Here is a 230,686-nt window from a genome sequence, read left to right on the forward strand (position 1 = left end):
ATCATCGCCTCGCAGGTCGTTGCAAGGCTGGAAGGTCTTCTTTCAAACCGGATGGCGAAACAGGACCAGTGCAAACAACTACGAGTTGAGGAAATTGCTCAACTCGGCCTGCAATGAATCTCCTTTTTCGCTGAGTTCGGAAGCAAGGTTCGACACGATTCTGGCGGTATCACCGGCATCTTTCACCGCATTGCGCATCGCGCCGACCGAGCTGGAGACGGCCTGGGTCGAGTTTACCTGCTGATCGTTCGCCATCGACATCCGCTCATGAGCATGGAGCAGATTGTGTATCTCTGCCGCAATCTGTCGAATTGCACTTGCCGCCTCGGTCGTGGCCGATAGCATCTCGACGATCTGATGATTGATTTTGGCGTTGGTAATCGCCGTCTGCGTCGATAACGCCTTGACCTCCTGGGCGACCACGGCGAAACCGCGGCCTGCATCACCGGCGCGGGCAGCCTCGATCGTGGCGTTCAGCGCCAGCAAATTCGTCTGGGTAGCGATGGCGGCAATCGCCGCCGACATCTTGCCGATCTCCGAAGCCCGCTCCTCCAGGGAGGCCACTGCCTCCTGGGTCACGCGCGCCTTGTTGCTGATCTCGCGGGTCAGCGCGGATGCATTTGCGACCTGATCGGATATCGAACCGGTCGTTTCCTCCATGCGACGGGCGACATCGGCAAGGCTTGTCGCCACATCCTCCTTGTGCGCCGCACGATCGTTCAGAGACGTCGCCTGTGCCTCGAGCTGCCGGTTCGACTGCGTCAGGGCCTGTGCCAGATCGCTGATGCGGTCGGAAAGACGAACCTCCTCGGTGATGAGCTTCCAGGTGACCATGGGGGCGAGATAGCTGCCATCCTTGCCCCGGATCGCCGTCGCCTCCAGCGAGAGCACCTGATCCGCGAGGCGAATCCGCGTCTTGAACGGAAGCCGTGACGGATCACTCAGTATCGCCCGTTGATGTTGGGCATTGGAATGGAAGATGTCGATCGATTCGCCAAGCAGGCGATCGGCCGGCACTGGCAGATGCGCCTGTATGCGTCGCATTATTTCCACCGACGTACGATTGACGTAATTGATACGGAAATCACGCCGCGGATCTGCTGTCATCACCGCGACCGGCATGCCGTCGATCATCTGTAACAGTTCTGAGGAATCCGTGTTCTCGAACCCGAAATCAGGATTATTGATCTGTAAAGAATTGTCATCATCAAGCATAGTTGCACTAATGACAGATGCAAGGTTAACAGGCCAGATAGCAATAGCGCGTCGCACGCTCGACGACAGCACTCACAGGAAATATAACTGTAATATAATGACCTTGCGCTGAAGATCATCGGCCTTTGCAACATTGGTCGTCACGGCGACGACGGCATTCTTCGGCACCGTTGCAGATCAGCGTGGCCAGGTGCGGCATCGGGTGGAGCCGACAATCGACGTGCCGGTCTGCCGCCGCGGGATCACGCCACGTTCGGCGAGGGGGCGATGGCTACCCCACCACCGCCGCGATCCCCTTCGTCGCCACCTCCCCCGTCCAGTCCAGATCGCCGACCGTCCGCCACACTTCCTTGCCCGCGGCGTCGTACAGGATGCTGGTCGGCAGGTTGTTCGCCACCGCCGGCACCCATGCCATCTTCGGGTCGGTATAGGGCTTCAGCGTCCGGAACTTCCGCTCCGCGAAGAAGGGCGCGACCTTGGCCGGGTCCATGTCCTGGCTCAGCGTCACCACCGTCAGCTTGCCCGCCGTCTGCGTCGCCAGCGTGTCCAGCGTCGGCAGTTCCTTCACGCACGGCCCGCACCACGTCGCCCACAGGTTCAGCAGCACCGGCTTGCCACGGAACGCCGCCAGCGTCACCGGCTTGCCCGCGGGATCGACGAACGACAGCGTCGGCGCCGCCTCGCCGGCATGGCTCTTGTCCAGCCCGCCGCTTTTCGGCTGCGGTGCGGCGGGTGCGGCCTCGTCGGGGCTGGTCGCCGGTGCGGCGGTTTCATTACCTTGCCCGCCATCGTTCGAGGCCCTATCGCCGCATCCGGCCAGCAGGACGGCCAGCGACACAGCCAGCGGGACGGTTCCAGAACGCATGAGTAACTCCAATGCCATGTGGGGCGGCCGCTTCGCGGAGGGGCCGTCGGCGGTGATGCGGGAGATTAACGCCTCGCTCCCGTTCGACAAGCGAATGTGGCGTCAGGACATCGCCGGCAGCCGCGCGCACGTCGCTATGCTGGCGCGCCAGGGCATCGTCGCCCCCGCCGATGCCGACGCGATCGCCGCCGGGCTGGAGCAGGTCGCTGCCGGGTACGAGGCGGACGGCGTGCCCGACGATCTGAGCCTGGAGGATATCCACATGCTGACCGAGGCGCGGCTGGCGGATGCCATCGGCCCGGTCGCGGGTCGCCTCCACACCGCCCGCTCGCGCAACGATCAGGTCGCGACCGATTTCCGCCTCTGGGTGCGCGACGCGATCGATCAGGTGCTGGCCGCCCTCGGCGAGTTGCGGCTGGCGCTGATGGCGCGGGCGGAGGAGCATGCCGATGCGGTGATGCCGGGCTTCACCCACCTTCAATCGGCACAGCCCGTCACGCTGGGCCATCACCTGATGGCCTATGTCGAGATGGCCGGCCGCGACGTGTCGCGCTTCGCCGATGCGCGGGCGCGGATGAACCTGTGCCCGCTCGGCAGCGCGGCGCTCGCCGGCACCGGCTTTCCGGTCGATCGCCACGCCACCGCGGCGGCGCTCGGCTTCGACGGGCCGACCCGCAACTCGCTCGACGCGGTCAGCGACCGGGACTTCGCGATCGACTATCTCGCCGCCGCTGCGCAATGCTCGCTCCACCTGTCGCGGCTGGCGGAGGAGTTCGTGCTGTGGGCGTCGCAGCCGTTCGGCTTCGTCTCGCTCAGCGATCAATGGTCGACCGGCAGCTCGATCATGCCGCAGAAGCGCAATCCCGATGCGGCCGAGCTGGTGCGCGGCCATGCCGGCCGGATCACCGGCTGCCTGGTGTCGCTGATGGTGACGATGAAGGGCCTGCCTCTCGCCTATTCGAAGGACATGCAGGACGACAAGCCGCCGGTCTTCGAATGCCACGACCTGCTCGGGCTCAGCATCGCCGCGATGACCGGGATGGTCGCCAGCGCGACCTTCCGGACCGACCGGATGCGCGCGCTGGCCGAAAGCGGCTTCGCCACCGCCACCGATCTCGCCGACTGGCTGGTGCGCGAGGCGGGGCTGCCCTTCCGCGAGGCGCATCACGTCACCGGCCGCGCGGTGGCGCGGGCGGAGGCGCTGGGCGTCGGGCTGGACGCGCTGCCGCTCGCCGAGCTTCAGGTGATCCATCCCGGCATCACCCCCGGGATCTACGACGTGCTGTCGGTCGATGCCTCGGTCGCCAGCCGCACCAGCTTCGGCGGCACCGCGCCCGCCAATGTCCGCGCCGCGATCCGGGCGGCAAGGGGGGCGTCATGACGAAGTTGACGGTCAAGGTACAGTTGACGCTGCTGTCGGCGCTGGCGCTGGCCGGTTGCGGCGCCGCATCCGGGCTTCAGCCGGTCGAGGGCAAGACGCTGCCCGTCGCCCCGGCCGGCGCCCGCGCCACGCCCACGCCGGCCGACCTGCTGACCCCGACCGTGCAGCAGCGGCCGCAGCGCAGCGACGAGCTGCTGCGCAACTCCGACGAGCGCCGCACCGACGAATTCGACCTGCCGCCGCAAGGGTAACGATGGACTATTTCTCCTTTCGCGACGGCATCTTGCATGTCGAGGACGTGCCGCTGCCGGCGATCGCCGCAGCGGTCGGCACGCCCGTCTACATCTACTCGGCGGCCACCCTGCGCCGCCACGCCCGCGTGTTTCGCGAGGGGCTGGCCGGCGTGGAGCGCAAGCATCTCGCCTATGCGATCAAGGCCAATCCCAACGTCGCGGTGCTGCGCGTGCTGGCGAACGAGGGCTACGGCGCCGACGTCGTCTCGGCCGGCGAGATGCGGCGCGCGCTGGCGGCGGGAATCCCGGCCGAAAACATCGTCTTCTCCGGCGTCGGCAAGACCCGGGCAGAGCTTGCCGCCGCGCTCGACGAGGGGATCGGCCAGTTCAATCTGGAGCTGGAGGAGGAGGGCGTCGTCCTCGCCGCGCTGGCGGCAGAGCGCGGCATCACCGCTCCCGCCACCCTGCGCGTCAACCCCGACGTCGATGCCGGCACCCACGCCAAGATCTCGACCGGGCGCAAGGAGAACAAGTTCGGCGTGCCGATCGATCAGGCCGCGGCCATGGTCGACCGGTTGGCGGGCCTGCCCGGCCTGAACCTGCGCGGCGTCGCTTGCCATATCGGCAGCCAACTCTTTGATCTCGCTCCGCTGGAGGCGGCGTACCGGCGCGTCGGCGAGCTGGTCGCCGCGTTGCGCGGGGCCGGCCACACCATCACCCATGTCGACCTGGGCGGTGGCCTGGGCGTGCCGTACAGGGCCGGCGACAATCCGCCCAGCCCGGCCGAGTACGGCGCCATGGTCGCGCGAGTGACGCAAGGGTGGGATGTCGAGCTGATGTTCGAACCCGGCCGCGTCATCGCCGGCAACGCAGGCGTCCTCCTGACCGAGGTGGTGTGGGTGAAGCCCGGCGTCGTCCACCCCTATGTCATCGTCGATGCCGCGATGAACGACCTCGCCCGGCCCGCCCTCTACGACGCGTGGCACGACTTCGTCGCCGTGGCGCCCACCGGCGAGCGGATGACCGCCAACATCGCCGGTCCGGTCTGCGAGAGCGGCGACACCTTTGCGATGGCGCGCGATATCGATGCGGTGAAGGGCGGCGATCTCGCCGTCTTCCGCACCGCCGGGGCCTATGGCGCGACGATGGCGTCGACCTACAACAGCCGTCCGCTGGTGCCCGAGGTGCTGGTCGACGGCGACCGCTTCGCCGTCGTCGCCGACCGCATCGCCGCCGAGACGATCCTGGCGGCCGAGCGCGTGCCGGAGTGGCTGTCGGCATGACCCTCCACAGCCTGCCGCTGTTCGTGCGGCTGGGCGGGCGGCCGGTCATCCTGCTGGGCGACGGAGAGGCGGCGGACGCCAAGCGCCGCCTGCTGGAACGCGCGGGGGCCGTGGTGGTGGGAGAGGACCTCGCTCCCCTCCCCTTCAGGGGAGGGGTCGGGGGTGGGGCGTCACCACGCACGCCGTCATCTGCCGCACCGCCCCACCCCAACCCTCCCCTGAAGGGGAGGGAGTACGAAGCGCGGTTGGCCATCGTCGCGATCGACGACGAGGCGCAGGCGCTTGCCGCCATCGCCCGCCTGAAATCGCGCGGCATCCTGGTCAACGCGGTCGACCGGCCGGATCACTGCGACTTCACCCTGCCCGCGATCGTCGAGCGCGGCCCGGTGATCGTCGCGGTCGGCACCGGCGGCGTCTCCGCCGGGCTGGCGGCTGCGCTGCGCCAGCGGCTGGAGCTGCTGCTGCCCGCCACGCTCGGCACGCTGGCGACGGGCCTGCAGGCCGCGCGCGACGCCCTGCGCGCACGCTGGCCGGACGGCGGCGACCGGCGCCGTGCGATCGGCGCCGCGCTCGCCGCGGGCGGTCCGCTCGATCCGCTGGAGGATCACGATGCGCTTGCCCCCGACGCTCTCGTCGAGGCGATGGCCGGCGACGGCACGACGCAGGTCGTCCGCATCCGCCTGCGCTCCGACGATCCAGACGACCTGACCCTGCGCGAGGCGCGGTGGCTCGCGGCGGCGGACCGCGTGGTGCATGACGGCACCGTGCCGTCGGCCATCCTCGACCGCGCGCGCGCCGATGCCGCGCGGCTCACCCGATCGCCTGTTTCCGCCACCGGCCTGTCGGTCTATCTGGAGCGACCATGAAGGCGTTCTGCTTCCACATCGTCAACGGCCATGCGAGCGAGGTGCCGCTCGACACCGCGCTGAAGGGCCAGCCGGATCTCGTCTGGATCCATCTGGCCGGGATCGACGACGATACCCGCATCTGGCTGCACGAGACTGCCGCGCTCGACGATTACGTCGTCGACGCGCTGACCGCGACCGAGACGCGCCCCCGGTGCGAGGCGTTCGACGACGGCGCCTTCGTCAACCTGCGCGGCCGGTCGAAGGTGGAGATCGACGGGTCCGACCTCCTCGCCTCGGTGCGGCTGTGGGCGATCAGGGGTCGCGTCTTCTCGGTCACGCGCAATCCGCTGGTCGCGGTCGGCATGGTGAAGCAGGAGGTGGCGGCCGGCCATGTCCACGACCCCGGCGACCTGATCACCGCCTTCGCCGCGGCGATCACCGCCGATCTCGATCCCGACGTCGCCGATCTGGGCGACCAGCTCGACGATTGCGAGGAACAGCTCGATTCGTCGAAGGTGTTCGAGCTGCGCCGCCATGTTAGCCGGGTGCGCATCGCCGCCATCGCCTATCGCCGCTTCCTCAATCCCCAGCGGGCCGCGCTGGAAAAGCTGGCGGCGCTGCCCGGCGACTGGCTGGCGGACGACGACCGGCTCCACATCGCCAGCGCCGCCGACCGCGCCGCGCGCATGGCCGAGGAGCTGGAATCGATCCGCGAGCGATCGGCGCTGATGCACGAGACGCTGTCCGACCTGCGCGCCGAGCAGATCGACGGCCGCGCGCTGGTCATCTCGATCGTCGCGATGGTGTTCCTGCCCCTTACCTTCATCACCGGGCTGTACGGGATGAACGTGGCGCATCTGCCCTACGCGCAGGAGCCATGGGCCTTCGATGCGATCACGGGCGTCTGCGCGGCGATCGCGGCGGGGGTCGTGATCTACTTCGTCCGCCGCCACTGGTTCTCCAAATAGACGCCAGCGTCGGTTAAGGTGACGGCTGGTACGCCCGGTACGCCGGCACCGACCTTCCCACCCCCTCGCCCAACCGCTATACCAGAGCCATTGCGCTAGGTGTGATACACAGGTAAAACAGCGCTCCCGTGTCCTGGAATTCGCCGATGCGCCCCGACCCCTTCGATCCCGATCAGCCGCGGCTCTGGCCGTCGCGTGGGCGGGGCGTCGATGCCTATCCCGCCTATACCGCGCCCGACCTGTGGACCGATCCGCCGGAGCGCGAGCCGGAGCCGCAGCGCCGGTCGTGGCGCTGGGTCGCTCGCTGGGCGGTGCGCGCCGCCGCCGCGGCGATCGTGCTGCTGGTGATCGCCATCGCCTGGCTCGCGATCACCGCCCCGCTGTCGCGCTCGCTGAAGCCGCCGACGCCGCCGTCGATCACCCTGCTGGCGGAGGATGGCACCCCGATCGCCCGGCGCGGCGCGATCATCGGCGCCCCGGTCGACGCGGCCGCCCTGCCCGCCCATGTGCGCGAGGCGTTCATGGCGATCGAGGACCGCCGCTTCTACTCGCACTGGGGCATCGATCCGCGTGGCATCGCCCGTGCCGCCTGGGCGAATGTCGGCTCCGGCGGGGTGCGCCAGGGCGGCAGCACGATCACGCAGCAGCTGGCGAAGAACGCCTTCCTCGATTCCGATCGTACCGCGGCGCGCAAGCTGCGCGAGGTGATGATCGCCTTCTGGCTGGAGGCGTGGCTGACCAAGGACCAGATCCTGTCGCGCTACCTCTCGAACGTCTATTTCGGCGACAACGTCTACGGCATCACCGCCGCGGCGAAGCATTATTTCGGCCGCACGCCGGACCGGCTGAACATCGGCCAGGCCGCGATGCTCGCCGGGCTGGTCAAGGCGCCGTCGCGCCTGGCGCCGACCGTCAACCTGAAGGGCGCCCGCGCGCGCCAGATGCTGGTCGTCGCCGCGATGGAGGATGCCGGCTTCCTGACCGCGCGGGAGGCGGCGGCGGTGCAGCCGCAGCGGGTGCTGGACCGGCCGGCGCAGACGCTGCCGACCGGCACCTATTTCGCCGACTGGGTGCTGCCCCAGGCCCGCGACCGCGCCGGCGAGGTTCAGGCGGAGGCGACGGTACGCACCACGCTCGACCCGCGGCTGCAGAAGATCGCCGAGCGCACCGTCCGTGCCGCCGGCCTCGGCAAGTCGCAGGCGGCGATCGTCGCCATGCGTCCCGACGGGCGCATCGTCGCGATGGTCGGCGGGCGCGATTACACCAAGAGCCCGTTCAACCGCGCGACGCAGGCGCGCCGACAGCCGGGTTCGACCTTCAAGCTGTTCGTCTATCTCGCCGCGATGCGCGCCGGCATGTCGCCCGACACGGTGATGGATGATTCGCCGGTCGAGATCGCCGGCTGGAAACCGCGCAACGACGACAATCGCTATCTGGGCCCGATCACGCTGCGTCGCGCCTTCGCCCGCTCGTCCAACGTCGTCGCCGCGCGGCTGACGCAGGAGGTGGGCGTGCGCAACGTCATCGCCGCCGCACGCGATCTGGGCATCTCGACTCCCATCGCCAACGAGGCGACGATCGGCCTCGGCACGTCTGAGGTGTCGCTGATCGAGCTGACCGCCGCCTATGCCGCGATCGCCGCCGGCGCCTATCCGGTCGAGCCGCGCGGCGTGGCCGAGGTCGACGACAAGCCCTGGTATCAGGCGATCGCCGGCGGGCAGAAGCGGTTGCCGGAACGGGTGCGCGGCGACATGCTGACGCTGCTCGGCTCGTCGCTGCGCGGCACGGGTCGGGAAGCGACGCTCAGCATCGACGCATGGGGAAAGACCGGCACCTCGCAGAACAGCCGCGACGGCTGGTTCATCGGTGCGGCCGGCGATCTGGTCGTGGGCGTGTGGATCGGCAACGACGACAGCTCGCCCATCCCCGGCCTGCACGGCGGCGGCATCCCCGCCCAGCTGTGGCGCGGCTTCATGCAGGATGCGCTGGGCGTCGCCCCCGTCGTGCGCGAGGAGGTGGTGCCGGCCGACGCCAACCTGCTGGAAGCGGCCGGCAACGAGATCGACGGCCTGATCCCCGATTCACTCGACGCCGCCGCCGACCAGCTCGACCAGCTGGGGCTGGAGATCCGTCAGAACGACGACGGGTCGATCGCGGTCGGGCCCCGCCGCGATCGCGATCGCGGACCGCCGCCCGAGGACCGGCGCGATCCGGACGGGCCGCCCGACGAGGAGTTCTGATCGGCCAGCGCCGGCTCGGCCGACGCCTGCTCGTGCTGCGGATACAGCCAGCGGCGCGGCGGCGAGGCGTCGGGGCGACTGCGCCGGCCGACGATCGGGATGATCCGCGGGGCCAGCCGCTCGGCGACCAGGACGCCGACCATGGGCAGCGCGATGCCGAACGCGATGCGCAGCATGACCGCCGTATACGGCTCGATCGCGAGCGGGTTGAGCAACACGCCGCTCAGCACCGCCGCCACCGGCAGGTGCCACAGGAACACCGGCAGCGAGAAACAGCCGAGCCGCGCGAACGACGGTGCCGCAGGCATGTGACGATACAGGCCCAGAATGGCCGCCCAGCCTATCGCGATGCCGATGAGCGAGGCAGAGGACCAGGGCGTGCCCGACGCGATGCCCACGGCCGCCGCCAGCAACCCGGCACTGCCCGCGACATAGATCGCCCGCCGCACCGGCGGCGCCAGGCTGGCACTGCCCGCCTGCCCGATCACCACGCCGAACAGGAAATGCGGCAGCAGGTCGACACCGCGATCGAACGACAGCAGGTGCACCGGCGCCAGCAGGCCGCTCGCGCTGATGCCGCCGGCGACGATCGCCGCTCCCCACAGCCCGCGCGATCCCGGATGCCATGCCCGCTCGATCGCGTAGACGATCAGCAGCACGACCGCGAGCGCCTGCAGATACCAGAGGTGCCAGGTGCCGAACAGGATGGCGGATGCCAGCGGAAAGCCGTGACCTCCCGCCAGATCGATGCCGCAGCAGACCAGCGTCAGGAGCAGGAACGGCGGCAACAGCCGCGCGGTGCGCTTCACCCAGCCGTTCCAGCCGAGCGACTGGGTCTGCCGCTTGCGGCCATAGATGATGCCGGTGATTGCGATGAACAGCGGCATCCTGACATAGCTCAGCAGCTGGATCCCCGCCGCGATCGAGGATGCACGCAGCGACGGCTCGGACGAAACCGCGTGGAACGTCACCACACCCAGACAGGCCAGCCCGCGCATTTCGTCCAGACGCTTCATGCCGTCCCCTTGCTGCACTGCGGCATTTCTCGGGACAGGTCCGCAGATAAGTCAAGAACTTAGTAGTTTTTGTCGACAGCCCGCCTCTTAATCGGGAGGACCGGCAGGAGTGGACGATGCGATCGCCGCCCGGGCACCGCCGCGATGGTGACCGGCAATCGAAGGTGGATCGCCGTCCCGGTCGCTCGTAAAGGCGCGGGCATGCGCTTTTTCTCCGATAATGCCGCCCCGGTTCATCCGCAGGTCTTCGCCGCCATGGCCGCCGCCGACACGCTCGATACGGCCTATGACGGGGATCGCTGGTCGGCGTCGCTCGACGATCGGCTCGGCGCGTTGTTCGAGCACGAGGTGCGAACGCTCTGGGTGCCGACCGGAACGGCGGCCAACTGCCTGGCGCTCGCGGCGATGTGTCCGCCCCATGGCGGCGTGATCTGCCACCGCGACGCGCACATCCAGAACGACGAGGGCGGCGCGCCCGAATTCTATACCCATGGCGCGAAGCTGATGCTGGCCGAGGGTGCCGGCGCCAAATTGACGCCCGCCGGCATCGCACGGGTCGCCGACGCCATCGCAAACGACGTCCACCGGGTTCAGCCGCACGCCGTCTCGATCACCAACGCCACCGAATACGGCCTGGTCTACCGCGCGCCGGAGGTGGCAGCGATCGGAGAGTTGTGCCGGGCACGGGGCTGGCGCTTCCACATGGACGGGGCCCGGTTCGCCAACGCGATGGCGACCGCCGGCTGCTCTCCCGCCGACATGACATGGCGGGCCGGGGTCGACGCGCTGTCGTTCGGCTTCGTCAAGAACGGCGGCATGAGCGCGGAGGCGCTGGTCTTCTTCGATCCCGCGCTCGCCCGCGACTCGTATCGCCGGCGCAAGCGCGCCGGGCTGCTGCTGTCGAAGGGGCGCTACCTCGCCGCGCAGATCCTGGCAATGCTCGACGACGACCTGTGGCTCGCCAACGGTCGCGCCGCGAACGAGGGGGCGGCACTCCTCGCCGCGGCGGCGGGCGACCGGCTGATCCACCCGGTCGAGGCGAACGAGGTCTTCCTGCGCGCCACCCCGCAAGAGGCCGCCCGCCTGCGCGCCGCCGGCTTCGATTTCTACGACTGGGCGGAGGGCGAGGTGCGCTTCGTCACCGCCTGGAACAGCGACCGGGGCGACCTGGCCCGTTTCGCCGACGCGATCGCCGCGCTTTGAGCACGGGCTTCCCCTCCCGGCCCAACTCGACGCGGGCGCGGATCCTGATCCCCTTCGCGATCGTCACGCTGATCTGGGGGTCGACCTGGCTCGTCATCCGCGACCAGATCGCGGTGGTGCCGCCCAGCTGGTCGGTCACCTACCGCTTCCTAGTGGCGGGGCTCGTCATGGCCGGCTGGGCGCTGTCCCGGCGGGAGCCGCTCCGCCTCGACGGTCGCGGCTGGGCGTTCGCGGCATTGCTGGGGCTGATGCAGTTCTGCCTGAACTTCAACTTCGTCTACCGGGCGGAGGCGTTCATCACCTCGGGATTGGTAGCGGTGATCTTCGCCCTGCTCCTCGTGCCCAATGCGCTGCTCGCGCGCGTCTTTTTGGGCCAGCGGCTCGGCCGGCAGCTGGTGCTGGGCTCGGCCGTCGCGATGGCCGGCATCGTGCTCCTCTTCGTGCACGAGGCGCGGGCCGATCCCGCCGGTCCGTCGCGGGTGATGACCGGCATCGGCCTCACACTGCTGGCGATCCTGTCGGCGTCCTGCGCCAACGTGATGCAGGCGACCCGCACCGCCGCCCGCTATCCGATGGCGCCGATGCTGGCTGTCGCGATGCTGATCGGCGCGGCGATGAACGCGGCCGTCGCCTGGTCGCTGACCGGACCGCCCGTGATCGAGACGCGGCTCGGCTATCTCGCCGGCATCGTCTATCTGGGCGTCTTCGCATCGGCGCTCGCTTTTGCGCTCTACTACAATGTCCTGCGCACGATCGGGCCGGCCAAGGCGGCCTATTCGAGCGTCATCGTGCCCGTCATCGCGATGCTGCTGTCCACCCTGTTCGAGGGCTATCGCTGGTCGACGCTGGCCGCCGCCGGGTCGGTCCTGACCGGCATCGGCCTGGTCGTGGCGCTCAGGGCGCGCAGGCCGGCGCGGTAGTCGGGCCAGCGCGGCGCCCAGCCCAGCACGGCCTTCGCCTTTCGCGCCGCCACCCGCCGGTTCTCGGCATAGAAGGCGCGCGCCATCGGCGACAGGCTGTCCAGCGCCACGAACGGCGGCGGCGGCAGGCCGATCAGCGCGGCGGCGAAGACGACGACCTCGTTCTGCGAGCACGGCCGGTCGTCGGCCAGGTTGTACGCCCCCGCCGGTCCGCCGAACCCGGCGATCACGCCGCTGGCGATGTCGTCGACATGCACCCGGCTGAACACCTGTCCTGGCACGTCGACGCGGTGCGCCTTGCCCTCGCGCACCCGGTCCAGCGGCGAGCGGCCGGGGCCGTAGATGCCGGGCAGGCGGAACACGCGCGCGCCGATCGCCAGCCAGTCCGCATCCGCCCGGTTCCGGGGCCCGCGGCGGCCGGTCACCGGCGCGGTCTCGTCCACCCACGCGCCGCCCGCATCGCCGTAGACGCCGGTGGACGACAGATAGCCGATCCACGCCCGCGATCGTGCCACCGCCCCGCCATGGCGGGCCAGCACCGGATCGATCCCGTCGGCGGGCGGCACCGACGACAGGATATGCGTCGCCGCCGCCATCTCCGCCGCGATCGCGTCCTCATCGTCGAACCGGATCGTCCCGTCCCGCCCGTCGCGCGTCGTGCCGACGACGTGCCAGCCGTCCAGCCGCGCCGCCACCGCCTGCGCAGCATATCCCCGTCCGAAGATCAGCAGCCGGCTCACTTGCGCGCCATCGGTCCCTTGTAGAGCGTTCCGAAATAATCGCCCCTGTTCCACACCGGCCGCTCGGGCGCATCGGCGATCTCGCGCGCGATGCGATAGTTGATGTCGACGAAGCGCACGCCCTGATCCCACAGGATCGGCTGGGTCAGGTCGTCGCAGGGCCGGTGATAGCAGGTCGACAGGAACTTCTCCGACGCCGCCTTCCCCTCGCCCGCACGCCCCGGCCACAGGAACACCGACGGGATGCCCTGCTGGACGAAGCGGAAATGGTCAGACCGGACGAAGAACCCCTGCTCGGGCGCGGGATCGGGCGACATCGTCGCGCCCCCCGCCTGCACCGCGCGCGCGACGATCGGGCCCAGCGTCGACCGGTCGGCGCCGTACACGTTCATGTCGCTGAACCGGTACAGCAGCATCGGCATGTCCAGATTGACGTCGGCGACCAGCCGGTCGCGCGCCACCGTTGGGTGCTGCGCGAAGTAATCGGCGCCCACCAGCCCCTTCTCCTCCGCGGTCACCGCCAGGAACATCAGCGTGCGCCTGGGCGGCGTGCCGGTGAAGCGCTTCGCCTCCTCGATCAGGCTGGCGATGCCGATCGCATTGTCCAGCGCGCCGTTGTTGATCCGGTCGCCCTCGCCCGTGCCCGACACACCGATATGGTCGAGGTGCGCCGACAGCACGACGATCTGGCGCGCCAGCACCGGATCGCTGCCGGGCAGCAGGCCGACGACGTTGCTGCTCGCCGCCGGCTCGAACGCGGTGCGCAGCGCCACGGTCAGCGTTCCGGCCGCGCGCACCGGGCGGTATCGCGGTGCACTCGCCCGTGCCGCCGCCGCGATCCCGGCCCAGTCGGCGGCGAAGATCGCCTGACCCGCCGCCGGCGACAGCGTGCCGAGCAGCGGCGTGGCCGGCGCCGTGGTGTTGGCCCGCCCGTTCGCCTCCGCCCAGGTCATCCGCCCGGCATCGTAGCGGGCGGCAGGGCCGGCCATCGCGCCGGGGGCGGCGTTGGGATCGGCGATCAGCACCGCGCCCACGGCGCCGCGCGCCGCCGCCATGCGCAGCTTCTGCGCGTCCTGCCCGAAGAACGCCCGCTCCTCACCGTCCAGCGACGCGGGCGCGCCGCGCACATAGGCGACGATCTTTCCGCGCACGTCGGCCCCGGCATAGCTGTCAACGCCCTGCCTGGCCGCATCGATGCCCCAGCCGACGAACACCACCGGTGCCGACACGCTGGTCTCCGTCCGTGCGGGATCGCCCGCCGGCACGAAATCGGTCCCGAACACCAGCGGCCGCGGTGCCTTTCCGGTCGCGCTCCAGACGAAGCTGCCCTGCCCGGCCGGCTTGTAGGTAACCAGCGGCACGCGCTGCAGATACCCGCCCGCATCGCCGCCCGGGCGCAGCCCCGCGGCATAGAATTGCGCCGCCACATACTGCGCCGCGATGTCGTATTCCGGGCTGCCCGCCTCGCGTCCCCTCATCGCGTCCGACGCCAGGAACATGACATGCGCCTTCATCGCCGCCTCGGCCGGCGGCAGCGGCGCGGTGATCTGCGCATTGATCGCGACGGGATCGGGCGCGGCGGCGCCGGCCGCTGCGGCAGAGAGCGCCAGCGCGGCCAGCGCGGCGGAGAAACGATGCATCGGGTCGGGTCCTTCGAACAGGCCGGCGGGGTAGCACGGCGACAGACGCACGCAAGCGGTGGAACAAGCAACCGTCTCGGCTATATTCAGCACATGGACATCCAGCAGAGCCTCGCCCAGACGCCCGCCGTTACCCTGCGCGGGGATTATCGCCCGCCGGCGTGGCTGGTGCCCGAAACGCGGCTGGACGTCGATCTCGACCCTGCCGCCACCCGCGTCCGCGCCACCCTGTCGGTCACGCGCAACGGCGCCCATGCCGAGCCGCTGCGCCTCGACGGCGCCGGTCAGGAACCGCTGTCGGTGACGGTCGACGGCGCGCAGGTGAACGACTGGCGGATCGAGGGCGAACAGCTGGTCATCCCCCTGTCCGGCGACGCGCACACCGTCGGGACGGAGGTGACGATCGCGCCCGATCGCAACACCCAGCTGATGGGGCTCTATGCCTCGGGCGGGAACCTGTGCACCCAGTGCGAGGCGGAGGGTTTCCGCCGCATCACCTTCTTCCCGGATCGCCCCGACGTGCTCAGCCGCTACCGCGTGCGGATGACCGCGGACAAGGCGCGCTTCCCCGTCCTCCTCGCCAACGGCGATCCGGTCGATCGCGGCGACCTGGACGATGGCCGCCATTGGGCGGAGTGGAACGATCCCTTTCCCAAGCCCTCCTATCTCTTCGCGCTGGTCGCGGGCGATCTGGCGGTCAATCGCGGTACCTTCACCACCCGGTCGGGCCGGCAGGTTCAGCTGGGCATCTGGGTCCGCGCCGCCGACCTGTCGCGCACCGACCACGCGCTCCACGCGCTGAAGCTGTCGATGGCGTGGGACGAGCGCGTCTATGGCCGCGAATACGACCTCGACGTGTTCAACATCGTCGCGGTCGACGATTTCAATTTCGGCGCGATGGAGAACAAGGGGCTGAACATCTTCAACAGCCGCTACATCCTCGCCGATCCTGATACTGCCACCGACTATGATTACGACGGCATCGCCGCAGTCGTCGCGCACGAATATTTCCACAACTGGTCGGGCAACCGCATCACCTGCCGCGACTGGTTCCAGCTGTCGCTGAAGGAGGGGTTCACCGTCTATCGCGATCAGGGCTTCTCCGCCGATCAGGGATCGCCCGCGGTCAAGCGGATCGAGGATGTCCGCTCGCTGCGGGCGGCGCAGTTCCCGGAGGATGCCGGCCCCCTCGCCCATCCGGTCCGCCCCGATGCGTATCAGGAGATCAGCAACTTCTACACCGCCACCATCTACAACAAGGGGGCGGAGCTGATCCGGATGATGGCGACCATCGTGGGCCCGACCGCCTTTCGCGCCGCGACCGACCTCTATTTCACCCGGTTCGACGGGACGGCCGCCACCTGCGAGGATTTCGTCGCCTGCATGGAAGAGGCGTCGGGCCAGGATCTGGCGCAGTTCCGCCTCTGGTACGGGCAGGCCGGCACCCCGCGCGTTTCGGCCAGCATCGATCATGCGGCCGGTGGCGGCCGCGCCACGCTGCGCCTGGCCCAGCGCGTCCCGGCGACCCCGGGTCAGCCCGACAAGCAGCCGATGGTCCTCCCGCTGAAGATCCGCCTGTTCGGCGCGGAGACCGGCCGCGCGCTGACCGACGAACGATTGGTCCTGCTCGACCAGCCGGCCGAGACGGTGACGTTCGAGGCGATTACGGAACGCCCGGTGCTGTCGATCAATCGCGGCTTCTCCGCCCCGGTCGTGATCGAGAGCGATCGCAGCGCCGCCGATCTCGCCTTCCTGTCCGCGCATGACGACGATCCCTTCGCCCGGTACGAGGCGATGCAGCAACTGATGCTCGACACGCTGGTCGCCGGCGCGATCGAGGGGGCGGCGGATCACGCCGCGGTGGTCGCCGCCATCCTCCACACGCTGGAGGATCCGGGCCTCGACCATGCCTTCCTCGCAGAGGCGGTGCTGCTGCCGTCGGAGGGGTTCATCGGCGACCAGCTGGCGGTCGTCGATCCGGAGGCGGTGCACCGCGCGCGTGAGGCGCTGCGCCGGGACATCGGGCGCGAGCTGGCCGACAGCTGGCGCCAGCTGTATCTGGTGCTGCATCAGGGCGCCTACGCCTATACGCCGGAGGCGAAGGGCAAGCGTCGCCTGCGCGGCGTCGCACTCGGCTATACCGCCGCGGCTGGCGATCCCGAAACCGGCGCGCTCGCCTTCCGCCAGTTCGAGGCGGCCGACAACATGACCGACCGGATGGCCGCCATGACGACGCTGGCCAATGGCGACTATCCCGAGCGCGAGGCGGCGCTCGACATCTTCTACAACCGTTACGCCGACAATCCGCTGGTGCTGGACAAGTGGTTCCAGACCCAGGCGCTGTCCAGCCGCGCGGACACCGCCGCGATCGTCGAGGAACTGGCGCGGCACCCGGATTTCTCGCTCGCCAACCCCAATCGCGCCCGCAGCCTGGTCGGGGCGTTCGGCGTCAACCAGCGCGCCTTCCACCAGCCCGACGGACGCGGTTACCGCTTCCTCGCCGACCAGCTGATCGCGCTCGACAGGCTCAATCCGCAGACCGCGGCCAAACTGCTTCCACCGCTCGGCCGCTGGCGCCGTTTCGACGAGAAGCGGTCGGCACAGATGCAGGCCGAACTGGAACGCATCGTCGCCACGCCCGCCCTGTCGAAGGACATGTTCGAACAGGCATCGAAGAGCCTGGAGGGATAGGCGCGCATCCACACTCCGGCCTTCGGCCGGGATCTTCCCACCTCCTGCGCAGCGGACGGACAGGGAGATGCACAGTCGCGCATGTAATGGCGGCGATGCGGCGCCGGTTCCTGTAAAATCGCCCCAGATCAGTGTCTTGACCGCCACCTCCGGCCGTACTTGACATCCATTCTGCCGTCGATAACCTCCCCGTCATGTCCGCACCTGCGACATATCGGCGCTTTCGCCACCACGCCGGCCAACTCGCCGCGCGCGGTTAGCCCGGGCTGGTCCGGCGCTCTGCCGGCCACGCCCGGGATCTTATTCGAACCATCCTGTCCGTTGCGCCTTGCGCATCGGCGACATCGAGTAAGCGAAGGCAGTCGACATGGAAGACATGACCGGATCGGCCGATCGGGCCGCCAACTATCCCGCGTTCAATACCCCGCAACCTGACGCATCGGCATCGCGGCGGCCGGGGGCCATCCACCCGGACGCTCCGTCGAACCCGCTGCCGGCGAACCCGGCCGCGGCCGCCCGGCGGGCGCTGGGCCGCGCCGTTCATCTCCGCCTGCTGCTCCTGATCGTGCTGCTGGGCGGGCCGTTGCTCGCCTTCTGCATCCTCGCCGGCCGCTGATCCGACGACGCCGACGCCGGCGGACGGGCCGGGGGTGCCGCTGTCCTACGCACCGCCCTCTGGCGTACAGAGGGGCGATGCGCTCGACCCCGCCTCCCTGCCCGTCCGCCGCGATCCCGCCGACGTTACGACAGCATGACTGTCGCAACATTCGGGCGTCGGCCGGCCGCAAGACGATATCGCCGCACCGCTGCCAACCTGTTGACGAGGCTGCGCTAACGCCTGCCGCCGCCTCGACGGCAACCGCGCACGACCGTAAACTTCCTCAACATTCGCGGCTCAGAACAGCCGTCCGCCGTCCGGCACCGGCACGCTCGGGCCGATCAGCACCACCTCGCCGTCCGCATCGGGAAATCCCAAGGTCAACACCTCCGACATCATCGGCCCGATCTGCCGGGGCGGGAAGTTGACGACGGCGGCGACCTGCCGGCCGACCAGCGTCTCGGGCGTGTAATGCGCGGTGATCTGCGCCGAGGATCGCTTGCGGCCAATATCGCCGCCGAAGTCGATCGTCAGCTTGATCGCCGGCTTGCGCGCTTCCGGGAACGGCTCGGCCGCTACGATCGTGCCGACGCGGATGTCGACCTTCAGGAAGTCGTCGAACGCGATCGTCACGTCAGAAATCCGGGTTGTCGTAATGGCTTGGCGGCCCGACCAGCTCCATCCGCTCGGCCAGCAGCGGGCGGAACGACGGCCGGCTCTTCAGCCCGCGATACCAGCGGGCGGTCTGCTCGTGCCCCTTCCAGTCGATTCCGCCCAGATAGTCGGCGACCGAGATGTGCGCCGCCGCGGTCAGGTCCGCCAGGCTCATCGTCGCGCCACCCAGCCACTGCCGGTGGTCGAGCAGGTAATCGGTATAGTCCAGATGCCCGACCGCGCCCTTCATCGCCTCCCGCAACGCCCGCGCGTCGGGCGTCGCGCGCTGCGCGATCCGCTTCACCAGCCGCTCGTGCAGCAACGGCCCCGTCACGTCGCGAAAGAACTGCGAATCGAACCACGTCACCAGCCGCCGGATCTCGGCACGGTTGGTCGCGGTGCCGTTGATCATCGCCGCCTTGTCGACGGTCTCCTCGAAATATTCCGCGATCGCCTGCGAATCGATCAGCAGGATGCCGCGATCCGGGTCGACCATCACCGGCGTCTGCGCCGCCGGGTTCATGTCGACGAACTCGTCGCGCCGCGTCCACGGCGATTCGCGCACCAGTTCGTACCCGACGCCCTTCTCGCCCAAAAGGAGGCGGACCTTCCGGCTGAACGGACAAATCGGAAACTGGTACAACTGCCACATGCCTGCCTCTGTAGGCGGACCCGCGGCATTGTTCCAAGTGGCGATCTACTCCGCCGCCTCGGCCCGGTCGTCCAGCGGATGGGCCAGGCGGGTCAGCATCTCCTTGGGCACCACCTGCCAGAAATGGCCCGCGACCCGGTCCCAGTCGTCCAGCAGCCCCTTCGACCATTTGCTGTCGGTCGCGGCCGCATGCTGGCTGATCAGCATGTACAGCTGGTTCTCCCAATGCTGGCTCGCCAGTCGCTGCCACACGATATTGTCGGGATTGGCCCGCCGCTCGAAACTGCCGTCACGGTCGTACACGAACGCCATGCCGCCGGTCATGCCCGCCCCGAAATTGGCGCCCACGCTGCCCAGCACCACCGCGGTGCCCCCGGTCATGTACTCGCAGCCGTTCGCGCCGCAGCCCTCGACCACCACGACCGCGCCCGAGTTGCGGACCGCGAAGCGCTCGCCCGCCTGCCCCGCCGCGAACAGCGTGCCGCTGGTCGCGCCGTACAGCACGGTGTTGCCGATGATCGTGTTGTCCTGGCTGGCGAGCGGCGACGACACCGCCGGGCGGACGACGATCTTGCCGCCCGACAGCCCCTTGCCGACATAATCGTTGGAGTCGCCGAACACCTCCAGCGTCACGCCCTTGCACAGGAACGCGCCCAGCGACTGGCCAGCCGACCCGCGCAGCCGGATCGTGACATGACCGTCCGCCAGCTTCGACATGCCGAACTTGCGCGTGATCTCGCTCGACAGCCGGGTGCCGACCGCGCGGTGGGTGTTGCGCACCGAATAGGTCAGCTGCATCTTCTCGCCCCGCGAGAAGACCGCCGCGGCGTCCTTGATGATCTGCGCGTCCAGGCTGTCCGGCACCTCGTTGCGGAACGTCGACAGGCTGAACCGACGCTCGGCGTCGGTCGCATCGACCTTGGCCAGGATCGGGTTCAGGTCGAGATCGTCGAGATGCTCGGCGCCGCGGCTCACCTGCCGCAGGAATTCGGTCCGCCCGATCACCTCGTCCAGCGACTTGCAGCCCAGCCGTGCCAGGATGTCGCGCACCTCCTCGGCGATGAAGGTCATCAGGTTGATGACCTTCTCGGGCGTGCCGGTGAACTTGGCACGCAGCCGCTCGTCCTGCACGCACACGCCGACCGGGCAGGTGTTCGAATGGCACTGGCGCACCATGATGCATCCCATTGCCACGAGGCTCAGCGTACCGATGCCGAACTCCTCCGCGCCCAGGATCGCCGCGATCACGATGTCGCGCCCGGTCTTCAGCCCGCCGTCCGCGCGCAGGCGGATACGCCCGCGCAGGCCGTTCAGCGTCAGCGTCTGGTTGACCTCCGACAGCCCCATCTCCCACGGCGTGCCGGCATATTTGATGCTGGTCTGCGGGGAGGCGCCGGTGCCGCCGACATGGCCGGACACCAGAATGACGTCGGCATGCGCCTTCGCCACGCCCGCCGCCACCGTGCCGATCCCGGCCGACGAAACGAGCTTCACGCACACCCGCGCGCGCGGATTGATCTGCTTACAGTCGTAGATGAGCTGGGCCAGATCCTCGATCGAATAGATGTCGTGGTGCGGCGGCGGGCTGATCAGCATCACCCCCGGCGTCGCGTGGCGCAGGCGCGCGATGAACTCGGTCACCTTGAACCCGGGCAACTGCCCGCCCTCGCCGGGCTTGGCACCCTGCGCGACCTTGATCTCGATCTCCTCGCAGGCGTTCAGATATTCGGCGGTCACGCCGAACCGGCCGCTCGCGATCTGCTTGACGCCCGAATTGGCGTTGTCGCCATTGTCGTACGGGGTGTAGCGCGCCTTGTCCTCGCCACCCTCACCCGACACCGCCTTGGCGCCGATGCGGTTCATCGCGATCGCCAGCGTCTCGTGCGCCTCCGGCGACAGCGCGCCCAGCGACATGCCCGGCGTCACGAAGCGCTTGCGGATCTCGGTGATCGCCTCGACCTGGTCGATCGGCACGCCTTCGCCGGGAAAGTTGAACTGCAGCAGGTCGCGCAGATAGACCGGCGGCAGGTCGGCGACGCCGCGGCTGAACTGCAGGTAGCTGGAATAGCTGTCGGTCGCGACCGCGGTCTGGAGCAGATGCATCAGCTGCGCCGAATAGGCGTGCGTCTCGCCGCCGTTCCGCTGGCGATAGAAGCCGCCGATCGGCAACGTCGCAACGCCGCTGTCGAACGCCGCCTCGTGCCGGACGATCGCGGAGTAATGCAGCGAGTTGTATCCCTCGCCCGAAATCTTGGCGGGCATGCCGGGGAACAGGTCGTTGACCAGCGCGCGGCTGAGCCCGACCGCCTCGAAATTATATCCGCCGCGATAGGACGAGATGACGGCGATGCCCATCTTCGAGATGATCTTGAGCAAGCCCTCCTCGACGGCGGTGCGATGGCGCAGCAGGCACTGATCGATCGTCAGGTCGCCGAACAGCCCGCGGGCGTGGCGGTCGGCGATCGCCGCCTCCGCCAGATAGGCGTTCACCGTCGTCGCACCGACGCCGATCAGCACGGCATAGTAGTGCGTGTCGAGGCACTCGGCGGTGCGCACGTTGATCGATGCGTAGGAGCGCAATCCCCGGCGCACGAGATGCGTGTGCACCGCCGCCGCCGCCAGCACGCCGGCGATCGCCACCCGATCTTCCGACACATGCTCGTCGGTCAGGAACAGCTCGGACCGGCCCTCGCGCACCGCCTGCTCGGCCTGATTGCGGATCCGCTGGATGGCCGCCCGCAGCTTTTCCGGACCGCCATCGACCTCGAACGTGCAGTCGATCTCTGCCGCCGAACGGCCGAAATGCGCCTTCAGCCGTGCCCAGGCCTCGCCGGTCAGCACCGGCGAATCGAGCACCAGCACCTTCTCGCGCTGATCGCGCACGTCCAGGATGTTGGCGAGATTGCCGAACCGCGTCTTCAGCGACATGACGTGCCGCTCGCGCAGGCTGTCGATCGGCGGGTTCGTCACCTGCGAGAAGTTCTGGCGGAAGAACTGGCTGATCAGGCGTGGCTTGTCGGATATCACCGCCAGCGGCGTGTCGTCGCCCATCGATCCGATCGCTTCCTTGGCGCCGTCGACCATCGGCGCCAGGATCAGCTCCATGTCTTCCAGCGTCTGCCCAGCCGCGACCTGCCGCCGCGCCAGCTCGGCGCGGGGATAGCGGACGACAGCCTCGTCGGACGGATGCGGCAGGTCCTTCAGCGTCAGGAACTCGCCGGTCATCGCGGCATAGTCCTGCTCGCCCGCGATCCGGTCCTTGATCGCCCGGTCCTCGAGCACGATGCCCTGTTCCAGGTCGACGGCGATCATCTGCCCCGGCCCCAGCCGGCCCTTCGCAACGACCGTGCTCTCGGGCACCACGACCATCCCGCTCTCCGATCCGACGATCAGCAGGCCATCGTTGGTGCGGGTGTACCGCAGCGGGCGCAGTGCGTTGCGATCCATGCCGGCCACCGCCCAGCGGCCGTCGGTCATCGCCAGCGCCGCCGGTCCGTCCCACGGCTCCATGACGCTTGCGAGATAGCGATACATCGCCTGGTGACTCTCCGGCGAGTCGCCGCGCTCGTCCAGCGCCTCGGGCACCAGCATCAGCTTGGCCGTCGGCGCGTCCCGGCCGGAGCGGCAGATCGCCTCGAACACCGCGTCGAGTGCCGCCGTGTCGGACGCACCGGCGGGGATCACCGGCTTGATGTCCTCGGAATTGTCGCCGAACGCGATCGAGGCCATCCGGATCTCGTGGCTGAGCATCCAGTTCTTGTTGCCGCGGATCGTGTTGACCTCGCCGTTGTGGGCCAGACAGCGGAACGGCTGCGCCAGCCACCATTGCGGAAAGGTGTTGGTGGAATAACGCTGGTGGAAGATCGCGACACGGCTTTCGAAACGCTGGTCGGTCAGGTCCGGGTAGAAGACCGACAGGCTCTCCGCCAGGAACAGCCCCTTGTAGACGATCGAGCGAGCCGACAGCGAACAGATGTAGAAGCCGCTGATCTGCGCGGCGATCACCCGCTTCTCGATCCGGCGACGCACCAGATACAGGTTCTTCTCGAACTCCGCCTCGTCCATCTCTTCCGGCAGCGGGCCGGCGATCATGATCTGCTCGATCTCCGGCCGGGTCGCCTGCGCCTTCATCCCGATGACCGACACGTCGACGGGCACCTGCCGCCAGCCATAGATGGTATAGCCCGCCTCGATGATCACGGACTCGACGATCGTCCGGCAATCCTCCTGTGCGCCCAGGTCGGTTCGCGGCAGGAATACCATGCCGACCGCCAGCCGGTTGGTGCGGACCTTGTGCCCCGACGCCGCGATCGCATCGTCGAAGAAGCGGTGCGGCAGGTCGAGATGGATGCCGGCGCCGTCGCCGGTCTTGCCGTCGGCGTCGACGGCACCGCGATGCCACACTGCCTTCAGCGCATCGACGGCGGACTGGACGACGCGGCGCGACGGCTTGCCATCGGTCGCCGCGACCAGGCCCACGCCGCAGGCGTCGCCCTCGAAATCGGGCCGGTACATGCCATGCTCGGCGAGATAGGCGCGCTGGTCGGTCATCACTTCTTCTCACCTTGCTGTATGGCGGCGATCTCCTTGCCGAAGGACGCGGCGTCCTCCTGAACATGGCTCATCGCATTGGCCATCATCGTGCGCTGCCAGCCCGCGACGTCGGGATCGGCCATGATCGTCATCGACGCCTGCATGTAAGCACTGCCCGTCGGCGTCCGGAAGAATCGCTCGATGTCGCCCAGCTGCACGACGTCGAACCGGCGGGCATAGGCGCGGCTCATCGCCTCGATCATCCCCGGCAGCGACGTCTGCATCAGGGCGACGGTGCGAGCGTGCTGCTGTGCCATGAAGCGCTCGAAGGCGGCGGCGACGGCCGGGTTGTCGCCCATGGCACGGGTGAAGCTGGCATCTTGCGTCATCCCCTGCCGGATGTTGGCGAGCAGCGGCTCCATCATGCCCCGGATCATCTGATCGCGGGTAGCGGGCGGCATCAGGGTATCGAGCACCCGCCGGGCGGCAGCCAGTCGCGCAGGATCCGGCGCAGACACCGCCACGGCGGCAACCTGCGCCATAGCGGGCGCGGGCATGCAGGTGAGCGCAGCGGGAAGCAGCAGGCGGATCATGCCGCCATCTTCTCGGCCTTCGCCTTCACCTTCAGCCATCGGTGCATCGATGCGGCGACATCGCGGCCGTCGCGGATGGCCCACACCACCAGCGATGCACCGCGGACGATGTCGCCCGCCGCGAACACGCCGTCGAGCGAGGTCATCAGCGTCTTTCCGTCTACCAGCACCGTGCCCCAGCGGCTGACGCCCAGCTCGGGTGCGCCCCACAGCGTCGGCAGGTCCTCGGCATCGAATCCCAGCGCCTTGATGACCAGATCCGCCTGCAGCACCAGTTCGCCGCCGGGATCGATCTCTGGCGCCCGACGTCCGCTGGCGTCGGGCGCACCCAGCCGCATGCGACTGGCCCGCACCGACGATACCGCCCCGTCGCCATCGAACAACAGGGGCGCCGAGAGCCAGACGAACTCCGCGCCCTCTTCCTCGGCATTGGCGACTTCGCGCTGCGATCCCGGCATGTTGGCGCGGTCGCGGCGATACAGGCACTTGACCGACCGGGCACCCTGACGGATCGCGGTGCGGACACAGTCCATCGCCGTGTCGCCGCCGCCGATGACCACCACATCCTTGCCGGCCGCATCGAGCGAACCGTCGTCGAAGGCCGGCACGGCGTCACCGAACCCCTTGCGGTTAGAGGCGGTCAGGAAGTCGAGTGCGGGCACCACTCCACGCGTTTCGTTGCCGCCGACGTCGACCTGGCGCGCCTTGTAGACGCCCGTCGCGATCAAAATGCCGTCGTGACGCTGGCGCAGTTCGTCCAGCGTCGCTTGCTCACCCACCGCGAAGCCATAGTGGAAGTGGATGCCGGCATTCGCCAGCCGCTCGATCCGGCGCATCACCACCGGCTTCTCCAGCTTGAAGCCGGGGATGCCATAGGTCAGCAAGCCACCGGCGCGGTCGTGCCGATCATAGACATGGACGTCATAGCCGTGACCGCGCAGATACTCCGCCGCGGTCAGCCCGGCGGGTCCTGCCCCGATCACCCCAACCGACTGGCCTCGGGAAGGCCCGACCGCCACCGGCTCCACCCAGCCCTCGGCCCATGCAGTGTCGGTGATGAACTTCTCCACCGACCCGATGGTCACCGCGCCATGGCCGGAAAACTCGATGACGCAGTTGCCTTCGCACAGCCGATCCTGCGGGCAGATGCGGCCACAGATCTCCGGCATGGTAGAGGTGGCATTCGACAGCTCGTACGCCTCGCGCAGCCGTCCCTCGGCCGTCAGCCGCAGCCAGTCGGGAATATGGTTGTGCAGGGGACAATGGACCGAGCAATAGGGAACGCCGCACTGCGAACAGCGTGACGCCTGATCCTCGGCGGCAGGTACGGCATACCGGTCTGCAATCTCGCGGAAGTCCTGCGCGCGCAGATCCGCCTCGCGCTTCGCCGGGTAAACCTGCTGCTGCACCACGAACTTGAGCATCGGATCATCCGCCACGCCAGGCCTCCCGCTGTGAACGGATCATGCCTTACGGGGACAGCAGATTACTTCAAGTCAGCTTTACTAACCTAAATCAGCGAAGAATGGTGTACGCGACTGGGTTCTGGATCAAACCAACCGATAATGGGTAGCATTCGGACCTAACCGGCTCGCAGGAGCAAGAGGGCGGCAGTGCCCGCCGCAATACGGTACCATGCAAATGGGGCGAAGCCGTGCCGGGTGACCAGGGCCATGAAGCCTTTCACCACCGCCAACGCCACCACGAACGACACGACGAATCCCACACCCATCAACCGCAGTCCCGCGCCGGTGATCTGATCGTGATGCTTCGCCAGCTGGAGCACCGTCGCCCCCGTCAGGGTCGGCAACGCCAGAAAGAAACTGAACTCAGCGGCGGTTCGGCGATCGATCCCCAGCGACATCGCACCCATGATCGTCGCACCCGAACGGCTGACCCCGGGAATCATCGCGATACACTGGACCAGCCCGATCCTGATCGATTGGCCGGCAGACACGCCGGCGATGCCGCCCACATTCTGGGTCCTGGCGAGCCGCTCGACGATCAGGATCGCAACCCCGCCGACGATCAGCGCCCATGCGACCACCTGGGCGTTCTCCAGCAGCAGCTCGATACGGTCGTTGAACGCGAAGCCCAGCACCGCGGCGGGCAGGAAGGCGATCAGCAGGTTGCGGACGAACGCGATCGAGTTGGGCTCCCGCTTCATCAACCCGGTCAGCACCGCCATGAACGTACGCCAGTAGAGGACCACGATCGCCAGGATCGCGCCGGGTTGAATGGCGATGTTGAAGACAGCCCAGTCCGCCGCATTGAAGCCCAGCAACTCGGTAGCCAGCACCAGATGGCCCGTGGACGACACGGGCAGGAACTCCGTCACACCCTCGACGATCCCGAGGATGATGGCGGTCAGCAGATCGTTCATGTCGGTTTCCCGAACGGAGGGAGGGTCAGAGCGCCTGTTCGATCGAACGCCGGCCGAACCGGCCCTGCTTGCGGAACCGGACGAGATACTCGGGCGCGATGGCGGCCAGCGGCGTGGGCGCGATTCCCAGTGCCGCGACGCCTTCCGCGTCCGCCGACACCACGTTGTCGCGCTGAAGCATCAGCCACTGATCGCGACTGATCGGCGACAACGGCACGCTGGCCAGCAGCGAGCCGACCGCATCCGGCAGTTCGATGATCGACGGAGAGCGATCGATAGTGTCGGCGATGAAGCGGATCAGTTCACCCATCGAGATCACGTCCGGCCCGCCGAGTTCGAACGTCCGTCCGCCGAACTTGCCGGGGTCACCGGCCGCGGCAGCGATGGCGTCGCCGACATCGCCCGCGAAGATCGGCTGGAACTTCACCGGGGCGCGCAGCACCGGCACCACCGGGCTGGCCGCAACCATGCCGGCGAAGCGATTGACGAACGCATCCTCGCGTCCGAACACGATCGACGGACGCAGGATCGTCGCCTGCGGAAAGGCCGAACGTACGGCACGCTCCCCCTCGCCCTTGCTGCGGCCATAGGCGGAGGCGGCATCCGGATCGGCGCCGATCGCCGAGACATGCACCAGCGCCTCGACACCCGCCGCACTCGCCGCCTCGGCGACGATGCGCGCCCCGTCGACATGGACCCGCTGGAACGCTCCGGCGAGCACGCCGACCAGGTTGACGACGATGTCCGCGCCGGCGACGGCGCGCGCGATCGTGTCCGGCCGGGTCACATCGGCCGCCACGAACTGGGTCTGGCCTAGACCGCCCTGCGTCCGCAGGAACCAGGCGTGGCGTGGATCGCGCTGCGCCACGCGCAACCGCGCCCCGTCGCGCAGCAGCGCGCGGGCCGCATAGCGCCCGACGAACCCACCGCCTCCGATCAGCGTCACCAGCTTGTTCTTCATCACCCTCACATCCGGTAAAGCATCACGATATCGCCTTTGCCCCTCGAAACTTCCGTTGACAAGGCTCCTCCACGCCCCCTAAAGGCCGCCGCCTACCCCGTGCCCAGATGGCGGAATTGGTAGACGCACCAGCTTCAGGTGCTGGCGATCGCAAGGTCGTGGAGGTTCGAGTCCTCTTCTGGGCACCATTTTCCTGTTCCACGACATCCGAGAACCATCGACAAAATGGCGGAAAACCGCCATTCTTGCCTTGGTTCTGGTCGAGGACGTCCCGGTAGATTTCAGTCGATCCCGGCCCAAAGCGGGCCATGACATGGGCCATGATGGCCCGGGAAAATCTGATGGCCCGCGGGCCATCACGACGGGGGTGACGGGAGGCTTTCGACCACGACCGGACCGATATGTCTGGAGCAAGGGTCATGCCGCTGAGAGATCTGGAAATCTGCGCCCACTAGCGTTGCATTTAGGCTGACAGTGCCGCTGCCCGGCTTACCAGTTAGCCCTTTCAAGCTGACACCATCCCAAGCCGCCAGGTAGGCGCCGAAAGTATGGATCGGCGACAAGACGGTCGGCTAGACAGTTGCTTGTCGTTCATCGGAGTTGCCATGATCCTGCTCGCCACCTTGGCCGCCGCGGCCATAAACGTCGCCCAACTCGGCGCGCGACCGAGCGATCAGAAAATCGCCATCATCGCGGACTCAACGCCAACTCCGATCGACTGGTCGGTCACGGACGCGCGTGGGCAGATCGTCCTGCGTGGCCGGACCGCTGTTGTGGGCGACGACGCCGCATCAGGCGACCATGTCCATGTGGCGGACTTCAGCGCGCTGCGCCAATCGGGACAGTATCGGATCAAGGCAGGCGGTCTCGCAAGCGGACAGTTTCGCGTCGCCGAGCGAGTATTTGCCCCGCTAGGCCGGGCGGCACTCAATTTCTTCTATCAGCAGCGGGCGGGAACGCCGATCGATGCGCGCTGGTCCGGCGCCCAATGGGCGCGAGCAGCCGGTCATCCCGACGAACGGGCGACATGCTTCGCCGGCGTCGACGAGAAGGGCAATCGGTGGCCAGGCTGCGACTATACGCTGGACGTGACCGGTGGCTGGTACGACGCCGGCGACCACGGGAAATATGTCGTCAATGCCGGCATCGCGGTGTGGACGCTGCAGAATCTGTACGAGACGGCGATCGCACGCCGGCTGTTCGCCGATGGACAGGCCAGCCTGCCCGAGGCGGGCAACGGCATTGACGACCTGCTCGACGAAGCGCGCTGGGAAGTCGAGTGGATGTTGCGGATGCAGTTGCCCGCCGGAACGCGCCTGGCGCTGCCGGTCGGGGCGCAGGACATGGAAGGCCGGCTGACGCTGACCACCGTCGATGCCGGCGGGATGGTACATCACAAGGTCGCCGACCGGAACTGGACCAAGCTGCCGACGGTACCAGCCGAGGACCGCGAGACCCGGCTGCTGTATCCGCCGTCGACCGCCGCCACGCTGAACCTTGCCGCCGTCGCTGCACAGGCGGCGCGGCTGTGGCGGACGATCGATCCCGCGTTCGCCGCCCGCTGTCGTGACGCGGCACGGCGGGCGTGGGACGCCGCGCAGCGCAACCCCGCCATTCTCGCGCCGCAGACGTTCACGGGCAGCGGCGGATACGGCGATGCGGCACTGGCCGACGAGCGCGGCTGGGCAGCGGCCGAGTTGTTCGCGACAACGGGTGACGCGCGCTATCGTGCGATGCTTCCCACCGGCGACGTTGACGCGCCGAACTGGGGCGATGTCGGGACGCTAGGTACGATCACGCTGGCGACGGCGGCCACTGTGCCCGGCGACATCCGGCGGAGCGCACGGGCAAGTATCGTGGCTGCCGCCGACCGCTTCCTGGGGGAGCGAGCGCGCTCCGGCTATCGGCTGCCCTATGCGTCGACCCGCTATGAGTGGGGATCAAGCTCGGTTGTGCTGAACCGTGGCATGATCCTGGGTCTGGCCGAGCGCTTCACCGGCGATCGGCGGTACCGTTACGGCGCGGTGGACGCGATGGACTATATTCTGGGCCGCAACCCGCTTGGACAGTCATACGTGTCAGGCATGGGCTGGAAGTCGTTGCGCAATCCCCATCACCGATTCTGGGCGCATCAACTGGACGCCTCCCTGCCGGGGCCACCGCCCGGCGCGCTATCCGGTGGCCCCAACAACACCGCCATGGCGGACCCGATCGCCCGGCGCTTGCGCGGCACATGCGCGCCGCAGCGGTGTTGGGTGAACGACGCCAATGCCTATGCACTGAACGAAGTCGCGATAAATTGGAACGCGCCACTCGTCTGGGTCGCCGCCTATCTCGACGCTGACTGACGCTGGGGTCAGAGGCGCGGCAACTCGTCTTTGGTCAGATAGCGTTCGGACCGGTAATAGGCGCGCAGCTGGTCGCGCGTGTTCTGGGCCGGGTCGGTGAGCCAGCGGGTGTGCCAGGTCATGAACCACAGCCAGTCGGCGTCCGGTCCCAGCGTCGCCGGATCAGGAATGGAGCCATTCTCGTGCAGGCAGATCGGCAGCGTGTCGCCGACGATCGCCTTCACCTGTCCGAACATCGGCGCCAGATTGCCGTGATCCTGAACGTAGATGTCTGCCCCGGCGATATCCACCTGCCCGGCGCCGGGATAATAGGCGGCATCGACATTCTGTCCCGCCCAGCCCAGCACCCATAGCAGGTTGTTCAGTCCCCGTTCGCGCACATAGTAATCGTACATCAGCCGCCACAGCCGCTTGAAGCCGTCGGGGCCGTGCTTACCCCACCAGAACCAGGTGCCGCTGAACTCGTGGAACGGCCGCCACAATACCGGCACCCGCCGGTCGCGCAGCACGGTCAACAGGTCGCCGACATGCGCCATCTGCCGCATCATCGCGACGTTCTGCGTCGTACCGGGCGTCAAGGCGCGCGCGACGTCGAAATCCTTCTTCGAGTTTTCGTAGCCGGTTCCGATGTCCGGTGCGCCCCAGTGCCAGCACAGGCTGACAACGCCGCCCTCACGATGCCAGGCAGTCGCGCGATCGTTGACCCCCACCTCGTCGTCGGGATCGATATAGTCTAGCCCCAGGATTGCCGGCGCCATTCCCGTCGCCTCGCGGATGTAGTCGACTTCGCGCGGTTTGCCGTTCGGCGCACGCGGTATTTCCTGCTGCCCGGTTAGCGTTCGCCGGCCGTAGATCGACCATAGATAGGCGAGCAGCGCCCTTGCCTCACGCGAGGCGCGGGCGTTGCACGGCGGGCGCGATTGCGAACGCGCGGCGATGCCGGCGCGCGGCGCCATTCCCAACAGCGCAGCGGCAGCCAAGGTTTCGCGCCGATTCAGCATCATGCATCCACTCCCAACCGTCTTCCGCCTTGTTCACCTATGCCGAGAGTGACAACCGCACCGGCACCCAGTCAACAATTCATCTTTCAATTTTGTTTTATCTCAGCGCTGTGCTTCAAGGCGACGAAACAAGGGCATGGGGGCAAAGCGGATGCGGTGGTCGACGATGATGGTGGCGCTGGCGACCAACGTAGCGACGCCGGCGGCGGCCCAGCGCGTCAGCTCACCGGATGGCCGCCTTACCGTGACACTGGGTTCCAATGCGGCCGACCAGCCGACCTATACCCTATCGGCTGATGGAACGGTGATCATTGCTCCATCGGTATTCGGGCTAGAATTCGAGCGCTATGCCAAGCTGGCGAACGGCCTGCGCGCGACGAAGGTCGATGCGACGCGGGGCGAGGATCGTTACCGGCTGCCTGCCGGCAAGGTCGCGCAGGTGGCCGAGCGATACAACCAGATCGTCGTCCATTTCGCGGAGAAGGACGGCGCACACCGTCGCCTGGACATCATCCTGCGCGCCTATAACACCGGCATCGCCTTTCGGTACGCCGTGCCGCAACAGCCCGAGCTGCCCCGCCTGCGGCTCGCCAACGAACTGACCCAGTTCGCGATGCCGGCCGATTATGCCTGCACCGGGCTGAACCTCGGCAGCTTCGGCACCAGCCACGAGGGCGAGTATGATCCCGTCCGACTGTCGGCGATCCGTCCACACAATCTCTACGAGGTGCCGCTGGTCTGCGAGACTGGGGCGACCGGTCCGACGATCGCGATCGCGGAGGCGGCGGTGGAAGACTGGCCGGCCATGTACCTGACCGGCATGGAAACGGGCGCGCTCGGAACCGCGGTGCGGCTGACCCGTCGTCCCGACGATCCTGCGGTTGCCGTCGTGCTCGACGTCGGCCGCGGCGTCGTATCGCCGTGGCGCGTGATCATGGTCGCCGACCAGCCCGGACGCCTGATCGAGAACACACTGCTAACCAGCCTGAACCCAGCCCCCAAGGGCGACTTCGCCTGGGTGAAGCCGGGGAAGACCGCATGGGATTGGTGGTCGGGGCCGCTGCTGCAGGGCGTCCCCGTCGCCGGATCGAACGACCCAACGCAAAAGGCCTTTATTGACTTCGCCGCCTCGCTGAAGCTGCCCTATGCGATGGTCGACGAGGGTTGGTACGTGAACAGCGGCGGCGGAGGGACCCTATACCCCGGTGCCGATGCGACGCGGACGGTGCCCAGCATCGATCTGCCCGGTCTGGTCGCCTATGGCAGGCAGCGCGGCGTCGGGCTGATCGTCTGGGTCCACTGGGCGCTGCTCGACCGCGACATGGATCGCATTCTGCCGTTCCTCGCGCAGAACGGCGTCAAGGGAATCAAGGTCGATTTCATGAACCGCGACGATCAGGCAATGATCGGCTTCTACCATCGATTGGCTGCGGCGACGGCGCGCCACCACCTGCTGCTCGACCTGCACGGCGCCACCCACCCCTGGGGCATGACGCGAACCTGGCCGCACTTCCTGACCCAGGAGGGCGTGCTGGGTGCCGAGTACAACAAATGGACGGCGCGGATCACCGCACGCCACAACGTCACGCTCGCCTATACCCGCATGCTGGCCGGCCCGATGGATTATACGCCGGGCGCGTACCGCAACCGCACGCCCGAGACCTTCGCGATCACCGCCACCGGGCCGCAGGTGCAGACCACGCGCGCAGCGGAACTGGCGAAGTACGTGGTCTACGAGAGCCCGCTGCAATCGGTCGCCGATACGCCCGATGCGTATCGCGGCCAGCCGGGACTCGATTTCCTGGCCGCCGTGCCTGCGTCCTGGCACGAGACCCGCTTCCTTCGGGGCCGATTGGGAGAGGACGTCGTGATCGCCCGCCGTCGCGGCACGACCTGGTTCGTCGGGGCGATGACTGTCGCTGCCCGGACGGTCGTACTGCCGCTCACCTTTCTGGGAGGGGGGCGCTTCACCGTGCGGATGTGGCAGGACGGCACCGCGCCGACCGACCTGGCCATCAGCGCCCGCGAGGTGACGCGCGCCGACAGCGTGACGCTATCCCTTGCCGCATCGGGTGGCGCAGCGGTCATGATAGAGCCTGCTCGATAAATCGACGGATTGCCCGATAACGAGCAGCATCATCGTATACGACGTTGCGGACAAAGTCGTCGGACGGTAGCCGCAAATTCGACGCCGTCAGCGGCCAGCGATGTGGGAAACGCTTTGCAAGATCCGGCAATCGACGAAATCGGGAGTGGGGCCGACACCTCAACGCCCACGGATACGCGGGAACGGCGGCTGTCGCGCAGCCTGTCCGGCACCAATTTGGCGCGGGCCGGCGATTACAATCTCCGCACGGTGCTACAGGCGATCCGCATCTCCTCGACAACGACCCGCGTCGATATCGCGCAACAGACCGGGCTGACCGCCCCGACCATTGCGAACATTACGAGCCGATTGACCGAGATGGGCCTGGTCAAGGTGACGGGGCGCAAGCAGGGCGGCCGCGGCCAGCCCGCACTGCAACTGGAGGTCGAGCCGGATGGTGCGTTTGCGATCGGGCTGAACGTCGATCGCGATCACCTGACTCTCGTCATCCTCGATCTCGCTGGCGTGGTCCGTGCTCGTGCATCGCGTGATATGGCCTTTGCGCTGCCCGAGGATGTCGCAGCCTTCGTACGCGAGCATCTCGACGCTGCCCTGGCGGAGGGTGCCATCGATCGCACGCGCATCCTGGGTGTGGGCGTGGCGATGCCGGACGATCTCGGCCGCATCGCCCTGCCCGGCCGGCCGGGCGGCTATGGCATTTGGGCGACGACCGACCTGACCCGGTTGCTCGGCGACATCCTGCCCTGGCCCATCCATTGCGACAACGATGCCGCCGCCGCCGCGCTGGGCGAGGCGGAATATGGCAGCGGGTTCGACAATCCCAGCTTCTTCTACCTTCTCGTCAGTGCGGGTCTGGGCGGCGGGGTGGTGATGGATCGCACCTATCATCGCGGCGCCAATGCCCGCTCCGGCGAGATCGGCCTGATGCCCGACCCCACCGCCGGTCGCATGGGCGCCACGATCCAGGATACGGTATCGGTATCTGCGCTGCTGGAACGGCTGCATGCTGCCGGCCACCGCGTCGACGTCCACGCCATTCCGGATGCCGCTGCGCCGGTGGTGGATGCTTGGCTGCACGATGCGGTCCGCTCGCTCACCGGCCCTCTGATCGCAATCAACTGCCTGTTCGACCCCGACGCCGTGCTGATCGGCGGCCGCCTGCCGATGTCGCTGATCGAGCGGATGGCGGACGCGCTGTCCAGGGCGCTGGCGGCCCATGACCTGCCGTCGCATACCCGCATCGTTCCGGCCGCAATGGCGCAGGACGGCCCGGCGATTGGCGCGGCCATCCTGCCCTTCCTCGATCATCTGCTACCGTCGGATGCGATCCTGATCCAGGCGGGCCGTTGATCGGTCAGTCTCGCTCCAGCGTCCGCTGCAGATAGGCGCGGATGCGCGCGGTCCGCTCCGGCGAGGGGGCGCCCAGTACCCCACGGCTAGGGGGCGGCAGATGGTCCGCCGCTTCTCTTGCTCCCGGTCCGAACACATACATGTCGAACCAGCTTCGCACGGCATCCCGCTCGCCGGATGGCAGGTCGCGAATGGTCAGAATGGCGTGGATCAGTGCCGGGAACGGCGACATCTCCCCTGCGCGACCCCACCAGTAATTGACCAGGACGTTCAACGGCCCAGTCGCCTTCACGTCGTGCCACCACATCGAAGGGACGTAGATAGCATCGCCGGGCTCCAACTCGGCCACCGTCATTGCCGCCAGTGCCCGCGCGAACCGGGGATAGCGCGCCAGATCCGGCGCCTCCAGGTCGACCATGCTGGCCGGCTGCCCCGCCATGGTATGGTCGAGCGGTCCGACATACAGGTTCGGTCCCTGCTCGGGCGGAAAGATCGCGAAGCGCCGCTGCCCCGCGACCACCGCAGCGACGTTGCTCGATATGTCGTAATGGGTCGATACGCGACTGCCGTTGCCCAGCCACAGGCGCGGAAAGGCATCCGGCGGCAGCAGTGGCAACGGGTTGGCAGCCGGCCAGCCCGGAAAATTCTCGTCGATCAGCGTCGCGCCGGCATAGAGCGCGGGCACGACGGGATCGCTTTGCTGCTGTACCAACTGGTGCAGCAGCACCGGCAGCGTGACTTTCGCCCGCTCGAAATTGAACCCATCGAAATCGTCGCGGTAGAAGAAGCGGCCGCCGATCTGCGGCGCTCCGACCATCACGTTCGCCGGCGCGTCCGATGCCGCGTCCAGCAGATAATCGGCCATCGCCTCGACCGATTGACGCGCAGCGGCGACGGCGGGCCAGTGTGCCACCAGCCCGCGCATCACGACCGGCCGGTCGCCCTTCGCGATCTCGTTGGCGAATATCTCCGGCGTGACGTTGCTGCGTTCCGCAACGCGGGGTGCGCGCGCGACGACGGTGTCGTGTCGGTCCGTCACCGTCATATCGCCGCGCACCCGTTATCTGCCTGTCGTCGCCCCTAATAGGTGAGGCGCACCGTCAGCGTATAGGTGCGATCGTTCTTGAACACCCGGTTGAACGCCTCCAGTCCCTGGCCGTTCAACGCGAAGTTGGTGCGGGTGTTCGCATCCAGCAGGTTCGATCCCGTAATGCCGATCTTGAAGTTCTTATTGACCGTCACGAACGCCGAGGCGTCGAGCTGCCCGGTAGCCAGCGAGTAGACCGGCAGGAACGGGAAGCAACAGTCCCGGTTCGTCAACAGGAACTTCGAGCGCCAGCTATACGCCACGCGGGCATAGAAAGCGCCGAGATCGTAGAATCCTGCCACGTTGAAGTTGTGCTTCGACAATCCCTGCAACGGCAGATTGTCGTACAGACCGGCCACATCCTGCGGCGGACGGCTGCCATCGGCCGCGCCGTTCGCCGGCACCGGGTTCGGGATTTTGCCCGCGTCGACATAGGTATAGGTCGCCTGCATGCCGAGCCCACGCAAAGCGCCGGGCAGGAAGTCCCATGTCTGCTGATACGCGATCTCGGCGCCCTTGATCGACGACGAGCCGGATACGTTCGCGGGACCATTGACCTGGATGTCGAACGTCTGCCCGTTGCTGGTCAGCGTACGGGTGTACCCGTAATTGTCGACGATGATGTTCGACAGATCCTTGTAGAACAGTGCGCCGGTCAACGAACCGACCTTGGCGAAGTACCATTCCGCAGTCAGATCGAACTGCTTCGCCTCCACCGGCCGCAGGAACGGATTGCGCGATTGTGCGGCGAAACCGAAATTACCCGCCGTATTCGAGCCGGAGGGGCTGACGCCGACATAGTTGCGAAGGTCGCCGAAGTTCGGCCGCGAGATCGCCTTCGATGCGGCACCGCGGATGAGGAAGGAGGGCGTCAGCTGCAACTTGACGTTCAGGCTTGGCAGCCAGAAATCAAATTTCTGCTTCGCGATATCCGGAGTGGAGGAGCCGTTCGCGAAAGCGACGATCGCCGCCTGCTGTGCGGCAGGCACCGTACAGATCGCCGCGATGGTGCCCTGACCATTCGGTTTTTCTACCTGAGACCGGCAGAACCCGGCCAGTGTTCTCGGATAGGGCTGTCCGTTCAGGTCATTACCCAGATTGCTCGCATCGAAAACCTGGCTTTGCTGCGGGAAGGTGATGGCACCAGTGGATTCATCGCGCGTGTTGACATAGCGCAAGCCGACATTGCCCGACAGGCTCATGCCGTTACCGAAATCGTCGATGCCGAAGTCGGCGCGAGCATAGAAGGCCAGCGTCCGCTCACGATTGCGGTACAGCTCGCTGGGCAGGTAGACGCCGTCGACCAAGGGCGAGCCGTCGGCGGTGGTCCGGTCCTCGGCCGGACGATAGCTGCCCCCTCCGAGGGCAGTCACGCGACGCAACAGGTCGGTGAACGCGTCGTGGTCGCCCAGAATCGCGTCAGGCACGAATGTCGCGCTTGGCGGCGTCGTCGCCTTGCCCCGGAAGAAGTCGGTGAAGTTGTACAGCTGCCCCTCGCCGGGTTGCAGATTGGCGTACGAGATCGGGCCGTTGCCTGACCATGTTTCCGACAGGTAACCCCAGTTGTTATAGTCGACGGCCTTCACCAACTGCTTGCGATCGGAATAGCGACCACCGACGCGAACGTTGCGCAGGAACGAGTCCTCGCTGACGTCATACTGCGCGTCGGCTCGAAATGCGTATTCGTGCCCGTCGTTCGACTGGCGACCGTTGAACGCATCGCGGAAGTAGATCGAATTCGGGTTGGCGAAATAGCTTGCCGTGTCGAAGCCCGGCGTGATCGACTGGATGACCGGCGTGTCGCCGCGCAAATCGATGAAGGTCTGCGAGAAGGTGGCGGTATCCAGGATGTCGTCCATCACCTTGACCTTGGACGTGACATACTGCCCGTCCAGGTTGAGGTGCAGGCGCTCCGTCGGCTCGAGCTTGATATTGAGAGACTGATCCTGCGTGATCGACTTGCTGTAGAAGTGGCGGTTGCTTTCGGTCGTGAACACGCCGTTCGGTGCGAACTGGGTCAGTGGGCCATAGCCTACGCCCGGCCGATTGCCCTGCACCTGACCAGTGCGCTTGCCGATCGTGCCGCTGGTGAAGATGCCGTCGTCGTCATAGGTGAAGCCGCTGGATCCGACCGGGAAGGTGGTGGTGACGTCACCATAATAGACGTTGGGCTCGACCGTGTGCTCCAGCCACTCCTCCTTCGACTCGGCGCGCAGGAACTGGCCGGTGACGAGCACCGATCCTGACGCGTTCTCGTACTGGACGGCGCCCGAATAGCCGATGCGGTTGCGGTCGAAATCCTGGGTGCGCGATCCGCCGCCCAGCGGCGCGTAGACGAAGTCGCGGCCGGCGGGGACCGGGAAGGTATCGAACAAAGTCGACTGATACGGCGTACCCGCATTGATCACGCGGCCCTCGCCCGTGTCCTGCACGCCGTTGCCGTTCCGGTCGTCATTGTACCGCGGCAGCATCGACGACACGAAGACCGAGTCGGCGCGACTGCGGATACGCTGATAGGTGACGCTCGCCAGCACGCCGAACCGGCCCGCCGCGCCCGCGTCGAACTGGCGCGAGATCAGCGCGACTCCCTGCGGCGACGCACGCTTCTCGAGGTCGCCATAGTTGAGTCCGCCGGACAGAAAGAGCAGGTTCTCCTTCGAATCGAACGGTTTGCGGGTGTTGATGTTGACCGTGCCGGCAATGCCGCCCTCGACCAGGTCGGCACTCAGATTCTTGAACACCTCGATCGATCCGACGATCTCGGAGGGAATGTCGTTGAAGCCGATCTCGCGACCGCCACCGGCAGCGAACGCATCGCGGCCGTTGAATTCGCCGCGCACATAGCTGAGGCCGCGTATGACGACACCGGACCCCTGTGCCGAGTAATGCTGCGAGTCGTTGGGAGCGGCGAAGCGGCTGATCGCGACGCCTGGAACGCGCTGCAACGCTTCGTTCACCGATCGATCGGGCAGCGCGCCGATATCCTCTGCCGTGATCGCGTCGACCACCGTATCCGAGTTGCGCTTGATGTTCTGCGCATTAGCCAGACTTTGGCGGACGCCGGTGACGACGATCTCATCGCGCTCGGTGTCGGGCGGCGTGTCCGCCACATCCTGCGAGGCGCCCGAAGTGCCCGAGGTGCTTGATGCCGATCCCTGTCCGCTCGTCGCTGTGCCCGACCGCGCACTCGCCGTGCCCGAGAAGGTGCCCGACGATCCCGACCCGGCGGGCTTCGATGGCGCCGCCTGATCGTCCTGGACCGGATCGGCAGTCTGCGCGGCAGCCTGACCCGCGGCCAGAAGCGCGATGGCGGAGGCGCCCAGGAAAAGGCGACACAAGCTGTTCTTCGCCGCGCGGTTAACGGACATGATCATGGCTTCCCCTCAAGCTCCTCACCCATTTCCTGCTCGCGCGATTGGCCTCCGCGATACAGATCGACCGTCTAAGTTATTGAATTAACCTTTGACATCATACAGGCTAAAACGGCGCTTGATCCGGCACAAGGGATAAAGCAACTTGATGTAAGTATTCGTCGGCCTAGTGTGGCGGAATGGTTACAGGGTGGCACGAACACCCGTCGGGGATGGATGAAGCGGTGCGTGGCAGGCGTTTGAAGGTCGTCATCGTCGGTGGGGGAACCGCCGGCTGGATGAGCGCCGCGGCTCTGGTCGGCATCGTGCCCGATGCGGTCGACGTCGAGCTGGTCGAGTCCGAGGTGATCGGCATCGTTGGCGTCGGTGAGGCGACGCTGCCCCATCTCCGCGGATTCATCGAGCGGCTAGGCATCGACGAGCGGGCGTTCATGGCCGCGACCGAAGCGACCTTCAAACTCGGGATCGACTTTCGCGATTTCGGCGCGATCGGCGACCGGTATATCCATCCGTTCGGCACCTTCGGTCGCGAGCTGAATGGCGTTCCCTTTCATCATTACTGGGCGCGCCTGCACCACGCGGACCGGGCCGCACCGCTGGGCGAACACTCCATCGGTGTCGCGGCAGCGCGTGCCAACCGGTTCGCCCGGCCGACAGGTGATCCGGCCGATCCGCTGTCCGCCTATGGCTATGCCTATCAGTTCGACGCCACCCGATTCGCCCCGTTCCTGCGCGCCCATGCCGAGGCACGCGGCGTGCGCCGTACAGAGGGGCGCATCGTCAGCGTCGAGCGGACCGACCAAGGCGATGTCGCGGCGGTCAGGCTGGCAGACGGGACAATGGTGGCGGGCGATCTGTTCATCGACTGCTCCGGCTTTGCCAGCCTTCTCCTCGGCGACGCTCTGGGGGAGGAATGGGAGGACTGGTCTCACTGGCTGCCGTGCGATCGCGCGGTCGCTCTGCCATGCACCTCGCCGCCCGGATCGATAGAACCTTACACCCGCGCCACCGCTATGCCGGCGGGGTGGCGGTGGCGCATTCCGCTGCGTCATCGCGTGGGCAACGGCCATGTGTATGCCTCGGCATGGCAGGACGATGCCCGGGCGGCGGACGCGCTGATCGCGTCGCTGGACGGCGCACCGCTGGCGGAGCCGCGCTTCTTGCGCTTTCGGGCGGGACGGCGGCGGCGCAGCTGGGTCGGAAACGTCGTCGCCATCGGCCTCGCGTCCGGCTTTCTCGAACCCCTGGAATCGACCAGTATCTACCTGGTGCAGATGGCCATCACCGAACTGATCGAACATCTGCCCGACGACCGGATCGACGATGCCGACCGTGACGGTTTCAACGCAGAGGTCGACCGCGAATATGATCGCATCCGCGACTTCCTGATTCTTCATTATCACGCCACTACGCGCGATGATTCGCCATTCTGGCGGCACGTTCGCACCATGGACGTACCCCCCAGCCTTGAGGAGAAGATCGCGCTGTTCCGCCGATCCGGCCGGGTCGCGCATTATTCGCGCGGGCTGTTCCTCGAACCCAGTTGGGTCGCCGTCTATGTCGGTCAGGGGATCGTGCCCGACGGATGGGACCAGCGCGCCGCCGCCGCCGACCTCGGCGGTCTGGAGCGTGCCATGACATCGCTGCGCCAGGGAATTGCGACCGCCGTCGAGGCGATGCCAACGCACCACGTGGCACTGGGCCAGGAATCGTGACGGCTCGCCAGCCGATCCGATCGGTCGTTGTTCTGGGTGCCGGCCTCACCGGCCTCTCGGCGGCGATCGCCTTCGCCCGGACGCTGCCCGGGATCGGAGTGCTGCTGATCGAAACGCCGGCGGATCCGGCCGCGCTCGCGGATCGGCTGCCGGCTATCCTGCCGAGCGGACTGGCCTTTCTGGACCGGTTGGGCTTTGATCCCGATGGGCTGGTCGCCACCGGTGTGGCCGTCCCACGGACGGCAACCCGCTATGCCGGCTGGCGGCCCGACGCGAGCGACGCGCTGCATGTCTTCGGCGATGCCGACGGGATGACGGGCGACTTCTATCGCAGCTGGCTGGCGCTGATCCGCGACGGGTATCCGTTGCCGTTCCACCGCCATCTTGCCAGCGGTGCCGCGGCGGAGGGAGAACGCCTCAGCGCGGCTACCGACCCGGGAAGCGGTTCCTTCGCGCTGCGGCTTGACCCCGATCGTGCTCGCGCATCGTTCATCCACGCCGCGCAACAGCTCGGCGTCCGCATGGCGCGCGGGCAGATCGTCGGCGCGGCACGCCGTGAGGATGGCGGCGTCGCGGCGGTACTGCTTGACGACGATCGCCGCGCCTCTGCGGACCTGTTCGTCGATGCCACCGGTCCCGCCGCGCTTCTCGCCAACCTCATCGAACGCGACAGCGACGCAACGAGCTTTGTCGACTGGTCGGCCATCCTGCCCGAGGATCGGCTGACGTTGGACAAGCGCATCGGGACGGATCCGTCCCCGGTCGACAGGGTCGAGCGGACGGCGACCGGCTGGCGCGCCGAGTGGTCGCTGGGCGATCACCAGCTGGTCGGGATCGCGAGCGCCGCCGCTGCCCCGCCACTGCCGGCGCACAGCGGCGACACGATCGTCCTGCATCCCGGCCGGCGGCAGGATCCGTGGCGGCACAATGTGCTGGCGCTGGGCGATGCCGCGGCCTGTGCGGGGGCACTGGAATGGACAGGCCTGCCGCTGGCCCACGCGGCGCTGGAGCTGGCACTGGAATTGCTGCCGGGGCGCGACATGCATCCGCTGGAGCTGGCCGAATACAACCGCCGCTGGCGGCTGAGAGCGGACCGGATCCGCGACTTTCTGGCGCTTCTCCATCCCGCCGGCCCGACGCATATCCGTCATGCCAGTGGGGTGCAGTTCGCACGGCGCGGGCTGCTACCCCATCACGAAGAAGAGACGTTCGAGCGCGACAGCTGGGTGACCATGCTGCTCGGCCTGGGCGTGATGCCCGAACGCGCCGATCCGCGACCGCCGATCCACGACGCCGCGGGTCTGGCGGCGCTGGCCGCGCGGCTGGACGCCGCAGCCGCGAAGATGCGATCCTTCCCCGAAGCGTTGCGCCGCTGGCAGGAGACCTCCCGGTGAATCAGCCGATCGAACGCGTCGTCATCGTCGGCGGCGGCACGGCCGGCTGGATGATGGCGGCGGCGGCCGCACGCTTCCTCGACGATGGTCATCGCACCATCACGCTGGTCGAATCCGACGCGATCGGCACCGTCGGAGTCGGCGAGGCGACAATCCCGCCGATTCTGCAGTTCAACGCCATGCTCGGCATCGACGAGGGTGAGTTCCTGCGTGCTACGCGCGGCAGCTTCAAGCTGGGCATCGAGTTCGTCGGGTGGGACACCGGCCATGATCGCTATTTCCACCCCTTCGGCACCCTGGGTCGCGATTTCGAGGGACTGAACTTCCATCAGCTTTGGCTGAAGCTGCGCGGCCAACCCGGCATCGGTACGCTCGGCGATTACGCGATGGCGGCGGTGGCGGCACGGGCCGATCGGTTCGTGAACCCGGTCGCCGACCCGCGCTCGCCGCTGTCCGGCCTCGCCTATGCCTATCACTTCGACGCCGGGCTCTATGCATCGTTTCTCCGCACGCGAGCCGAGCAGGGCGGCGTACGCCGCATCGAGGGGCGGATCGGCGGCGTCGAGCGGAACGGCGTCAGCGGCCACGTCGCCTGCGTGACCCTGGAGGACGGACGCCGGATCGAGGGCGACCTGTTCATCGACTGTTCGGGCTTTCGCAGCCTCCTGCTAGGCGATGCCATGGGCGTGCCATTCGAGGACTGGTCGCATTGGCTGCCCTGCGACCGCGCGATCGCCGTGCCGAGCGCCGCGATGGCCGCTCCGCCGCCCTTTACCCGGGCGACTGCACAGGCTGCCGGATGGCAGTGGCGCATTCCACTCCAGCACCGGACCGGCAACGGCCACGTCTATTCCAGCGCGCACATGGACGATGTCGCGGCCGAACGGATCCTGATCGATGGACTGGAAACGCCGCCGGTCGGCGAGCCCCGGCTGCTGTCTTTCCGCACCGGGCGGCGGGCGCGGCAGTGGGAGGGCAATGTCGTCGCGCTCGGCCTGGCCGGCGGCTTCCTCGAGCCACTCGAATCTACCAGCATCCACATGATCCAGACCGGCATCGCCCGACTGTTCGCGCTGTTTCCGGACCGCCGGTTTTCCCCGGTCGAGCGCGACGCGTACAACCGACTGATGGGTGACGCCTATGCCGCGATCCGCGACTTCATCATTCTCCACTATCACGCCACCCGGCGCGACGACTCGCCGTTCTGGCGCTATGTCAGGACGATGCCGATACCGGACAGCCTGGCCGAGAAGCTCGCGCTGTTCCGGGAGAAGGGGCGCATCTTCCGCTATCAGGACGATCTGTTCTCTGTGCCGAGCTGGGTCGCCGTGCTGCTCGGCCAGAATGTCGTGCCGAATGGCTACGATCCCATCGTCGACGCTCTCGATGCCGATCGGGTCGCCGAAACGATGCGCCGCATCGCCGCCGCGAACGTCGCGGCCGCCCGCACCATGCCCCTCCACCGCGACATGCTCGCCCGGCTCGCCGGCTGAACGATGCGCGGCTCCGCTGCCACTCCTTGCCCATCGGAACGCCTTCATGCCCAGGACAGACCAGCCCCTGCTCGACCGGCGCGTGCTCTGCACCGCCGGAGCGGCATTGGCCCTTGCCGCCCCTGCAGGTGCAGTATGAGCATCGCACGTCGCGTCCGCATCGCGCTGCTCGTCTCGACGCTTGCGCTGCCGTCTGCCGCTGCGGCGCAGACCGCCGTCACGGCGCCGACCTTTGCCGGCATTTTCGGCAATCACGCCGTGCTGCAGCGCGATCGACCGATGCGCATCTGGGGACGCGCGGGCGCCGGTCGACCGATAACCGTCCAGCTGGGGGAGCGACGGGTGCGGGTCCGCGCGGACGCCGCGGGACGATGGCGCGCGACGTTGCCGGCGATGCCGGCCGGCGGCCCTTATGCGCTGACCGCCGCCGATGGCGCCGCAATCGCCACGCTGACCGACATCAAGGTCGGCGACGTCTATCTCTGCGGCGGCCAGTCGAACATGGAGTTTCCCGCCCGGCTGTCGACCAACGCCTGGAGCGGACTTGGCGGATCGGCGGATGACGATCTGCGCTTCGTCAACATCGCTCATGACAGCCAGCCGAGCCCATTAAAGGATTTCACCACGAGACCGAGCTGGCGAGTGGTCGGCCCGGAGACGGTGGGCGATGCGTCCGCGGTGTGCTTCTACATGGCCCGATCGCTGCGGCGGACGCAGAAGGTACCGATCGGCCTTGTCCATGCCAGCTGGGGCGGCACCACGATCCAAGGGTGGATGACGGCATCGTCGCTCGCCACGCTGCCATCCTACGCGCCGGGGCTGGCCGCCATCGATCTGCTCGCCAAGAACCCTGCCGCCGCACGGGCCAGCGAGGACCAGCGGGTCGAGGCATGGTGGGACGGGCACGATCCCAATGCCGCCACGCAGCGTGTCTGGCGGCAACCGGACTATGACGATGCAGGCTGGCCGACGCTGCGCGAGACTGGCGAGGTATCGTGGAAAAAGGCCGGCGTCCCTGCGCTTGCCGACTTCGAGGGCGTGGTCTGGTTGCGCAGCGAGATCGTCCTCACCGATGCTCAGGCGCAGGCCGTCGAGCGACTTCAACTCGGGCCGATCGACACCTACGACACCGCCTGGATCAACGGCATCCGCGTTGCCGGCGGGTCCGTTTCTTGGGTGTGGCGTGATTATGCCGTGCCGCGCGGGACGTTGCACGCGGGGCGCAACGTCATCGCTCTGCGCGTGTTGGGCGGCGGCGGTCTTGGCGGGCCGGTCGCCCAACGCGGATTTCGCACCACGGACGGGCAGCTCATCCCGATCGCTGGCTGGCGCTATCGCTCCGGTATGCGGGCCACGGGGCTCGCCGTTCCAGCAGCTCCGTGGGACGTACCCAACAGCCTCGTGACGCTGAACAACGGCATGATCGCGCCGCTGGGGCCGTTCGGGTTCAAGCTGGCGGCCTGGTACCAGGGCGAGTCGAACGCCGGTGCCGCTGCCGAATACCGCCGTCTGCTGCCGCTGATGATGGCCGATTGGCGGCGGCAGTTCGGCATCGCCGACCTGCCGTTCCTGGTCGTCCAGCTGACTTCGTTCGGCACGCCCTCCTCCGCGCCCGGCCAATCGGATTGGGCGCAGTTGCGCGATGCCCAGGCACGTGCCGTCGCGGCCGATCCGCATGCGGCGCTGGTGACGACGATCGACGTGGGCGACCGGTACGACATCCACCCGACACAGAAGACGGTGGTCGGCGAGCGGCTGGCTCGCGCCGCTCGCGCCGTTGCGTATGGTGCGGGGACCGCACCGGGCGGCCCGACAGCGGTGCGCGTGACCCGTAAGGCCGGAGACTTGGTGGTCGATTTTCGTGACAGCGGCGGTGGCCTGCGCACCTATAGCAGCGATGTCGCGACCGGGTTCGAGGCGTGCAGCGCCTCGCTGTGCCGCTACGTATCCGGCCGTGTCGCGGGTGACGCGATCGTACTGCCCGGTGCCGATCGGCCGGAGATCGTCCGGGTCCGCTATGCCTGGGCCGATGCACCCTATGTCAATCTCTTCGGCGCCGAGGATCTGCCCGTTGCTCCCTTCGATCTGCCGGTGAACTGACCGTGTCGATCCGCGGCAACCTCTGGATGCCGGTTCTCCTGGCGTCGGTCGCCGCAGTCTCGCCGGCGACCGCGAAGCGCCCGCTGCGCAACCTGGTTCGCGAATGGCGGCCGGCGATCACCGAGCGCGACGTCGATACGAAGCTGGCCGGCTATTGGCAGGCCCTGTTCGAAGGTGACGAGGCGCATCGCGTCGTCCACCCGGCCGCGCCGACACCGGACGGACCGGCCGCCTATGTCCTCGACACGGTCAATGGCGACGTGCGCAGCGAGGGAATGTCATACGGCATGATGATCGCGGTGCAGACCGGCCACAAGGCGTCGTTCGATGCGCTTTGGAACTGGGCCGCCACTTACATGCGCTACCGCGCCGGGCCGCGCGCCGGCTATTTCCGCTGGAGTTGCCGCCCTACCGGCTGCGTCGACGATGCGGCGCCCGCGTCCGATGGTGAGGAGTATATTGCTACTGCGCTGCTGATGGCTGCGGCGCGGTGGAAGAGCGGACTCGGCATTTACGACTACGAGCGTCAAGCGCAGTCGCTGCTCGACGCCATGCTGCACAAGCAGGACATGAATGGCGGGGTGATCGATGGCGTCACCGACCTCTTCGACCAGCTGACGGATCAGGTGGTGTTCGTTCCCGTTGGTGAAAGCGCCACCTTCACCGATCCGTCCTATCACCTGCCCGCCTTCTACCAACTTTGGGCAACACGCGCAGCGGGCTGGCGCGGGGCGCGGATGGCGGATCGGCGACGCTGGCGACGCATCGCCGCCGCCAGCCGCCGCTTCCTGGCGAAGAGCGCCCATCCCATCACCGCCTTGACCCCGGACTATGCCGAGTTCGATGGCCGACCGCGCCCGATCGATGGCCATGGCGACTTCCGCTACGACGCGCTGCGCACCGCGATGAACTGGTCGGTAGACCATGCATGGTGGGGCAGGAACCCTGCGGCGGTACGGCTCAGCGAACGCTTGCAACGCTTCTTCATCCAACAGGGGCCAGCGTACCCGGCCCGATATCGCCTGAATGGCGAGCCGCTGGGGCGCGAACGGTCGAACGCGCTGATCGCGGCCAACGCGGTCGCGTCGCTGGCGCTCATGGGCCCGCCTCGTGCCGCGTTCATCGCCCCTTTGTGGGCCATGGCACCGCCTACCGGCCCCGGCCGCTACTATGACGGCATGATCCAGTTCATGGCACTGCTGCACGTCACCGGCCGTTTCCGGCCCTAGTGATTGGTGACGCACCAAAGCGCCGTTGACTCTTAACTCTACATATGTTGTCATCGCGCCATGGTCCGCAAACGCCAACCGTCGAAGCAGATGCTGACGCTGCTGGAGGTACTCTCCACACAGGCGCAGCAGTGGCGTCACGGGTATGACCTGATGAAGGCTACGGGTCTCCAGTCCGGCACGCTCTACCCGCTGCTGATGCGGATGACCGATCAGGGCCTGGTCGAAGCGGAGTGGCGCGAGCCGGCTCATCCGGGACGCCCGCCCCGTCACGCTTATCGGCTGACCACGAGCGGCCTGGCCCTCGCGGTCGGCGTGAGACGCATCGGCGATCGGCCCGCCATCGAACCATGTCCGGCATGAACGCTACCCTTGCCCGCTGGCTGATGGCGCTCGCGACGGGCAGCATGGGCGACCATCGCCGCGACTGGGTGTGCGCCATGCAGGCCGAGTTCGAAGTGGCTATCGACGATGGACATCCCCTCTCGTTCGCCGCCGGCTGCCTCGTCGCCGCCTGGCGCGAACTGCTGCACCATTCGGCGAGCCGTTTCGCCTTGGCGAGCCACGCCCTCGCCCTGCTGCTGATCCTGCCAATGGCGGCGCTACTGCTGTCGGGCGCGATACTTGGCTTCCCCTATCTCGCATCCGCCCATCCCGGGCCGTTCGGCTTGGCGGTGGACGGAGCATCGTCGCTGCTGCTGAACGACGGCAACGTGGCCGTGGCGCCATCACTGACGCTCTTGGTGCTGATGCTCGCGGCGGTCGATTGCCGCGCGGCCTGGTTGCTGCTCGATCGGAATTGGGCCGGCGCCGCTGCCCTGACGAGACTCCACGCCGCGGCGACGGTCACGCTGGCGATCGTCGCGGCCATGCTCTCCCTCGACGTGACACGCCTGCTGCTGCCCGTCATCTGCCTCGTCACCCAATTACTCACCATCCCGGCGCTCTCCCGCTGGCATGCGCAGCTTCGCGGCGGCCAGACGAGCGAAGCGCCCGCCTGAACGATCCGTCGCGCCGATCCGCCCGGGCGTACCGTGTCATTCCAACCTGCTGCATCCCCCCACGGGCGCCCCGCTGCCGTCCGGTGGCAGCCGCTCGCCTGTATCCGGCCGAGCCGACCGTCGTCAGCGCAGACCTGAAGGAGAGATCCATGACCTTCTATCGACATGCATCCGCCCTCGCGCTGCTGCTGTCCGTCGCTGCAGTCGCGCATCCGGCGCTGGCCCAGGCGGACGATCCGATTGAGGTGGGCAAGTGGCAGGTATTCGGCACCACGCCCGCGTTCGGGCAAGACCCGGGCGTACCCGGCAGGGGGTATGTGCAAGTCGCCCCCCGCCTGACTCCGGGAAAGCCTTGGTCGAGCGGCGCGGGCATGGTGCTGCCCCGCCCGATCGCAGCAGGCGAGCGCGTCACCGTCCTGTTCTGGGCACGATCCGCCCGATCTGCCGACGTGCCGGTCACCATTCAGGGCGGCCCACCAAACTATACCGCCTTCGCCGCCAGCCGCATTGCAGTCTCGCCACGTTGGCAGCGCCACATGATCGTCGGCGTCGCTCCGTCCCATTTCGCCGCCGGATCGCAATCGCTGACGGTGCAACTAGGTCAGGTCCGCCATACGGTGTCGCTCGGCCCGGTCTTCTTCTTGCGCGGCGCTCACGATCTCGCCGCCGTCGACCGCGCCGCGGAGCGCTTCCGCCCGGTACAATTGGCCGAAGATGTACGCATCGCGTCCGATCCGGGGGTCGAACTGGCGGGCACCCTTCGGCTGCCAGCGCGGACCGGCGGGGCGCCATACCCGGTCGTGATCCTGCTTGCCGGCCATGGACCGTGGCCGCGAGGGGGCTTCCCGCTCCTCGTCGACCGGCTCACCGCCGCCGGCATCGCCACGCTAGACTATGACAAGCGCGGGATCGGCCAGTCCACGGGGGTCCACCTCGACACGATGGAATCGACCCGGCGGGACGCGGCGGCAGCGGTCGCCTACCTCCGCACGCGCCAGGATATCGACACGCGCCGAATCGCCCTGCTCGGCCTAAGCCAGGGCGGCGTGATCGCACCGGCGGTGGCGGCCGCCGATCCGCAGATCGCTGCCGTGGTCATGCTGGCCGGCCCGGCGGGGGAGCGGGGCACGATGTTCCTCGACGCGATGCGGGCCACGCTGGTCTCGGGCGAAACGCGCCGGGACGCGATCAAGCCGATCATCACGGCGGCGGCGGCGTTCATGGACGCCCACGCTACCGACGCTCCGGCACATGAAATCCGGCCCCGCGAGGAGGCGTTGCGCGCGGCCTTTCTCGCTGGCGGGCATTCGCAAGCAAAGGTAGCAGGCTTCATCGCCACACTCGGTAATCCGGTCGTCGTCTCTCAATATCGGGTTGCCGCCAACGATGCGCTTCGAGCGATCAAGGCACCGGTGCTGGCACTTTACGCAATCGACGACGATGTCGTACTGACCGCGCAGAGCCTGCCCCAGGCAAAAGTCGCCCTATCTGCCAACGCCGATGCGACCGTGACCGCCCTGCCGCGGGTCAACCACACCTTCCAGCGCCTGGAGGCCCGCGCCGACGGCAAGCCCGTGTTTTTCGGGTCGAGCGTATCGGATCCCACGACGCTGAATCTGGTCACCTCCTGGTTGCAAGAGCGGCTGCGGCCGCCGAGGTGACGTCACATTCAATTTAAGCTTTGCTGGACAAAGTACTTTTCTCTAGGTAGCAACTGCGGCCAGTAGAGGTGAACCGATGATCAGCAAGCCCGACGCCGCAACCGCCCTCGTCGATATCGAGCGGATTGATCGCCGTACCAGCCGCGGAAGTGCCTATGTCCGGGCAAGCTCGCATCTTCTGATTGGTGGGGCAACGTGGACACTCGGCTATGTGGCATGCGGCCTGCTGCCCCCCGCGCAATGGGGAGCCGTCTGGATACCGCTGATTCTGTTGGGCACGATCGGCAGCTTCGTTATCGGCTATGTCACGCCGCGCACGCACCGGCGCGATCCGGCGGAAAGGCCCATTGAGGCGGCGCGCATCCTCTGGATGACGGCGACGACGATGGCGTTCGTCGTCGTATCTTTCCTGCTGTTCCGCCCCACCGATCCGGTCGTCTTCCTCACCTATCCGGCATTGGTGATGGCGTTCGTCTATGCGCTGCTCGGCAGTCTAGGCCTTCCGCGTTTCCGATGGCTGGGGACTGGCATGTTCGCGGTGCTGATCCTGGGGCTTCTCGTCGGACGCGACGCGATCGCCTTCTGGGTCGCGGCCGCAGGCGGCGGCGGCTTGCTGCTCGGCGCCGCGTGGCTGCGGAAAGCGTGAGCGTGGCCGGCGCCAACGAGCTCATCCACCAGTCGCTGCGCCTGAAAATCATGGCCGCCCTCAACGCGGCACGGCGCGACGGTCCGCTCGATTTCACCCGACTGCGCGCGCTGGTCGAGGCATCAGACGGGAATCTCTCCACCCATCTGTCGACGCTCGAGGCTGCGGGGTACGTCATGCTTGAAAGGGCGTTCGTCGGAAAGAAGCCGCGCACGCGCATTACGATGACCGGCGAGGGTGCGACTGCCTTTCGCGCCCATGTAGCCTACCTGCGCGATCTTCTGAGCGAATAGCGCTCAGTCCGGATCTTATATCAGTCGCACTCGACAATGCTCTTGCTCTGGCGGAAATCTGCTAAAGCATGCGTCGATCCAATTAGCACGAGCGGGGAAATGGCGTTTCTCGCTATGATCATGACCGTTAACGTGTTTCTCTGCGCCATATGCGGGAGAGCGGTGCAATGGGTCGCGTGGGCTGGATAAGTGGGCTTTTTCTGATCGCCGGAGGCGCAAGCAGCGCGGTGGCGACCGCGCAGACCGCCCCGCCGCCGCCGCCGAACAGCGACATCGTCGTCCAGGGTCAACGCGCGCGGCCGAGCGACTGGCGCGAGGCGGAGACGCAGCACGTCATCTTGCTAAGCGATGGCCGCGAAAAGGAGGTTGCGCAAATCGCGCACAATCTCGAGCGGCTGTATTTCCTATTGTCGGTGCTGCTCAACCGCGTGTCGCGCACCGACGATACGATCAAGCTGCGCGTGACGCTGATCGGGGATGCCACCGAATTCCAGGCTATGGATCTGCGCAACCTTCGCTGGCAGCAGGGTCCGTTCAACAGCGCGTTCGATATTCGCCGTTACTATGACCCGCGGCCGGATGGCGCGGTGTTGGCGACGACGCGGATTGACCAACGGGTCGTCCTGCAACGCGGAGTGGCAGTGGCCGACGCTTTGCAGGGTGTCCAGATCGGTGGGCGGAGCGATCCTGGATCCCCGCCTGGCGCCGCGGGCTCCGCGATACTGGGCGGGCAGGCGGGGCTGTTCGGCCTCCAGAGCAGCGCCGACCTGATCCGCCCGATCAACGAGGAATCGATCCCGCTCACCGCAGAGGGCATGATCTATGCGGGCTTCGCGCAGCATTATTTGACGACCTTCTTCCCCGCTGCCTACCCTCGTTGGTATCTCGACGGCTTCGGCCAACTGTTCTCGACGCTGGTGGTGCGTGGTGAGACGGCAATGGAATATGGCCGCGCACCAGCGGGTACGAACGCCGTACTGCACAAGTTTGGCAACTTCCGCCTCGCCGACGTGCTGAACGGCAACTATCTTACGCAATCACCCGACAAGACTCGCTGGACGCCCATCCATGCGTGGATGTTGACCCACTTCCTGTTCTTCTCGCCAACGCGTAGTGGTCAGTTCCGTAGCTATCTTCAAGCGATAGCGAGCGGCACACCCGCGTCCGATGCAGCGGCGGTGTTTGGTGATCCCGATATCCTTGCGAAGGAACTACGCGCCTACTTCTTCGCCAAGAAGCCGTTCGAGCGGATGACCTACCCGGCGGAACGCGCAGAGGTGCCGATTGTCCGGCGGTTGTCGCTGGGCGAGGCCGCATTCGTAAAGGGGCGGCTGGAACTGGGGTCGCGCGTCGAGGTCGGAGGATCGCAGGCCGCGGTGTGGCTGCGACGATTGCGCGATCAGGCGGCAAAGTATCCAAGCGACGAAGGCGCGCAGGTTTTGCTCGCGGAGGCGGAGTGCCGCAGCGGTCATGCACCGGAATGCCAGGCGGCGGCGGATCGCGCGCTCGCATTGTCTCAAACCAGCAGCCCCGCGCTGACGTGGCGCGGGGTCGCGATGACGAAGGCTGCAACGGCGCTCAAGGGAGATGCCCGCACTGCGCTGCTGCGTCAGGCGCGTGCGACGATAACCAGGGCGAACCGTGCCGACACCGAAGCACCCGCACCGTTGATTGCATATTATCACAGTTTCACAGACGTTGGCGATCCGGTCCCGGCGATCGCCGTCGACGGGCTCACTAAGGCGCTGACCGCAGTCCCGAATGCAACCACAACCCGGCTAGCACTCGGCACCGAACTAGCCTCGCGCAATGTGGTGCCAGTGGCGCGCGGCACGCTGATGCCGGTGGCGCGAGGCGGCTATGATTCCCCCGAACGCGCGAAGGCGCAGGCGGTATTGGAAGGCTTGTCAAACCGATAGTTGCTGCTGTCGTTCGCCGCGGCCGCTCTCGCGACATCGGCAAACTCAGCGTGCCGGCCGAAAGGTTGGCCGAATTGCGGAGATTTCCGTGGAGCAGGACGGCACGTCGGGCGAGCGGACGCCGCCGCATCGCGGCACGCTGCGCTACTCGCTGCTCGAACGCGTCATTGGCGTGCCGGACAGCCTTTCCGTTCTGCTAGCCGCCCGGTAGCGACCGTCGAGCCCGGATCTGAAACGAAGTGAATGGCTGTTTGACACTACCTTCCTAATCGAGCGGCCGATGTTCGCAGATCTCAAACAGGCAGTGAATGGCCGGAGGTGGGTTCGACCCGCCCTATCGCGGGCGCTGCCACTGCCATCCTTGCTTGCGCAGCCGCCTGCGATGAAAGGCGGACGTGCACCACGGCGGGACTAACCGTTTGATCGATCTGCAGACGACCGCCACGGCACGCGCCGCGACGATCGTCGATCCACATTCAGGCCTGGATCAGTCCTTCGTGCGTCATCGCCCTTTGCACAGCCGGGCGCTCCATCATTCGATCGCGGAGAGCGACAAGCTCGGCTGGTGCCTCGACTTCGTTCTTCTTCGCCCACAGCAGCATGACGAACAGGTAGCAGTCGGCAGCGCTCGCGGTGTCGCCAAACAGGTAATTACCCTTCATCGTCTCGGCTAGCCACGTCATCCGCTTGACGATGGTCTCACGGGCCTTTGCCTTCTCATCGTCGCTGGCACCTGCGAAGAACGGCTTGAACGCCTTGTGAATCTCGGTCGAGATGTAGGCGAGTGCCTCGAGCAGGTGGGTGTGCCCCATTGCGCCGGCGGGTTTAAGCGCACCGTCCTGATGAGCGATCCAGTCGAGGATAGCGACGTTTTCGGTGATCGTTTCGCCGCTGTCCAGCGTCAGCGCCGGCACATAGCCTTTTGGGTTGATGGTCAGGAAATCCTCACCTTGTTCGGTCTTCTTGGCCTTCAGATCGACCTTTTCATGCTCGAACGAGAGACCGGCCTCATGAAGCGCGATATGGTCGGACAGGCTGCAAGCGCCGGGTGCAAAATAGAGCTTCATCATTCTCTCCTCGTGATTGAGCGGCAACGCATCAAAGTGGGCCGAGGCTCATCGTTTGAGAAACCCACCCGGAACGACGTTGCAACACAGTGGGGATCCTCACGAGCTACACGACGCTTCCAGCCTGTGACGGCACCGTCTTCAAGTCGAAATGCCTCGATACCTCGCCTACGGCGATGATGAACAAACGGCGAGATTGGGCAGCGGATCGGGTGCGCTGAGTGGTATCTTCTCGGTCAATCGGCCACGTCGACGGCGTGAGTCACCATGATGATCGGTCTCGCCACGACCAGATCACGTGCAGCTACGCCGAACGCCTTGAAATGGTCGGATACCATATGCGCCTGCACGGCGGCATCGTCGACGTACAGTTCATTGAAGACGAAGCGCCGTTCGCCGTCGTTCTCCCGCCAGAGGTCGTAGTAGAGTACACCCGGCTCGGCACGAGAAGCCGCGATGCACGGACGTGCCGCGGCCACGAAGCCATCCTCATGCCCCGGCTTGACGCTGACAAACGCGATGACCTTGACCGACATGACCGTCTCCTGGTTGCAACCTTGATCGATTAACCCGTCTGCTACGATTGCCATCGTCCGGGGCTCTAAGGGCCTTGTCTCGCTACCGTGCCGCCCAGCGAACAGCATTGGCGAGGATGCGACGATAGTTCGGGTCTTCGTAGGCTGCCGGCGTATGTCCGAGTGCCGAATAGACGACGTGACCTTTCGTCGTTGGGTTAATCCAGATGACGGGGTGGGCCCCCATCGCCAACTTCTGGCCGGGCCGGTAACTCGCCTCGTCGATGCGGGCCAGCACGGTCATTCCGCGGGCCGAAGGGTTGCTTGCAAAGGAGTACCATTCATCCGTCGGCGACCATGGCAGCCTGACGCCGGCCATAATGGGGTGATCGGGCCGATCCACGACGAAACGAGCCGCCTGGAACTGGTCTTCACCGCCGGGATGACCGATGAAGCGTGTCCCGATGATCGTATTGACGTACCAAGGCGCCTTGTGACTGTCGTCACCAGCCGCGTGCAGCGCCACCAAGCCACCGCCCCGCGCAACGAAGTGCTTGAGTGCCTTACGCTGATCAAGCGTCAGGAAGTCGCCGCTTGCACTGTTGAGCACGACGACGGAGAAACGTCGGAGCTGAGCGTCGTTGAAGACGGCGGCATTCTCCGTGACGTAGCTCTGCCGTCCCTGCTCACGCGCGATCTGGGCGAGCACCGCGTTGGACCGAGGGATGTGCTCGATGTGTCGCCAGCCGTTGGTCTTTGAAACGATCAAGACAGCGCGCTTTAGGCCCGGGGGTAGCGAGGGCGCGACCCGGTCGTCTGATGGCGTCGGCAGGTGCGGGTCTCCCGCCGCGAGCAGGCCGATCAGCGCAAGCAGTTTGTACACAGGACACCCCCATTTGCTGCCAGTCTGCTGGCTCGACACGTCTGGTGCAAGGGTATGGGCCTAGACTGGGTAGCCGTGCAGATAATCCGGAGACACGCCTGATGCGATCATCCAGCTTGAGCAATCGTCCGGAAGTGCCATGACCTGGCTTGCCGCTAAAGACCGCAGCCGGATCTATGACATCAAAGCTGGCGCCGTGATCGCCTTCCGCCTCGCCCACGGGTACAGGCACCCGATGCGTCGCCCTGATAGATGACGTGGTTCGCGTCCGTCATCCATTTGGCCCCGCCAGATCGGTCAGATCTGCGAGAATGATGTCGGACTCAGGATTTGACTTTCTATCCCGGTGGTGATCTCCGGATCAGTAAGCCCCGGCGTTGCGATCAGCTGACGCCAAGCTGGATCAGACCCGAACGCTCTCCAGCTTTGTTCGCGTGCCGCAAGATCGGCAAAGGTCAGCATGTACGTCAGGCTAGGCAGACGAAGCCCCGTCAAGTCTTGGGCGAAGAAGACCGGTGTCAGGCCATTGCGGCGAAATATCGCGATTTCGCCTCCGGTGTCGAACATGCCGATCTTGGTCGCTCCCGCCTTGTCGTTGTGGCTGAAGTATGTCCTCAGTTCGAATATGCGTGGCTTGCTGTCAACGGAGGCGTTTGGAACCTCGACACGTGGAAAGTGAGGGAACGCGCGCATCAGCTTCACCTCAAGCGATGCGTAGGGCGGACCCTCCGGGGTGGCGCTGGCAAATGGCTCCGCCGCTGTCACGTAATTCGGGTCGGCTGCCAGCCTGCCCGGCAAGGCAGCGAAATCTGCGATCGAGGGGTGAGGGACGAGAACGTGCACGCTTGGGGTTGCAAGGCCGATGGTCACCGCGAACGCTCCTACCGGTCCGCAACCCGCACGGCGTGCGGCCGGGATGAACGCGTCGCGAAGATAGGCGTCCAGACGCTTCCTCATCGGGCCGTGAACCAGATGGTAGGTCCGAAGCTCGTAGACCTCGGGTGTTGTGACAGCCATCCGGCGCTGAGCCTGTGCATCGCCGCCCACGACGGTGATGCCACCTAAGACGGCGCCTGCCAGCAGCGAACGTCGATCGATTTGGTTCGCCATCATATCCTCGCAAGCATCCTCATTCTCTCACGAAGGTCATGGTAGGAGGACTTCGTCAATCCACAGCGTTGGCACTTTCGCACTGCTGCGGCTTTGTAAATCAGTTACGATTATAGGTGGCCGAAGCGAAGTGAAGAATAGGCAACTGATCGCCCGGCAGGCAGCGATCGAAGAAGCGGTAAGAATGCCCGAGGTTCAGGTTTCGCTGTTCAAACGGCTGCTGGGGTCGGGCCTAGCCGCCTGATATCGCGATCAATGCACAGCGGTGATTGGTCGGCGAGCCAGAGCTCCGAATGACCGGCCATGGGTCATAGTGGAACCAGTACGATGCCGCCTCGCTTTCGACGTACGAACTTGCCGTGCTGCCTGTTTCGATGATTGCAGCGGACGCTGATCAAACGTTTCTGCTGCACACTCGACGAGCCCAAACCCGGACCCCTCCAGGGAAGCCGGTCGTTGCACACTCATGATCCGCTTCATCAACACCGCCGCGATCGTCCCGCTCGCTTTGTCGGCCGCCGTCGGCATGGCGCAGACGGTGCCGCTCGGCGCCAACCTCGAACGCTTCGATTATCCGGCCCCGGTCCGCTGGTATGAAGCATCGTCCCAAGGGCACCCGATCCGCCTAGCGTATCTTGACCTCGCGCCGACCGTTCGTGCCAACGGCACCACCGTCGTCCTGCTGCACGGCAAGAACTTCTGCGCGGCGACGTGGAACGACACCGCGCGTGGGCTCACCGCAACAGGTTACCGGGTGATCGCACCCGATCAGGTCGGGTTCTGCAAGTCTTCCAAACCAGCCGGTTACCAGTACAGCTTCCATGCAATAGCCGAACTCACCCGCGGGCTGCTGGGTCGAGCCGGGGCGGGCAAAGTCGTCCTAGTGGGTCATTCCACCGGCGGCATTCTCGCGATCAGGTTCGCGCTGTTGCATCCGGATCGTGTGTCGCGGCTCGTGCTGGTCAACCCGCTCGGCTTGAACGATACGCTAACCGAAGGCGTGCCCTACACCGACATCGGCCAGCTGCGCGAGGAGGAAGCAAAAACTGACGCTGCCTCGATCAAGGCCTATCAGCTGCGCAACTATTACCATGGTGAGTGGCATCCGGCGTACGATCGGTGGGTCGGGATGTTGGCCGGCCAATATGCCGGCCCCGACGGCGACGCGGTCCGCGATGCGCAGGCGCGCCTGTCCGACATGATCCAGACGCAGCCAGTCGCGGCCGAACTGCCGCGCCTGACCTTGCCCGTGACGCTTATCATCGGCCAGCGCGATCTCACTGCCTTCCGCGCCAGCAGCCTCCCGCCGGAACGTCGCGCCGAAGTGCGAACAGTGCCACAGGCGGCCGAGATGGCAGTAAAACGCATCTCGAATGCGCAATTGATGCGGCTAGGCGGTCTCGGGCATTCTCCACAGGTGGAGGCGCCGGCGCGTTTCCTCAAGGCGCTCGCGGCGGCGATCGCGTCGTGAGGTAGTCGGGCATGTTTGCCTGTGGCGCTGCTTGCATGCAGCTGCGACGCGGCGCGCAGCATACTCCCGCTCTGCCTGGGTCGATAACGATTATCGTAGGAAATCAACATTGTCCTACTTGTCCCCTGTGAGAGGACCTTGTTGCGCGGCAACCCGCTGCGATCACGGCTTGTGCAGGCACAAATCAGCCTATGAGACGCGCTGACGGGTCGTTTCGCAGTGCCATGGAAACAGATCGGTTGCTGGCCGAACGAGTCACATGAACGAGCGTGCTATCGAGCGACGGCTCGGCCGAGCTGAATGTCTGGATCTAGTTCTCAGGCACTGCGAGCGCCAACGCCGTGGCAGGGCCGACGTACAGAGCTTTCCTTGTCCAGACGTCGCGCTTACCCTTCCGTCGAATTGATGAAGGGGAGCGACGCATGAGGCCAATCGGCTACCCGATGCTATTGGCGTCAGCGTGCGGGCTGTGGGGATGCGACCGCGCGCCGGAGGATCAAGGCAACATCGCTGCGTCAGCCACTCCTGCCGTGAGAGCCGCTCCCGGGTCGTCCGAAGTCCGTGCCTATCTCAGCAGCTTCGCCGCCGGCGATCCCGACGCATGCTTCGGAGATGCCTCATTGGCTGGAGCGAGCTTCCGTGAGGCATCGGAGGCATCATCCACAGCCGCGCCGTCGCGCGTCATCGTCGCGGTAGATGCATCCGGGTCGATGGCGGGACGGGTGTCAGGGCGGAGCAAGCTGGACCTTGCCCAAGCCGCCGCCGGTACGTTCATCAAGGGCCTTCCCATGGAAGCGGAAACCGGCCTGCTGGTCTTTGGCCAAGCAGGCGACAACACGCCGCGTGGCAAGGGATCGTCGTGCGCCGCGATCAGCCTCGCGGTGCCGATTGCGCGTGATCGCGCAGCGCTGGTGCGGGGTGTCTCCGCAATCCGGACGGTCGGCTGGACCCCGCTGGCCGCTGCGCTGCGGAAGGCCGAAACGTTGCTGGTAAAGGGCGCCAAGGCGGGCGAGCAGGTGATCTATGTCGTGTCGGATGGGCAGGAAACCTGTGGCGGCGATCCTATCGCGGCTGCGCGTGCGATCAATAAGGGAGCGACGAGAGCGGTAGTCAACATCATCGGCTTCGCGGTGCCGAGCAATGAAGCCGCTGCGCTGGCGGCCGTCGCGTCGGCGGGCGGCGGGCGATTCGTCAACGTCGATGCCGGCAACGAGGTAGATGCGGTCGCCGCTCGCATTCGCGAAAGCGGCCGTCAGGCTGCGAACACGCTTGCGGAAAGCGGGACAACCGCCCGCAACTCGCTTTCTACTTCGGGTGTGGCGGCCAAAGCGCGAATGTGCGCCAGCGGCATAATCGCGCGTGAGCGGATCGCGGTCGGCGCTGACATCGGCAAGAAGCGGATCGCGGGCAAGGACGTGACGCTGGAGGAGCGGGCGGAGAAAGTCCTGGCCGAGAGACACTCGGCGCTCGAGCGCCGCACTCAGGCTTTCGAGCAGAACCTCAACGCGCGCCTGGACGCTGCCAATCGAAGCGTGGCTGAGGAGGCGGCTCGCGCCAAATGAACAGCAGCGTGTCGCGCCCATCGTCGAGCGTCGGCCCGCTGGCGGCCGAGCGTAAGGTCGGTCACACCCTCGCGGCCTGCCTGTTGATCATGCACGCGCAGCGCGCAGGCGCACCCGGGGATTAGTTCAGTTCGAATGATACGAGAACGAACGACCGGTTCAAGGCGTCCGCTCCAGTGTCACGACTGGCCGATACCGGGTGGTTCCGGCCGGATGGGCGCTTTGTCTGTGAGGCGCCCCCCGGGCTGTGAAATGTGGCCGGTTATCCCACGCCCAGCGTCGGACGTTCACAGGTATCACTGCCGGTCATAAATCAGCGTGATCGTCTCGGTCGGCTTCGCGACGAGCCAGCTCACCTCGCTGAAAGTCTTGAGATCGGCTGCCAGGCTGTTTCTGCCGCTGACAAAAGGCTTGCCTGCTTTCAGGAACGTCCAGCGGTAGCTGGTCGGCGAGATGGCCTTGACCACAAGCGCGTTACCCTTCGCCGCGCCTTCGCCGATGTCCGCTGCAGGCTTTCCATCGAAGTTGGTGACGAGCACGCTCTTGGCCTCGACCGACTCCATTCGCATCGCGCCGACACCTGCCTCGCTGTATATTAAGGTCTCCGGCTTCTCATCGGGATTGCTAGATCGAAGCTTCCAAGTGCCGAACCATGGGCTTGCCCAGGATTGCGCGGCAGCAACGAGTGGCAGAACGGCGAGGCAGGCTGCTGCGGCGCGGAGCCTCATGACGGCAGGCCTTTCGTCGGTTGAGGTGTCAAGTCGGCTAGCTTGATACGAAAACCGGGAGTCTGCAAATTCCAGGATCGTACGTTAAGGGCCTCCGAAGGCGCCCTGAGTGCCTCGCTGGTCAATGTGAACGAGCGGCCGCTTCAGGAATCTCCAACCCGGGCGATGATTGTCGAAGACTCGGCCGAGCCCGACAAAAAGGTGGGCGCTTTTACGGGCAGAGGCGAAGCTCCGTATTCCTCCTGGCGCTTCAGCAACAAAGGAGGTGGCGTGGATCCCGCGTCAATCGCCGGATCAGCCTTCCAAAAACCATCACGCGCCCGGTGCGATGTACGGTTCTGCGACTATAATAATCTTCCTCGATTGCCAAATCACCGATCCTTTGGCGTTCCTCACGCACAATCTTCAAGTTGATGATTTCCCGATCGCCGGAGATGTGCTACCCTGCGGATGCTGACGTCGTGTGCGACGGATATCGGGCCGCTTTGGCTCCACCCTTTGTCCCATCCAATCTCACCGAAGCCGACCTGTGCCGCGATTGGCACGGGATCGTCAAACTTGGGAAAAGGTCACCCACATGATTACCGGAACCGTGAAATTCTTCGATGCCGCAAAGGGCTATGGCTTCATCGCTCCGGAGAACGGCGGCGGCGACGCGTTCGTACATATCTCCGCTGTGGAGCGCGCCGGAATGCAATCGCTCGATAAGGATCAGCGCGTCTCGTACGAACTGGAGCAGGACCGCCGTGGCAAGTCGTCGGCGGTGAATCTCCAGCCGGCGTGACGCGATGTGAAAGGGGGGCAGACGCTCCCCCTTCCTTGCTGGTCAACGACCAGCGCGATGCCCGTAAAAGGAATGCCCATGTCCAGAGCACTCAACATCAATGCAAGTCGTGACGATGTCATCGCCGCCTGCGCCAAACGCAATGTGCCGATCAGTGCGATCGAAGCGCTTCAGTCAGGCGGAACGCGGGTCGTGATGAACAACGCAGACGATACCGCCATGATATCGAAAGCATACCGGTCGAAAATCATCGTCGGCGCCGTGGTGCGCCAGTCGATCCGCATCGGCCGACTGTAGATCACACTGCCCGGCAAGGCTGGGTCAGACGGGGGTGCCGATCGGATCGACGGCGTGCCTGCACCTGGATCAGCCTGGCCAGCATCCGGACATCAGTAAAGGATCGCTCATGGCGAAGAGCCAGAAGAAGTCGAACAAAGAAGTCCGCAAGCCCAAGGCCGAGAAGGAGCCGAAGCCAAACGCCTCCAATCCGTCCGCCAAGGGCAAGCCGGTGGAGATGACCACCCTGAAGAGCTAGCGTCAGCGTTCGACGCCGCCTGCTTGCTCGATGCGCATCGGCATCGGGCCGCGGGCATCGTACGTTAACGGCCGGGGCGTTCGCGACGGATCATGTGCATCGGGTCGACGTTCAATGCGTGTGTCACCCGTCACCAGTTCCAGACCTCTTCACGACCGGCCCTGGCTGCCGCGGCGGGTGATCGTGACCCGGTCGGCGCGGGGCTTCGCCCATGGTCGCATGATCGTGGAACGGGCGGAGCGGCTGGGCATCGACGTTGTGGCGTTGCCGGGAGATCGGCTGTCGCTCAACGTGCCGGAGGATCCGCGACGGGCGTATGCCGAGGCGAAGGCAACGCTCGCCATTGTCGTCGCGCCGCCATCGAAGCGACGGCTCCAGCCGATCGCGCCCAGTGCCGACTGGCGGGTCGATCTGGCGGAGGGATGCCCCGCCCATTGCAGCTACTGCTATCTCGCGGGATCGCTGAAGGGGCCGCCGATCACCCGCGTCTACGCCAATCTGGACGAGATCCTCTCCTCCCTGCCCGCCTATCTCGGCCAGGGTACGATCACCTCCCGCAAGGCCGATCGCGCAGGCGAGGGCACAACGTTCGAGGCGTCCTGCTACACCGATCCGCTCGTACTGGAACCGCTGACGGGTTCGCTGTCCACAGCGATCGGCTGGTTCGGCCAGTGGGAAGCGGAGGCGCAGTTGCGCTTCACCAGCAAGTTCGCCGACGTCACTCCGCTATTGGACATCGCGCATCGCGGCCGTACGCGGATGCGCGCATCGCTCAATCCGCGTGCCTATGCCCGTTTCGAAGGCGGAACCGCGCCGGTATCCGCGCGATTGCATGCCATCCGACGAATGGCGGATGCCGGCTATCCGATCGGGCTGACGATCGCACCGATCATCGCAGCCGATGGCTGGCAAGACGCCTATGGTGCCCTGATCGACGATGTCGCGGCGGAACTGGCCGGTACGGAAGCGCTGGATCTGACGGTCGAACTCATCACCCATCGCTATACGACCAGGTCGAAGGCGGTACTCGACAGCTGGTATCCCGGGTCGGCGCTGGACATGAGCAGCCGAAACCGGGTCACGAAACGGACGAAGTTCGGGACGGAAAAGCAGGTCTACGATCCGGCAACGATGCGTGATCTGCGGACCTTTTTCGAACGACGGATCGCCGACGCCCTGCCCGGCGCGCGCATCCTGTACTGGACATGACCGTCTTCTTCACCGCCGACACGCATTTCGGCGATCACCGGACGATCAACATTCATGGCCGGCCGTTCGGCAGTGTCGCCGAGATGGACGCCATGCTGGTCGATCGCTGGAACTCGACAGTCGGGGTAGATGACGAGGTGTGGCACCTAGGCGACGTGGCCCGCCGGCCGCAGGACGTCGCCGGCCTGCTAGAGCAGTTGAACGGCACCAAGCACCTGATCCGCGGCAACAACGATCCGGACACGACGCTGACGGCGCCCGGCTGGTGCAGTGTCGGCGATTATGCGGAGATCGTGGCGGACGGCCATCGCCTCGTGCTCTGCCACTATCCATTCCGCAGCTGGAACGGACAGCATCGCAAGTCGCTGAACCTGCACGGGCACAGCCACGGCCGGCTGAAGCCCATGCTGCGCCAGTACGATGTCGGGGTCGACGTTCACGACTATGCCCCCGTCACGCTGGCCCGATTGCTTTCGGCCGTATCGAAGAAGGAAGATCGTGATGCCGGATGAGCGTTCTGGACGCGCAGTGCCGAGCGGCCGGCTGGCTCGCTTCGGCAGCTTCGGCAGACTGGCGGGCGGCGTCGCGGGAGGCATGGTCGCGGAAGGTGCCCGGCGCCTTGCCGCCGGCGAGCGACCGCGGATGGACGACCTGCTGCTCACGCCCGCGAACGCGAGCCGCGTGGCCGACCAGCTCGCCCATTTGCGCGGCGCGGCGATGAAATTGGGCCAGATGATCTCGATGGATGCGGGTGATATGCTGCCACCGGAATTGGCGCAGATCCTGGCCCGGCTGCGCGACAATGCGCATCACATGCCGCCGCAACAGCTCGACCGGGTACTCGCGAGCGAGTGGGGGCGCGATTGGCGCCGGCGCTTCCGCCACTTTCAGGCGCATCCTGTCGCGGCCGCCTCGATCGGCCAGGTACACCGTGCCGAGCTGCCGGATGGTCGTATACTGGCGATCAAGGTGCAATATCCGGGCGTCGCGGCCAGCATCGATGCCGATGTCGACAATGTCGCGACGTTGCTGCGCGTATCCGGCCTGCTGCCCCGCGAGCTGGAGATCGCGCCGCTGCTGGAGGAGGCCAAGCAGCAGTTGCATGAAGAAGCCGACTACGGGCGCGAACTGGCGATGCTGGAGCGATATCGCGCGCTGGTCGGCGACGATCCCGCCTATGTCGTTCCGACCGCCGAGCCATCGCTCAGCACGTCGCGCGTGCTGGCGATGGAGTTCATCGACGGAGAACGGATCGAGGCTCTGGAAACCCGGCCGCAGGCGGAGCGGGACCGGGCGGCCGGGTCGCTCGTGGCGCTGGTGCTGCGCGAGCTTTTCGCATGGGGTACGATGCAGACGGATCCCAACTTCGCCAACTATCGATGGCAGGCCGACGGGCAACGGCTTGTCCTGCTCGATTTCGGTGCGGCGAGGGTCATCCGGCCGACGACAAGGGCTGGCTATCACCGATTGCTGATGGCTGCGCTGGACGGCGATCATGCAGCCGTCCGCGATGCGGCGATCGGTGCCGGGTTCCTGGGTGCCGCCGCGGCGGAGCGCCATCGGGACGGCGTCGATCGGATGATCGAGGTGATCCTGGGCGAATTGAACCGGCCGGGCGCGTTCGACTTCGGCGACCGCGGGTTCGTGAGCGTGTTGCGAGAGGATGCACAGGCAATGGCGCAGGATCGCGATACCTGGCACCTGCCGCCGATCGACACGCTGTTCGCGCAGCGGAAGATCAGTGGTACCGCGCTGCTGTGCGCGCGGTTGAGGGCGCGGGTCGACGTGCGGACGATGATCGCTGCGTATCGCACGTTGCCGACGATTGCGGGTGCGAGTGACGACGCGGCTTGACCATCCGCGCCGCATCAGGTCTTTCCCCGCGGGTGCGCGGACGTGGCGGAACAGGTAGACGCTGCCGACTTAAAATCGGCTTCCATCGGAGTACGGGTTCGAGTCCCGTCGTCCGCACCATTGCCCTGCTGCTCGCCGGGGCAACGGCTGCGTGCGAGCGTCGGCCGGATTCCGGCCCGGTCATCGTCAGTGCGATCGTCGCGGCCGATGAGGTGGACGCCGATGGCGGCGTATCGCTGGACGAGCTGGCGGATCGCACGCCGCCCGCCGACCTGCCGGCGCGGCTGCTGGTCGATGCGATCGGGCAGGGGTTGGTCCGTTTCGACGCCGCTGGCCAGATCGAACCGGGACTGGCGGAGCGATGGACGGTGCTGGACGGTGGCGGCAGCTACATCTTCCGTCTGCGCGAGGCATATTGGCAGGACGGCGCGCGGGTGACCGCAGAACAGGTCGTACGCTTGCTGCGGCGGCGACTATCGCCGGGCGCGGACAATCCGCTGTCACCGTTCCTGACCGCGATCGACGAGATCGTGATCATGACGCCGCAGGTCATCGAGATCCGGCTGTCGCGGCCACGACCCGACCTGCTGAAGCTGTTCGCACAGCCCGAAATGACGCTGATCCGCCCTGCCCCGGCCTGGGGCAGCGGGCCGCAGAGGATCGCGTGGGCAGGGGCGAGCCCGCTGCTGCGCCCGGCCTTCGATCCCGGCCGCGCCGATCCGGACGACCAGCGCGAACTGAAGCCCGAGCAGGAGGTCCGCTTGATCGCCGAGCCGGCATCGCGTGCGATCGTGCGGTTCGCGACGCGGCGTTCGGACCATGTCGCAGGCGGGCAGTTCGCCGACTGGCCGATGCTCGCTGCGGCCGATCTGCCGCGGACGGCGGTTCGGGTCGATCCGGCGGTGGGGCTGTTCGGACTGGCGGTCGTGCGGCGGGAGGGCTTTCTGGCGGATGCCGCCAACCGTGCCGCAGTGTCGGAGGCGATCGACCGCGAAGGACTGACCGCCGCCGTGCTGCCGACCTGGGACAGTGCGGACCGGATCCTGCCCGACGTGCTGGATTCCGGCGCCCCGCCGCAGATACCCGACTGGTCGCTGCTGACGCTGGAGCAGCGGCGCGCGGCGGCACGGCGGCGGGTGGCGGCATGGCCCGAGCCGGTGCGGCTACGCATCGCCCTGCCGCGCGGACCCGGCGCGACGCTGTTGCACGGATCACTGGCCGCATCGCTGGCCGCGATCGGCATCGTACTGGAACGGGTGGGATCGGTAGACGAGGAGGCCGACCTTCGGCTGGTCGATGCGGTGGCGCCGTACGATAGCGCGCGCTGGTATCTGGCGACTGCCTGTGCCCCATGCGGCGAGGCGGCGGCGCAGGCGCTGGAAGCGGCACGGATCGCACCCGATCCGACCAGCCGGGGCGCAGCGATCGCCGCCGCCGACGCGGCGATGAACGCGGATGCGGGGTTCATTCCGCTCGCGCGGCCGCTGCGCTGGTCGCTGGTCGCGACGCGGCTGGCGGCGTGGCAGACCAATGCGCGGGCATGGCACCCGTTGAATCGGCTGCGCACCGACGCCAATTGAGCATCATGGCTCAACCGATGGCATCCCTCGACCGTCTGCCCGTCGACCGCGACCCCGCTGCGATCCGTCGACGGATCGAGATGATGGAGCGGTTGCTGGAACGCAGCTTCACCGTACCGGGGATCAATCGCCCTGTCGGCCTGGACTTCATCATCGGTCTGGTGCCGGTGGTCGGCGACCTGCTGGCGGCGGCGATGGGGAGCTGGATCGTGTGGGAGGCGCGCAATCTGGGCATGTCCAAATTCCAGCTGGCGCGGATGGCGGGCAATGTCGGGTTCGACGCGATGCTGGGGCTGGTGCCGTTCGTCGGCGATGCCGCCGACTTCTTCTTCCGGTCCAACACCCGCAACCTGCGGATCATCCGCAAGCATCTGGACAGGCATCATCCCGGCACGGTGACGCTGGAGGGCTGACCGCCCCTCAGCGCGGCCCGCGCCAGATGCGTAGCGGCGCGGTCGGCGCCAGTCCGCCCTGATGCGCGGGACAGCGACGGTAGCGGAAATCCTTGCCGAGGCAGATCCACACCTCGTCCAGCCATCCCTGACGATCGGCGGTGACACGCATCATCTGCGGTCCGAGCCCCGGATTGACGGCGGCGAGCGCGGACGCGAACGCACCCGCGGTGAGCGACCGACGCGACAATGCGTCCATGTCCGGGAAGCGCAGCCGGCGGTAGAGCGCGGTGGAGCGCGTGAAATAGCGCGCCGGCGTGTAGCCGGCCATGCAGGTGCCGTGCTTGGCCCATTCATGCTGCTGCAACTGCGCCGAGGGCGTCGCACACAGATGCGCGGCGATCACGCGGGCGGGAACGATCGCCGCGGGGCGGCAATATTGCGGCCATTCCTTGCCGACGCCATCGGGCCAGAGACCATGCAGGGTGAAGCCGAAGCGGTTGCCCTGCCCGCACTGGAAACGCGCGGTCGGCCGGTCCCCCGCCGTGCTGCGGCAGAATTGCGGCGACCAGCTGATCGCGAGCGTGTAGCTGCCGATCGGCACGACCCGGCGAGGCTGGTCTCGCGACGGCAGGTCGGGGCGGACCCGCGGCACATCGTTCCCGACCGCGCATTGCAACGCCTGGGCCTCGACCGCCGCGGGCGCGGCGAGCAGCGTGGCGATGGCCAACCGGAGGATCACGCGTCCTCCTCCCAATCGTCATGCTCGCGGGCGAACCAGGTGGCGGCGTTCGGGCGGAAGAGCAGGACCGCGCCCACCACGGTCAGAACGACCTGCACCGTGTTGACGACGCCCAGCAGGCCCAGCGCGACCTGCCCGGTCGAGATCTGCCAGAGCAGCGAACCCAGACCGAAGACGGTCAGCAGCACCAGCAGCACGCGGGCGACGCGACTGCCACGCCGGGTGGTGAAGAGGATCAGCAGCAGGAACGCGCCGACGATCAGGGCGGTGACCCCGGCGGCGAGGCCGGTGCCGTACACCTGCTGCAACGGCTGCCACGCCATCGCCGTGCCGACCACCACCAGCAGCGTGGAGAGCAGGTAGAGCCGTTCGGCATGGATCACGGATTTCGGGCGCACCCGCAGTTCCCCTCTTCTCGTTCGCGACAGGCATAGCGTCCGGATGCGCCAGTGCAATCCGGGCCAGTGCAATCCGGGCCGATGCGGTCAGGCGGCGGCGAAATCCAGACCGATGTCGACCGCCGGTGCCGACTGGGTCAGGCGACCGACGCTGACATAGGTGACGCCGGTCGCCGCGATGGCGGCGATCGTGTCGAGCCGGACGCCGCCGGACGCCTCGGTCGGCACGCGTCCGGCGACGATCGAGACCGCCTCCGCCAGCATCGGTGCGGCCATATTGTCGAGCAGCAGGTGGGTGGCGCCGGCGCCGATCGCGGGTTCGATCTGGTCGAGCCGGTCGACCTCGACGATGATCCGTCCGATCCCGGCTGCGACCGCCCGCTCGACCGCGGCGGCGACACCGCCGGCGACTGCGACGTGATTGTCCTTGATCATCGCCGCATCCCACAGCCCCATGCGGTGGTTCTGCGCACCACCCATCCGGGTCGCGTATTTCTCGAGCAGGCGAAGACCAGGGATGGTCTTGCGCGTGTCGAGCAGGATCGCGCCGCCGCCGGCCATCGCATCGACATAGGCGGCGGTCAGGGTCGCGACGCCGGAGAGATGCTGGACGGTGTTGAGCGCCGACCGTTCCGCGGTGAGCAGCGAGCGGGCGTTGCCGGCGAGGCGCAACAGCTCCGTACCCGCCGGCACGCGATCGCCGTCCGCCGCGCAGACCTCGATCGCGACATCGGGGTCGAGCGCGCGGAAGAACGCCTCCGCCAGCGGCAGGCCGGCGACGGCGATCGGCTCGCGCGCGGCCATCACGCCGGTGAACCGGGCGTCGGGCGGGATCACGGCGGCGGACGTGACGTCGCCGGTCGGGCCGAGATCCTCCGCCAGGGTGGCGTTGATGAACCCGTCCAGGTCGAAATCGGGCGGCAGGTTCATGGGCGGCACACTCGCGAATGTTGAGGAAGTTTCGGGTTGTGGAGGGTCAATGTTGAGACGGGCGCAAGGCGGGCGACGAGCGGGCCGACAGCAGGGTTGCGGAGGGGGAGCATGGGCGCTTCCTGCCCGAAAACCCCCGGGTAGGACAGGGCCGGCGGTGGGGGATGCGTCCCGATGTGGTCGCATGGATCGCGTTGCCGGGAGCAGGAATCGTGAGCGAGACGCCTCTGCCTCCCGCCGCCCTCGACTGCCTCCCGGCCTTCGCCGGGGGGCACTCCGGCCCGGATGTGGAAGGTTCCGAGCGCCGGTCAGGGCTCCAGCGTGATGGTCATCGCGATGTGCTTCGTTGCGCCGGGGGCGACCTGGAACACGCCGGGCTTGTCGCGGAACTCGCCGGTGAAGCCGGCGGGATCGGCGATGCCGTGCCACGGCTCGACGCAGACGAAGGATGCGCCGGGTTTGGTCCAGATGCCGAGCGCTGGCGTGTCGGGGAACCCGATGTGCAGCTGCGGACCGGTGGCGGCGCCATAGGTGGCGGCGTCGGACGCGATCGTGTCCCACACCAGCGCATCGTCGGCGAACAGTGCGTCCTTCAGGTGGAGCGTGCGGCCGTCCAGCGGGCTGGCCGCGGTCGACGGCGCGATCAGGCCGTCGGTGTCGATCTCGCGCAGGCGTGCCGGTTCGTCGCGGTCGAACACGATGCGGTGGTCGGCACGCGCCTGACCGAAGGGCAGCGGCCAGGCGAAGGCGGGGTGGAAGCCGAACTGCGCCAGCAGCGGCGTCGCGGCAGGATTGACGACGCGTGCCTCGATCGCGAGCGTCGCATCGTCGAGCGTGAACGCGATCTCGAGCCGGAACGCGAACGGATAGGCGGCGCGAGTGGCGGGCGTGTCGGTCAGCGCGAAGACCGCGCGATCCTCGCCCTGCTCGACCAGTTCGAAGCGCAGATCGCGGGCGAACCCGTGTTTGGGCATCGGATAGTCGGTGCCGTCGACGCGGATGACGCCGCCGTGGGTGATGCCGATCGCGGGGAACAGGATCGGCGCGTACCGGGGCCAGAAGGCAGGATCGGCGGCCGTCATCAGTTCCGCACCGGCCGCGTCGCGCAGGTGCGTGAGCTCGGCACCGAGCGGATTGATCGCCGCGGAGAGACGGTCGTTCTTCAGCCAGATCAGGTCGGTCATCGTGATCCTGTCGTCGTTGCTCCCCCCGGGGGAGTGGGAAAAGTCGGCGGCGATCATCCGCGCAGGGTGGCGCCCTGCTTCGCCGCGGCGGCCACCACCTTGTCCGCGGTCGCCTTCAACTCCGCCTCGGTGAAGCTCTTGTCGCCGGGCTGGAGGATCACCTCCACCGCGACCGACTTCTCGCCCTCCCGCTCGAACACGTCGAACACGCGCGCGGCGACGATGGCGGCCTTGTCCGCCCCGCGGATCGCGCGGATCAGCGCATCGGCCTGCAACGCCGGGGGCACGAGGAAGGCGAAATCGCGCCGCACCGCCTGGAGCGCAGGCGGCGTGTAGGGCGCGCGCATGAAGCCGGACGCTCCCCGCTTCGCCGGGAGGGCATCGAGGTACAGCTCCGCCGCCGCGACCGGACCGTCGAGATCGAACGCCTTCAGCAGCGAAGGGTGGAGCATGCCGAACCGGGCCAGCACCGTCTTCGGCCCCAGCCGCAGCGTGCCCGACTGGCCGGGGTGCCATGCCTCCCCCGCGTCCCCCATCACCTGAAGGTTGTCGACCGGCGCACCCGCGGCAGCGAGCAGGGCCAGCGCCTCCGCCTTGGCATCGAAGGCGTCGAACCCGGCGGCCTTGCCGTCGCGCCAGCCCCGGATGCGGCGATCGCCGGCGAGGACCAGTCCCAGCGTGGCGCGCTCGCCATCGTCGAGGTAGCGGCGCCCAACCTCGAACAGCCGGACGGTGCCGGCGCCGCGGCGCAGGTTGCGCCCGGTGGCTGACAGCAGCCCGGCGAGCAGCGAGGGACGCATGACCTTCAGATCCTCGCTGATCGGATTGGCAAGGGTGAAGGCGCCACCGCCGAAGGGGGCGGCCTCCGCCTCGGACACGAAGCTCCACGTCACCGCCTCGTCCAGTCCCCGGCCGGCGGCGGCGCGGCGGACGCGGCGCTCCAGCCGCTGCTCGGCGGTCGCGGTCGGGCGGGCGACACCGGGCACGCGCGGCAGCGGCACGGGCGCGACCTTGTCGATCCCCTCGATCCGGATCACCTCCTCGACGAGGTCGGCGGAGCCATCGATGTCGCGGCGCCAGCTGGGCACGCGGACCTTCCACGCCCCCTCGATCGTGGCGAACAGCGCGTCGCTGAACGCGTCGGCATGATCGACCGCGCCCATCGTGAAGCCGAGCGACAGCAGGATCCGCGCCTGGCGTTCCGGCGCCACCGACAGGCCGCCCAGCGTGCGGCACAGATCGGGATCGTAGGTGACGATCCGTTCCTCGACGGGCGGCCGACCGGCACGGGTGACGCCGCTGGCGGTGCCGCCGCACAGGGCGAGGATCAGGCGGGTGGCGATGGCGAGGCCGCTGTCGAGGAAGGCGGGATCGACCCCCCGCTCGAACCGCTGGCGTGCGTCGCTGGTCAGCGCCAGTGCCTGGCCGGTGCGGGCGATCCCCTCCGGATCGAAATACGCGCATTCGACGATGACGTCGGTGGTGGCGTCCGACACGCCCGAATGCTCGCCACCCATGATGCCGCCGATATCGTGGACCGCGACATCGTCGGCGATGACCGTCATGCCCTCCGCCAGGGTATAGGTCCTGCCGTTGAGCGCCAGCACCTGCTCGCCCGCCCGCGCCGGCCGTGCGACGAGGCCGCCGGACAGCCTGGCGCGATCATAGACGTGCAGCGGGCGGCCGAGGTCGATCATGACATAGTTGGTGATGTCGACGAGCGCGCCGAGCGGCTTCTGCCCGATCGCGGCGAGACGGCGGAGCATCCAGTCGGGCGCCTCGCCGTTGGTGACGCCGGTGACGGATTGCGCGTAGAAGGCGGGGCAGCCGGGAGTCTCGGTGCGGACGTCGGGGCCGGGGCCGGTTCCCGCCGCCTCCTCCACATCGTCATTACCGCGCAGGCGGGAACCCGGAGCCGTTGCCGTCGCGGTTCCATCGCTGCCCTCGCGCGTCTGGATCCCCGCCTGCGTGGGGATGATGTCGGCGGGATAGGCCATGGCGATCTGCTTCAGCGTGCCGAGCCCCGCCGCGGCGAGATCGCGGGCGATGCCGCGGACGCCCATGCAGTCCTGCCGGTTGGGGGTGATCGACACGTCGATGACCGGATCGGTCAGCCCGGCATAACCGGCATAGCTCTGGCCCACGGGCGCGTCGGCGGGCAGCTCGATGATGCCGTCATGTCCCTCGCCGATCTGAAGCTCGCGCGCGGAGCACATCATGCCGTTCGACTCGACGCCGCGAATGGCGGCGACCTTCAGCGTGATGTCGGCGCCGGGAACATAGGTGCCGGGTGCGCCGAACACCCCGACCAGCCCGGCGCGGGCATTGGGCGCGCCGCAGACGACCTGCATCGGGCCGTCACCGGCATCGACCGACAGGACCTGCAGCTTGTCCGCCTGCGGGTGGCGCTCGGCGGTCAGGATGCGGGCGACGCGGAACGGGGCGAGCGCCTGACCCGGATCGGTGACGCCCTCCACCTCCAGCCCGATGCGGGTCAGCCCCTCGACGATCGCCGACAGCGGCGCATCGGTGGCGAGATGCTGGTGGAGCCAGGACAGGGTGAACTTCATCGGATCATTCCACTATGCTCGTCATCCCGGCAAACGCCGGGACCCATGGACACGGGGGGAAGGCGTGTGACGGCCGGCCCGTGTCCCAATCATGCGCGCCCCTGTCCATGGCTCCCGGCGTTCGCCGGGATGACGGACGGGTGTGCGCGGGCATCAGGCGCTCAGGCGGCCACGCCGACGCCGCCCGACAGGGTCGGCACGTCGAGGCTGGCAAAGCCGTAATGCTTCAGCCAGCGGATATCGCCGTCGAAGAAGGCGCGCAGGTCGTCGATGCCGTATTTCAGCATCGCCAGCCGGTCGATCCCGCAGCCGAAGGCGAAGCCCTGCCACTCGGCGGGGTCGAGCCCGCAGGCGGCGATCACCTTCGGGTGGACCATGCCGCTGCCCAGCACCTCCATCCAGCCGCCGTCACGATCGTCGCCGGAGCCGCCGATCACGCGCTTGCCCTTAACCACGGTGTAGCCGACGTCGACCTCGGCCGAGGGTTCGGTGAAGGGGAAATAGCTGGGGCGCAGGCGCAGGACGATGTCGTCCCGCTCGAAGAACGCCTTCAGGAAGGTCTCCAGCGTCCATTTCAGGTGGCCCATGGTGATGCCGCGGTCGATCACCAGCCCCTCGACCTGATGGAACATCGGGGTGTGGGTGGCATCGCTGTCGGAGCGATAGGTGCGGCCGGGCGCGATGATGCGGATCGGCGGCGGCTGGTCCATCATCGTGCGGATCTGGACGGGCGAGGTGTGGGTGCGCAGCACGCGCTTCACGGTGCGCTCGTCCCCGCCCGGCTCGATCCCGGCGAGGTAGAAGGTGTCGTGCATCGCGCGTGCGGGGTGCGTCTCGGGGATGTTGAGCGCGCTGAAATTGTGCCAGTCGGTCTCGATCTCCGGCCCGGTGGCGACCGCGAAGCCCAGATCGGCGAAGATCTCGGCCAGCTCGTCCATCACCTGGCTGACGGGGTGGACGGTGCCGGCAGGTGCGGCATCGACCGGCAGCGTCATGTCCACCGTCTCGGAGGCGAGCCGGGCGTCGAGTGCCACCTGCTCCAGCGCCGCCTTGCGCGTGGCGATCGCAGCGGTCACCGCCTCGCGCAGGCCATTGATGCGGGGGCTCTTGGTCTGGCGTTCCTCAGGTGTCATCTTGCCGAGCGTCTTCAGCAGCTGGGTGATGCGGCCCTGCTTGCCGAGCGCGTCGACGCGAACGGCGTCGAGCGCGTCGAGGCCGGGTGCAGCCTCGACGGCGGCGAGCATGTGGTCGCGCATGTGGTTCAGGTCTTCGGTCACTTCGTCGCTCCCACGGCATCGGGCGTGATCCGGGGAAACCCCAAGCCGATCGCCAGATCGTCCCATCGTTCGTTGCGCGCTTCGATCAATTCGACCTTCCACGCCCGCCGCCACTCCTTCAGCCGCTTCTCCCGCAGGATGGCGGCTTCGATCGTGTCGTGCATCTCGTACCAGACAAGGTGGCGGACGCCGTACCGCCGCGTGAAGCCGGGGATCAAGCCCTCGCGGTGCTGCACCATGCGGGAGAGCAGGTTCGAGGTGACCCCGGTGTACAGTGTCCCATGCCGGCGGCTGGCGAGAAGGTAGACGCAGGGAAGGAAGTCGTCACGCATCGCCCTGCCCTTCTTCGTCATCCCGGCGCACGCCGGGACCCATGGTTGCGGTGAGGCGGCTGGTAGCACGCAGCAATGGCCTTCGCCGAGTCCATGGGTCCCGGCATGCGCCGGGATGACGATGGTGGTCGGGACCCCGGCCACCGCCAAAAACGAAACGGGGCGCCGGTGTTGCCACCGGCGCCCCGCATCCCTTACCCGGCAGGTCGCTTACGCGGCCTGGGGCAGTGCCGCCTTCGCCTGCGCGATGATGGCGCTGAACGCCGCTTCCTCGTGCATGGCGATGTCGGCCAGGACCTTCCGGTCCAGCTCGATCCCCGCCAGCTTGCAGCCGTGCATGAACTGCGAATAGGTCAGACCCTCGGCCCGGACGCCGGCGTTGATGCGCTGGATCCAGAGACCGCGGAACGTCCGCTTCTTAACCTTGCGGTCGCGATACGCATATTGCCCGGCCTTCTCGACGGCCTGACGGGCGATGCGGATGGTGTTTTTGCGGCGACCGTAATAACCCTTGGCGGCTTCAAGAATCTTCTTGTGCTTCGCCTTGGTGGTCACACCGCGCTTGACGCGTGCCATTTCCCGATCTCCTTACTTGAGGCCGTACGGCGCCCAGGCCTTCACCGCAGCGGTGTCGGCCTTCGCCAGCACCTTGGTGCCGCGATTCTGGCGGATGTACTTGCCGTTATGGCTGATCAGGCGGTGGCGCTTGCCGGCGACGCCGTGCTTCAACAGGCCGGTGGCGGTGAGCTTGAAGCGCTTCTTCACGCCGCTCTTCGTCTTGAGCTTGGGCATTTTGGTCCTTTCAAATGGGCGATACATCGGACAGCCGCGGCAGCCCTGATGGCCGGGCCGTCTTCACGCGCATCGCTCGGTGAAGCGGGGCCCTTAGCCGCCGAACTGCGGGAATGCAACCGATGCGGAACCGGAACGGGTCGCGATGCGTCGGGCGGCGATGGAGACGACCGTCGCCCCGCCCCCGTCCGTCGCCCCGCCCCCAGCCGACGCGCGGCGCCGCCGGCGGCGGCTCCGCAACGTCCTGATCGGCATCGTCGTCGCGATCTTCGCGATATGGCTGGTGCTGTTCGTCACCAAGGGCCGCTTCCTGAAGCACCCGTTCGAACGCATCGTCGGCAGCCTGACCAGCCGCACGGTAACGGTCGGCGGCGATTTCCAGCTTTATTTCGCGCCATTGAAGATCAAGTTCTATGCCGAGCGGATCGCCATCTCGAACCCTGGGTGGGCGACCCGCCCGCACCTGTTCACCGCCGACCGGATCGACAGCCGGATCGCGCCCCTGTCGCTGCTGTTCGGCAAGCGCCGCTTCTATTCGCTGGACCTGGCGAACGGCGCGGTCGACCTGGAGTGGGACCGGGCGCACACGACCAACAGCTGGACGTTCGGAGACAAGAAGGGCGGCAAGCCGCTGGCGTTTCCCCGCATCGACGTGGCGACGGTCAGCGGCACGACCGTCCGCTATCTCGATCCGCGGATGCGGCTGCTGGCCGATCTGAAGCTGGACGATATCCGCTCCACCGACGCGCGGATCGGCAAGGCCGTGGGGCTGACCGGCACCGGCCGCATCCGCGACACGCGCTTCACGCTGGTCGCACGGCTGCTGTCGCCCGACGCCACTGCGAACCGCGGCGAGAACAGGCTGGTGGCCCGGCTTCGCGCGGCGAACAACGTCATCGACGTGGCCGGCACCCTGCCCTCGATCGCCGATATCGAGGACGTGCCGCTGGCGGTGGCGGCACGCGGCCGCAACATGTCCGAACTGCTGGGCATCATCGGCGTGGCGATCCCGAATACCCGCACCTATCGCCTGCGCGCGCAGCTGGTGAAACAGGGCGAGGAATATCGCTTCACCCGCATCCGCGGCGTCGCGGGGCGGACCGACCTGGCCGGGCGGCTGACGATCCTGAACGGTGAGCGCATCCATCTCGACTCGGTGCTGGCGACCAGGAGCCTGGATATCATCGATGCCGCGCCATTCATCGGCTACAACCCCGATATCGTCGAGGCGAAGGGTGCGGTCGCCGCGGCTGCCGCGACCGGGGCGGCACCGCAGCGCCTGCTGCCCGATGCCACCTTCCCGGTGGAGACGATGCAGGCGTTCGACGCCGACCTGAAATGGACGGTCGGGGTCGTCCGGTCGAAGAACCTGCCGATATCGAACATCGACCTGACGCTGGACCTGGAGCGCGGCCGGCTGGCGCTGTCGCCGCTGACCTTCGCGATGGCGCGCGGCAATGTCGCCTCCGACGTGGTGTTCGACACGCGCGAGCGGCCGAGCGCCGTCAGTTACGACATCCGGCTGGCGCCGACGCCGATGGGGCGCCTGCTGGCCGGGTACGGCATCGCCGAGGCGGGGACCACGGGGACGATCAAGGGACGCATCCAGCTGGCCGGCCGCGGCGACACGATCCACGATTCGCTCGCCGCGTCGGGCGGGCGGATGGCGTTCGTGATGCCGAAGGGGACGCTGTGGACACGTAACGTCCAGCTCGCCGAACTCGATCTGGGCACGTTCGTGCAGAAGATGTTCGAGGGCAAGCTGGAGAAGCCGGTCGGCGTCAATTGCGGGCTGGTGGCCTTTACGGTGCGTGGCGGCATCGCGGCGGCGGACCCGATCCTGATCGACACGACCAAGAACGTGATCGTCGGTCGTGGCGGGTTCAGCTTCAAGAACGAGGCGATCGACCTGGCCTTCCGCGCCGACGGCAAGAAGTTCTCGCTGTTTTCCGGCCAGTCGCCGGTCGGGCTTGGCGGCTATTTCGCGAAGCCGTCGCTCGACGTCGTCTCGCCAGACCTGCTGAGCCGGGCAGGCGCGGGGCTGGGCCTGTCGCTGGTGGCGACGCCGCTGGCCGGGGTGCTGGCGTTCGTCGATGTCGGCGACGCCAAGTCGGCGGCGTGCGGCCCGGTGCTGTCAGGCGCCACCGCCAAGGCGCAACGAACCAGCAAGGGCGAGCCCCGTGACGATGTCGGCCGTGGCACCACCGCGACGAGCGAGGACGGCAAGGGCGGGACGAAGGGCCAGAAGAAGAAGTTCCTGGGGATCTTCTGATCGACCGTCAGCCGTTCCGGCCCGTATCGCCGGCGTTGCGCCCTCGTTCGAGGCCCAGCGTGTCTGGATCCCCGCCTGCGCGGGGATGACGGGGGGAGCCACGGGGAAGACGAGGGTTTGGGGGGACGAAGAAGAGTCTGCAGGATGACGAAGCGCTCAATGCGCGTGCGGCATTGCCCGGATCGCTTCCAGTACGTCGTCGGTCCGCGCCGGATCGCCGATCGCCAGCACGTGCCCCGCGCTCGACGCGGTCAGCGGATCGCCGTTCCAATCGCACATCCGGCCCCCCGCACCCTCGACCACCGGTACCAGCGCGGCGAAATCGTAGAGCTGCAAACCCGACTCGGCGACGATGTCGAGATGCCCCGACGCGAGCAGCCCGTAATTGTAGCAGTCGCCGCCATAGACCGGCCCCTGCCGCGCGTTGCCGCCCGACACCGCAGCGACCAGCCCCATGAAGTGCGGCACGTCGCCATCGTCGAACAGGTGCGGGCTGGTGGTGGCGATCGTCGCGCCGGCCAGTTCGGGGCACAGGCGGGTGTGAGTCGGAACGCCGTTGAAGGTGGTCGGCCGGCCGGTGACGCCGACCCATCGTTCGCGCTGGACCGGCTGGTCGATGATGCCGAGCACCGGCCAGCCATCCTCCACCAGCGCGATCAGCGTGCCGAAGATCGCCCGGCCGGCGGTGAAGCTGCGCGTACCGTCGATCGGGTCGAGCACCCACTGCCGGCCGGTCACGCCCTGCTTGATGCCATATTCCTCGCCGTGAATGCCGTCGCCGGATCGCTCCGCCTCGATCAGCCGCCGCATCGCCGCCTCCGCCTCGCGATCGGCGAGCGTGACGGGAGACCGGTCTGCCTTCATCTCCAGCCCATGCTCCTTGCGGAAATAGGGGCGGATCACCGCGCCGGCGGCGTCGGCGAGGACATGGGCGAGATCGATATCGGATTGAGAGACAGGCATTCTGCACGCCTATCGCGGCTGGCGCGGGCGCGCTACACCCAAGCCATTCCAGACCGGAACGAGGAACCGACCATGCGCCGTACCGCCCTGACCCTGATCGCCGCCCTCTCCTTATCGGCCCCGGCGATGGCCGCGCTTGCCCCCGGTGCCAAGGCGCCGACGTTTTCGACCCGCGGCGCCGTCGCCGGCAAGGTGGTGGCGGTCGACCTGGCCCGCCAGCTGAAGAAGGGGCCGGTGGTGCTGTACTTCTTCCCCGCAGCCTTCACCGGCGGCTGCAACGCCGAGGCGCACGCCTTTGCCGAGGCGATCCCGCAGTTCCAGGCGGCCGGCGCGACGGTGATCGGCATGTCGGCGGACGACGTGCCGACCCTGACCCGCTTCTCGGCGGAGAAGTGCGCGGGCAAGTTCGCGGTCGCCAGTGCGGGCCCGGCGGTCGTCAAGGGATATGACGTGGCACTCGGCAAGCATATCGCCGGCCGCGAAGTGACCAAGCGCACCAGCTACGTCATCGGGCAGGACGGTCGTGTCGCCTATGTCCATGACGACATGAATCCGGCGGAGCACGTGTCGGGCACGCTGGCGGCGGTGCAGAAGCTGCGGCGGGGCTGAGCAGACCAAGGCGCGACCTGCACACGGGTCGCGCCTCTGCGCACGAGCACCACGGGCGCAAGCAAACAAAATCTCACGGAAAAAGGCACCTTTCTCGCCTTCGAACCGGTATCGTATAAAATATTTGAGCATCATAATCGTATACTGTATGTCCTCTTTCTCGACAAAGGGGATGGAATTATGACGAAGCTGGCAAGCTTGCTGATGACCGCCGCCGGAGCGGCGCTCGCGATGGGCATGGCTCAACCGGTGGTCGCGCAGACCTCGCCCGATCCGGAACCGATCACGGAGGACGCCGCCATCGTGGTGACCGGATCGCGCATCCAGCAGCCGGGCGTCACCAGCAACAGCCCGATCACCGCCGTCGACGCCGCCGAGATCCGCCTGCAGGGCGCCACCAATGTCGAGAGCGTGCTGAACCGCCTGCCCCAGGTGACGCCGGACGCGAACGACAATGTCTCGAACGGCTCCGACGGCACGGCGCGGATCAACCTGCGCAATCTGGGATCCAACCGCAATCTGGTCCTGGTCAACGGGTTGCGGCTGCTGCCGGTGCAGGCGAACGACGTGAACTTCATCCCCTCCGCGCTGATCCGGCGCATCGACGTGGTGTCGGGCGGCGCATCGGCGGTCTATGGATCCGACGCGATCTCGGGCGTGGTCAACTTCATCCTGCGCGACGATCTGGACGGGGTCAGTGCCGACGTGCAGTACGGCTTTGCCAACCACCGCAACGACAATGATGCGCGGCGTGCGCTGATCCGGCGTACCGGTTTCCAGACCGCGCTGCCGTCGCCCGTGGACGGCCAGCGTTTCGACGCGAACTTCGCGGTCGGCAAGAACATCGGCGACGGCAAGGGCAACATCACCGCCTATTTCGGGTATCGCCGCGTCCAGCCGATCAATCAGGCGAACCGCGACGTATCCGCCTGCGCGCTCGACCCGAATGCGACGCGCACGGATTTCGTGTGCGGCGGATCGCCCAACAACGAGTTCGGCAATTTCCAGCCGCTCACCGGCCCCAACGCCAACACGTCCTACAACAACACCCGCGACGGCCAGAAGACCTGGGTGCCGTACGACAGCAGCTTCCTCTACAATTATGCGCCCCTGAACTTCTTCCAGCGCGACGACGAGCGGTACACCTTCGGCTCGTTCGCCAAGTACGAGATCGCACCGTTGGCGGAAGTCTATGGCAGCGCGATGTTCATGCGCGACCACACGTTCTCGCAGGTGGCGCCGTCGGCCTTGTTCCTAGGGCAGACGTACACGGTCAACTGCGACAATCCGCTGCTCGGGGCGCAGCAGGGTGCGTTGCTGTGCGGCAATGCGCTGGGGACCGCGGCGAACCAGGACCTGTTCATCGGATATCGCCCCGTGGCCGGCGGTGCGCTGCCGCGGCGCAACGACATCACGCTGAAGGATACGCGCGTCACCGGCGGCATCCGCGGCCAGATCGCCGAGGGCATCCGCTACGACGCCAGCGTCCTCTACGCGCAGGTGCTGCGCAACGAGACGTACCAGAACGACATCGATCCGGTGCGGGCGAACCGTGCGCTGCAGGTCGTCAACGTCAACGGCACGCCGACCTGTCGATCGGTCGTCAACGGCACCGATCCGGCCTGCGTCCCGATCGACGTGTTCCGTTACAACGGCATCAGCGACGCCGGCTTCGACTATATCTACGTCCCGACCAGAGTGTCGGGCAAGGACAAGATGACGACGCTGACCGGCACGATCAGCGGCGACCTGACCTCCTATGGCATCAAGCTGCCATGGGCGGAGCAGGGCATCGGGCTGGTCTTCGGCGTCGAGCATCGCCGCGAGAGCCTGGAGTTCAGGGCGGACGCCGTCGCGCAGGCGAAGGGCACCCGCGAGAGCGAGGGGCGCTTCAACGTCACCGAAGGCTTCACGGAAATCCGCGTGCCGATCGTGCAGGAGCGGCCGTTCTTCCACGAACTGACGCTGACCGGCGGCTACCGGTTCTCGAAATACTCGACGCAGGACGACGGAGTGTCGACCTACAAGGGCGAGATCTCGTGGGCCCCGGTTCGCGACCTGCGGCTGCGCGGCAGTTACAACCGGGCGATCCGGGCACCCAACGTCGCCGAACTGTTCGGACCGACGATCGTCGGCAACGTCGCCTCGCAGGATCCCTGTTCGGGCGCCCGGCCCAGCGCGACGCTGGAACAATGTGCCCGCACCGGCGTGACGGCGGCGCAATATGGCCGCATCATCGCCTGCCCGACCGACGTGTGCAGCGGCCAGTTCGGCGGCAACGTGGCGCTGAAGCCGGAAACCGCCGACACCTATACGGCGGGCGCCGTCATCGAGCCGCATTTCATCCCGCGGCTGACGCTGTCGGTGGATTACTTCAACATCAAGGTGAAGGACTATATCGCCGCGATCGACCCGTTCCAGACGATCAACCAGTGCTTCTCGGCCGGCGATCCGTTCTTCTGCGGGCTGTTCAAGCGCGATGGGCGGACCGGCACGATCTTCGGCACCGACGGCTATATCGTCGCGACGACGCAGAACACCGGATCGCTGCGGACGTCGGGCATCGATCTAGGCCTGAACTATTCGGTGAGGACCGGGATCGGCCGCTTCTCGACATCGGCGACGGGCACGTGGCTGGACGAGCTGGTGAACCAGCCGCTGCCCGGACTGGGGTCGTATGACTGCAAGGGGCTCTACGGCCCCGTCTGCGGCCAGCCGCAGCCGGGATGGCGGCACCAGGCCCGGTTGACCTGGACCGACCCGAGCGACTTCGCCTCGCTGTCGCTCAACTGGCGCTATATCGGATCGACCAGCCTGACCCGTAACACCGACGATCCCTCGCTGGAGCGGCCGGACGGCGAGGTCGCCTATGTCAACAATGCGCGGATCAAGGCGTACAACTATTTCGATCTGGCCGGTACGGCGCAGCTGTCGAAGGACGTGGTGCTGCGCGCCGGCGTCAACAACCTGTTCGATCGCGATCCCCCGGCGATCGCGCAGGGATTGCTGGCGGTGTTCGGCAACGGCAACACCTATCCCGGCGTGTACGATGTCGTCGGCCGGTACCTGTTCATCGGCGTGAACGCGCAGTTCTGATCCTGGAGACGAGCATGTCGATCGGCCGCCGCACCTTTCTGATGACCGGCGCCACGCTGCCGCTCGCCGCGCTCCCGGCCGCCGCACGGGCGGCGACGGCGGCGTTGCCGGCCAGGGCGAGGCCGCTGCCCCTGTCGGCCGTGCGACTGCGACCGTCGGACTTCGCCCATGCGGTCGAGGTGAATCGCGCCTATCTGTTGCGGCTGGAGCCGGATCGGCTGCTCCACAACTTCCGCCAGTTCGCCGGCCTCGGCCCCAAGGCGAAGGTATATGGCGGGTGGGAAAGCGACACGATCGCGGGCCACACGCTGGGCCACTACCTGTCCGGGCTGGCGCTGACCCATGCGCAGGTCGGCTGCGACGACTGCGCGCGCCGCGCAGCCTATATCATCGACGAGCTGGCGGCGTGCCAGGCGCGGAGCGGCGACGGCTACGTCGCCGGCTTCACCCGCAAGCGCAAGGACGGCACGGTCGTCGACGGCAAGGAGATCTTTCCGGAGATCATGCGCGGCAACATCCGCTCGGCCGGGTTCGACCTGAACGGGTGCTGGGTGCCGCTCTACAACTGGCACAAGCTGTATACCGGGCTGTTCGACGTCATCGACCATATCGGGCCGAACCCGAAGGCGATGGCGATCATGACCGGGCTGGGCGGGTATATCGACACCGTGTTCGCCGCGCTGAACGACGATCAGGTCCAGACCGTGCTGAACTGCGAGCATGGCGGCATCAACGAGAGCTTCGCCGAACTCCACGCCCGCACCGGCGATGCGCGCTGGCTGAAGCTGGCCGAGCGCATCTATCACCGGAAGGTGCTGGTGCCGCTGAGCGAGAAGCGCGACGAGCTGGCGAACATCCACGCCAACACGCAGGTGCCCAAGCTGATCGGGCTGGCCCGGCTGTACGAGATTACCGGCAACCCGGCGCACGGCACCGCCGCGCGCTTCTTCTGGGAGCAGGTGACGCGGCATCACAGCTACGTCATCGGCGGCAATGCCGACCGCGAGTATTTCACCGCGCCGGATACGATCGCGCAGCACATCACCGAGCAGACGTGCGAGCATTGCAACACGTACAACATGCTGAAGCTGACCCGGCAGCTGTATTCGTGGCAGCCGGACGGGGCGCTGTTCGACTTCTACGAGCGGGCGCACCTGAACCATGTCATGGCGCAGCAGGAGCCGGTGAACGGCGGCTTCACCTACATGACGCCGCTGATGACGGGGGCGAAGCGCGGCTATTCGGAGATGGACGGCGAGGAGTTCTGGTGCTGCGTCGGCACCGGGATGGAGAGCCACGCCAAGCATGGCGAGAGCATCTTCTGGGAAGGCGGCGACACGCTGATCGTCAACCTGTACATCCCGGCGGACGCGACCTGGGCGGCACGGGGCGCGAAGGTGGGACTGGCGACGGCGTGGCCGTTCGAGGGCGAGACGACGCTGACGTTCGATGAGCTGGCGAAACCGGGCACCTTCCCGGTGGCGCTGCGCGTGCCGGCCTATGCCAAGACCGCCGAGCTGTTCGTCAACGGCAAGCCGGTGACGGCGCCGCGTGCGGGCGGGTATGCGATCGTCGAGCGTCGCTGGAAGAAGGGCGATGCGCTGACCATCCGCCTGCCCCTCGACCTGCGGCTGGAGGCGACGCCGGGCGATGCGAAGACCGTCGCGGTGCTGCGCGGCCCGCTGGTGCTGGCCGGCGATCTGGGCCGGGCGGACGGCGAGTGGGACCGGCCCGACCCGGCGATGGTCGGCACCGACCTGATCGCGCAGTTCCGGCCCGTCGCGCCCGAGAAGGCGCAGTACGAGACCAACGGGCTGATCCGGCCCGGCGACCTGAGCTTCGTCCCCTTCTATCGCCAGCACGACCGGCGGAGCGCTGTGTATTTCAAGCGCTTCACCGATGCCGAGTGGCAGGTCGAGGAGGCGGCGTTCCTGAAGGAACAGGCCCGGCAAAAGGATCTGGCGGCCCGATCGGTCGACGTGATGCACCTGGGCGAGATGCAGCCGGAGCGCGATCACCAACTGACATCCGACATCTCCTACCCGGTATCGTACCGCGGAAGATCGGGACGCGATGCGCGGACCGGCGGGTTCTTCGAATTCACGATGGCGGTGAAGCCGGGGCCGCTGGTGCTGCAGGCGACCTATTGGGGCGACGAGCGCAAGCGCAGTTTCGACATCCTGATCGACAACCAGCGGGTCGCCACCCAGACGCTGGAAGCCGACCGGCCGGGGCAGTTCTTCGACGTCGAATATCCCGTGCCCGAGCCGCTGACCCGCGGCAAAAGCCGGGTGAAGGTGCGGGTGGTGCCGCATGACGGGAACAGCGCGGGGCCGGTGTTCGGCATGCGGCTGTTCACCGCCAAGCCGGCGACGACATCGGCGCCGACAGCGTGAGCGACGATGCCGTCCGCATGACGCTGGACGAGGTACGCGACTATGCGCGCACCACGCTGGGCCGGGTCGGGCTGTCGCCCGCCCATGTCACGGCGGTGGCCGAGACGATGGTCGCGGGCGAGCGCGACGGGTGCGGGTCGCACGGGCTGTATCGGCTGCTGGTCGCCGCCCACTCGGTCGCGAGCGGGGTGGTGGTGCCGGATGCGGTGCCGGTGCCGTCGCAGCCCAGGGCCGGGCTGGTGAGGGTCGACGGCGGCGGCGGCTTCGCGCAGCTGGCGTTCGAGACGGGCCGCCCGGCGCTGGTCGCGGCGGCGCGGGCGAACGGCATCGCCGCCATGGCGCTGAACAACGTCGTCCATTTCGCGGCGCTGTGGCCGGAGGTGGAGGCGCTGGTGGCCGACGGGCTGGTCGCGTTGGCCTTCACGCCCAGCCACGCGTGGGTGGCGCCGGCGGGCGGGACCGCGCCGTTGTTCGGGACCAACCCGATCGCGTTCGGCTGGCCGCGGCCGGGGGGCACGCCGTTCGTCTTCGATTTCGCCACATCGATGGTGGCGCGTGGCGAGATCGAGCTGCACCGCCGCGCCGGCAAGCCGGTGCCGACCGACTGGGGCCATGCGCCGGACGGCAGCGACACCGACGATGCGGCCACCGTGCTGGCGGGGGCGATGCGGACGTTCGGCGGGCACAAGGGATCGGCGCTGGCGACGATGGTCGAGCTGATCGCCGGGCCGCTGATCGGCGACCTGACCAGCGCGGAGTCGCTGGCGGCGGACAGGGGCCGCAAGGGGTCGCCGATCGGCGGCGAGCTGATCCTGGCGATCGATCCGGCGGGCTTTCTGGGCGCGGCCGCCGCGACGCATCTGGCGCGGGCCGAGGCGGTGTTCGCCGGGATCGAGGGACAGGGTGCGCGCCTGCCCGGATCGCGCCGCCACGCCGCGCGGGCCGTGAGCGAACGCGACGGCGTGATGATCCCGCGCCGGCTGATCGCCGACATCGATGCCGTGACGAAGGACCCTGCATGAAGCTTCTGCCCGCGCTGCTGCTGACCGCGCTCGCTCCCCTGCCCGCCACGGCGCACGCGCCCGCCACGGCCGATGCCCGCTTCGATGCTCTGGCCGAGGCCGAGTACAAGTGGCGCGGGACGCTGTCCGCCGGGGACGAGGACACGCCCAAGGACGAACAGCGCGGGCTGCCCGACGTCGGCCCGGCGATGCAGGCGGCGAAGACGAAGCGCTGGACGGAGACGCTGGCGGCGCTGGACGCGATCAGGCCGGACAGCCTGTCGCCGACGGCGCGGGACAACTACACGGTCTATCGCGGGCAGGTCGAGGCAATGCTCGCCGAGCAGCGGTACCGCGATTACGAGAAGCCGCTGAACGCCGATTCCAGCTTCTGGATCGACCTTGGCTATGCGTCGCGGGCGACGTACCGGACCGAGGCCGAGTATCGCGGCTATCTTAAGACGCTGGGCGATATCCCCCGCTATTTCGACCAGAATATCGCCAATATGCGCGCCGGGCTGAAGCGGGGGTTCACGCCGCCGCAGATCACGCTGCAGGGCCGCGATATCGGGGTGGCCGAGGTGGTGAAGGCGGGCGGCACCGAAGCCTCGCCCTTCTACGCGCCGTTCAGGGAGATGCCGGCGACGATCCCGGCGGCGCGGCAGGCCGCGCTGCAGGCGGAGGCGCTGAAGGCGATCGCGGGATCGGTGGTGCCGGCGCATGCCACGCTGCTCGCCTTCCTGCGCGACGAGTATATCCCCGGCGCGCGGCGGACGCTGGCGGCATACGGCCTGCCCGACGGCCGCGCCTATTACGCGTCGAAGATCAGCGAGTATGTGACGCGCGACCTGACCGCCGAGCAGATCCACGCGATCGGGCTGGCCGAGGTGGCCAAGATCCGGGCGCGGATGGGCGAGGTGATGCGGCAGGTGAAGTGGCAGCGGGACCTGCCGGCCTTCCTGAACTTCCTGCGGACCGATCCGCAATTCTACGTCAAGACCCCGCAGGCGCTGCTCGACCGGGCGGCGTGGACGGCCAAGGAGTTCGACGGGAAGGCCGCGCGCTGGTTCGGGCGGCTGCCGCGGGCGCGGTTCGCGATCGAGCCGGTGCCGGCGGACCTGGCGCCCTTCTACACCGGCGGGCGGGGCGGGCCGGGCATCTATCTGGTCAATACCTGGAACCTGCCGGCGCGGCCGCTCTATTCGCTGCCGGCGCTGACCCTGCACGAGAGCGCGCCGGGGCATGCGTGGCAGATGCCGTTCGCGATGGAGCTGGAGGGGCTGCCCGACTATCGGCGCAACACGTACATCTCCGCCTATGGAGAAGGATGGGCGCTGTACTGCGAGGCGCTGGGCGAGGACATGGGCCTGTATCACACGCCCTACGAGGTGTTCGGCATGCTGAGCTACCAGATGTGGCGCGCGGCGCGGCTGGTGGTGGATACCGGCATCCATGCCAAGGGCTGGACGCGGGAGCAGGCGCAAGGCTTCCTGCGCGACAATACCGCGCTGTCGAACCACGAGATCACCACCGAGGTCGACCGCTACATCGCCTGGCCGGGTCAGGCGCTGAGCTATTACATGGGCGAGCTGACCTTTCTGGCGGGACGCGCCAGGGCGGAGAAGGCGCTGGGCGACAGGTTCGACATCCGCGCCTTTCACGATGCGATGCTGTCGCTGGGTTCGGTGCCGCTGCCGATGATCGACGCGCGGGTCGACCAATTCGTCGCCGAGGGCGGCAAAGGGCCTTACCCGTTGAAATAGAACGGTTCGTTGGAGACGACGGATCGGAAGGTAAGGCTAAGGTAAGGCGTAGATCGTGTTTTCGCGGGCGGTGCACCGGCGGCGGACGGCGACGCGGGCGGACGGCCCCGCCGCGGTGATACGGGTTCGGGGCGGTGTAGGACAGGGTGCGCGTGCGGGGTCATTCCCGCGACGGCGGGATCCCAGTCGCGCAGGTTCGGGCAAGCGGCGCTGACGTCAGCGGTTCTGGATTCCCGCCTTCGCGGGAATGACGGGGCGGGGGTAGGCGGACCGGCGCTATCCGAAGGGGCGGTCGATCGACGGTTGCGGCTCGGTGAACCAGGCGGCGCCGGTGTCGGTGACGTGGAAATGATCCTCCAGCCGGATACCGAAGCGGTCGGGGACGACGATCATCGGTTCGTTGGAGAAGCACATGCCGGGCGCCATCGGCGTGGTGTCGCCGCGCACCAGATTGGCGGGTTCGTGGATCGACAGGCCGATGCCGTGGCCGGTTCGGTGCGGCAGGCCGGGGAGGCGATAGTCGGGGCCGAGGCCGGCCTGCTCCAGCACGACGCGGGCGGCGGCGTCCACCGCCTGACACGGCACCCCGGGCGCGGCGGCGGCGAAGGCGGCGGCCTGCGCCGCGTGCTCGACGTCCCAGATGTCGCGAACCTCCTGCGCGACGGTGCCGAAGGCATAGGTGCGGGTGATGTCGGAATGATAGCCGTGGACGCGGCAGCCGGTATCGATCAGCACCAGCTCGTCGTCGGCCAGCTGCTGGTCGCCGGGCAGGTCGTGCGGAAAGGCGGTCGCGCGACCGAACTGGACCGCGCAGAAGAACGAGCCGCCGCCGCCGATCGCATGGTGGGCGGCATCGATGAAGCGGATCACCTCGCTGGCGGCGATGCCGGGGCGCAGGATGGCGGCGGCGCGGCGCTGGACCTCCAGCGTCATCGTCTTGGCCTCCTGAAGGCAGGCCAGTTCCGCGGCCGACTTGACCATGCGGCAGCCGTCGATCACGGGCGCGCCATCGACCGGCACGGCACCGGTGCGGCGCAGCTTCTCCGTCCAGGCGAAGGGCATCAGCGGGTCGACGGCGATCGGCCCCCTGCCCGCCGCGGCATCGGCGACGAGGGCGACGGGATCCTCGTCCTCCTCCCACAGGCGCAGGTCGGCGGGGATCATCAGGTCCGCCTCCAGCGAGCCACGCTCGAACCGGGGACAGATCATGACCGGCGTGCCGGCGACCGGCAGCAGCAGCGCGACCATCCGCTCGGTCGCGCCCCAGGGCACCCCGGTGAAATAGCGCAGCGAGGCGCCGGTGTGGACGAGGAGCGCGGCGGCGCCCGCCGCGTCGGTCAGCGCGCGGGCGCGATCGAGCCGGGCGGCGTACTCGGCCGCGGCGATCGCCGGGACGCGTACGGCGGGGGGTGCGATGGCGGCGAGCTGGGCAGCGGCGTCGGACGTGCCGATGGTCATGCGGATATCCTTCCAAAACGATCGACGGCGAACGGCGTCAGGTCGACGGCCGGCGCGGTGCCGGCGATCAGGTCGGCGACGAGTTCGCCCGTCACCGGTGCCAGCGTCAATCCCAGATGCTGGTGGCCGAAGGCGTAGAACAGGTTGCCGGCGCGGGTCGAGCGGCCGATCGCCGGCAGGTAATCGGGCAGGGTCGGCCGCGCGCCCATCCAGCGGCGGAACGGGCCGGCGACCGGCAGGCCGAGTTCGGCGACGTGCCGCTCCAGCCGGTCCCACTTGCGCGGATCGGGGGCGGCATCGGGGCGGCCGAGTTCGACGAAGCCTGCCACCTGGACGCTGTCGGCATAGCGGGTGACGATGATCGAGCGATCCTCGAACACCACCGGCGGCAGATCAGCCGGCCAGCGATCGGCGGTGCCGCGGATGTGATAGCCGCGCTCCGCGATCAGCGGCACGCGATGGCCGGCGGCGGCCATCAGCGGCTTCGCACCGATGCCCGCGGCGATCACGACCCGGTCGGCGGCGAGCCCACGCACCGCGATGCGGGCGCCGTCGCGCGCGAGCACCGCCCGCTCGCGGACGAAGCCGACGCCGGCGTCAACCAGCGCCGCCTCCATCGCGACCGCGAGCCGGTCGAGATCGGCGACCTGGCCGCTGCCGGCGAAGCGGATCGCGGCGGCGACATGCGGCGACAGCGCGCGCAGCGCGGCGAGGTCGGCGGCGCTGGCATCGTTGAAGCGGGCGGTGCCGGTGTCGGCCGCCCGCCACGCGGCCCGGCCGGCGCGGGCGCGCGCCTCGTCCGGCCAGGCGACGAGGTGGCCGTCCTCACGCAACAGGCCGGGGGCATCGAGCGTCGCCGCCAGCCGCCGCCACGCCGGCATCGCGCGTTCGAGCAGGGCGCCGAGCGCCGCCGAGCCGGCGGCGAACCGCGCCGGCGTCGATGCGGCGAGCAAGCGGGCGGCGAAGGGCAGCCACGCCGATGCCTGGCCGAGCGGCAGATCGAGCGGACCGCCCCGCGCGAACAGGCGACGCGGCACGCTGCGCACCATGGCCGGCGACGCGAGCGGCGCGACCTGCTCGGTTGCCAAGTGACCGGCATTGCCCCACGATGCCGCCGACCGATCGAGCATCGGATCGACGATCACGACCCGTTCCCCGCGGCGGGCGAGAGACAGGGCGACGGCGCGCCCGACCATGCCGGCGCCGACCACCGCGACCGTCAATGCCCGGATCCCTGCACGTCAAATTCCTCCTTGATCACTGCGCCGCAATATCGTATACCGTATTCATAAACAAGCATCAGGAACCGGTAATGACGATCGATTGGCAGGGTGTCTTCCCCGCAGTGACCACGCAGATCCGCGAAGATCTGACGATCGATCTGGCCGACACCCAGCGCGTGGTCGACGACCTGATCCGCGACGGGGTGACGGGGCTGATCGCGCTGGGCACGGTGGGCGAGAACAACTCGCTGACCTTCGACGAGAAGGTAGCGGTGCTGACCGCGATCGTCGAGGTGACGGACGGCCGCGTTCCCGTCGTCACCGGCGTGTCGGAATATGATACGCGGCGCGCCGTCACCTATGCGCAGGCGGCGGAGAAGGCGGGGGCGGACGGCCTGATGCTTCTGCCGCCGATGGTGTATGTGCCGAAAGCGAAGGAACTGGCGGCGCATTTCCGCGGCGTGGCCGAGCGGACCGGCCTGCCGATCATGCTGTACAACAATCCGCCGGCGTACCGTACGCTGATCGACAACGAGGTGCTGGCGCTGGTCGCCGACGTAGCCAACATCGTCGCGATCAAGGAATCCGCCCCCGACACCCGCCGTTTCACCGACGTGAAGACCGCGTTCGGCGATCGGTACGTACTGTTCGCCGGGCTGGACGACGTGGCGCTGGAGGGGCTGTACCTGGGCGCGCAGGGCTGGGTTTCCGGGCTGACCAACGCGTTCCCCAAGGAGTCGGTCGAGCTGGTGAACGCGTTCCAGCGGGGCGACCATGCCAAGGCGATGGAGATCTATCGCTGGTTCATGCCGCTCCTCCACCTGGATGCCGAGCACGACCTGGTCCAGTCGATCAAGCTGGCCGAGCAGGTGATGGGCCGCGGGTCGGAGCGGGTACTGCCGCCGCGCTATCCGCTGGAGGGCGCGCGCCGGGCCGAGGTGATCGCGATGGTCGAGAAGGCGGCGGCGACGCGGCCCACCCTGACCATCGCCAAAGCCGCCTGATCCGGCCGGACGATGCGCCACACCTTCTTCTGCATCGACGGGCATACGGCGGGCAATCCGGTCCGGCTGGTCGCGGGCGGCGCGCCCCTGCTGAAGGGGGCGTCGATGTCGGAGCGGCGGCAGGATTTCCTGCAGCGGTTCGACTGGATCCGCACCGGGCTGTGCTTCGAGCCGCGCGGCCATGCGATGATGTCGGGCGGGTTCCTGTACCCGCCGACGCTGCCCGATACCGATATCGGCATCCTGTTCATCGAGACCAGCGGCTGCCTGCCGATGTGCGGGCACGGCACGATCGGGATGATCACCTTCGGGCTGGAACACGGGCTGATCCAGCCGGCGACGCCGGGGCGGCTGAAGGTGGAGGTGCCCGCCGGCGTCATCGACATCGCCTATGAGACCGAGGGCGAGCGGGTGAGCGCGGTCAGGATCACCAACGTCCCCGCCTATGTCGCGGCCAAGGGCGTGGCGATCGAGGTCGAGGGGCTGGGGCCGCTGATCGTCGACGTCGCCTATGGCGGCAACTACTACGCGATCGTCGAGCCGCAGGGCGGCTATACCGGGCTGGACGCCATGGGCGCAGAACGGCTGGTCGAGATGGGCCGCCGGGTGCGCACGGCGATGCAGGCGGCGATCGAGCCGGTCCACCCGCTCGACCCGACGATCCGCGGGGTCAGCCACGTCCTGTGGGCCGACCGGCCGCGGGGAGAAGGTGCCGACGGGCGTAACGCCGTCTTCTATGGCGAGGGCGCGATCGACCGGAGCCCGTGCGGCACCGGCACCTCTGCCCGGCTGGCCCATCTGGCCGATCGCGGCACGCTGGAACCCGGCGACCGGTTCGTCCACGAGAGCTATATCGGCAGCCGCTTCATCGGCCGGGTCGAGGCGGCGATCGAGCTGGGCGGGGTGCCGGCGATCGTGCCGTCGATCGAGGGGTCGGCGATCGCGACCGGGTTCAACACGATATGGATTGATCGCGCCGACCCGTTCTGGAAAGGTTTCGCCGTCCAATGACGGCGCGGCCCCGCTCCGTCGCCGCGGAGAACCCCCTGCCCGTGCCAGCGCCCCGCAAACCCGTCGCCGTCCGTCCCGTGCCCCAGAACATCGTCGTGCGCACCCTGTCCGACCAGGTGTTCGAGATCGTCCGCGAGCGGATCGTGACGGGCAGCCTGCCCGACGACGCGCCGATCCGCCAGGACGCGCTCGCCAACGAACTGGGCGTCAGCAAGATTCCGCTGCGCGAGGCGCTGGGCCGGCTGGAGCAGGAGGGGCTGCTGGTCAGCCAGGCGAACCGCGGCTATTCGGTGCGCCCGATGTCGGCGGACCAGGCCGACGAGATCTATGCGCTGCGCCTGTCGATCGAGCCGGTCGCCGCCGCCCGCGCCGCGATGCACGCCACCGAACAGGACCGGGCAGAGGCGATCGCCGCGTTCCACGCGCTGGACGAGGCGGCGCACAGCAACCTGGCCGAGGTCGCCGTGCGCAACCGCGATTTCCACGTCGCGCTGGTCCGCCCCGGCGGGCGGCGGCTGACCACGCAGCTGGTCGAGCGGCTGTCGATCCTGGCCGAACGCTATGTCATCACGCATCTGGAGCCGGCCGGGCGCGACGCGCGCGCGCATCTGGAGCATCGCCACCTGATCGACGCCTGGATGGCGCGGGACGTGGCGGTGCTGCAGACGCTGCTTCACCAGCATATCGAAGCCACGCTGTGGGACCTGCGCGCGCAGTTCGCGGCGGGAGACAGCTGATCCGACCGCACGGACGATGCGGCGGATCGAGCAACACAAGAGGGGGATTGCCATGTCGTTCATCGGACCGCGCAAGGCGCTGGGCGCGCAGGCGCCGGCGGGACAGGCCCTCGCCAAGACGCTGGGCTGGCCGCACCTGATCGCGCTGGGCGTCGGCGCGATCGTCGGCACGGGCATCTACACGCTGACCGGCGTGGGTGCCGAGCGCGCCGGGCCGGCGGTGATCCTGGCCTTCGCGATCGCCGGTGCGGTGTGTGCGTGCGCCGCGCTCGCCTATGCCGAGCTGGCGACGATGATCCCGGCGGCGGGCAGCGCCTATACCTTCAGCTACACCGCGCTGGGCGAGACGATCGCGTGGGTGGTGGGATGGAGCCTGATCCTGGAATATTCGCTGGCCTGCTCGACCGTCGCGGTCGGCTGGTCGGGCTATCTGGTCGGCTGGATCCAGGCGATCGGCGTCACCCTGCCCCCCGCACTGCTGGTTGGGCCGCATGCCGGCGGCATCATCAACCTGCCGGCGGTGCTGGTCGCGCTGGCGGTGATGGGGATGCTGGTGGCGGGCACGCGCGAGAGCGCGACGCTGAACATCGTGCTGGTCGTCATCAAGCTGGTCGCGTTGACCGTGTTCGTCGCCTTCGCGTTGCCGGCGTTCGACGCGCAGAACCTGCACCCGTTCATGCCGTACGGCTTCGGCAGCACCGAGGTGGAGGGAACCAAGCGCGGGGTGATGGCGGCGGCCGCGATCGTCTTCTTCGCCTTTTACGGCTTCGATGCGGTGGCGACCTCCGCGGAAGAGGCGAAGAACCCGGGCCGCGACCTGACGATCGGCATCGTCGGATCGATGCTGGTATGCACCGCCATCTACATGGCGGTCGCGGTGGCGGCGATCGGCGCGATCCCGTTCCTGCAGCTGGCGGATTCGCCCGAGCCGCTGGCGCTGGTGCTGCGCACGCTGAACCAGCCGGCCGCCGCGCACCTGATCGCGCTGGCGGCGGTGGTCGCCCTCCCCTCCGTCATCCTGGTGATGATGTACGGGCAGAGCCGCATCTTCTTCGTCATGGCGCGCGACGGACTGCTGCCGCAGCAGCTGGCCACGGTCAGCAAGCGGAGCGGCGCACCGACGCGGATCACGGTGCTGACCGGGCTGTCGATCGCCGCGGTGGCCGGCTTTTTCCGGCTGGACGAGATCGCCGAGCTGGCCAATGCCGGCACGCTGGTCGCCTTCATCGCGGTGGGCGCGTGCCTGATGGTACTGCGCCGCCGCGCGCCGGACGCGCCGCGCCTGTTCCGCTGCCCGGCGCCGTACCTGGTCGGCACGCTGGCGATCCTGGGGTGCCTGTACCTGCTCTACAGCCTGCCGCTGGCGACGCTGGTCCGCTTCCTGATCTGGAACGCGATCGGGCTGGTCGCCTATATGGCCTATGGCCGCCGCGCCAGCTTCGCGCGCCGGGGACTGGCGGAAGAGCCGCAATAGGTACTGGCGCACCGCCCGCCGCTTTGCTAACCGATCGCCGTCCGCACCCGTAGCTCAGCTGGATAGAGCGCTGCCCTCCGAAGGCAGAGGCCACAGGTTCGAATCCTGTCGGGTGCGCCAGCTTCCTCGGTGATTTGCATTGAGCGACGGTCTGCCTTGTCCGTCGTTCCCCGGCGCGTGCTACGCTGCGGTCATCGCCGTCGATGGATCAGCGAGCCGGAGCGCCCTTGTTGCCGGCGTAGATGGCGTTGCGCGACGCGGTGCGGTTACTGTTGTCGCCGGGCCCGGGATTGAGCGAGCGGAAGTCGCCGCCGGTGCGAAAGCCGGCGTTCCGGTCGCGGTCGTGGATCGTCCATTCGGCGACCGACTTGCAGACGCTGCGGCCGATACGGGCACCGTTGGGCGAGCCGGCGCGACGGCATTCCTGCTTCGCCGATGGCGACGGGCGGGCCGGTTCGGCATGAGGAGCGGCGGCGGCGGTGGCGACCAGTATGGCAAAGAGCATCGACATGGTTCGTTCTCCCACATCGTCAACGCCGCGCCGAATTCCGCGTTCCCGCTTGCCCCCGGAAGCACCGGCCATCCAGCCGATTTCGCCGGTGCGACGCGATCCGGGGAACCGAGGCGGGATAGCCGATCCGAGGATGCGGATGCCGGCACGACTCGCCCGGGACCTCCGTCGGCCGACGGCCTGCCAAGGCACTTGCCTGACGCCTGCCGGGGCACCTATGCGACCGGGCAACGGTGTTCGTCGGGCGCACCTTCATCGCGCGACAGGACCGGTTCACATCCGGGCGCGCAGGGCATGACCGTCATGGCCGACCATTCCCCGATCACGCGACGCGGTTTCCTGCACGGGGCCGGGATGGGCGCCGCTGCTGCCGTGGTGCCGTGGCTGCCGGGCTGGGCGCAGTCGGTATCCGCCGGCATCCTTCCCATCCTGCCGACGGTCGACGGCGACCGGATCGCGCTGACCGTGGCGCACCGGATGATGACGATCGACGGCCGCGCGAGCCATGCGATCGGCATCAACGGCACCACGCCCGCCCCGCTGGTCCGCCTGCGCGAGGGACGGACGGTGCAGCTGGCGATCACCAACGCGCTGGACGAGGAAACCTCGATCCACTGGCACGGTCTGCTGGTGCCGTTCCAGATGGACGGCGTGCCGGGGATCAGCTTTCCGGGGATTCCGGCACGATCGACCTTCACCTATGAATTCCCGGTGATCCAGTCGGGCACCTACTGGTACCACAGCCATTCCGGCCTGCAGGAGCAGCTGGGGCATTACGGGCCGATCGTGATCGATCCGGCGGGCGAAGACCCGATCGCATCGGACCGCGAGCACGTGATCGTGCTGTCCGATCACAGCCCGCTGCACCCGCACGCGATCTTTCGCCGGCTGAAGCTGCAGGGCGGATACTTCAACTACCAGCGCCAGACGCTGGCCGGGCTGCTGGCGGGCAAGGACCAGCCGCTGGCCGAACGGGTCGAGTGGGGCGGGATGCGGATGGATCCGGCCGACGTGTCGGACGTGACCGGCAGCACCTATACCTATCTGGTCAACGGCCATGGCCCGGCGGACAACTGGACCGGGCTGTTCCGGCCGGGCGAGCGGGTGCGGCTGCGCATCGTCAACGCATCGGCGATGACGATCTTCAACGTGCGGATACCCGGCCTGAAACTGACGATGGTGCAGGCGGACGGGCAGAACCTGCGCCCGGTGACGGTGGACGAGTTCCAGATCGCGACCGCCGAGACCTATGACGTGATCGTCGAGCCGGCGGAGGACATCGCCTATACGCTGGTCGCCGAGGCGTGGGACCGGTCGGGCATGGCGTGCGCGACGCTGGCGCCGCGCGCGGGCATGACGGCGGCGGTGCCCGTGTTGCGGCCGCGACCGATCGCAACGATGAAGGACATGGGCATGGGCGACATGGCCGGGATGGGCCATGGCGGGATGGAGCATGCCGCGCCCGCCGCCGCCTGCGCGCCGGAGCATGCGGCGATGGGCCACTGCACGCCGGCTACGGCGCCTGCCGCAACGCAGGCATCGGGGGCTGAAGCGCCGGCAACGGGCAGGATGGACCACGCCATGCGCGATTTCGCGAACGCGCCGGGCCTGCCGCGGACACCGACGGTGCAGACGGTGGCGCCGATGCCGATGGATCGCACGGGAGAGCCGCCGCAGGGGCTGTCCGATACCGGCCACCGCGTGCTGGTGTACCGCGACCTGGTCGCACTGGACCGCAACCCGGACGTGCGCGCGCCGTCACGGCAGATGCGCATCCACCTGACCGGCAACATGGAACGCTATATGTGGGCGTTCGACGGGGTGAAGCTGAACGAGGTGAAGGCGCCGATCCCGTTCCGCCAGGGCGAGCGGGTGCGGATTACGCTGGTCAACGATACGATGATGGCGCACCCGATCCACCTGCACGGGCACTTCTTCGAACTGGTGACCGGGCATGGCGACCACAGCCCGCGCAAGCACACGATCAACGTCGCGCCCGGCGGCACGGTGACGTTCGACCTGACCGCGGACGCACCGGGCGACTGGGCGTTCCACTGCCACCTGCTGTATCACATGCATGCCGGGATGATGCAGGTGGTGACGGTACGCCCCGATGCCGCTCGGCAGGGCGGGGAGCGACCGGCATGAGCGCGGTGTGGCTCGCCCTGTTGCTGGCAGGCGGTCAGGCGCACGACATGGGGTCGATGCCGGGCATGGCGATGCCGGCGAGCAAGCCGGTACGGTCGCGACCGGCGAAGCGGCGTAGCGCAGCGAAGAAGCCACCGGCCGACCGACCGGCCGCAATGCCCGGCATGACGATGGAGCCTGCCCCGGCGGAGGGCTGCACGCCCGAACATGCCGCGATGGGGCATTGCCCGCTTCCCGAAGCCGGGCCCGACGTGGTGGCGACCGCCGCGCCGGCGGGCACCGACCAGCCGGCCGGCGATGCCCCCGCCCCTGCCCCGCCGGCGGAGCGCGCGGCCGATGCGCTGTACGGTGCGGCGGTGATGGCGCCCGCCGACCGGCAGATGCGCCGCGAGCATGGCGGCATGCGGTTCAACCAGGTGTTCTTCAATCTGGCCGAGGCGCAGGTGCGCGGCGGGCGCGACGGCTATCGCTGGGACGGCGAGGGCTGGTTCGGCGGGGACATCCACCGTGCCGTCGTCAGGACGGAGGGGGAGGGCAGTGGCCGGGTGGAGACGGCGGAGGTGCAGGCGCTATACTCCCGCGCGCTCGATCCGTACTGGAACATCCAGGCCGGCGTGCGCCAGGATCTGGGCAGCGCGGCGAAGCGGCGGTACGCGGTGGTCGGGATCGAGGGGCTCGCACCCTATTGGTTCGACGTCGAGGGATCGATATTCCTGTCCGACCATGGCGACGTGCTGGCGCGGGCAGAGGCGTGGTACGATCAGCGCATCACCCAGCGGCTGATCCTGCAACCGCGTGTCGAACTGAACCTGGCGGCGCAGGACGTGCCGGCCAGCCGGATCGGATCGGGTCTGTCCACTGCCGAGCTGGGCCTTCGCCTCCGCTACGAGATCGCGCGCGAGTTCGCGCCCTATGCCGGATTGTCGTGGGAGCGCCGCTATGGCGACACGGCCCGGCTGGCGCGCGCGCGCGGCGACGACACGGGCGGGTTCGCGCTGGTCGCCGGGGTGCGCGCCTGGTTCTGAGCGACCGACCGACCGGTCAGGCGGCGGGCGCTCGCCTCAGGGTGATGCGCGTCATCTCCGGCGGGCGTCCCAGCCGCAACGCGAAGCCGGGCCACAGGCCGGTGCCATTGCTGACATAGAGCGTCATCGCGCCGACCGCATACCGCCCGGAGACGAAGCCGCCATTGGCGGGGCGGAACAGCCGGTCCAGCCCGGCGATCATCCCGCCATGGGTATGGCCCGACAGCTGGAGCGCGACACCGCGCGCCGCCGCGGCCCGCGCGTTGCGAGGTTGATGGTCGAGGAGCAGCACCGGCGCGGCCGGCGGTGCGCCGGCGAGGGCGGCGGCAAGGTCGGGCCCCGGCTGCCCCGCAGCGGGCGCGGACAGGTCGGTGACGCCGGCGACCACCAGCGCCGTGCCGCTGCGCCGCAACGCCACGTGCGCGTTGGGCAGCAGGCGGATGCCCAGGCCGCGCAGGTGATCCATCCAGGCGGCATAGTCGAAGAAATACTCGTGGTTGCCCGGTACCGCGAGCACGCCGTCCGGCGCCCGCAGGCCGGCGAGCGGGGCGACGTCCACCCGACGCATTGCGACCGACCCGTCGATGAAGTCGCCGGTGACGACGATCAGGTCGACGCCCGAAGCATTGGCGCGATCAACGACCGCCCGCGTCCAGGGAGCGGGAAACAGCCGGCTGATGTGCAGGTCGGTGAGTTGCAGCACACGGTACCCGTCGAACTCGGCGGACAAGCCCGGTATCGCCACTTCGACGTCGCGGATCGGCGGCACGCGGATGGCACCGGCAACGCCGATCGCCGCCAGCACCGCCGCCGCGACTCCCGCCGCGTAGCGGACGACGTCGGGCAATCCGGTGGCGTCGCGACGCACGACGACCGTGACCAGCGTCGCCACGTCGACGAGGATCTGGAGCAGGGCGAGGAGCAGCAGGGCGCCGAACGCCCAGTTGAACAGGATGATGACCGCACGGTGGAATTCGGGCGCGAACACCGATCCGGACGAAAGCCTGCTCCACAGATGATATTGCGACACCGTGAGGAGGGCCAGCGCCACGGCCAGCTTCGCCGCCAGCGGCAGCGACAGCGGCATCAGCCATCGTACGACGACATAGAGGCACGGTGTCGCGAAGATCAGGTGGAAGATCGTTGTTCTCCTTGCCGCCGACCGGCGGAATAGCGGACCGGGAACGCGCGCCGCGCCGTTCGGCTGCGTACCGGCGCAGGGATCGTTCGCGGAATGCCGCCCGTTGGGGATAGCAGCGGATGCACCCGCCCTCCCCCTGTTAAGGCGACCACCATGCCGATCAAAGCGGTCCTTTTCGATATCGACGGTACCCTGGTCGACAGCAACGGGTTCCACGTCGCCGCGTGGCAGGAAGTGTTTCGCGGCGCCGGTGCGACCTTCGACGATCAGGTCATCCACGACCAGATCGGCAAGGGCACCGATATGCTGGTGCCGACGCTGCTGCCCGGCACGCCCGACGACGAGCAGGAACGGATGGGAGCCGAACATGGCGAGGTGTTCACCCGGCGCTTCATCGACCGGGTCGAACCGTTCGCGGGCGCGCGCGATCTGCTGGTGCGGGTGCGCGACGGCGGACAGCAGGTGGTGCTCGCCTCCTCCGCCTCCGGCGGGGAGCTGGACCATTATCTCGACCTGCTCGACGCCCGCGAGATCGTCGGCGTCACGACGACGTCCGACGATGTGGAGCGGACGAAGCCGGCACCCGACATCTTCGCGACCGCGCTGAAGAAGCTGGCGCCGCTCGACGCCGGCGAGGTCATCGTCGTAGGCGACACGCCGTACGATATCGAGGCCGCGGCCAAATGCGGGATCGCCGCGGTCGGCGTGCGATCGGGCGGCTTCGGCGACGACGTACTGACCGCGGCGGGCGCGGTCGCTCTGTACGACGACGTCGCCGCGCTGCTGGCCGACTTCGACTCGTCGCCCCTCGCCAGTGCAGACAGCCGTCCGGCGGCAGCGGGCTATCCACGGACGACCGATGCCGGCGGGCGGGCGATCGAGGTCGTGGAGAAATCCGGCATCGCCGCAGCCGAAGCGGCGGGTACGGCGTAAGCGCGGCGCGGGCGGCGATCATGCCCGGCCGGGACGATCATCCGGAAACGCCCGACGGGCGATATTTCGTGGTGCGCGGCCGATTGTGGCGCCGGTCCGACCCCGCGCTGACGGCGGAACGCCGTGCGGCACTGGTCGCCGATCTGATGCGGGCACGCCGCGCAGTCGGGGTGGCCCTTCGTGCCGGTGACGCCGCCGGCCTGGTCGACGCGCGGGCGGCGGTCGACCGCGCCAAGGTGGCACTCGGCGAACGCGGGCCCGTCTGGTGGACCGACGGAGCGCCTGACCTGAACCGGCATATGGTCGCGAACACGCCTTATGCCGATTGGTTCGCGCAATTGGCTGGTGGCTGAAGACCATCCCCGACGGGTGGCCGCAGCCAGTCCTACAAGGAACGGATGATCCGGCAGGGATTGCCGGCGGCCAGGACGTTCGCGGGCAGGCTCTTGGTCACCACGCTGCCCGCGCCGACGACGGTGTTCGTGCCGATCGTGACGCCGGGGCAGACGATGGTGCCGCCGCCCAGCCAGACGCCGTCCTCGACACGGACCGGGATCGCCGCCTCTAGCCCGGACCGTCTGGTCGCCGCGTCGAGCGGGTGGGTGGCGGTGTAGATGTGGACGCCGGGGGCGATCTGCACGTCCTCGCCGATCTCTATCCGGTTGCAGTCGAGCAGGATGCAGTCGTAATTGATGAAGGTCCGCGCGCCGATGTGGATGTTGACGCCGTAGTCGCAGCGCAGCGTCGGCCGGACGACCGCACCCTCCCCGAGGAAGCCGACCAGCTGTGCGAGGACGGGCCGCGCGGCCGCCGGCTCGTCGCCCCGGATCGCGTTGAACGCCGCCAGCAGCGCCTGCGCGCGGCCATAGGCCTCCACCAGTTCCGGATCGGCGGCGAGGTAGAGCTCGCCCGCCAGCATCTTCTGCTTTTCCGACGTCATCCCCGGTCCGTCACGGCAGCGCCTGATAGATGAGCGACCGCAGCTTGCCGTGATCGTCGAGGTCGCCGGCGGGGAGAAGCTGGGCCAGGTAGACGACGGTCAGCCGCTCGCGCGGATCGACCCAGTAGGTGCTGTGGTACGCACCGCCCCAGCCGAACTCGCCCACCGAGCCGAGTTCCCCCGCCTTGCCCAGATCGGTGCGCAGGCTGAAGCCGAGGCCGAAGCCCCGGCCCGGCGACAGCGTCGCATCGACCAGGTTGTTGCTGACCATCAGGTCGACCGACTTGCGGCTGAGATAGCGGCGCCCGCCGAGTTCGCCGCCGCGGCGGATCATTTCCAGAAACCGGCTGTAATCCGCGGCGGTCGACAACAGGCCGGCGCCCCCGGAGAACGCCTTGCGAGGCCCGTCGACATAATGCCCCTGCCCGACGAAGCCGCCGTCCCGCCAGGTGCCAGGCGTGCCGGCGCGGGTGATCCCGGTGCCGTCGGCCGAGTAGACGACGGCGATCCGGTCAGCCTTCTCGCGGGGTGCGTAGAAGGCGGTGTCCTTCATGCCGAGTGGCTGGATGAGCCGCTCGGCGAGGAAGGCATCCAGTGTCTTGCCGCTCAGCTTCTCGACGAGCACGCCCAGCACGTCGGTATTGTAGCCATAGACGAACTGTTCGCCCGGCTGCGCCGACATCGGCAGCGCCGCCATGCGGGCGACGGCGGCCGAAACGGGCTCGTCGCGATCGGCCCAGTACCAGCCCATGAAACCGGCATCGCGCCACGCCTTCTCGGCCGGTCCGCCGCCATAGGAGAGGCCCGCGGTGTGGGTGAGGAGGTCGCGGATGGTGATCGGGCGTTTGGCGGGCACCACGTCGTACCCGCCGGTCGGCCGGGCGACCGCGACGGTGGTCGACGACCATTCCGGCAGATACTTGCCCACCGGGTCCGCGAGCAGCAGCTTGCCCTCCTCCAGCAGCATCATGACCGCGACGCTGGTCAGCGCCTTGGTCTGCGAGGCGATGCGGAAGATGCTGTCCTGGCGCATCGGGTCCCGCCGTTCCCGGTCCCGCCATCCCACCGCGGTGGAGAACACCACATCGCCGTCCTGCTGGATCTGCACGACAGCGCCGGCGATCCGGCCCTGATCGACATAGGACTGGATCAGCTGGCGGACGCCGGCGAGCCGCTCAACCGAGATCCTGCCGGTGTCGGGAAGATGGACGGTGTCGGCCACAACCTGCGCGCCGGCACCGCTTGCCGGCATGGCGCCGGCCAGCAGCCCCGTGGCGATCAGCCGGAATGTCTGCCTCATATCTGCTCCCCTGCCCCCGAACCTCTTCGTCCGACACTATGATGCGGGGTGCGGGCAGATGCCAGCGCAATGGCGAAAGGATACGCCGGTCGCCGGCGGCGGTCAGTCGACCTTGTGCGGATCCTGACCCAGCCGGCCGTCGGGGCTGTCCAGTGCATCGATCCGGGCTATATCCTCCTCCGAGAGGATGAGGTCCTGCGCGGCCAGATTGTCCGCCAGATGATCGGCGCCCGAGGCCTTGGGAATGACCGAAAAACCCTTGGCCAGGTGCCAGGCGATCACCACCTGCGCGGCGCTGCGATGATGGGCATCGGCGATCGCGGCGATGGCCGGATCCTCAAGCAGGCCCTTGCCCTGGCCAAGCGGGCTCCAGCTCTGCGTGATGATCCCGTGCGCCTCGTGATAGGCATGCTGTTCGCGCTGCTGGAAGCGGGGGTGAAGCTCGATCTGGTTGACCGCCGGGGTGACGCCCGTCGCCGCGACGATGGCGTCGATATGTTCGGGCAGGAAGTTCGATACGCCGATCGAGCGTGCCTTGCCGCTGTCACGCGCCTCGACGAGCGCCGTCCATGCCTCGACATAGAGACCGGTCGCCGGGGCCGGCCAATGGATGAGGTAGAGATCGACCGCATCGACGCCGAGCAGCGCCAGGCTCTCGTCCAGAGCTGCGGCCGGGTCATCCTGCCGGTCGTTCCACAACTTGGTCGTCAGCCACGCATCGGAGGCCTTCATCCCGTCGCCCACGCCGCGCTCGTTCTGGTAGATCGCGGCGGTGTCGACGAGCCGGTAGCCGAGGTCGAGCCCGCGGCGCACGATCGCTGCCGCCTGGCTGTCGGGCACCTGCCACGTTCCCATTCCCAGCTGGGGCATGGAGCGGCCATCGTTCAAGGTCAGATCGGTCATGGCGGGGCCAACCGTTGGCGGGGGCGGGCGGTTCCGGTTGATTCCCGGCCCGTCATCGACCAAGCGCCGCTTCCATGTTCGAGAAGATCATCGCCACCCTGGCCGGCTTTACCATCTGGGTCATCTCGTCGGGCGGCTATGCCGGCATCGCCCTGCTGATGGCGATCGAGAGCGCGTGCGTGCCGCTGCCGTCGGAAATCATCATGCCGTTCGCCGGCTATCTGGTCTCGACCGGGCGGTTCGACCTGTTCCTGGCGGCGACCGCGGGGGCGCTGGGATGCAATCTGGGATCGATCGTGGCGTACGAGGTCGGCAAGCGTGGCGGCCGGCCGATGGCGGAGCGGTGGGGCCGGTACCTGCTGATCGGTGCCGACGAGCTGGACATGGCCGACCGCTTCTTCGCACGCTGGGGCAATATGGCGGTGCTGATCGGACGGCTGCTGCCGGTGGTGCGGACCTTCATCGCGTTTCCGGCCGGCGTGGCGCGGATGAAGCTGATCCCGTTCCACCTGTACACCTTCATCGGATCGTGGCCGTTCTGCCTGGCGCTCGCCTGGGTCGGCATGACGCTGGGCGACAAGTGGAACAGCGATCCGCGGCTGAAGGCGTTCTTCCACCAGGCCGATCTGGCGATCGGGCTGGTCCTGGTCGCGGCGGTCGGCTTCTATATCTGGCACCGCGTGCGCGGGATCAGGAAGAACCGGGCCTGACGGGCGCAGGCCGGCGCGCCAGCATGATCAGCGCCGCCAGCATCGGCAGCGCGACCGCCAGATAGAGCTGGAAACCGTGCCACGTCGTCCAGCCCAGCCACTCGCTGGGCCAGGTGCGCAGGTCGCCGCGGCTGAAGCGCAGATCGTAGACCGCAGAATGGAGCGGCCAGCGATATTCGGGCGGCGCGAAGATCTCGGCGGCGGCGATCATCAGGTTGACCGGGATCGACACGGCCAGAAGCCCGCCGATAGCGATCCGCGGCCATCCGGCCGCCGCCCATAACGGCGCCAGCCCCAATGCCGCGAGTCCGGCCAGCGGGATGGCGTGGCGGGGACCGGTCGAGTTGCCGCCATCCCAGTAGAAATAGGCGGCATTGACCAGCAGCACGACGACGATCGCCGCCCCGGCCACCCACGCCAGATCCCGGTCGCGGGCGGCCGGCCGCTCCGCCAGCAGCGCGAGGCCGAGCGGCGCAAGGAGCAGCACGGGCGCACACCACAACAGCCCGCGGCGGTCGCCCGCCAGTATCTCGACCAGCACCCCGGGGCGCGGCCAGCCGAGGCCGAACAGCCCTTGATGCATGCCCTCGAACCCCTGCACGCCGGCATACGCGATGCGGAACGGCGTTCCGAAGGCGAGCAGGTTATAGGCCAGAAGCGGCAGCAGCGCGGCCAGTCCGCCGATCGCCGCCATCGCGACGCGCCGCCGGCCACCCGGCTGCGGCCACAGCCGCCACACCGCCCAGCCGGCGATGACGAGCCCGGCGAGTACCGCCTGATATTCGACCACGACGGCCCAGCCGAGGGCGGCACCGCCAAGCAATGCCGCGCGCGCCCCGCCCCGCTCCATCGTTCGCCGGAACGCCCACAGCGCGACGACATAGAGCGCGGCGACCACGGCATGCCCGGTGATCGTGGTCGACCAGCCCCAGGCCGGCGTGCCGAGCCCATAGGCCAGCGCGGCGACGAGCGCCGCCGCCGCGCTGCCGGTCAGCGTCAGGCCCAGGTCGTAGAGGAGCACGGCGGCCAGCGCGGTCAACAGCGCCGGGCCGGTCGCCGTCGCCAGCCGCAGGCGAAGGCGAAGGAAGCGGCCGAGTGCCGGATCGCCGAAGACCTTCGGCACCGTGGCCGCCCGCTCCCCCGTCGCCCATGTCACGGCAGCGACGGCGGGCAGCGCCATCAGCGTCATGCCCGGTGCCTTGTCGAGGAAGACATGGCCGTCGAACTGCGCCTTGTCGATCGTCAGCGCGGCGAACTCGTCGATCGTGGCGTCGCCGTCCTCGACCAGGCTGATCGCGGCGAACAGGCGCGTGGCGTTGTTCGGATTGAACTCCCACGAACCGAACCACGCGGCGGACAGCCAGACGAGCAGGAAGAGAAGCACCGGGGCCGCGCGCGACGTTCCCCGGCTGCTGCCCGGCGGCATCGCCACGCCGCGACCCGCCGTCAGGGAACCCGTGCCTCTTCGGTCTTGCGGGCGCGGTTGATCGCGCGGTTCGTCCGGGCGGCCTGACCGAAGCAGCCGGTGGCGCCGCCGGGACCGACGGGCGAGCAGCTGCCGACGCCGTTCACACCCACGCCGGTGTCGAGCACCTCCTGCGAGCGGGCGGCCCAGCTGCGGTTCTCGGGCGTGATCTCGAGGTTGCGAAGTTCCTTGGGCACGCGGAACTGTTCCTCGGCGCTGCGACGCTCGCAGACGACGATCTCGTCGCCGTCGCTGTTGGTCGGACAGCGCTCGTTCCCGTAGAGGACGAGGACGCCATTGACCGGCGCACCGCGGCCCACGCCCGTCTGCTGCTGCTGGACCGGACGCGGGCGTTCCGCGCCGGGCAGTGCCGCCTGCTGCGCCACGGCCGACGTCGCCGGCATCAGCAGCACGGCGAGCATCGCGATCTTGTTCACACCCGCTCTCCCACTCAAATTCTCCTGGCGGCCGCGATGGCGACCTTGCAGCCCAGCCGGATCATGCCCGACAGGATCGGATAGCCGAACGCATTCTCCGCACCGGCGGCCAGCGCATGGTCGCGATGCTCCAGCTCCTCGGCCTGGAAATCGGCGATCGCCTCCGACAGCTCGGGATCGCTGTCGCCCAGCTCGGCGAGCTGGTCGGCGTAATGCTTGTCGATCTCGGTCTCGACCGCGGCGGTGCAGGCCATGGCGGCGTCCGGACCCAGCGCGGCCGTGGCGGCGCCGAGTGCGAACCCGGCGATGTTCCAGAAGGGTTGCAGGATCGTCGGGCGCACGCCGCGCTCCACGATCATCCGGTCGAAGAAGGCGCGGTGGCGCTCCTCCTGCGCGGCCATGTGGTGGATGGCGCGCGAGGCGGGATGCCGGTCGCCCAGCACCGCCAGCTGGCCCGCATAGATGCGCGTCGCGCCATATTCGCCGGCCTGATCGACGCGGATCATCGCCTCCGTCGCCTCTGCCCGGTCGCCCGGTTTCCAACCCGTCATCGCGCTCTCCTCAAGAGCCACAAGATGGTGATCGCGCCGCCCAGCGAGAAGAGGGCGTTGAACCCGGCCAGCGACACGCCGCCCAGCGTCCACGGTGCCCGGTCGCAACGGATCAGCGGCGCCTTCATGATCGCATCTAGGCGCTGTGCGGGGGCCAGCCCGGTGAAGTCGATCGTCGAGGTGCAGGCGGTGAACCCCTTCCACCAGCCATATTCCACGCCGGCATGGGCGACGCCGATCGCACCAGACACCGCGATGGCGAGCGCGGCGACGACGACCAGCGCACGCCGCGCGCCCGGCGGCGACACCAGGAACGCCAGCCCGGCGACGACCAGCGCGGCGTAATGGGGCCAGCGCTGCCAGTGGCATAGCTCGCACGGGTAGAGCCCGCCGATCAACTGCGACGCCCATGCGCCCGCCAGCAGCGCGAGCGGCAGGAGGAAGGCGAGCCAGTGGGCGGGGCCGAAACGCCGCATGCCGCGATTACTTCGTTGCAGCCGGGGTGGCGACCGGCCGCGGCTTCGTCGCCGCCGCGACCTGCGCCGCGCCACCCAGCCGCGCCACGGTCTTCAGCGCATAGTTCAGCTGGAAATCGTCGACGCCCTGCTTCTTCAGCTCCTCGGCAGTGGCGGTGAAGCGGGGATCGTCCTTGACGTCGTTCTCCAGCGTCTTGTCGTCGGCCTTGCCCTCGTTGATCAGGTGGCGGCGCAGGTCCGCCTCGCGGATGATCGGGCGGTCCTTGTAGTCGGGGTCGCTCAACTGGGGCACGCGGATGTCGGGCTCGATCCCGCCCTCCTGCACCGAATGGCCGGACGGCGTGTAGTACCGGGCGGTGGTGATCTTCAGCGCGCGGTTCGGGCCGAGCTCGATCACCGACTGGACCGATCCCTTGCCGAAGCTGCGCTCGCCCATCACCAGCGCACGGTGATGGTCCTGAAGGGCGCCCGCGACGATCTCGGACGCCGACGCCGTGCCGGCATCGGTCAGCACGACCACGGGCAGGCCGCCGGTGACGTCGCCGGGGACGCGGCTCTCGGCATAGTAGCGATCGATGTCGGTACCGCGCCCGCGCTGGGACACGATCTCCCCCTTGTCGAGGAAGGTGTCCGCCACCGCGATCGCCTCGTCGAGCAGGCCGCCGCCATTGTTGCGCACGTCGACGACATAGCCGAGCGGCTTGTGCCCCAGCGACTGGGTGATCGCCGCCACCGCGGCGCGCGTTTCCGCCCCGGTGTTCTTCGAGAAGGTGTTGATGTTGATGTAGCCGACGTCGCCGCGCACCTCCCACTTCACCGGCTTCTGGACGATGCGCTCGCGCACCATGGTAACGTCGATCGGCTTGTCGCGGCCGGCGCGGACCAGCGAGACGGTGATCTTGCTGCCGGCGGGTCCGCGCATCTTGGCGACCGCCTGGTCCAGGGTCAGGCCATAGGCGAGCTCGCCGTTGATGCGCAGGATCAGGTCGCCCGCCTTCACCCCGGCGCGATCGGCCGGCGTGTCCTCCTGCGGCGCGATCACCTTCACCGCGCCGTCCTGCATCCCGACGGTCAGCCCCAGGCCGCCATAGGCGCCCTCGGTCATGATCCGCAGATTGTCGTACTCAACGCCGGTCTCGTACACCGAATGAGGGTCGAGCGAGGCGAGCATGCCGTCGATCGCCCCCTTGATCAGGGTCTTGTCGTCGACCTGATCGACATAGTTCGCCTTGATCCGATTGAACACGTCGAGGAACTGGTCGAACTCGCGATAGGTATCCGTATCCGCCGCCGCCATCGCGGCGGTGGCGAGCGGGATCGCCGACATGGCGGCGGCGATCGCGGTGGCGGTGAGAAGCGGACGGCGCATGGATGCCCTTGGTTCAGCGGTAACGGCCGTTCCTAGCCGCTTGTGCGGTGGGGAGCAAAGCAGTGTTGGGCTTAACGGCGGCTGACGGCCGGGAAAGAACATCGGGTGGCGGGCTGATCACCCGACCAGCGCGGCCGCATCGATCGGCCGGCCGCGGCGGCGCAGCTCGACGGTCACGCGTGGCTCCTCGCCGGCGCCGACCTGGCCGAGCGTGTCGCCCGCGCGCACGTTCTGGCCAAGCACCACCGCCAGTGGCCCCATGCCGGTGACCAGACTGGTCCACCCGCCACCATGATCGACGATGACGATGCGGCCATAGCCGCGAAAGGCACCGGCATAACGGATGACGCCATCGGCGGGGGCGACGACGGGCGCCTCCGCCGATGCCGCGATGGTGAGGCCGCGGGAACGGACGCCGGCCTCCGATATCTCGCCGAAGCCGGTGACCAGCCGGCCCTGCACCGGCAGGCGATAGAGCGCGGCGGGCGGCGCCGTCATCCGGGCACCGTCGCCACCCGCAGGACGGGGCGACGGACCGGGCAGCCTGGCCAGCGCGGCGATCGTCGCCTGTCCCTTGCCCTCCTCCGCCATCTGGTCGAGCAGGTCGCGTGCCGCCTCGCCCAGCGCCAGCGCCCGGTCCGATTCGGACAGCGCGCCGCGCCCCAGCTCGGTCGCGCGGGTGCGGTGCCGCGTCTCGGCGGCCACCAGCACCTGCCGCTCCGCATCCAGTCGCTTGCGACCGGTCCGGAGTGCCTGCCCGGCGGTGACGGTCCGCTCCCGCAAGGCGCGGGTCGCGGCCACCTGCGCACGTAGACCGGCGGTGCGCGTGCGGATGGCGGGGATCACCGAGGCCAGCACCGCGCGCAGGTGGACGAGATCGTCGACCGAGCCGGGCTGCGCGATGGTGACCGCGGAGGGCCGCAAGGTGAGCGATTGAAGCGCGGCGATCAGGCGCGCGACCGGCGCCTGCTCCTGGGCCAGCGCGGCACGGCGCGCGACCAGCAGGCGGGTGACGATCGCCGCCTGCGCCTCGGCCGCGGCAAGCTCCGCCTCCGCCGCGGTGACGCGCGCGGCAAGGCCCTGCTGCTCGGCGGCGGCACGTGCGGCCGCATCACCCTCGGCGGCGGCGGCGATCAGCAGGCGCTCGGCCCGCGCACCAGCGAGCGCCGCCGCCTGTCGGGCCGCCGCCAGCCGCTGGCGCTGGAGGTCGATCGGGGCTGCCGCGGCGGCGGTCAGCAGCAGCGCCAGCGCCAGCGAAGCGCCGAGGCGGAACGCGGACCGCATCGCTATCCCTCGCGGTGATAGGGGTGGCCGGCAAGGATGCTGGTCGCGCGGAACAGCTGTTCCGCCAGCATCGCTCTCGCCAGCAGGTGCGGCCAGGTGGCGCGGCCGAACGACAGCAGCAGATCGGCCTCGGCCCGGTCGGCATCGGCGAACCCGTCGGCGGCACCCAGCAGGAACCGCGCCTCGCGCACGCCGTCGTCACGCCAGCGGCCCAGCTGCGTGGCCAGGGCCAGCGAGGGCAGCGCCTCTCCCTTCTCGTCGAGCAGGATGCGGCGCATCTGGGCGGCGGGCGCCGGCTCGCGACCACCGGTATCGGGCAGTTCGGTGACCCGGGTCGGCCAGGCGATACGCTTCAGATAGCGGTCGACCAGCTCCGCCTCCGGCGACCGGCCGATCCGCCCGCGTGCCACGATATGGAGCAGCACCGGCTCAGCCGCGGGGCGGCTCCGGCATGGTGGTGGGCGGTGGCGCGTCGCCGAACGACCACATGCGCTCCAGATTGTAGAAGGAGCGGACCTCCGGCCGGAAGAGGTGGACGATCACGTCGCCGGCATCGATCAGCACCCAGTCGGCGGTCGGCAGCCCCTCGATACGGGGGCTGCGGCCGCACTCGGCCTTGATCTTCTCGGCCAGCTTCGATGCCATCGAGGCAACCTGGCGGGTCGAGCGGCCGCTGGCGATCACCATGTGGTCGGCGATCGTCGACTTGCCGGCCAGCGGGATCGACACGACCTCCACGGCCTGATCGTCGTCCAGCGACTGGAGCACCAGCCGGTGCAGCGCCTCGATCTCGGCGGCGTCGGTGGAACGGGGAACGGAGGGGGAAGTGGCCAAGACAGCTCCTAGGAGGACGGCCCCCGGCCGAAGCGCCGGTGCCAGTCGGGATCGCCGGCGCGCAGGCCGGTAGCGGACGTCGGATCGGGGCGGAAGCGCAGCAGCACCAGGGCCGGCAAACTCCACGTCGTCCATCGTTTCGCCGCTGACCGCGGTCGTCGATAGCGCCGCAGCCAGGCCATCGCGGGGGCCGCGAGTGCATGGCCGTCATATCCCGGCCGCGCGACAACCGCAATCGGGATCGCGCGCGCGATGCCCCGCCAGTCGCGCCAGCGGTGGAACTGGGCGAGATTGTCCGCCCCCATGATCCAGACGAACCGCCGGCGGGGATAACGCCGCTGGAGCTGCCGGATGGTGTCGACGGTGTAGCGGGTGCCGAGTCGCGCCTCGATCGCGGTCGCGCGGATCGGGGCGCGACGCGCCATCGCGCGAGCGGAGGCCAGACGCGCCGCCAGCGGCGCCATGCCGGCCGCGGGCTTCAGCGGGTTGCCCGGCGACACCAGCCACCATGCCTCGTCCAGCGCCAGCACATCGATCGCGGCCAGTGTGATGCGGCGGTGGCCCCGGTGCGCGGGATTGAAGCTGCCGCCGAGCAGGCCGGTGGGGGTCAAGAACCGCGCACCTGCCCGTTGCCCCGCCCGACCCACTTGTAGGTCGTCAATCCTTCCAGCGCGACGGGGCCGCGCGCGTGGAGGCGGCCGGTGGCGATGCCGATCTCCGCACCCAGCCCGAACTCGCCGCCATCGGCGAACTGGGTGGAGGCGTTCCACAGGACGATGGCGGAGTCCGCCTCCGCCAGAAAGCGTTCGGCGACCGCGGTGTCGGCGGCAACGATGGCGTCGGTGTGATGCGAGCCGTGGCGGGCGATGTGCGCGAGGGCGCCATCGATGCCGTCGACCAGCGCGACCGAGCAGATCGCATCGAGATACTCGGTGTCCCAATCCTCGGCGGAGGCGGGGTCGACCGCGGCGATCGCCCTCACCGCCCCGTCGCCACGGACGGTGCATCCCGTCGCCGCCAGTGCCACAACGAGTTCCGCCGCATGCGGCCAGGCGCGGTCGATCAACAGCGTTTCCATCGCCCCGCAGACGCCGGTGCGGCGCATCTTGGCATCGACGACCACGGCCCCGGCCATGCCCGGGTCGGCGGAGGCATCGACATAGACGTGGTTGATGCCGTCCAGATGGGCGAGCACCGGCACCCGCGCCTCGGCCTGAACGCGGGCGACCAGGCCCTTGCCGCCGCGTGGCACGATCAGGTCGATCTGCCCCGCGGCGGCCAGCATCGCGCCCACCACGGCACGGTCCGCAGTCGGCACCAGCTGCACCGCGGTGCGCGGCAGGCTCGCCCGCTCCATCCCGTCGGCGAAGGCGGCGTGGAGCGCGCGGTTGCTCGCCAGCGCCTCGCTGCCCCCGCGCAGGATCGCGGCATTGCCGCTCATCACGCAGAGCGCCGCGGCGTCGGCGGTCACGTTCGGGCGACTTTCATAGACGATGCCGATCACCCCGATCGGCACCCGCACCCGCGACAGGGCCAGACCGTTCGGGCGCGTGCGGGCGTCAATCACCTGCCCGACCGGATCGTCGAGAGCGGCCACCGCCTCGACCGCATCGGCCACCGCCGCCAGCCGGGCCGCATCCAGCATCAGCCGGTCGAGCAGCGCGCGGCCCAGCCCGGCCGCGCGGGCGCGGGCCATGTCCGCCGCGTTCGCCGCCAGTATATCCGGCGCCTTGTCGCGGATCGCGGCGGCGGCGGCGCGCAGGCCCGCCCGCTTCGCATCGGCAGGCAGGCGGGCGAGGCACGCCGCGGCATGGCGCGCATGCGCGCCCATCGTCGCGATCAGCTGGACGGGATCGGTATCGGCATCGGCCATGGCCGTCCGCTATCACAGCGGTGGCCGCTGCGCGAGATGGCGCCGGGCGGTGCGATCAGCAGGGGAACTTGCGGCCGAGCACCTTGGCGTAGCCGTCGCGGAGCGGCCGGCGCTGGTCCGCGGCCGGGAGCGCGGCGAGGCTGTCGACCATCTCCTCGATCCCGATCGTCTCGCCATCGGGGACGCAGGCGAGGCCCGGCTTGCGGGCAGCGACGCGGCGGGCATTCTCTGCCTTCAGCTGGACCTTGGCCTGTCGTGCCTCCTCCTTCAGGATTTGAAAATCGGGGGAGAGCAGCGCGGCGAAACCCTGTTGGCGCAGGACGTTGGCCCGCTGGACGAAGGTGCCGACGGTCATCGCCGCACCGGCCGGCGCGGCCATGGAGACGGCCGCGGCAAGGGTAGCGGAGAGGGTGAGGGTACGCACGAACGACATGGGGCCGACCTTCCGGTGGGAAAGCCGACCCCTACACCCCGCCGGCTTGCCGCCGGCTGAATGTCGATAATGTCAGGCGCCGAGCGGCGTCGGGTTGCCGAACGGGCCCGAGTTGCGGCGCGTCTTGGGGATCGACGTGCCCGCGGCCGGTACCGCCGGCGTCTTCGGGCCCTGGTTGATCCGGTCGATCTCCTCGCCGGCGATCAGCTTCTTGATCTCATCGCCCGACAGCGTCTCATATTCGAGGAGCGCACCAGCAAGGAGATGGAGCTGGTCGACATGCTCGGTCAGCACCTGCTTGGCCTTGGTCAGCCCGCCCTCGACGATCGCCTTGATCTCGTCATCGATCAGCTGCGCGGTCGAATTCGACATGCGCACCGGCTGTGACGAAGAATAGCCGAGGAAGCTCTCGCCCTCCGGCTGGGCGTACTCGACCGGGCCGACCTTGTCCGACATGCCCCATTTGGTGACCATGTCGCGGGCAAGACCGGTGGCGTACTGGATGTCGCCCGATGCGCCGGACGATACCTTGTCATAGCCGAAGATCACCTCCTCGGCGACGCGACCGCCCATCGACACCGCCAGGTTCGCGTACATCTTGTCGCGGTGGTACGAGTAGCTGTCCCGCTCCGGCAGGCGCATCACCATGCCCAGCGCACGGCCGCGCGGGATGATCGTCGCCTTGTGGATCGGATCGGACGCCGGCTCGTGCATCGCCACAATCGCGTGGCCCGCCTCGTGATAGGCCGTCATCCGCTTCTCGTCCTCGGTCATGACCATGCTGCGGCGCTCGGCGCCCATCATGACCTTGTCCTTGGCCTCCTCGAACTCGCCCATCGCGACCAGGCGCTTGCCCTTTCGCGCCGCAGTCAGCGCCGCCTCGTTGACGAGGTTGGCGAGATCGGCGCCCGAGAAGCCCGGCGTGCCGCGCGCGATCGTGCGGGCATCGACGTCGGGCGCCAGCGGCACCTTCTTCATATGAACTTCGAGGATCTTGATCCGGCCCTCGATGTCCGGGCGCGGCACCACGACCTGACGGTCGAACCGGCCCGGCCGCAGCAGCGCGGGATCGAGCACGTCGGGGCGGTTGGTCGCCGCGACGATGATGATGCCCTCGTTCGCCTCGAACCCGTCCATCTCGACCAGCAGCTGGTTCAGCGTCTGCTCGCGCTCGTCGTTGCCGTTGCCGAGCCCGGCGCCGCGATGGCGGCCGACCGCATCGATCTCGTCGATGAAGACGATGCAGGGCGCCGACTTCTTGGCCTGTTCGAACATGTCGCGCACGCGGCTGGCGCCGACGCCGACGAACATCTCGACGAAATCGGATCCGGAGATGGTGAAGAACGGCACGCCCGCCTCACCCGCGATCGCGCGGGCGAGCAGGGTCTTGCCGGTGCCGGGCGAACCCACCAGCAGCGCGCCCTTGGGGATCTTGCCGCCCAGACGGGCGAACTTCGACGGATCCTTCAGGAACTCGACGACCTCCTCCAGCTCCTCGCGGGCCTCGTCGATGCCGGCGACGTCGGCGAAGGTGACGCGACCTTCCTTCTGGGTCAGCATCTTGGCGCGGCTCTTGCCGAAGCCCATCGCCCCGTTGGCGCCGCCGCCCTTCTGCATCTGGCGCAGCACGAAGAAGGCGATGCCCAGGAACAGCAGGAACGGCAGCGACTGGTACAGGAGGACCATCCAGACCGACGGGCCGTCCTCCGGCTTGGCGGTGATCGTCACGCCCTTCTCGCGCAGCTTGCCGACCAGCGTCGAATCGGGGAGCGGATAGGCGCGGAACTTCTCCCCGTTCGACATCGTGCCGGTGATAATGTCACGGCTGATGTTGACGTCCTTGACCGTGCCCTCGTCGACCTTGTCGAGGAAGGTGGAGTAGGCGACCTGGTTCCCCGTACCCGAGGTCGACGAGCGGCCATCGACCATCGTGACGAACAGCGCGAGGCCGAGCAGAATGCCCACCCAGATCAGCAGGCTCTTCATCCACGGATTGCCTCCGCCATTCTCGGGAGGCTGCTTGTCGTTGTCGTTCATGGGCACGGCGATACCTTTCCCTGCCAAGATAGGCCGGGAGGGGTTAATGGCAATGGAACAAAACGTCGATCAATCACCGGAAAGCCGGGTCCGTCGCCGGTAAGCGTCAACCCGTCCGACGCGGGGGCGCCGCGGCGACCTGCCAGACCGTGCCGCGCGGCGCGACGACGATACCCGCCTGGGTCGCACGCCGGCCCCGTTCCAGCGCGTCGAGCAGCGATTCGACGTTGGCCGCGGGACCGAACTCGGGCGTGTCGATCGCCGCGGCAGCCCGCGCGGTGGCGATGGCGCGGCGGACCAGCAGACGGCGGAGCGCGCGCGGCAGGCCGTCGACATTGATCGCGAGTGCGTCACCCGCCACCCGGCGCGTCTGCCATGCCCATTCGGCGAGCGCGTCGAGATCGTCGGCCATGGCGGCGACGTGGTCGGCGGCGCGGGCGAGGCGGGCGGGGTCGAGCTCGGGTATCGCCGCGAGCCATTGGCGGGCACGGACGCGGGTATAGCGGGGGTCGGCGTTGCCGGGATCGTGCGCGACCGGCAACCCCCCGGCGATCGCGGCAAGGTCGGCGCGACGCCAGTCGAGCAGCGGGCGGATCAGCGTCACCCCCGGGCAGAGCGATCGGGCGCGACGAATGCCGGCGAGGCCTGTCGGGCCGCTGCCGCGATTGGCGCGCATCAGGAAGGTTTCCGCCTGATCGTCGGCATGGTGGGCAGTGGCGAGCAGCGTGGCACCCGCCCCCGCCGCCCAGCGCCCGAGTGCGGCGTAGCGGGCGGCGCGAGCGGAAGCCTGAACGTTGCTGGCGGGGAGCGGCCGGTCCGGATGGAGCGTGGCGTGGGGGATGGCACGGGCGGCACACCAGTCGGCGACCATCGCCGCCTCTGCCGCCGAGGCGGGGCGCAGGCCATGGTCGAAGGTGGCGGCGATCACCCCGCTCGGCCGCGCGGCGGCAGCGAGCGCGAGCATGGCCATGCTGTCGGGCCCGCCGGAGACGGCAAGGGCGAGAGGGGTGGCGTGATCGCCGGACCCGACGGAACGCGCCAGCCCGGCCTCGAACCGGGCGAGCGACGTCGCGTCGATCAGCGGCTCACTTGCACTTGGCGGCGGTGCGGCCACGCGCCAGATCGGCCTTGAAAGCAGCGGTCATCTTGGCACCGTAGACATCGGTCAGCTCGCCATAGACGCGGCAGGCGTCGGCAGGCTTGTCTAGCTTCACCAGTGCCTGGCCCAGATAGAGCAGGCTGTCCGGTGCCCGCTCACCATCCGGCATCTTCTTGTAGTTGTCGTAGAACGCCATCGACGCCAGGCTGGGCTTGCCATCGTCGAGATAGGAACGGCCGAGCAGGTTCTGCGCGTAGCTGGCCCGGCGGCTGGCGGGGAAATCGGCAACGGTCTTCTTCAGCTGCGCCTGCGCCTCCGGATAAAGCCCGGCCTGCCACAGGCGGTAGCCGTAGAGATACTGTTCCTCCGCCTGATCGCCACCCTTGGCCGGACGCTTGATCGCGGCGAGCTTGTCGGCGCGGTCGGCGGCGGCCGGTGCGCCGCCGGCGGCGGGGCGGCTGCCCGCGATCGGGCGCGACGGCGCCGCCGACGCGATCGGCGCGGGATCGTCGCCGCCGACCGGTCCGCCGATGGCCGGCGCCGTCGCGGCCGGCGCGGGTGCCAGCGCAGCCAGCCGCGCGTCGGTCGACGCCTTGTACGCATCGAACTGCTCGCGCAGCTGGCGTAGCTGGAAGCCGTTCTGCTCGCTCTGCCCGGTCAGCGTGGCGATCTGCTGCTCCAGCGACGAGACGCGGGCGGCAAGATCGACGACGGGCGAGGAGACGGGGGCGCCCGATACTTCCGGCGAGGCGGTGGGTGCGACGATATCGGGCTGGACCAGCTGGCCGGCACCGCCGGGGAACACCTTGCGCTGCACCGCGCGCATCTCGCTTTCGAGGCGGCCGACGCGCGCCTCGACATTGCCGGTCTGCGCGGCGGCGAGGCCGGGCAGGATCATCGCGACGCCCGTACAGAGCATCATCAGGGTACGCATGGCCGACATTCTCACTGGCTGCATGTCCGTCACGATAGCCGTCACTGGGCTTCCGGCTCGGCGACAGGGGGCGGGTTCTGGGCGGACTGGAGGTTGGCCCGCTGGGTCTCGGTCAGCGGCCGGCCCGTAGCGGCAGCACGGGGCGTGCGGCGGAGTGCCGCCGTCGTCGGGGCGACCAGCGGGGCGGCGGTAGGCGACGGCGAGACGGCGGGGGCGCCGCCACCCTGGCCGGCACGGGCGAGGAGCGCGGCGGCGTCCACCGCGACGTCCTTGATCGGGCGCGATCCGTCACCCAGCGGCGGGATGGCAGTGCCGCCGACCGCGACGCGCAGCTGGTCGGGCCGGCCGACGTTGATCTTCGGCGCATCGGCGGTCGCCGGCACCTCGAAACTCTCACCCGGCTTCAGCGTGCCGAGGTACAGCGTGGTGTTCGCGGCATCGTAGACGCGCAGCCACACCTCGTTGTCGCCCGCCGTCAGCGTCACCGGCCCGGCGGCGGGAGTGGGCGACGGCGCCGGCGCGACGGCGACCGGGGCCGTCACGGCAGGCGGCGCCGCGACGATCGCCGGTCCGCCGGCACCCGGCCGGAACAGATCGGTGGCGTAGTAGAGGCCGGCCAGTACCAGGATCGCGACGGCCAGCCCCAGCCCCAGGATCGCGATCCCGCGCGATGGGACGCGGGCCAGATCGGCAGTCTCGTACGGCTCGTACTCCGGCGCGCGGGGTACCTGGGCCAGCTCGCCGCGCACGTCATGGGCGACCGAGGCATCGTCGAGCCCGACGGCGCGGGCATAGGCGCGGGCGAAGCCGACGGCATAGGTCGGCGAGGGCAGCAGCGCGAAGTCGGTGGACTCGATCGCTTCCAGATGGCGCAGCGGCACGCGGGTCCGCGACCCGACTTCGGCCAGCGACAGGCCCTGCGCCTCCCGTGCCTTGCGCAGCCGGTCACCCACGCGCTCGGGCGCTGGGGTGTCGCCGGGCTCGACCTCTGTCATCCACTAAACTCCGCTGCGAACCGCCACCCCGGCCCGCTTGTCCCATGTTCCAGAGCCCCATGCCGCTGTCAACGCAGGCGTGAGTCGCCGCTGCGACGGGGCGCCGGCTGACTACGCCAGATCGATGCCACGATCACCTGCCCAGGCGGCCAGCGCACCGCGCAGGTCGCGCGGCGGACGCGCCAGCAGATCGGCCACGAACGCCGTCGTCTCCGCCCGGTCGATCGAGCGGATCATCGCCTTGACCGGGCCGACCGCCGCCGGCGTGATCGACAGGCGATCGATCCCGATCGCAATCAGGGCCAGCGCCTCGAGCGGGCGGCCGCCCATCTCGCCGCAGACCGCCACCGGCACGCCTGCCGCCCGCGCCGTGGTCGCGACCCGGGCGATGAAGCGCAGGATGGACACCGACAGCCAGTCGTACCGCTCCGCCAGCTTCGGATTGGCACGATCGGCGGCGAACAGGAACTGGGTCAGGTCGTTGGTGCCGATCGACAGGAAGTCGCAGGTCGGCAGCAGCAGGTCGAGCTGCTCGGCCAGCGCCGGCACCTCCAGCATCGCGCCGTAGCGGATGTCGATCGGCAGCCGCTTGCCGCGCGATGCCAGCCACTCGCGCTGCGCCTCGAACAGGGCGCGCGCCTCGGCGAACTCCCACGCCTCCGACACCATCGGGAACATGACGTGCAGCGTCCGCCCCGCCGCCGCTTCCAGCAGGGCACGCGCCTGCGCCTTCATCAGGCCGTCGCGCTCCAGCGCCAGGCGGAGCGCGCGCCAGCCCATCGCCGGGTTCTCCTCGCCATGCGCCTCGACGGTCAGGTACGGCAGCGCCTTGTCGCCGCCGATGTCGACGGTGCGGAAGATCACCGGCCGGTCGCCGGCCGCCTCCATCACTTCGCGGTACAGGCGCTGCTGGCGCTCGCGCTGCGGCAGGGTGGCGGACACGAGGAACTGGAACTCGGTGCGGAACAGGCCGATGCCGTCCGCGCCGGTCAGGTCGAGCGCGGCGACGTCGTCGCGCAGGCCGGCATTGACCATCAGGGTGATGCGGCTGCCGTCCCTCGTCTCGGACGGCAGGTCGCGCAGCGCGGCGAAGGCGGCCTTGCGCTTCTGGCGAAGCGCCAGCTTCGCCTCGAACGCCTCCTCCATCATCGACGAGGGGCGGACATAGACGCTGCCGTCGACGACATCGAGGAGGAGCAGGTCCCCCTCCGCGATCAGGCGGCGGACGTCGCGGACGCGGCCCAGCACCGGCACCCCCATGGCGCGGGCGACGATGGTGACGTGGGCGGTGAGCGATCCCTCCTCCAGGATCACGCCCTTCAGCCGGCGGCGATCATATTCCAGCAGCTCCGCCGGGCCCAGGTTGCGGGCGATCAGGATGGTGTCCTGACGCAGGCCGAGCTGCGCGGCGGTGCCCATCTGGCCCGACACGATGCGCAACAGCCGGTTGGCCAGATCCTCCAGATCGTGCATCCGGTCGGCGAGCAGCGGGTCGTCGATCTGGCGCATGCGCTGGCGGGTGCGCTGCTGGACGCGCTCGATCGCCGCTTCCGCGGTCAGGCCGCTGTCGATCGCCTCGTTGATGCGCCGCGCCCAGCCCTCGTCATAGGCGAACATCTTGTAGGTCTCGATGACCTCCAGATGCTCGCCACCGACGCCGAACTCGGCCTCGCGGGCGATGCGGTCGATCTGCTCGCGCATCTTGTCGAACGCGGCATAGACGCGGTGGCGCTCGGCGTCGGTATCCTCGGCCACGGTATGCTCGACGACGATGCGCGGCTGGTGGAAGACCGCGCAGCCCGAGGCCATACCCTCGACCAGCTTCTGGCCCGCAATGCGGACCGCTGCCGTCGACTGCACCCGGTCCTTGCCCTGCGCGGCAGTGTCGATCAGCCCGGCATTGGCGATCAGCTCGGACAGCACCATCGCCACCGTCTGCAGCGCCTCGATCTCGACATCGGCGTAGCGGCGCTGCTCGGCATGCTGGACCGCCAGCACGCCCACCACCCGCTCGCGCCGGATGATCGGCACGCCGGCGAAGCTGTGGAACCGCTCCTCCCCCGTTTCGGGCTTGTAGGCGAAGTCGGGATGCGAGGCCGCCTCGTCGAGGTTCAGCACCTCGCCCTGCGCGGCGATGGTGCCGACCAGCCCCTCGCCCAGCGCCAGCTTGGTGACGTGGACCGCCTCCTGCGCCAGCCCGCGGGTGGCGAAGAGCTCCAGCACCCCCTCGCGCAGCAGGTAGATCGAGCAGACCTCGCTATCGGTCGCCTCGCCGATGATGCCGACGACCTGATTGAGCTTCGCCTGCGCCGGCGTGCGCGCCGCCATCACGTCGTGGAGGCGGACGAGGATCTCGCGGGCGGAGGCGGCAGCGGTCGCGGGCATGATCCCGGGAGCTACCAGAAGTGTGGCCCGGGTGCCACGCGGCAATATGATTTAGGATGATTCTGCCCGGCCCGGCGCAGGAAACGGGGAAGGTAAGGCTAAGGTAAGGGCTAAATCACGTTTTTGGCGAAGGCGGTCGGGAGCGGCGGGTGGCGGTGCGGAGGAGGTGTGCCGCGGGTCATACAGGACGGCCGGAGTGTAGGACAGGATCGGCGGGTAGCGCCCACTTGCGGACATTCCCAACCAGGCCGAACCTGATCTGATGGAATATGATCGTCAGACATTAGATGCCGCTCACCGCCATTCGAGCAACCACCGGGCGGAGTTGGAGCGGAGCGATGTGTGCGGCTGCTTCTACTGCCGAGCAACATTCACCGCCGCTGATGTCGAAGAGTGGCTTGAAGATGAAGACGGAACAGCCCTTTGCCCCCAGTGCAATGTGGACTCGGTGATCGGTTCAGCGTCCGGGTATCCGGCGGGCGAACAATCCTTTTTAAGCTCGATGCATGATCGATGGTTCGGTTGAACGGCCGCTCTCCACCACGTCGAGCCGTTGCCAGCGGCAGGGGATCGAACCCGCACCCCGACCGTCGCCGGGGATCGCTGTAGCGATACGTCTACCAATTCCGTCACGCTGGCGGTGCGGTGATAGCACACGAACACGAGCGAGCGGTACGTCAGCTATCCACCACAACCCGCCGATCAGTCGAACAAACCGTCCTGCGATCCCGCCGGGGGGTTGAGACCCAGATGCTTCCAGCCGCCTGCGTTCAGGCAGCGGCCGCGGGCGGTGCGGGCGACCAGGCCGAGCTGGATCAGGTAGGGCTCGATCACCTCCTCGATCGTGTCGCGCGGTTCGGACAGGCCGGCGGCGAGCGTCTCGACGCCGACCGGGCCGCCGCGATAGATATCGGCGATCATCGTCAGGTAGCGGCGGTCCATCGCGTCGAGGCCGAGCGCGTCGACCTCCAGCCGGTTGAGCGCGGCATCGGCGGTGCGCGCGTCGACGATCTCCGCACCCGCCACGTCGGCGAAGTCGCGGACGCGCCGCAGCAGGCGACCGGCGATGCGCGGGGTGCCGCGCGACCGGCGCGCGACCTCCGCCGCGCCATCGGGGGCGATCGCCAGCCCGAGGAGGCCGGCGGCGCGGGTGACGACGCGGGTCAGTTCCTCGACCGTGTAGAATTGCAGGCGGATCGGGATGCCGAACCGGTCGCGCAGCGGCGTCGTCAGCAGCCCCTGCCGCGTCGTCGCGCCGACCAGCGTGAATTTGGGCAGGTCGATCCGGACCGAGCGCGCCGACGGCCCCTCGCCGATCATCAGGTCGAGCGCGCGGTCCTCCATGGCCGGGTACAGCACCTCCTCGACGGCGGGCTGGAGCCGGTGGATCTCGTCGATGAACAGCACGTCGCCATCCTCGAGATTGGTCAGGAGCGCGGCGAGGTCGCCCGACTTGGCGATGACCGGGCCGGAGGTGGCGCGGAACCCCACCCCCATCTCGCGCGCGACGATCTGCGCCAGCGTGGTCTTGCCGAGGCCGGGCGGGCCGAAGAACAGGACATGGTCGAGCGCGTCGCCGCGGGCGCGGGCGGCCTGGATGAAGATGCGCAGGTTCTCGCGCGCCGCCGCCTGCCCGACGAACTCGTCCAGGTGGCGTGGGCGCAGCGCGGCGTCGACATCCTCGGGGCGGCGCTGCGCGGTCATGAAGCGGTCGTCGGTCACGCTTCGTTCCGTAGCGGGGCAGGTGCGCGGGGTCGAGGGGGAGCCGGTTCGCCCGTGTGCAAACCGCCATTCCGTGTGGGCGGGATTCCCGATACGCTGACGTTCGTGGCCCGACCGCAGGGTTAGCGGGTCTGGATCCCCGCCTGCGCGGGGATGACGGTTGTGGTGTGGCAGGAGGTGCTGGCCGAGGCATAGGAGCGACGGGCGGGCGGTGTCTGGCGAGCATCGGTAACAGTCGTCACCCCGGACTTGATCCGGGGTCCCGCTTCTGCCGCCGCCGGTGATCAGCGGGACCCCGGATCGAGTCCGGAGTGACGGAGGGGTGGCTGGAACGGCGCGGATGATCGCAGGCTGCAAACCGGCTTCCTATCCCGCCAGCGCCTTCTCCACCGTCCGCCACAGGCTGGCGATCGCGATGCCGCCGGCGGAGCGGGCGGCGTAGGTGCCGACGGGCGCGCGTCGTTCCGCCATCGCCTCGATCGCGCTGGCCATCGGAATCACCGGCCAGTCGGGATGCTCGGCGAGCGCGGCGCGGTGCAGGGCGCGGCGGCGGTCGACCATCGAGAAGACCGGCAACAACGGCACGTTGGCGCCCTTTCGCGCGGTGACGTGCGCGGCCACCGTCTCGAACGCGCGGCGCGAGAGCGCGGCGGGGATCAGCGGCACCACCACCAGATCGGCGGCGCGCAGGATCTGGTCCGACGTCTCGGTCAGCCCCGGCGGACAGTCGATGACGATACGATCGTGGCTGCGCGACAGTCCTTCGACGAGCTTCGCCAGCCGCTTCTTCCTATCGAGATCGTGGAACAGCCGGTCGAGACCGCGCAGCGAGGTATCGGCGGGAAGCAACCAGAGCCGCTCGACCGCGGTCGGGCGGATCAGCCGCGCGGGATCGAGGTCGCGGGTGATCGCCGCCTGCGCCTCCATCCGGCCGGGCGCGTCGATCCCCAGCACCCAGCTGGCCGCGGCCTGCGCGTCGAGATCCCAGAGCAGGGTGCGGCGCGCCGACAAGGTGGCGGCCGCCCAGGCGAGGTTGACCGCCAGCGTCGTCTTTCCCACGCCGCCCTTCAGGCTGTAGACCGCGATCGTCGTCATGCCTGCCCGCCCCCGGCTGGATCCGGATCGGGCCTTACCGCGAAGCCTTGCGCAAGGCCAGCCGGACGAGCGCGTCGAGGCTGGCGGCGGTGCCCAGCTCCTCCTCCGCAGCGGCGACCGCGGCGGTCGCCTCGGCCGGGCGGAAACCCAGGTTGAGGAGCGCCGACACCGCATCGGCACCGGCGCCGACCGGCAGCGCCTGCCCCGTCGCCGCGGCCGAGCCGAGCGGGACGATGCCGACCTTGTCCTTCAGCTCGCGCACGATCCGCTCGGCCAGCTTGGGCCCGACGCCGTTGGCGCGCGCGACCATCGCCTTGTCCTGCGCGCCGACCGCGCGCGCCAGCTCGGCCGGCTCCAGCGCCGACAGGATCGCCAGCGCGACGCGCGCGCCGACGCCCTGCACGCCGGTCAGCAGGCGGAACCAGTCGCGCTCGCCGGCGCTGGCGAAGCCGACCAGCCGGATCGAATCCTCCGACACCAGCATCTCGGTGAACAGCGTCGCCGCTTCGCCGACCGGACCGATCGCGGCCAGGGTGCGCGACGAGGCGCCGACGAGGTAGCCCACGCCGCCGACGTCGATCACGGCATGGTCGATACCGGTCGCATCCAGCCGCCCCTTCAGGTGCGCGATCATGCGCCTACGCCCCCGCCATGACTTTGGCGCGGCGCATCATCCCGGCCTCGCTGGCCAGATGATGCGCGTGGGTGATCGCCACCGCCAGCGCATCCGCCGCATCGGGGCCGGCGAGCTTCGCGCCGGGCAGGAGTACCGCCATCATCGCCTGGATCTGCCTCTTTTCCGCACCGCCGGTACCGACCACCGCCTTCTTCACCGTGCTGGGATGATATTCGCCGATGCGCAAGCCGGCCGATGCCGCCGCCAGCAGCACGACGCCGCGCGCCTGCCCCAGCTTCAGCGTCGATTGCGCGTTGGTGTTGCCCAGCACCTCCTCCACCGCGGCGGCGTCCGGCCGCTCGGCGCCGATCACGTCGACCAGCGCGGCGTGGAGGTTCGACAGGCGGCGCGGCAGCGGCATCGACGGATCGGTGCGGATCTGGCCGTTGGCGACATGGGTCAGCCGGTTGCCGTCGGCACGGATGACCCCCCAGCCGGTGGTGCCGAGACCGGGATCGAGGCCGAGGATGATCAAACTCCCTTCCCGCAAGGCGGGAGGGGCTGGGGGAGGGCAGTTCGGCAGATACCGCACATGCGGATATCCCCTCCCCTAACCCCTCCCGCAAGCGGGAGGGGGAATATCAACCCAGCTTCTCCATGATCTCGTCGGAGACCTCGTAATTGCCCCACACGGTCTGCACGTCGTCGTCGTCGTCGAGCACGTCGATCAGCTTGAACAGCGTCGTCGCCTCGTCCTCGTTCACCGCGACCATCGTCTGCGGCCGCCAGGCGAGCTTCGCGCCCTCCGGCTCGCCCAGCACCGGCTCCAGCGCCTTCGCCACCTCGTGCAGGTCGCCCTGCGCCGTCCAGATCTCGTGGCCGTCCTCGCTCGACGAGACGTCCTCGGCCCCCGCCTCCAGCGCCGCCTCGAACACCTTTTCGGCGTCGCCGGCGCCGGCCGGATAGCTGATCAGGCCCATCCGGTCGAACGCGTGGCTGACCGATCCCGAAGCGCCCAGATTGCCGCCGTTCTTGGCGACGGCGGTGCGGACGTTGGTGGCGGTGCGGTTGCGGTTGTCGGTCAGCGCCTCGATGATGAGGCTGACGCCGCCGGGGCCGAAGCCCTCGTAGCGGATCTCCTCATAGGCCTCCATGTCGCCGCGCGACGCCTTGTCGATCGAGCGCTGGATATTGTCCTTGGGCATCGACTGCGCCTTGGCGGCGTTCACCGCGGCGCGCAGGCGCGGGTTCATGTCGGGATCGGGCAGGCCCATCTTGGCCGCCACCGTGATCTCGCGCGAGAGCTTGGAGAACATGCCCGAGCGCTTCTTATCCTGCGCGCCCTTGCGGTGCATGATGTTCTTGAACTTGGAATGGCCTGCCATGACTGCCTCTACACGGTAACAGCCCCCGCCCTTAAGCCGCGGGCGCGCGGATCGCCAGCCCGTCGATCTTGCGCTCCAGTGCCGCGAGCCGCTCGATCACCATCACGTCCAGCTTGTGGTGGAGGCGCAGGATGTCGAGCTCGGCGCGCAGGTTCGTTTCGTAATCCAGGCTGGCGGCCAGCCGGTCCTTCGCCGCCTGACGGTTCTGGCTCATCATGATGACCGGCGCCTGGATCGCCGCCAGCGTCGACAGCATCAGGTTGAGGAAGATGTAGGGATAGGGATCGAACGCCATCCCGAAATGCGCCAGCACGTCGGTGTTGAGCAGCATCCAGCCGAACAGCACCACGGTGAAGCCGATGATGAAGCCCCACGATCCGCCGATCGCAGCGACCCGGTCGGCCAGCCGGTCGCCCAGCCCGGACCGGGCGTCCGATTCGTCGGCGGCGTCCCGGCTGACGATCGTGCCGCCCTCGATACTGTCCAGCACGCGCCGCTCCTCGGGGTCGAGCGCCTGCGCGTCCTTGCGCAGCAGGTGCCGGCTGAGATCGGCCAGGGAGGGAGGATGGCTCATCGATAACCTCTGCGAGGGGCGGCGGGAGAAAGATGCTGTAGGAGACCGGTCCGCCGACGCAAAGCGCTTGCCCCGCCCCCCTGCGATACGCCAAACGGCGCGGCAATGACCGTCAGCGTAGACATGGGCAGCGACGATCGCGGCGCGCCCGTGACCATGGACCTGGAAGAACTGCTCGCCACCCGGTTGCTCGTGCAGGGCAATTCGGGGTCGGGCAAGTCGCATCTGCTGCGCCGCCTGCTCGAGGGATCGGCGGGGCAGGTACAGCAGGTGGTGATCGATCCGGAGGGCGACTTCGTCACGCTCGCCGGCCCGCACGGCCATGTCGTGATCGAGGCGACGGACTATTCGATCCCCGAGATCGAGCGATTCGCCGCACGCATCCGCGAACACCGCGCCTCGGTGGTGCTCAGCCTGGAAGGGCTGGAGGCGGAGGGGCAGATGCGCTGTGCCGCGGCGTTCCTGTCGGCGATGTTCGATGCCCCGCGCGAACACTGGTACCCCGCGCTGGTGGTGGTCGACGAGGCGCAGCTGTTCGCCCCGACCACCGGCGGCGAGGTGGCCGAGGAGGTGCGCCGCGCGTCGCTGTCGGCGATGACCAACCTGATGTGCCGCGGGCGCAAGCGCGGGCTGGCGGGCGTGATCGCGACGCAGCGCCTGGCCAAGCTGGCCAAGAATGTCGCCGCGGAAGCATCGAACTTCCTGATGGGGCGCACCTTTCTCGACATCGACATGGCACGTGCGGCCGACCTGCTGGGGATGGAGCGACGCCAGGCGGACGGCATCCGCGACCTGCCGCGCGGCACGTTCATGGCGCTGGGCCCCGCGGTGTCGCGCCGGCCGATCACGGTGCGGATCGGCGCGGTCGCCACCTCGGCGCGGTCGGGCAGCCCCAAGCTGACGCCGCTGCCCGAGGCGAAGCCGTTCGGGCTGGCCGACCTGCTCGCCGAGCCCGAGGCGCCGGCGCTGCCCCTGTCGTTCGACCCGCGCCCGCGGCGCGTACCGGCCGACGAACTGGCCGCGGACATCGCGCGCCCGCCCGAGCCCGCCATTGCCACCCCCTTCGCCCCCGCACCCGCCGCCCCGGCCAAGGACGAGGCGGAGGTGGAGGCAATCCATGCCGAGGTGCTGCGCGCGATCGTCGCCGACGGCGAGGCGGCGCTGCGCCCGCCGGCGGTGCTGTTCCAGGATTTCCAGGTCCGCTGCCGCATGGCCGGGCTGGCGAAACCGCCGCTCGACCTGCCCGCCTTCACCCGCCGCCTGTCGTGCGCGCGTGCCGGCATCTTCGACATCCACGCCCCCGAATGGGCCGATGCGCTGGCGCTCGCCGGGACGCTGCCCGACGACATGATGGGCGCATTCCTGCTGGTCGCCACCGCCGCGCGCGAAGGTCGCCCCTGCCCCTCCGACGAAGAGCTGGCGACGACCTACGGCACCAGTTCGCTCGGCCGAGTGCGCCGCCTGATCGGCTATATCGAAAGCCGCGACCTGTTCGTGACGCGGGTGGATATGTCAGGCAAGCGATCGATCACGATCCCCCGGCTGGGCTGGACGACGGCGGCGGCGGGCTGACGACCAGCATTTGCATCGGCTTGCGCCGAAAGCCGAATAGCGCGCCTTGGGCGACAGTCCATTCGATACCTGGCGACGCCCGCCACAAACCTCGATACTTTATAACGTCCGAACGATCCATTGCCGCGACGGTGGTTAACCCGCGCGCCAGCAATGATCCATGCCGTTGCCTTCAGGGCCGAATCGGTCTATAATAGTTAACGGGCTTATAATCAAAACGGGGGTTATTAGCATATGGGGCCGGCAGTATCGCATTTCGGACGAGGGGCCGAAATCATGTACTACGCTGCTAACTGCGGTTTGAACGTCCTGTTTTCTACAATGTTCCATCAGCTGCGATTCGGCTGATGGCTGCCGAAACCTTCCGCCCCACGCGCAGCAGACTTAGGCTGCAGGTCTGGCGCTTGATCCATCGCGTAAGAAGCGCTCGCCCCGGCCCCTACTCGCGCGTCGTCGCTCCCGCCTGGTCAAGCCCCAGCTGGACGCTGTATTTCTGCTATGTGCCGGATGGGCAGCCAACCGCCTTTCACCGCGCGACCGCCGCATCGTTGCGTGCGCAAGGTCATAACATCCTGATCGTGGCGGCGGCGGAAAGCGAGGCCAGCCTCTCGCCCGCTTGGCGCGACCTGTCGGACGCGCTGATCTGGAAGTCGCTCGAAGGCTATGACTTCTCCGGATATGCGATCGGATTGCGCCATCTCAGCGCCGTGTCGGCGGGCTGCGATGCGACCGTCCTCAATGATTCGGTAATCGGGCCATTCTGTGATCTGAACACGCTCTTCAGCGACAAGCCCTGGGATCTGGTCGGATTGACGAGCTCGGAGGAACAGGAAGCGCATATCCAGTCCTATGCCTTCATGATGCGCAACTTGACGTCCGATCGGCTGAACAAGTTGCGATCGATCTTTCTCGAGAATCGTTGCTATTCAGACTACAAGACGGTCGTCCGCAATCAGGAGTGCGCATTCGCTCGGGTCGCCAGCCGATCGATGTCGGTAGGCTCCATCTGGCCGGGCAAGATCAACGCCACGATGCTCGACCCGACCGGACTGCTCAACAAAGGTTTCCCCTTCATCAAGAGATCGCATTTCGACAAGTTCGGATACTTGATAACGGGAGAAGAGAAGGCCGAGCTCGTTCGCCAGCGCGACCGGTTTCTGGAGCAAGCGACCTTCAACTCGTCAACGCCAGCGTCGATTACGGTCGGGCGTGAGAGGGAGGCTAACGAACTCCACTTCGCGCTCGCATCGTAAGCAAATTTGCTAGCCCAAAGACATACAATGCGAAGCTCTCGATGAACCTGGTCAATAAGCTTCGGCAGCTGACTTCTCATTATCCAGCGGGCTGAAAATGGACGGATTTTCACGTGGTTCGCCGCGCTGCCAACTTTGATCGGCAGCTCGACGCGTTCTGCTATCGCGCGTAATCGCGTCGGTCATCCCCGACTGCTGGTCGACGCCGGTCGGTGGATATATTCTCCCGACCGGTCATCTGCTCCAGCTCAGATCATCCCCAGCGCCTGCATGTACACCTCGAGGATAGCCTCCTCCTCCTGATACTCTTCCTTCTTCTTCTTGCGGATCGAGAGGATCTTGCGGATCGCCTTGGGGTCGTAGCCGCGGCCCTTGGCCTCGGCCATCACGTCCTTGATGTCGTCGGCAATGCCCTTCTTCTCTTCCTCCAGCCGCTCGGCGCGCTCGATCAGCAGGCGGAGTTCGTCCGCTGCCACCTGACCGCCGCCCATGCCCTCGCCCCGCTCGTCCGCCATCGTTCGTTTCCCGTGAAATGCGCCGCCCGGCCCGTCGCGTCGTCGGTACGCGGGAGCGGCGTGGTTAACCCTGTCGGGTGCGGCGCGGGCTCTAGTGGATCGGCGCCGATCGCTCAAGCGGGGTTGCGGCCGGCGGATCGCGTGCGGACAGATCGCGATCGGGTGTGGCATTCCGGCAGCGGGGCGGGTAAAGGCGCGGCCATCCCGCCGACCGATCCAGGAAGCGTCATGCGCATCGCCATCGCCGCCGATCATGCCGCCGTGTCGCTGAAGACCGCGCTCGCCGCGTGGCTGCGCGACGAGGGGCACGACGTGCTCGATCTGGGCACGCACGGCGACGGCCGCGTCGATTATCCCGATTTCGGTTTCGCGCTGGCCGAGGCGGTGGGCGAAGGCCGGGCCGATCGCGGCGTGGCGCTGTGCGGATCGGGGATCGGCATCTCGATCGCCGCGAACCGCCATCCCGGCTGCCGCTGCGCGCTGGTGTCGGAACCCCTTTCCGCTGCCCTCGCGCGGCACCATAACGATGCCAACACCATCGCCCTCGGCGCCCGCCTGACGGCCGAGGACATGGCGAAGGCCTGCATCACCGCTTTCCTGTCCGCCGAGTTCGAGGGCGGACGCCACCAAGCCCGTGTCGACAAGCTGTCGACCAAGGAGTTCGCCGCATGAGCACGCAGCCCCGCGATCTGACCGACGTCCAGCCCGACGGTTTCTTCACCCGCAGCCTGGCCGATGCCGACGCCGCCGTCTTCGCGGGGATCGCCCACGAACTGGAGCGCGAGCAGACCCAGATCGAGCTGATCGCGTCCGAGAACATCGTGTCGAAGGCGGTGCTGGAGGCGCAAGGGTCGGTCTTCACCAACAAATATGCCGAGGGCTATCCGGGCAAGCGCTATTACCAGGGCTGCGCGCCGTCGGACGAGGTCGAGCAGCTGGCGATCGACCGTGCGAAGCAGATCTTCGGCTGCGGCTTCGTCAACGTCCAGCCGCACTCGGGCGCGCAGGCCAACGGGGCGGTGATGCTGGCGCTGGTCAAGCCGGGCGAGACGATCCTGGGGATGAGCCTGGACGCGGGCGGCCACCTGACCCACGGCGCGCGCGCCGCGATGTCGGGCAAGTGGTTCAACGCGATCCAGTACGGCGTCGACGCCGGGACGCACCTGATCGATTACGACCAGGTCGAGGCGCTGGCGGTGGAGCATAGCCCCAAGCTGATCATCGCCGGCGGCAGCGCCTATCCGCGGGTGATCGACTTCCGGCGCTTCCGCGAGATCGCGGACAAGGTCGGCGCGTATTTCATGGTCGATATGGCGCATTTCGCCGGCATCGTCGCCGCCGGTCTGCACCCGACGCCGTTCGGCCATGCGCACGTCGTCACCACCACGACGCACAAGACGCTGCGCGGCCCGCGTGGCGGCATGATCATGACCGACGACGAGGCGCTGGCGAAGAAGATCAACTCGGCGGTGTTCCCGGGGCTGCAGGGCGGTCCGCTGATGCACGTGATCGCCGCCAAGGCAGTCGCGTTCGGCGAGGCGCTGCAGCCCGATTTCAAGAGCTACATCGCCGCGGTGGTCGAGAACGCCAAGGTGCTGGCCGCGACGCTGAAGGAGCGCGGCGCCGACGTGATCGCGGGCGGCACCGACACGCATCTGGCGCTGATCGACCTGCGTCCGCTGGGCATCACCGGGCGCGACGCGGACGAGGCGCTGGAGCGGGCCGGCATCACCTGCAACAAGAACGGCATCCCCAACGACCCGCTGCCCCCGGTGAAGACCAGCGGCATCCGCGTCGGCTCGCCCGCCGGCACCACCCGCGGGTTCGGCCCGGCGGAGTTCCGCGAGATCGGCAACATGGTCGCCGACGTGCTCGACGGGCTGGCGAAGAAGGGCGAGCACGGGGACCCGGAGGTCGAGGCGGACGTTCGGACGCGTGTGCGCGCCCTGTGCGCACGCTTTCCCATCTACCAAGGATAAGTCATGTCGAAGATCGAAGAGGTCCAGGCCACCGTCAAGAACACGCCGGGCCTGGGCAAGAAGATGGCCAAGTACGGTGCGGTCGGCGCGGTGCTGGCGATCCCCGTTCCCTTCGTCGGCCCGGTGCTGGGCGCGCTGGTCGGCGCCGGCGTCGCCTATGCCAAGCGCAAGGGCTGACGATCTGAATGCGCTGCCCGTTCTGCGGCCATGAGGACAGCCAGGTAAAGGACAGCCGCCCCACCGACGACGGGGCGGCGATCCGCCGCCGGCGGCAGTGCGAGGGTTGCGCGGCGCGCTTCACCACGTTCGAGCGGATCCAGCTGCGCGAACTGACCGTGTTGAAGAGCGAGAGCCGGCGCGAGCCGTTCGACCGCGAAAAACTGCTCCGCTCGGTGTCGATCGCCACCCGCAAGCGCCCGATCGAGGCGGGACGGATCGAGAAGCTGGTATCGGGCATCCAGCGCCGGCTGGAGACGATGGGCGAGAGCGACGTCACCTCGGCCCGCATCGGCGAGTTGGTGATGGAGGGGCTGAAGGCGCTCGATTCGGTCGCCTATATCCGCTTCGCCAGCGTGTACCGGGATTTCAGCGAGGCGCGCGATTTCGAGGCGTTCGCCGGGCAGGTGGAGGAGGCGGGCCGGGGGTGATGCGCGGCGCCGATTCCGCCCTCTCCCCAATGACGCTTCCTTCTTCCGTTCGTCCTGAGTAGCGGCTGAGCGAAGTCGAAGACGCGTATCGAAGGACTGCTGGTTTGAGCTTCCACGCCTATATGCTCCGCTGCGCGGATGGCAGCTATTATCTGGGCCATACCGACGGGCTGGAACGGCGGATCGCACAGCATCAAGCCGGCGCGATCGAAGGATACACGCAGACGCGCCTGCCGGTCGCGCTCGTCTGGACCCAGGATTTCCCTTCGCGCGCCGAGGCGCTGGAGGCGGAGCGCCAGCTGAAAGGGTGGTCGCGCGCCAAGAAGGAAGCGTTGATTGCGGGCAACTGGGAGGTCGTGCGGCAACTGGCGCGCAAGTCCTTCGATACGGGTCTTCGGCAGGCTCAGCCCCTACTCAGGACGAACGGAGGAGGGGAAATGGAACTGCCGAGCGTCATTCCCGAGACAGGCGCGACAACGCCCCCCGCCATCATCCTCGTCCGCCCCCAGCTCGGCGAGAATATCGGCAAGGCCGCGCGCGCCATGCTGAATTTCGGGCTGACCGACCTGCGTCTGGTCGCGCCGCGCGACGGCTGGCCCAATCCCGCCGCCGGACCCGCGGCGTCGGGGGCGGACATCGTGCTGGAGCGCGCACGGGTGTTCGACACGCTGGCCGACGCGGTCGCCGATTGCCCGCACGTCTATGCCACGACGGTCCGCAAGCGCGGGATCACCAAGCCGGTGGTAACGCCGGAAGTCGCGGCGAAAGCCATCCACACCGGGCCCGGCCGCAGCGCGATCCTGTTCGGGCCGGAGCGATCGGGGCTGGAGACGGACGACGTGGCGGTCGCGCGCACGATCATCACCGTGCCGATCAATCCGGAATTCGGCAGCCTGAACCTGGCGCAGGCGGTGATTCTGGTCGCGTATGAATGGTCGAAGCATGTCCCGAGCGGTGCCGAAGGGAGCGTGGCGCTGGCGCAGCCGCCCGAGACCGATCTGCCGCCGCCCGCCGCGCAGGAGGATCTGGACGGCATGATCGCGCAGCTCGACGCGATGCTGGTCCAGGCCAATTTCTTCTTCCCACCGCACCGCGACGCCGCCACCCGGCGGACGCTGCGCACGATGCTGACCAAGCCGGGCTGGTCGACGCAGGAGGTGCGGACGATGCGCGGCATCCTGTCGGCGCTGGACGGCAGGAAGGCGCGGCGCACGACGCCGGACCCGGCGCCGGATTCAGCGCCGGTCGAAGGCGGCGAGTTCGTAGGCGATCGAGGCCTCGACGAGACGCTCCCATAGGTCGGCGATCACGTCTGCGGGGATGCCCGCGGCGGCGGCGGCGGCGCGGGCCTGGGCGATCACCGCGGCCTTGCGGTCCTCATCGCGCACCGCCGCGCGCTCCGGCTTGATGCGCGCAGCGGCGTCCATATAGCCGAAGCGGCGAGCGAGCAGCGCCACCAGGTCGCGATCGACCTGGTCGACGCCGGCGCGCACCTCGGCCATGGTGGAACAGTCGGCGGGGGCGATGATCGTCATGGCTGGCGGCATAGCGCGCGCGTGCGGCACTGCAACCCGCGCCCCGAACCTTGACGCCGCGCCCGCATCCGTCTAGGCGCGCCGCTTCGCAATCGCCCCCGCACCCCGGTGAAGCGGCGGGCCTGCCTCCTTCGGATCAGCAGCGCGATACCGGGACCAACCCACTCGATCGTTCGCGGCCGGGTGGTCAACGTCGTTCGTAGTTGCAAGGAATATCATATGTCGAAGCGCCATAGCGCCAAGCACAAGCTCGATCGCCGTCTTGGCGAGAACATCTGGGGCCGTCCCAAGTCGCCGGTCAACAAGCGCGAATACGGCCCCGGCCAGCACGGCCAGCGCCGCAAGGGCAAGGTGTCGGATTTCGGCATCCAGCTGCGCGCCAAGCAGAAGCTGAAGGGCTATTACGGCGACGTCACCGAGAAGCAGTTCAAGCAGTGCTATCAGGAGGCCGCCCGGATGAAGGGCGATACCTCGCAGAACCTGATCGGCCTGCTGGAGCAGCGGCTGGACATGATCGTGTACCGCGCGAAGTTCGCGCCGACGATCTTCGCCGCGCGCCAGATCGTCAGCCACGGCCACATCCGCGTCAACGGCGTGAAGTGCAACATCGCGTCGCGTCGCTGCTTCGTCGGCGACGAGATCACGCTGGGCACCAAGGCCAAGGAGATGGCGCTGGTGCTGGAGGCGCAGAACCTGGCCGAGCGCGAGATCCCCGATTACGTCGCCCCCGACGGCAACGCCAAGATCACCTTCGTCCGCGTACCGACGCTGGACGAGGTGCCGTACCCGGTGAAGATGGAGCCGAACCTGGTGGTCGAGTTCTACTCGCGCTAAGCGAGTAGAAGGCCGATACGAAGGTTCGGCCGGCCGGCGGCGCCACGGCGCCGTTCGCCCCCCGCCTGTGCGGGGGCGGGCTCACGGGATTTACTCCCGTTTCGGCCGACCCACATGAAACGGCGGTTCTCCTTTGCGGGAGGCCGCCATTTTCATGTCCGGGCTGGTGCCGGGCGACGAACATTGCGCGATCACGGGCGCCTGCGCAGCGGGGCTCCGACCTTCGCCGGGGATGCGGTCATCAACCAGACACGGTTCCGCTCCCCGCCATGGCGGGCTTGTCGCGGCATCAGCCGATCCGCATACTTGGCGGCGGACGGGATCACCGCCGGAAGGGAACCGTGACATGGATATCCACGCCTGGACCGCCTTCGCCGCCGCCTCGCTGGTGATCGCGATCATCCCCGGACCGGGGGTCGCGAGCATCATCGGCTTCGCGTTCAGTTCCGGCCGGCGCGTCGCGCTCGCCTCGGTCGCGGGGATGGCCGTCGGGAACGCCCTGGCCATGACGGTGTCGCTGGCCGGTGCGGGCGCGATCCTCGAATCGTCCGCCCTCGCCTTCTCCCTCCTGAAATGGGCGGGCGCGACCTATCTCGTCGTCATCGGCCTGCTGGCCATCATGCGCAGCGGCCGGGATGCGGCCGTCGATATGCCGCGACGCCCGCTGAGCGCCCGCGCCGCGTTTCTGACCAACGTAGCGGTCGGCACCTTCCACCCCAAGACGATCCTGTTCTTCGTCGCCTTCGCCAGCCAGTTCATCCGCCCCGACGCCCCCTATGTACCGCAGGCCGCGATCCTGATCGCGACCTTCACCGGCATCGCGGCGCTGACCGACTCGGTCTACGCACTCACCGCCAGCCGCGCATCGGGGTGGGTGCGCCATCCGAAGGCGCGGCTCTGGTCGCAGCGGGCGGGCGGCGGTGCGGTGATGGGGGCCGGGCTCGCGATGGCCGCCTTCCAGCGCTGAGTGCCCCTTTTCATTTGGCAAGGCGCGCATGCGCCGCCAGAAAGCGCTCCGTCACAGGAGTTTCCGCATGCGCGCCGCCATCGTTCCCCTTCTCCTCGCCGCGACCCCGCTCGCCGCGCAGACCATGCCCGCGATCAGCGTCGACACCCTGAAGACGGTGACGCAGACGCTCGCCTCCGACGCGTATGAGGGCCGCGCGCCGACCACGCCGGGCGAGGACAAGACGGTCGCGTACCTGATCGAGCAGTTCAGGGCGGCGGGCCTGCAGCCCGGCAACAGGGGCAGCTGGACGCAGGACGTGCCGATGGTGGAGATCACCGCCACCGACGTCGCGCCCTTCACCGTCGCCGGTGGCAAGATGCCGGTCAGCTTCGCCTATCGCACCGACATGGTCGTCGGCACGTACCGCGTGGTGCCGAAGATCGCCGTCAAGGACAGCGAGATGGTCTTCGTCGGCTATGGCATCACCGCGCCCGAGAAGGGGTGGGACGATTATGCCGGCGTCAACGTGAAGGGAAAGACGGTCGTCATCCTGATCAACGACGCCGACTGGCAGACGATGTCGCGGGACGGCCCGTTCGAGGGGCGCGCGATGACGTGGTACGGTCGCTGGCCCTACAAGTTCGAGAATGCGGCGAAGCACGGCGCCGCGGCCGCGCTGATCATCCACCAGACCGAGCCGGCCGCCTATCCCTGGGCGGTGGTGCAATCGTCCTGGACCGGACCGCAGCTGGAACTGGACGAGAAGGGCGACCATCTCGACCAGAGCCAGGCGGTCGGCTGGATCCAGCAGGCCGCGGCGCAGCGCCTGTTCGCCAGCGCCGGCAAGGACCTGACCGCGCTGACCGCCGCTGCCGCGAAGAAGGGCTTCCGCGCGGTGCCGCTGGGCGTGAAGCTGTCGGGCGGCTTCGCCAACCAGATCCGGCGCCAGGCATCGAAGAACGTCATCGGCGTGCTGCCCGGAACGGCGGCGAAGGACGATTACGTCCTCTACTCGGCGCATTGGGATCATCTGGGCCGCTGCGACGCGGTGGCGGGCGACGACATCTGCAACGGCGCGGTCGACAACGCCACCGGCACCGCCGGGCTGGTCGCGCTGGCGCAGGCGCATGTGAAGGCCGGACCGGCGAAGCGGTCGATCGCGTTCCTGGCGGTGACGGCCGAGGAATCGGGGCTGCTCGGTTCGCGTTACTATGCCGAGCATCCGGTCTATCCGCTCGCGCGGACCGTCGGCGGGGTGAACATGGACGTGCTGAACGTCATCGGCCCGGTCCGCGACTTCGTGCTGACCGGCGCCGGCAAGTCCGAGATCGAGGATCTGGTGAAGCCGTTCATCGCCGCGCAGGGCCGCACCATCGCGCCCGAGCCCAATCCGGAGCGGGGCGGCTATTACCGGTCCGACCATTTCTCGTTCGCCAAGCTGGGCGTGCCGATGCTGAGCGGCGAATCGGGCGAGGATCTGGTCGCCGGTGGCAAGGAAGCAGGCGCGAAGGCGACCGAGGACTATGTCGCCAACCGCTATCACAAGCCCGCCGACAATTACGATCCGAACTGGAACTGGGGCGGCGCGGTGCAGGACCTGCAGGTCTATTACGGCCTCGGCCGCCAGCTGGCCGACGACACCTCGCTGTGGCCGAACTGGTATCCCACGGCCGAATTCCGGGCAATCCGCGATCGTTCGCGTGGCGGTGCCAAGTGACGACGCCGCCACCCGCCGAATGGGCCCCGCACGCCGCCGTGTGGATCGGCTTTCCCAGCCATCCCGAGCTGTGGCAGGACGATCTGGAACCCGCGCGCGAGGAGGTCGCCGCCTTCGCCCGCGCCGTCCATGCCGGGGGTCGCGGCGAGACGGTGGTGCTGGTCTGCGCCGATAGCGAGGCGGCGGATGCCGCGTGCGCGATCGCGCCGTTCGCCGAGATCGAGGTCCAGCCGTTCGGCGACATCTGGCTGCGCGACACCGGCCCGATCGTGACCGGCGACGGCAGCGCGCGGCTGTTCCGCTTCAACGGCTGGGGCGGCAAGTACGACCTGCCCGGCGACGACAGCATCGGCGAGCGGCTGGCCGAGGCGCGCGGGCTGGCGGCGATGGCATGCGACTGGGTGCTGGAGGGCGGCGCGATCGACGGGGACGGCACCGGCACCGTCGTCACCACCGAGCAGTGCCTGCTGAACCACAATCGCAATCCCGCGCTCGATCGATCCGCGATCGAGCGGTTGCTGGCAGACGATCTGGGCCTGACCCGCGTCGTCTGGCTGGGCGAGGGATTGCTGAACGACCACACCGACGGCCATGTCGACAACCTCGCCCGCTTCGTGGCGCCCGGCCGCGTCGCCCTGCCCGAGCCGGCCGACAACGACCCCAACTGGCAGGTCTATGCCCGCGCCCGCCGCGACCTGATCGCCGCCGGGCTGCAGGTCGCCACGATCCCCTCCCCCGGCCGCGTCCTGCGCGACGAGGAGGTGGTGCCCGCCAGCTACATGAATTTCTACATCGGCAACGCCGCGGTCGTCGTGCCGCTGTACGGCAGCGACAACGACCAGGCGGCGGTCGCGGCGGTGCAGGCGCTGTTTCCGGACCGCCACGCCGTGGGCCTGCGCGCCGACGCGATCCTGACCGGCGGCGGCAGTTTCCACTGCATCTCGCAGCAGGTGCCGGCGTGATGTAGGACGGGCACACGGGCATCGGTTCGCGAAACGCCGCTGCCCGCTTTCGCGGCGGCGACCGATCCCCTACATGCGCGCCCATGACCGAGATCACCGTCGCCGCGCTCCAGCTCGGCTTTACCGCCGATATCGACCGCAACATCGCCAACGTCTCCGCGCTGGTCCGTGAGGCGGCGGCGCAAGGTGCGCAGGTCGTCCTGCCGCCCGAACTGTTCGAGGGCGAGTATTTCTGCCGCGTCGAGGACGAGGGCCTGTTCGCCAACGCCGCGCCGGTCGGCGAGCACAAGGCGGTGCTGGCGATGCAGGCGCTGGCCGAGGCGCTGACGATCACCATCCCGACCAGCTTCTTCGAGGCGGACGGGCCGCATTACTACAACAGCCTCGCGATGATCGGGCCCGATGGCGAGGTCCAGGGCGTCTATCGCAAGAGCCACATTCCCGACGGCCCCGGCTACGAGGAGAAATTCTATTTCCGCCCCGGCAATACCGGCTTCAAGGTGTGGCCGGCACCGCCCGCCGCGCCGGGCTGGAGGCTGGGCGTCGGCGTGTGCTGGGATCAATGGTATCCCGAAACCGCGCGGGCGCTGATGCTGATGGGGGCGGAGCTGCTGTTCTATCCCACCGCGATCGGCAGCGAGCCTCACGACACCAGCCTGGATACCGCCCGCCTGTGGCGCCGCGCGATGGTCGGCCATGCGGTGTCGAACGTCGTCCCCGTGGTGGCCGCGAACCGCATCGGCACCGAACACGGCCAGCGCTTCTACGGCACCAGCTTCATCACCGACGAGCGCGGCGACATCCTGGCCGAACTGGGCCGCGAGGAAGAGGGGGTGATCACCGCCACGCTCGATCTCGCGAGGATCCGGCGGCACCGCGCCGCCTTCGGCTTCTTCCGCGACCGCCGTCCCGACCTGTACGGCCGGCTGGTGGCGGACGTCTGACGCTGGCCGGGCTCTACGCCGTCGCGCTCGGCAGCAACCGGCGGACGCGTCACGGCAGCCCTGCGGCGACCGTATCCGCCGCGATGGCCGCGATCGGCGGGGTCGTGGCGCGGTCGCCGATCGCCGCCACGCCGCCGCTGGGGCCGTCGATCCGGCGCTTCGCCAATGCCGCCGTGCTGATCCGCAGCGACGACCCGCCCCCCCTGCTGCTCGACCGGCTGAAGGCGATCGAGCGCGCGATGGGCCGCCGCCCGGGGCGACGCTGGGGCGCGAGGCCGATCGACCTCGACATCGTCATGTGGTCGGGCGGGCGGTGGCGCAGCCGCACGCTGACCGTGCCACACGCCGCCTGCCGCACCCGCCGCTTCGTCCTGGCGCCGCTCGCCGCGATCGTCCCCGGCTGGCGCGATCCGCTGACGGGTCGCACCGTGCGCCAGTTGCTGTCGCAGGTTGACCGCCGCCGGCCATCCACCTAGGTCCCGCGGGCGATGGCCGGGGTCCGTAGCTCAGTCGGTAGAGCAAGCGACTTTTAATCGAGAGGTCCCGGGTTCGAGCCCCGGCGGACCCACCATCGCTTCCCTGATCCGCAGGGAATCCGCTACCTTCACCGCGATTCTTCCCCGCCCGGTTCGACCGTCGACGATGCCGCGAGCCGGACGCGTCATTTCCGGACATGATCCTGCATTGCTTTGGCGGCGTGGCAAGCCATAACAGCCGCCATGTTGACCCTGACGACGCGAGTCCTGCGCAAATCGGCCCGTGCGGCGCGTCCGCTGGTCGAACCACTTCTGGCCCGTCGCGCCAGGGCTGCCGGGCTTGCGCCGGCGGTCACGCAACGGCAATTCCTCGAGCAACTCGACGGGCTCGACGCGCTCGAGATCGGGCCGTTCGATCGGCCGATGCTGAACGGACCCTCGGTCCGTTACTTCGATGTCCTCGACACCGATGGGCTGGTCGATCGGGCCCGCAGGATCGGCAGAAACTGCGGGCAGGTTCCCGCCATTACCTATGTCTCGCCCGTGGGCGATCTTGCCGTCGTCGATCGGACGTTCGACGCCATCTTCAGCAGCCACGCCATCGAGCATCAGCCCGATCTGGTCGCGCACCTGCAAGGCGTATCGAGGCTGCTGAACGCGGGTGGGGCATATTATGTCATCGTGCCGGACAAGCGCTTCTGCTTCGATCACTATCTGCCAGAAACGACGATCGACGACCTGTTGCTCGCTCATCGCACGAAGCGGCGTGTCCACACGCGAAAGGCGGTTCTGGCACATACGCTGGAGACGACGCACAATGACGCGATGCTCCACTGGATCGGCATCCACGGCAAACCCGAGGTCGATGCCGAACGCAGGGCGAACGGCGAGGCCGAGGCGGCGCAAGCGGATGCCGGCATCTATGTCGATGTCCACGCGTGGTTCTTCTCGCCCGGTCAGTTCCAGCGTCTGATGGGGGAACTGGCACGCGAAGGGCTGATCGACCTCCAGGTCGAGCGGGTCCATGCGACCGCCTACGGGTCGCTGGAGTTTTCCGCCGTCCTCCGCAAGCCGGGGCTGCGCTAGCGGCTCCGCCTATCCCGCCTGCAAGCCGCGAAGCTGGTCGGGCGATGCCGCCACGTCCGGGCGGAAGCGGTCGCCCGCCATGTAGCGCTCCAGGCTGGCGACCAGCTGGCGGCTGACGGGATCGGCGGCGTCCTGTCCGTCCAGCGCGAAGCCGCAGACGATGGCGCGACCGCGGCCGACGCGCAGTTCGACGACGAGGGCCAGCGGGCGGGCGGTGAACCAGTCGTCGATGATCCGCACGATCGGCTTCACCCCGGCGGGCAGCAGGTCCAGCCGCAGCGCACCGGCGCGGTGGACCAGATACCACCAGTGCCAGTTGCTGTGCACGTCGGTCGGGAAGTCGGCGAGGGCGGCGTGCCCGGGATCGCACAGGATGCCGAGCGTCGTGGGCGGCTGCCGTTCGGTCCACAGCGTGTTCCAGAAGATGCTGGAAAAGCCCAGCTGCACCGCCCGGTCGGGATAGTTGGCGACGCTCCTGCCGGGCAGGCCGATCAGGGCGTCGCCGCCGCCGGCCAGATGATCGAGCACGGCCGCATCGATCCGGTCGGCGCGCATGATGCGCGGCGTGCCGGCCGGCGCGGGTAGCGCCGCCGGATAGATCCAGAGATCCCAGTCATTCTCCGCGACCACCTTGCCGTCGTGCCGCACCGTGACGATCAGGTGCGCGGCAGCGGGCCGGTCGACGCGCAGCACCGGCGCCGCCGAGAGGCCCAGCGGCGCATTGCCCAGCGGCACGTCGCGCGGGCCGAAGTCGCCCTGCGCCAGCATCTTGCCGGCGGTGTCAGCCACGCGCCACTCGATCTGCGCACCCGCCAGCGGCTCCGCCCCGAAATGGGCCACGTCGACATCGAAGGCGAACGGCGTACCGGCGGCGATCACCCGGGTGGACATGCGCGCGAGCGGCACGATCGGTGCGCAGAACCGCCGGTACTCTGCCGCGGTCACATAGCTCTTGTCGTCCCAGAACGGATCGAGCACGCCGACCAGCGCCGTCCCCTGGCCCGGAAAATCCTGCAGCCCCAGCAGCTGGAAACCGCCCATGCCGTGGGTGCGCAGCGCGCTCTCGATATCCTCCTTGTAGCAGAGGATCTGCAACCGCCCCGATGCATAGAGGAACTCGGGCGCGTGATCGCGCAGCCCGTTGTCGCGCAGCCGGTCGGCGAAAATGTCGAAGTTCCGGGCCTTCAGGTGCCCGGTATATTTCCGGCGCTCGTCGAGGTTAGGGTAGACGCACCACTGGCCGATCTCGTGGCTGATCACCGGCGCGCGGTAGCGGCCGATGAACTCGCGGTAATCGGTTCGCGTCTCGGGCGGCTTCGCGTTGATCCGCGAGTTCAGCCCTTGGCCCCAGTCCTGGATGCGGGGTGTCGGCGTGACGTGATACTGGCTCTCGTCGATCAGCGGCCAGCCCGATCCGGCGGTCCACAGCCGGCGGCGGTCACGATCGCGGTACGTGCGGAGATAGGCGGCGAGGAACGCGTCGCGGCGCGCCTCCCCGGCCTTGGTCTTGCCGCCGCCCGGTTCGTTGCCGTGGGTCATCAGGACGAAGCAGGGGTGGTTGCCGTGCGCGGCCAGCACCCGGTCGGTCTCTGCATAGACCCAGCGATCGACGGGCAGGCCGCTGCCGATCATCACCGACTGGTTCGCCCAGACGGTCTCGATCTGGACGTACACGCCCTCCTCGTCGGCAGCATCGAACGCCGCCTCCGGCGGGCAATAGCTGTGGAAGCGCAGGTGGTTGAGCCCGTATTCCTTCGCCCGTCGCATGATCCGGCGCCAGCTGTCGATATCCGTCGGCGGGTGGCCGGTCAGCGGGAAGATGCTGCATTCCAGCGCGCCGCGGAACATCGCGGGGCGGCCGTTCATCGTGAAACCCTGCGGCGTGGCGACGAGTTCGCGCCAGCCGAAGCGGCCTTGCCATTCCTCGCCGTTCGGCAGGGTCACCGACACGTCGTGCAGCACCGGATCGAACTCGTCCCATGCCCGCCGCGCCGCCGCATCGTCCGGCGCCGGGCGCAGTTGCGCCTCGAAGCGGCCCTCGTCGCCCTTCCACGCGATCGTGGCCCGCACCGACACGCCGGCAAAGGCGATGTCGGCCGCGTCCACCCGCTCGCTGCCGATGCGGCGCAGCGTCCCGCGCACAGTCAGCACGCGATCGGCGAACGACGGATGCAGATCGACCCGGTCGATCCACGCCGGCTCGCTCGCGCGCAGTTCGATGCGGCCGGCGATGCCGTTCCAGTTGCCCTGGGTATGATCGGTGACGCCGTGGCCGTTATGGCCGATCTCGACGATCATGCGGTTGTCGACGCGGATCGTCAGCCGGTGCACGCCGGGCCGCACGACGCCCAGATCGTAGACGTGCGGAACGTGCAGCGCATCGCTGCGGCCCATCGCGCGCCCGTCGATCCAGACGCGGGTTTCCCAGTGCGGGCGCTCCAGGAACAGCTCGACCCGCTTGCCGGCCCATGCCGCCGGCACCTCGATATCGCGCTGGTACCAGGCGGCGCCACGGAACCAGGTATCGGGCTGGAGGAAGAACGGCACCTTGACGTGGTCGGGCTCGCGATAGCGCGCATAGTCGGGCGCGGTGAAGTACGAGCGGTCGTTGATGTCGCCCGTCCACGGCGTGTCGACCGTCACGCGGTTGCCGATACGGCGCTGCTCCAGGCTGCCGGGCAGCGGGAAGGTGTCGGGCAGCGCCGACGCGAACCAGCGGCGCGAGATGCCCTTGTCGCCGGGATCCAGCGCGCGGCGCCACACCGCGGCGAGGCCGATCGACCGCTCCGCCGGTTCGCCCGCGGCCGCGCCCGCCGCCGCCTCGTCGAGCAGGCCGAGGAGCGGCGCGACGGCGAGCGACTGGACCAGCCGGCGACGGTTCATCCATCCGAAGGGCGCGTCGTTCCTGTCCATGTCGATCCTCTCCCGCCACCGCCACGGCGAAGCGTGGCGTTCATTATGTCATACTTTATTGGCTGGTGGAGGCGATGGCAAGAGGCGGACTCGGCAAGCAACTTCACGGTAACAAGTCGGCAAGATCATGCCGCTCTCGGGAGCTATGCTGCGTACAGACGCTCGTAAAATATTATTTATCTGCGCGCATGGCCAGCTGGGCTTCGCTGATCCGCGGTACGAACCGCGCGTTGTGGAGTTGGCGCAGCCGCTCGACCTGCGCCAGCGACGATGTCAGCACCCCGGCCGGCAGCAGCGCGTCGGCCCGGTGCAGGTCGATCACCTGCCGGTCGGTCAGGTCCTGCATCGCCGTCGCGTCGAGCGAGTAGAGCCCGTCCAGCACCTGCTCGTGGCCATCTTCCTGACGCAGCGTCAGGTAGAGCGGGCGGACGAGCCGCTGATCGACATAGCGCTCCACCAGTTGCGCCGCCGCCGCGACGTCGGCGATCAGGTCCTCCAGCCCGCCCCTGATCCGCTCCAGCAGGGGAGCGGGCACGGTGCCGTCGAACAGCGGTTCGCCGACCGCACCGATCGCCGCATCGCTCTCGTCGATCGCGAGCCCGCCGGCGCCGCCCGCATCGAGGCGGAAGCACGACAGTGCGGCCGCCCGCGGCAGATAGGTCGCGTTCACCCGCCCGTCCGCCGAGAAGAGATTGGCAGGCTCCACCAGCCCCAGCAGCGCGATCAGGTTGAAGCGGCCGGTGCCCGCGTCCTTGGCGAAGCACAGCGGCATGTCGGCCGCGGCCAGCGCGATCTCGGACAGTCCCAGTTGCACGAACCGCCGCGTCGTCGCGGTCGCGTCCCGGTTAAAGCGCAGCGAGGCATGGCGTGGGGCGCTGAGGGGTGTCGGGCCGCTCATACCGGCTGGAACCCGTGCTCGCGCACCGCGCGCAGCAGGTCGCGGTGGCGCGGCGCCTGCGCCACCAGCCGGTCGCGCAGCCGCTCCGTATGGCCGACCAGCCGTGCCGCACGCACCGCATCGGCAGAGGCGGCGTCGGCACGCGGGTACAGCCCCTCGAACCCCATGCCGTGCAGGACATACTGATAGCTGGGCCACGAGAAGACCTCGCGCGCGTTGGCGAAATCCTGCGGCGCCGGAGGATGATGCCGCCACAGCGCCAGCCGCTCCCGCAACCCGTCGGGGATCGACGACGGCGCCACATTGTCGCGCCAGAAGTCGGTGTCGGTCCGCCGCGTCAGGACATAATGCAGCTTCAGGAACTCGACGATACGTTCCCAGTGATGGCGGAACGCCTCATTGAACTGGCGGGACAGCACGTCCATCGCCCCCCGCGTTCGCGGCAGGCGGTCCGCGATCGCATCCATCGACGCCTCGATCAGCATCAGCGCCGATGCCTCCAGCGGCTCGATGAAGCCCGCCGACAGGCCGACCGCGACGCAGTTGTTCTGCCAGAACCGCTCGCGATAGCCGGCGTCGATGTCGATCTTCCTGACCGACAGCGCGTCGCCCCGCGGCCCGACATAGCGGCGCAGCGCCGCCTCCGCAGCATCGTCGCTGGTATGCGCGGTGCTGTACACATGGCCGATGCCGCGGCGCGTCCACAGCCCGATGTCCCAGATCCATCCCGCGTCCTGCGCGGTGGAGATGGTGTGGCACGCGATCGGGTCGTCCTCCCGGTCGTACGGCACCTGCATCGCGATCGCGCGATCGGCGAACAGCTTGTCGCCGCACCGGCGGAATGGCACGCCATAGACGCCGCCGATCAGCCGCGCGGCGAACCCGGTACAGTCGACGAACAACTCGCCTTCCACCACCCGGTCGTCGCCCAACGTCAGGCTGGCGATGTCGCCATTGTCCAGCATCGTCGTGCCGGTCACGTCGCCGACGACGTGCGTCACGCCCAGCACGTTCACCGCATGCTCGCGCAGCAGCGTCGCGAACTTGCCCGCGTCGAGGTGATAGGCATAGTTGGCATGCCCGGTGAATTCCGCGGCGGTGATCGACTTGGGCGCCAGCCCCGCGTCGCACAGCGCCGCCTGGTAATCGACCCAGTCGGCGAACCCGGTCGCGGCCTGATCGCCGCCCCGGTTCACCCAGTGCGGTGCCAGGTCGATCTCGGTCGCGCCGACCGGCGGATTGAGCGGATGGTAATAGCCGTCGTCCGGCGTCCCGTCGGTCCAGCCGACGAACTTCGCGCCCTGTTTGAAGGCGGCGTCGCAGGACCGGACGAACTCGGTCTCGGTGATCCCGATCTTGGCCAGCGTGTTGCGCATCGTCGGCCACGTCCCCTCGCCCACGCCGACGGACGGCACCGTCGCCGACTCGACCAGGCTGACCGCGACGCCGCTGCCGCTGCGCCGCGCCTGTGCCGCCAGCCGGCATGCGGCGATCCACCCGGCGGAGCCGCCGCCGACGACGACGACATGTCGAACGGGGCGATCGCCATCGTGCCGGTTCGTGTCTGGCATCCCTTGCACCTCTCTCCGGATCGGCAAATCACGTGCTCGTGTCTTTGCAGTTGAATATATCATACTTTAGGGTTACGCCCCGTCCACCCCGTTCTATCGAAGCGGGGCGTAAATGCGAGGAAAAGGGGAGGATCATGGCCGATCACATGCGCTTCAAACGTCAAATGCTATATATGGCATATGGATTGGGAAGCGCGAGCTGCGCGCTGATGGCGGCGATGCCGGCCACGGCCCTTGCGCAGGACGCGACCGCGCCGGCCACCGTCCAGTCGCCCAGCGATGCGCCGCCCCCCAATTCCACCGCCGTCCTGCCGTCGCAGACCGAGGCGGACGGTACCGCCGCCGACATCGTCGTCACCGGCATCCGCCGCAGCATCGAATCGTCGGCCGCGCAGAAGCGTGATGCGTCGGGCATCCTCGATGCGATCTCGTCGGAGGATCTGGGCAAGTTCCCCGATGCCAACGTCGCCGAGTCGCTGCAGCGCATTCCCGGCGTGGCGATCGACCGCAGCAGCGGCGAGGGCCAGTCGGTCACCGTCCGCGGCCTGGGCCCGTCGTTCAACACCGTGCTGTTCAACGGTCGCAGCTTCGCGTCGGACAATTACAACCGCTCCTTCTCGTTCGACCTGATCCCCGCCGAACTCATCAGCGGCGCGCAAGTGTACAAGAGCGCGCAGGCCCCGCTCCAGGGCGGCGGCATCGGCGCGACGATCAACATCCAGACGCCGCGGCCGCTCGCGCTCAAGGAGTTCAAGGCGGTCTTCAGCGGCAAGGCGCTGTACGAGAAGAACAGCGAGAAGTTCACGCCGCAGCTGTTCGGCCTGGTCAGCAACACCTTCGCCGACGGCAAGCTGGGCCTGCTCGCCTCGCTGTCCTACCAGCGTCGTGTCGCCGAACTGAACCAGGTCACCACCGACGGTTACATCCCGCGGACCAATGTCGGCCCGACCGCGGCGCCGATCCTGACCAACGTCTACGCCCCGCGCAACCAGGATGTCGGCACCACCCGCGACCGGCGCTCGCGCCTGGGCGCGACGCTGGTCGCGCAGTATGAGGCGTCGGACGAGCTGACCTTCACGCTCGACGGCCTGTACAACAAGTTCAAGAGCGACGTGACCACCCGGTCGCTGGGCAGCTGGTTCGAACCGGCCAGCTACACCGCGGCGGCGATCGACGAGAACCGCACCGTCACCTCGCTGACCACAGCGGGCAGCGCCGACTTCATCTCGGCCGGCAGCGTCCGCGAGACGACGACGTGGCAGGCGGGCGGCAACGTCGAATGGCGCCCGGCGGACAATTTCCGCATGGTGCTGGACGCGACGTGGTCGCGCGCCTTCAACGACGGCGGCGGCCGCAACTACTTCACCGTGATCGGGACGCCGACCACCTACTCGTTCACCGGCGCGCAGGGGAAGGGCATCGCCTCCACCTTCGGCTACGGTCCCGGCACACTGACCGATCCGACGCTGGCCAAGACCCATCTCGCCAGCATCGGCGGCAACGACGTCACCGAGGAGGTGACCGAGTATCGCTGGAACAACGAATGGACGCCGGGCACCGACATCTTCCGCAAGGTGCGGTTCGGCGTGTCCCGCACGTCGCGCGACAAGAACAACGTGCCCTACACCTCCGACCCGAACGTCGGCTGCACCTATTGCGGCTACACCACCGCCGCCGATCCGACACTGCTGTCGCCCTACACCCGCGGCTCGCTGGGCCAGAGCGGGGGTGAGGCGCCGACGTCGTTCCTGACGTTCGATCCGCAGCGCTACATCGCGTTCCTGACCAGCCGTCCGGCGACCGAGGCGCTGGACCGCGCCCGCGGCCTGCCGATCGGCACCACGGCCGCGCAATATGCCGCGACCAACGGCTACACCCCCGTGCGCCAGCCGTCGGCGCGCGTGAAGGAGGTCGTCTACGCCAGCTACATCGATGCCGATTTCGAGGGGCAGTTCGGCAGCATGGCCTGGTTCCTGAACATCGGCGGCCGGTACGAATATACCGAGCTGCAATCGGCGGGGCAGCAGCGCCAGCTGCTCGACCTGTTGCCGGTGCAGGGCGACAACGGCATCTACAACCCCGTCTATGCCGGCAACAACGCCGCGATCGACGTGAACAGCAAGTCGTCCTACAGCAACTTCCTGCCCGCGCTGAACGCCCGGCTGAACCTGACGCCGGAACTGCAGGTCCGCTTCGCCGCCTACAAGACGCTGACTCGTCCCGCGATCGGCGATCTGGCACCCAGCCTCGACTTCAACACGATCCGCCCGGCGACGCTGACCGCCACCGGCGGCAATCCCCAGCTGAAGCCATACCGCGCCTCGAACCTCGACCTGTCGGTCGAATGGTATCCGACACGCACGACCACGCTGTCGGCGGCGGTGTTCTACAAGAAGGTCGACGACTTCGTCATCCAGACCTTCGCGTCCGAACTCTTCCCGATCGCCAATGCGGGCAATCCGCAGGGGCAGCGGCTGGTGCCGGGCGGGCTGATCCTGCTGAACGGAACGCAGTATTTCGCCAACTTCAGCGTGCGGCGTCCGCGCAACGCCGAATCGCTCAGCATCCGCGGGCTGGAGCTGAACGTGGTCCACACGTTCGACTGGCTGCCGGGCGTGCTCAGCGGCTTCGGCGTGCAGGCCAACGCGACCTTCGTAAAGACCAACCGCGAGTTCGACGTCGATCAGGTCGGCCAGTCCTTCGCGGCGGAGGGCATCGGCAACTCGCAGAACGCCACCGTCTTCTACGAGAAATACGGTATCTCGGCCCGCATCGCCTATAACCGTCGCGAGCGGTTCCTGCGCACGCTGGCCGGCGGCCCGGGCAACGAGCCGGTGTTCGTCCGCGACTACGGCCAGTTCGACGGCAGCGTCGCGGTGAACATCACGCCATGGGCGCAGGTGTTCGTCGAGGGTACCAACCTGTTCAACGCCAAATATGTGACGACCGGGCGTTTCGACAACCAGCTGCTGACCTTCCAGAACTTCGGTCCGCGCTACGACGCAGGCGTGCGCTTCTCCTTCTGAGGCCGCACGCCGCCCACGGCGATCGTTCCCACGCGGACGATCGCCGCGGCCATCTTTCCGGCGCCGGCACAATGCGGTACGCCACCGGCAACGCTGTTCGGTCCCCTGGGAGAGTCCCGATGTTGCTCGCCGCCCTGATCCTCGTCGCCGCCATCCAGACCCCGCCGGAACAGCCCGCACCGCCGGCGGTGAAGGAGAAGAAGATCTGTCGCAGCCAGACCGCGACGAGCAGCCGGCTCGACGTGACGCGCACCTGCCTGACCCGCGCGCAGTGGGACGAGCGCGATCGCCTGACCTCGTCCACGCTGTCCCGCGACATCGATCGGTCGCGCTCCGGCATGGGCGGCCGCTGAACGATCGGTCCTGCCCGCCGACCCCTGTGGATCGGCGCCGGCGATGACCCGGACGAAGGTCTATTTCGACGGCGGGCTGCGCCCCGGCGGCATGGAGATCGCCGTCGTCCTGCGCGGCACCGCAACGATCGTGCGCGATCTCGGTCCGGGTACCAGCATGACGGCGGAGTGGCTGGCGCTGCTCCACGCGGCGGCGATGGTGCCCACCGAACAGCTGGCGCACGTCGTCTTCGTCGGCGATGCCGCCGCCGTCGTCGCGCAGGCGAGCGGCCGGGCCAGGGTGCCGCCAGCGCACCTGCCGCATCGCGAGCAACTCCGCGTCCTCACTGCCGGATCGCCGCTTCGCCTGCGCCATGTCGGCCGATCCCAGAACCTCGCCGGCATCGCCCTGGCGCGCCTCCATCTGGACAGACTACACTTGTAATCGCCAGCACAGCCTGTATTGCCGTCCTATAACACTGACGGGGATGGACGCGATGGGCCTGATCGATTGCCTGGCGATACTGGTGCAGGTGACCGGGCAGGCACCCGCCGCCGATATCGTACCCGCGCCTGCCGCCGATCCTGCCGCCACCCGCGCGGACCGGCCGGCATCCTCGACCGATCCGGCCGACGCCACCTCCCCGCCGACCGGCGACGGCATCGCCGCCCCGGCGCAGCCGGCCGCCGCCACGCCGGGCGCGACGGGCGCTACCGACGGCCGGTTGGTGTACGACGCCGCCTTCTTCCGCACCTTCTCGCCGGCCAGCGCTCGCGAGATCGTCGACCGTACCCCCGGCTTCCAGCTGGACGTCGGCGATCAGGAGGTCCGCGGCTTCGGCCAGGCGGCGGGCAACGTCGTCGTCAACGGCCAGCGTCCCTCGTCCAAGTCCGACACGCTGGAGACCATCCTGCAACGCATCCCCGCCAACCGCGTCCTGCGGGTGGAGGTGGGGCGCGGCGACCTGTTCGGGGCGGAGTTCGCCGGCCGGCCGCAGGTGCTGAACCTGGTGCTGACCAGTGGCGGCGGCGTCGCCGGGACGATCGAGGGAACGGTGAGGCGCGACTATACCGGTCGCCTATATCCCGCCGGCACCGCCTCCACCCTGATCCGGCGCGGGCGGTCCAGCCTGAACCTGGCGCTGGGCGTCGCCAACGAGCGCACGACGGAGGAGGGTTTCGACCGCGTCACCACCCTGCCCGGCCGCCGCCAGACCGAATATCGCCGCAAGATCAACCGGATTGAGGAGCCGGAGGGCTATGTCTCCGGCGCCTACGAATTCAACGGCGGCGCCAACGACACCGCGCACCTGAACGGCCGCCTGTCGCTCGACCGTACCGCGCTCACCCAGCAGAACACCGTCACCCCCGCCACCGGCCCGGTCCGCGACGATCGCCTGACCCAGCGCTACAGGCTGAAGGGGTTCGAGCTGGGCGGCGACTATACCAAGCCGTTCCTGGGCGGCGGGCTGAAGCTGATCGGCCTCGTCACCCGCAAGGCGCGCGACGATCGCGACGTTTCGCTGTTGCGCGTGACCCCCGACGTGATCGGCGGCTTCACCCAGTCGGTCGAAGACCGCCGGGACGAGACGGTGATCCGCACCGTCTGGAACCGCGCCGACCTGCGCGGCTGGAGCGTCGAGCTGGGCGTGGAGGGTGCCCTGAACGAACTCCGCAGCGACGTGAACCTGTTCGAGATCGACGGCGACGGCCTGCGCACCCGTATCGACCTGCCGGTCGATCAGGCGACGGTGCGCGAGTATCGCGGGGAAGCGTTCGTCAACGTCGGCCGCCCGCTGTCCCCGAAGCTCCGGCTCGATCTCGGCGTCACCTACGAGGCGTCGGAGCTGACCGTGTCGGGCGACGCCACCGCGAAACGGGTGCTGACCTTCCTGAAGCCGCGCGCCACGCTCGACTGGCGGCCCGGCGGCAGGTGGCACGCCCAGGCCTCGATCAAGCGCACCGTCGCGCAGCTGCAGTTCGAGGATTTCATCAGCGTCGCCGAGCTGACCAACGAACGCGTCAACGGCGGCAACGCCAATCTCCAGCCGCAGCGATCGTGGGAGGGGCTCGCCTTCGTCGAGCGACCGATCCTGGGCGACGGGCTGGTCCGGCTGGAGGCGGGATACAACCGCATCGCGCTGGTGCAGGACCGGGTACCGACGCCGGAGGGGTTCGACGCGCCGGGCAATCTGGGCGGCGGCGACCTGTGGCTGCTGCGCGGCCGGGTTGATGCCCCGCTGTCGACGCTGGGGGTGAAGGGCGGGCGGGCCAGCTTCTACGTCTCCTATATCGGCACGCGGGTGGAGGACCCCTATACCCTGCGCGGCCGGCCCTTCTCCGGCACCTCGCCGCTGGTCGCCACCGCCAGTTTCCGGCAGGACCGGCAGAAATTCGCCTGGGGCGTCGATCTGGAGGGCGTGCTGCCCGCCAGCTTCTATCGCCGCGACGAGATCGACGAGAGCTACCAGCGCGCACCCTATGTCACGCTGTTCGCCGAATACCGCCCCACGCCCCGATCGACGATCAGGATCGGCATCGACAACGCCACCGGCGCCCCCGCTTTCCGCCGCCGCACCTTCTACCTGCCCGACCGCCGCACCACGGAGCCGGCGCTGCTGGAACTCCGCCGCCGCAACCGCCACATCGTTCCGTACCTGACGGTGAAGCACCAGTTCGGGTAAGGGCGGTGCCCGTGCGGCTACCGCGTCGGATCGATCAGGTACTTCTCCCCCGTCCGCTTGCGCTCGTACGCGCGCAGCACGTCGGGCCGCAGCGCCTCGGCCAGCCCGATCGTCGCGGTATAGCGGCTGGCGAAGGTGGTGGTCAGCTCGTCGACCACGCGGCGCCGCATCGCCGCCACCGTCTCCTTCGGCGCGCGCTGCAGGAACGGGGTCAGCAGGAAACCGCCGACGCTCCACCGGAACCCGAACGCCAGCCGGTTGATCGTCGTCGGCGACAGGTCCAGCGCGCCATAGATGTACAGCTGCTTGAACGTGTCGGAGCCATAGCGGCTGTACTCGCTGGCCGAGCGGCTGGCGGCCTGCTCCATCGCCTGCACGATATCGCTGCCCAGCGTCCCGCCGCCGATCGCGTCGAACGCGATCGTCGCACCGGTGTCGGCGATCGCATCGACCAGCAGCTGGCGGAAATCGGCGGCGCTGCTGTCCACCACATGGGTCGCGCCGATATCGGTCAGGATCCGCGCCTGCTCCGCACTGCGCACGATGTTCACCAGCGGCACGCCGTCGGCAAGGCAGATCCGCTGGAGCATCTGCCCTAGGTTCGACGCGGCGGCGGTGTGGACGATCGCCTTGTGCCCCTCCATTCGCATCGTCTCGACGAAGGCGAGCGCGGTCAGCGGGTTGACGAACATCGCCGCGCCGTCCGCGGCACTCGCCCCCGCGGGCAGCGGCACGATCTCGCGCAGGGTCAGCTTGCGGTACTGGGCGTACATGCCGCCGCCCATCATCCCCACCTTGCGCCCGATCAGGTCGCGGCCGTTCTCGCCCGCGTCGATCACCGTGCCCGCGCCCTCGTTGCCGACCGGCAGCGACTGGCCGATCCGCGCGCGCAGCGACCCCATCCGGCCCGGCGGCACCGCGAAGGTAGCGACCGGCCGCGCCGCATCGCCCGACACCGCCATCGACGCCACGTCCGCAGGCCCCAGCAACAGTCCCAGGTCCGACGGGTTGACCGGTGCCGCCTCCACCCGCACGATCACCTCGTCCGCGCCGGGCGCCGCCAGCGTCACCTCCTCCAGGCTCAGCGTCAGCTTGCCGTCGTCCGTTACCGTGGAGCGCAGCTCCAGACCCGTCACGTCAGCCATCCTCGTCTCCATCGCCGATTATCGCCGCTGTCCATGGGCGCGCGCGCGTCGGGGGTCAAACGCGGGATGGCGCCCATGGGCTCAGCGGTTTAGGCGCGGTCCATGACCGTCAACAGCCAACCCCATGCCGGCATCGGCCGGCCGGAATTCGTCGCCTTCATCGCCGCGATCATGGCGGTGAACGCGCTGGGGGTAGACCTGATGCTGCCCGCACTGCCCGCGATCGGCCACGAACTCGGCATCGCCGACGACAATGCGCGCCAGTGGATCGTCACCGCCTATGTCTTCGGCTTCGGCGTCGGCCAGCTCGTCTATGGTCCGCTCGCCGATCGCTATGGCCGCAAGCCGGTGCTGATCGTCACGCTGGCCGGCTTCGTCGCGTCCAGCGTGTTCGCGGCCGGATCGCAGACCTTCGCCGCGCTGCTCGGCGCGCGCGTCCTCCAGGGGCTGATGTCGGCCTCCACCCGCGTGCTGGCGGTGGCGATCGTCCGCGACAGCTATGCCGGGCGGCAGATGGCGCGGATCATGTCGCTGGCGCAGATGATCTTCTTCATCGTGCCGATCCTGGCGCCCAGCATCGGCCAGCTGCTGCTGGCGGTCGGGCCGTGGCGCTTCATCTTCTACGCGTTGGGCGGGTTCGCCGCCGCGGTGCTCGCCTGGTCGCTGCTCCGCCTGCCGGAAACGCTGCCGGTCGCGCGCCGCTCGCCGATCTCGGTCGCCTCGCTGCGTCAGGCCTACCGGCTGACGCTGACCAACCGCTATTCGGTCGGCTACGCCTTCGCCGCCTCGCTGACGTTCGGCGGCATCATCGCCTTCGTCTCGTCGGCGCAGCAGATCTTCGTCGACGAATTCGGCATGGGCGACCGGTTCACCCTGCTGTTCGCCGCCTGCGCCTTCTCGATGGGCTGTGCGTCGTTCCTCAACAGCCGGCTGGTCGAGCGGCTCGGCACCCGCCTGATCTCGCAGACCGGGCTGTTCGCGCTCATCGCGCTGTCCATCGTCCATATCGGCGTGATCGCGTCGGGGATGGAGTCACTCTGGAGCTACATGGCGTTCCAGGCGCTCAGCATGACGTGCATCGGCCTGTGCGGCTCGAACTTCGGGGCGATGGCGATGGAACCGGTCGGCCAGATCGCCGGGGTCGCCTCGTCGATCCAGGGGTTCATCACCAGCGTGGTCGCAGTGCTGGTCGGCTCCGCGATCGGCCAAGCCTATGACGGGACGACCTATCCGCTGGCGATCGGTTACCTCGCGATCGGCATCGTCGCGCTCGGCATCGTGCTGGTGGTGGAGGGCGGCCAGCTGTTCCGCGCGCGGATGAAGACCGAATAGCTATCCGGCCGCCCGTGCCGCGGCAAAGGCGCGGGCGAACCCGTCGGCGTCCAGCGCCCCCACCACCAGCACCGGCCCGATCAGATAGGCGGGCGTACCCGGCAGCCCCAGCGCCGCCGCCTGTCGCGCGTTCGTCGTCAGCTGCGCGTCGATCGCCGCGCCGTGTCGCGCCAGGTCGCGCCGCAGCCGATCCGCATCGCCGCCGGCCTGCACCACCACGTCGATCAGCACCGCATCGTTGAGCGGCCGGCGCTCTGCCATCAGCGCACGGTGAACCGCGCCGTACAGGCCCTGCGGAACCGTCGCCAACGCCACCCGCGCCGCCGCGACCGACGGTGCGCCGAAGATCGGCCAGTCCTTGTAGATCAGGGTGACGCGCCCGTCGGCACGCACCGCCGCCTCCATCGCCGGGGCGGCCGTCCGGCACGCCGGGCAACGATAATCGGTGAAGACGACCATCACCAGATCGGCGCCCCCCGCCGCCTCGCGCGGCGACGCGCGATCGGCGATGATCGCACGCGCGGCGGGATCGCCGGACAGGTCGCGCCCGATCGGCATCGCCCGCTGCACCAGCTGCCCGACGCCCCATCCGGCGACCACCAGCGCCAGCATCAGCATCACCGTGCGCAGGGTCACGCCCCGCCTCATGCGATCGTGCCGCCCGGCCGGCGTGATCCAATCGCCCCGCTCGCACGTAGCTGTATCGACGATCGTGAGGATGTTCGATGGACGACCGCGAGGCGGTGGCACGCGATATGGAGGGGATCTTCGGTTCCGCCGCCACCCCGCCGGCCCCGCGCGCGGCCGGCACCGGGCTGTTCGCGGACCGACGCGGACAGGCTGCGGCATGGCTGGCGGCCGCGGTGGCGGCGCTGGGGCTGGCCATCGTCGTCACCGAACGGCCCCGACCACCGGCATCCGTACCCGTGGCGCCACTCGCCACGGTGACCGCCATCCCGGTGACCCCGAGCGCGCCGGTCGTTCCTGCCCGGATCGTCCGCAGCGAGCCGCCCGCCCCGATCCGCCGCGTCCGCCCCACGCCCGTCCGCCGGCCGATGCCCGCCGCGACGATCCGCCCCCGCCCCGCGCGGACGGCCGCACCGCCGCGCCCCGCCCGGCTCGAGGCGCCACACCTGACCGGAGAGGCGCTGCGCCGTGCGCTCGCCGCCGACGTCATCGTCACGCGGCGCCTGAACCAGCAGGCGCTGGAGCGCGACGCGAAGTCCGCCGACTGACCGGTCGATCATGCTAATTCCCGGAGCACGGCCCCGGGACACCGCGGTCACAGCCGGCCGAACACCGCCTCGAACCCCGCGCGGTCGCCCGCTGCCAGGAAGCGCGACTGCTCGATCCAGCGGTCGCGCGCCATGCGGCCGGCGAACGGCCCCAGCTGCGCGTCGAGCGCCGCCGCCTCGTCGTCGGTCAGCGCCGCCATCTGCCCCACCGTGCCGACGCCCAGCCCGGCCAGCCGGTCGGCCAGCTTCGGCCCCAATCCCTTCAATTGGGTCAGCGGCCCGTCCGCCGGGCTGGCGCCGGGGGAAAGCGGCGGCGCCGCGATCGGGACGACCGCCGCGGTCGCCGCCGGGATGTCGGCCGCGACCGATGCCGGGCTCGCCGCCATCGGCGCCGCCGCCGCGATCGGCTCGTCGGCCAGCGGCGCCGGTTCGGGCTCCGGTTCCTGCGCGGCTTCCTCGATCACCGGCGCCGGTGCCGGCGTCGGTGCCGCAACCGGTGCCGGTGCCGGTGCCGGTGCCGGTGCCGGCACGACCGCGACAGCCGGGGCAGCCTCCGGCTTGTCCTCCACGGGGCGGGCCGCCGCGGCCGATGCCGTGGTCGGTGCCGCCATGCCCGCATCCTCGGCGCGCTGCTCGACCTGCTGCGCTGCCTGCGCCCGGCCGCGCTTGCGACGGATGCCCGCGACGATCATCGCGATCGCGGCGATCGCCACGATCGCCATCAGCACGAAATGAACTGCCGTGATCGCGCCGATGCCGTCGGGCAGCAGGCTGGATCCGGGGGCGGAGGCGGTGGTGTCGTTCATCCCCGCATCCTAGCGGGGCCGATCGCGTCGGGCGAGCGGGTTATTGCGCCCGTTCGCGCGCGATCTCGCGCCAGCCGATGTCGCGCCGGCAGAACCCGTCCGGAAAGTCGAGCGCGTCGACCGCGCGGTATGCCGCCGCCTGCGCCGCCGCGACCGACGCGCCCGTCGCGGTCACCGCCAGCACCCGCCCGCCGCTCGCCACCAGCTCGCCATCCGTCATCCGCGTGCCCGCCTGGAACACCGTCGCCCCCGCCGCCCCGGCCGCGTCGACGCCGCCGATCCGCCCGCCCGCCGCCGGCGTGCCCGGATAGCCGCGCGCCGCCATCACCACGGTCAGCGCGGTATCGGCCGAAAACGCCGGCGCCGCCTCCGCCGACAGCCGCCCCTCGGCCGTCGCCAGCATCAGCTGCACCAGATCGCCTCGGTATCGCAGCATCAGCACCTGCGCCTCCGGGTCGCCGAACCGCGCATTATACTCGATCAGCTTGGGCCCCTGCGGCGTCAGCATCAGCCCGGCGTACAGCACGCCGACGAACGGCATCCCCTCCTCGCGCATCGCCGCCACCGTCGGCCGCACGATCGTGTCGATCGCCAGCGTCTCCAGCTCGGGCGTCAGCACCCGCGCCGGGCTGTACGCGCCCATCCCGCCGGTGTTCGGGCCGGTGTCGCCCTCGCCCACCCGCTTGTGATCCTGCGCCGATCCGAACGGGACCAGGTGGACGCCGTCGGTCAGCACGAACAGGCTGGCCTCCTCGCCGGCCATGAACTCCTCGATCACCGCCTCCGCGCCCGCCCCCCCATCGTCTGGCACCGCGAACAGGTCGTCGATCGCCGCCAGCGCCTCGTCGCGGGTCATCGCCACCGTCACGCCCTTGCCCGCCGCCAGCCCGTCCGCCTTGATGACCACCGGCAGCCCGAACGTCCCGGTCAGCGCCGCCAACGCCGTATCGCGGTCGGTCACCCGCAGGTAACCGGCGGTCGGGATGCCGGCGCGCGCGCACAGGTCCTTGGTGAACCCCTTGGATCCCTCCAGCTGCGCCGCCGCCGCCGATGGCCCGAACACCGCCACGCCGGCCATACGCAGGCTGTCGGCCAGCCCGTCGACCAGCGGCGCCTCCGGCCCGATCACGACCAGCCGGATATCGTTGTCCGCACAGAAGCTTGCGACCGCGGCATGATCCGTCGCATCCAGCGCCACGACCGTCGCGTGCTGCGCGATGCCGGGGTTGCCGGGCGCGGCGAACAGCGTATCGAGAGTCGGCGACTGCGCCAGCTTCCACGCCAGCGCGTGCTCGCGGCCACCCGAGCCGATCAACAGGACGTTCATGCCAGAACCCTTTTCAGACGAAGCGCGGCTGGTAGCCGAGGAGCTCCCCGGCGACAACGCGCTCGCGCTGTCGGTCGGCGAGCTGTCGTCGAGGCTGAAGCGGATGGTCGAAGGCGAGTTCGGCCATGTCCGCCTGCGCGGGGAGATATCGGGCTACAAGCGCGCCACCTCCGGCCACGCCTATCTCTGCCTGAAGGACGATGCCGCGATCATCGACGGCGTGATGTGGAAGGGCTCGGCGAGCAGCCTCGCCTTCCAGCCGCAGGACGGGATCGAGGTGATCGCGACCGGGCGCCTCACGACCTATCCCGGCCGCTCCAAATACCAGATCGTCATCGAGCGGATGGAGCTGGCCGGCGCCGGCGCGCTGATGGCGCTGTTCGAGAAGCTGAAGGCGAAGCTGGCCGGCGAGGGGCTGTTCGATCCCGCGCGCAAGGTAGCGCTCCCCTATCTGCCGCGCGTCATCGGCGTCGTCACCTCGCCCACCGGCGCGGTGATCCGCGACATCCTCCACCGGCTGGAGGATCGCTGCCCCACCCATGTCCTGGTCTGGCCGGTGAAGGTCCAGGGAGAGGGCGCCGCGGCAGAGGTCGCCGCCGCCGTTCGCGGGTTCGACGCGATGCCCGCGGATGGCCCGGTGCCGCGTCCCGACCTCGTCATCGTCGCGCGCGGCGGCGGCTCGATCGAGGATCTGTGGACCTTCAACGAGGAGGTCGTGGTCCGCGCCGTCGCCGCCTGCACCATCCCGATCGTCTCCGCCGTGGGCCACGAGACCGACACCACCCTGTGCGACCACGCCGCCGACCGGCGCGCGCCCACCCCCACCGCCGCCGCCGAGATGGCGGTGCCGGTGCTGGCCGAACTCCGCCACACCGTCGCCAGCCACGCCGCCCGCACCGCGCGCTGCGCCAATCGCTATGTCGAGCGCGGGCGCGAGCGGACCGAAGCGCTCGCCCGCCTGCTGCCGAAGCGCGATGCCTTGCTCGGCCCGCAGCGCCAGCGCGCCGACGACGCCGGCCAGCGGCTCGACCGCGCGCTCGGCACCCGCGTCGCCACCGCGCGCGGGCAGCTCGCCCATGCCGCCGGCGCGCTGCGCCCCGCGGTGCTGGCGCGCCAGCTCGACACTGCCCGCGGCCGGCTGGATGCGACCTGGCGCCTCGTCCGGTCGCTCAACCCCGACCGGGTGCTGGAGCGCGGCTATGCCCGCGTCACCGCCCGGCTTGGCACGGCCGAGACGCTGGCGACCGCGGCGGAGGCGCGCGCCGCCGGTGCCGTCACGCTCCACTTCCGCGACGGCAGCGTCGATGCCCGGGTTGAGCGCCCGTCGCCCAGGGCCTATGTCCCCGCCACCGAGCAGCCGACGCTGCTGTAACCGCCACCGGAACCGTCCCCCATGCTGATGTCCAACACCGATCGCCCCGCGCGCCTCCACTATATGGCGAACGGCTTCCGCGTGCTGGCGCCGGGCGACCATGTGGTGTGTGCGGCATCTGGCGTGCGGATCCCGCTGGACGAGCTGCGCTACTGGGACGTCGTCGCCCAGCGCCCTTTCGCCACCGCCCAGCTCGCCAGCGAGGCCATGGCGCCGCGATGAGGGGCATGGCGACGCCGGCCCGGTTGCCCGCGCTGCCGCTCGCCGCGCTGCTGCTGGTCGCCGGCTGCGTCGCCCCGCGCGGTCAAGACCGTCCCGTCCCGCCGCCCGTCGCGCCTGCTCCGCCGGCGCCGCGCATCACCGCTCCCGTCGTCCGGCTGGACGGCGTGCCGATGCAGGGTGCCCTGCTCCACGGCCGGGTCGATCCCGGCGCCACCCTCACGCTCGACGGTCGGCCGGTCGCGGTCGCGGCCGATGGCGGCTTCGTCCTCGGGTTCGACCGCGACGCGCCCGCCAGCGCGCTGCTCGTCGCCAGCCGGCCCGACGCCGCCGGCAGCGTGCCGGATCAGCCGACGCCGCTGACGGTCGCCCCGCGCGACTGGAAGATCGAGCGCGTCGACGCTCCCTACCGGGCCGGCCGCACCTCGGCGGAGTTCGCCGCGCTTCGCCCGGCCGAGCTGGCGCAGATCGTCGCCGCCCGCGCGCGCACCACCGACGCGGCCGGCTGGCGCCAGCGCTTCGTGTGGCCGGCCACCGGGCGCCAGTCGGGCTGGTTCGGCTCGCAGCGGGTCTATCAGGGCCAGCCCGGCAGCTACCACTCGGGCGCCGATGTCGCGGTGCCGACCGGTACGCCCATCGTCGCGCCCGCCGACGGCGTCGTCATCCTCGCCGCCGCGCAGCCCTTCACGCTGGAGGGCAACCTGCTGATGATCGACCACGGCATGGGCGTCTCCACCGCCCTCCTCCACCTGTCGCGGATCGACGTGCGCGTCGGCGATCATGTCCGCCAGGGCCAGCCCGTCGGCCTGTCCGGCGCCACCGGCCGCGTCACCGGCCCGCACCTCCACTGGGGTCTGCAGTGGAACGGTGCCAGGCTCGATCCGCTGCTGGTCGTGGGGCACGGCCCCGCGGAATAACCGCGCGCCCTGCCGTTCTTCACCGTCACGCGCTCCCGGCAGCTGCGGCATCAGCCGCGGCTCGCGCACGGCCGTCGCCGCGCACCGTCCGTCTATGGCGGCGCAACCCGCGAATGTGTGACAAGCTTGCAACATTGTTTAGCAATATTCAGATTGTGCGACCTACCAATAGTTCACAACATTGCGGCTCCGCAAAAAAGCCGGTTATGACAGCAATGTTACCTGAGCCACTTGAATCGGCTGGGAAGACAACAGGGTAGGACGGCCATGTGAGCCCCCGATGATGCGGGCCGTGGCCAAGCATTAGGATTTTTTCCAGATGAGCAGTTCCATGTTCGCACGACGCGCTCTGCGCGGAGGTGCCGCGATCCGGGCCCTCGCGCTCCTCGGCGCCGGCCTCGCCACGGTCGCCACCGCCCCCGTCTGGGCACAGACCGCCCCCGTCAACCCGGCCGAAGAGACCCCGGCGAACGAGGCAGACGCCGCCGCCGGCCGCGCCGGCGAGGACATCGTCGTCACCGGTTCGCGCATCGCCTCGCCGACCATCACGTCGGTGTCGCCGGTCCAGGTCGTCAGCGACCTCCAGATCGACCAGGCCGGTGTCGCGAACATCCAGGACCTGCTGCTCGAGAACCCGGTGTTCGGCGCGCCCGCACTGGCCCGCACCAACTCGGCGTTCCTGACGTCGGGCACCGGCGCGGCGACGGTCGACCTGCGTAACCTCGGCACCGATCGCACGCTGGTCCTGATCAACGGCCGCCGCGTCGTCGCCGGCCTGCCCGGCTCGGCCACCGTCGACCTCAACATGATCCCGTCGCAGTTCCTGCAGCGCGTCGACATCCTGACCGGCGGCGCCTCGTCGCTCTATGGTTCGGACGCCGTCGCCGGCGTGGTGAACTTCATCTACAAGGACAATTTCGAGGGCGTCGACGCCAACGCCCAGTACGGCCTGACCGAGCGCGGCGACAACCGCGACTATCAGGCGAACGTCACGGTCGGCAGCAACTTCTCCGATAACCGCGGCAACATCATGTTCCACCTCGGTTACACCAACCAGGGCCAGCTGCTCTCGCGCCAGCGCCCCAACACCCGCGTCGACGATTCCGATACGGCGTTCGGCTTCACCGGCGACCCCGCCGATTATGGCGTCCCGCGTGAGGGCACCTTCTCCGGTATTCCGCCGCAGGGCGTGTTCACCACCGGGAGCGGAGCCAGCCGCTGTCAGTTCACCTACAGCCCTGCGGGTGTTCTGGAGAGGGGCTTCAGTGCGAATGGCGGCGTCGTCACCGCGGGTGGTGCGACCGGCTGTACCCCCGCCGGTACTGTTCTGCCGTCACGCGGCTTCAACCGGCAGAACTTCCGCACGATCGCCGTTCCCGTCGAGCGCTACCTGTTCGCCGCCCGCGCGCACTACGACATCACCGACACGATCCGCTTCATCGGTGAAGGCACCTATGCCAAGACCAGCTCGCGCCGTAACATCGAGCCGTTCGGCTTCACCTCGGCCGGAACCGGCGGCGCCTTCCCCGGCTCGGGCCAGGCTCCGATCGAGACCCGCGTCCTGACGCCGGGCGTGGGCGGTGCGGCACCGACCTTCGCGATCGTCCGCAATCCGTTCGTGCCGGACGCGATCTTCAATGCCGCGACCGACACCGATGGTGACGGCCTGCGCGACATCGGGTTCTCGCGCCGTCTGCTCGAGTTCGGCAATCGCCGCAGCAGCACGACGCGTGACATCTACCGCTTCGTCGCCGGTTTCGAGGGCGACATCTTCGCCGACAAGTTCCACTGGGACCTGACGTATAACTACGGCCAGACCACCGAGAGCCAGAGCGGCAACGGCCAGATCAACACGCCGAACTTCCGCAACGCGTTCGCCGCCGTCACGGCATCGAGCGTCGGGCTGCCCGGCGGCAACACCCCGGTCTGCGCCAGTGCCACGGCACGCGCAGAGGGCTGCGTTCCGATCAACATTTTCGGCCTGGGCACGGTGTCGCAGGCGGCGCTGAACTACACCAACGCCGACCAGACCCTGCAGACCCGGATCAGCCAGCAAGTCGTCCAGGGCAACCTGTCCGGGTCGATCATCGATCTGCCCGCCGGTCCGCTCGGCGTCGCCGTCGGCTTCGAGTACCGCAAGGAGAGCAGCTCGGAGAACAACGACTCGCTGACCAACCAGGGCCTGAACGGCGGCAACGCGCTGCCCGACACGTCGGGGTCGTTCAACGTCAAGGAAGCGTATGGCGAGGTCAACATCCCGTTGATCCACGACACGCCGTTCTTCCAGCAGCTGAACCTGCGCGGCTCGGGCCGTATCTCCGACTACACCACGGTCGGCACGGTCTACAGCTACAGCGGCGGTATCGAGTGGATGCCGATCGAGGCGGTCCGCTTCTCGGGCACCTATGCCCGCGCGGTGCGCGCGCCGAACGTCGGCGAGCTGTTCCAGGGTCCGGCACAGACCTTCCCCAGCGTGCAGGATCCCTGCATCGGCGTCGGCGCCACCGGCGGCGGCGTGCTGGGCGACACCTGCCGCGCGGCACCGGGCGTGCTGACGAACATCGCGGCCAATGGCGGCGCGTTCGCGGTTACGCTGCTCGATCGCCAGGGCGTCAGCGGCTTCAACAGCGGCAACCCGAACCTGAACGAGGAGACCGCCGACTCCTACACGGGCAGCGTCACGATCAACCCGCGGTCGATCAACTTCCTGCGTAACACCGTGCTGCGGGTCGATTACTTCAACATCAAGATCAAGGACGTGATCACCGCGCCGCCGCGCGCGTTCATCCTCGACCAGTGCTACAACCAGGGCAACCCGACCTACTGCGCCTTCATCCAGCGCCGTGCGGCCGCCACTGCCGTGAACAGCGCCGGTACGCTGGAGTTCGTGAACGCCGGTTCGGTCAACGCCGGCCGCTTCGCCACCTCGGGCCTCGACGTCACCCTGACCCAGCGGCTGCCGCTGGGCGGGATCGGCCTGCCGGGCGACCTGAACGCCAAGGTGGCCTACACCCATGTGTTCAACGGCTACCTGATCCCGCTGCCCGGTGCGCCGCGCGACAACTTCGCGGGTGAGATCGGTGCGGCCAAGGACCGGTTCACGTCGAGCCTGGGTTACGTGGGTGAGCGGTTCAACATCAACTTCACCGGCACCTATATCGGTCGCTCGCGTGAGGACGATCTGACCCTCGCCAGCCTCGACCTCGAGCCGGACGCCATCAAGGTGAAGGCGAAGTTCTACCTGGACACGCAGGCCACCTTCAAGGCGGCCAGCCAGTACGAGTTCTACTTCGGCGTCGACAACCTGCTCGACACCAAGGCACCGAACATCCTGTCGCTGTCGCCGTTCAACACGACCGGCACCGACACGAACGCCGGCGTCTACGACGTCTTCGGTCGCCGCTTCTACGTGGGTGCCCGCTTCCGCTTCTGATCGGCGGCACCACCGGTTACATCGAAGGGCGGGTCGCAAGACCCGCCCTTTTTTTGTGCGCGCGATACCGGCCGCACAGCACCGGCCCGTCCGGCACGCCGATCCCTCACCGACCCGACGCGGCATCCGCGTCCGGACAACGGCCGCCGCGATCCGGCACAGCCGGTTCGCCCCGTCGCGCTCGCCGCCCGACCGCCGAACCGGTCCGCGGCCACCAATGCCCCCACGATCGCTACATATTTTCCCTGCCGCCGATCAAAATCGCTCCAGCGATGTCAGGTCGAAGCCGGCGGCAGCCCCACTCAGCACTTATGAGTAAATGACGCATATCTTAGCACTATAAGTATCATTGACAGAGCAACGCGATAAAACTGTGACAATACTACTTCGGTATAGTACTTGTATTAGCACTTAACAGAGGTGATGCACTGTTTTGCAGCACTAAAATCCATAGAACATGAACGTTGCATTTATGAGACAGTATAGATCTGAATCTAAGCGACTGCGTTCGACCGGCTTTACAGTCATACCGGCACCGATCATCCATCCCGTATGCATCAACCTATACCGTTTTCTTGAGACGGTCGGGCGATAGCTTCATCGATCGCCGGAACAGTCGAAACCGACGCTGGCGATAAGAAGAAAAGGGACTGTGTACATGACCATGAACGGCCTCCGTGCGCGCGCTGGATTGCGCAGCGGTTCAGCACTGTCGACCATCGCCTGTGTCGGCGCCGGCCTCCTCGGCCTGACCATCGCCACCGCCGCCGCCGCGCAGGAGCCGGCCACCCCCGCCACCCAGGCCGAAGAGCCGCAGGGCGACATCGTCGTGACGGGCTCGCGCATCGCGCGGCCGGATGTTATCGCCAACAGCCCGATCAAGGTGGTGACGGGCGAGCAGACGATCGCCAACGCCGACATCACGCTCGATACGTTCCTCAACACCCTGCCCGGGGTAAATCCTGCGGGCACGACGACGTCGAACAACCCGCCAAATGGCGGACAGGCAAATGTCGATCTGCGCGGATTGGGTGCCAACCGCAACCTTGTCCTGATCGACGGACGCAGGGCCATGGTATCGGCCTCCAACCAGACGGTCGACATCAACACCATTCCGCAGGCGCTGATTGAGCGGATCGACGTCATCACCGGCGGTGCCGGCGCGGCCTACGGTGCGGATGCCGTCGCCGGCGTGGTGAACATCGTCACCAAGCGTGACTTCAAGGGCTTGGATGTTCGCGCGACCTACGCCAACTCCGTCCCCGGCACCGATGCTCGGGAGTACCAATTGTCGGCGCTGGCCGGCTACAACTTCGCCGACGATCGCGGCAACATAACCGTTGGGGGCGATTATTCGAAGCGACAGGGCTTGATCAAGAGCCAGCGGTCGTTCTCCGCCAATGCAACTGCAACGACCTCGTTCCTGCCTGAGGGGCTTTATGCCCCGTCGGGCAACGCACCGAACCAGGCAGCCATCGACAGCTATTTCGGCCAGTTCGGTGGTGCTCCCGGTTCTGTCGCCAACGGAAGCTCACTGATCGGGTTCAATCTCGATGGCTCGCTCTTCTCGCGCGGCGTGTTCAACAATCCGGCGAACGTCCTGAACTTCCGTTATCCGATCGATACGGCGGTCAATGCCAACCTTTATCCCGATGTCTATTCATACAATTTTGATGCGGTGAACATCCTCACCCTGCCTCTGGAACGCAAATCAGCGTTCGTGAAGAGCCGATTTGAGATCACCGATCACATCGAGGCCTTCGTTCAAGGCAACTACGCCGATTACAGTGCCGTTACGGCGCTGGCGCCGACACCGATCCCGACGGTCGCGGCGGAGTCGCTGACGGGAACCAACCCGATCCGGGTCAAAACCGGGCTGATCACATCCGGATCGTCGGTAACCAGCAACCAGTTGATCATTCCGGTGACCAACCCGTTCATCCCGGCCGCGTTCCGGACGCTGCTCGCCACCCGTACCGGCAACAACGCAGCCCTTGTCGGGACCGGCGCCACCGAGCCATTCCTGATGCGCCAGCGGACGCTGGCCGCCGGTCTGCGGCAGTCCGTTTATGGAAACGAGGTTTATCAGATCGTCGGCGGCCTGCGCGGCGATGTTACCGACTGGCTCCGCTACGAGGCGTCTTACAGTTACGGCCACACCCGCATTCAGCAGACGCAGACGGGCAACATCGACACCCAGCGGCTTCAGGGGCTGCTTGAAGCGGCCGATGGCGGCAACAGCATCTGCGCCGGGGGATTCAACCCGTTCGGCCGCCAGCCGATCAGCGCGGCGTGCCTGACCTATCTACAGGTCGATGCAACGCTGACGACGGAGTTCAGCCAGCGCATCGCTCAGGGCTATCTGACTGCCGACTTGGCCGATCTGCCGGCTGGCAAGATGACGGCCGTGGTCGGCATCGAAAGCCGGAAGTTCAAGTATGACTTCGATCCCGGCGCTCTCAGCGGACCTGTATCGGGCTTTAACGCCCAGAACCCCGCCGGCGGCGCGAACGACTTCACCGACTATTTCGGCGAACTGCTGGTGCCGCTCGCCCGGGATACGGGATGGGCCAGGTCTCTCGAACTGTCGCTAGGTGTGCGTGCGTCGCACAACAGCGTTCGCGACACGGTGAAGAATGTCGATGGTCGGTCGGGAACGGACTGGTCGTACAAGGCCGAACTCAGCTATGCGCCGTTCGAGCAGATGCGCTTGCGTGGCACCTACCAGCGCGCTGTCCGCGCCCCGAACTTCTCGGAACTCTTCGATGGCGGCGGCAGCAATCCGCAATATTTCGATCCCTGCTCGATCACCAGTGGTCTGCGAACTGGGTCGGCGGCTAATCAGGCACAGGCGTTGTGCGCGGCAACCGGCGTTGGTTCGCCCACCGCGTATGTGCAAACTCCCGGCACCCAGATTTCGCTGGAGGTGACCGGCAACACCAACCTGAAACCGGAAAAGGCCGACACCTTCACCGGTGGCGTCGTGTTCTCGGGCTTCAGCGGCGGACTGCGCCGCTTCCGGGCATCAGTCGACTATTACAACATCAAGATCAGTGACGTGATCCTGTCGCCGGATCCGAACCTGCTGGTCGCCGATTGCTATAACTACTTTGGCCAGAACGCGAACTACTCCGCAAGCAACGCCAGCTGCGGCTTCATCGGCCGCGCCGGTGGCGATATTCTGGGTATCGGCGGCAATGGCGGCAACCTGCCCTTCCCGGGCATCAATGGCGGCTTCGTCAAGACGTCAGGCGTCGATGTCCAGCTATCCTATGGCGTCGATCTGCCGTTCGTTTCCGAAAGTTCGGCACTGACCTCGACCCTTCTGGTGACCAGGGTGATCGACTACACGCAGAAGGACTTCGCCAACATTCCAGCCGTCGATTACAACGGGACAGTTTCGTTCTTCGGCTCCGGCCTTGGCGCATCGTCACCCAAGTGGCGTGGCAACCTGAACACCTCACTGGCGTTCACCGACAACCTCTCGTTCGACAGCCGCGTCCGGTACATCGACAAGATGGTGAACCGTGCCTCGCGCATCTATGTCGGCGAACAGTCGTTTACCGGCGCGAAGGCGGTCTGGTACTTCGACTTTACGTTGGCCGCCAAGATCGAGCAACTGACGCTGCGGTTCGGCGTCAACAATGCCTTCAATCGCAAGCCGCCGACCTATCAGCCAAACGTACAGTCGGGCACCGATCCTTCGCTCTATGACGTGATCGGTCGCCGCGCCTTCGTATCGGCAGGCCTGAAGTTCTGATCGCGATCACACCTGTCTGAACGCGGGAAGGGGGAGTGGAACCACGGTTCCACTCCCCCTTTTTCCATAAGCGACGAGCTTCCCCTCACCCCAGCACCAGCCGCCCGTCCCCCTCGTCCACCCGCACCGTCGTCCCGTCGCGCACGTCGCCGCGCAGGATCGCCTCGGCCAGCGGGTCCTGCAGATATCGCTGTACCGCACGGCGCAACGGCCGCGCGCCATAGACCGGATCATATCCCACCCGGCCCAGCCACGCGCGCGCCGCATCGGTCAGGTCCAGCACGATCTTGCGGTCCGCCAGCAGCTTGCCGACGCGGGCCACCTGGATGTCGACGATCGGCGCCATGTGCGGCTGCGCCAGCCGGTGGAACAGGATGATCTCGTCCAGCCGGTTCAGGAACTCCGGGCGGAAATGCGCGCGGACGATCTCCATCACCTGCGGCTCGACGCTGGCGACATCGGCGTCGTCGGCCATCGTCGCCAGATACTGGCTGCCCAGGTTCGACGTCAGCACGATCAGCGTGTTGGTGAAATCCACCGTCCGCCCCTGCCCGTCGGTTAGCCGCCCGTCGTCCAGCACCTGGAGCAGCACGTTGAACACGTCGCCATGCGCCTTCTCGACCTCGTCGAACAGCACCACCTGATACGGCCGCCGCCTGACCGCCTCGGTCAGCACGCCGCCCTCCTCATACCCCACATAGCCCGGCGGGGCACCGATCAGCCGGGCGACGGCGTGCTTCTCCATGAACTCGCTCATGTCGATCCGCACCATCGCCGACGGGTCGTCGAACAGGAACTCGGCCAGCGCCTTGGTCAGCTCGGTCTTGCCGACGCCGGTGGGGCCCAGGAACAGGAAGCTGCCCAGTGGCCGGTTTGGGTCCTGCAACCCCGCACGCGCGCGCCGCACCGCGGTGGAGACGGCGCGCACCGCATCGGCCTGGCCGATCACGCGGCGGCCCAGCACCTCCTCCATCCGCAGCAGCTTGTCGCGCTCGCCGGCCAGCATCCGGTCGACGGGGATGCCGGTCCAGCGGCTGACGACGCCGGCGATGTCGTCGGCGGTCACCTCCTCGCGCAGCATCGCGCCGGCGCTCTGCCCCTGCGCCTCCTCCAGCTGCTTCTGCAACTGGGGGATGGTGCCGTAGGACAGCTCGCCCGCCCGGCCCAGGTCGCCCTGCCTCTGTGCCTGGTCCAGCGCGATCCGCGCCGCGTCCAGCTGCTCCTTCAGCTTCGCCTCGGCGCCGATCTTGTCCTTCTCCGCCTGCCAGCGGGTCGTCAGCGCGCCCGACTGCTCCTCCAGCCCGGCCAGCTCGCCCTCCAGCGTCGCCAGCCGGTCGCGGCTCGCCGCGTCGGTCTCCTTACGCAACGCCTCGCGCTCGATCTTCAGCTGGATGATGCGGCGGTCGAGATTCTCGATCTCCTCGGGCTTCGATTCCACCTCCATGCGGATGCGGCTGGCGGCCTCGTCCATCAGGTCGATCGCCTTGTCGGGCAGGAAGCGGTCGGCGATGTACCGGTTCGACAGCGTCGCCGCCGCCACGATCGCACCGTCGGTGATCCGCACGCCGTGGTGCAGCTCGTACACGTCCTTCAATCCGCGCAGGATGCTGATCGTGTCCTCGACCGTCGGCTCGCCGACGAACACCGGCTGGAACCGCCGCTGGAGCGCGGGGTCCTTCTCGACATACTTCCGATACTCGTCCAGCGTGGTCGCGCCGACGCAGTGCAGCTCGCCGCGCGCCAGCGCGGGTTTCAGCAGGTTGCCCGCATCCATCGCCCCTTCCGATTTACCGGCCCCGATCAGCTGGTGCATCTCGTCGATGAACAGCACGATGTCGCCATCGGCCGCCTTCACCTCGTCCAGCACACCCTTCAGCCGCTCCTCGAATTCGCCGCGATACTTCGCGCCCGCGATCAGCGCGCCCATGTCGAGCGCCATCAGCCGCCGGTCCTTCAGCGTGTCGGGCACGTCGCCATTGGCGATGCGCAGCGCCAGCCCCTCGGCGATCGCGGTCTTGCCGACGCCAGGCTCGCCGATCAGCGCGGGGTTGTTCTTGGTCCGCCGCGCCAGGATCTGGATCGTCCGGCGGATCTCCTCGTCGCGGCCGATCACCGGGTCCAGCTTGCCGTCGCGCGCCGCCTGGGTCAGGTCGCGCGCGAACTTCTTCAGCGCGTCGTACCGGTCCTCCGCGCCCGCCGTGTCGGCGCTGCGCCCCTGGCGCAGGCCGTTGATCGCGGTGTTCAGCGCCTCGGGGCTCGCCCCCGCGGCCTTCAGCGCCTTGCCCGCCGCGGTCGTCGTCGCCAGCGCCAGCGCGACCAGCAACCGCTCGACGGTGACGAAGCTGTCGCCCGCCTTGCTCGCGATCTGCTCGGCCTGGTCCAGGACGCGGACGGTATCGTTGTCCAGCCCCGGCGTCGCCTGCGCGCCCGATCCGCTCACCGCCGGGATCTTCGCCAGCGCCGCGTCGGTCTCGGCCACCGCGCGCTTCGCGTCGCCGCCCGCCGCCTGGATCAGGCCGGCCGCCATGCCCTGCTCGTCCTCCAGCAGCGCCTTCACCAAATGCTCGGGCGCGATGCGCTGGTGGTTCATCCGGATCGCGACGGTCTGCGCGGACTGCAGGAAGCCGCGGGCCCGGTCGGTGAATTTCTCGATGTTCATGTATCACCCCTGTGGATGACGCCAAGGTAATGTGGTATTTCGGCAACACAAGGGCGGCACCTGATTGCCGTTGCGCACGCCCGTGATAACCGCTTTGGCATAACGCTGTCGCTGTCCCGATCGGAGCTTGCGCTTGATGACCCTGAAGACCCTCGCGCTGCTCGGTGCCGCGCTTGTCACCGTTCCCGTCACCGCTCCCGCCTTCGGTCAGGCGGCACCTGCCCCCCGCCCCGCTCCGGTCGCCTCGCTGGTCGCGCAGGTCGACATTCCGTACCAGACGTTCACGCTGGCGAACGGCCTGCGCGTGGTCGTCCACACCGATCGCAAGGCGCCGGTCGTGGCGGTCAGCGTGTGGTACGATGTCGGCGCCAAGCACGAACCCGCCGGCAAGACCGGCTTCGCGCACCTGTTCGAACATCTGATGTTCAACGGGTCGGAGAACGCGCCCGGCGACTTCTTCGAACCGCTGAAGCAGGTCGGCGCGACCGACTTCAACGGCACCACCTATTTCGATCGCACCAATTATTTCGAGACGGTGCCGACCGCGGCGCTGCCCCGTGCGCTGTTCCTCGAAAGCGACCGGATGGGCTATCTGCTGGGCGCCATCACGCAAGGGGTGCTCGACGAGCAGCGCGGCGTCGTCCAGAACGAGAAGCGGCAGGGCGACAACAGCCCCTATGGCCTGATGCGCTATGCGGTGACGGAGAACCTGTTCCCCGCCGGTCACCCCTATGGCCACGACACAATCGGCTCGATGGCCGATCTCGACGCCGCCTCGCTCCAGACGGTCAAGGACTGGTTCCGCGACCATTACGGGCCCAACAACGCGGTGCTGGTGCTGGCCGGCGACATCGACGTCGCGACCGCGCGGCCTTTGGTGGAAAAGTATTTCGGCAAGATCGCCCGCGGTCCCGAAACGGTCCGCCCCAACGCGCCCGTCCCTACCCTGCCCGCTGCCAAGACGATCGTGCTGAAGGATCGGGTCGCCCAGACGCTGGTCGCGCGCGAATGGGCGGTGCCGGGCGTCAACGACCGCGATGCCGTCGCGCTCGATGTCGCCGCCGCGGCGCTGGGCGGCATGGCCTCGTCGCGGCTCACCAACCAGCTGGTCCGCAAGGAACAGCTGTTCGTCCAGGTCTGGGCCAATAACAGCAGCTTCGCACAGGTCGGCACGTTCGAGATCGGCGGGCTGGTGCGCCCCGGCGTCGACCCCGCGGTCGCGGCGCGGCGGCTGGACGCGGTCGTCGCCGATTTCCTGCGCACCGGCCCCACCGCGGACGAGGTGTCGCGCGTCGTCACCAGCCAGGTCGTCGGCCGCATCCGCGGTCTGGAGTCGGTCGGCGGCTTCGGCGGCAAGGCGACCGCGCTGGCCGAAGGGGCGCTCTATTCGAACGATCCCGGCTTCTACAAGAAGCAGCTGGCGCTCCTCGCCGCGACCACTCCGGCCCAGGTAAAGGCCGCCGCGACGACGTGGCTGACCCGTCCCGCGCTCGACCTGTCGGTCGTGCCCGGCGAGCGCGGCGCCTATGCCGAGGCGAAGGTGCCGCCCGCCGTCCAGCCGGTCGCCGCCGCCACGCCGCCGGCAAAGGGCACGCGCGGCCCGCTGCCGGCGGTCGCGGAGCCGAAGGGGCTGACCTTCCCGGCGATCGCCCACGACACGCTCTCGAACGGCATCCGGATCAGCTACGCGCATCGCGATGCCGTGCCGATGACGCAGGCGGTCATCAGCTTCGACGCGGGCATCACCGCCGATGTCGCCGGCCGGCTGGGCACGCAGAACCTGACCACCTCGATGCTGGACGAGGGGGTGCCCGGCTATGACGCCATCGCGCTCGCCGAGGCGCGCGAGCGGCTGGGTGCGTCGATCGGCACCGGATCCTCGGCCGATCGCACGACCAGCTATCTGGGGGTGCCGAGCGTCAATCTGGCCGCCGCCGCCGATCTGTGGTCGCGCATTGTCCGCCAGCCGACCTTCCCCGACAGCGAGTTGCCGCGGGTGAAGGCGCAGCAGCTGGCCGCGATCCAGCAGGAACTGACGACGCCCGACGGCCTCGCCAACCGCGCGCTGACCCCGCTCGTCTTCGGCGCAGGCTCGCCCTATGCCAAATATATCGGCGCGGGCGATCCGGCGGCGGTGACGGCGGCGACGCGGGCGGATCTGGTCGCCTTCCACCAGGCCTGGCTGCGCCCCGAAAAGGCGAAGCTGTTCGTCACGTCGGACCGGCCGCTGGCGGAGATCAAGCCGATCCTCGAGCGGGCGTTCGGCGACTGGCGCGCCACCGGCGCCGGCGGCACCAAGCGGTTCGCTCCGATCACGTCGGCCACCCCCCGCATCGTGCTGGTCGACCGGCCGGACAGTCCGCAGTCGATCGTCTCGGGCGGGGTCGCGACCAGCCTCGCCGGCACCGACGACCTGCTCGCCGTCAACGTCGCCAACGATGCGCTGGGCGGCAGCTTCCTGTCGCGGATCAACATGAACCTGCGCGAGGACAAGCACTGGTCCTACGGCGCGGGCGGCGGCATCCAGGCGTACGAATTCGCCGCCCCCTACATGGCCCAGGCCGGGGTACAGGCCGACAAGACGGGCGCCAGCCTCATCGAGATGCGCCGGGAGTTGAACGAGTACGTCACCACCCGGCCGATGACCCAGGTGGAGTTCGACCGCGCGGTCCTCGGCTCGGTCCGCGCGCTGCCGGGCCAGTTCGAGACGTCCGGGGCGGTGCTGGGCGCGATGCAGCAGAACGACCTGTATCGCCGCCCCGACGATTACCAGGCGCAGCTGCCCGCACGGCTGCGCGCGCTCACCCTGCCCCAGGTCCGCGCCGCGGCGACATCCGCGATCGATCCCAAGGGCTTCGTCTGGGTCGTCGTCGGCGAGGCATCGAAGGTGCGCGGCCAGCTTGACACGATCGGCCTGCCGGTCGAGGTCGTGACGGCAGGCGCGGTCGCTGGCGGCGCGACGCCGCCGGCCGCCGCCGCGAAGTGAGGAGAGCAGGCATGGCCGATGTCGACGGCAGCTACGATTGCACCGTGAAGTCGCCGCTGGGCGACCAGAAGATGACGCTGACCGTGAACAGCGACGGCTCGACCTTCACCGGCAGCGTGTCGGGCGCGATGGGCGCCATGGACGTGCACGGAGAGGTCGCGGGCGACCAGATCAGCTGGAAGCAGCAGATGACCGTGCCGATGCCGATGACGCTCGACTGCACCGCGACGATCGCCGGCGACACCCTGACCGGCAGCGTCGGCGCCGGCGCCTTCGGCAGCTTCCCGATGAACGGCACCCGCACCGCGTAACCGCAAGCGGGCGGGGGGAGCAGGCCACAACGCATGCCTCCCCCGTGCTGCCGTCCTGCAAGCCCGGACGCCGCCCCGCCCGGAACCGACGCCCGGTCCGCCATGGACGAGGCCGGCCGCAACGCTCCAGTTGCCGCCGCGCCCGCACGATCAGCCTGTCGACCGGCGGCTCCGGTAACACGACCCCGCTAGACTGGAGTTCGATCAGGTCTGGTCAACAGGATCGTCACCCCGGACTTGATCCGGAGTCCCGCTTATCCCGCGTCCAGCGGGATCCCGGATCAAGTCCGGGATGACGGTATCAAGCTGATCGACAGCGACGCTAGAGTGCGATTCACCTGAGATGAAGCACCACCCCGGCGAAGGCGGGACCTCTGCGAAACCCTTCCGTCATCCCGGCGCACGCCGGGACGCATCTCTCCGCGCGCGTCGAAGCGGTTGATGTTCCCTTGTCCATGGGACCCCGCGTCCGCCGGAATGACGAAGCGAATGGAGCGAGGGACATTCCGCGAATGTCTCGCAAAGGCCGCAATCCGGAGCGAGTGGACCTAGCCTATCGCACGCGCTTCAGCACCACGCCCCGTGCGCCACCGATATCCGCCATGTAGCTGCCCAGCACGCCCTTGCGGACATGGACCGGCTGGCCGACCCGCGGCTCGGGTGCGCCGGCGTCGTTGCTCTGCCACACGCTGCCGTCGGCCAGCGCGATCGTCCACCGCCCCTGGCTGGATGACGAGACGCTGCCGACCGTCGAGACGACCTCGCGCACCGGCGCCGGACGCGGCGGCCTCGCCTTCGCGCGTGGGGCGCGCTCCTCCCGCTCCACGCCCTGCACCCGTGCCGCGGCCAGATAGCGGTCGAAACAGGCCAGCCGCTCGGTCGGCGCCGCGATCGCGCCGCACGCCAGCAGCTCCTCGGGCGCGGGCGCGCTCCAGGCGACACTGGCCGCCATCATCAGCGCCACCGCCGCCGCGAGCCTCACCGATCCGCCGGCCACCATGCCTCGTCCCATTCCCATGCCTCGTTCTTTCCCCGTCACGTCCGGTAACGCCCCGATCATAGCTGGCCACCGGCCCGAAGGAAAACGCCGATACGCAATACCTTGGGGGCGCTCCCTGCCCCTTCCGCCCGCCCGCGCCGCTGTTCGCCTCACCGCACCAGCGCACGATGCCGCGGCGTGCCTTCGGGCGTCACCTCGACCTTGCGGACTACCCCGTCATGTCGCCGATAGATCTCGTAATAGCGCCCCTCGCCATGCACCTCCTCGATCATGACGATCTCGCCGCCGGCGGCGATACCCGGCAGGACGGCGCGCACCGCGGGCGGCAGATCGGCCGGAGTCAGGGCGCGCTCCACGACCAGTCGGCCGTCCTCCTCGCGTTCGATCGCCGCCTGGCGCACGCCACCCCAATATAGCTGGATCTCCCGCTCGTCGCCGGGGGCGACATAGGCCACCCAGGCGCGGTGGATCGCCATGATCTGGCCGCCCGACAGGCTGAACATCGCGACGCCCGAAGCCACCATCGCGGCCAGCCCGGCCCGCCGGAACAGGCTCTCGCGCATCAGCGACAAGACGCGGCGGGAGGCGAACGACGCCAGCACCGCCGCCGTCGCGATCAGGGCGCCGGCGACCAGCGCCGACCGCGGCAGCAGCCCGAACGCGGCATAGAGCGCGATCTTCAACAGGTGCAGCAGCACCTCGTTGGTCGCGCGTGTCGCGACGATCTCGTCCTTGGTCAGTCCCATCCGGTAATAGGCACGATTGAAGACGACGCCGACCGCGCCGGTGAACCCCGACAACAACCCTGCCGCGGCACCCAGCAGCGGCAGCCGCCCGAGCGGCAACGACGCCTCCGTGCCCGCCGCCGGGATCCGGCGGAACAGGGAGGGCAGGTTCAGGAGCAGGAAACACCCCAGCAGGAACTCGACATAGACCGCCTCGAACCGCGTCAGCAGCCAGGCACCCAGCGCCGCGGCCGGCAGTGCGGCGGGAACGAAACGGCGCACCACGTCCCAGCGGATTCGCTGCCGGTAGAGCCAGATGCGCGACGCGGAACTCGCCGCCGTCCCGATCGACAGGGCGCCGGGGATCGACGCCACCGGCAGGATCAGCCGCAACAGCGGGACCAGCACCAGCCCCGCACCACCCCCCGCCACCGCACTGACGATGAAGGCGATGAAGGCGGCGACGAAGACGAGCGCGACGATCATCGGCCACCACTATCCGATCGGCCACGACACGCCAAAGCCGCGGCGCGCCGGGCATCCGGTCGCCGCACCCTATCCCCGCGCCACCGCCGCCGCGATACGCAATATCTTGACCGGACGTATCCCGGCCCTGCCTCCACCCGGCCGATGCGCGCGCATGCCGTTCTCCAGATCATGCCATCGCAACTTCAACCTAGAAACGCGTTCTGGTCGTGGACCGGACCGGCCACGCCGCTGGCTTCTCTGCTTGGCTGCGAACACGGCCACGCCGACGGGTGGTCGCTGGATCGCGATCTCCTCTCCCGGCATTCGAGTGTCGGAGGATGCTGCCGCTCGGACGCACGATGCCATGCTCGCGTCGGCATTCGCCAGGCTGGCATATATCGGCGCTTGGCAGATCTTGGTGGCGCCGAAATGCCGGTATCGTGATGATTTCACTACGCGGAGTAAAAGACGGCGCGCCACATCAGGGAAGCGGCAAGCAACACAGCGCCACCGATGCCCTTTCAGCAAGACGGACAGTTTGAGCAATAGTTTTGTACGAAATGGTCCGAAACGATTGATTCTCAGTAAGCAGGCATTGACTCGCCAACAGCACTACGATGCGATGCGACTTGCGAGCGGAACGTTCGCAATCCGGAACAGAACCATGAAACGATGCATCGCCATTCTGGCAGGGATCGGTCTGATCCAGGGAGCCGCAATAGGGCAAGGATATAGTTGCCGGGAGAGATGCTTCATGAACTACACCCGCACCATCCAGGCATGCAACACCTATCCGCCCGGCTCTTCTCAAAATCAGTCTTGCATTGACGCAGCGATCAGGGCGTACGATCAATGTCGTGGCGGCTGCACATCGTAAATGCGTATTGTGGAAAGTTGGTATCGACGGGTGTCGACTTTCTAACCACCTTCTGGTCTGGGAGGATTGTTGAATGCGATCGTGTCGCCATTTTGTTTTGCTTTCGTGCATGCTCGGCACTTCTGGCGAAGTCGGGGCACGCGAGATGGCTGTCGAAAGCTGGTCACAGCCGGGGGTCACTTTCGCCCGGTATCGTGGCGATGCGGTGGAATGCGGCTCGATCGGCTACAACCGGAACGTTTCCGACGACGAACCGGCCAAGCGCTTTCTGCGCGGGTTCAGAACCGCCGACGACGATCTCAACACGGATATGCCGACCGACGAACGACTCCAGAAATGGCGGGATGTCGTCCGCAGAACCAATCCCGATCGCCGCAAACGTGAACTTCACGCCATACAGGTCGGAGATGTCGAACGCTGCCTGGCCAAGCGAGGCTACACCAGGTTCACGCTCACCCGTGAAGAAAGCGAGGCCCTGAAGCGCTATCCGGTCGGCAGCACCGCCCGGCACCGTTACCTCCATACCCTCGCCTCGGCGTCACGATAACCGCTTGCCGGCGCGCCGGGCATCCGGTCCGCCGCACCCTATCCCCGCGCCACCTGAAACCCGGCGAACGACTGGCGCACCGGCATCATCTCCATGCGGTTGACGTTCAGGTGCGGCGGCAGGTTGGCCACCCACAACAGCGTCCGCGCGATGTCGTCGCCGGTCATCGGCTCGGCACCCTCGTACAGCGTGTCGGACGCCGCCTGGTCGCCGCCCGTGCGGATCAGGGTGAACTCGGTCTCGACCATGCCCGGCTCCAGCGAGGTCACGCGCACGCCGGTGCCTGCCAGGTCGGCGCGCAGCCCCAGCGAGAACTGCGTCACGAACGCCTTGGTCCCGCCATAGACGTTGCCGCCGGCATAGGGATAGGTCGCGGCGGTCGACGACAGGTTGATGATCGCGCCCCGCCGCTCGATCAGCATGGGCAGCACCCGGTGGGTCAGCGCGATCAGCGACAGGACGTTGGTGTCCACCATCGTCCGCCACTGCTCCAGATCGGCCTTCTGCGCGGGTGCGGTGCCCAGTGCCAGCCCGGCATTGTTGACCAGCAGGTCGATGCCGCGGAACGCCCCGGGCAGCGCGTCCAGCGCCGCGTCGCGCGCCGCCTCGTCGCGCACGTCGAACGCGGCGGTGTGGATGCGTCCGCCGGCGTCCTCGCCCAGACTCTCGCGCAGCGCCGCGAGCCGGTCGGCCCGGCGACCGGTCGCGATCACCTGCCAGCCATCGGCGACGAAGGCGCGCACCGCCGCCTCGCCGATGCCGGCAGTCGCGCCGGTGATGAGGGCGGTTCGGGTCATTGCGGGGTTCCTGTCGATCGTGGCGGCCATGGCGGTGTAAAGCACCGCCCGTCCGCTCCGATCAACCCGCCGCGTGATGCCGCGGCTCAGTCGTACCGGGCGACCCACATGCGTGCCGCGATCCGGTCGGCGGTCAGCGCTCCGGCCGGCGCGGTGGCGACGCCGTCCTCCACCGCCTGTGCCGCCACCGCCACCGCGATGCGCAGCGCCACGTCGCGCAGGGCGGTGATCGGCGGCAGCAGCGATCCGTCGCCGGCGTCGCCCATCGCCCCCAGCGTCTCGGCCGCCGCCATGAACATCCCGTCGGTCACCCGCCGTGCCCCCGCCGCCAGCGCCCCCAGCCCGACGCCGGGGAAGATGTAGACGTTGTTGACCTGCGTCACCCCCGCCACCCCGAACGGACTGCCGGTCCCGACCAGCGCCCGGCCATCGGTCCAGGCGAGCAGGTCGGCGGGATGCGCCTCCGCGCGCGAGATCGGGTTGGACAGCGGAAAGATCACCGGCCGCTCGCATCCCGCCGCCATCGCGCGCACCACCCGCTCGCCGAAAGCGCCCATCTGGCCGGACGCGCCGATCAGCACCGTGGGGCGGACGTTGACGACCGTTTCGTAGAGTCCGATCTGGTTGACGGTCAACGTCCAGTTGACGACCTCGGCCGGGTCCCGGGCAAGCGGAATCTGCTGCTGCGGCAGGCGCGGAATGTCCGAAAGGATCAGTCCGTCGCGATCGACCGCCCACAGCCGCGACCGCGCCTGCCGCTCGTCCAGCCCTTCCGCGATCAGCGCACGGACCAGCATCTCGGCGATCCCGCTGCCCGCCGCCCCGGCGCCGAACAGGACGATGCGCTGGGCGCCAAGTGGTTGACCTGTCCGGCGAATCGCCGCCAGCAGGGTGCCCGTCGCGGTCGCCGCCGTGCCCTGGATATCGTCGTTGAAGCTCAGCAGGCGGTCGCGATACCGGTCGAGCAGATCGTACGCGTTCTTCCCCGCGAAATCCTCCCATTGCAGCAGCACGGCGGGAAAGCGGGCATCGACCGCGGCGACGAATTCTTCAACGAAATCATCATACTCCGGCCCACGCACGCGCGGATTGCGCCAGCCGACGTACAGCGGATCGTCGCGTCGCTCGGCATTGTCGGTGCCGACATCCAGCAGGATCGGCAGCACCTCGGCCGGGTGGATGCCGGCGCAGGCGGTGTACAGCGCCAGCTTGCCGATCGGGATGCCCATGCCCCCCGCCCCCTGGTCGCCCAGCCCCAGAATGCGTTCGCCATCGCTGACGACGATCACCTTCACCCGGTCAAGTGCCGGATCCGCAAGGATATCTGCGATGCGGTCGCGATTGGGATAGGACAGGAACAGCCCGCGCGGCCGCCGCCAGATTTCGCTGAACCGCTCGCATCCCTCGCCCACCGTCGGCGTGTAGACCAGCGGCAACAGCCGCGGCAGGTCGGCCTGGACCAGCGCGTGGAACAGTACTTCGTTGGAATCCTGCAATTCCCGCAGGAAGGCGTAGCGATGGAAATCGTCCGCCATCCCGTTCAGCACCCGCCGTCGCCGCGCGATCTGGCTGTCGAGCGTCCCGACATGCGGCGGCAACAGGCCGTGCAGCCCCAGCACGTCCCGCTCTCCTTGCGTGAAGGCGGTCCCCTTGTTGGTCAGCGGATCGGCGAGCAGCGCGCGGGCGGCGGCGTGGAAGGCGGGAGAGATGGCGTATGTCCTTGTTCAGAAGCGGAAACTGATCCACCCGGCGAGGAAGTCGGAACTCTTGTAGCCGGCGTTGGTCAGGGCCGGGCCGGCATCGAGATGCTCGTACCGCCCGGTCACGCTGATCCTCGGCGAGATCGTCCACACCGCCTGCAACCGCGTCGTTTCCGCGATCTTGCGGCCACCGACATTCTGGGTCCCGTCGAATGCGGTACCGTTTGCGCGGTAGACCGCGTCGGTGAGCGAGTCGCGCCACGAGAACTGGTATTCCGCGCTCACCCGCAGGTTCTCCAGCGGCGTGAACGTGACGTTGGGGGCCGCGGCGATCAGATTGGTCGGTGTCGCAAACAGCTGATAACTATAGTAGATGTTGTTACCGAACGGGGCGAGTGCGTTACGCAGCGTGCCGTTGCCATAGGCACCGCCGCCGGTCGCATAGTCGACGTGGAAGCCGACGCGCGGCGCGGTGCGATCCTTGCCCAGGCGGTAGTTCTGGGCCAGCAGCAACAGCCACGCATCGATCTTGCGCCCGTCATGGCTGCCGCCCTGATGGTTGATCGTCCAGTCCAGATTGACCGGACCGGCGTCGCCCCAAACATGCAAGCCATGGAAATTGCGCACTTCCCGTGCCGTGATCCCGCCCCATACCGCATTGTCGTTGCGCAGGCGCCACAGGAACGGGTCGACATACAGCTTCGACCCGCCCAGGAACGACGTGGGCAGGACGACGCCGGTGGAAATACCGGAGAAACGGCGCGTGCTGTCACTGACATCGTCGCCGGTACCGCCGACGCCCAGCCGGGTGGTGCGGAAATCGAACAGGTCGACGCGCAGCGACTTGCTCCGCGCCCATGCCCGGGTGCCGTTGTAGACGAAGAAGATCGTGTTGTTGTCGCGCGGCACGACCAGCAGATTCGGTCCGTCGGCAAATGTCTGGCGCCCGTACCTGACGCCCAGATCCGCACCTCTGATGTTTCCCGTTACATCGACGAACGATTGCTGGACGACCAGGTCGTTGCGCAGCGTCGCGGCCGGCGTGCCCAGGTTGCGGCCCGCCAGCCCGCCATGCGCCAGCTCGCCGAACACGCGGACATGCTTGCCCAGGTGCAGGTCGGCCCCGCCGACGATGCGGTTGATGTCCTGCCGCTGCGCCTCCGCCTCTCGCAGGTTGGGGTTGCTCGTCATGTTGACGCGCAGTCGCAGCTCGCCCGACAGCGACAGGTACACATCACCGTCGGCCGCGATCGGGATGTATTTCAGCCGATCGACGACGTCGTCGCGCTTCGCCGGGTCGCGATAGCGGGTCCAGTCCTCCGCCCAGCGCGACTGGTTGTACCCGCCGGCCGTCACCCCGTCGCCGACCGCCTCGGCCGGATAGGCATCGGCCAGCGGCGCCGCCTGGCTGGGGTTGGCGCGGTCCTTGGGCCCGGTGGTCTGGGCGGTGGCGGCGATCGCCGGCATCAGGGCGAGCACCGCGGCGCAGGTGGCGCGCCACGTCGGGTTCGGCATGGGAATATCTTTCGGCGAGAGGGCGGAAGCGACGGCGAGGTTACTCGGCCGCCACCACGCCCTCGGGCAGATCCTCGACCCGGGGCAGTTCGCCGCGCAGGGCGGCATCGAACTGCGGCTTGTCGAGCTTGCCCTCCCAGCGGGAGACGACGACCGTCGCGACGGCGTTGCCGATGAAGTTGGTCAGGCTGCGGCACTCCGACATGAACCGGTCGATGCCCAGGATCAGCGCCATGCCCGCCACCGGCACCGACGGCACGATCGACAGCGTCGCCGCCAGCGTGATGAACCCTGCCCCGGTCACCCCCGCCGCGCCCTTCGACGACAGCATCGCGACGCTGAGCAGCAACAGCTGCTGGCCGATCGTCAGATCGACATTGCATGCCTGCGCGATGAACAGCGCCGCCAGCGTCATGTAGATGTTGGTGCCGTCCAGGTTGAACGAGTAACCGGTCGGCACGACCAGCCCTACGATCGACTTGGGGCAGCCGGCCCGCTCCATCTTCTCGATAAGCGACGGCAGCGCGCTCTCCGACGAAGAGGTGCCGAGCACCAGCAGCAGTTCCGCCTTAAGGTACGATATCAGGCTGAAGATCGAGAAACCGGCCAGCTTGGCGACCACGCCCAGCACGACGATCACGAACAGCAGAGAGGTGAAATAGAAGGTACCCACCAGGAAGGCGAGATTGGCGAGCGTGCCGACCCCGTACTTGCCGATGGTGAACGCCATCGCACCGAACGCGCCGATCGGCGCCGCCTTCATGACGATGCCGACCAGCTTGAAGAAGGCGATCGACACGTCGTCCAGCAGGTCGAGCACCTTGGCACCGCGATCGCCGACCAGCGCCAGGCTGACGCCGAACAGGATCGACACGAATAGCACCTGAAGGATGTTGCCCTCGGTCATCGACGACAGGAAGGTGTCGGGGATGATGCCGGTGAGAAATCCGGTGATCGTCGTGTCGTGCGCCTTGGCCGCGAACTCCGACACCTTCGACGTATCCAGCGTCGCCGGATCAATGTTCAGCCCGGCGCCGGGCTGCACCACGTTGGCGACGATCATCCCGATGATGAGCGCGAGGGTGGAGAAGAAGAAGAAATAGAGGAACGCCTTGCCTGCTACCCGACCGACGGAGGCGAGATCGCGCATGCCGGCGATACCGGTGACGATCGTCAGGAAGATCACCGGTGCGATGACCATCTTGACCAGCTTGATGAACGCGTCGCCGACCGGCTTCAGCGCCTCGCCCGTCGCCGGGGCGAAGTGGCCGAGCAGCACGCCCGCGATGATCGCGATCAGCACCTGCGCGTACAACTGCGCATACCAGGGCTTCGCGACTGGCGGCGTAACCGGCATGGCCGGATCGTGACGGGTGTCGAACTTCATGGCGGACTCCTCTCGGCGTGCACGCCCGCCGGTCGCGGGTTCGTGCCGTCCGGATTGTCTTCGATCGCTGCAAAGAGTGCAAAGCCGATTACCTGCAGAGCACTCGCTTATTGTTTCAGTGACTTAACCGATTCCGGCGGTAGCGCGCCGTGTCGTTCGTAGGACAACTCGACGAGTTCAGTGCAAAAAGTTGCACACACATCCGGGCATGCTACGCTGCTGCCATGTCTCGCGTTCTTCGCCGCCGACTCTGGCTGCTGCTGGCCGCGGCCGCGGTCGCGCTGGTGGTGGCCGCGGGTGTCGCCCATGTCACCGAACGCAGCGCCCGCGCCCGCTTTCTCACGGCACTGGCGGCCGATGCCCGGCTGCGGCAGGCCTTGCTCGCGAGCGAGGTCGCCCGCTTCCGGCTGCTGCCGGAGGCGATTGCCGACGACAGCGATCTGGTCGCCACGCTGCACGCGAGACCGGGAGCGGCACAGGCGCTGAACCGCAAGCTGGAGACGCTGGCCGCGCATACCGGGGCGGCGGCGATCTATGCCATCGGGCCGGGCGGGCAGACGCTTGCGGCCAGCAACTGGCGGACCACGCGCAGCTTCGTCGGCCGCGATTATCGCTTTCGCCGCTATTTCATCGAGGCGGGCCGCGTGGGCGTGGCGGAGCAGTTCGCGCTGGGCACCGTCAGCGGCCGGCCCGGACTGTACCTGTCGCGGCGGACGCGCGACGGCGGCGTCGTGGTGGTAAAGCTGGAATTCGACCGGATCGAGCGACAATGGCAGGCGGCCGGCGGCATCACCTTCGCCACCGATGCGCAAGGGGTGGTGCTGGTCACCAGCCGCCCCGACTGGCGCTTCGCCGCCGCCCGCGCGATCGCACCGGCATCCGCGGCGGCCGAGCGGCGGGACATCGGCGTGGTCGCGCTTCGCGCGCCACCCTTCACCGCACGAGACGATGGCCGGCTGGCCGTGGCCGGCACGCGCGAGGCGATGATGATGGCCACGACCGGGCCGGATGCGTCCGGGTGGCGCGTCTCGCTGGCGATGCCGACGCGACGCGCGGTCGACAACGCCGTGCGCAACGCCGCGATCGCCGCTGCCCTGGCGACGCTCACCCTGCTGGCGCTGTTCTGGGGATGGCGCGAGCGGGCGCGTCGCCGGGCCGAGCGGACGCAGGCGCTGGAGGCGGCAGTGGCAGCGCGCACGGCGGACCTCAGCCGCGAGATCGCCGAGCGCGCCGCGGCGGAAGCGCGGGCGGCAAGCCTGCGCGACGACCTGCGCCAGGCGAACCGGCTGGCGGCGCTGGGCCAGATCACCGCCAGCGTCGCGCACGAGACGGCGCAACCGGTCGCCGCCATCCGCACCTATGCCGCAAGCGGCGAGCAGCTGCTCGATCTCGGCGCGACAGAGGATCTGCGCGGCAACCTGCGCGCGATCGGCCGCCTCACCGAGCGGATCGGCGCCGTGACGGCCGAGCTGCGCGGCTTCTCGCGCAAGGGCAGCGGGACGATCGGCCCGTTGCCGCTGGCAGAGGTGATCGACGGTGCGCGACTGATCCTGAAGGAAGGGCTGTCGCGCGTCGACCTCTCGCTACCCGCCATTCCTGCCGGCCTGATGGTAGTCGCCGGCCGAGTGCGGCTCGAGCAGGTGGTCGTCAACCTGCTGCAGAACGCGATCGAAGCACTCGACGGTCGGCCCGACGCCGCCATCGCGGTTCGGCTGGACAGTGCCGGCGCGATGGTCGTCCTGACGATCGCCGACAACGGGCCCGGCATCGACCCGGCGATCGCCTCGCGCCTGTTCACTCCCTTCGCGACCAGCCGGCCGAAGGGATTGGGACTAGGCCTGATCATCGCCCAGGACATCATGAACGACCTGGGCGGTACGTTGCGGCTGGTCCCGTCCGATCGCGGCGCGGCCTTCGCGGTGGAACTGCGCAAGGCATGACCGGCCGGACCGCCCGCGTCGCCCTTGTCGAGGATGACGAGGATCTGCGAAACTCCACGGCGCAACTGCTTACCCTCGCCGGGTTTTCCGTCGACGCCTATCCGGCGGCGGCGCCGGCGCTGGACGCGATCGACAACGATTTTTCGGGCGTGGTCGTCACCGACATTCGCATGCCGATGATGTCCGGGCTGGATCTGTTCCGGACGCTCAACGCCCGCGACGCCGCCCTGCCGGTCATCCTGGTGACCGGCCATGCCGACGTCGCCATGGCCGTCGATGCGCTGAAGGCCGGGGCGTGGGATTTCCTCACCAAGCCGTGCGATCCCGCCGCGCTGGTCGCGGCGGTCGGCCGCGCGGCGACCGCGCGCGCGCTGGCGCTCGACAACCGGCAACTGCGCGCGGCGGCAGGTGCGAGTGCCGGGGGCGATGTCGCGGCCGGGCTGATCGGCCGCTCTCCCGCGATCCGGCGGCTGCGCGAGATGATCCCGGTACTCGCCGATGCGAGTATCGACCTGTTCGTCGAGGGCGAGACCGGCACCGGCAAGGAACTGTTCGCCCGCCTGATCCACCGTGCCGGGCGCCGGGCACGTCACCGGTTCGTCGCGGTCGCCTGCGCCGCCCTGCCCGACATGGTGATCGACGGTCAGCTGTTCGGCAGCGGCAGTGAGGGGGGCGTCGCGGCCGCCAGCAGGGGTACCCTGTTCCTCGACGATGTCGACCGGGCGTCGCCCATGCTCCAGGCGCGGCTGGTACCACTGGTCGAGGATCGTGCGATACCCGGCGTCGCCGCCCGGGCGGCGACGCCGATCGACCTGCGCGTGATCGCCACCGGCGGCGACAGCGGCGAACGCGGGGCCGGCGCGATCATGCCCGAGCTCTTCTATCGACTGGCCGCCGTTCGCCTGCGCCTGCCGCCGCTGCGCGAGCGCAGGGAAGATGTGCCGCTCCTTTTCGCGCACCTGGTCGACGCCTCTGCAAGCCGGCTGCGCATGGCGATCCCGCCGTTGACGGTCGGCGCGCGCGACCGGCTGAACGATCACGACTGGCCGGGCAATGTCCGCGAGCTGGCCCATTTCGCCGACCGGTTCGTCCTGGGGCTGGAGGAAGAGGCCGGTGCCGGGCTGCCCTCTGCCGGTACGCTGCCCGATCGCGTCGCCGCGTTCGAGCGCGACGCGATCGTCGAGGCGGTGCTGGCCGCAGGTGGCGAGGCGGCGGGGGCGATGGACCGGCTGGGACTGCCGCGCAAGACCTTCTACTACAAGGTTCAGCGTCACGGCATCGACCTGGGCGCGCTGCGCCGCCGGTTGCGCCAGAACTAGCCGGTCGCCGGCAAACTATCCGCGGACGAACCCGAGGATCGGCCTGCCGGCGCGCTGCATATCCTGACCGAGCGGGCGATAGCCCAGCCGGTCCGCCAGCCGGATCGAGGCGGTGTTGCCCGGATCGATGATGCACGCCGTTCGCGGGATCTGCTGCCCCCCGGTCCACGCCAGCACCGCGTCCATCGCCTCGCGCGCGAAGCCCTGGCCATGGCCCGCACTGGCGAGAATCCAGCCGGCTTCGGGGACATCCGGCATCGGCGGCTGGATGTCGCGACGGGCGTCCATCAGGCCGGCCTCGCCGACCAGTCGGCCGCTCGCCGTCTCCCGCAGCACCCACATGCCCCGTCCAAAAGCGGTCCACTGGCCGATGTGACGGAGCAGCTGGATCCACACCTCCTCGCGGCTGCGTGGTTGACCGCCGATATGGGCATAGACGCGCGAATCGGCCCAGATCGCGGCCAGCGCGTCGAGATCGTCGGGCGTGTGCCCCGACAGGGTCAGCCGTGCCGTGTGGAGCACGGGTGCAGCGCCGATCATGACGACAGGCGGCCTGCCCCCCGCCACGCGATCGCCTTGCCGAGCACCCGGGACAGCTGCTCGATCGAATAGGGTTTGTGGAGCAATTCGAACCCGTGCTGGTCGTTCTGTGCCAGCACGTGGCTGTATCCGCTGGTCAGCACCAGCGGAACGCCAGGATAGCGGCGGCGCACGACCTCACCGAGTTCGACGCCGCTCATCCCCGGCATCACTACATCGGTGAAGATCACCTGAAAACCATGGGGGTTGCGCGACAGCGCCGCCAGCGCCTGCTCGGCGTCGCTGGCCAGCGTGCTGCGATAGCCGAGTTCGCGCAAAGCCGCCGTCGCGAACTCGCCGACATCGGCATTGTCCTCCACCACCAGCACGCAGGCACCCTCACCGGAACGCTCCACGACCTCTTCTGTGGGTTCGGCGACGATCGGCATCGCATCGGTGCGCGGCAGGTACAGGGTGAAGCTGCTGCCTTGGCCGACCGCGCTCTCGACGTTGATCGTCCCGCCGGACTGCTTCGCGAGCCCGATCGCCTGGCTGAGCCCTAGACCGGTGCCGGCGCCGACCGCTTTGGTGGTGAAGAACGGCTCGAAGATCTGCTCCAGCCGGTCGGCCGGGATCCCCTCGCCGGTATCGCCGACCGTCACCGTGACGAACTCGCCCACGGCCGGGGCATGGCCGCGAATCGCGGGGATGCCGGACACGGCACCGACCGCGATGGTCAGCTTGCCCGATCCCGGCATCGCGTCGCGCGCGTTGACCGCCATGTTGATGATCGCGGTGTCCAGCTGCGACCGGTCGGCCAGGACCAGCACCGGCTCCTTCGGCACGACGACTTCCACCTCGATCCGCGATCCGGCCAGCGTGACGACGATGTCGCGCAGATCGGTGACGCTCTGCCCCAGATCGAACAGTTCGGGGCGGAGCGATTGCCGGCGCGAAAAGGCGAGCAGCTGGCTGGTCAGGCGCGTCGCCCGATCGGCGCTGTCGGCGATCGCGTCGACATAGCGGCGGCGGCGCTCCTCGGCCAGGTCGGCACGTCGCAGCAACTCGGTTGATCCGCGAATGACGGTCAGCAGATTGTTGAAATCATGGGCAACGCCCCCGGTCAGCTGGCCGATCGCCTCCAGCTTCTGCGCCTGTCGCATCGCTTCTCGCGCCTGCTCCAGCTCCGCCGTCGCGCGCAGTCGGTCGGTCACGTCGGTGACGAGCTGGAACGCCCCGCGCGGCTCGTCATGCTCGTTGCGCAGGGTGCGGAAGCGCATCTCGTAACTGCGCCGCTCGCCGCCCGCTGCCGGATCGCCCAGCTCCGCGATCGTGGTGAAATTCTCGCCCGCCAGCGCCCGCGTCCAGATCGCCTCCACCTCCTCCCGCTGGTCGGGCAGATGCGCCAGCAGATCGAGCAGATGATCGCCGGCCTTGGGCCGGCGGCCGAACGCGCGCTCGAATTCGTCGGCACCCGCACGGTTCAGGCCCATCCAGCGGTAATCGGTGTCGATCACGTGGACGAACGTGTCTGTCTCCTCGAAGATCGTCGCCAGCAGGTTGCGCTCGGCCGTCCGCTCACGGACGCGCGTCTCCAGATCGCGGTTCAGGCTGGCCAGCTGCTCGTTGGCGGCGTCGCGCGCGCGTTCGGCCAGTACGCGGGCGGTCGTTTCGCCGGTGACGCAGAACAAGCCGGCGATCCGCCCGGCATCGTCATGCGCGGGCGAGTAGGTGAAGGTCCACCACCCCGCCTCCGCCACGCCCTCTCGCGACAGGTCCAGCGGCATGTCCGTCATCGTCCGGCTCTCGCCGGCCAGGGTCGCGGTGACCAGCGGACCGATATCGTCCCAGATGCTCGCCCAGACTTCGCGGAACGGTCGCCCGAGCGCGGTCGGCAGGCGATACCCCAGCATCGGGCGGTACGCGTCGTTGAAGAAGCAGCGCAGATCCGGCCCCCAGGCCAGGAACATCGGCGTCGGACAGGCCAGCATCAGGGCGAGTGTCGACTTGAGCGACACCGGCCAGTCGCCATAGTCGCCGATCGGCGTGGCGGACCAGTCGATCGCCGCCAGTTCCGCCCCGGTGACGGTTGCCGCGAGATGGGGCGGGAACTGATCCATGTAGCCGATCATAAGCGCCATGTGCGGGAAGTGTTCCGCGATGACCAGCCACCTTGGTCATCCTGGTCGCAAATGGCGGACGATCGACGGCGTCGGGGAACGCCGCCGATCGTCCGGCGGTCAGAAGCGGTAGCGGATCGATCCGGTCACGGTCCGCCCGTACAGCGCGGTGTTGTTGAACACCGCCGAGGTCGACGACAGGATCGGGTTCAGGCTGCCGCCGCCACGAAAGCCGAGCTTGTCGAACAGGTTGTTGACGTTCAGTCCCAGCTCCACCCGGTCGACCGGCCGCACCTTCAGGAAACCGCTGACGAAGGTCGATCCCTTGGCCGTGTAGAGATTGAAGTCGTCCAGCGGCGTACTCGTCTGTCCGGTAACGCTGACACCGGCCGCGACGATGCCGGCATCATAGGACGGCGAGACCGAGAACAGGAATTCGGGCTGCCCGCCCGGCCGGTTGCCGACCAGCGCGGCGGTGGCGCTGTCCGTGATCTTCGACTTGATGAACGTCGCGTCGGCGGCCAGCCGGAAAGCGCCCAGGTTGAACCGCCCCGTGAACTCCAGGCCATAGGAGCGGTAGCTGTTCGAGATGTTGGGGTCGTTGTTCGGCGCCGGATTATTGATGCGCGTGAAGTCGTAGTTGTTCTCGGTCAGGGTCGATCGGAAACCGGTAAGCTCGGCCGTGTAGGATCCGCCCAGCAGGTCGCCGCGCTGCTTCAGCCCGACCTCCTGCTGGTTCAGATAGTTGATCGCAACGTTGCGCCCGTTCTGGGTCTGCGATCCGTCGGCGTTGAAATTACCGCTGAGCACCAGTCGATCGGCATTGAACCGGCCGCCGCGGCTTACCCGCGCGAAGGCGCTGGTCTGGTTGCTGAAGGCATAGAGGGCGCCAAACGACCAGCTGAAGTAATCGTCGCGATAGTCGATGTTCTCGATCGTGGCACTCGGCACCAGCGACGGCAGCAGCGCCGATCCCAGTGCATCGCTGACGCGGAAGTTCGGGCCCGTAGCGCCACCGCGGGCCGTACCCTCGCCCTTCACCGTGTCGTAGCGGACGCTGGCGTCGAGCTCGAGCCCACCGCCTGAATAGTTCAGCGACAGGAAGGGCGCATCGTCGGTGTAGGTCAGGTCGACGGTGCGCTGGCAGCAGGTGCCCCAATTGTCGTTGAACCCGGCCTGCCCCGCGGCGGTCAGCTGCGTACCGGTCGTCGAGAACAGGTCGAGCGGCGCGGCATTTTCGCCGTTCAGCTCGCTGTACTGGCGATTGACGTGCCAGTCCTGCTGGATGTTCTGGCTCATGTGGAACCAGCCGGCGACCGCACGCACCGTGCCCGCACCGACGTCGAACTTCTTCGTCAGCTGCAGGTTGTTCACGAAGTTGCCCATGTCGGTCATGCGCGTGTTGATGTTGGGATTATTGTTCACGTACGTGCCGGTATAGGCCTGCCCCAGCAGCGGCCCGGCGGCGTAGCGGATCGAGCCCACGCGCGCGCCGTTGACGGTCGATCCGATCAGGCTGGCGGTCGTCTGGACGTTGATGAACTGGGTGGTGAAATTGCCGCTCATGTCGGTGTAGCGGATCGAGTCGTCGACGCTGAACCCGCTGTCGAAGTCGTAATGCAGCTGCGCGCCGATCGACGTCACGCGCGGATGGATGCCCTGCACCTCCGCATTCTCGATCCGGCCACCATTGGTCAGATACTGGAAGCTGCGATTGTAGATCGAGTAGCTCGACCCGTCGCGCCCGTCGAAGGTCGGCAGCGGATCGAATCCGACCACCTTGTTGCCGTCCAGCCTGGCCAGCGACGGCGTGGTCGTATTGGTCGGTGCCTGCTCGTCCAGGCGCTTGAACAGGATGCGGATGAAGCCGCGATTGGCCCCGAAGTCCTTGGTGACGTTCGCCTTGATCTGGTAGCCGCGCAGGATGTTGAAATTCTCGTTGGTCAGGCCGCCGCCGTTGCGGGCGTAGCCGCCGACGTGGAAGCGAAGCGTGTCGCTGACCGGCGCACCGTAATCGAAATCGACCCGATGTTCGCGATAGCCCAGGCCATTCGAATAGGCGACCGAGCCGCCCTCCCGGTCACCCGTCTTGCTGAGATAGTTGATGACGGCACCCGGCGCCTGCGACGTGAACGTCGAGGCGGAACCGCCACGTACCGCCTCCAGCCGCTCGACATTCTGGTCGAACCGCAGCCAGTAATCGTTGTTGCCGAAATTCATGTCGCCGAACAGCGTCACCGGCAGGCCGTCTTCCTGCAGGGCGACGTATTCGGAACCGCCCGTCGACACCGGAATGCCGCGCACGCCGATATTGGCGTTGCCGCCCGGACCCGCGGTATCGGATGGCTGGAGACCGGGGATCGAACGCAGCACCTCGGCCTCGGATCGCGGCGTGAAGTTCTGGATCGCCTCGCTGCTCAGCTGGCTGACCGAAATCGAGCTGCGGAACCGCGACCGCTCGCCGCTGGTCGCCGTGACGACGATGTCCTCGCTCTGCTCGGCGGCGTCGGGCACCGCGCCCGGATCCGTCGCCGGCGAAGGCGCCCCCGGGGCGGTCGTGGCGGGCGTCGTCGCCTGCCATGGCGTCGCGTCCTGCGCTGCGGCGGGAAGCGCCCAGGCGGCGGCGGCGAGCGCGAGGACGGAAGTGCAGGTATGACGATCGGCACGCAGCATCGGGTATCCCCTCCGAGTTCGGCCCAGCTCTGCGGCAGGCCATCACGGTGCTGATAGCTATCCTGAAAACGATTGCAAGAAATTATTGCAATCGATTGTTGCTTTCTGTGTGATCGGTTTTGGCGCTGGCGATGACACGCCGGATCGTATCGGCATGTGCCGGCATCGAGTCCGCGACCCGCGCGATCGTCGCCGCCAGCCGCTCGACATAGGCTGTGCTCTGCGCGGGATCGGCACCGTATCCGAGCAGCGGATCGTTGCCCGTCGGCCAGTTCAACTGGCCGATATGGACCGCCAGCCAGCTAGCCGCGCCGAACAGGTCCATGTCGCGCGCGATCAGGCGGCCGTTGGCGCGGAAATGTGCGATTTTCAGCGCCAGCGTGTCGGGGATCGGCATCGCCGCACATTCGTGCCACAACGGCGCATCGGTCCGCGCGGTCAGCTTGTAGTGCAGGATCAGGAAGTCGCGAATCCGCTCGAACTCGGTGATCGCGATCCGGTTATACTCATCGGCGACCAGCGGGTCGAAGCGGCGCGTCGGGAACAACGCCAGCAGCTTGGCGATGCCCGCCTGGATCAGGTGGATACTGGTCGATTCCAGCGGCTCCATGAACCCGCTGGCCAACCCGATCGCGACGACGTTGCGGTTCCAGAACAGGTTGCGCCGTCCGGTGACGAATCGCAGCGCTCGGGGATCGCCCAGCGGCTCGGTGTCGAGGTTCGCTAGCAGCGTCGCCGCCGCCTCGTCGTCCGACAGATGGCGACTGCAATAGACATAGCCGTTGCCGGTGCGGTGCTGGAGGGGGATACGCCACTGCCACCCCGCCGCGCGCGCCGTCGATCGCGTATAGGGCGCTAGCGCCGCGGCGGGCGCGGATGGAACCGCCAGCGCCCGATCGCAGGGCAACCAGTGGGTCCAGTCCTGGTATCCGGTCTTGAGCGCCCCCTCGATCAGCAGCCCGCGAAAGCCCGAGCAATCGACGAACAGGTCCGCGGCGAGCGATCTGCCGTCGACGAGCGTGACGCCGGCGACATGCCCGGTCTGGCCATCGAGCGCCACATCGGCGACCCGGCCTTCGGTGCGGACGACACCTCTCGCCTCGGCATACCGGCGTAGAAAGGCAGCGTAGAGCCCGGCGTCGAAGTGATAGGCATAGTCGAAGGTGGAGCCGACGTTGCGCGGATCGGCCAGCGGCGGGGCGAACCGGCCGCGGCTTGCCGCTCCCCATGCCATCGACAGATCATCCAGCGGGATCGCGCATCCCGCCGCGCGTGCCGCCAGCCAGTGCTGGTGGACGGCAAGCATGTCGAACGGCTTCCCGAACGTGCCGAAGGGGTGGAAATAGCGGTGGCCCAGCTTCGCCCAGTCGACGAACTCGATACCCAGCTTGAAGCTGCCCCCGGTCTCGCGGACGAAGTCCGCCTCGGCGATTCCGAGCGTCTCGTTGAACAGGCGGATGGGCGGGATCGTCGCCTCGCCGACACCGACCGTGCCGATCTCCTCCGACTCGACCAGTTCGATCCGGCAGCCGCGCGGCAAGGCATGGGCAAGCGCAGCGGCGGTCATCCATCCGGCGGTGCCGCCCCCGACGATCAGGATCGAGCGAATCGGATCGTCACCATCGATCATCGATCGGCCACCGGCACGGCGCGCGCATCCCTCATCGGCCCACTCCCTCGTCACTGCAGCCGGTACGCGCCCACGACCGGACACGACGCCTTAGTTCAACGGGATATAGGCCAGCAATCGATTGCCGTCATCCATCGATCAGGGCTGGTCGACTGCATCGCTCCAGTTCCGCGTCGATGATCTGCTCGATGGTGCGATGCAGCATAGTGATGTCCAGCGTTTCGGATGCGATGCGCCGGCACATCAGGCCGGTACACATCGTCATGATCAATTCCGCCAGCATGTTCAGGCATTGATCGTCCGCGGCAGAAGGAACCAGCGATGCCAGAGCCGTCGCGAGGCTGCCCCGCACCCGCTTCTCGATCCGGCGATTGATTTCGGCCATGCGATCGTTGCGCGCGATTTCCGCCAGGATCTCGGTCATCATCCGGCAGTCCTCGATCGGCTCCTCGACCCCGGTCAGCCGGGTGATCCAGCCACGCACCGCCACCCTGTCGCCACGCTCGATCGCGTCGGCCAGCTCGCCCTCGTACAGGAACCCCTCGATGTCGCGTTCGACGATCGCGGCGATGATGTCTTCCTTGCCGTTAAAATCACGATAGATCTGGCCGACCTTCACACCCGATGCGTCGGCAATCTGCGCCACGCCCGTGCGATGGAAGCCGCGCTGCACGAACAGCGCCCGCGCCGTTTCCAGCAGATGCTCCCGCCGGGCGTCTGCCCGTGTCGCCCGATCCGAATTGGTGCACTGCAATAATTTCAAGCGCCATCTACCCTGAATGTCTTGCCAACCACTGGAATTTAGGAGTAGGCGGCTGAACCGTGAATGATCGATCACTCACGAATTAGCAAGGCAGCGGGTTAGATCCATGAAGAATTGCGTGCCGGCGTCCAGCGCCGCTTTGGTGCTTGCGGCGCTGATGCTCGCCGGTTGCGGCGGCAAGGAGCAGCAGCAGCAGGCGCCCGCCGGCCCCCCGACCGTCGGCGTGGTGACGGTGCAGAACCAGGCCGTCACGCTCACGACCCAGCTGCCGGGCCGCACCAGTGCCTTCGAAACGTCGGAAGTGCGCCCACAGGTCAACGGCCTCGTCACCGCGCGCCTGTTCAAGGAGGGTGACGTGGTTCGCAAGGGCCAGGCGCTCTACCGGATCGATCCCGCCCCCTATCAGGCGCAGGTCGCCAGCGCACGGGCCGCGGTCGTCCGCGCACGTGCCGCCATCGCCTCCAGCCGGGCGCTCGCCCGCCGTTACGGCGAACTGGTCAAGATCAACGCCATCTCGCGCCAGGATTTCGAGAACGCCACCACCACCGCCCAGCAGGCGGAGGCCGACGTCGCCGCGCAGCAGGCCGCGCTGCGGACCGCGCAGATCGATCTTTCGCGCACGACGGTGCGTGCGCCGATTTCCGGCCGGATCGGCCGGTCGACCTTCACCACCGGTGCGCTGGTCACCGCGTCGCAGACCGAGCCGCTGACGACGATCCAGCGCCTGGATCCGGTCTATGTCGATATCCAGCAGTCCAGTTCGGATCTGCTGCGGCTGCGCCAGCAGATCATGTCGGGCCAGCTGTCGCGTGGCGGCGGCGCGGCGCGCGTGCGCCTGAAGCTGGAGGACGGCAGCGAGTATCCGGTTGAGGGGACGCTGCAGTTCGCCGACGTCACCGTCGATCCCGCCACGGGGACGCAAGCGATCCGCGCCATCTTCCCGAACCCCAACGGGCTGCTGCTGCCGGGCATGTACGTCCGCGCCGAGCTGGTTCAGGGCACGCAGGCCGATGCCATCCTGGTGCCGCAGCGCGCCGTCACCCGCGACGAGAAGGGCAACGCCTCGGTCCTGGTCGTTGGGCAGGACGGCAAGGTGCAGCCGCGCTCGCTCACCGCGCCGCGCACGATCGGCGACAACTGGCTGGTCACCGCCGGATTGAAGCCCGGCGACAAGGTGATCGTCGAGGGCGGCATGATGCTGCGCCCCGGCATGCCGGTGAAGGCGACCGCCTGGAACCCCAATGCACAGCCCGCGCAGCAGCAGGGCCAGCAACAGCAGCCGGCAGCAGCCGACGCGAAACAAGAGCCGGCAGCCGCCGGCGGGGCGAAGTAACCACCCATGTCCCGCTATTTCATCGACCGGCCCATCTTCGCGTGGGTGATCGCCATGGTGCTGATGCTGGCGGGGGTCATCGCGATCCGCAGCCTGCCGATCGCCCAGTTTCCGGAAATCGCCCCGCCCGCGGTGGCGATCACCGCCACCTATCCGGGCGCCGACGCGGAAACGCTGGAGCGCACCACCACGCAGATCATCGAGCAGCAGCTGCGCGGCATCGACAACCTGCGCTATTTCTCGTCGTCCTCGTCCTCCGCGGGCACGCTGACGATCACGCTGACGTTCGAACAGGGCACCGATCCCGACATCGCCCAGGTGCAGGTCCAGAACAAGCTGCAGGCGGCGACGCCGCTGCTGCCGCAGGAAGTGCAGCGCCAGGGCATCCAGGTGACGAAGTCCGCCGCCAGCTTCCTGGTCGTGGTCGGCCTGGTGTCGCAGGACGGCTCGCACTCCAACAACGATCTGGCCGACATGGTCGTGTCGAAGTTCCAGGATCCGATCAGCCGCGTCACCGGCGTCGGCGAGCTGCAGGTGTTCGGCGCGCAATATGCGATGCGCATCTGGATCGATCCGCTGAAGCTCAACAACTACCAGCTGACCGTCGCCGATGTGTCCGCCGCGGTGTCGGCGCAGAACGCGCAGGTCTCCGCCGGGCAGATCGGCGCCCAGCCCGCTCCCAAGGAGCAGATGCTGAACGCGACCGTCTCGGTCCAGTCGCGGCTCCAGACGCCGGAACAGTTCGGCGCCATCCGCCTGAAGACGTCGCCCAGCGGCGCCGTCGTGCGGCTGAGCGATGTCGCCCGGATCGAACTGGGCGCCGAAAATTACGGCTTCGACGTGAAGTACAACGGCAAGCCCGCCGCCGGCTTCGGTGTCCGGCTCGCCGCGGGTGCCAATGCGCTGGACACGGTCGAGCTGGTGAAATCGCGCGCGGCCGAGATCGGCAAGACGCTGCCGCGCGACGTGCAGGTCATCTATCCGTACGACACCACGCCGTTCGTGCGACTGTCGGTGGAACAGGTGATCCATACGCTGGTCGAGGCGGTGATCCTCGTCTTCCTCGTGATGTTCCTGTTCCTCCAGAACTGGCGCGCCACGGTGATCCCGACGATCGCCGTGCCGGTGGTCCTGCTGGGCACGTTCGGCGTGATGGCGCTGGCAGGCTTCACCATCAACACGCTGACGCTGTTCGGCATGGTGCTGGCGATCGGCCTGCTCGTCGACGACGCGATCGTCGTGGTCGAGAATGTCGAACGCCTGATCGTCACCGAACATCTCAGCCCTAAGGAGGCCGCCCGCAAGTCGATGGACGAGATCAGCGGCGCGCTGATCGGCATCGGTCTGGTCCTGTCGGCGGTGTTCCTGCCGATGGCGTTCTTCGGCGGATCGACCGGGGTGATCTACCGCCAGTTCTCGATCACGATCGTGTCGGCGATGGTGCTGTCGGTGATGGTCGCCCTGATCCTGACGCCGGCGCTGTGCGCCACGATCCTGAAGCAGCACGATCCCAAGCGGCAGGAGGGCAACGGCCTCGTCGCCCGCTTCTTCCGGTGGTTCAACGACAAGTTCGAGACCGGCCAGAACAAGTACGAAGGCGGGGTCAAGCGGACGGCGCGCAGCTGGAAGCGATCGCTGCTGGTCTATGCGCTGATCGTCGCCGGGATGGCGGTGATCTTCATCCGCCTGCCCTCCGGCTTCCTGCCGGAAGAGGACCAGGGCACCGTGCTGGCGCTGGTGCAAGGCCCGGCGGGCTCGACCACCGCGCGTACCGAGAAGGGCCTGACGCTGGTTCGGGACCATTTCCTGAAGCAGGAGGGTGCCAACGTCGCGGGCGTGTTCACCATCAACGGGTTCAGCTTCGCCGGACAGGGCCAGAATGCCGGCCTGGTGTTCGTCAACCTGAAGCCGTGGGAGGAGCGCGGCGGTGCGGACAACAAGGCGCAGGCGATCGTCGGGCGCGCGATGGGTGCGTTCTCGCAATATTCCGACGGCATGATCTTCGCGCTGATCCCGCCGGCGGTGCAGGAACTCGGCAACGCAACGGGGTTCGACGCGCAGCTGGTCGACACCGGCGGCATCGGCCACGACAAGTTGCTCCAGGCCCGCAACATGATGCTGGGCATGGCCTCGCAGGACAAGGCGCTGGCGCAGGTCCGCCCGCTCAGCCTGGACGATGCCCCGCAGCTGAAGGTCAATATCGACGAGGACAAGGCGCGCGCGCTGGGGCTGGACCTGGCCGACGTCAACTCGACCATCTCCACCGCATGGGGCGGGGGCTACATCAACGACTTCATCGATCGCGGCCGCGTGAAGCGTGTCTACGTCCAGGCGGATGCGCCCTATCGGTTGCGGCCGGAGGATGTCGGCCTGCTCTATGTGCGGAGCAGCAACGGCCAGATGGCGCCCTTCACCGCCTTCTCGACGCAGGAGTGGCGCAACGCGCCGGTGCAGCTGACCCGCTACAATGGCCAGTCGGCAATGCAGATCCAGGGATCGCCCGCCCCCGGGCAGAGCACGGGCGCGGCGATGACCGCGATGGAGGCGATCCACGAGAAGCTGCCGCCGGGTACCTCGCTGGAATGGACCGGCCTGTCCTATGAGGAACGGCTGTCGGGTGGCCAGGCGCCGGCGCTGTACGGTCTGTCGCTGCTGATCGTGTTCCTCTGCCTCGCCGCGCTGTACGAAAGCTGGTCGGTGCCGATCTCGGTGCTGCTGGTGGTGCCGCTCGGCGTGCTGGGCGCCGTGCTGGCGGCGTGGCTGACCGGGTTGAACAACGACATCTACCTGCAGGTCGGCCTGATCACCACGATCGGCGTCTCGGCGAAGAACGCGATCCTGATCGTCGAATTCGCCGAGGAACGGATCAGGGACGGCATGAACGCCTTCGACGCGGCGGTCGAGGCGGCACGCCTGCGCCTTCGCCCGATCCTGATGACGTCGCTGGCGTTCGTCTTCGGCGTGCTGCCGCTGGCGATCTCGACCGGTGCCGGAGCGGGCGGGCAGAACGCGATCGGCCGTGCGGTGGTCGGCGGCATGTTGTCGGCGACGGTGCTGGCGATCTTCTTCGTGCCGATGTTCTTCGTCGTGATCAGCCGGCTGTTCGGCCACGGCAAGCACGACGCCGACAAGCCCGCCGCCAATCACGATGTGGAACCCGACGGCGGCAACCGATCGTCGGATGGCGGCACCGCGCCGCAGGGAGCGTAATCCAGTGACCAAGTCCCTCCTGACGGCCGTGCTGGCGGCATCGACGATGCTGTCCGGCTGCAACCTCGCGCCGACCTATGTGCGGCCGGCTGGCGCGATCCCGGCGACCCTGCCGCAGGGCGGCGCCTATCCGGCGGCGGCGACCGACGCACGCGACGTGTCGCGCACCGCGTGGCGCGATTTCTTCGTCGATCCGCGGCTGCGCTCGGTGATCGAGCTGGGGTTGGCCAACAATCGCAACCTCCAGCTGGCGGCCGCCAACGTGCTCCAGGCGCGGGCGCAGTACCGTGTCCAGCGTGCCGACCTGGTGCCGTCGACGACGGCGTCGGGCGCGGGCATCTATACCAACAACATCTTCGGTGCGGCCGGCAGTTCCGGTGCGGGCGCCGGTGCCGGTGCGGGAACCGGCGCAGGCGCCGGGACCGGTGCGGGCGGTGGCGCGGGTGCAGGTGCCGGCGTCGGCACCGGCGCGTCGTCGAACATCGAGGCCTATTCGGTCAACGCCGGTTTCTCGGCGTTCGAGCTCGACCTGTTCGGCCGGGTGCGCAACCTGTCACGCGCCGCGCTGGAACAGTATTTCGCCTCCGAAGAGGCACAGCGTGCCGCCCGCGTCAGCCTGATCGCGGAAATCGCCTCGGCCTGGCTGACGATGGCGTCCGACCAGGCGCAGCTGCGCCTTTCGCAGGAGACGCTGAAGACGTTCCGCCAGACGCTGGACCTGACCACGGCGCAGTTCCGCATCGGCGTCGGCTCCGAGCTGGAGGTGCGTCAGGCCGAAACCAACTACCAGTCCGCGCGCAACGACATCGCGACCTTGCAGACGCAGATCGCGCGCGACCAGAATGCGCTAAACCTGCTCGCCGGCACCACGGTGGTCGCCGATCTTCTGCCCGCCAATTTCGATGCGCCGAACTACACGCTGGATTCGCTGCCCGCCGACATCTCGTCCCAGGCGCTGCTGCGTCGGCCCGACGTGTTGCAGGCCGAGCATCGGCTGATCGCGGAGAATGCCAATATCGGCGCGGCGCGCGCGGCGCTGTTCCCGACGATTTCGCTGACCGCGACGCTGGGGACGATCAGCACCGCCCTGTCCGGCCTCTTCGCCGGGGGCAGCTTCACCTACAACGCCCAGCCGGCGGTCTCGCTGCCGCTGTTCGACGGCGGGCGGCTGCGCGGCAATGTCGATTATGCGCGGGCCTCCCAGCAAGCGGCGGTCGCCACCTACGAACAGACGATCCAGACGGCGTTCCGCGAGGTGGCCGACGCGCTGGCGCAACGCGGCACGATCGGGGAACAGGTCTCCGCGCAGAGCGCGCGCGCCAATGCCGCGCGGATCACCGCCCGCCTGTCCGACGCGCGCTTCCGCGCCGGCGTGGATTCGTTCCTCACCACGCTGGACTCGCAGCGGTCCGCCTATGCCGCCCAGCAGGCGCTGGTGACGACCCGGCTGACGCGCGAGACCAATCTGATCGAACTTTACCGCGCGCTGGGCGGCGGCCTCGTCGGCGACGACGCCGCTCCCGAACAGGCCCCGCTGCCGACCACCGACCGGTGATCCCGGACGCGGCGATCGGCACGGGGCCGATCGCCGCAGCGGATCACCGCAGCAGCCGGTCCACCCGCGCGGTCAGGTCGTCGACGGCGAACGGCTTGGTCAGCACTTCCATCCCGCGCTCGATATGGCCGTGGTTCAGGACGGCGTTTTCGGCATAGCCGGTGATGAACAGGATCTTCAGTTCGGGACGAAGCGCGCGTGCCGCCTCGGCGACCTGGCGTCCGTTCATCCCCCCGGGCAGGCCGACATCGGTGATCAGCATGTCGATATGCTCGGCCGCCTCCAGGATGCGCAGCCCCTCCGCCCCGTCCCCGGCCTCGGCACAGGCATAACCCAGCTCCTCCAGCGCATCGACGACCAGCATCCGCACCGTCGGCTCGTCGTCGACGACCAGCACGGTCCTGCCGCTGGCGGTGCGCAACGGCGTCGCCTTGAACGGTGCCTCGTCGACCTCCTCGGCCTCGCCCAGATGGCGCGGCAGGTACAGGCACACCATCGTGCCCTGCCCCACTTCGGAATAGATGCGGACATGCCCGTGGCTCTGCCGCGCGAAGCCGTACACCATCGACAGCCCCAGCCCGGTCCCCTCGCCCAGTGGCTTGGTGGTGAAGAACGGGTCGAACACGCGCGCCAGCGTGTCCTTGTCGATCCCCGTGCCTGTATCGCTGACGCAGACGGTGACATACTGGCCGGCCTCCAGCCCGCGTTCCGCCGCGGTGCGCTGGTCGATCCACTTGTTCGCGGTTTCGATCGTGATCCTTCCCCCGTCGGGCATCGCGTCGCGCGCATTGATGCACAGGTTCAGGATCGCGTTCTCCAGCTGGTTGGCGTCGACCAGTGCGGGCCACAACGCCGCCGCGGCGATCGTCTCCACCCGGATGTCGGGCCCGACGGTCCGCTGGATCAGCTCGACCAGTTCGCTCATCAGCCGATTGACGACGATCGGCTTGGGGCTGAGCGTCTGCCGGCGCGAGAAGGCGAGCAGCCGGTGGGTCAGCGCCGCCGCGCGCCGGGTCGCTCCCTGACCGGCGGCGAGGTACTTCTCCACGTCGCGGCCCCGCCCCTGCGACAGACGGGTACCGATCATTTCGAACGCGCCGGATATCCCCGCCAGCAGGTTGTTGAAATCATGCGCAAGCCCGCCGGTCAGCTGGCCCACCGCCTCCATCTTCTGCGCCTGGCGCAGTCCCTCCTCGGCCTCGCGCAGGCGGGCCTGCTCCTGCAGCCGCTCCGTTACGTCGTAGACGAACTGGAAGGCGCCTACCTGCCGCCCGTCGGCATCGCGCAGCGCATTGAAGCGCATTTCGTAGAAGCGGTCGTCGCCGGGGCGGTCGACCGGCGCGACCTGCACGAACTCCTCGCCGGACAGCGCCCGCGACCACAGCGCGGCGACGCGCTCCTGGGTGCCGGGCTGGTCGGCCAGCACCGCGAACAGATTGTCGCCGACCTTCGGCGCAACGCCGAAGCTCCGCTCCATCTCCCACACGGCCGCGCCGTTGATCGCCAGCAGACCGCCGTCCATGTCGGCGACGATCACGAACGCGTCGGTGCCTTCGACGACATCGGCCAGCACCTTGCGCTGGGCCAGCGCATCCGCCACCCGCGCCTCCAGCGTCTCGTTCAGGCGGACCAGCTCCAGCTCGGCCTTGCGCCGCGCCGTAATGTCCTGGAACAGCACCGCGACCTGGCGACGGCTCGCCGGCTCGATCCGGAACGCCGACAGCGACAGATAGCGTCCGGTCGCCTCCAGCTCGCGCTCGAACCGGATCGGCGTGCCGGTGTTCAGCACGCTGCCGTACCGCTCGACCCAGTCGCCCGCCTCCGCCGGCACCATCGTGCGCACCTTCTGCCCCACGACATCCGGGATACCGGCATTGCGGGCATAGGCGGCGTTCGCCTCGACATGGACGTAATCGCTCAGCGGTCCGTCGGGGCCGTCGATGAACTCGATGATGCAGAACCCCTCGTCCATCGAATCGAACAGGGTGCGATACCGGTCGTCCTGCTCCAGCCGCTCTGTCGCGGCGATGCGCAGGTCCAGCTGCGTCATCAGCTGGCGGGCCAGCACCTTCAGCGCCCGCTGCTGGACCTCGCTCAGCGTGCGCGGCTGGGTATCGAGCACGCACAGCGTTCCGATCGGCAATCCGTCGGGCGTGCGCAGCGGCGCGCCGGCATAGAAGCGGAGGCCCGGCTGCCCATGGACCAGCGGATTGTCGTCGAACCGCGGGTCGATGCTGGCATCGGGCACCAGCAGGAACTCGTCTTCCAGGATGGCAAGCCGGCAGAAGGCGGTCTCCAGCGGCGTCTCGCGCACGCCCAGCCCTACCTCGGCCTTGAAGAACTGGCGCCCGTCGCCGATCAGGTTGACCACGCCGATCGGCGTGCCGCACAGATCCGCGGCTAGCTGCGCCACCTCGTCGAAGGCGGTTTCGCGCGGCGTGTCGAGGATGGCGTATCTATCCAGCGCCTCCAGCCGGCGCCGCTCGCGCTCTTTCGGAATGTCGTGCCGAATGTCCGTCATGTCGCCGTAGAGCCTCTGCCACGCGGGCCACCGGCTCTAGCCACCGACACCCCGCATTGCCACAGATTAACTTTCCCTGACCCGCCGGCCGCTCGCGGATGCGGGAAAGCGGATCAGGCGGCTAGCAACGGCAGGGCCGGACAGACGATCCGCGACCCGGCGTTTTTACCGCCAACCGCGGCCATCGCGCCACACTCACCACCAGGTGGTGTAGAAGGCGATCAGGATCAGCACCAGCCCGACCGCCGCCACGTTGAAGCTGGCGGTGGTGCCATAGCGCACGTCGCCCGTGATCACCCGGTTCGCCTCGCTGGGTTGCGGACGCGCCAGCGACACGACGACGGCCAGCGCCAGCGTCGCCAGGAACACCACGCCCATCCGGTCGATGAACGGCAGGTCGGGCAGCGCGTATTTCAGCACGATCGACAGCACGAACGAGCCGATCGCGGCGACCAGTGCCCCCGCCTCCGTCGCCCGCTTCCAGAACAGGCCCAGCAGGAAGATCACGGTGATGCCCGGCGTGAAGAAGCCGGTATATTCCTGGATGTACTGGAACGCCTGGTCTGACTTGCCCAGCAGCGGCCGGGCGGTGATCATCGCGATCACGATCGCCACCGCCGCGGCGATGCGGCCGACCGTCACCAGCTTGCGCTCCATCGCCGGATCGGCGGTGGCGCCATCCTCCGCCCGGCTCGGCGCACCCTTGCGCTTGGCGTACAGATCCAGCGTGAAGATGGTCGCGATCGAGTTGATCTTCGATGCGGTCGACGCGATGATCGCCGCGATCAGCGCGGCGAAGACCAGCCCTAGCAGCCCTGGCGGCAAGAGCCGCATCATCGTCGGATAGGCCTGGTCCGGCTTCGCGAGGTCGGGCGCCAGCACCACCGCGGCGATGCCCGGCAGCACGATCACGAACGGCATCAGCAGCTTCAGGAACGCGGCAAGCACGATGCCCTTCTGCGCCTCCGCCAGGTCCTTGGCCGCCAGCGCGCGCTGGATGATGTACTGGTTGAACCCCCAATAGCTAAGGTTCGCGATCCACATCCCGCCGATCAGCACCGAGATGCCCGGCAGGTCCTTGTAGAACGGATTGTCGCGCGACAGGATCATGTCGAAATGGCCGGGCGCGGCTTCCGTCAGTTTGGCGAACCCGCCGATGATCCCGGCGTCGCCGCCGATCTGCGAGAGGGTGATCGCCGACACGCACAGGCCGCCGAACACCAGCAGCGTGACCTGGACGATGTCGGTCATCGCCACCGCCTTCAGCCCGCCCTTCAGCTGGTACAGCAGCGCGAACAGGCCCAGCCCGACCAGCGCCACGTCCTGATCGACGCCGGCGACCTGGTTGACGGCGATCGATCCCAGCCAGATGATCGAGGTCAGGTTGACGAAGATGTACAGGCCCAGCCAGAACACGGCCATCAGCGTGCGCAGGCTGGGTCCGTATCGCTGCTCCAGGAACTGCGGCATCGTGTAGATGCCGTTGCGCAGGAAGATCGGCAGGAACCACTTGCCGACGATCAGCAGGGTCAGCGCCGCCATCCATTCGTACGACGAGATCGCCAGCCCGATCGCATAGCCCGATCCCGCCATCCCGACGATCTGCTCGGCGGAAATATTCGCCGCGATCAGCGACGCCCCGATCGCCCACCAGGGCAGCGACTTCGACGCCAGGAAATAGTCGGAGCTGTCCTTCTGGTGCCCGGCCTTCTCGCGGCTGACCCACTGCGCCAGCACGAAGATGCCGATCGCATAGGCGATCACCACCACCAGATCGATCGTCGACAAGGTCACGCCACTCTCCCCCACGCCGCCACCCTGCGGCGGGCGGTCGCACGTTGTTTATAGGATGGGCGGGGGCTGTCCAGCGGGACGGCCGGGGGAGTTTCGCCTACCCGCCGAACCGCGCCGTCGGCAGGCCGCGACAACCCGGATCGACCTCGAACAGCGCGCCGGCATGCTCCTCGTCGTCCTTGCCGTCCGCTGCCGAGGTGACGAACATGCGATCCAGCGCCTCGCCGGCGAAGGTGCAGTTGGTGATCTGCGAGGCGGGCAGCTCGATCCAGCGTTCGCGCCGGCCGTCGGCGTCGAAGCGGCTGACGCATCCCGCTCCCCAATGGGCGACCCACAGGCCGCCATCCGCATCCAGCGTCATGCCGTCGGGGCTGCCCCATGCCGCCTCGAACGTGACGAACGGCGTGCGCGGCGCCAGGCTGCCATCGTCGTTGATCGCATAGCGGTAGATCGTGTTGCGCGCGGTATCGGTATGGAACATCCATGTCCCGTCGGGCGCGATCGCCGGGCCGTTGGGGATGCAGTAATTGTCGTCCACCCTGGTCCAGCGTCGATCGGGATCGAGCCGATAGAACGCACCGCTGTCGCCCTCGCACGAGAAGGGCATGGTGCCGGCCCAGATGCGGCCGTGGATGTCGGCCTTGGCGTCGTTCATGCGGTTGCCATCGACGCCGGGCTCCGGATCGCCGATCGCCCGGATCGCGAAGGGATCGAGGTCGATCTCGACGAAGCCGGTTTCGAATCCCGCGATCAGGCCCGGCCGCACCTCGCGCTCCACGACCCAGCCGATGGCGGCGGGCACGTCCCACCCGGTCACCGCCCCGTCGCCCAGGGTCAGCCGGTTCAGCCGCTTGCCGAGGATGTCGACCCAGAACACCGCGCCGGTCCGCTCCGACCACAGCGTCCCTTCGCCCAGGATCGATCGGCCGCTGCCGGGAACGATGCGAACTTCGGTGGCGACGGTCATCGGCTCTCCTCGGGGCATGGTCGCGCTGGTGCCGGCTGCCCGGTCACGGCCTATAATTGGCGGTGCCGCGTGGGTGCAACCCGCCTGCCCCACAGAAAGCGGCCCGGCAGTCCAGGACTGCCGGGCCGGAGGTTACGCCTAGGGAGCATTCCTCGACGCGTGGGGTGGCCACCGCCCCCTTGAGCTTGGGGGTCGCGGGACGGCGGCGAGGACTTACAGGCCGTTACCGGCCGGTGCTTCGGCATTGCCGGGCGTGGCGGCTGCATTGTCGCCGGCCAGATTGTCGAGCCCGGCGGTGCTGTTGGTGAAATCGTCCACGGAGCCGGCATTGCCCTCGGCAGGAATGTCGGCTTCGTTGAAGGTCGCCTCCGCCGGCGCGACCGTGTTCTCCTCCGACGCCGGCTTGGAACACGCCCCCAGCGACAGCGCGGCAGCGGCGACCAGCGTGGCGGCAAATATCGTCTTCATCTCAATTCCCTTTCTGTGGTGAACGGTTGGCCGTGTCGCCGCGCAGCGACGACCCGATCATGGCAAAGAAGGCGCGGCTGCCGGCGCAGGCGTCGGCATCCCATTCCGGGTGCCATTGCACTGCGAGCACGTCGGCACCGCACGGGCGGGCCCAGATTCCCTCGATCAGCCCATCGCCGGCCGCGACCGCCTCGATCGACAGGCCGCCGCCCAGCCGGTCGATCCCCTGCTGGTGGACCGAATTGACCGACAGCCGCCGGACGCCGGTCGCGCCCGCCAGCCGGCCGCCGTCGATCAGGTCGACCTCGTGCCGGTGCGCGAACAGCCCGGCATAGCCGCCGTCGGATCCGTCGCCGCGCTGATGGACGCCGCCATGATCCATGGCCAGCGTGCCACCGAACAGCACGTTGATCTCCTGCAACCCGCGGCAGATGCCGAATACCGGCTTGCCCGCCTCGATCATCCGGCCGGCCAGCGCCAGGGCGACCTCGTCCCGCTGCTCGTCCAGCTGGCCGGTCACGTCGGGCCCGCCATAACGATGCGGCGCGACGTGGGACCGCGATCCGGTCAGCAGCAATCCGTCCAGGATCGCCGCCAGCTGCCCGGCATCGCTGCTGTCGGCCAGTGCCGGCACCAGCAGCACGGTCGCATCGGACAAGGCCGACAGCGGCGCCACGAAGCGGCTGGCGACGACCTGGACGGGGCGGTCCGCCACCTCGTTGCAGCACAGCACGCCGATCACCGGCTTGCGGCGGTCATCGCCGGGGGCGGAGGTGAACGAGCGGCCCACCGGATCAGCCCGCCGCCGCCAGCGCTTCGCGGACCGACGCCGCACCGCGCACGTCGGCGACCTGCGCCTCGGGCTGGACGACGATGCTGTCGGCCGGCACGTCGGTCAGCAGCCACACGTTGCCGCCGATCGTCGTCCCGCGCCCGATCCGCACCCGTCCCAGGATCGTCGCGCCGGCATAGACGACCACGTCGTCCTCGATGATCGGATGCCGGGCATAGCGTTCGCGCGGGCCGACGGTCCGCGTGCCCAGCGGCGTCCGCGCGCCCAGCGTGACGTGCTGGTACAGCCGCACCCCGCGCCCGATGATCGCCGTCTCGCCGATCACCACGCCGGTGCCATGGTCGATGAAGAACCGCTCGCCGATCGTCGCACCGGGATGGATGTCGATACCGGTCCGCTCGTTGGCGATCTCGGAGATGATGCGTGCGGTGATCGGCGCGCCCAGCAGATGCAGCTGATGGGCGATCCGGTGATGCAGGCTGGCGACCGCGCCGGGATAGCATACCAGGATCTCGTCGACGCTGCGTGCGGCGGGATCGCCCAGGAACGCCGCCTCGACATCGCTGTCGATCAGCCGCCGTACCGTTCCCAGAGAGGCGGCGAACAGGCGGACGATGGTGCCCGGCTGGTCGGGATCGAACCGCTCGCCGCGGGCGGAGGCCTCCCAATATCCCAGCTCGGCGGCGATCTCGCGTTCCAGGTCGGTGGTGGCCGCGATCAGCTTGGCGACGACGAAGCCGTCCTCGTCCTTGTCGGGTCCGCGGAACTGGCCCAGCCGCCGCGGATACAGCGCCGCGGCCAGTGTTCCCACGACATGCTCCAGCGCGGCGCGCTGCGGAAAGCTGGCGGCATCGCGCCACGCCTTCTGCCGGCCCCGCCATTCCAGTCGCGCCGCCTTCAGCGCACCTGCGGCATCGGCGATCGCCGATCCGGTGGGCACCGGGCGGATCGAACCGGCGATGGCAATCGGGGTGGCATTCGGCGTCTGCACCATGGCTTGTCTCCGTCGCCCATCTATATCCCATCAAGTTAGTAGGTATTGCAAGAAAACCTATCCGGCCGCGAAGCTTGCCCTGATGAATTCCCGGCATCGGTCGCTCGAAAAGCCCGGCTGGACGGTTCCGGTGCCGCATCCGCGCGCCTTCGCCGTCGTCCGCGCGTACGATCCGCAACGACTCTCCTTCAGGAGGAACGACGATGATCGCCCTGACTGCCGATGACCGTTTCTCGATCGTCACCGTCGTCGGCGCCGACACCCCGGCGCCTGCATGGCAGACGATGTTCGGCTGGCCCGCCGCCGCCCGCACGGCGGTGCCGCTCAGCGTCCGGTCGTCGGGCGAGCGCAACCTGTGGGCGGCACGGATGGACGAGGCGATCCGCGGCGCCGATCGCACGGTATTGCTGGTCGCAGACGGCCTGGGCTGCGCAGCAAGCGCCTGGTGGGCGCGACTGTCGCCGTCCGACTATGTCTCGCGCATCGCCGGTGCCCTGCTGTTCGCGCCGGGGCAGGAGCAGGCGCACGGCCTGTTCGAATCACCGCAGACGCGCCTGCCGTTCCCCTCCCTCGTGATCCAGCCGGGTGCCGCGACCTCGCCGGCGCTACGCTCGACCGTCGAGGACTGGGGCAGCCGCCTGATCCTCGGCGAGCGCGAGCGACGGCGCGGATCCGGCGCCGTCGCCTGGCGACAGGCACAGCGGCTGTTCCTGCGCCTGACCGAACAGGTCGTCGCCCACGATGTCGACCGCGCCCGCTCGATCGCCGGGCGACGTTAAGGGGGATTCTCCCGCCTAGAAGTCGACCGTCACCGACGCCTTGTAGGTGCGCGGCATGCCCTGGAGCAGGGCCTGGTTGAAGCTGTCGAAGGCCGATGCCCAGTACCGACGATTGGCGACGTTATCGACGTTGAAGCGGAACGTCAGCGGCGTATCCGATACCCGGGCGACGAACCGCGCGCCCAGATCGAACCGGGTCCAGTCCGGGATCGTCAGCGTATTCGCCACGTCCACCTTCTGGTCGCCGGTGTGGACCACCCGGCCGGTCAGCGTCAGGCCGCGCAGGAACGGCACGTCCCATTCGGCATTTGCGTTGCCCAGCCATCTGGCGACGCCGGGTGCGCGGTTGCCGTTGGCGGCGGGATCGGTGGTGCCGCGCAGCGTGGCGTCGATATAGGATCCGCCCGCGATCAGGCGCAGCCCGGTCGCGATCTCACCGTCCACCGACAGCTCGACGCCCTGATGCCGCTGCTGCCCGAAGAAGCCGAAGCGCAGGAAACCGGGCGCCGCCTCGTCCGCCGACACCTGCCCGATCGGCCGCCGGGTACGGAACACCGCGAGGCTGGCGTTGAACCGGCCCACCGCCAGCTTGCCGCCCGCCTCGTACTGGACCGACCGGTACGGCGGCAGCGCCTGGCCCGCATTGATGATCGGCAGCGTCGCACCCGTCGTCAGGTCCACGCCACTCACCGGGGCGACGGGGCCCTGCGCCAGGCTCTCGATCCGGTTGGCGAACAGCGACACGCCCTCGGCCGGCTTCACCACGATCCCCGCGACCGGCGTCACCGCATCCTCGTCGTAACTGCCCGGAGACAGCGACCCGTCGGCATAGGAGTAGGTGCGGTACGACAGGTTCTGCAGCCGCAACCCGGCGGTCACCAGCACCCGGTCGTCGGCGAACCCGATCGTGTCCGAGGCGAACGCGCTGCCAAGTCGCGTACGTGCCACCGGAAAGGGATCGTCAAGGTCGCCGCCGACCAGCAGCGATGCGGGCAGCGCGGCCTGCGGCGTGTCGTACAGATTGGTCGCGAACCCGGCGAAGCTGGTGCCGTAGCGGAAGTCGTACGCGTTCCGGTTCACCTGCCAGCTGCGATTGCCGCCGATATTGAACTCGTGGGTGATGCCGCCGCCCGCCAGCTTCACCCGGATGCCCGCCTGCACCGCTTCGTTGTTGTCGGTGCGCGGGACATAGAGCGCGGTGCCGTTGCCGGCGCCGGTCACCGCATTCGTCACGGTGATACCGCCATAGATGCCGTCTTCCGCCCCGTCTCGCGCGCCCGCCATCGCATAGATCATCGCGTTGGGCGCCAGGTCGTATTCCAGCTTCGCGGTGCCGAACACATCGCGCAGCACCGAATAGGTGAAGTCCTGCGCATAGTTCGCCCTGGCATCCGGCACGCGCGGGATCGCGGTGGTGGCGATCGTCACCTTCGGCCGCAGCCGGTTCACCCGCACCCGCTGGTACGCACCGTCCAGCATCAGCCGCAGAGCCCCGCCGTCGTAATCGATTGCGCCGCCGATCACCGCGTTGCGCCGGAACTCACCGTCCACGGCGACGTCGCCGGCGCGATAGGCGCCGTTCACCCGCACCCCGATCGCGTCACCGGCGAAGCGACGCGCCACGTCGACGGCGCCCCCGACATGGCCGTCCGAGGTGTAGTTGGCGGTCGCGCGGGTCAGCGCCGTGGCGCCCGCCCGCTTCGGGATCAGATTGACGCTGCCGCCGATCCCGCTGCCGCCCGGCGCCGCCCCGTTCAGGAACGCACTCGCGCCGTTCAGCACCTGAACCTGATCGTACAGCTCGGGCGCGACCAGCTGGCGCGGCGTGATGCCGTACAGCCCGTCCAGACCGACATCGTCGCCGAACAGCGGAAAGCCGCGGATGACGAACAGCTCGGCCGCGTTGCCGAAGCCATAGGTGGTGCGCACCGCCGGATCGTTCTCCAGCAGCTGGCCCAGTGTCTGCGGCTGCTGGTTCAGGATCAGCGTGCTGTCATAGCTGCGGATGCTGAACGGTACGTCGGATGCCGGCTTGTCGCCCAGGATCCCGATCTGGCCGCCGCGGATCACCTGCGTTTCGTTCCGCTGCTGCGCGGTGACGACGATGTCGTCCCCGTTGCCGTCCTGCGCGCCGACCTGCGCCGCCGCACCGGTGGCGGCGATCATGCCGGCCAGCGCGGCCAGCGATGCGGTGCCGAGAAGTCTCACGTCTTTCCCCTTTTACGATATCGTCTTGTTCAGCAGGTGCGCCGCGATCCGATCGCCCAGGCCGCCGCCCCCGGCGCCAGCGCCAGGGCGATCCACGCCAGCACGTCGCGCACACCGTCTCCGGTCAGCGCGCCGATCAGGCCCGCGACGCTCGCGATGGCGATCGCGACCGGGATCGCCCAGGTCGACCGGAGTATCCGCGCGGTCATTCCGCCGCCGCGGGTTCGAACCGGCCGCCGGTCTCGACCTCGCGGACACGCGCTTCCAGCGGCGCGGGATGCCTGCCCAGCCACAGGTAGAGACCGGAACCCAGCACCACGATCGTGAAGAGGTCGAGCACCGCCCACAGCATCTTCAGCGGCAACCCGCCATAATCCCCGAAATGCAGCGGGCGGGACAGCGACAGCGCCTTGAAGTACCACGGCATCGGTGCGCTGTCGGTCAGCCGCCCGGTCCGCGCATCGATCAGCGCCGTGGTCAGCAGCCGCTCGGTAAGCGGAGTCGCTCCCTGGAAGAACACGGCATAATGGTGCCTGGAGCTGAACGAGCCGCCGGGGAATGCGATGAACTGGGGGTTCATGCCCGGGATCGCCCGCCGCGCCGCCGCCATCGCACGGTCGAGCGATCCGTACCGGGCGGGCGGCAATGGCGGCCGCCCGGCATAGGCGCGGGTCATCGCCGCCAGTTCGCCGGCCTGCCAGGCGCGGCTGATCGGGGTGACCAGCGTGTTGATGACGCCGGTAACCCCCACCACCGTCATCCAGGCGAGCGCGACGATGCCGAGCAGGTTGTGATAGTCGAGCCATTTCAGCCGCCGGCTGCGCCCGACCCGCAGCGTGCCGAAATCCAGCTTTCGCATGAAGGGCGCATAGAGGACGGTGCCCGACGCCAGCGCGACGACGAAGCAAAGCCCCATCGCCGCCAGGAACAGCTCGCCCTTCAGGCCCAGAAACATGTCGGTGTGCAGCTGGAGCAGGAACGGCATCACCCCGCTGTCGTCCTCCATGCCGACCGCCGCCCCGGTCGTGCGGTCGAACAGCTGCATCGTCATGGCGGTCGCCGGTGCATCGGGCGTCGGGCCGGTCGTGATCGTGGTCACCGGCCCGTCATTGTCGAACGCCATGAACAGCGGCACCTCGCCGGGCCGGTTGGCGAGTGCGGTGGCGAGCATCGCATCCAGGGGTACCAGCCCCGGCTCCTCGCCGGAGGATCCCCGCCCGGCCGGCATCCGCGCCGCGCCGGATGCCAGCGCGGCATCGATCTCGTCATGGAAGATCAGGGGCAGCCCGGTCAGGCACAGCATCAGCAGGAAGGCGGTACAGACAAGGCTGGTCCACTTGTGGACCAGATACCAGCGGCGGATACTCCTGCGCGTCACGCGCACCTGCTATCGTTAATGAAAGTCAGTCGCAACGCCTAAATGCAGGTCCGTGCCGCCGATGCTTCCGCCAACGCCCGGCTATCGTCGCGACCACCGAAAGCAGTCATGCGGAACCGCGCCCGTTACGACCGGACGTGCACGCACGAAAACGGCCGCGATCCAGGATCAACTCCATCAGATCGCGACCGCTCGTAATATTGCGGCAGCCAACGTGTCGGCCGCCGGTTATCGCACAGCTTTACTCGGCCGGCTCTGCCTTGCGGCGACGCGCTGGTGCCGAGTCGTCGGCCTTGGCGACCTTGGCACCGGGCTTGCGACCCAGACCGATCTTCTTCGCCATCGCGCGACGGCTCTCGGAATAGTTCTCCGACACCATCGGGTAATCCGGCTTCAGGCCATACCGCTCGCGATATTCTGCAGGCGTCAGACCATTGGTCGCGAGATGGCGGCGCAATGTCTTGTACGGCTTGCCGTCGATCAGCGAGATGATGTGATCCTTCGACGACAGCGATTTGCGCACGCTCACCGCCGGAGTATAGTCGCTCGCCGGAACTTCCGCGGCGGGGGCCTGCGTGCCCGATCCCAGCAGCGCCGCCACCGTTTCATGCATCTTGCCGAGGAACGCTGGCACCTCGTCTGCCGAGATGCGAGTGTTGGGGTTGCCCAGCCAAGCAATCGTCAGCTCGGTCGCCAGTTCCACAGCGTTCGCGTCGTTGATGTCGTCGGCCATTTCAATCTCCAGATACGCAGTCTTACCTAGCGTGCGGTGACGCGCCGTCAACATCGTTACGACCAAAGATCAAGGTTAAATGCGCCGCTGCTGTCGATTGTCGCGACGTCGGTCCCGAAACGGCCAGTTTAGCGACGTCAGTTGGTGACCCCGGTCAGCTTTTTTGCGCGAGCTTGTCCCTCAGACTGGACAGAGCACTGAACGGCCGCACTTCATCTTCGCTGATCACGCCGGCCTGCTTCAGGACGGTCGCTGCATTGGGCCCGCGCGGAAATGGATCGAGGGCCAGCGCCAGTGTCTCGGCCGCCGCCTCTCCCAGATCGACTGCACTTCCTTCCAGCTCGACGGTGTCGAGCGCGTCGGCCGACAGCTCGACCTCCTCACCCTGGCCCATGACCTCGACGAAGCGGAGCGCGACCGGCTCGTCGACCTTCGTCTCCAGCCGCTCTCCCGTCACCGAACAGGCCTGGACGACGTCGCCGGTCACCCGGCCGGTGACCAGTACGGCGCCGGCCTCCGATCGGACCGACAGGCGCGCGGCCAGTCGCTCGATGGCGATCACGTTGAACCGGCGGGACAGCGCCGCGCGCTCACCCGCGTCGGCCTCGATCGCGACGATGCGCTCGCCCTCGCCGATCGCGTCGAGCCGTTCCGGGCGACTCCATTCGGGTGTCATGGCAACACTCCCTGCCTCAGGTCGTCGATCGACAGGCGGTCCAGCCCGGCGCGCAGCGACCGCAGCGCCGCCGCGACATGGGCGATGGCGGCGTCCGCCACGGCGTCGCCGCGATACAGGTTGCGGACCAGCGCGACGTCCAGTGCGCCTTCCTCGCCGGCCATCGCCTCGCGGTACGCACCCAGCCGCCCGCCCAGCGCCGCCATCATCTTGCCGACATGCTTGCCGACGGTGATGTCGCCGATGCCGATCTGGCGCAGCTGCGCGTCCATGTCGTCGACGAAGTGCTCGGTCAGGTGCGCCGCCGGCGCCGCGCCGTCGGCAGGCTCCGCCTCCAGACGCAGCAGCACCGTCGACAGTATGGCGGCGATCATGTCGAACCGGCCGTCGACGGTGTCGGGCACGGCGCCGGCCAGATACCAGTGTTCCTGCCGCGCCCGCAGCACCACTGCATTGTACAGCGGCAACCACGCCTCGTCGCGTTTCCTACCCAACAGCGATTGCAGCCAGCCCAAACCCGTCTTCCCGATCCTGGCCGGCGGCTTGTGCGCGGCCGGCTCCTCGCATATCGAGATGATCGGCGGCCGATGCAATCGCGGGCCGACCGCCCTGTCCGACGTTCCCGTTCGTCCCTTGCGTTGCCCGCGCGGAGTTGCCCCGAATGTCCTTGTTCACCGCCCGCGCCGCTGCCGTCGCGAGCATCGCCGCGATCACTGCGGCCGGCACCATGGCCGGCGGCTGCACGCCGCTCCGCTCGCATCAGGGCTATATCATCGACGCCGATCTGGTGAACTCGGTGCAGCCGGGCGTCGACAATCGCCAGTCGGTACAGCAGGTGCTGGGCATGCCGACCGTCGCGGCCCAGTTCGGCAGTGGCGACTGGTACTATGTGTCGCGCGACAGCCGCAACTACGGCTTCCAGACGCCCAAGGTGCGCGAGCAGACGACCATCCAGATCAGCTTCGATCCGGCCGGTACCGTCACCGCGATCCGCCGTGGCGGCATGGACCAGGTCGCCGCGATCGATCCCTATGGCAAGAAGACGCCGACCTTGGGTCGCCAGCGCGGCTTCTTCCAGGATCTGTTCGGCAATATCGGCACGGTCGGCGCCGCGGGCGGCGGTGGCCCGGGCGGCGGCAATCGCGACACCCCCTGATCCGTTCGACCGGCAACTACTGACGACGGCTTTGGCCGCGCCGCCTGCTACGCATCGGCGCGGCCGGGCCGTGCTTGGTCCGGCACCGATCCCGGAAGGGGGAGGGATCAGCGTGCGAACGCACTAGTCCCGCTTTGGTTCGCTCCGCCGATGAGTCCTGAAACCTCGCGTTGATGCCCGGTTCCCTTCGCTCCATTCCGGATGGATCGAAGGGGTCGGGGGACATATGGACACGGTCGACCTGCTCGTCCGCGAGGGGATGCTGTTCGCCGCGATCGGCCTGCTGGTCGGCGGGATCGACGATCTGGCGGTCGACCTCCTCTATTGGTTGCGCCGGGCCGGAGGGCGGCACCGGGACGGGTCGATGACCGTCGCGGCACTGCCGCCCGTCGCCGTTCCCGGTCATCTGGTCGTCTTCGTACCCGCTTGGGACGAGGAGCCGGTGATCGCCGCGATGCTCGGCAACGCGCTCGCCCGGTACGACCATGCCGATTTCGCCATCCATGTCGGCCTCTATCCCAACGACCCCGCGACGATCGCCGCGGCCCGGTCGGTGGCCGATCGCGACCCCCGGGTTCGGCTGGTGGTCGGCGATCGACCGGGCCCGACGACCAAGGCCGATTGCCTGAATACGCTGTGGCGCGATCTCGTTGCGCTGGGCCGGCCGGCCAAGGCGGTTATCCTCCACGATGCCGAGGATGTGGTCCACACCGACGAACTGCGGGTGTTCGATTCGCTGATCGATCGGCACGCCGTGGTGCAGTTGCCGGTGCTTCCCCTGATCACGCCCGGATCGTGGGTCGGCGCCAGCTATGCCGACGACTTCGCGCAGGCGCATACCAACCACCTGATCGTCCGCACCGCGATGGGGGCGGGCATGCCACTCGCCGGTACCGGCTGCGCGATCGCCACGACCACGCTCGCGCGCCTGGCGGCGGCCGGTGGCGGCAGCCCGTTCGATCCCGACAGCCTGGTCGAGGATTACGAACTCGGCCTCCGCATCGCGACGCTGGATCGCAGCGCGCTGTTCGCCCGCGTGACCGACCGGTCCGGCCGCCTCGTCGCGGTACGCGCCTGTTTCCCCGACACGCTGGATGCCGCCGTGCGCCAGAAAGCACGCTGGATCACCGGCATCGCGCTGGCCGGCTGGGACCGGACGGGCTGGGGCCGGCCGATGGCCCTTGTCGAGAACTGGTGGCGAGCACGCGACCGGCGGACGCCGCTGGCGATGCTGGTTCTGGCAATCGCTTATGCAGCACTGCCGTCATGGCTGGCGATGACCGTCGCCCGGCGGTGGAACGACAGCGCGATCGTGCCGCTATCACCGCTGCTGATCGGCCTGCTGCAGGTCAACGGGGCATTGCTCGCCTGGCGGCTGGCGATGCGCGCGATCTTCACCGGCGCGGTCTATGGCTGGCGCCAGGGTCTGTGGTCGATACCGCGGATGATGGTCGGCAACGTCATCGCCATGCTCGCCTCCGCGCGCGCCGTGCGCCGCTATGTCGGCCTGCTGCGCGGCACGCCGCTTGCCTGGGACAAGACCGTGCACCGCTTTCCGGACGCGCACGCGTGATCGGCCGGCCGCTCCGCTTCATGGCGATGACGACGGGGGGCTGGACCGCGGCGCGGCTGGCGGTGATGTGGCCGACGATCGACTCGGTGCCGGCGCTGCTCCGCGCCATCGCCCCGCCCGTCGCCGCCGCAACCGCCTTCTATGCAGAGGCGCCTGCCCCGCCCGCCCCGCCGGCCGTGTCGCCGCGCCCCGTCGCGCCGATCGCCATCCTCCCTCCCCCCGTGCCGCCCGCGCCGACAGCGGTCTTCGTTCCCGCACCAGCGCCGGCCGATGTGCCGCCGCCGGTCGCACCGTCGGCCTCGCCGCCGCTTCTCCGTCCGCCCTTTCTCGGCCGGACGGGCGACACGAGTCGGTGGTCGGCCAGCATCTGGGCGGTCGCGCGAACCGGCCAAGCCGAGCCGCGCCCGGGCAACCAGCTCGGCGGTTCACAGGCCGGCGTCCGCGTCACCTGGCTGCTCGATCGACGGCGGCGGCTGGCCGTGTCGGCACGCCTCTCATCCCCGCTGGCGGGCCGCGGTCAGGAGGTGGCGGCCGGTCTCGACTGGCAGCCAGCCCCCGCTCCCGTCCACCTCATCGTCGAGCGGCGCATCGCCATCGACGGCGGACGCGGCGGCACGGCGGCGTTGGTCGTCGCCGGGCTCGACCCCCGCCCCCTGCCGCTCGGCTTCTCCATCGAGGCCTATGGGCAGGCGGGGGTGGTCGCGCGCGACCGGGTCGACGGTTTCGCCGACGGTGCTGTCCGCGTCTCGCGGCCGATCCTCCGCCGCGGCGGGCTCGTCCTGGACCTGGGCATCGGCGGCTGGGCGGGAGCGCAGCGCGATGCCGCGCGGGTGGATATCGGCCCCACGATCGCGCTCACCGCCCCGATCGCCGACCGTCGCATCCGCCTGACGCTCGACTGGCGCCAGCGAATCGCGGGTGGTGCACGACCCGGATCGGGCCCGGCGCTGACGATCGGCACCGACCTGTAACGCGGCCGGACAACCGAAACCTGCGGTGAACGGAGCGATCAAGAATCATTCAAGTCATTCGACTTATGGATGATCGTGCGCGTTTTTTCTTCACCTTCACGCGCACCACCTTCGGCCCGGCGGCGCGATCCGCCGGGCCGGTTTTTTCCGCGGCCGATTGGCCTCAGCGGCAATGCCGCCTAGGACGACGCACGTGGATCTGTACCTCCCGGTCGCGAACCTGTCGGTCAACGCGTTGGTGATCGTGCTGCTGGGCGGCGGGGTCGGGCTGCTGTCGGGCATGTTCGGCGTCGGCGGCGGATTCCTGACGACGCCGCTGCTGATCGTGTACGGCATCCCGCCGACCGTTGCCGCCGCCTCGTCCGCCAGTCAGGTCACCGGCGCCAGCGTCTCGGGCGTGTTCGCGCACGTCCGTCGCGGCGGGGTGGATTTCAAGATGGGCGGCGTGCTGGTGGCGGGCGGCGTGCTCGGCACTTTCGCCGGCGCATGGGTCTTCCGCCTGCTCCAGGCGCTCGGCCAGATCGATACGGTCATCGCGATCGTCTATGTCGTCATGCTCGGCTCGATCGGCGGGCTGATGGCGCGCGAGGCATTGTCGGCGATCGTCCGCACCCGCCGCGGCCAGCCGCCCCGCGCGCGTAAGCGTCGCCACCATCCGCTCGTCGCCGCCCTCCCCTTCCGCACGCGGTTCTACGCGTCCGGCCTCTATATCTCGCCCCTGGCACCCTTGCTGCTGGGGTTCGCCACCGGGGTGCTGACGATGCTGCTCGGCATCGGCGGCGGGTTCATCCTGGTGCCCGCCATGATCTACCTGATCGGCATGGCCACCGGCGTCGTCGTCGGGACCAGCCTGTTCCAGACGCTGTTCGTCACCGCCGTCGCCACCATGGTCCACGCCACCACCACCCATGCCGTCGACATCGTGCTGGCGGGATTGCTGCTGGTCGGCTCGGTGACGGGCGCGCAGGTCGGTGCACGGCTGGCGAACCGCATCCGCCCCGAATATCTCCGGCTCGCGCTTGCGCTGATGGTGCTGGCGGTCGGCGTGCGCATCCTGCTGGGCCTGGTCTGGCGGCCGGAGGAACTCTTCTCGGTCGCCGTCGCATGACCGGGCGATCCGCCAGGACGATCGCCGCCGTGGCGCTCGCCCTCGCCGCTCCGCTGGCGATGGGACAGACCAAGCCGGTACTCGTCCCCGACGTGTCGCAGCGCGCGATCGAGATCGCGTACAGCTTTACCGGCGCCGACCTGCTGCTGTTCGGCGCGATCCTCTATCCCGGCGGCCGGGTGCCCGCGGGCGAGAAGCCGGCCGACATCGTCGTCGTGGTCAAGGGCCCCACCCAGTCGATCCTGCTGCGCGAGAAGGAGAAGGTCGCCGGCATCTGGGTCAACGCCGCCAGCGCACGCTACCGGTCCGCCCCGTCCTTCTACGCGATCGCCTCCTCCCGCCCGATCGCCGATATCGTCGATGAACGCGCCCGCGCGATCTACGAACTCGGCCTCGACAGCCTGCAACTGTCGCCCGTGTCGACCGCACCGGCCGATGTGCAGCAGCGCTTCGGCCGTGGCCTCGTCGACCTGAAGAGCCGCGCGGGCCTCTATATCGAAAATCCGCGCGCCGTGGAGATCACCGACAGCGTACTCTACCGCGCCCGCGTCACCATTCCGGCGCGTGTGCCGGTGGGACGCTTTACTGCCGAGACCTTTTTGATCCGCGACGGCCGCGTCCTGGCGGCGGCGGTGCGCGACATCGACATCCGCAAATCGGGGTTCGAACGCTTCGTCGCCCGCGCAGCCGAGCGGTCGGGCCCCGTCTACGGCCTCGCCGCGGTCGTCCTGTCGGTCGGGCTCGGCTGGATCGCCGGGGCGGTCGCGCGCCGCCTCTGACGCGCACCTCGCGCGTGCGGCCTGCTTCGCTACGCTATCTTTACCGATCGGCGGCTACGCGTCTGCAATCGATAGTGACAGAGAGTAGCGCGTGCGATGAGCCAGATGTTCGGATCGGAAGCGTTCGTCGGCGCAACCCCGCTGACCACGCATGCGCCGATCGGCTGCGTGCTGGCGATCGCCGGCTCGTCCAGCCGGGTTCTGCTCGATCGCGCCGCGGTGGAGGCGGTCGCCGCGGATCCCGATCCCGTCGCCGCGGCGGCGGGCCAGGTCGGCAGCCAGGTCAAGATGCGCATCGGCAGCACCTGGCTGGTCGCCAACATCCGGTCGCTGAAGCTGGAGGATGCCGCCGGCACCCTCGTCTCGGCGGAGGTCGATTTCCTGGGCGAGGGCGATGAGGAGCGGCTGACCGGCAAGCTCTACGGCTTCCGTCGCGGCGTGACACGCTATCCGATGCCCGGCTGCGAGCTGTTCCCGATGACCACCACCGACCTGCGCCAGGTCTATGCGGCGGCGGATCGCCCGCATGTCGAGATCGGCACCGTCTATCCCACGCCCGATATCCGCGCCGCCCTTCACATCGATGCGCTCCTCGGCAAGCATTTCGCGCTGGTCGGCTCGACCGGCACCGGCAAGTCGACCGCGGCGGCGCTGATCCTGCACCGCATCTGCGACATGGCGCCGCAGGGCCATATCGTCATGATCGATCCGCACGGCGAATATGCCGCCGCCTTTCGCAGCAACGGCGCGATCTACGACGTGTCGAATCTGCAGATGCCGTACTGGCTGATGAATTTCGAGGAACATTGCGAAGTGTTCCTGACCGGCGCCGGCTCGCAGCGTCAGGTCGATGCCGACGTCCTCGCCAAATGCCTGCTCGCCGCCAAGAGCAAGAGCCGGCTGGGTCAGGAGATCGCCAAGCTGACGGTCGACGCGCCGGTGCCGTATCTGCTGTCCGACCTGACCGGCATCATCACGACCGAGATGGGCAAGCTCGACCGCGCCGGCGATACCTCGCCGTTCCTGCGGCTGAAGACCAAGATCGACGAGATCAAGTCGGACCCGCGCTACAGCTTCATGTTCTCCGGCATGCTCGTCGCCGACACCATGGCCGATTTCCTCTCGCGGATCTTCCGCATGGGTGGCGACGGCAAGCCGATCTCGATCGTCGACGTCTCGGGCGTGCCCTCCGACATCACCTCGGTTGTGGTCGCGGTGCTCAGCCGCATGACGTTCGACTATGCGATCTGGTCGCGCAACGAGCCGCAGCGGCCCATCCTCTTGGTCTGCGAGGAAGCACACCGCTACATCCCCGCCGGCCGCGAGACCGACAATTCGGTCGGCCGCATCCTGGGCCGCATCGCCAAGGAGGGACGCAAATACGGCGTGTCGCTGGGCCTGATCACCCAGCGTCCGTCCGATCTGGCCGAAGGCGTGCTGTCGCAGTGCGGCACGATCATCGCGATGCGCCTGAACAACGATCGCGACCAGGCCTTCGTCAAGGCGGCGATGCCGGAGGGCGCACGCGGCTTCCTCGATTCGATCCCGGCACTGCGCAACCGCGAATGCATCATCTGCGGCGAAGGCGTGTCGATCCCGATCCGCGTCGCCTTCGACCCGCTCGAGGAAAGCCGCCGCCCCGCCTCCGACGATCCGCTCTTCTCGCAACTGTGGCGCGAAGCCGGCGGCGAGGACGGCATCCTCGACCGCACGATCAAGCGCTGGCGGTCACAGGGGCGGTAGGGCCTCGCTTCGACCCGTCATCTCCGCGCAGGCGGGGGCCATTCGACCCGTCATCCCCGCGAAGGCGGGGATCCAGACGCGCTGACGCCGATGCTCGACCGCTTCGTCAGCGCGTCTGGATGCTAGCCTGCGCGAACCTCGGCAATACTGTTCCGTCATCTCGGCGCACGCCGGGTCCCGTCTCTCCGCGAGGCCCAGGCCGTCGATGTCCCGTGTCCATGGATCGCGGCGTCCGCCGGGATGACGGGTTAGAGTGGGCGGAACTGTACCCGCCGCGCGCCCTATCGCCCGACCTTCACCGCCGTCAGCTCCGCCACCTTGCGCTTGAACGCTGCCAGGTTGCTGCCCGACAAGCGGGCCACGCTGGCGAACGAGATCGAACGCGGGTTGATCGAGCGACCGTTCCGCCAGACCTCCCAGTGCAGGTGCGGGCCGGTCGACATGCCGGTCGACCCGACATAGCCGATCACCTGCCCCTGCCGCACGCTTTGCCCGCCGCGCACCGCGATTCGGCTCATATGGCCGTACCCGCTCGCCAGCCCGCCGGCGTGGTTCAGCTTGACGAAATTGCCATAGCCGGCGTTGCGTCCGGCACTCGCGACCACGCCGTCGCGCGCCGCCAGGATCGGCCGGCCATAGGGGGCGGCGATGTCCATCCCCTTGTGCATCCGCATGAAGCCCAGCAGCGGGTGCATCCGCATCCCGAAGTTCGAGGTGACGCGCCCGGCCACCGGCATGCCCATGTTGCCGCGCCGCTCGACCTGCCCGGCGGCGTCGAACCAGTCGGCCTCCCGCTCGCCGGCCGCGGTCCAGTGGAGCAGGCGCAGCTTGCGGCGGCCCTGGTCCAGCCCGGCATACATCAGGTTGCCCAGCCGCACCTCGCCGGTCGCGGCGCGATCCTGCTCGATCACCATGTCGAACGTGTCGGCCGACGACACGTCGCGGCCGATCGACAGCCGCGTCGCGACCGCCTTGATATAGGATTCGACCGCCCGCGCCGGCGCACCGGCCGCCCGGGCGGAACGGTACAGGCTGGATCCGACCAGCCCCTGCAGGCGCAGCGGCGTATGGTCGACCGCGATCGGCTTGCGCTCCAGCGACAGCGATCCGTCGGCCGCACGGGCCACCGACACCGCCAGGTCGAACCGGGCACGCAGCGACAGCTGCTCCAGCGGGCGCGGCATCGACCGGCTGGCACGGCGCCCCAGCGTCATCGCGATGCGCGTGCCCGACGGGATGTCGCCCAGCGTCGCCGCCCCGCCGACCAGCCTCGCCGCCGCCGCCGCATCGGTGCGCCCCACGCCCGCCCGCTCCAGCGCGCGGGTGAAGCTGTCGCCGTCGCCCAGCGTCGCGGTCAGCTCGATCAGCGGCCGCTCCGGCGCCTCGGCCAGCGGACGGACGAGGTCGGTCGCGGCCATCCGCCGTCCCGTGCCCGCGCCCAGCCCCAGCGGCGCCACGCCCTGTGCCCGTGCCTCTTCCCACTCGCCGCCGGCCAGCGGTGCGGGGACGTCGCCCACTAGCGGCCGGTTCAGTCCGGGTGTCAGCGCGATCGTCGCGGCGCACAGTGCGGTGCAGGTCGCCAGGCCCCGCCACCAGTCGCGGCTGCCGATCTGCGTGCCCAGGTCGGGCACCCAGTCGATCTGCGCGGCGCGGGCGCGCCAGTCGTCGCGGACCGGAAAGCTCGCCAGACGGCCCATCCGGCGCTGGCTGGTGCCGCCGGCGAATTCCAGACCCTGGTCGGTTTTCAGAAACAAAGGGCGACGCTCTCGTTGCTATGCGGTGCCGCCGTTCCCCCCGGCGTGCCCGGACGTTGTGGAGCGTACGTCCTAAAGTCAAATTAACCGCCGCATCCGAGCCCGTCGGCTGCGACGAGCGGTGGCGGCCTCGCGGCGGAGTGCCGCGACCGTCATTCAAGTCATTGCGCCGGCGCGCCGAAGCCACGATGTTACGGCGATGACCAGCCGCGTATCCGGCACCGTGACCGCCGTTCTGGGGCCCACCAACACGGGCAAGACGCACCTGGCGGTCGAGCGGATGTGCGCGCATTCCAGCGGCATCATCGGCTTCCCCCTCCGCCTGCTCGCGCGGGAGGTGTACGACCGGGTCGTCGCGATCAAGGGCGCCAACCGGGTGGCGCTGGTCACCGGCGAGGAGAAGATCGTCCCGCCCGACGCGCGCTGGTTCCTCTGCACCGCCGAATCGATGCCGCAGCAGGAGGCGGCCTTCGTCGCGCTGGACGAGGCGCAGCTGGGCGCCGATCAGGAGCGCGGCCACGTGTTCACCGACCGGCTGCTCCGCGTGCGCGGTCGCGAGGAGACGATGATCCTGGGGTCGGAGGCGCTGCGCCCGATGATCCGCGATCTCGTGCCCGAGGCGGAGATCGTCGGCCGGCCGCGTTTCTCGACGCTCAGCTATGTCGGCGCGAAGAAGATCAGCCGCCTGCCCAAACGCTCCGCCATCGTCGCGTTCAGCGCCGAAGAGGTGTATGCGGTGGCCGAGATGCTGCGCCGCCTGCGCGGCGGCGCGGCGGTGGTGATGGGCGCGCTCAGCCCCCGCACCCGCAACGCGCAGGTCGCCATGTTCCAGGCGGGCGAGGTCGATTACCTCGTCGCCACCGATGCGATCGGCATGGGCCTGAACATGGATGTCGCGCACGTCGCCTTCGCCGGCCTGCACAAGTTCGACGGCCGCCGCCAGCGCCGCCTGACCGTGGCGGAGATGGCGCAGATCGCCGGACGCGCCGGCCGCCACCAGCGCGACGGCACCTTCGGCGCGCTGGTCGAGGAGGGGCCGGGCGCCTTCCTGCCCGAGGAGGTGCTGGCGATCGAGGAGCATCGCTTCCCCCGCCTCGACCATCTGTTCTGGCGCGACGGCGATCCCGACCTGTCGAGCGTCGACGCGCTGATCGCCTCGCTCGAGCGTCCGCCTCCGGCCGGCGTACTGCGCGCCGCGCCGCAATCGATCGACCTCGCCGTCCTGAAGCGGCTGGCCGACGAATCCTGGGTCCGCGATCGCACCCGCCGGCCGTCGATGGTCGCACGGCTGTGGGCGGCGTGCGGCGTTCCGGATTTCCGCAAGCTCGGCCTCGATCCCCATACCCGCTTCGTCGAGCGGCTGTTCCGCCATCTGTCGGAGGGGAACGGCCACATCCCGCACCCGTGGTTCGCCGACGAGATCGCCCGGCTCGACACCATCGCCGGCGATGTCGAGACGCTGGCCGGCCGCCTCGCCGCGATCCGCAGCTGGGCCTATATCGCCCAGCGCGCCAACTGGCTGGCCGACCCGCTCCACTGGGCCGACCGGACCCGCGCGATCGAGGAGCGGCTGTCCGACGGCCTCCACGCCAGCCTGACCCAGCGCTTCGTCGACAAGCGCACGACCGCCCTGATCCGCCGCATCGGCGCGGATGCCGGCGCGTTGCCCGTCGTCGTCGGGCCGGAGGGGGAGGTGACGGTGGAGGATCATCCGATCGGCCGCCTCGACGGCTTCCGCTTCTCGGTCGAGCCGGGCGCGCGCGCGGGCGACAAGCGCATGCTGCTCGCCGCCGCCGAGAAGCGCCTCGGCACCGAACGCGCGCGCCGTGCCGCCACGCTGGTGGAGGCGGACGATACCGCCTTCGCGCTGGTCGACGGCAGCATCGAATGGGCCGGCCACCGCGTCGCCCGGCTCGCGCCCGGCTCCGCGCTCGCCCGCCCGCGCATCGTGCCGGAACGCGATCTCGACTGCCTCGATCCGCCCACCCGCAACCGCGTCGCCGACCGGCTGTCCCGCTGGCTGGCATCGTCGGTCCTGCGCCAGGCGCCGGTGCTCGCCGCCCTCGCCGATGCCGCGCGCGATCCGGCCGCCACGCCAGCCTTCCGTGCGGTCGCCGCCGCGCTCGAACTGGCGGGCGGCATCGCGCCGCGCCTGCCGCTGCGCGCCTCGCTCGACCTGTTGCAGCAGGACGAGCGCCGCCGCCTGCGCCGGATCGGCATCACCGTCGGCGCGCTCGACCTGTTCGACCCGCGCCTGCTGAAACCCGCCGCCGCCACCCTCCGCCGTGCGCTGATGGCGGTACGCGGCCCCGCGCCGGACATGCCGCGCGAGGGCGCGACGGTCCTCCCGCGCGGCGCACCCGGCGCCGTCGTCGCCGCCGGCTTCCGCCCGCTCGGGCTGCAGGCGGTTCGCGTCGACCTGGTCGAACGGATCGCCCGCGCCGCGCATGACTCGCGTCAGGGCCGCACGCCGTTCGCACCCGATCCGGCGCTCGCGACCTCGATGGGGCTGGAGCCGCCGACGCTGGCGCGGTTGATGGCGGAACTTGGCTTCCAGACGGCGAAGGGTGACGAGGTCCGCTGGATCTGGCGCGGCCGTCCCCCGGCGCAGCGTTTGCCCGCACGCCCCGCCGCGGCCTCCGACAACGCCTTTGCCGGCCTGTCCGCGCTACTGGGACACGGCTGAGCGATGGGCGACGACTCGATGCGGCTCGATCGCTTCCTGTGGTGGACGCGCCTCGCCCGGACCCGCACCGCCGCGCAGGCGCTGGCCGAGGAGGGGCGGCTGCGCCTCGACGGGCGGCTGGTCGATCGCGCGCACGCGCCGGTCCGCCTCGGCAACATCCTGACCTTCTGCGCCGTCGGCGGCCGGGTCCGCGTGCTGAGGGTGGAGGCACTGCCCCGCCGCCGCGGTCCGCCCGCGGAGGCACAACAATGCTATATCGACCTGCAAGCTGCTAACGTGTCGCAGCAAGGCGAGCTTGATTGACGACACCCCCCGCGGCGCATAGCAGCGCGCGGATTAAAGTCCGGAGCCTGATATGACCTACGTCGTCACCGACGCGTGCATCCGCTGCAAGTACATGGACTGTGTCGAGGTGTGCCCGGTCGACTGTTTCTACGAGGGCGAGAACATGCTCGTCATCAATCCGTCGGAATGCATCGACTGCGGCGTGTGCGAGCCCGAATGCCCGGCCGAGGCGATCCTGCCCGATACCGAGAACGGGCTGGAGAAGTGGCTGGAGCTGAACACCACCTTCTCCGCCCAGTGGCCCAACGTCACCCGCAAGCTCGACCAGACCCCGCCCGATGCCGACGCGATGAAGGGCGTGGAGGGCAAGTACGACCAGTATTTCTCGCCGGAGCCCGGCGCGGGCGACTGATCTTCGCCGTCGCGACGTCGCGCCGGACGCGATCCGGGGTGACGACAGTGGGCGGGTGATCGTCGCGTTGATCCCGCCGCTGGCAATTTTGTTGCGAACGTGTTAAACGGTCGACCGACGGGGACAGTTCGATGTCACCCGCCTGTTCGCACTCCTGTACCCGATCCGCCGGCCCCTTTACGCGTCGGGCAGATCGGCGTTCCGATGAAAGGCCCATACATGGCTGCCAAGGCGCTGTTCTTCGACGTCGGCGATTATGTTGTCTATCCCAAGCACGGCGTCGGCCGCGTGATCGAACTGCAGAAGCAGGAGATCGCGGGTGCCAGCCTCGAGCTGTACGTCCTCCGTTTCGAAAAGGAGCGCATGACGCTCCGCGTTCCGACCAACAAGGCGGAAAGCGTCGGCATGCGCAAGCTGTCCTCGGACAAGACGATGCGCGAGGCGATGGACACGCTGAAGGGCAAACCCAAGGTGAAGCGGACCATGTGGTCGCGCCGCGCCCAGGAATATGAGGCGAAGATCAACTCCGGCGACCTGGTGTCGATCGCGGAAGTGACGCGCGACCTGTTCCGCGCCGACGACCAGCCCGAGCAGAGCTATTCCGAGCGCCAGATCTTCGAGGCTGCGTGCAGCCGCCTCGCGCGCGAGCTGGCCGCGATGGAAGAGATCGACGAGCCCCGCGCGCAGGAGAAGATCCTCGAGATCCTCCGCGCCGCCGCGGCGATCTACAACAAGGACAAGCCGGCCGCCTGATCGGGCGACCAGCGTTCACGACTAGGGGCGGTCCGGCGACGGGCCGCCCTTTTTCGTTGCGCCGCTCCGTCCCATGTGTATCATACGGACAACACACGACTGGAGGAAACCATGATCCGCCGCCATTCCGCTCCGTTGCTGCTCGCCCTGCTCGCGATCCCGGTCGCCGCCTGCTCGATGCCGTGGAACGACGACGATCAGGGCGTTGCCGCGCAGGGCTCGGGTGGCCAGCGCACCTATGCCGTCGACGGGTTCGAGCGGGTGTCGCTGGGCGGGGCCGGCGATGTCGAGGTGCGGGTCGGCCCTGCATGGTCAGTGACGGCGACCGGCGATCCCGCCATTCTCGACAAGATCCTCGTCGAGCGCGACGGCAAGTCGCTGAAACTGTCGCGTCGCAAGGGAGTGAACTGGTCTCGCGGCGAGAAGGTCCGCTTCCTCGTCACCATGCCGCGGATCACCGGTGCCGATATCGGCGGATCGGGCACGGTCCGGGTCGATCGCGTCCCCGGCGGCTCGTTCGACGGCAACATCGGCGGATCCGGCACGCTCGACGTCCGCGGACTGGCGGTCGACAAGGCGGAATTCTCGATCGGCGGCTCGGGGACCGTCGAGGCGGCGGGCACCGCCCGCTCGCTGGAGGTCTCGATCGGCGGTTCGGGCACGATCCACGCCCGGCCGCTGCGCGCGGAGACCGGCGAGATCACCATCGCCGGCGCCGGCAATATCCAGGCGGAAATCACCCGCACCGCAGAGGTCACGATCATGGGATCGGGCAATGTCGACATCACCGGCGGCGCCAAATGCTCGGTGACCAAGATGGGTGCCGGCAAGGTCAATTGCGGCTGACCCCCGCAAGACACGGCCCGATACCGTCTTGATCGAACGAGCGTTGAACCCGACGAACAGCAGCAACGTGATGTAGTCGCGTTGCCGTGCGGGGCTCGACCATCCCGGCGAAGGCTTAACCACCCCGGCGAAGGCCGGGGTCCAGTCGGGATACGGCAGCGAAGCGCGTTACGCCCGTTCGTAACACCGATCTCGGCGGCCCCGCCCTTCGCCGGGTCGGGGAAGCGCGCTCCCCTTTCGGCAATCCTGCCCGACACTACCCCTTGCCCTGGCGTCCACCCGCAGCGACACTCGCCCGATGCGCACGCCACTCCTCGCCGTCCTCCTGTTCTCCGCCTCGCCCGTCGCGGCCGCGGAGCGACCCGTCGCCGTGTCCAGCTTCGACCGCGTCCGTGTGGAGGCCCCGATCACCGTCCGCATCGTCACCGGCACCTCGCCTGCCGCGCGGATCAGCGGCAGCGATGCCGCGATCGAGGGGATCGAGGTGCGGCAGAGCGGCACCGCGATCTCGATCCGCCGCCGCACCGACCAGTGGCAGGAACGGCCCACCGTCGCCGATCCGCGGCCCGTCACCGTCACGCTCACCACCGCCTCGCTGTCGACGATTACGCTGACCGGGGCCGGCGACGTCGCGGTCGACCGGATGAAGGGCCAGCGCGTCGACCTGATGGTGGCCGGCGCCGGCCGCGTCGCCGTGGGGATGGTGGACGCGGATCAGGCGACCGCCATGGTGGTCGGCGGCGGCACCGTCGCGGTCGCCGGTGGCCGTGCGCGGATCGCCCGGCTGACGACCAACGGTGCGGGCTCGATCGATGCCGCCGGCCTCGACGCGGGCGACCTGACCGTCCGGCTCGAAGGCACCGGCGATATCGGCGGCCGCGCCCGCTTCACCGCCGCCGTCACCAGCAACGGCACCGGCACCGTCAGCATCGGCGGCACGCCCAGATGCCAGGTCCGCCCCGGTGCGACCGGGCCCATCGTCTGCGGCCGACCGCAGTAATCGCCATCATCGCTCAGATCAGCGCCAGCTCCGCCAGCCGCCCGATCAGCGCGGGCGGCATCGCCGCCAGCCCGCTCGCTTCCTCGCCGCTCAGATCCAGCGGCGCGTCGGCCGCCTCCAGATAGCGCCAGCCCTGGTGCGCCCGCTTCGGTCGGGCCTGCACCAGCACCAGTCCGGGCGCCAGGTGGATCGACACCCGGCCACCCTCCGCCTCGCCGAAGCGCAGGATTGGCGATCGCGCGACCAGCTGGTGCTTGATGATCCAGAACAGCGATCCCCCCTCGCCCACCGGGCCCGCCACCTCTTCGTGCCGCTTGGGCAGGTAGCGGGTGGTCAGGAACAGCTCTCCCGCTGCGGCACGCGCCGCCAGCCGCTCGTCCAGATGCTCGACGCTCGTCGCGCCGAACGCCACTTTGGTCAGGTGAAGCGCCATGCGCTCCCGATGTGGGTCAGCCGCCCAACCCCCACAAGGTCGCGAGCCCCAGGAACGACAGGAACCCCATGCAATCGGTGCACATCGTCACGAACACCGACGACGACACCGCCGGGTCGATATCGAACCGGTCCAGCGTGATCGGCACCACCACCCCCGCCATCCCCGCGACCAGGTTGTTGATCAGCAGCGCCAGCCCGAACACCGTCGCCAGCGCGGTGTTGCCCGACCACAGATAGCATCCCGCCCCGACGATCAGGCCCAGCGCCATGCCGTTGCTGCCGGCGATGCGCAGCTCGCGCACGATCATCCGCACCGTGTTCGAACTGGTCAGCTGGTTGGTTGCCAGCGCGCGCACCACCACCGCCAGTGTCTGGGTGCCGGCATTGCCCCCCATCCCGCTGACGATCCCCATCAGCTGCGCCAGTACCGCGAACCGCGCGATGCGGTCGTCAAACAGGCCGACGACGGTCGCCGCCAGCATCGCGGTGGGCAGGTTGACCAGCAACCACATCAGCCGCGTGCGCACCGTCAGCCGGATCGGCTCGTTGATGTCGCCCTCGCCCGCGCCCGACAGCCGCAGGACGTCCTCGCCCGCCTCCTGCTGGATGATGTGGACGATGTCGTCGACGGTGATCATGCCGACCAGCCGCCCGGACCAGTCGGTGACCGCGGCGGAGATCAGCGCGTATTTCTGGAAACGGAGCGCGACCTCCTCCTGGTCCATGTCGACCGGGATCAGCGTCTGCTCGCGGCTCATCACGTCGGCGATCGGTACCCAGCGCGGGGTGCGCAGGATCCACGACAGCGCGCAGGTGCCGACCGGCTTGTGCTGCGGATCGACGACGAAGACTTCCCAGAAATCGGTGGTCAGCTCCTCGTGCCCGCGCAGATAGGTGATGACGTCGCCGACCGTCCAGTGCTCCGGCACCGCGATCAGCTCGCGCTGCATCAGGCGCCCGGCGGACTCCTCGGGATAGGACAGCGCCTCCTCGATCGCGGCGCGGTCGTCGGGGTCCAGTGCGCGCAGCACCTCGCGCTGGTCCTCGGGCTCAAGGTCCTCGATGATCGCGACCGCGTCGTCGGTGTCCAGCTCGGCCGCCAGGTCGGCGACCTCGGTCGGCGTCAGGGCGTCGATCAGGTCCTCGCGGACGTAATCGTTCATTTCCGCGAACACGTCGGCGTCCAGCAGGTCGGCGACCGCGTGGGCCAGCCCCGCGCGCTGCTCGTGCGGGGTCAGCTCGAACAGGTCGGCGACGTCGGCGGGGTGCAGCGGCTCGACCAGCGCGCGCGCCTCGTCGGTCTGCCCCGCCTCCACCGCATCGAGCACGGCGCGGACGAATTCGGGGCGCAGCCGGTCGTCCTCGTCCAGCTCGTCCAGTTCGACGGTATCCGCGTCGGGAAGCTCGCTGTCGCTCATCGCCGCCTCCCTGTTGCTTGCGTCAGCGCGCTACTACCGCGCCGCAACCCGATTTGCCAGCAGCGGAGTGGCTCCCTATCTGCCGGCGATCATTGACGGAGAACATCATGGCCGACACCCCCGAAACGCTGACCCTGACCCTCGACGGCGGCGACGTCACGATCAAGCTGCGTCCCGATCTGGCGCCCGAGCACGTCAAGCGCGTGGCGGAGCTGGCGAATGACGGATTCTACGACGGCGTCGTCTTCCACCGCGTCATCCCCGGCTTCATGGCGCAGGGCGGCGATCCGACCGGCACCGGCATGCACGGCTCCGACAAGCCCAATCTGAAGCAGGAATTCTCCAAGGAGCCGCACGTCCGCGGCGTCTGCTCGATGGCGCGCACCAACGATCCGAACTCGGCCAATTCGCAGTTCTTCATCTGCTTCGACGATGCCCGCTTCCTCGACGGTCAGTACACCGTCTGGGGCCAGGTCACCGACGGCATGGACCTGATCGACGCCCTGCCCAAGGGCGAGCCCCCGCGTGAGCCGGGCAAGATCGTGAAGGCCCACGCGGCGTAAGCGTCGGTCCCTCCCGGTGGCGGACGCTCCGTTCGCCACCGGGCATCGGGTGTATCGCTCGGGGGAAGAGAAGAGTGTTGGTTCGCGCGGAGGCGCGGAGAATGCGTCTGTGGTGATGTCCCGAGCCGCCGGCGGCGGCTCAGATATTGGCGACGTAAAGGGATGAGTGTCTCGCCGGCGCGAGACGGGACCTCCTCGATCCTTCTTCTCCGCGCCTCCGCGCCTCCGCGCGAACCAACCTTCTCCTTTCTCTTCGCTCCCTATTCCTCGCCGGCCAGCGTCCCGAACAACCAGTCGTGGAACAGCCGCACCGGCCGTGACAGCATCGCGCGCGGACGGCAGACGAACCAGTGGCTGTACGGGCTCACCACCTCGATATCCGGGAACAGCCGCACCAGACGGGGGTCGTTGGCGTGGTTGAAGTGGCTGGCGTGCATGAACGCGATGCCCAGCCCCTGCGCCGCCGCCTCCAGCATCAGGCCGCCGGCGTCGAAATAGTCGACCGCCAGCGGCTTCAGCGGCCCGACGCCCGCCGCCTCGCTCCATGCCGCGATCGTGTCGGGCATTTCGCGGTGGAGCAGCGCCGTCTGCCCGGCCAGCTGCGCCGGGCTGGTGATCGGCCGCGGCCCCTCGACCAGCGCACGCGCACCGATCACATAGACCGAGTTGGTGTCGAACCGCTTCGAATAGAGTGCGGGATCGATGTCGCGGGCCAGCGCGATCACCGCGTCCAGCCCCTCGCCCAGCCGCGCGATGCCGTGGCCGGCGGTATCGATGTCCAGATGAAGTTCGGGATGCGTCCGGCGCAGGTCGCCCAGATGGGGAAACAGCCGCTGCGCCGCGAACAGCGGCAGCACGCCCAGTCGCAGCCGCAGCAGTTCCTTCCCCGCCGTCATTTCCTCGACCGCGTTCGACAGCTGGTCCAGCACGGGGGCGATCTGCGCCAGCAGCTTCTCGCCATCCTCGTTCAGCACCATCGCCTGGTGGCGACGCGCGAACAGCGGGCGGGCGATGAACCGCTCCAGCGACTGCACACGCCGCGACAGCGCGGGCGCCGACAGCGCCAGCTCCTCGGCCGCAGCCTTGATCGAGCCGAGTCGCGCGACCTGCACGAACGCCTCGATCGCGCCCAGGGGGGAAGCCTCCGCATCTCTCCTCACTTCACCGGACCTGACCGGCAACGATTGTTGTGAGCGCAATCATAACCAACCATTTCGCACTTGCAACATGAACCGTCGCACCGCAAAAAGACGGTGCCTTTCAGGCATCCTCTCCTAAAAACTTCATGGGTTGGTTCCTTCGGGCGCCAGCCCTTTTTTTCGTCGCGACAGTCGCTACCTCCCGCACGCCACCGCCGGAACCCGTCATCGGTCTCGCGCGCTTCCCGGCAGGAGAGGACGAACGATGGCCGATGCCGAAAACCAGCCTGCCGATGCCGGCGTGCGCAAGATCCAGGTGGCGAACAGCCGGCCGGAGGATTCCGGCCGCGGCCTGGCGCATCTGCCGCGCACCTTGATGGCGGCGCTGGGCATCGGCGAGGGCGACGTGATCGAGATCGTCGGCAAACAGTCGACGCCGGCCCGCGCCGTCGGCCCGTATCCCGAGGACGAGGGACTGGAACTGCTCCGCATCGACGGGCTGCAGCGGGCGAACGCCGGCGTCGGTTCGGGCGATTTCGTCGAGGTGCGGCGCGCCGAGTCGCGCCCTGCCACCCGCGTCGTCTTCGCGCCCGCGCAGCAGAACCTGCGCCTGCAGGGATCGTCGGTCGCGTTGAAGCGCACTTTCCTCGGCCGCCCGTTCTGCCAGGGCGACGTCGTCGCCACCGCCGGGCACCAGCGCGTCGCCGACATGCCGCAGACGGTGCAGCGCTTCATGAACGCGCCCGCCTATGCCCTGCAGGAGATCCGCCTCCAGGTAGTCTCCGCCAGTCCCAAGGGCATCGTCCATATCGACGAAAATACCGAGATCGAGCTGCGCCCTGAATATGAGGA

Annotated in this window: 195 protein-coding genes, 4 tRNA genes and 2 pseudogenes (1 of these 201 running past the window's edge); 103 read left to right on the forward strand and 98 right to left on the reverse strand. The window is 68.5% G+C overall.

The features are described from left to right. Nucleotides 1–78: 78 nt before the first annotated feature. Nucleotides 79–1,215, reverse strand: a complete 1,137-nt coding sequence (locus tag ABC319_RS09265; RefSeq protein ID WP_413069943.1) for a methyl-accepting chemotaxis protein — start codon at nt 1,213–1,215, stop codon at nt 79–81. Between the two features lie 271 nt (nt 1,216–1,486). Next, nucleotides 1,487–2,080 carry a TlpA family protein disulfide reductase gene (locus ABC319_RS09270; protein WP_413069944.1) on the reverse strand — a complete coding sequence of 198 codons (594 nt, stop codon included), beginning with the start codon at nt 2,078–2,080 and terminating at the stop codon, nt 1,487–1,489. Nucleotides 2,081–2,096: 16 nt separating this feature from the next. Between ABC319_RS09270 and argH the strand changes: the two genes are divergently transcribed. From argH to ABC319_RS09300, 6 genes are all read left to right on the forward strand, one after another. Continuing rightward, the gene (argH, locus tag ABC319_RS09275; RefSeq protein WP_413071667.1) at nt 2,097–3,461 is read left to right on the forward strand and encodes an argininosuccinate lyase; all 1,365 of its coding nucleotides are present in this window, start codon (nt 2,097–2,099) and stop codon (nt 3,459–3,461) included. Continuing rightward, nucleotides 3,458–3,712, forward strand: a complete 255-nt coding sequence (locus ABC319_RS09280; protein WP_413069945.1) for a hypothetical protein — start codon at nt 3,458–3,460, stop codon at nt 3,710–3,712. Before argH ends, ABC319_RS09280 begins: the two co-directional genes overlap by 4 nt. A gap of 2 nt (nt 3,713–3,714) precedes the next feature. Continuing rightward, entirely contained in the window at nt 3,715–4,977 is a 1,263-nt protein-coding gene (gene lysA / locus ABC319_RS09285) for a diaminopimelate decarboxylase (protein ID WP_413069946.1), read from the forward strand. Then, nucleotides 4,974–5,843 (forward strand): precorrin-2 dehydrogenase/sirohydrochlorin ferrochelatase family protein, encoded by an 870-nt coding sequence (locus ABC319_RS09290; RefSeq protein WP_413069947.1) that lies wholly within the window; start codon nt 4,974–4,976, stop codon nt 5,841–5,843. The genes lysA and ABC319_RS09290 overlap by 4 nt, the downstream gene beginning before the upstream one ends. Further along, on the forward strand, nt 5,840–6,793 hold the full coding sequence (locus ABC319_RS09295; protein ID WP_413069948.1) for a CorA family divalent cation transporter: 954 nt from the start codon (nt 5,840–5,842) through the stop codon (nt 6,791–6,793). The genes ABC319_RS09290 and ABC319_RS09295 overlap by 4 nt, the downstream gene beginning before the upstream one ends. Before the next feature lie 146 nt (nt 6,794–6,939). Then, a complete protein-coding gene (locus tag ABC319_RS09300) occupies nt 6,940–9,033 on the forward strand; it encodes a transglycosylase domain-containing protein (protein ID WP_413069949.1) in 2,094 nt (697 codons plus the stop codon). On the opposite strand, the gene ABC319_RS09305 is transcribed toward ABC319_RS09300, so the two are convergent. Beyond that, complete coding sequence (locus ABC319_RS09305) at nt 8,925–10,049, reverse strand: acyltransferase family protein (protein WP_413069950.1); 1,125 nt, start codon at nt 10,047–10,049, stop codon at nt 8,925–8,927. The two genes, ABC319_RS09300 and ABC319_RS09305, sit on opposite strands and share 109 nt — an antisense overlap. 201 nt (nt 10,050–10,250) lie before the next feature. Here ABC319_RS09305 and ABC319_RS09310 point away from each other — a divergent pair, with 201 nt between their 5' ends. Both ABC319_RS09310 and ABC319_RS09315 read left to right on the forward strand, forming a co-directional pair. Continuing rightward, nucleotides 10,251–11,252, forward strand: coding sequence for a threonine aldolase family protein (locus ABC319_RS09310; protein ID WP_413069951.1), 1,002 nt, complete (start codon nt 10,251–10,253; stop codon nt 11,250–11,252). Beyond that, nucleotides 11,249–12,172 (forward strand): DMT family transporter, encoded by a 924-nt coding sequence (locus ABC319_RS09315; protein WP_413069952.1) that lies wholly within the window; start codon nt 11,249–11,251, stop codon nt 12,170–12,172. The genes ABC319_RS09310 and ABC319_RS09315 overlap by 4 nt, the downstream gene beginning before the upstream one ends. On the opposite strand, the gene ABC319_RS09320 is transcribed toward ABC319_RS09315, so the two are convergent. Both ABC319_RS09320 and ABC319_RS09325 read right to left on the reverse strand, forming a co-directional pair. Then, nucleotides 12,082–12,912 (reverse strand): Rossmann-fold NAD(P)-binding domain-containing protein, encoded by an 831-nt coding sequence (locus tag ABC319_RS09320; RefSeq protein WP_413069953.1) that lies wholly within the window; start codon nt 12,910–12,912, stop codon nt 12,082–12,084. The two genes, ABC319_RS09315 and ABC319_RS09320, sit on opposite strands and share 91 nt — an antisense overlap. Next, entirely contained in the window at nt 12,909–14,552 is a 1,644-nt protein-coding gene (locus ABC319_RS09325; protein WP_413069954.1) for a M28 family peptidase, read from the reverse strand. The genes ABC319_RS09320 and ABC319_RS09325 overlap by 4 nt, the downstream gene beginning before the upstream one ends. A 93-nt stretch (nt 14,553–14,645) precedes the next feature. Here ABC319_RS09325 and pepN point away from each other — a divergent pair, with 93 nt between their 5' ends. Next, complete coding sequence (pepN, locus tag ABC319_RS09330; protein ID WP_413069955.1) at nt 14,646–17,243, forward strand: aminopeptidase N; 2,598 nt, start codon at nt 14,646–14,648, stop codon at nt 17,241–17,243. Nucleotides 17,244–17,610: 367 nt separating this feature from the next. Beyond that, nucleotides 17,611–17,859, forward strand: coding sequence for a hypothetical protein (locus tag ABC319_RS09335; protein ID WP_413069956.1), 249 nt, complete (start codon nt 17,611–17,613; stop codon nt 17,857–17,859). Between the two features lie 279 nt (nt 17,860–18,138). Here the strand turns inward: ABC319_RS09335 and ABC319_RS09340 are convergent, their stop codons facing one another. The 7 genes from ABC319_RS09340 to ABC319_RS09370 all read right to left on the reverse strand — a co-directional run bounded on the left by ABC319_RS09340 (nt 18,139) and on the right by ABC319_RS09370 (nt 27,617). Beyond that, nucleotides 18,139–18,474: a tRNA-binding protein gene (locus ABC319_RS09340; protein ID WP_413069957.1), complete on the reverse strand. Its 336-nt coding sequence runs from the start codon at nt 18,472–18,474 to the stop codon at nt 18,139–18,141. 1 nt (nt 18,475) lies between these two features. Next, entirely contained in the window at nt 18,476–19,147 is a 672-nt protein-coding gene (locus ABC319_RS09345) for a glutathione S-transferase family protein (RefSeq protein WP_413069958.1), read from the reverse strand. Between the two features lie 45 nt (nt 19,148–19,192). Beyond that, entirely contained in the window at nt 19,193–23,698 is a 4,506-nt protein-coding gene (gene gltB / locus ABC319_RS09350; protein ID WP_413069959.1) for a glutamate synthase large subunit, read from the reverse strand. After that, entirely contained in the window at nt 23,698–24,273 is a 576-nt protein-coding gene (locus tag ABC319_RS09355) for a DUF2059 domain-containing protein (RefSeq protein WP_413069960.1), read from the reverse strand. The genes gltB and ABC319_RS09355 overlap by 1 nt, the downstream gene beginning before the upstream one ends. Beyond that, nucleotides 24,270–25,712 carry an NAD(P)-dependent oxidoreductase gene (locus ABC319_RS09360; protein WP_413069961.1) on the reverse strand — a complete coding sequence of 481 codons (1,443 nt, stop codon included), beginning with the start codon at nt 25,710–25,712 and terminating at the stop codon, nt 24,270–24,272. The genes ABC319_RS09355 and ABC319_RS09360 overlap by 4 nt, the downstream gene beginning before the upstream one ends. 143 nt (nt 25,713–25,855) lie before the next feature. Beyond that, on the reverse strand, nt 25,856–26,656 hold the full coding sequence (locus ABC319_RS09365) for an undecaprenyl-diphosphate phosphatase (RefSeq protein ID WP_413069962.1): 801 nt from the start codon (nt 26,654–26,656) through the stop codon (nt 25,856–25,858). Between the two features lie 25 nt (nt 26,657–26,681). Continuing rightward, on the reverse strand, nt 26,682–27,617 hold the full coding sequence (locus ABC319_RS09370) for a complex I NDUFA9 subunit family protein (RefSeq protein ID WP_413069963.1): 936 nt from the start codon (nt 27,615–27,617) through the stop codon (nt 26,682–26,684). A 101-nt stretch (nt 27,618–27,718) separates the two neighbouring features. Between ABC319_RS09370 and ABC319_RS09375 the strand changes: the two genes are divergently transcribed. Both ABC319_RS09375 and ABC319_RS09380 read left to right on the forward strand, forming a co-directional pair. Next, nucleotides 27,719–27,805, forward strand: a tRNA-Leu gene (locus ABC319_RS09375). 417 nt (nt 27,806–28,222) lie between these two features. Beyond that, a complete protein-coding gene (locus ABC319_RS09380; RefSeq protein ID WP_413069964.1) occupies nt 28,223–29,965 on the forward strand; it encodes a glycoside hydrolase family 9 protein in 1,743 nt (580 codons plus the stop codon). A gap of 8 nt (nt 29,966–29,973) precedes the next feature. Here the strand turns inward: ABC319_RS09380 and ABC319_RS09385 are convergent, their stop codons facing one another. Further along, complete coding sequence (locus tag ABC319_RS09385; RefSeq protein ID WP_413069965.1) at nt 29,974–30,969, reverse strand: glycosyl hydrolase; 996 nt, start codon at nt 30,967–30,969, stop codon at nt 29,974–29,976. Between the two features lie 148 nt (nt 30,970–31,117). Here ABC319_RS09385 and ABC319_RS09390 point away from each other — a divergent pair, with 148 nt between their 5' ends. Both ABC319_RS09390 and ABC319_RS09395 read left to right on the forward strand, forming a co-directional pair. Continuing rightward, on the forward strand, nt 31,118–33,073 hold the full coding sequence (locus ABC319_RS09390; RefSeq protein ID WP_413069966.1) for a glycoside hydrolase family 97 protein: 1,956 nt from the start codon (nt 31,118–31,120) through the stop codon (nt 33,071–33,073). A 114-nt stretch (nt 33,074–33,187) separates the two neighbouring features. Further along, nucleotides 33,188–34,423, forward strand: a complete 1,236-nt coding sequence (locus ABC319_RS09395; RefSeq protein ID WP_413069967.1) for an ROK family transcriptional regulator — start codon at nt 33,188–33,190, stop codon at nt 34,421–34,423. Nucleotides 34,424–34,427: 4 nt separating this feature from the next. On the opposite strand, the gene ABC319_RS09400 is transcribed toward ABC319_RS09395, so the two are convergent. Next, the gene (locus tag ABC319_RS09400; RefSeq protein ID WP_413069968.1) at nt 34,428–35,462 is read right to left on the reverse strand and encodes a cupin-like domain-containing protein; all 1,035 of its coding nucleotides are present in this window, start codon (nt 35,460–35,462) and stop codon (nt 34,428–34,430) included. A 41-nt stretch (nt 35,463–35,503) separates the two neighbouring features. Continuing rightward, the gene (locus tag ABC319_RS09405) at nt 35,504–38,884 is read right to left on the reverse strand and encodes a TonB-dependent receptor (protein ID WP_413069969.1); all 3,381 of its coding nucleotides are present in this window, start codon (nt 38,882–38,884) and stop codon (nt 35,504–35,506) included. Between the two features lie 209 nt (nt 38,885–39,093). On the opposite strand from ABC319_RS09405, the gene ABC319_RS09410 reads away from it, so the two are divergent. The 12 genes from ABC319_RS09410 (at nt 39,094) to ABC319_RS09465 (ending at nt 52,543) form a co-directional block, all read left to right on the forward strand. After that, the gene (locus ABC319_RS09410; RefSeq protein WP_413069970.1) at nt 39,094–40,596 is read left to right on the forward strand and encodes a tryptophan halogenase family protein; all 1,503 of its coding nucleotides are present in this window, start codon (nt 39,094–39,096) and stop codon (nt 40,594–40,596) included. Continuing rightward, the gene (locus ABC319_RS09415) at nt 40,593–41,990 is read left to right on the forward strand and encodes a tryptophan 7-halogenase (protein WP_413069971.1); all 1,398 of its coding nucleotides are present in this window, start codon (nt 40,593–40,595) and stop codon (nt 41,988–41,990) included. The genes ABC319_RS09410 and ABC319_RS09415 overlap by 4 nt, the downstream gene beginning before the upstream one ends. Further along, nucleotides 41,987–43,483: a tryptophan halogenase family protein gene (locus ABC319_RS09420; RefSeq protein ID WP_413069972.1), complete on the forward strand. Its 1,497-nt coding sequence runs from the start codon at nt 41,987–41,989 to the stop codon at nt 43,481–43,483. Before ABC319_RS09415 ends, ABC319_RS09420 begins: the two co-directional genes overlap by 4 nt. A 135-nt stretch (nt 43,484–43,618) precedes the next feature. Further along, nucleotides 43,619–45,583, forward strand: coding sequence for a sialate O-acetylesterase (locus ABC319_RS09425; RefSeq protein ID WP_413069973.1), 1,965 nt, complete (start codon nt 43,619–43,621; stop codon nt 45,581–45,583). A gap of 26 nt (nt 45,584–45,609) precedes the next feature. Continuing rightward, nucleotides 45,610–46,812 carry a family 8 glycosyl hydrolase gene (locus ABC319_RS09430; RefSeq protein WP_413069974.1) on the forward strand — a complete coding sequence of 401 codons (1,203 nt, stop codon included), beginning with the start codon at nt 45,610–45,612 and terminating at the stop codon, nt 46,810–46,812. A gap of 60 nt (nt 46,813–46,872) precedes the next feature. Further along, nucleotides 46,873–47,175: a PadR family transcriptional regulator gene (locus ABC319_RS09435; RefSeq protein WP_413069975.1), complete on the forward strand. Its 303-nt coding sequence runs from the start codon at nt 46,873–46,875 to the stop codon at nt 47,173–47,175. Further along, complete coding sequence (locus tag ABC319_RS09440; protein ID WP_413069976.1) at nt 47,163–47,813, forward strand: hypothetical protein; 651 nt, start codon at nt 47,163–47,165, stop codon at nt 47,811–47,813. Before ABC319_RS09435 ends, ABC319_RS09440 begins: the two co-directional genes overlap by 13 nt. Before the next feature lie 149 nt (nt 47,814–47,962). Next, nucleotides 47,963–49,474 (forward strand): alpha/beta hydrolase family protein, encoded by a 1,512-nt coding sequence (locus tag ABC319_RS09445; protein ID WP_413069977.1) that lies wholly within the window; start codon nt 47,963–47,965, stop codon nt 49,472–49,474. Between the two features lie 76 nt (nt 49,475–49,550). Then, a complete protein-coding gene (locus ABC319_RS09450) occupies nt 49,551–50,120 on the forward strand; it encodes a hypothetical protein (RefSeq protein WP_413069978.1) in 570 nt (189 codons plus the stop codon). A gap of 2 nt (nt 50,121–50,122) precedes the next feature. Further along, nucleotides 50,123–50,413 carry a winged helix-turn-helix domain-containing protein gene (locus ABC319_RS09455; protein WP_413069979.1) on the forward strand — a complete coding sequence of 97 codons (291 nt, stop codon included), beginning with the start codon at nt 50,123–50,125 and terminating at the stop codon, nt 50,411–50,413. A 227-nt stretch (nt 50,414–50,640) separates the two neighbouring features. Continuing rightward, nucleotides 50,641–52,332 carry a tetratricopeptide repeat protein gene (locus tag ABC319_RS09460; RefSeq protein ID WP_413069980.1) on the forward strand — a complete coding sequence of 564 codons (1,692 nt, stop codon included), beginning with the start codon at nt 50,641–50,643 and terminating at the stop codon, nt 52,330–52,332. Nucleotides 52,333–52,420: 88 nt separating this feature from the next. Further along, nucleotides 52,421–52,543 carry a hypothetical protein gene (locus tag ABC319_RS09465; RefSeq protein WP_413069981.1) on the forward strand — a complete coding sequence of 41 codons (123 nt, stop codon included), beginning with the start codon at nt 52,421–52,423 and terminating at the stop codon, nt 52,541–52,543. A gap of 265 nt (nt 52,544–52,808) precedes the next feature. On the opposite strand, the gene ABC319_RS09470 is transcribed toward ABC319_RS09465, so the two are convergent. The 4 genes from ABC319_RS09470 to ABC319_RS09485 form a co-directional block, all read right to left on the reverse strand. After that, the gene (locus ABC319_RS09470; protein WP_413069982.1) at nt 52,809–53,402 is read right to left on the reverse strand and encodes a glutathione S-transferase N-terminal domain-containing protein; all 594 of its coding nucleotides are present in this window, start codon (nt 53,400–53,402) and stop codon (nt 52,809–52,811) included. A gap of 233 nt (nt 53,403–53,635) precedes the next feature. Beyond that, nucleotides 53,636–53,935, reverse strand: coding sequence for a putative quinol monooxygenase (locus ABC319_RS09475; RefSeq protein WP_413069983.1), 300 nt, complete (start codon nt 53,933–53,935; stop codon nt 53,636–53,638). 82 nt (nt 53,936–54,017) lie between these two features. Continuing rightward, entirely contained in the window at nt 54,018–54,797 is a 780-nt protein-coding gene (locus tag ABC319_RS09480; RefSeq protein WP_413069984.1) for a ThuA domain-containing protein, read from the reverse strand. A 297-nt stretch (nt 54,798–55,094) separates the two neighbouring features. Continuing rightward, a complete protein-coding gene (locus tag ABC319_RS09485) occupies nt 55,095–55,907 on the reverse strand; it encodes an NIPSNAP family protein (RefSeq protein ID WP_413069985.1) in 813 nt (270 codons plus the stop codon). Nucleotides 55,908–56,373: 466 nt separating this feature from the next. Here ABC319_RS09485 and ABC319_RS09490 point away from each other — a divergent pair, with 466 nt between their 5' ends. Continuing rightward, complete coding sequence (locus ABC319_RS09490; RefSeq protein WP_413069986.1) at nt 56,374–57,378, forward strand: alpha/beta fold hydrolase; 1,005 nt, start codon at nt 56,374–56,376, stop codon at nt 57,376–57,378. Nucleotides 57,379–57,800: 422 nt separating this feature from the next. Continuing rightward, on the forward strand, nt 57,801–58,940 hold the full coding sequence (locus ABC319_RS09495; protein WP_413069987.1) for a vWA domain-containing protein: 1,140 nt from the start codon (nt 57,801–57,803) through the stop codon (nt 58,938–58,940). Nucleotides 58,941–59,236: 296 nt separating this feature from the next. Here ABC319_RS09495 and ABC319_RS09500 read toward each other — a convergent pair whose 3' ends face one another. Further along, nucleotides 59,237–59,668: a hypothetical protein gene (locus tag ABC319_RS09500; protein ID WP_413069988.1), complete on the reverse strand. Its 432-nt coding sequence runs from the start codon at nt 59,666–59,668 to the stop codon at nt 59,237–59,239. A 577-nt stretch (nt 59,669–60,245) separates the two neighbouring features. On the opposite strand from ABC319_RS09500, the gene ABC319_RS09505 reads away from it, so the two are divergent. The 9 genes from ABC319_RS09505 (at nt 60,246) to ABC319_RS09545 (ending at nt 66,043) form a co-directional block, all read left to right on the forward strand. Further along, on the forward strand, nt 60,246–60,452 hold the full coding sequence (locus ABC319_RS09505) for a cold-shock protein (RefSeq protein ID WP_413069989.1): 207 nt from the start codon (nt 60,246–60,248) through the stop codon (nt 60,450–60,452). A 57-nt stretch (nt 60,453–60,509) separates the two neighbouring features. Next, nucleotides 60,510–60,749 carry a hypothetical protein gene (locus tag ABC319_RS09510; RefSeq protein WP_413069990.1) on the forward strand — a complete coding sequence of 80 codons (240 nt, stop codon included), beginning with the start codon at nt 60,510–60,512 and terminating at the stop codon, nt 60,747–60,749. 109 nt (nt 60,750–60,858) lie between these two features. Continuing rightward, nucleotides 60,859–60,987: a hypothetical protein gene (locus tag ABC319_RS09515; protein WP_413069991.1), complete on the forward strand. Its 129-nt coding sequence runs from the start codon at nt 60,859–60,861 to the stop codon at nt 60,985–60,987. A 114-nt stretch (nt 60,988–61,101) separates the two neighbouring features. Then, entirely contained in the window at nt 61,102–62,196 is a 1,095-nt protein-coding gene (locus ABC319_RS09520; RefSeq protein WP_413069992.1) for an SPL family radical SAM protein, read from the forward strand. Next, nucleotides 62,193–62,708 carry a metallophosphoesterase family protein gene (locus ABC319_RS09525; RefSeq protein WP_413069993.1) on the forward strand — a complete coding sequence of 172 codons (516 nt, stop codon included), beginning with the start codon at nt 62,193–62,195 and terminating at the stop codon, nt 62,706–62,708. Before ABC319_RS09520 ends, ABC319_RS09525 begins: the two co-directional genes overlap by 4 nt. Continuing rightward, nucleotides 62,698–64,050, forward strand: coding sequence for an ABC1 kinase family protein (locus tag ABC319_RS09530; protein WP_413069994.1), 1,353 nt, complete (start codon nt 62,698–62,700; stop codon nt 64,048–64,050). The genes ABC319_RS09525 and ABC319_RS09530 overlap by 11 nt, the downstream gene beginning before the upstream one ends. A 36-nt stretch (nt 64,051–64,086) precedes the next feature. Continuing rightward, nucleotides 64,087–64,170, forward strand: a tRNA-Leu gene (locus ABC319_RS09535). A gap of 92 nt (nt 64,171–64,262) precedes the next feature. Further along, complete coding sequence (locus tag ABC319_RS09540) at nt 64,263–65,630, forward strand: ABC transporter substrate-binding protein (protein WP_413069995.1); 1,368 nt, start codon at nt 64,263–64,265, stop codon at nt 65,628–65,630. 17 nt (nt 65,631–65,647) lie between these two features. Beyond that, nucleotides 65,648–66,043 (forward strand): DUF4112 domain-containing protein, encoded by a 396-nt coding sequence (locus tag ABC319_RS09545; RefSeq protein WP_413069996.1) that lies wholly within the window; start codon nt 65,648–65,650, stop codon nt 66,041–66,043. Between the two features lie 7 nt (nt 66,044–66,050). On the opposite strand, the gene ABC319_RS09550 is transcribed toward ABC319_RS09545, so the two are convergent. The 9 genes from ABC319_RS09550 to rpmI form a co-directional block, all read right to left on the reverse strand. Continuing rightward, a complete protein-coding gene (locus ABC319_RS09550; RefSeq protein ID WP_413069997.1) occupies nt 66,051–66,764 on the reverse strand; it encodes a ribonuclease T2 family protein in 714 nt (237 codons plus the stop codon). After that, the gene (locus ABC319_RS09555; protein ID WP_413069998.1) at nt 66,761–67,162 is read right to left on the reverse strand and encodes a hypothetical protein; all 402 of its coding nucleotides are present in this window, start codon (nt 67,160–67,162) and stop codon (nt 66,761–66,763) included. Before ABC319_RS09555 ends, ABC319_RS09550 begins: the two co-directional genes overlap by 4 nt. Before the next feature lie 87 nt (nt 67,163–67,249). Further along, the gene (gene nadC, locus ABC319_RS09560; protein ID WP_413069999.1) at nt 67,250–68,092 is read right to left on the reverse strand and encodes a carboxylating nicotinate-nucleotide diphosphorylase; all 843 of its coding nucleotides are present in this window, start codon (nt 68,090–68,092) and stop codon (nt 67,250–67,252) included. Between the two features lie 308 nt (nt 68,093–68,400). Further along, nucleotides 68,401–69,276 carry an aldose 1-epimerase family protein gene (locus ABC319_RS09565; protein WP_413070000.1) on the reverse strand — a complete coding sequence of 292 codons (876 nt, stop codon included), beginning with the start codon at nt 69,274–69,276 and terminating at the stop codon, nt 68,401–68,403. Between the two features lie 53 nt (nt 69,277–69,329). Continuing rightward, entirely contained in the window at nt 69,330–71,846 is a 2,517-nt protein-coding gene (gene pheT, locus ABC319_RS09570) for a phenylalanine--tRNA ligase subunit beta (RefSeq protein WP_413070001.1), read from the reverse strand. 161 nt (nt 71,847–72,007) lie between these two features. Beyond that, complete coding sequence (gene pheS, locus ABC319_RS09575) at nt 72,008–73,102, reverse strand: phenylalanine--tRNA ligase subunit alpha (protein ID WP_413071668.1); 1,095 nt, start codon at nt 73,100–73,102, stop codon at nt 72,008–72,010. 17 nt (nt 73,103–73,119) lie between these two features. Next, nucleotides 73,120–73,455, reverse strand: a complete 336-nt coding sequence (locus ABC319_RS09580) for a GIY-YIG nuclease family protein (RefSeq protein WP_413070002.1) — start codon at nt 73,453–73,455, stop codon at nt 73,120–73,122. 210 nt (nt 73,456–73,665) lie between these two features. Then, nucleotides 73,666–74,031 (reverse strand): 50S ribosomal protein L20, encoded by a 366-nt coding sequence (rplT, locus tag ABC319_RS09585; RefSeq protein WP_413070003.1) that lies wholly within the window; start codon nt 74,029–74,031, stop codon nt 73,666–73,668. 12 nt (nt 74,032–74,043) lie between these two features. Next, a complete protein-coding gene (gene rpmI / locus ABC319_RS09590; protein WP_413070004.1) occupies nt 74,044–74,247 on the reverse strand; it encodes a 50S ribosomal protein L35 in 204 nt (67 codons plus the stop codon). A 145-nt stretch (nt 74,248–74,392) separates the two neighbouring features. Here rpmI and ABC319_RS09595 point away from each other — a divergent pair, with 145 nt between their 5' ends. Next, a complete protein-coding gene (locus tag ABC319_RS09595; RefSeq protein WP_413070005.1) occupies nt 74,393–76,519 on the forward strand; it encodes an AsmA family protein in 2,127 nt (708 codons plus the stop codon). Between the two features lie 156 nt (nt 76,520–76,675). Here ABC319_RS09595 and ABC319_RS09600 read toward each other — a convergent pair whose 3' ends face one another. Further along, entirely contained in the window at nt 76,676–77,482 is an 807-nt protein-coding gene (locus ABC319_RS09600; RefSeq protein ID WP_413070006.1) for an inositol monophosphatase family protein, read from the reverse strand. A gap of 72 nt (nt 77,483–77,554) precedes the next feature. Here ABC319_RS09600 and ABC319_RS09605 point away from each other — a divergent pair, with 72 nt between their 5' ends. The 5 genes from ABC319_RS09605 to ABC319_RS09625 all read left to right on the forward strand — a co-directional run bounded on the left by ABC319_RS09605 (nt 77,555) and on the right by ABC319_RS09625 (nt 86,347). Further along, on the forward strand, nt 77,555–78,091 hold the full coding sequence (locus tag ABC319_RS09605) for a peroxiredoxin (RefSeq protein WP_413070007.1): 537 nt from the start codon (nt 77,555–77,557) through the stop codon (nt 78,089–78,091). A gap of 180 nt (nt 78,092–78,271) precedes the next feature. Next, complete coding sequence (locus ABC319_RS09610) at nt 78,272–81,187, forward strand: TonB-dependent receptor domain-containing protein (protein ID WP_413070008.1); 2,916 nt, start codon at nt 78,272–78,274, stop codon at nt 81,185–81,187. A 14-nt stretch (nt 81,188–81,201) separates the two neighbouring features. Continuing rightward, nucleotides 81,202–83,583: a beta-L-arabinofuranosidase domain-containing protein gene (locus tag ABC319_RS09615; protein WP_413070009.1), complete on the forward strand. Its 2,382-nt coding sequence runs from the start codon at nt 81,202–81,204 to the stop codon at nt 83,581–83,583. A gap of 17 nt (nt 83,584–83,600) precedes the next feature. Continuing rightward, on the forward strand, nt 83,601–84,605 hold the full coding sequence (locus ABC319_RS09620; protein ID WP_413071669.1) for an Ldh family oxidoreductase: 1,005 nt from the start codon (nt 83,601–83,603) through the stop codon (nt 84,603–84,605). Beyond that, complete coding sequence (locus tag ABC319_RS09625; protein WP_413070010.1) at nt 84,602–86,347, forward strand: DUF885 domain-containing protein; 1,746 nt, start codon at nt 84,602–84,604, stop codon at nt 86,345–86,347. Before ABC319_RS09620 ends, ABC319_RS09625 begins: the two co-directional genes overlap by 4 nt. A 276-nt stretch (nt 86,348–86,623) precedes the next feature. Here the strand turns inward: ABC319_RS09625 and ABC319_RS09630 are convergent, their stop codons facing one another. Both ABC319_RS09630 and ABC319_RS09635 read right to left on the reverse strand, forming a co-directional pair. Further along, nucleotides 86,624–87,805, reverse strand: a complete 1,182-nt coding sequence (locus ABC319_RS09630) for a M24 family metallopeptidase (protein WP_413070011.1) — start codon at nt 87,803–87,805, stop codon at nt 86,624–86,626. Next, nucleotides 87,802–89,028: an NAD(P)/FAD-dependent oxidoreductase gene (locus tag ABC319_RS09635; protein ID WP_413070012.1), complete on the reverse strand. Its 1,227-nt coding sequence runs from the start codon at nt 89,026–89,028 to the stop codon at nt 87,802–87,804. Before ABC319_RS09635 ends, ABC319_RS09630 begins: the two co-directional genes overlap by 4 nt. An 89-nt stretch (nt 89,029–89,117) precedes the next feature. On the opposite strand from ABC319_RS09635, the gene ABC319_RS09640 reads away from it, so the two are divergent. From ABC319_RS09640 to ABC319_RS09660, 5 genes are all read left to right on the forward strand, one after another. Continuing rightward, complete coding sequence (locus ABC319_RS09640) at nt 89,118–90,032, forward strand: dihydrodipicolinate synthase family protein (protein WP_413070013.1); 915 nt, start codon at nt 89,118–89,120, stop codon at nt 90,030–90,032. A gap of 12 nt (nt 90,033–90,044) precedes the next feature. Beyond that, the gene (locus ABC319_RS09645; RefSeq protein ID WP_413070014.1) at nt 90,045–91,043 is read left to right on the forward strand and encodes a 4-hydroxyproline epimerase; all 999 of its coding nucleotides are present in this window, start codon (nt 90,045–90,047) and stop codon (nt 91,041–91,043) included. Further along, nucleotides 91,040–91,780, forward strand: a complete 741-nt coding sequence (locus tag ABC319_RS09650; protein ID WP_413070015.1) for a GntR family transcriptional regulator — start codon at nt 91,040–91,042, stop codon at nt 91,778–91,780. The genes ABC319_RS09645 and ABC319_RS09650 overlap by 4 nt, the downstream gene beginning before the upstream one ends. A 52-nt stretch (nt 91,781–91,832) precedes the next feature. Further along, nucleotides 91,833–93,254: an amino acid permease gene (locus ABC319_RS09655; RefSeq protein ID WP_413070016.1), complete on the forward strand. Its 1,422-nt coding sequence runs from the start codon at nt 91,833–91,835 to the stop codon at nt 93,252–93,254. Nucleotides 93,255–93,297: 43 nt separating this feature from the next. Beyond that, nucleotides 93,298–93,374: transfer RNA gene (locus tag ABC319_RS09660), tRNA-Arg, on the forward strand. A gap of 88 nt (nt 93,375–93,462) precedes the next feature. On the opposite strand, the gene ABC319_RS09665 is transcribed toward ABC319_RS09660, so the two are convergent. Continuing rightward, nucleotides 93,463–93,765 carry a hypothetical protein gene (locus ABC319_RS09665; RefSeq protein WP_413070017.1) on the reverse strand — a complete coding sequence of 101 codons (303 nt, stop codon included), beginning with the start codon at nt 93,763–93,765 and terminating at the stop codon, nt 93,463–93,465. Nucleotides 93,766–94,068: 303 nt separating this feature from the next. Between ABC319_RS09665 and ABC319_RS09670 the strand changes: the two genes are divergently transcribed. Further along, complete coding sequence (locus tag ABC319_RS09670; RefSeq protein WP_413070018.1) at nt 94,069–95,913, forward strand: copper resistance system multicopper oxidase; 1,845 nt, start codon at nt 94,069–94,071, stop codon at nt 95,911–95,913. Continuing rightward, a complete protein-coding gene (locus ABC319_RS09675; RefSeq protein ID WP_413070019.1) occupies nt 95,910–96,938 on the forward strand; it encodes a copper resistance protein B in 1,029 nt (342 codons plus the stop codon). The genes ABC319_RS09670 and ABC319_RS09675 overlap by 4 nt, the downstream gene beginning before the upstream one ends. 16 nt (nt 96,939–96,954) lie before the next feature. On the opposite strand, the gene ABC319_RS09680 is transcribed toward ABC319_RS09675, so the two are convergent. Continuing rightward, nucleotides 96,955–98,025 (reverse strand): metallophosphoesterase, encoded by a 1,071-nt coding sequence (locus ABC319_RS09680; RefSeq protein ID WP_413070020.1) that lies wholly within the window; start codon nt 98,023–98,025, stop codon nt 96,955–96,957. A 207-nt stretch (nt 98,026–98,232) separates the two neighbouring features. Between ABC319_RS09680 and ABC319_RS09685 the strand changes: the two genes are divergently transcribed. Together ABC319_RS09685 and ABC319_RS09690 are read left to right on the forward strand one after the other, a co-directional pair. Then, entirely contained in the window at nt 98,233–99,012 is a 780-nt protein-coding gene (locus ABC319_RS09685) for an HAD family hydrolase (RefSeq protein ID WP_413070021.1), read from the forward strand. Between the two features lie 20 nt (nt 99,013–99,032). Continuing rightward, complete coding sequence (locus ABC319_RS09690) at nt 99,033–99,365, forward strand: hypothetical protein (protein ID WP_413070022.1); 333 nt, start codon at nt 99,033–99,035, stop codon at nt 99,363–99,365. Between the two features lie 32 nt (nt 99,366–99,397). Here the strand turns inward: ABC319_RS09690 and ABC319_RS09695 are convergent, their stop codons facing one another. From ABC319_RS09695 to ABC319_RS09705, 3 genes are all read right to left on the reverse strand, one after another. Beyond that, entirely contained in the window at nt 99,398–99,952 is a 555-nt protein-coding gene (locus ABC319_RS09695; protein WP_413070023.1) for a sugar O-acetyltransferase, read from the reverse strand. A 10-nt stretch (nt 99,953–99,962) separates the two neighbouring features. Beyond that, the gene (locus ABC319_RS09700; RefSeq protein ID WP_413070024.1) at nt 99,963–101,252 is read right to left on the reverse strand and encodes a serine hydrolase domain-containing protein; all 1,290 of its coding nucleotides are present in this window, start codon (nt 101,250–101,252) and stop codon (nt 99,963–99,965) included. A 102-nt stretch (nt 101,253–101,354) separates the two neighbouring features. Continuing rightward, on the reverse strand, nt 101,355–102,155 hold the full coding sequence (locus ABC319_RS09705; RefSeq protein ID WP_413070025.1) for an aldo/keto reductase: 801 nt from the start codon (nt 102,153–102,155) through the stop codon (nt 101,355–101,357). A 74-nt stretch (nt 102,156–102,229) separates the two neighbouring features. On the opposite strand from ABC319_RS09705, the gene ABC319_RS09710 reads away from it, so the two are divergent. Next, complete coding sequence (locus tag ABC319_RS09710) at nt 102,230–102,865, forward strand: DedA family protein (RefSeq protein WP_413070026.1); 636 nt, start codon at nt 102,230–102,232, stop codon at nt 102,863–102,865. On the opposite strand, the gene ABC319_RS09715 is transcribed toward ABC319_RS09710, so the two are convergent. The 23 genes and pseudogenes from ABC319_RS09715 to ABC319_RS09825 all read right to left on the reverse strand — a co-directional run bounded on the left by ABC319_RS09715 (nt 102,846) and on the right by ABC319_RS09825 (nt 124,429). Beyond that, entirely contained in the window at nt 102,846–104,291 is a 1,446-nt protein-coding gene (locus ABC319_RS09715) for a hypothetical protein (protein ID WP_413071670.1), read from the reverse strand. The genes ABC319_RS09710 and ABC319_RS09715 overlap by 20 nt on opposite strands. A 20-nt stretch (nt 104,292–104,311) precedes the next feature. Then, nucleotides 104,312–104,767: a hypothetical protein gene (locus ABC319_RS09720; protein WP_413070027.1), complete on the reverse strand. Its 456-nt coding sequence runs from the start codon at nt 104,765–104,767 to the stop codon at nt 104,312–104,314. Between the two features lie 14 nt (nt 104,768–104,781). Continuing rightward, nucleotides 104,782–105,318, reverse strand: coding sequence for a demethoxyubiquinone hydroxylase family protein (locus ABC319_RS09725; RefSeq protein ID WP_413070028.1), 537 nt, complete (start codon nt 105,316–105,318; stop codon nt 104,782–104,784). Further along, a complete protein-coding gene (locus ABC319_RS09730; RefSeq protein WP_413070029.1) occupies nt 105,315–105,794 on the reverse strand; it encodes a disulfide bond formation protein B in 480 nt (159 codons plus the stop codon). The genes ABC319_RS09725 and ABC319_RS09730 overlap by 4 nt, the downstream gene beginning before the upstream one ends. 7 nt (nt 105,795–105,801) lie before the next feature. Further along, nucleotides 105,802–107,163: a S41 family peptidase gene (locus tag ABC319_RS09735; RefSeq protein ID WP_413070030.1), complete on the reverse strand. Its 1,362-nt coding sequence runs from the start codon at nt 107,161–107,163 to the stop codon at nt 105,802–105,804. Between the two features lie 117 nt (nt 107,164–107,280). Then, complete coding sequence (locus tag ABC319_RS09740) at nt 107,281–108,447, reverse strand: murein hydrolase activator EnvC family protein (protein WP_413070031.1); 1,167 nt, start codon at nt 108,445–108,447, stop codon at nt 107,281–107,283. Nucleotides 108,448–108,449: 2 nt separating this feature from the next. Then, a complete protein-coding gene (locus tag ABC319_RS09745; protein WP_413070032.1) occupies nt 108,450–108,872 on the reverse strand; it encodes a 23S rRNA (pseudouridine(1915)-N(3))-methyltransferase RlmH in 423 nt (140 codons plus the stop codon). A gap of 4 nt (nt 108,873–108,876) precedes the next feature. Continuing rightward, a complete protein-coding gene (gene rsfS / locus ABC319_RS09750) occupies nt 108,877–109,281 on the reverse strand; it encodes a ribosome silencing factor (protein WP_413070033.1) in 405 nt (134 codons plus the stop codon). A gap of 8 nt (nt 109,282–109,289) precedes the next feature. Continuing rightward, on the reverse strand, nt 109,290–109,892 hold the full coding sequence (locus tag ABC319_RS09755; protein WP_413070034.1) for a nicotinate-nucleotide adenylyltransferase: 603 nt from the start codon (nt 109,890–109,892) through the stop codon (nt 109,290–109,292). Continuing rightward, nucleotides 109,889–111,154: a glutamate-5-semialdehyde dehydrogenase gene (locus ABC319_RS09760; protein ID WP_413070035.1), complete on the reverse strand. Its 1,266-nt coding sequence runs from the start codon at nt 111,152–111,154 to the stop codon at nt 109,889–109,891. Before ABC319_RS09760 ends, ABC319_RS09755 begins: the two co-directional genes overlap by 4 nt. A gap of 55 nt (nt 111,155–111,209) precedes the next feature. Further along, nucleotides 111,210–111,587, reverse strand: coding sequence for a hypothetical protein (locus tag ABC319_RS09765; RefSeq protein WP_413070036.1), 378 nt, complete (start codon nt 111,585–111,587; stop codon nt 111,210–111,212). Between the two features lie 72 nt (nt 111,588–111,659). Next, a complete protein-coding gene (gene ftsH / locus ABC319_RS09770) occupies nt 111,660–113,624 on the reverse strand; it encodes an ATP-dependent zinc metalloprotease FtsH (RefSeq protein WP_413070037.1) in 1,965 nt (654 codons plus the stop codon). Nucleotides 113,625–113,730: 106 nt separating this feature from the next. After that, nucleotides 113,731–114,738 carry a tRNA lysidine(34) synthetase TilS gene (tilS, locus tag ABC319_RS09775; protein ID WP_413070038.1) on the reverse strand — a complete coding sequence of 336 codons (1,008 nt, stop codon included), beginning with the start codon at nt 114,736–114,738 and terminating at the stop codon, nt 113,731–113,733. Next, nucleotides 114,710–115,657 (reverse strand): tetratricopeptide repeat protein, encoded by a 948-nt coding sequence (locus tag ABC319_RS09780; protein WP_413070039.1) that lies wholly within the window; start codon nt 115,655–115,657, stop codon nt 114,710–114,712. The genes tilS and ABC319_RS09780 overlap by 29 nt, the downstream gene beginning before the upstream one ends. A 41-nt stretch (nt 115,658–115,698) precedes the next feature. Further along, entirely contained in the window at nt 115,699–116,652 is a 954-nt protein-coding gene (locus ABC319_RS09785; RefSeq protein WP_413070040.1) for a helix-turn-helix domain-containing protein, read from the reverse strand. A 111-nt stretch (nt 116,653–116,763) separates the two neighbouring features. Next, nucleotides 116,764–119,037 (reverse strand): phosphoenolpyruvate--protein phosphotransferase, encoded by a 2,274-nt coding sequence (gene ptsP, locus ABC319_RS09790; RefSeq protein ID WP_413070041.1) that lies wholly within the window; start codon nt 119,035–119,037, stop codon nt 116,764–116,766. A 554-nt stretch (nt 119,038–119,591) separates the two neighbouring features. Further along, nucleotides 119,592–119,676 (reverse strand): annotated as a pseudogene (locus ABC319_RS09795). Between the two features lie 63 nt (nt 119,677–119,739). Continuing rightward, nucleotides 119,740–120,759: a Holliday junction branch migration DNA helicase RuvB gene (gene ruvB / locus ABC319_RS09800; protein WP_413070042.1), complete on the reverse strand. Its 1,020-nt coding sequence runs from the start codon at nt 120,757–120,759 to the stop codon at nt 119,740–119,742. A gap of 366 nt (nt 120,760–121,125) precedes the next feature. Beyond that, the gene (locus ABC319_RS09805) at nt 121,126–121,854 is read right to left on the reverse strand and encodes a ParA family protein (RefSeq protein WP_413070043.1); all 729 of its coding nucleotides are present in this window, start codon (nt 121,852–121,854) and stop codon (nt 121,126–121,128) included. Nucleotides 121,855–121,888: 34 nt separating this feature from the next. Next, the gene (gene ruvA / locus ABC319_RS09810) at nt 121,889–122,488 is read right to left on the reverse strand and encodes a Holliday junction branch migration protein RuvA (protein ID WP_413070044.1); all 600 of its coding nucleotides are present in this window, start codon (nt 122,486–122,488) and stop codon (nt 121,889–121,891) included. Nucleotides 122,489–122,492: 4 nt separating this feature from the next. Continuing rightward, nucleotides 122,493–123,005: a crossover junction endodeoxyribonuclease RuvC gene (ruvC, locus tag ABC319_RS09815; RefSeq protein ID WP_413070045.1), complete on the reverse strand. Its 513-nt coding sequence runs from the start codon at nt 123,003–123,005 to the stop codon at nt 122,493–122,495. 106 nt (nt 123,006–123,111) lie between these two features. Then, the gene (locus tag ABC319_RS09820; protein WP_413070046.1) at nt 123,112–123,855 is read right to left on the reverse strand and encodes a YebC/PmpR family DNA-binding transcriptional regulator; all 744 of its coding nucleotides are present in this window, start codon (nt 123,853–123,855) and stop codon (nt 123,112–123,114) included. A gap of 31 nt (nt 123,856–123,886) precedes the next feature. After that, a complete protein-coding gene (locus ABC319_RS09825) occupies nt 123,887–124,429 on the reverse strand; it encodes a DUF1003 domain-containing protein (RefSeq protein ID WP_413070047.1) in 543 nt (180 codons plus the stop codon). 105 nt (nt 124,430–124,534) lie between these two features. Here ABC319_RS09825 and ABC319_RS09830 point away from each other — a divergent pair, with 105 nt between their 5' ends. Further along, nucleotides 124,535–126,001: a helicase HerA domain-containing protein gene (locus ABC319_RS09830; RefSeq protein ID WP_413070048.1), complete on the forward strand. Its 1,467-nt coding sequence runs from the start codon at nt 124,535–124,537 to the stop codon at nt 125,999–126,001. 347 nt (nt 126,002–126,348) lie between these two features. Beyond that, on the forward strand, nt 126,349–127,254 hold the full coding sequence (locus ABC319_RS09835) for a hypothetical protein (protein ID WP_413070049.1): 906 nt from the start codon (nt 126,349–126,351) through the stop codon (nt 127,252–127,254). A gap of 51 nt (nt 127,255–127,305) precedes the next feature. Here ABC319_RS09835 and ABC319_RS09840 read toward each other — a convergent pair whose 3' ends face one another. Both ABC319_RS09840 and ABC319_RS09845 read right to left on the reverse strand, forming a co-directional pair. Beyond that, a complete protein-coding gene (locus ABC319_RS09840; protein ID WP_413070050.1) occupies nt 127,306–127,440 on the reverse strand; it encodes a hypothetical protein in 135 nt (44 codons plus the stop codon). Between the two features lie 62 nt (nt 127,441–127,502). Beyond that, nucleotides 127,503–127,769 (reverse strand): DUF2312 domain-containing protein, encoded by a 267-nt coding sequence (locus tag ABC319_RS09845; RefSeq protein ID WP_413070051.1) that lies wholly within the window; start codon nt 127,767–127,769, stop codon nt 127,503–127,505. Between the two features lie 228 nt (nt 127,770–127,997). Here ABC319_RS09845 and rpiB point away from each other — a divergent pair, with 228 nt between their 5' ends. From rpiB to ABC319_RS09870, 5 genes are all read left to right on the forward strand, one after another. Further along, nucleotides 127,998–128,441 carry a ribose 5-phosphate isomerase B gene (rpiB, locus tag ABC319_RS09850; RefSeq protein WP_413070052.1) on the forward strand — a complete coding sequence of 148 codons (444 nt, stop codon included), beginning with the start codon at nt 127,998–128,000 and terminating at the stop codon, nt 128,439–128,441. After that, the gene (gene glyA / locus ABC319_RS09855; RefSeq protein ID WP_413070053.1) at nt 128,438–129,748 is read left to right on the forward strand and encodes a serine hydroxymethyltransferase; all 1,311 of its coding nucleotides are present in this window, start codon (nt 128,438–128,440) and stop codon (nt 129,746–129,748) included. Before rpiB ends, glyA begins: the two co-directional genes overlap by 4 nt. 3 nt (nt 129,749–129,751) lie before the next feature. Continuing rightward, a complete protein-coding gene (locus ABC319_RS09860; RefSeq protein ID WP_413070054.1) occupies nt 129,752–129,925 on the forward strand; it encodes a hypothetical protein in 174 nt (57 codons plus the stop codon). Nucleotides 129,926–129,933: 8 nt separating this feature from the next. Next, on the forward strand, nt 129,934–130,395 hold the full coding sequence (nrdR, locus tag ABC319_RS09865; protein ID WP_413070055.1) for a transcriptional regulator NrdR: 462 nt from the start codon (nt 129,934–129,936) through the stop codon (nt 130,393–130,395). A gap of 104 nt (nt 130,396–130,499) precedes the next feature. Further along, nucleotides 130,500–131,693 (forward strand): TrmH family RNA methyltransferase, encoded by a 1,194-nt coding sequence (locus ABC319_RS09870; protein ID WP_413070056.1) that lies wholly within the window; start codon nt 130,500–130,502, stop codon nt 131,691–131,693. Here the strand turns inward: ABC319_RS09870 and ABC319_RS09875 are convergent. Beyond that, complete coding sequence (locus tag ABC319_RS09875) at nt 131,631–131,930, reverse strand: chorismate mutase (RefSeq protein ID WP_413070057.1); 300 nt, start codon at nt 131,928–131,930, stop codon at nt 131,631–131,633. The genes ABC319_RS09870 and ABC319_RS09875 overlap by 63 nt on opposite strands. A gap of 219 nt (nt 131,931–132,149) precedes the next feature. On the opposite strand from ABC319_RS09875, the gene rpsD reads away from it, so the two are divergent. From rpsD to ABC319_RS09915, 8 genes are all read left to right on the forward strand, one after another. Further along, nucleotides 132,150–132,764: a 30S ribosomal protein S4 gene (gene rpsD, locus ABC319_RS09880; RefSeq protein ID WP_413070058.1), complete on the forward strand. Its 615-nt coding sequence runs from the start codon at nt 132,150–132,152 to the stop codon at nt 132,762–132,764. Nucleotides 132,765–133,110: 346 nt separating this feature from the next. Continuing rightward, a complete protein-coding gene (locus tag ABC319_RS09885; protein ID WP_413070059.1) occupies nt 133,111–133,731 on the forward strand; it encodes a LysE family translocator in 621 nt (206 codons plus the stop codon). Between the two features lie 67 nt (nt 133,732–133,798). After that, nucleotides 133,799–135,430, forward strand: coding sequence for a M28 family peptidase (locus tag ABC319_RS09890; protein WP_413070060.1), 1,632 nt, complete (start codon nt 133,799–133,801; stop codon nt 135,428–135,430). Further along, complete coding sequence (locus ABC319_RS09895; protein ID WP_413070061.1) at nt 135,427–136,392, forward strand: agmatine deiminase family protein; 966 nt, start codon at nt 135,427–135,429, stop codon at nt 136,390–136,392. Before ABC319_RS09890 ends, ABC319_RS09895 begins: the two co-directional genes overlap by 4 nt. Nucleotides 136,393–136,475: 83 nt before the next feature. Continuing rightward, nucleotides 136,476–137,336, forward strand: a complete 861-nt coding sequence (gene aguB / locus ABC319_RS09900) for an N-carbamoylputrescine amidase (protein ID WP_413070062.1) — start codon at nt 136,476–136,478, stop codon at nt 137,334–137,336. A 2-nt stretch (nt 137,337–137,338) separates the two neighbouring features. Beyond that, nucleotides 137,339–137,812 (forward strand): 2-amino-4-hydroxy-6-hydroxymethyldihydropteridine diphosphokinase, encoded by a 474-nt coding sequence (gene folK, locus ABC319_RS09905; protein ID WP_413071671.1) that lies wholly within the window; start codon nt 137,339–137,341, stop codon nt 137,810–137,812. A gap of 19 nt (nt 137,813–137,831) precedes the next feature. After that, nucleotides 137,832–137,907, forward strand: a tRNA-Lys gene (locus tag ABC319_RS09910). Nucleotides 137,908–138,055: 148 nt separating this feature from the next. Then, nucleotides 138,056–138,898: a class I SAM-dependent methyltransferase gene (locus ABC319_RS09915; RefSeq protein WP_413070063.1), complete on the forward strand. Its 843-nt coding sequence runs from the start codon at nt 138,056–138,058 to the stop codon at nt 138,896–138,898. A 9-nt stretch (nt 138,899–138,907) separates the two neighbouring features. Here the strand turns inward: ABC319_RS09915 and ABC319_RS09920 are convergent, their stop codons facing one another. The 3 genes from ABC319_RS09920 to ABC319_RS09930 all read right to left on the reverse strand — a co-directional run bounded on the left by ABC319_RS09920 (nt 138,908) and on the right by ABC319_RS09930 (nt 144,280). After that, entirely contained in the window at nt 138,908–141,811 is a 2,904-nt protein-coding gene (locus ABC319_RS09920) for a glycoside hydrolase family 2 protein (RefSeq protein ID WP_413070064.1), read from the reverse strand. 172 nt (nt 141,812–141,983) lie between these two features. Further along, complete coding sequence (locus ABC319_RS09925; RefSeq protein WP_413070065.1) at nt 141,984–142,709, reverse strand: SapC family protein; 726 nt, start codon at nt 142,707–142,709, stop codon at nt 141,984–141,986. After that, entirely contained in the window at nt 142,706–144,280 is a 1,575-nt protein-coding gene (locus ABC319_RS09930) for a tryptophan halogenase family protein (protein ID WP_413070066.1), read from the reverse strand. The genes ABC319_RS09925 and ABC319_RS09930 overlap by 4 nt, the downstream gene beginning before the upstream one ends. A 218-nt stretch (nt 144,281–144,498) precedes the next feature. On the opposite strand from ABC319_RS09930, the gene ABC319_RS09935 reads away from it, so the two are divergent. The 4 genes from ABC319_RS09935 (at nt 144,499) to ABC319_RS09950 (ending at nt 150,322) form a co-directional block, all read left to right on the forward strand. Next, nucleotides 144,499–147,306, forward strand: a complete 2,808-nt coding sequence (locus tag ABC319_RS09935) for a TonB-dependent receptor (RefSeq protein WP_413070067.1) — start codon at nt 144,499–144,501, stop codon at nt 147,304–147,306. A gap of 119 nt (nt 147,307–147,425) precedes the next feature. Continuing rightward, nucleotides 147,426–147,659 (forward strand): hypothetical protein, encoded by a 234-nt coding sequence (locus tag ABC319_RS09940; RefSeq protein ID WP_413070068.1) that lies wholly within the window; start codon nt 147,426–147,428, stop codon nt 147,657–147,659. Between the two features lie 43 nt (nt 147,660–147,702). Further along, nucleotides 147,703–148,083: a reverse transcriptase-like protein gene (locus ABC319_RS09945; RefSeq protein ID WP_413070069.1), complete on the forward strand. Its 381-nt coding sequence runs from the start codon at nt 147,703–147,705 to the stop codon at nt 148,081–148,083. Between the two features lie 52 nt (nt 148,084–148,135). Beyond that, nucleotides 148,136–150,322, forward strand: a complete 2,187-nt coding sequence (locus ABC319_RS09950) for a TonB-dependent receptor domain-containing protein (RefSeq protein WP_413070070.1) — start codon at nt 148,136–148,138, stop codon at nt 150,320–150,322. Nucleotides 150,323–150,339: 17 nt separating this feature from the next. Here the strand turns inward: ABC319_RS09950 and ABC319_RS09955 are convergent, their stop codons facing one another. Further along, nucleotides 150,340–151,467 (reverse strand): zinc-binding dehydrogenase, encoded by a 1,128-nt coding sequence (locus tag ABC319_RS09955; RefSeq protein ID WP_413070071.1) that lies wholly within the window; start codon nt 151,465–151,467, stop codon nt 150,340–150,342. 102 nt (nt 151,468–151,569) lie between these two features. Between ABC319_RS09955 and ABC319_RS09960 the strand changes: the two genes are divergently transcribed. Continuing rightward, entirely contained in the window at nt 151,570–152,799 is a 1,230-nt protein-coding gene (locus ABC319_RS09960; RefSeq protein WP_413070072.1) for a multidrug effflux MFS transporter, read from the forward strand. On the opposite strand, the gene ABC319_RS09965 is transcribed toward ABC319_RS09960, so the two are convergent. Then, complete coding sequence (locus ABC319_RS09965) at nt 152,800–153,435, reverse strand: DsbA family protein (RefSeq protein WP_413070073.1); 636 nt, start codon at nt 153,433–153,435, stop codon at nt 152,800–152,802. A gap of 89 nt (nt 153,436–153,524) precedes the next feature. On the opposite strand from ABC319_RS09965, the gene ABC319_RS09970 reads away from it, so the two are divergent. After that, nucleotides 153,525–154,034 carry a hypothetical protein gene (locus ABC319_RS09970; protein ID WP_413070074.1) on the forward strand — a complete coding sequence of 170 codons (510 nt, stop codon included), beginning with the start codon at nt 153,525–153,527 and terminating at the stop codon, nt 154,032–154,034. Nucleotides 154,035–154,081: 47 nt separating this feature from the next. On the opposite strand, the gene ABC319_RS09975 is transcribed toward ABC319_RS09970, so the two are convergent. Next, nucleotides 154,082–154,840 carry a hypothetical protein gene (locus ABC319_RS09975; protein WP_413070075.1) on the reverse strand — a complete coding sequence of 253 codons (759 nt, stop codon included), beginning with the start codon at nt 154,838–154,840 and terminating at the stop codon, nt 154,082–154,084. Nucleotides 154,841–154,880: 40 nt separating this feature from the next. Continuing rightward, entirely contained in the window at nt 154,881–156,167 is a 1,287-nt protein-coding gene (gene purD, locus ABC319_RS09980) for a phosphoribosylamine--glycine ligase (protein ID WP_413070076.1), read from the reverse strand. On the opposite strand from purD, the gene xseA reads away from it, so the two are divergent. The 5 genes from xseA (at nt 156,166) to ABC319_RS10005 (ending at nt 165,868) form a co-directional block, all read left to right on the forward strand. Continuing rightward, the gene (gene xseA / locus ABC319_RS09985) at nt 156,166–157,539 is read left to right on the forward strand and encodes an exodeoxyribonuclease VII large subunit (RefSeq protein ID WP_413070077.1); all 1,374 of its coding nucleotides are present in this window, start codon (nt 156,166–156,168) and stop codon (nt 157,537–157,539) included. The genes purD and xseA overlap by 2 nt on opposite strands. Nucleotides 157,540–157,560: 21 nt before the next feature. Next, nucleotides 157,561–157,761, forward strand: a complete 201-nt coding sequence (locus ABC319_RS09990) for a DUF2093 domain-containing protein (RefSeq protein WP_413070078.1) — start codon at nt 157,561–157,563, stop codon at nt 157,759–157,761. 5 nt (nt 157,762–157,766) lie between these two features. Continuing rightward, a complete protein-coding gene (locus tag ABC319_RS09995) occupies nt 157,767–158,675 on the forward strand; it encodes a M23 family metallopeptidase (protein ID WP_413070079.1) in 909 nt (302 codons plus the stop codon). 319 nt (nt 158,676–158,994) lie between these two features. Beyond that, nucleotides 158,995–162,108, forward strand: a complete 3,114-nt coding sequence (locus tag ABC319_RS10000; protein WP_413070080.1) for a TonB-dependent receptor domain-containing protein — start codon at nt 158,995–158,997, stop codon at nt 162,106–162,108. A 658-nt stretch (nt 162,109–162,766) separates the two neighbouring features. Beyond that, entirely contained in the window at nt 162,767–165,868 is a 3,102-nt protein-coding gene (locus ABC319_RS10005; RefSeq protein ID WP_413070081.1) for a TonB-dependent receptor domain-containing protein, read from the forward strand. A gap of 85 nt (nt 165,869–165,953) precedes the next feature. Here ABC319_RS10005 and clpB read toward each other — a convergent pair whose 3' ends face one another. Then, nucleotides 165,954–168,527 carry an ATP-dependent chaperone ClpB gene (gene clpB, locus ABC319_RS10010; protein WP_413070082.1) on the reverse strand — a complete coding sequence of 858 codons (2,574 nt, stop codon included), beginning with the start codon at nt 168,525–168,527 and terminating at the stop codon, nt 165,954–165,956. Between the two features lie 136 nt (nt 168,528–168,663). Here clpB and ABC319_RS10015 point away from each other — a divergent pair, with 136 nt between their 5' ends. Both ABC319_RS10015 and ABC319_RS10020 read left to right on the forward strand, forming a co-directional pair. Next, nucleotides 168,664–171,513, forward strand: coding sequence for a M16 family metallopeptidase (locus ABC319_RS10015; protein ID WP_413070083.1), 2,850 nt, complete (start codon nt 168,664–168,666; stop codon nt 171,511–171,513). A gap of 11 nt (nt 171,514–171,524) precedes the next feature. Continuing rightward, nucleotides 171,525–171,824 (forward strand): hypothetical protein, encoded by a 300-nt coding sequence (locus ABC319_RS10020; RefSeq protein WP_413070084.1) that lies wholly within the window; start codon nt 171,525–171,527, stop codon nt 171,822–171,824. 553 nt (nt 171,825–172,377) lie between these two features. Here the strand turns inward: ABC319_RS10020 and ABC319_RS10025 are convergent. Both ABC319_RS10025 and ABC319_RS10030 read right to left on the reverse strand, forming a co-directional pair. After that, nucleotides 172,378–172,842 (reverse strand): hypothetical protein, encoded by a 465-nt coding sequence (locus ABC319_RS10025; RefSeq protein ID WP_413070085.1) that lies wholly within the window; start codon nt 172,840–172,842, stop codon nt 172,378–172,380. A 131-nt stretch (nt 172,843–172,973) separates the two neighbouring features. Beyond that, entirely contained in the window at nt 172,974–174,035 is a 1,062-nt protein-coding gene (locus ABC319_RS10030; protein ID WP_413070086.1) for a sulfite exporter TauE/SafE family protein, read from the reverse strand. Here ABC319_RS10030 and ABC319_RS10035 point away from each other — a divergent pair. Together ABC319_RS10035 and ABC319_RS10040 are read left to right on the forward strand one after the other, a co-directional pair. Next, a complete protein-coding gene (locus ABC319_RS10035) occupies nt 174,001–174,894 on the forward strand; it encodes a hypothetical protein (RefSeq protein ID WP_413070087.1) in 894 nt (297 codons plus the stop codon). The genes ABC319_RS10030 and ABC319_RS10035 overlap by 35 nt on opposite strands. Before the next feature lie 145 nt (nt 174,895–175,039). Further along, the gene (locus ABC319_RS10040; protein ID WP_413070088.1) at nt 175,040–175,441 is read left to right on the forward strand and encodes a hypothetical protein; all 402 of its coding nucleotides are present in this window, start codon (nt 175,040–175,042) and stop codon (nt 175,439–175,441) included. Between the two features lie 38 nt (nt 175,442–175,479). On the opposite strand, the gene ABC319_RS10045 is transcribed toward ABC319_RS10040, so the two are convergent. The 4 genes from ABC319_RS10045 to ABC319_RS10060 all read right to left on the reverse strand — a co-directional run bounded on the left by ABC319_RS10045 (nt 175,480) and on the right by ABC319_RS10060 (nt 180,840). Then, complete coding sequence (locus tag ABC319_RS10045) at nt 175,480–176,238, reverse strand: SDR family NAD(P)-dependent oxidoreductase (RefSeq protein WP_413070089.1); 759 nt, start codon at nt 176,236–176,238, stop codon at nt 175,480–175,482. 86 nt (nt 176,239–176,324) lie between these two features. Then, on the reverse strand, nt 176,325–177,947 hold the full coding sequence (locus ABC319_RS10050) for an NAD-dependent malic enzyme (RefSeq protein ID WP_413071672.1): 1,623 nt from the start codon (nt 177,945–177,947) through the stop codon (nt 176,325–176,327). 15 nt (nt 177,948–177,962) lie between these two features. After that, nucleotides 177,963–179,453 (reverse strand): alginate export family protein, encoded by a 1,491-nt coding sequence (locus ABC319_RS10055; RefSeq protein WP_413070090.1) that lies wholly within the window; start codon nt 179,451–179,453, stop codon nt 177,963–177,965. Between the two features lie 40 nt (nt 179,454–179,493). Then, entirely contained in the window at nt 179,494–180,840 is a 1,347-nt protein-coding gene (locus tag ABC319_RS10060) for a dicarboxylate/amino acid:cation symporter (protein WP_413070091.1), read from the reverse strand. 224 nt (nt 180,841–181,064) lie between these two features. Here ABC319_RS10060 and ABC319_RS10065 point away from each other — a divergent pair, with 224 nt between their 5' ends. Both ABC319_RS10065 and ABC319_RS10070 read left to right on the forward strand, forming a co-directional pair. Further along, nucleotides 181,065–182,780, forward strand: a complete 1,716-nt coding sequence (locus tag ABC319_RS10065; RefSeq protein WP_413070092.1) for a sensor histidine kinase — start codon at nt 181,065–181,067, stop codon at nt 182,778–182,780. Beyond that, nucleotides 182,777–184,099 (forward strand): sigma-54-dependent transcriptional regulator, encoded by a 1,323-nt coding sequence (locus tag ABC319_RS10070; protein WP_413070093.1) that lies wholly within the window; start codon nt 182,777–182,779, stop codon nt 184,097–184,099. Before ABC319_RS10065 ends, ABC319_RS10070 begins: the two co-directional genes overlap by 4 nt. A 15-nt stretch (nt 184,100–184,114) precedes the next feature. Here the strand turns inward: ABC319_RS10070 and ABC319_RS10075 are convergent, their stop codons facing one another. The 5 genes from ABC319_RS10075 to ABC319_RS10095 all read right to left on the reverse strand — a co-directional run bounded on the left by ABC319_RS10075 (nt 184,115) and on the right by ABC319_RS10095 (nt 191,804). After that, nucleotides 184,115–184,639 carry a GNAT family N-acetyltransferase gene (locus ABC319_RS10075; protein ID WP_413070094.1) on the reverse strand — a complete coding sequence of 175 codons (525 nt, stop codon included), beginning with the start codon at nt 184,637–184,639 and terminating at the stop codon, nt 184,115–184,117. Beyond that, the gene (locus ABC319_RS10080; protein WP_413070095.1) at nt 184,636–186,738 is read right to left on the reverse strand and encodes a PAS domain-containing protein; all 2,103 of its coding nucleotides are present in this window, start codon (nt 186,736–186,738) and stop codon (nt 184,636–184,638) included. Before ABC319_RS10080 ends, ABC319_RS10075 begins: the two co-directional genes overlap by 4 nt. A gap of 120 nt (nt 186,739–186,858) precedes the next feature. Beyond that, entirely contained in the window at nt 186,859–189,411 is a 2,553-nt protein-coding gene (locus ABC319_RS10085; RefSeq protein ID WP_413070096.1) for a TonB-dependent receptor domain-containing protein, read from the reverse strand. A gap of 82 nt (nt 189,412–189,493) precedes the next feature. Then, on the reverse strand, nt 189,494–191,041 hold the full coding sequence (locus tag ABC319_RS10090; RefSeq protein ID WP_413070097.1) for a tryptophan halogenase family protein: 1,548 nt from the start codon (nt 191,039–191,041) through the stop codon (nt 189,494–189,496). Between the two features lie 127 nt (nt 191,042–191,168). Then, nucleotides 191,169–191,804, reverse strand: a complete 636-nt coding sequence (locus tag ABC319_RS10095) for a TetR/AcrR family transcriptional regulator (RefSeq protein WP_413070098.1) — start codon at nt 191,802–191,804, stop codon at nt 191,169–191,171. Between the two features lie 106 nt (nt 191,805–191,910). Here ABC319_RS10095 and ABC319_RS10100 point away from each other — a divergent pair, with 106 nt between their 5' ends. Genes ABC319_RS10100 through ABC319_RS10110 form a run of 3 tightly spaced genes read left to right on the forward strand, consistent with a single transcriptional unit; the run spans nt 191,911 to nt 197,902 of the window. Further along, entirely contained in the window at nt 191,911–193,137 is a 1,227-nt protein-coding gene (locus ABC319_RS10100; RefSeq protein ID WP_413070099.1) for an efflux RND transporter periplasmic adaptor subunit, read from the forward strand. Nucleotides 193,138–193,143: 6 nt separating this feature from the next. Then, entirely contained in the window at nt 193,144–196,347 is a 3,204-nt protein-coding gene (locus ABC319_RS10105; RefSeq protein WP_413070100.1) for an efflux RND transporter permease subunit, read from the forward strand. A 46-nt stretch (nt 196,348–196,393) separates the two neighbouring features. Then, nucleotides 196,394–197,902, forward strand: a complete 1,509-nt coding sequence (locus tag ABC319_RS10110) for an efflux transporter outer membrane subunit (RefSeq protein WP_413071673.1) — start codon at nt 196,394–196,396, stop codon at nt 197,900–197,902. Between the two features lie 43 nt (nt 197,903–197,945). On the opposite strand, the gene ABC319_RS10115 is transcribed toward ABC319_RS10110, so the two are convergent. From ABC319_RS10115 to epsC, 6 genes are all read right to left on the reverse strand, one after another. Beyond that, a complete protein-coding gene (locus ABC319_RS10115; RefSeq protein WP_413070101.1) occupies nt 197,946–200,423 on the reverse strand; it encodes an ATP-binding protein in 2,478 nt (825 codons plus the stop codon). A gap of 195 nt (nt 200,424–200,618) precedes the next feature. After that, a complete protein-coding gene (locus ABC319_RS10120) occupies nt 200,619–202,217 on the reverse strand; it encodes a sodium/sugar symporter (protein WP_413070102.1) in 1,599 nt (532 codons plus the stop codon). Between the two features lie 97 nt (nt 202,218–202,314). Then, complete coding sequence (locus ABC319_RS10125) at nt 202,315–203,184, reverse strand: SMP-30/gluconolactonase/LRE family protein (RefSeq protein WP_413070103.1); 870 nt, start codon at nt 203,182–203,184, stop codon at nt 202,315–202,317. Between the two features lie 213 nt (nt 203,185–203,397). Beyond that, on the reverse strand, nt 203,398–203,652 hold the full coding sequence (locus ABC319_RS10130) for a hypothetical protein (RefSeq protein ID WP_413070104.1): 255 nt from the start codon (nt 203,650–203,652) through the stop codon (nt 203,398–203,400). Between the two features lies 1 nt (nt 203,653). Next, entirely contained in the window at nt 203,654–204,442 is a 789-nt protein-coding gene (locus ABC319_RS10135; protein WP_413070105.1) for a gamma-glutamyl-gamma-aminobutyrate hydrolase family protein, read from the reverse strand. A 4-nt stretch (nt 204,443–204,446) separates the two neighbouring features. Next, nucleotides 204,447–205,439 (reverse strand): serine O-acetyltransferase EpsC, encoded by a 993-nt coding sequence (epsC, locus tag ABC319_RS10140; protein WP_413070106.1) that lies wholly within the window; start codon nt 205,437–205,439, stop codon nt 204,447–204,449. 203 nt (nt 205,440–205,642) lie between these two features. On the opposite strand from epsC, the gene ABC319_RS10145 reads away from it, so the two are divergent. Then, a complete protein-coding gene (locus ABC319_RS10145; protein ID WP_413070107.1) occupies nt 205,643–206,218 on the forward strand; it encodes an alpha/beta hydrolase in 576 nt (191 codons plus the stop codon). A 15-nt stretch (nt 206,219–206,233) separates the two neighbouring features. Here ABC319_RS10145 and ABC319_RS10150 read toward each other — a convergent pair whose 3' ends face one another. The 6 genes from ABC319_RS10150 to ABC319_RS10175 all read right to left on the reverse strand — a co-directional run bounded on the left by ABC319_RS10150 (nt 206,234) and on the right by ABC319_RS10175 (nt 211,710). Then, nucleotides 206,234–208,426, reverse strand: a complete 2,193-nt coding sequence (locus ABC319_RS10150) for a TonB-dependent receptor (protein WP_413070108.1) — start codon at nt 208,424–208,426, stop codon at nt 206,234–206,236. A 29-nt stretch (nt 208,427–208,455) separates the two neighbouring features. Then, nucleotides 208,456–208,635, reverse strand: coding sequence for a hypothetical protein (locus ABC319_RS10155; protein ID WP_413070109.1), 180 nt, complete (start codon nt 208,633–208,635; stop codon nt 208,456–208,458). Further along, the gene (locus tag ABC319_RS10160) at nt 208,632–209,804 is read right to left on the reverse strand and encodes a PepSY-associated TM helix domain-containing protein (RefSeq protein ID WP_413070110.1); all 1,173 of its coding nucleotides are present in this window, start codon (nt 209,802–209,804) and stop codon (nt 208,632–208,634) included. The genes ABC319_RS10155 and ABC319_RS10160 overlap by 4 nt, the downstream gene beginning before the upstream one ends. A gap of 241 nt (nt 209,805–210,045) precedes the next feature. Continuing rightward, the gene (locus ABC319_RS10165; protein WP_413070111.1) at nt 210,046–210,537 is read right to left on the reverse strand and encodes a Ros/MucR family transcriptional regulator; all 492 of its coding nucleotides are present in this window, start codon (nt 210,535–210,537) and stop codon (nt 210,046–210,048) included. Nucleotides 210,538–210,691: 154 nt separating this feature from the next. Then, nucleotides 210,692–211,213 carry a YceD family protein gene (locus tag ABC319_RS10170; RefSeq protein ID WP_413070112.1) on the reverse strand — a complete coding sequence of 174 codons (522 nt, stop codon included), beginning with the start codon at nt 211,211–211,213 and terminating at the stop codon, nt 210,692–210,694. Further along, on the reverse strand, nt 211,210–211,710 hold the full coding sequence (locus ABC319_RS10175; protein WP_413071674.1) for a ubiquinol-cytochrome C chaperone family protein: 501 nt from the start codon (nt 211,708–211,710) through the stop codon (nt 211,210–211,212). The genes ABC319_RS10170 and ABC319_RS10175 overlap by 4 nt, the downstream gene beginning before the upstream one ends. A gap of 164 nt (nt 211,711–211,874) precedes the next feature. Here ABC319_RS10175 and ABC319_RS10180 point away from each other — a divergent pair, with 164 nt between their 5' ends. The 6 genes from ABC319_RS10180 (at nt 211,875) to ABC319_RS10205 (ending at nt 218,543) form a co-directional block, all read left to right on the forward strand. Continuing rightward, entirely contained in the window at nt 211,875–212,369 is a 495-nt protein-coding gene (locus ABC319_RS10180; protein ID WP_413070113.1) for an outer membrane protein assembly factor BamE, read from the forward strand. A gap of 226 nt (nt 212,370–212,595) precedes the next feature. Further along, nucleotides 212,596–213,942: a glycosyl transferase family protein gene (locus ABC319_RS10185; protein ID WP_413070114.1), complete on the forward strand. Its 1,347-nt coding sequence runs from the start codon at nt 212,596–212,598 to the stop codon at nt 213,940–213,942. Continuing rightward, nucleotides 213,939–214,913, forward strand: a complete 975-nt coding sequence (locus tag ABC319_RS10190; protein WP_413070115.1) for a hypothetical protein — start codon at nt 213,939–213,941, stop codon at nt 214,911–214,913. The genes ABC319_RS10185 and ABC319_RS10190 overlap by 4 nt, the downstream gene beginning before the upstream one ends. Before the next feature lie 193 nt (nt 214,914–215,106). Continuing rightward, nucleotides 215,107–216,021 (forward strand): sulfite exporter TauE/SafE family protein, encoded by a 915-nt coding sequence (locus ABC319_RS10195; RefSeq protein WP_413070116.1) that lies wholly within the window; start codon nt 215,107–215,109, stop codon nt 216,019–216,021. Then, nucleotides 216,018–216,800 (forward strand): TIGR02186 family protein, encoded by a 783-nt coding sequence (locus ABC319_RS10200; RefSeq protein ID WP_413070117.1) that lies wholly within the window; start codon nt 216,018–216,020, stop codon nt 216,798–216,800. The genes ABC319_RS10195 and ABC319_RS10200 overlap by 4 nt, the downstream gene beginning before the upstream one ends. Before the next feature lie 96 nt (nt 216,801–216,896). Further along, on the forward strand, nt 216,897–218,543 hold the full coding sequence (locus ABC319_RS10205) for an ATP-binding protein (protein ID WP_413070118.1): 1,647 nt from the start codon (nt 216,897–216,899) through the stop codon (nt 218,541–218,543). Between the two features lie 281 nt (nt 218,544–218,824). On the opposite strand, the gene ABC319_RS10210 is transcribed toward ABC319_RS10205, so the two are convergent. After that, a complete protein-coding gene (locus ABC319_RS10210; RefSeq protein ID WP_413070119.1) occupies nt 218,825–220,297 on the reverse strand; it encodes a M23 family metallopeptidase in 1,473 nt (490 codons plus the stop codon). 199 nt (nt 220,298–220,496) lie between these two features. Here ABC319_RS10210 and ABC319_RS10215 point away from each other — a divergent pair, with 199 nt between their 5' ends. The 6 genes from ABC319_RS10215 to ABC319_RS10240 all read left to right on the forward strand — a co-directional run bounded on the left by ABC319_RS10215 (nt 220,497) and on the right by ABC319_RS10240 (nt 226,279). Then, nucleotides 220,497–222,983, forward strand: a complete 2,487-nt coding sequence (locus ABC319_RS10215; protein WP_413070120.1) for a helicase-related protein — start codon at nt 220,497–220,499, stop codon at nt 222,981–222,983. A gap of 3 nt (nt 222,984–222,986) precedes the next feature. Then, on the forward strand, nt 222,987–223,286 hold the full coding sequence (locus tag ABC319_RS10220) for an RNA-binding S4 domain-containing protein (RefSeq protein ID WP_413070121.1): 300 nt from the start codon (nt 222,987–222,989) through the stop codon (nt 223,284–223,286). Between the two features lie 52 nt (nt 223,287–223,338). Beyond that, on the forward strand, nt 223,339–223,680 hold the full coding sequence (fdxA, locus tag ABC319_RS10225) for a ferredoxin FdxA (RefSeq protein ID WP_413070122.1): 342 nt from the start codon (nt 223,339–223,341) through the stop codon (nt 223,678–223,680). A 219-nt stretch (nt 223,681–223,899) separates the two neighbouring features. Beyond that, nucleotides 223,900–224,433, forward strand: coding sequence for a CarD family transcriptional regulator (locus ABC319_RS10230; protein WP_305174344.1), 534 nt, complete (start codon nt 223,900–223,902; stop codon nt 224,431–224,433). Nucleotides 224,434–224,544: 111 nt separating this feature from the next. Beyond that, entirely contained in the window at nt 224,545–225,279 is a 735-nt protein-coding gene (locus tag ABC319_RS10235; RefSeq protein WP_413070123.1) for a head GIN domain-containing protein, read from the forward strand. A gap of 298 nt (nt 225,280–225,577) precedes the next feature. After that, on the forward strand, nt 225,578–226,279 hold the full coding sequence (locus ABC319_RS10240; protein WP_413070124.1) for a GIN domain-containing protein: 702 nt from the start codon (nt 225,578–225,580) through the stop codon (nt 226,277–226,279). A gap of 13 nt (nt 226,280–226,292) precedes the next feature. Here ABC319_RS10240 and ABC319_RS10245 read toward each other — a convergent pair whose 3' ends face one another. Then, nucleotides 226,293–226,712, reverse strand: coding sequence for a DUF1489 family protein (locus tag ABC319_RS10245; protein WP_413070125.1), 420 nt, complete (start codon nt 226,710–226,712; stop codon nt 226,293–226,295). A 16-nt stretch (nt 226,713–226,728) separates the two neighbouring features. Further along, entirely contained in the window at nt 226,729–228,132 is a 1,404-nt protein-coding gene (mgtE, locus tag ABC319_RS10250; RefSeq protein WP_413070126.1) for a magnesium transporter, read from the reverse strand. Between the two features lie 107 nt (nt 228,133–228,239). Between mgtE and ABC319_RS10255 the strand changes: the two genes are divergently transcribed. Continuing rightward, nucleotides 228,240–228,695: a peptidylprolyl isomerase gene (locus tag ABC319_RS10255; protein WP_413070127.1), complete on the forward strand. Its 456-nt coding sequence runs from the start codon at nt 228,240–228,242 to the stop codon at nt 228,693–228,695. Nucleotides 228,696–228,955: 260 nt separating this feature from the next. Here the strand turns inward: ABC319_RS10255 and ABC319_RS10260 are convergent. After that, nucleotides 228,956–229,845, reverse strand: a pseudogene (locus tag ABC319_RS10260) (LysR substrate-binding domain-containing protein). A 254-nt stretch (nt 229,846–230,099) separates the two neighbouring features. Between ABC319_RS10260 and ABC319_RS10265 the strand changes: the two are divergent. After that, nucleotides 230,100–230,686, forward strand: partial view of a CDC48 family AAA ATPase gene (locus ABC319_RS10265; RefSeq protein WP_413070128.1) — the 5' end (the start) only. Its footprint extends 1,699 nt past the window's final position; 587 of the gene's 2,286 nt are visible here — the first part of the coding sequence; the start codon lies at nt 230,100–230,102; the stop codon falls past the right edge of the window.

This window comes from Sphingomonas phoenicis, from assembly GCF_047238005.1.
Classification (GTDB): Bacteria; Pseudomonadota; Alphaproteobacteria; order Sphingomonadales; family Sphingomonadaceae; genus Sphingomonas.

What these genes read in the sequence shown, in the direction of transcription:
- ABC319_RS09935 (WP_413070067.1), top strand. Translation starts at nt 144,499, where the DNA reads ATGCCGGCCACGGCCCTTGCGCAGGACGCGACCGCGCCGGCCACCGTC.
- ABC319_RS10100 (WP_413070099.1), top strand. Translation starts at nt 191,911, where the DNA reads ATGAAGAATTGCGTGCCGGCGTCCAGCGCCGCTTTGGTGCTTGCGGCG.
- ABC319_RS09645 (WP_413070014.1), top strand. Translation starts at nt 90,045, where the DNA reads ATGCGCCACACCTTCTTCTGCATCGACGGGCATACGGCGGGCAATCCG.
- ABC319_RS09580 (WP_413070002.1), bottom strand. Translation starts at nt 73,455, where the DNA reads ATGCGTGACGACTTCCTTCCCTGCGTCTACCTTCTCGCCAGCCGCCGG.
- ABC319_RS09860 (WP_413070054.1), top strand. Translation starts at nt 129,752, where the DNA reads ATGTCGAAGATCGAAGAGGTCCAGGCCACCGTCAAGAACACGCCGGGC.
- pepN (WP_413069955.1), top strand. Translation starts at nt 14,646, where the DNA reads ATGGACATCCAGCAGAGCCTCGCCCAGACGCCCGCCGTTACCCTGCGC.
- ABC319_RS09600 (WP_413070006.1), bottom strand. Translation starts at nt 77,482, where the DNA reads ATGCCTGTCTCTCAATCCGATATCGATCTCGCCCATGTCCTCGCCGAC.
- ABC319_RS09970 (WP_413070074.1), top strand. Translation starts at nt 153,525, where the DNA reads ATGGACGACCGCGAGGCGGTGGCACGCGATATGGAGGGGATCTTCGGT.
- ABC319_RS09975 (WP_413070075.1), bottom strand. Translation starts at nt 154,840, where the DNA reads ATGAACGACACCACCGCCTCCGCCCCCGGATCCAGCCTGCTGCCCGAC.
- ABC319_RS09385 (WP_413069965.1), bottom strand. Translation starts at nt 30,969, where the DNA reads ATGATGCTGAATCGGCGCGAAACCTTGGCTGCCGCTGCGCTGTTGGGA.
- purD (WP_413070076.1), bottom strand. Translation starts at nt 156,167, where the DNA reads ATGAACGTCCTGTTGATCGGCTCGGGTGGCCGCGAGCACGCGCTGGCG.
- ABC319_RS10075 (WP_413070094.1), bottom strand. Translation starts at nt 184,639, where the DNA reads ATGATCGGCGCTGCACCCGTGCTCCACACGGCACGGCTGACCCTGTCG.
- ABC319_RS09650 (WP_413070015.1), top strand. Translation starts at nt 91,040, where the DNA reads ATGACGGCGCGGCCCCGCTCCGTCGCCGCGGAGAACCCCCTGCCCGTG.
- ABC319_RS09380 (WP_413069964.1), top strand. Translation starts at nt 28,223, where the DNA reads ATGATCCTGCTCGCCACCTTGGCCGCCGCGGCCATAAACGTCGCCCAA.
- ABC319_RS09425 (WP_413069973.1), top strand. Translation starts at nt 43,619, where the DNA reads ATGAGCATCGCACGTCGCGTCCGCATCGCGCTGCTCGTCTCGACGCTT.
- ABC319_RS09730 (WP_413070029.1), bottom strand. Translation starts at nt 105,794, where the DNA reads ATGCGGCGTTTCGGCCCCGCCCACTGGCTCGCCTTCCTCCTGCCGCTC.
- ABC319_RS09955 (WP_413070071.1), bottom strand. Translation starts at nt 151,467, where the DNA reads ATGGCTGACGTGACGGGTCTGGAGCTGCGCTCCACGGTAACGGACGAC.
- ABC319_RS09500 (WP_413069988.1), bottom strand. Translation starts at nt 59,668, where the DNA reads ATGAGGCTCCGCGCCGCAGCAGCCTGCCTCGCCGTTCTGCCACTCGTT.
- ABC319_RS10070 (WP_413070093.1), top strand. Translation starts at nt 182,777, where the DNA reads ATGACCGGCCGGACCGCCCGCGTCGCCCTTGTCGAGGATGACGAGGAT.
- ptsP (WP_413070041.1), bottom strand. Translation starts at nt 119,037, where the DNA reads ATGCCCGCGACCGCTGCCGCCTCCGCCCGCGAGATCCTCGTCCGCCTC.
- ABC319_RS09695 (WP_413070023.1), bottom strand. Translation starts at nt 99,952, where the DNA reads ATGACGTCGGAAAAGCAGAAGATGCTGGCGGGCGAGCTCTACCTCGCC.
- ABC319_RS10115 (WP_413070101.1), bottom strand. Translation starts at nt 200,423, where the DNA reads ATGACGGACATTCGGCACGACATTCCGAAAGAGCGCGAGCGGCGCCGG.
- ABC319_RS09280 (WP_413069945.1), top strand. Translation starts at nt 3,458, where the DNA reads ATGACGAAGTTGACGGTCAAGGTACAGTTGACGCTGCTGTCGGCGCTG.
- ABC319_RS09565 (WP_413070000.1), bottom strand. Translation starts at nt 69,276, where the DNA reads ATGACCGACCTGATCTGGCTGAAGAACGACCGTCTCTCCGCGGCGATC.
- ABC319_RS10125 (WP_413070103.1), bottom strand. Translation starts at nt 203,184, where the DNA reads ATGACCGTCGCCACCGAAGTTCGCATCGTTCCCGGCAGCGGCCGATCG.
- epsC (WP_413070106.1), bottom strand. Translation starts at nt 205,439, where the DNA reads ATGGTGCAGACGCCGAATGCCACCCCGATTGCCATCGCCGGTTCGATC.
- ABC319_RS10245 (WP_413070125.1), bottom strand. Translation starts at nt 226,712, where the DNA reads ATGGCGCTTCACCTGACCAAAGTGGCGTTCGGCGCGACGAGCGTCGAG.
- ABC319_RS10015 (WP_413070083.1), top strand. Translation starts at nt 168,664, where the DNA reads ATGACCCTGAAGACCCTCGCGCTGCTCGGTGCCGCGCTTGTCACCGTT.
- ABC319_RS09270 (WP_413069944.1), bottom strand. Translation starts at nt 2,080, where the DNA reads ATGCGTTCTGGAACCGTCCCGCTGGCTGTGTCGCTGGCCGTCCTGCTG.
- xseA (WP_413070077.1), top strand. Translation starts at nt 156,166, where the DNA reads ATGCCAGAACCCTTTTCAGACGAAGCGCGGCTGGTAGCCGAGGAGCTC.
- ABC319_RS10030 (WP_413070086.1), bottom strand. Translation starts at nt 174,035, where the DNA reads ATGATCGTCGCGCTCGTCTTCGTCGCCGCCTTCATCGCCTTCATCGTC.
- ABC319_RS09300 (WP_413069949.1), top strand. Translation starts at nt 6,940, where the DNA reads ATGCGCCCCGACCCCTTCGATCCCGATCAGCCGCGGCTCTGGCCGTCG.
- ABC319_RS10035 (WP_413070087.1), top strand. Translation starts at nt 174,001, where the DNA reads ATGAAGGCGGCGACGAAGACGAGCGCGACGATCATCGGCCACCACTAT.
- ABC319_RS09265 (WP_413069943.1), bottom strand. Translation starts at nt 1,215, where the DNA reads ATGCTTGATGATGACAATTCTTTACAGATCAATAATCCTGATTTCGGG.
- nadC (WP_413069999.1), bottom strand. Translation starts at nt 68,092, where the DNA reads ATGAACCTGCCGCCCGATTTCGACCTGGACGGGTTCATCAACGCCACC.
- ABC319_RS10045 (WP_413070089.1), bottom strand. Translation starts at nt 176,238, where the DNA reads ATGACCCGAACCGCCCTCATCACCGGCGCGACTGCCGGCATCGGCGAG.
- ABC319_RS09740 (WP_413070031.1), bottom strand. Translation starts at nt 108,447, where the DNA reads ATGCGGTCCGCGTTCCGCCTCGGCGCTTCGCTGGCGCTGGCGCTGCTG.
- ABC319_RS10005 (WP_413070081.1), top strand. Translation starts at nt 162,767, where the DNA reads ATGACCATGAACGGCCTCCGTGCGCGCGCTGGATTGCGCAGCGGTTCA.
- ABC319_RS09365 (WP_413069962.1), bottom strand. Translation starts at nt 26,656, where the DNA reads ATGAACGATCTGCTGACCGCCATCATCCTCGGGATCGTCGAGGGTGTG.
- ABC319_RS10185 (WP_413070114.1), top strand. Translation starts at nt 212,596, where the DNA reads ATGGACACGGTCGACCTGCTCGTCCGCGAGGGGATGCTGTTCGCCGCG.
- ABC319_RS09820 (WP_413070046.1), bottom strand. Translation starts at nt 123,855, where the DNA reads ATGGCAGGCCATTCCAAGTTCAAGAACATCATGCACCGCAAGGGCGCG.
- ABC319_RS09525 (WP_413069993.1), top strand. Translation starts at nt 62,193, where the DNA reads ATGACCGTCTTCTTCACCGCCGACACGCATTTCGGCGATCACCGGACG.
- ABC319_RS10170 (WP_413070112.1), bottom strand. Translation starts at nt 211,213, where the DNA reads ATGACACCCGAATGGAGTCGCCCGGAACGGCTCGACGCGATCGGCGAG.
- ABC319_RS09475 (WP_413069983.1), bottom strand. Translation starts at nt 53,935, where the DNA reads ATGTCGGTCAAGGTCATCGCGTTTGTCAGCGTCAAGCCGGGGCATGAG.
- ABC319_RS09785 (WP_413070040.1), bottom strand. Translation starts at nt 116,652, where the DNA reads ATGACAGAGGTCGAGCCCGGCGACACCCCAGCGCCCGAGCGCGTGGGT.
- ABC319_RS09345 (WP_413069958.1), bottom strand. Translation starts at nt 19,147, where the DNA reads ATGTGGCAGTTGTACCAGTTTCCGATTTGTCCGTTCAGCCGGAAGGTC.
- ABC319_RS09665 (WP_413070017.1), bottom strand. Translation starts at nt 93,765, where the DNA reads ATGTCGATGCTCTTTGCCATACTGGTCGCCACCGCCGCCGCCGCTCCT.
- ABC319_RS09450 (WP_413069978.1), top strand. Translation starts at nt 49,551, where the DNA reads ATGATCAGCAAGCCCGACGCCGCAACCGCCCTCGTCGATATCGAGCGG.
- clpB (WP_413070082.1), bottom strand. Translation starts at nt 168,527, where the DNA reads ATGAACATCGAGAAATTCACCGACCGGGCCCGCGGCTTCCTGCAGTCC.
- ABC319_RS09940 (WP_413070068.1), top strand. Translation starts at nt 147,426, where the DNA reads ATGTTGCTCGCCGCCCTGATCCTCGTCGCCGCCATCCAGACCCCGCCG.
- ABC319_RS10165 (WP_413070111.1), bottom strand. Translation starts at nt 210,537, where the DNA reads ATGGCCGACGACATCAACGACGCGAACGCTGTGGAACTGGCGACCGAG.
- ABC319_RS09545 (WP_413069996.1), top strand. Translation starts at nt 65,648, where the DNA reads ATGGCATCCCTCGACCGTCTGCCCGTCGACCGCGACCCCGCTGCGATC.
- ABC319_RS10060 (WP_413070091.1), bottom strand. Translation starts at nt 180,840, where the DNA reads ATGAAGTTCGACACCCGTCACGATCCGGCCATGCCGGTTACGCCGCCA.
- ABC319_RS09920 (WP_413070064.1), bottom strand. Translation starts at nt 141,811, where the DNA reads ATGGACAGGAACGACGCGCCCTTCGGATGGATGAACCGTCGCCGGCTG.
- ABC319_RS10240 (WP_413070124.1), top strand. Translation starts at nt 225,578, where the DNA reads ATGCGCACGCCACTCCTCGCCGTCCTCCTGTTCTCCGCCTCGCCCGTC.
- ABC319_RS09485 (WP_413069985.1), bottom strand. Translation starts at nt 55,907, where the DNA reads ATGGCGAACCAAATCGATCGACGTTCGCTGCTGGCAGGCGCCGTCTTA.
- ABC319_RS09735 (WP_413070030.1), bottom strand. Translation starts at nt 107,163, where the DNA reads ATGCGCCGTCCGCTTCTCACCGCCACCGCGATCGCCGCCGCCATGTCG.
- ABC319_RS09780 (WP_413070039.1), bottom strand. Translation starts at nt 115,657, where the DNA reads ATGCGTACCCTGATGATGCTCTGTACGGGCGTCGCGATGATCCTGCCC.
- ABC319_RS09610 (WP_413070008.1), top strand. Translation starts at nt 78,272, where the DNA reads ATGACGAAGCTGGCAAGCTTGCTGATGACCGCCGCCGGAGCGGCGCTC.
- ABC319_RS10145 (WP_413070107.1), top strand. Translation starts at nt 205,643, where the DNA reads ATGATCGCCCTGACTGCCGATGACCGTTTCTCGATCGTCACCGTCGTC.
- ABC319_RS09355 (WP_413069960.1), bottom strand. Translation starts at nt 24,273, where the DNA reads ATGATCCGCCTGCTGCTTCCCGCTGCGCTCACCTGCATGCCCGCGCCC.
- ABC319_RS09830 (WP_413070048.1), top strand. Translation starts at nt 124,535, where the DNA reads ATGACCGTCAGCGTAGACATGGGCAGCGACGATCGCGGCGCGCCCGTG.
- ABC319_RS09960 (WP_413070072.1), top strand. Translation starts at nt 151,570, where the DNA reads ATGACCGTCAACAGCCAACCCCATGCCGGCATCGGCCGGCCGGAATTC.
- ABC319_RS09705 (WP_413070025.1), bottom strand. Translation starts at nt 102,155, where the DNA reads ATGACCGATCTGACCTTGAACGATGGCCGCTCCATGCCCCAGCTGGGA.
- ABC319_RS10200 (WP_413070117.1), top strand. Translation starts at nt 216,018, where the DNA reads ATGACCGGGCGATCCGCCAGGACGATCGCCGCCGTGGCGCTCGCCCTC.
- ABC319_RS10180 (WP_413070113.1), top strand. Translation starts at nt 211,875, where the DNA reads ATGTCCTTGTTCACCGCCCGCGCCGCTGCCGTCGCGAGCATCGCCGCG.
- ABC319_RS09390 (WP_413069966.1), top strand. Translation starts at nt 31,118, where the DNA reads ATGCGGTGGTCGACGATGATGGTGGCGCTGGCGACCAACGTAGCGACG.
- ABC319_RS10215 (WP_413070120.1), top strand. Translation starts at nt 220,497, where the DNA reads ATGACCAGCCGCGTATCCGGCACCGTGACCGCCGTTCTGGGGCCCACC.
- ABC319_RS09640 (WP_413070013.1), top strand. Translation starts at nt 89,118, where the DNA reads ATGACGATCGATTGGCAGGGTGTCTTCCCCGCAGTGACCACGCAGATC.
- ABC319_RS09510 (WP_413069990.1), top strand. Translation starts at nt 60,510, where the DNA reads ATGCCCGTAAAAGGAATGCCCATGTCCAGAGCACTCAACATCAATGCA.
- ABC319_RS10090 (WP_413070097.1), bottom strand. Translation starts at nt 191,041, where the DNA reads ATGATCGATGGTGACGATCCGATTCGCTCGATCCTGATCGTCGGGGGC.
- ABC319_RS09995 (WP_413070079.1), top strand. Translation starts at nt 157,767, where the DNA reads ATGGCGACGCCGGCCCGGTTGCCCGCGCTGCCGCTCGCCGCGCTGCTG.
- ABC319_RS09990 (WP_413070078.1), top strand. Translation starts at nt 157,561, where the DNA reads ATGCTGATGTCCAACACCGATCGCCCCGCGCGCCTCCACTATATGGCG.
- ABC319_RS10025 (WP_413070085.1), bottom strand. Translation starts at nt 172,842, where the DNA reads ATGGGAATGGGACGAGGCATGGTGGCCGGCGGATCGGTGAGGCTCGCG.
- ABC319_RS09440 (WP_413069976.1), top strand. Translation starts at nt 47,163, where the DNA reads ATGTCCGGCATGAACGCTACCCTTGCCCGCTGGCTGATGGCGCTCGCG.
- ABC319_RS09835 (WP_413070049.1), top strand. Translation starts at nt 126,349, where the DNA reads ATGGCTGCCGAAACCTTCCGCCCCACGCGCAGCAGACTTAGGCTGCAG.
- ABC319_RS09605 (WP_413070007.1), top strand. Translation starts at nt 77,555, where the DNA reads ATGCGCCGTACCGCCCTGACCCTGATCGCCGCCCTCTCCTTATCGGCC.
- gltB (WP_413069959.1), bottom strand. Translation starts at nt 23,698, where the DNA reads ATGACCGACCAGCGCGCCTATCTCGCCGAGCATGGCATGTACCGGCCC.
- ABC319_RS10110 (WP_413071673.1), top strand. Translation starts at nt 196,394, where the DNA reads ATGCTGTCCGGCTGCAACCTCGCGCCGACCTATGTGCGGCCGGCTGGC.
- ABC319_RS10105 (WP_413070100.1), top strand. Translation starts at nt 193,144, where the DNA reads ATGTCCCGCTATTTCATCGACCGGCCCATCTTCGCGTGGGTGATCGCC.
- rpmI (WP_413070004.1), bottom strand. Translation starts at nt 74,247, where the DNA reads ATGCCCAAGCTCAAGACGAAGAGCGGCGTGAAGAAGCGCTTCAAGCTC.
- lysA (WP_413069946.1), top strand. Translation starts at nt 3,715, where the DNA reads ATGGACTATTTCTCCTTTCGCGACGGCATCTTGCATGTCGAGGACGTG.
- ABC319_RS10080 (WP_413070095.1), bottom strand. Translation starts at nt 186,738, where the DNA reads ATGGATCAGTTCCCGCCCCATCTCGCGGCAACCGTCACCGGGGCGGAA.
- ABC319_RS09495 (WP_413069987.1), top strand. Translation starts at nt 57,801, where the DNA reads ATGAGGCCAATCGGCTACCCGATGCTATTGGCGTCAGCGTGCGGGCTG.
- ABC319_RS09625 (WP_413070010.1), top strand. Translation starts at nt 84,602, where the DNA reads ATGAAGCTTCTGCCCGCGCTGCTGCTGACCGCGCTCGCTCCCCTGCCC.
- ABC319_RS09470 (WP_413069982.1), bottom strand. Translation starts at nt 53,402, where the DNA reads ATGATGAAGCTCTATTTTGCACCCGGCGCTTGCAGCCTGTCCGACCAT.
- ABC319_RS09890 (WP_413070060.1), top strand. Translation starts at nt 133,799, where the DNA reads ATGCGCGCCGCCATCGTTCCCCTTCTCCTCGCCGCGACCCCGCTCGCC.
- ABC319_RS09295 (WP_413069948.1), top strand. Translation starts at nt 5,840, where the DNA reads ATGAAGGCGTTCTGCTTCCACATCGTCAACGGCCATGCGAGCGAGGTG.
- ABC319_RS09305 (WP_413069950.1), bottom strand. Translation starts at nt 10,049, where the DNA reads ATGAAGCGTCTGGACGAAATGCGCGGGCTGGCCTGTCTGGGTGTGGTG.
- ABC319_RS09505 (WP_413069989.1), top strand. Translation starts at nt 60,246, where the DNA reads ATGATTACCGGAACCGTGAAATTCTTCGATGCCGCAAAGGGCTATGGC.
- ABC319_RS09685 (WP_413070021.1), top strand. Translation starts at nt 98,233, where the DNA reads ATGCCGATCAAAGCGGTCCTTTTCGATATCGACGGTACCCTGGTCGAC.
- ABC319_RS09845 (WP_413070051.1), bottom strand. Translation starts at nt 127,769, where the DNA reads ATGGCGGACGAGCGGGGCGAGGGCATGGGCGGCGGTCAGGTGGCAGCG.
- ABC319_RS09445 (WP_413069977.1), top strand. Translation starts at nt 47,963, where the DNA reads ATGACCTTCTATCGACATGCATCCGCCCTCGCGCTGCTGCTGTCCGTC.
- ABC319_RS09700 (WP_413070024.1), bottom strand. Translation starts at nt 101,252, where the DNA reads ATGAGGCAGACATTCCGGCTGATCGCCACGGGGCTGCTGGCCGGCGCC.
- ABC319_RS09805 (WP_413070043.1), bottom strand. Translation starts at nt 121,854, where the DNA reads ATGACGACGATCGCGGTCTACAGCCTGAAGGGCGGCGTGGGAAAGACG.
- ABC319_RS09825 (WP_413070047.1), bottom strand. Translation starts at nt 124,429, where the DNA reads ATGAGCCATCCTCCCTCCCTGGCCGATCTCAGCCGGCACCTGCTGCGC.
- ftsH (WP_413070037.1), bottom strand. Translation starts at nt 113,624, where the DNA reads ATGAACGACAACGACAAGCAGCCTCCCGAGAATGGCGGAGGCAATCCG.
- ABC319_RS09435 (WP_413069975.1), top strand. Translation starts at nt 46,873, where the DNA reads ATGGTCCGCAAACGCCAACCGTCGAAGCAGATGCTGACGCTGCTGGAG.
- ABC319_RS10220 (WP_413070121.1), top strand. Translation starts at nt 222,987, where the DNA reads ATGGGCGACGACTCGATGCGGCTCGATCGCTTCCTGTGGTGGACGCGC.
- ABC319_RS09530 (WP_413069994.1), top strand. Translation starts at nt 62,698, where the DNA reads ATGCCGGATGAGCGTTCTGGACGCGCAGTGCCGAGCGGCCGGCTGGCT.
- rplT (WP_413070003.1), bottom strand. Translation starts at nt 74,031, where the DNA reads ATGGCACGCGTCAAGCGCGGTGTGACCACCAAGGCGAAGCACAAGAAG.
- rpsD (WP_413070058.1), top strand. Translation starts at nt 132,150, where the DNA reads ATGTCGAAGCGCCATAGCGCCAAGCACAAGCTCGATCGCCGTCTTGGC.
- ABC319_RS10040 (WP_413070088.1), top strand. Translation starts at nt 175,040, where the DNA reads ATGGCTGTCGAAAGCTGGTCACAGCCGGGGGTCACTTTCGCCCGGTAT.
- ABC319_RS09515 (WP_413069991.1), top strand. Translation starts at nt 60,859, where the DNA reads ATGGCGAAGAGCCAGAAGAAGTCGAACAAAGAAGTCCGCAAGCCCAAG.
- ABC319_RS09490 (WP_413069986.1), top strand. Translation starts at nt 56,374, where the DNA reads ATGATCCGCTTCATCAACACCGCCGCGATCGTCCCGCTCGCTTTGTCG.
- ABC319_RS09410 (WP_413069970.1), top strand. Translation starts at nt 39,094, where the DNA reads ATGGATGAAGCGGTGCGTGGCAGGCGTTTGAAGGTCGTCATCGTCGGT.
- ABC319_RS09370 (WP_413069963.1), bottom strand. Translation starts at nt 27,617, where the DNA reads ATGAAGAACAAGCTGGTGACGCTGATCGGAGGCGGTGGGTTCGTCGGG.
- ABC319_RS09760 (WP_413070035.1), bottom strand. Translation starts at nt 111,154, where the DNA reads ATGGCCGATGCCGATACCGATCCCGTCCAGCTGATCGCGACGATGGGC.
- argH (WP_413071667.1), top strand. Translation starts at nt 2,097, where the DNA reads ATGTGGGGCGGCCGCTTCGCGGAGGGGCCGTCGGCGGTGATGCGGGAG.
- ABC319_RS09670 (WP_413070018.1), top strand. Translation starts at nt 94,069, where the DNA reads ATGGCCGACCATTCCCCGATCACGCGACGCGGTTTCCTGCACGGGGCC.
- ABC319_RS09310 (WP_413069951.1), top strand. Translation starts at nt 10,251, where the DNA reads ATGCGCTTTTTCTCCGATAATGCCGCCCCGGTTCATCCGCAGGTCTTC.
- rpiB (WP_413070052.1), top strand. Translation starts at nt 127,998, where the DNA reads ATGCGCATCGCCATCGCCGCCGATCATGCCGCCGTGTCGCTGAAGACC.
- ABC319_RS09675 (WP_413070019.1), top strand. Translation starts at nt 95,910, where the DNA reads ATGAGCGCGGTGTGGCTCGCCCTGTTGCTGGCAGGCGGTCAGGCGCAC.
- ABC319_RS09840 (WP_413070050.1), bottom strand. Translation starts at nt 127,440, where the DNA reads ATGACCGACGCGATTACGCGCGATAGCAGAACGCGTCGAGCTGCCGAT.
- ABC319_RS09630 (WP_413070011.1), bottom strand. Translation starts at nt 87,805, where the DNA reads ATGACCATCGGCACGTCCGACGCCGCTGCCCAGCTCGCCGCCATCGCA.
- fdxA (WP_413070122.1), top strand. Translation starts at nt 223,339, where the DNA reads ATGACCTACGTCGTCACCGACGCGTGCATCCGCTGCAAGTACATGGAC.
- ABC319_RS10235 (WP_413070123.1), top strand. Translation starts at nt 224,545, where the DNA reads ATGATCCGCCGCCATTCCGCTCCGTTGCTGCTCGCCCTGCTCGCGATC.
- ABC319_RS10065 (WP_413070092.1), top strand. Translation starts at nt 181,065, where the DNA reads ATGTCTCGCGTTCTTCGCCGCCGACTCTGGCTGCTGCTGGCCGCGGCC.
- ABC319_RS09725 (WP_413070028.1), bottom strand. Translation starts at nt 105,318, where the DNA reads ATGACGGGTTGGAAACCGGGCGACCGGGCAGAGGCGACGGAGGCGATG.
- ABC319_RS09430 (WP_413069974.1), top strand. Translation starts at nt 45,610, where the DNA reads ATGCCGGTTCTCCTGGCGTCGGTCGCCGCAGTCTCGCCGGCGACCGCG.
- ABC319_RS10205 (WP_413070118.1), top strand. Translation starts at nt 216,897, where the DNA reads ATGAGCCAGATGTTCGGATCGGAAGCGTTCGTCGGCGCAACCCCGCTG.
- nrdR (WP_413070055.1), top strand. Translation starts at nt 129,934, where the DNA reads ATGCGCTGCCCGTTCTGCGGCCATGAGGACAGCCAGGTAAAGGACAGC.
- ABC319_RS10055 (WP_413070090.1), bottom strand. Translation starts at nt 179,453, where the DNA reads ATGCCGAACCCGACGTGGCGCGCCACCTGCGCCGCGGTGCTCGCCCTG.
- ABC319_RS10020 (WP_413070084.1), top strand. Translation starts at nt 171,525, where the DNA reads ATGGCCGATGTCGACGGCAGCTACGATTGCACCGTGAAGTCGCCGCTG.
- pheS (WP_413071668.1), bottom strand. Translation starts at nt 73,102, where the DNA reads ATGCGCGACCACATGCTCGCCGCCGTCGAGGCTGCACCCGGCCTCGAC.
- ABC319_RS10155 (WP_413070109.1), bottom strand. Translation starts at nt 208,635, where the DNA reads ATGACCGCGCGGATACTCCGGTCGACCTGGGCGATCCCGGTCGCGATC.
- ABC319_RS09335 (WP_413069956.1), top strand. Translation starts at nt 17,611, where the DNA reads ATGGAAGACATGACCGGATCGGCCGATCGGGCCGCCAACTATCCCGCG.
- ABC319_RS09945 (WP_413070069.1), top strand. Translation starts at nt 147,703, where the DNA reads ATGACCCGGACGAAGGTCTATTTCGACGGCGGGCTGCGCCCCGGCGGC.
- ABC319_RS09765 (WP_413070036.1), bottom strand. Translation starts at nt 111,587, where the DNA reads ATGTCGTTCGTGCGTACCCTCACCCTCTCCGCTACCCTTGCCGCGGCC.
- aguB (WP_413070062.1), top strand. Translation starts at nt 136,476, where the DNA reads ATGACCGAGATCACCGTCGCCGCGCTCCAGCTCGGCTTTACCGCCGAT.
- ABC319_RS09925 (WP_413070065.1), bottom strand. Translation starts at nt 142,709, where the DNA reads ATGAGCGGCCCGACACCCCTCAGCGCCCCACGCCATGCCTCGCTGCGC.
- ABC319_RS09290 (WP_413069947.1), top strand. Translation starts at nt 4,974, where the DNA reads ATGACCCTCCACAGCCTGCCGCTGTTCGTGCGGCTGGGCGGGCGGCCG.
- ABC319_RS09950 (WP_413070070.1), top strand. Translation starts at nt 148,136, where the DNA reads ATGGGCCTGATCGATTGCCTGGCGATACTGGTGCAGGTGACCGGGCAG.
- ABC319_RS10085 (WP_413070096.1), bottom strand. Translation starts at nt 189,411, where the DNA reads ATGCTGCGTGCCGATCGTCATACCTGCACTTCCGTCCTCGCGCTCGCC.
- ABC319_RS09595 (WP_413070005.1), top strand. Translation starts at nt 74,393, where the DNA reads ATGCGTCGGGCGGCGATGGAGACGACCGTCGCCCCGCCCCCGTCCGTC.
- mgtE (WP_413070126.1), bottom strand. Translation starts at nt 228,132, where the DNA reads ATGAGCGACAGCGAGCTTCCCGACGCGGATACCGTCGAACTGGACGAG.
- ABC319_RS10230 (WP_305174344.1), top strand. Translation starts at nt 223,900, where the DNA reads ATGGCTGCCAAGGCGCTGTTCTTCGACGTCGGCGATTATGTTGTCTAT.
- ABC319_RS09715 (WP_413071670.1), bottom strand. Translation starts at nt 104,291, where the DNA reads ATGCCGCCGGGCAGCAGCCGGGGAACGTCGCGCGCGGCCCCGGTGCTT.
- ABC319_RS09930 (WP_413070066.1), bottom strand. Translation starts at nt 144,280, where the DNA reads ATGCCAGACACGAACCGGCACGATGGCGATCGCCCCGTTCGACATGTC.
- ABC319_RS09690 (WP_413070022.1), top strand. Translation starts at nt 99,033, where the DNA reads ATGCCCGGCCGGGACGATCATCCGGAAACGCCCGACGGGCGATATTTC.
- ABC319_RS09885 (WP_413070059.1), top strand. Translation starts at nt 133,111, where the DNA reads ATGGATATCCACGCCTGGACCGCCTTCGCCGCCGCCTCGCTGGTGATC.
- ABC319_RS09875 (WP_413070057.1), bottom strand. Translation starts at nt 131,930, where the DNA reads ATGACGATCATCGCCCCCGCCGACTGTTCCACCATGGCCGAGGTGCGC.
- ABC319_RS09655 (WP_413070016.1), top strand. Translation starts at nt 91,833, where the DNA reads ATGTCGTTCATCGGACCGCGCAAGGCGCTGGGCGCGCAGGCGCCGGCG.
- ABC319_RS10000 (WP_413070080.1), top strand. Translation starts at nt 158,995, where the DNA reads ATGAGCAGTTCCATGTTCGCACGACGCGCTCTGCGCGGAGGTGCCGCG.
- ABC319_RS09620 (WP_413071669.1), top strand. Translation starts at nt 83,601, where the DNA reads ATGACGCTGGACGAGGTACGCGACTATGCGCGCACCACGCTGGGCCGG.
- ruvA (WP_413070044.1), bottom strand. Translation starts at nt 122,488, where the DNA reads ATGATCGCGCACCTGAAGGGGCGGCTGGATGCGACCGGTATCGACCAT.
- ABC319_RS09680 (WP_413070020.1), bottom strand. Translation starts at nt 98,025, where the DNA reads ATGCCGCTGTCGCTGCCGCTGGCGGCGAAGCTGGCCGTGGCGCTGGCC.
- ABC319_RS10255 (WP_413070127.1), top strand. Translation starts at nt 228,240, where the DNA reads ATGGCCGACACCCCCGAAACGCTGACCCTGACCCTCGACGGCGGCGAC.
- pheT (WP_413070001.1), bottom strand. Translation starts at nt 71,846, where the DNA reads ATGAAGTTCACCCTGTCCTGGCTCCACCAGCATCTCGCCACCGATGCG.
- ABC319_RS09325 (WP_413069954.1), bottom strand. Translation starts at nt 14,552, where the DNA reads ATGCATCGTTTCTCCGCCGCGCTGGCCGCGCTGGCGCTCTCTGCCGCA.
- glyA (WP_413070053.1), top strand. Translation starts at nt 128,438, where the DNA reads ATGAGCACGCAGCCCCGCGATCTGACCGACGTCCAGCCCGACGGTTTC.
- ABC319_RS09615 (WP_413070009.1), top strand. Translation starts at nt 81,202, where the DNA reads ATGTCGATCGGCCGCCGCACCTTTCTGATGACCGGCGCCACGCTGCCG.
- ABC319_RS10130 (WP_413070104.1), bottom strand. Translation starts at nt 203,652, where the DNA reads ATGAAGACGATATTTGCCGCCACGCTGGTCGCCGCTGCCGCGCTGTCG.
- ABC319_RS09710 (WP_413070026.1), top strand. Translation starts at nt 102,230, where the DNA reads ATGTTCGAGAAGATCATCGCCACCCTGGCCGGCTTTACCATCTGGGTC.
- ABC319_RS09405 (WP_413069969.1), bottom strand. Translation starts at nt 38,884, where the DNA reads ATGATCATGTCCGTTAACCGCGCGGCGAAGAACAGCTTGTGTCGCCTT.
- ABC319_RS09915 (WP_413070063.1), top strand. Translation starts at nt 138,056, where the DNA reads ATGTTGACCCTGACGACGCGAGTCCTGCGCAAATCGGCCCGTGCGGCG.
- ABC319_RS09520 (WP_413069992.1), top strand. Translation starts at nt 61,102, where the DNA reads ATGCGTGTGTCACCCGTCACCAGTTCCAGACCTCTTCACGACCGGCCC.